The organism is Mucilaginibacter conchicola (genome assembly GCF_003432115.1).
GTDB lineage: Bacteria > Bacteroidota > Bacteroidia > Sphingobacteriales > Sphingobacteriaceae > Mucilaginibacter > Mucilaginibacter conchicola.
Genome location: NZ_QWDC01000001.1, coordinates 1,556,543 through 1,787,228 on the forward strand (window position 1 = coordinate 1,556,543; position 230,686 = coordinate 1,787,228).

The 230,686-nt window shown below is 43.9% G+C and carries 208 protein-coding genes and 7 tRNA genes (1 of these 215 only partly in view); 65 read left to right on the top strand and 150 right to left on the bottom strand.

The genetic code is table 11. From position 1 onward, the window contains the following. The 3 genes from D0C36_RS06935 to fabG form a co-directional block, all read right to left on the bottom strand. On the bottom strand, positions 1–246 hold the start of the coding sequence (locus tag D0C36_RS06935; protein WP_117390818.1) for a hypothetical protein. The gene continues 432 nt to the left of window position 1, outside the view; the window shows 246 of its 678 coding nt (coding positions 1–246); it begins with the start codon at positions 244–246; the stop codon falls past the left edge of the window. Positions 247–369: 123 nt separating this feature from the next. Beyond that, positions 370–888 carry a hypothetical protein gene (locus tag D0C36_RS06940; RefSeq protein WP_117390819.1) on the bottom strand — a complete coding sequence of 173 codons (519 nt, stop codon included), beginning with the start codon at positions 886–888 and terminating at the stop codon, positions 370–372. A gap of 78 nt (positions 889–966) precedes the next feature. After that, on the bottom strand, positions 967–1,710 hold the full coding sequence (gene fabG, locus D0C36_RS06945; RefSeq protein ID WP_117390820.1) for a 3-oxoacyl-[acyl-carrier-protein] reductase: 744 nt from the start codon (positions 1,708–1,710) through the stop codon (positions 967–969). Between the two features lie 114 nt (positions 1,711–1,824). On the opposite strand from fabG, the gene D0C36_RS06950 reads away from it, so the two are divergent. Both D0C36_RS06950 and D0C36_RS06955 read left to right on the top strand, forming a co-directional pair. After that, positions 1,825–2,313 (top strand): hypothetical protein, encoded by a 489-nt coding sequence (locus D0C36_RS06950; RefSeq protein WP_147321949.1) that lies wholly within the window; start codon positions 1,825–1,827, stop codon positions 2,311–2,313. Between the two features lie 104 nt (positions 2,314–2,417). Beyond that, positions 2,418–2,813: a hypothetical protein gene (locus tag D0C36_RS06955; protein WP_147321950.1), complete on the top strand. Its 396-nt coding sequence runs from the start codon at positions 2,418–2,420 to the stop codon at positions 2,811–2,813. A 55-nt stretch (positions 2,814–2,868) separates the two neighbouring features. Here the strand turns inward: D0C36_RS06955 and D0C36_RS06960 are convergent, their stop codons facing one another. The 8 genes from D0C36_RS06960 to sucD form a co-directional block, all read right to left on the bottom strand. Then, on the bottom strand, positions 2,869–3,243 hold the full coding sequence (locus D0C36_RS06960) for a hypothetical protein (RefSeq protein ID WP_117390823.1): 375 nt from the start codon (positions 3,241–3,243) through the stop codon (positions 2,869–2,871). 116 nt (positions 3,244–3,359) lie between these two features. Continuing rightward, positions 3,360–3,566: a cysteine-rich CWC family protein gene (locus tag D0C36_RS06965; protein ID WP_117390824.1), complete on the bottom strand. Its 207-nt coding sequence runs from the start codon at positions 3,564–3,566 to the stop codon at positions 3,360–3,362. Between the two features lie 155 nt (positions 3,567–3,721). Beyond that, the gene (locus D0C36_RS06970; RefSeq protein WP_117390825.1) at positions 3,722–6,097 is read right to left on the bottom strand and encodes a ribonucleoside-diphosphate reductase subunit alpha; all 2,376 of its coding nucleotides are present in this window, start codon (positions 6,095–6,097) and stop codon (positions 3,722–3,724) included. 158 nt (positions 6,098–6,255) lie between these two features. Beyond that, on the bottom strand, positions 6,256–7,227 hold the full coding sequence (locus D0C36_RS06975; RefSeq protein WP_117390826.1) for a ribonucleoside-diphosphate reductase small subunit: 972 nt from the start codon (positions 7,225–7,227) through the stop codon (positions 6,256–6,258). A gap of 664 nt (positions 7,228–7,891) precedes the next feature. Then, entirely contained in the window at positions 7,892–8,266 is a 375-nt protein-coding gene (locus D0C36_RS06985; RefSeq protein ID WP_117390828.1) for a methionine-R-sulfoxide reductase, read from the bottom strand. A gap of 239 nt (positions 8,267–8,505) precedes the next feature. Further along, a complete protein-coding gene (locus D0C36_RS06990; RefSeq protein ID WP_117390829.1) occupies positions 8,506–8,925 on the bottom strand; it encodes a hypothetical protein in 420 nt (139 codons plus the stop codon). Between the two features lie 32 nt (positions 8,926–8,957). Next, complete coding sequence (locus D0C36_RS06995; RefSeq protein ID WP_117390830.1) at positions 8,958–9,380, bottom strand: hypothetical protein; 423 nt, start codon at positions 9,378–9,380, stop codon at positions 8,958–8,960. Between the two features lie 223 nt (positions 9,381–9,603). Continuing rightward, the gene (gene sucD / locus D0C36_RS07000; protein WP_117390831.1) at positions 9,604–10,479 is read right to left on the bottom strand and encodes a succinate--CoA ligase subunit alpha; all 876 of its coding nucleotides are present in this window, start codon (positions 10,477–10,479) and stop codon (positions 9,604–9,606) included. Positions 10,480–10,768: 289 nt separating this feature from the next. On the opposite strand from sucD, the gene D0C36_RS07005 reads away from it, so the two are divergent. Then, on the top strand, positions 10,769–11,533 hold the full coding sequence (locus D0C36_RS07005) for a carboxypeptidase-like regulatory domain-containing protein (RefSeq protein ID WP_117390832.1): 765 nt from the start codon (positions 10,769–10,771) through the stop codon (positions 11,531–11,533). A 6-nt stretch (positions 11,534–11,539) separates the two neighbouring features. Here D0C36_RS07005 and D0C36_RS07010 read toward each other — a convergent pair whose 3' ends face one another. From D0C36_RS07010 to D0C36_RS07020, 3 genes are all read right to left on the bottom strand, one after another. Further along, positions 11,540–12,154 (bottom strand): hypothetical protein, encoded by a 615-nt coding sequence (locus tag D0C36_RS07010; RefSeq protein ID WP_117390833.1) that lies wholly within the window; start codon positions 12,152–12,154, stop codon positions 11,540–11,542. Positions 12,155–12,187: 33 nt separating this feature from the next. After that, positions 12,188–13,417 carry a C4-dicarboxylate transporter DctA gene (gene dctA / locus D0C36_RS07015; RefSeq protein WP_117390834.1) on the bottom strand — a complete coding sequence of 410 codons (1,230 nt, stop codon included), beginning with the start codon at positions 13,415–13,417 and terminating at the stop codon, positions 12,188–12,190. A gap of 109 nt (positions 13,418–13,526) precedes the next feature. Further along, positions 13,527–14,366 (bottom strand): sulfite exporter TauE/SafE family protein, encoded by an 840-nt coding sequence (locus D0C36_RS07020; RefSeq protein WP_117391394.1) that lies wholly within the window; start codon positions 14,364–14,366, stop codon positions 13,527–13,529. Positions 14,367–14,447: 81 nt separating this feature from the next. Here D0C36_RS07020 and D0C36_RS07025 point away from each other — a divergent pair, with 81 nt between their 5' ends. Then, on the top strand, positions 14,448–16,286 hold the full coding sequence (locus tag D0C36_RS07025; RefSeq protein ID WP_117390835.1) for a UbiD family decarboxylase: 1,839 nt from the start codon (positions 14,448–14,450) through the stop codon (positions 16,284–16,286). Between the two features lie 300 nt (positions 16,287–16,586). After that, entirely contained in the window at positions 16,587–17,465 is an 879-nt protein-coding gene (gene dapA / locus D0C36_RS07030) for a 4-hydroxy-tetrahydrodipicolinate synthase (RefSeq protein ID WP_117390836.1), read from the top strand. Between the two features lie 193 nt (positions 17,466–17,658). Here the strand turns inward: dapA and D0C36_RS07035 are convergent, their stop codons facing one another. The 15 genes from D0C36_RS07035 to mraZ form a co-directional block, all read right to left on the bottom strand. Then, positions 17,659–17,835, bottom strand: a complete 177-nt coding sequence (locus tag D0C36_RS07035; RefSeq protein WP_117390837.1) for a histone H1 — start codon at positions 17,833–17,835, stop codon at positions 17,659–17,661. Between the two features lie 354 nt (positions 17,836–18,189). Beyond that, positions 18,190–19,428, bottom strand: a complete 1,239-nt coding sequence (locus D0C36_RS07040) for an aminotransferase class I/II-fold pyridoxal phosphate-dependent enzyme (protein ID WP_117390838.1) — start codon at positions 19,426–19,428, stop codon at positions 18,190–18,192. 197 nt (positions 19,429–19,625) lie between these two features. Beyond that, positions 19,626–21,248 carry a cell division protein FtsZ gene (gene ftsZ / locus D0C36_RS07045; RefSeq protein WP_117390839.1) on the bottom strand — a complete coding sequence of 541 codons (1,623 nt, stop codon included), beginning with the start codon at positions 21,246–21,248 and terminating at the stop codon, positions 19,626–19,628. Positions 21,249–21,505: 257 nt separating this feature from the next. After that, a complete protein-coding gene (ftsA, locus tag D0C36_RS07050) occupies positions 21,506–22,855 on the bottom strand; it encodes a cell division protein FtsA (RefSeq protein ID WP_117390840.1) in 1,350 nt (449 codons plus the stop codon). 35 nt (positions 22,856–22,890) lie between these two features. Then, positions 22,891–23,772 (bottom strand): cell division protein FtsQ/DivIB, encoded by an 882-nt coding sequence (locus D0C36_RS07055; RefSeq protein WP_117390841.1) that lies wholly within the window; start codon positions 23,770–23,772, stop codon positions 22,891–22,893. Further along, on the bottom strand, positions 23,765–25,120 hold the full coding sequence (gene murC, locus D0C36_RS07060) for a UDP-N-acetylmuramate--L-alanine ligase (protein WP_117390842.1): 1,356 nt from the start codon (positions 25,118–25,120) through the stop codon (positions 23,765–23,767). Before murC ends, D0C36_RS07055 begins: the two co-directional genes overlap by 8 nt. An 84-nt stretch (positions 25,121–25,204) precedes the next feature. Continuing rightward, positions 25,205–26,368, bottom strand: a complete 1,164-nt coding sequence (murG, locus tag D0C36_RS07065; protein ID WP_117390843.1) for an undecaprenyldiphospho-muramoylpentapeptide beta-N-acetylglucosaminyltransferase — start codon at positions 26,366–26,368, stop codon at positions 25,205–25,207. Positions 26,369–26,440: 72 nt separating this feature from the next. Further along, positions 26,441–27,592, bottom strand: a complete 1,152-nt coding sequence (locus D0C36_RS07070; RefSeq protein WP_117390844.1) for an FtsW/RodA/SpoVE family cell cycle protein — start codon at positions 27,590–27,592, stop codon at positions 26,441–26,443. Positions 27,593–27,692: 100 nt separating this feature from the next. Further along, positions 27,693–29,078: a UDP-N-acetylmuramoyl-L-alanine--D-glutamate ligase gene (murD, locus tag D0C36_RS07075; protein ID WP_117390845.1), complete on the bottom strand. Its 1,386-nt coding sequence runs from the start codon at positions 29,076–29,078 to the stop codon at positions 27,693–27,695. An 88-nt stretch (positions 29,079–29,166) separates the two neighbouring features. Further along, complete coding sequence (mraY, locus tag D0C36_RS07080; protein ID WP_117390846.1) at positions 29,167–30,408, bottom strand: phospho-N-acetylmuramoyl-pentapeptide-transferase; 1,242 nt, start codon at positions 30,406–30,408, stop codon at positions 29,167–29,169. Then, positions 30,408–31,868: a UDP-N-acetylmuramoyl-L-alanyl-D-glutamate--2,6-diaminopimelate ligase gene (locus tag D0C36_RS07085; protein ID WP_117390847.1), complete on the bottom strand. Its 1,461-nt coding sequence runs from the start codon at positions 31,866–31,868 to the stop codon at positions 30,408–30,410. Before D0C36_RS07085 ends, mraY begins: the two co-directional genes overlap by 1 nt. Continuing rightward, on the bottom strand, positions 31,865–33,949 hold the full coding sequence (locus D0C36_RS07090) for a penicillin-binding protein (protein ID WP_117390848.1): 2,085 nt from the start codon (positions 33,947–33,949) through the stop codon (positions 31,865–31,867). The genes D0C36_RS07085 and D0C36_RS07090 overlap by 4 nt, the downstream gene beginning before the upstream one ends. Then, entirely contained in the window at positions 33,949–34,359 is a 411-nt protein-coding gene (locus tag D0C36_RS07095) for an FtsL-like putative cell division protein (RefSeq protein ID WP_117390849.1), read from the bottom strand. Before D0C36_RS07095 ends, D0C36_RS07090 begins: the two co-directional genes overlap by 1 nt. Then, positions 34,356–35,258 (bottom strand): 16S rRNA (cytosine(1402)-N(4))-methyltransferase RsmH, encoded by a 903-nt coding sequence (gene rsmH, locus D0C36_RS07100; RefSeq protein ID WP_117390850.1) that lies wholly within the window; start codon positions 35,256–35,258, stop codon positions 34,356–34,358. Before rsmH ends, D0C36_RS07095 begins: the two co-directional genes overlap by 4 nt. Next, on the bottom strand, positions 35,251–35,715 hold the full coding sequence (gene mraZ / locus D0C36_RS07105) for a division/cell wall cluster transcriptional repressor MraZ (RefSeq protein WP_117390851.1): 465 nt from the start codon (positions 35,713–35,715) through the stop codon (positions 35,251–35,253). Before mraZ ends, rsmH begins: the two co-directional genes overlap by 8 nt. Before the next feature lie 652 nt (positions 35,716–36,367). On the opposite strand from mraZ, the gene D0C36_RS07110 reads away from it, so the two are divergent. From D0C36_RS07110 to D0C36_RS07125, 4 genes are all read left to right on the top strand, one after another. Then, the gene (locus D0C36_RS07110) at positions 36,368–37,024 is read left to right on the top strand and encodes a DUF1349 domain-containing protein (protein WP_117390852.1); all 657 of its coding nucleotides are present in this window, start codon (positions 36,368–36,370) and stop codon (positions 37,022–37,024) included. A 27-nt stretch (positions 37,025–37,051) separates the two neighbouring features. Further along, positions 37,052–38,140, top strand: a complete 1,089-nt coding sequence (locus D0C36_RS07115) for an acyltransferase family protein (protein ID WP_117390853.1) — start codon at positions 37,052–37,054, stop codon at positions 38,138–38,140. A gap of 18 nt (positions 38,141–38,158) precedes the next feature. Continuing rightward, on the top strand, positions 38,159–38,983 hold the full coding sequence (gene purU / locus D0C36_RS07120; protein ID WP_117390854.1) for a formyltetrahydrofolate deformylase: 825 nt from the start codon (positions 38,159–38,161) through the stop codon (positions 38,981–38,983). A gap of 76 nt (positions 38,984–39,059) precedes the next feature. After that, entirely contained in the window at positions 39,060–40,157 is a 1,098-nt protein-coding gene (locus tag D0C36_RS07125; protein WP_117390855.1) for a toxin-antitoxin system YwqK family antitoxin, read from the top strand. A gap of 8 nt (positions 40,158–40,165) precedes the next feature. Here D0C36_RS07125 and D0C36_RS07130 read toward each other — a convergent pair whose 3' ends face one another. The 14 genes from D0C36_RS07130 to D0C36_RS07195 all read right to left on the bottom strand — a co-directional run bounded on the left by D0C36_RS07130 (position 40,166) and on the right by D0C36_RS07195 (position 52,020). Beyond that, a complete protein-coding gene (locus D0C36_RS07130) occupies positions 40,166–41,662 on the bottom strand; it encodes a glycoside hydrolase family 32 protein (protein WP_233524432.1) in 1,497 nt (498 codons plus the stop codon). A 102-nt stretch (positions 41,663–41,764) separates the two neighbouring features. Then, a complete protein-coding gene (locus D0C36_RS07135) occupies positions 41,765–42,187 on the bottom strand; it encodes a hypothetical protein (RefSeq protein WP_147321951.1) in 423 nt (140 codons plus the stop codon). Positions 42,188–42,265: 78 nt separating this feature from the next. Further along, entirely contained in the window at positions 42,266–42,697 is a 432-nt protein-coding gene (locus D0C36_RS07140; protein ID WP_117390858.1) for a tail fiber domain-containing protein, read from the bottom strand. 73 nt (positions 42,698–42,770) lie between these two features. After that, positions 42,771–43,091: a hypothetical protein gene (locus D0C36_RS07145; RefSeq protein ID WP_117390859.1), complete on the bottom strand. Its 321-nt coding sequence runs from the start codon at positions 43,089–43,091 to the stop codon at positions 42,771–42,773. A gap of 45 nt (positions 43,092–43,136) precedes the next feature. Beyond that, positions 43,137–43,550, bottom strand: coding sequence for a hypothetical protein (locus D0C36_RS07150; protein ID WP_117390860.1), 414 nt, complete (start codon positions 43,548–43,550; stop codon positions 43,137–43,139). Between the two features lie 2 nt (positions 43,551–43,552). Beyond that, positions 43,553–43,969, bottom strand: a complete 417-nt coding sequence (locus D0C36_RS07155; RefSeq protein WP_117390861.1) for a VOC family protein — start codon at positions 43,967–43,969, stop codon at positions 43,553–43,555. Positions 43,970–44,114: 145 nt separating this feature from the next. Continuing rightward, positions 44,115–44,582 (bottom strand): DUF2314 domain-containing protein, encoded by a 468-nt coding sequence (locus tag D0C36_RS07160; protein ID WP_117390862.1) that lies wholly within the window; start codon positions 44,580–44,582, stop codon positions 44,115–44,117. 1 nt (position 44,583) lies between these two features. Beyond that, positions 44,584–46,440 carry a CocE/NonD family hydrolase gene (locus tag D0C36_RS07165; protein ID WP_117390863.1) on the bottom strand — a complete coding sequence of 619 codons (1,857 nt, stop codon included), beginning with the start codon at positions 46,438–46,440 and terminating at the stop codon, positions 44,584–44,586. Between the two features lie 86 nt (positions 46,441–46,526). After that, positions 46,527–47,222 carry an outer membrane lipoprotein-sorting protein gene (locus D0C36_RS07170; RefSeq protein ID WP_147321952.1) on the bottom strand — a complete coding sequence of 232 codons (696 nt, stop codon included), beginning with the start codon at positions 47,220–47,222 and terminating at the stop codon, positions 46,527–46,529. 122 nt (positions 47,223–47,344) lie between these two features. Then, the gene (locus tag D0C36_RS07175) at positions 47,345–48,535 is read right to left on the bottom strand and encodes a phosphoglycerate kinase (protein ID WP_117390865.1); all 1,191 of its coding nucleotides are present in this window, start codon (positions 48,533–48,535) and stop codon (positions 47,345–47,347) included. Between the two features lie 97 nt (positions 48,536–48,632). Next, entirely contained in the window at positions 48,633–49,067 is a 435-nt protein-coding gene (locus D0C36_RS07180) for a GNAT family N-acetyltransferase (protein ID WP_117390866.1), read from the bottom strand. Further along, entirely contained in the window at positions 49,060–50,061 is a 1,002-nt protein-coding gene (gene gap, locus D0C36_RS07185) for a type I glyceraldehyde-3-phosphate dehydrogenase (protein WP_117390867.1), read from the bottom strand. Before gap ends, D0C36_RS07180 begins: the two co-directional genes overlap by 8 nt. Before the next feature lie 52 nt (positions 50,062–50,113). Next, the gene (locus tag D0C36_RS07190; RefSeq protein WP_117390868.1) at positions 50,114–51,217 is read right to left on the bottom strand and encodes an MraY family glycosyltransferase; all 1,104 of its coding nucleotides are present in this window, start codon (positions 51,215–51,217) and stop codon (positions 50,114–50,116) included. 56 nt (positions 51,218–51,273) lie between these two features. Continuing rightward, positions 51,274–52,020, bottom strand: a complete 747-nt coding sequence (locus tag D0C36_RS07195; protein WP_117390869.1) for a glycosyltransferase family 2 protein — start codon at positions 52,018–52,020, stop codon at positions 51,274–51,276. A 72-nt stretch (positions 52,021–52,092) separates the two neighbouring features. Between D0C36_RS07195 and D0C36_RS07200 the strand changes: the two genes are divergently transcribed. From D0C36_RS07200 to D0C36_RS07240, 9 genes are all read left to right on the top strand, one after another. After that, positions 52,093–52,887, top strand: coding sequence for a polysaccharide biosynthesis/export family protein (locus tag D0C36_RS07200; RefSeq protein WP_158557088.1), 795 nt, complete (start codon positions 52,093–52,095; stop codon positions 52,885–52,887). Next, the gene (locus tag D0C36_RS07205; protein WP_117390871.1) at positions 52,887–53,402 is read left to right on the top strand and encodes a UpxY family transcription antiterminator; all 516 of its coding nucleotides are present in this window, start codon (positions 52,887–52,889) and stop codon (positions 53,400–53,402) included. Before D0C36_RS07200 ends, D0C36_RS07205 begins: the two co-directional genes overlap by 1 nt. Positions 53,403–53,482: 80 nt before the next feature. Continuing rightward, positions 53,483–55,255, top strand: a complete 1,773-nt coding sequence (gene asnB / locus D0C36_RS07210) for an asparagine synthase (glutamine-hydrolyzing) (protein WP_117390872.1) — start codon at positions 53,483–53,485, stop codon at positions 55,253–55,255. Further along, positions 55,248–56,369, top strand: coding sequence for a glycosyltransferase family 4 protein (locus tag D0C36_RS07215; protein WP_117390873.1), 1,122 nt, complete (start codon positions 55,248–55,250; stop codon positions 56,367–56,369). The genes asnB and D0C36_RS07215 overlap by 8 nt, the downstream gene beginning before the upstream one ends. Then, positions 56,362–57,225, top strand: a complete 864-nt coding sequence (locus tag D0C36_RS07220) for an ABC transporter permease (protein ID WP_117390874.1) — start codon at positions 56,362–56,364, stop codon at positions 57,223–57,225. Before D0C36_RS07215 ends, D0C36_RS07220 begins: the two co-directional genes overlap by 8 nt. A gap of 11 nt (positions 57,226–57,236) precedes the next feature. Beyond that, entirely contained in the window at positions 57,237–58,379 is a 1,143-nt protein-coding gene (locus D0C36_RS07225; RefSeq protein ID WP_117390875.1) for an XrtY-associated glycosyltransferase XYAG1, read from the top strand. Between the two features lie 58 nt (positions 58,380–58,437). Then, complete coding sequence (locus D0C36_RS07230) at positions 58,438–59,298, top strand: glycosyltransferase family 2 protein (RefSeq protein WP_117390876.1); 861 nt, start codon at positions 58,438–58,440, stop codon at positions 59,296–59,298. 20 nt (positions 59,299–59,318) lie between these two features. Continuing rightward, the gene (locus D0C36_RS07235; RefSeq protein WP_117390877.1) at positions 59,319–59,870 is read left to right on the top strand and encodes a WcaF family extracellular polysaccharide biosynthesis acetyltransferase; all 552 of its coding nucleotides are present in this window, start codon (positions 59,319–59,321) and stop codon (positions 59,868–59,870) included. A 2-nt stretch (positions 59,871–59,872) separates the two neighbouring features. Next, positions 59,873–61,453 (top strand): hypothetical protein, encoded by a 1,581-nt coding sequence (locus D0C36_RS07240; RefSeq protein ID WP_117390878.1) that lies wholly within the window; start codon positions 59,873–59,875, stop codon positions 61,451–61,453. Here the strand turns inward: D0C36_RS07240 and obgE are convergent, their stop codons facing one another. The 4 genes from obgE to D0C36_RS07260 form a co-directional block, all read right to left on the bottom strand. Beyond that, on the bottom strand, positions 61,454–62,452 hold the full coding sequence (obgE, locus tag D0C36_RS07245; protein ID WP_117390879.1) for a GTPase ObgE: 999 nt from the start codon (positions 62,450–62,452) through the stop codon (positions 61,454–61,456). A gap of 92 nt (positions 62,453–62,544) precedes the next feature. After that, on the bottom strand, positions 62,545–63,117 hold the full coding sequence (locus D0C36_RS07250) for an adenylate kinase (RefSeq protein WP_117390880.1): 573 nt from the start codon (positions 63,115–63,117) through the stop codon (positions 62,545–62,547). Between the two features lie 62 nt (positions 63,118–63,179). Further along, positions 63,180–63,253, bottom strand: a tRNA-Arg gene (locus D0C36_RS07255). 101 nt (positions 63,254–63,354) lie between these two features. Beyond that, complete coding sequence (locus D0C36_RS07260) at positions 63,355–63,816, bottom strand: redoxin domain-containing protein (RefSeq protein ID WP_117390881.1); 462 nt, start codon at positions 63,814–63,816, stop codon at positions 63,355–63,357. 204 nt (positions 63,817–64,020) lie between these two features. Here D0C36_RS07260 and D0C36_RS07265 point away from each other — a divergent pair, with 204 nt between their 5' ends. The 5 genes from D0C36_RS07265 (at position 64,021) to atpC (ending at position 70,261) form a co-directional block, all read left to right on the top strand. Further along, positions 64,021–66,441: an ABC transporter permease gene (locus D0C36_RS07265; RefSeq protein WP_117390882.1), complete on the top strand. Its 2,421-nt coding sequence runs from the start codon at positions 64,021–64,023 to the stop codon at positions 66,439–66,441. A 1-nt stretch (position 66,442) separates the two neighbouring features. After that, a complete protein-coding gene (locus D0C36_RS07270) occupies positions 66,443–67,237 on the top strand; it encodes a hypothetical protein (RefSeq protein ID WP_117390884.1) in 795 nt (264 codons plus the stop codon). A gap of 18 nt (positions 67,238–67,255) precedes the next feature. Beyond that, complete coding sequence (locus D0C36_RS07275) at positions 67,256–68,239, top strand: NAD(P)H-quinone oxidoreductase (RefSeq protein ID WP_117390885.1); 984 nt, start codon at positions 67,256–67,258, stop codon at positions 68,237–68,239. A gap of 192 nt (positions 68,240–68,431) precedes the next feature. Then, positions 68,432–69,937, top strand: coding sequence for a F0F1 ATP synthase subunit beta (gene atpD / locus D0C36_RS07280; RefSeq protein WP_117390886.1), 1,506 nt, complete (start codon positions 68,432–68,434; stop codon positions 69,935–69,937). Between the two features lie 78 nt (positions 69,938–70,015). Next, entirely contained in the window at positions 70,016–70,261 is a 246-nt protein-coding gene (gene atpC / locus D0C36_RS07285) for an ATP synthase F1 subunit epsilon (protein ID WP_117390887.1), read from the top strand. Between the two features lie 63 nt (positions 70,262–70,324). On the opposite strand, the gene D0C36_RS07290 is transcribed toward atpC, so the two are convergent. Next, positions 70,325–71,248 carry a DUF6263 family protein gene (locus D0C36_RS07290; protein WP_117390888.1) on the bottom strand — a complete coding sequence of 308 codons (924 nt, stop codon included), beginning with the start codon at positions 71,246–71,248 and terminating at the stop codon, positions 70,325–70,327. A 388-nt stretch (positions 71,249–71,636) separates the two neighbouring features. On the opposite strand from D0C36_RS07290, the gene ilvD reads away from it, so the two are divergent. The 12 genes from ilvD to D0C36_RS07350 all read left to right on the top strand — a co-directional run bounded on the left by ilvD (position 71,637) and on the right by D0C36_RS07350 (position 85,646). Continuing rightward, positions 71,637–73,346, top strand: coding sequence for a dihydroxy-acid dehydratase (gene ilvD / locus D0C36_RS07295; RefSeq protein ID WP_117390889.1), 1,710 nt, complete (start codon positions 71,637–71,639; stop codon positions 73,344–73,346). Positions 73,347–73,444: 98 nt separating this feature from the next. Further along, positions 73,445–75,199: a biosynthetic-type acetolactate synthase large subunit gene (gene ilvB / locus D0C36_RS07300; protein WP_117390891.1), complete on the top strand. Its 1,755-nt coding sequence runs from the start codon at positions 73,445–73,447 to the stop codon at positions 75,197–75,199. A 21-nt stretch (positions 75,200–75,220) separates the two neighbouring features. Then, the gene (ilvN, locus tag D0C36_RS07305; protein WP_117390892.1) at positions 75,221–75,826 is read left to right on the top strand and encodes an acetolactate synthase small subunit; all 606 of its coding nucleotides are present in this window, start codon (positions 75,221–75,223) and stop codon (positions 75,824–75,826) included. A 191-nt stretch (positions 75,827–76,017) separates the two neighbouring features. Next, entirely contained in the window at positions 76,018–77,076 is a 1,059-nt protein-coding gene (ilvC, locus tag D0C36_RS07310; protein WP_117390893.1) for a ketol-acid reductoisomerase, read from the top strand. Between the two features lie 90 nt (positions 77,077–77,166). Continuing rightward, positions 77,167–78,582: a 3-isopropylmalate dehydratase large subunit gene (gene leuC, locus D0C36_RS07315; protein WP_117390894.1), complete on the top strand. Its 1,416-nt coding sequence runs from the start codon at positions 77,167–77,169 to the stop codon at positions 78,580–78,582. 103 nt (positions 78,583–78,685) lie between these two features. Further along, positions 78,686–79,276 (top strand): 3-isopropylmalate dehydratase small subunit, encoded by a 591-nt coding sequence (leuD, locus tag D0C36_RS07320; RefSeq protein WP_117390895.1) that lies wholly within the window; start codon positions 78,686–78,688, stop codon positions 79,274–79,276. A gap of 72 nt (positions 79,277–79,348) precedes the next feature. Then, positions 79,349–80,149, top strand: a complete 801-nt coding sequence (locus tag D0C36_RS07325) for a methyltransferase domain-containing protein (protein ID WP_117390896.1) — start codon at positions 79,349–79,351, stop codon at positions 80,147–80,149. 109 nt (positions 80,150–80,258) lie between these two features. Then, positions 80,259–81,335, top strand: coding sequence for a 3-isopropylmalate dehydrogenase (leuB, locus tag D0C36_RS07330; protein ID WP_117390897.1), 1,077 nt, complete (start codon positions 80,259–80,261; stop codon positions 81,333–81,335). A 66-nt stretch (positions 81,336–81,401) separates the two neighbouring features. Then, complete coding sequence (locus D0C36_RS07335; RefSeq protein WP_117390898.1) at positions 81,402–82,157, top strand: class I SAM-dependent methyltransferase; 756 nt, start codon at positions 81,402–81,404, stop codon at positions 82,155–82,157. A 102-nt stretch (positions 82,158–82,259) separates the two neighbouring features. Continuing rightward, positions 82,260–83,426 carry a 2-isopropylmalate synthase gene (locus D0C36_RS07340; RefSeq protein WP_117390899.1) on the top strand — a complete coding sequence of 389 codons (1,167 nt, stop codon included), beginning with the start codon at positions 82,260–82,262 and terminating at the stop codon, positions 83,424–83,426. Between the two features lie 3 nt (positions 83,427–83,429). After that, positions 83,430–84,680, top strand: coding sequence for a threonine ammonia-lyase IlvA (ilvA, locus tag D0C36_RS07345; protein WP_117390900.1), 1,251 nt, complete (start codon positions 83,430–83,432; stop codon positions 84,678–84,680). A 237-nt stretch (positions 84,681–84,917) separates the two neighbouring features. After that, a complete protein-coding gene (locus D0C36_RS07350) occupies positions 84,918–85,646 on the top strand; it encodes a hypothetical protein (RefSeq protein WP_117390901.1) in 729 nt (242 codons plus the stop codon). A gap of 96 nt (positions 85,647–85,742) precedes the next feature. Here the strand turns inward: D0C36_RS07350 and D0C36_RS07355 are convergent, their stop codons facing one another. Beyond that, on the bottom strand, positions 85,743–86,048 hold the full coding sequence (locus tag D0C36_RS07355) for a hypothetical protein (protein ID WP_117390902.1): 306 nt from the start codon (positions 86,046–86,048) through the stop codon (positions 85,743–85,745). Between the two features lie 187 nt (positions 86,049–86,235). Here D0C36_RS07355 and trxA point away from each other — a divergent pair, with 187 nt between their 5' ends. Beyond that, a complete protein-coding gene (gene trxA / locus D0C36_RS07360) occupies positions 86,236–86,556 on the top strand; it encodes a thioredoxin (protein ID WP_117390903.1) in 321 nt (106 codons plus the stop codon). 75 nt (positions 86,557–86,631) lie between these two features. On the opposite strand, the gene D0C36_RS07365 is transcribed toward trxA, so the two are convergent. The 3 genes from D0C36_RS07365 to D0C36_RS07375 all read right to left on the bottom strand — a co-directional run bounded on the left by D0C36_RS07365 (position 86,632) and on the right by D0C36_RS07375 (position 91,146). Then, positions 86,632–87,327, bottom strand: a complete 696-nt coding sequence (locus tag D0C36_RS07365) for a head GIN domain-containing protein (protein WP_117391395.1) — start codon at positions 87,325–87,327, stop codon at positions 86,632–86,634. Between the two features lie 239 nt (positions 87,328–87,566). Next, positions 87,567–89,228, bottom strand: a complete 1,662-nt coding sequence (locus D0C36_RS07370; RefSeq protein WP_199501973.1) for a M1 family metallopeptidase — start codon at positions 89,226–89,228, stop codon at positions 87,567–87,569. Between the two features lie 52 nt (positions 89,229–89,280). Then, complete coding sequence (locus tag D0C36_RS07375) at positions 89,281–91,146, bottom strand: CocE/NonD family hydrolase (protein WP_117390904.1); 1,866 nt, start codon at positions 91,144–91,146, stop codon at positions 89,281–89,283. Between the two features lie 135 nt (positions 91,147–91,281). On the opposite strand from D0C36_RS07375, the gene D0C36_RS07380 reads away from it, so the two are divergent. The 3 genes from D0C36_RS07380 (at position 91,282) to lpdA (ending at position 94,070) form a co-directional block, all read left to right on the top strand. Continuing rightward, positions 91,282–91,896, top strand: coding sequence for a hypothetical protein (locus D0C36_RS07380; protein WP_117390905.1), 615 nt, complete (start codon positions 91,282–91,284; stop codon positions 91,894–91,896). Positions 91,897–92,184: 288 nt separating this feature from the next. Next, positions 92,185–92,436 carry a hypothetical protein gene (locus tag D0C36_RS24365; RefSeq protein WP_147321953.1) on the top strand — a complete coding sequence of 84 codons (252 nt, stop codon included), beginning with the start codon at positions 92,185–92,187 and terminating at the stop codon, positions 92,434–92,436. A 230-nt stretch (positions 92,437–92,666) separates the two neighbouring features. Further along, positions 92,667–94,070 carry a dihydrolipoyl dehydrogenase gene (gene lpdA, locus D0C36_RS07385; protein WP_117390906.1) on the top strand — a complete coding sequence of 468 codons (1,404 nt, stop codon included), beginning with the start codon at positions 92,667–92,669 and terminating at the stop codon, positions 94,068–94,070. Between the two features lie 400 nt (positions 94,071–94,470). Here lpdA and D0C36_RS07390 read toward each other — a convergent pair whose 3' ends face one another. After that, on the bottom strand, positions 94,471–96,834 hold the full coding sequence (locus tag D0C36_RS07390; protein ID WP_117390907.1) for an ABC transporter permease: 2,364 nt from the start codon (positions 96,832–96,834) through the stop codon (positions 94,471–94,473). Positions 96,835–97,034: 200 nt separating this feature from the next. On the opposite strand from D0C36_RS07390, the gene D0C36_RS07395 reads away from it, so the two are divergent. From D0C36_RS07395 to D0C36_RS07410, 4 genes are all read left to right on the top strand, one after another. After that, positions 97,035–97,673, top strand: a complete 639-nt coding sequence (locus D0C36_RS07395) for a TlpA family protein disulfide reductase (RefSeq protein ID WP_117390908.1) — start codon at positions 97,035–97,037, stop codon at positions 97,671–97,673. Position 97,674: 1 nt separating this feature from the next. After that, on the top strand, positions 97,675–98,112 hold the full coding sequence (locus D0C36_RS07400; RefSeq protein ID WP_117390909.1) for a sterol desaturase family protein: 438 nt from the start codon (positions 97,675–97,677) through the stop codon (positions 98,110–98,112). A gap of 124 nt (positions 98,113–98,236) precedes the next feature. Next, positions 98,237–99,256, top strand: coding sequence for a UDP-N-acetylmuramate dehydrogenase (gene murB / locus D0C36_RS07405; protein ID WP_117390910.1), 1,020 nt, complete (start codon positions 98,237–98,239; stop codon positions 99,254–99,256). Between the two features lie 274 nt (positions 99,257–99,530). After that, positions 99,531–100,070, top strand: coding sequence for an RNA polymerase sigma factor (locus D0C36_RS07410; RefSeq protein ID WP_117390911.1), 540 nt, complete (start codon positions 99,531–99,533; stop codon positions 100,068–100,070). A 184-nt stretch (positions 100,071–100,254) separates the two neighbouring features. Here D0C36_RS07410 and D0C36_RS07415 read toward each other — a convergent pair whose 3' ends face one another. The 4 genes from D0C36_RS07415 to D0C36_RS07430 are packed head-to-tail and all read right to left on the bottom strand — an operon-like array spanning position 100,255 to position 102,583. Next, entirely contained in the window at positions 100,255–100,491 is a 237-nt protein-coding gene (locus D0C36_RS07415) for a cytochrome b5 domain-containing protein (protein ID WP_117390912.1), read from the bottom strand. Beyond that, positions 100,488–101,165: a lycopene cyclase domain-containing protein gene (locus D0C36_RS07420; protein ID WP_233524434.1), complete on the bottom strand. Its 678-nt coding sequence runs from the start codon at positions 101,163–101,165 to the stop codon at positions 100,488–100,490. The genes D0C36_RS07415 and D0C36_RS07420 overlap by 4 nt, the downstream gene beginning before the upstream one ends. Then, positions 101,165–101,740 (bottom strand): hypothetical protein, encoded by a 576-nt coding sequence (locus tag D0C36_RS07425; RefSeq protein ID WP_117390914.1) that lies wholly within the window; start codon positions 101,738–101,740, stop codon positions 101,165–101,167. Before D0C36_RS07425 ends, D0C36_RS07420 begins: the two co-directional genes overlap by 1 nt. Positions 101,741–101,749: 9 nt before the next feature. After that, positions 101,750–102,583 (bottom strand): phytoene/squalene synthase family protein, encoded by an 834-nt coding sequence (locus D0C36_RS07430; RefSeq protein ID WP_117390915.1) that lies wholly within the window; start codon positions 102,581–102,583, stop codon positions 101,750–101,752. 71 nt (positions 102,584–102,654) lie between these two features. Here D0C36_RS07430 and D0C36_RS07435 point away from each other — a divergent pair, with 71 nt between their 5' ends. Beyond that, the gene (locus D0C36_RS07435; RefSeq protein ID WP_117390916.1) at positions 102,655–104,136 is read left to right on the top strand and encodes a phytoene desaturase family protein; all 1,482 of its coding nucleotides are present in this window, start codon (positions 102,655–102,657) and stop codon (positions 104,134–104,136) included. On the opposite strand, the gene D0C36_RS07440 is transcribed toward D0C36_RS07435, so the two are convergent. From D0C36_RS07440 to dnaE, 3 genes are read right to left on the bottom strand one after another with little or no spacing between them, the layout of a single operon-like run. Beyond that, positions 104,133–104,417 carry a type II toxin-antitoxin system RelE/ParE family toxin gene (locus tag D0C36_RS07440; protein ID WP_117390917.1) on the bottom strand — a complete coding sequence of 95 codons (285 nt, stop codon included), beginning with the start codon at positions 104,415–104,417 and terminating at the stop codon, positions 104,133–104,135. The genes D0C36_RS07435 and D0C36_RS07440 overlap by 4 nt on opposite strands. A gap of 2 nt (positions 104,418–104,419) precedes the next feature. Beyond that, on the bottom strand, positions 104,420–104,641 hold the full coding sequence (locus tag D0C36_RS07445; RefSeq protein ID WP_117390918.1) for a hypothetical protein: 222 nt from the start codon (positions 104,639–104,641) through the stop codon (positions 104,420–104,422). A gap of 48 nt (positions 104,642–104,689) precedes the next feature. Further along, the gene (gene dnaE, locus D0C36_RS07450) at positions 104,690–108,280 is read right to left on the bottom strand and encodes a DNA polymerase III subunit alpha (RefSeq protein ID WP_117390919.1); all 3,591 of its coding nucleotides are present in this window, start codon (positions 108,278–108,280) and stop codon (positions 104,690–104,692) included. A 348-nt stretch (positions 108,281–108,628) separates the two neighbouring features. Between dnaE and D0C36_RS07455 the strand changes: the two genes are divergently transcribed. The 3 genes from D0C36_RS07455 (at position 108,629) to D0C36_RS07465 (ending at position 116,567) form a co-directional block, all read left to right on the top strand. Next, positions 108,629–113,749, top strand: a complete 5,121-nt coding sequence (locus tag D0C36_RS07455; RefSeq protein ID WP_117390920.1) for a translocation/assembly module TamB domain-containing protein — start codon at positions 108,629–108,631, stop codon at positions 113,747–113,749. Further along, a complete protein-coding gene (gene tamL / locus D0C36_RS07460; RefSeq protein WP_117390921.1) occupies positions 113,746–116,007 on the top strand; it encodes a translocation and assembly module lipoprotein TamL in 2,262 nt (753 codons plus the stop codon). The genes D0C36_RS07455 and tamL overlap by 4 nt, the downstream gene beginning before the upstream one ends. A gap of 134 nt (positions 116,008–116,141) precedes the next feature. Continuing rightward, complete coding sequence (locus D0C36_RS07465) at positions 116,142–116,567, top strand: retropepsin-like aspartic protease (RefSeq protein ID WP_117390922.1); 426 nt, start codon at positions 116,142–116,144, stop codon at positions 116,565–116,567. A gap of 2 nt (positions 116,568–116,569) precedes the next feature. On the opposite strand, the gene D0C36_RS07470 is transcribed toward D0C36_RS07465, so the two are convergent. The 3 genes from D0C36_RS07470 to gyrB form a co-directional block, all read right to left on the bottom strand. Then, complete coding sequence (locus tag D0C36_RS07470) at positions 116,570–117,238, bottom strand: hypothetical protein (protein ID WP_117390923.1); 669 nt, start codon at positions 117,236–117,238, stop codon at positions 116,570–116,572. After that, a complete protein-coding gene (locus D0C36_RS07475; protein ID WP_117390924.1) occupies positions 117,235–117,573 on the bottom strand; it encodes a PadR family transcriptional regulator in 339 nt (112 codons plus the stop codon). Before D0C36_RS07475 ends, D0C36_RS07470 begins: the two co-directional genes overlap by 4 nt. 241 nt (positions 117,574–117,814) lie before the next feature. After that, the gene (gene gyrB / locus D0C36_RS07480; protein WP_117390925.1) at positions 117,815–119,773 is read right to left on the bottom strand and encodes a DNA topoisomerase (ATP-hydrolyzing) subunit B; all 1,959 of its coding nucleotides are present in this window, start codon (positions 119,771–119,773) and stop codon (positions 117,815–117,817) included. A 172-nt stretch (positions 119,774–119,945) separates the two neighbouring features. Here gyrB and D0C36_RS07485 point away from each other — a divergent pair, with 172 nt between their 5' ends. Then, positions 119,946–120,551, top strand: coding sequence for an OmpH family outer membrane protein (locus D0C36_RS07485; protein WP_117390926.1), 606 nt, complete (start codon positions 119,946–119,948; stop codon positions 120,549–120,551). Positions 120,552–120,585: 34 nt separating this feature from the next. Continuing rightward, positions 120,586–121,128, top strand: coding sequence for a nucleoside deaminase (locus D0C36_RS07490; protein ID WP_394339838.1), 543 nt, complete (start codon positions 120,586–120,588; stop codon positions 121,126–121,128). Here the strand turns inward: D0C36_RS07490 and D0C36_RS07495 are convergent. From D0C36_RS07495 to D0C36_RS07595, 21 genes are all read right to left on the bottom strand, one after another. Beyond that, positions 121,125–121,442, bottom strand: a complete 318-nt coding sequence (locus D0C36_RS07495; protein ID WP_233524436.1) for a DUF6122 family protein — start codon at positions 121,440–121,442, stop codon at positions 121,125–121,127. The two genes, D0C36_RS07490 and D0C36_RS07495, sit on opposite strands and share 4 nt — an antisense overlap. 36 nt (positions 121,443–121,478) lie before the next feature. Continuing rightward, positions 121,479–122,258: a 3-deoxy-8-phosphooctulonate synthase gene (gene kdsA, locus D0C36_RS07500; RefSeq protein WP_117390928.1), complete on the bottom strand. Its 780-nt coding sequence runs from the start codon at positions 122,256–122,258 to the stop codon at positions 121,479–121,481. After that, positions 122,245–122,985 (bottom strand): 3-deoxy-manno-octulosonate cytidylyltransferase, encoded by a 741-nt coding sequence (kdsB, locus tag D0C36_RS07505; RefSeq protein WP_117390929.1) that lies wholly within the window; start codon positions 122,983–122,985, stop codon positions 122,245–122,247. Before kdsB ends, kdsA begins: the two co-directional genes overlap by 14 nt. A 2-nt stretch (positions 122,986–122,987) precedes the next feature. Further along, positions 122,988–123,950, bottom strand: coding sequence for a KpsF/GutQ family sugar-phosphate isomerase (locus D0C36_RS07510; protein ID WP_233524439.1), 963 nt, complete (start codon positions 123,948–123,950; stop codon positions 122,988–122,990). Between the two features lie 72 nt (positions 123,951–124,022). Next, positions 124,023–125,969, bottom strand: a complete 1,947-nt coding sequence (locus D0C36_RS07515; RefSeq protein ID WP_117390931.1) for a polysaccharide biosynthesis protein — start codon at positions 125,967–125,969, stop codon at positions 124,023–124,025. 209 nt (positions 125,970–126,178) lie between these two features. After that, positions 126,179–127,141 (bottom strand): MraY family glycosyltransferase, encoded by a 963-nt coding sequence (locus D0C36_RS07520; RefSeq protein ID WP_233524440.1) that lies wholly within the window; start codon positions 127,139–127,141, stop codon positions 126,179–126,181. Then, positions 127,138–128,046 (bottom strand): NAD-dependent epimerase/dehydratase family protein, encoded by a 909-nt coding sequence (locus D0C36_RS07525; RefSeq protein WP_117390932.1) that lies wholly within the window; start codon positions 128,044–128,046, stop codon positions 127,138–127,140. Before D0C36_RS07525 ends, D0C36_RS07520 begins: the two co-directional genes overlap by 4 nt. Further along, positions 128,039–129,163, bottom strand: a complete 1,125-nt coding sequence (locus D0C36_RS07530; RefSeq protein WP_117390933.1) for a glycosyltransferase — start codon at positions 129,161–129,163, stop codon at positions 128,039–128,041. Before D0C36_RS07530 ends, D0C36_RS07525 begins: the two co-directional genes overlap by 8 nt. A gap of 30 nt (positions 129,164–129,193) precedes the next feature. Continuing rightward, the gene (locus tag D0C36_RS07535) at positions 129,194–130,114 is read right to left on the bottom strand and encodes a hypothetical protein (RefSeq protein WP_117390934.1); all 921 of its coding nucleotides are present in this window, start codon (positions 130,112–130,114) and stop codon (positions 129,194–129,196) included. A gap of 3 nt (positions 130,115–130,117) precedes the next feature. Next, positions 130,118–131,419 (bottom strand): MBOAT family O-acyltransferase, encoded by a 1,302-nt coding sequence (locus tag D0C36_RS07540; protein WP_233524442.1) that lies wholly within the window; start codon positions 131,417–131,419, stop codon positions 130,118–130,120. 130 nt (positions 131,420–131,549) lie between these two features. After that, positions 131,550–132,743 (bottom strand): ArnT family glycosyltransferase, encoded by a 1,194-nt coding sequence (locus tag D0C36_RS07545; RefSeq protein ID WP_147321954.1) that lies wholly within the window; start codon positions 132,741–132,743, stop codon positions 131,550–131,552. A 54-nt stretch (positions 132,744–132,797) separates the two neighbouring features. Next, positions 132,798–134,153 (bottom strand): glycosyl hydrolase family 28-related protein, encoded by a 1,356-nt coding sequence (locus D0C36_RS07550; protein WP_117390937.1) that lies wholly within the window; start codon positions 134,151–134,153, stop codon positions 132,798–132,800. A gap of 79 nt (positions 134,154–134,232) precedes the next feature. Next, positions 134,233–135,270 (bottom strand): glycosyltransferase, encoded by a 1,038-nt coding sequence (locus D0C36_RS07555; protein WP_117390938.1) that lies wholly within the window; start codon positions 135,268–135,270, stop codon positions 134,233–134,235. Between the two features lies 1 nt (position 135,271). After that, a complete protein-coding gene (locus D0C36_RS07560) occupies positions 135,272–136,255 on the bottom strand; it encodes a polysaccharide pyruvyl transferase family protein (RefSeq protein WP_117390939.1) in 984 nt (327 codons plus the stop codon). An 8-nt stretch (positions 136,256–136,263) separates the two neighbouring features. Next, positions 136,264–137,652: a lipopolysaccharide biosynthesis protein gene (locus D0C36_RS07565; protein ID WP_117390940.1), complete on the bottom strand. Its 1,389-nt coding sequence runs from the start codon at positions 137,650–137,652 to the stop codon at positions 136,264–136,266. A 45-nt stretch (positions 137,653–137,697) separates the two neighbouring features. Further along, complete coding sequence (locus D0C36_RS07570; RefSeq protein ID WP_117390941.1) at positions 137,698–138,747, bottom strand: NAD-dependent epimerase; 1,050 nt, start codon at positions 138,745–138,747, stop codon at positions 137,698–137,700. Between the two features lie 29 nt (positions 138,748–138,776). Continuing rightward, positions 138,777–140,087 (bottom strand): nucleotide sugar dehydrogenase, encoded by a 1,311-nt coding sequence (locus D0C36_RS07575; RefSeq protein WP_117390942.1) that lies wholly within the window; start codon positions 140,085–140,087, stop codon positions 138,777–138,779. 41 nt (positions 140,088–140,128) lie between these two features. Beyond that, positions 140,129–142,498: a GumC family protein gene (locus D0C36_RS07580; protein ID WP_117390943.1), complete on the bottom strand. Its 2,370-nt coding sequence runs from the start codon at positions 142,496–142,498 to the stop codon at positions 140,129–140,131. Between the two features lie 29 nt (positions 142,499–142,527). Further along, positions 142,528–143,334 carry a polysaccharide biosynthesis/export family protein gene (locus tag D0C36_RS07585; RefSeq protein ID WP_117390944.1) on the bottom strand — a complete coding sequence of 269 codons (807 nt, stop codon included), beginning with the start codon at positions 143,332–143,334 and terminating at the stop codon, positions 142,528–142,530. Positions 143,335–143,563: 229 nt separating this feature from the next. Continuing rightward, a complete protein-coding gene (locus D0C36_RS07590) occupies positions 143,564–143,956 on the bottom strand; it encodes an RNA-binding S4 domain-containing protein (protein WP_117390945.1) in 393 nt (130 codons plus the stop codon). A 2-nt stretch (positions 143,957–143,958) separates the two neighbouring features. Continuing rightward, entirely contained in the window at positions 143,959–144,903 is a 945-nt protein-coding gene (locus tag D0C36_RS07595) for an ADP-ribosylglycohydrolase family protein (RefSeq protein WP_117390946.1), read from the bottom strand. A gap of 72 nt (positions 144,904–144,975) precedes the next feature. Here D0C36_RS07595 and D0C36_RS07600 point away from each other — a divergent pair, with 72 nt between their 5' ends. From D0C36_RS07600 to miaA, 6 genes are all read left to right on the top strand, one after another. Further along, on the top strand, positions 144,976–145,791 hold the full coding sequence (locus D0C36_RS07600) for a 2,3,4,5-tetrahydropyridine-2,6-dicarboxylate N-succinyltransferase (protein WP_117390947.1): 816 nt from the start codon (positions 144,976–144,978) through the stop codon (positions 145,789–145,791). A gap of 99 nt (positions 145,792–145,890) precedes the next feature. Next, positions 145,891–146,874, top strand: a complete 984-nt coding sequence (locus D0C36_RS07605) for a glycosyltransferase family 9 protein (RefSeq protein WP_117390948.1) — start codon at positions 145,891–145,893, stop codon at positions 146,872–146,874. Continuing rightward, the gene (locus tag D0C36_RS07610) at positions 146,867–147,433 is read left to right on the top strand and encodes an L-threonylcarbamoyladenylate synthase (protein ID WP_117390949.1); all 567 of its coding nucleotides are present in this window, start codon (positions 146,867–146,869) and stop codon (positions 147,431–147,433) included. The genes D0C36_RS07605 and D0C36_RS07610 overlap by 8 nt, the downstream gene beginning before the upstream one ends. Before the next feature lie 57 nt (positions 147,434–147,490). Continuing rightward, positions 147,491–148,897: a CCA tRNA nucleotidyltransferase gene (locus D0C36_RS07615; protein ID WP_117390950.1), complete on the top strand. Its 1,407-nt coding sequence runs from the start codon at positions 147,491–147,493 to the stop codon at positions 148,895–148,897. Positions 148,898–148,945: 48 nt separating this feature from the next. Continuing rightward, complete coding sequence (locus D0C36_RS07620) at positions 148,946–149,626, top strand: IS1096 element passenger TnpR family protein (protein ID WP_117390951.1); 681 nt, start codon at positions 148,946–148,948, stop codon at positions 149,624–149,626. Positions 149,627–149,683: 57 nt separating this feature from the next. Then, positions 149,684–150,628 carry a tRNA (adenosine(37)-N6)-dimethylallyltransferase MiaA gene (gene miaA, locus D0C36_RS07625; protein WP_233524444.1) on the top strand — a complete coding sequence of 315 codons (945 nt, stop codon included), beginning with the start codon at positions 149,684–149,686 and terminating at the stop codon, positions 150,626–150,628. Between the two features lie 287 nt (positions 150,629–150,915). On the opposite strand, the gene rfbA is transcribed toward miaA, so the two are convergent. The 29 genes from rfbA to D0C36_RS07770 form a co-directional block, all read right to left on the bottom strand. Next, on the bottom strand, positions 150,916–151,782 hold the full coding sequence (gene rfbA / locus D0C36_RS07630; RefSeq protein ID WP_117390953.1) for a glucose-1-phosphate thymidylyltransferase RfbA: 867 nt from the start codon (positions 151,780–151,782) through the stop codon (positions 150,916–150,918). A gap of 50 nt (positions 151,783–151,832) precedes the next feature. Continuing rightward, the gene (rfbD, locus tag D0C36_RS07635) at positions 151,833–152,690 is read right to left on the bottom strand and encodes a dTDP-4-dehydrorhamnose reductase (protein ID WP_117390954.1); all 858 of its coding nucleotides are present in this window, start codon (positions 152,688–152,690) and stop codon (positions 151,833–151,835) included. A gap of 20 nt (positions 152,691–152,710) precedes the next feature. Then, a complete protein-coding gene (gene fcl, locus D0C36_RS07640) occupies positions 152,711–153,643 on the bottom strand; it encodes a GDP-L-fucose synthase (protein WP_117390955.1) in 933 nt (310 codons plus the stop codon). A gap of 91 nt (positions 153,644–153,734) precedes the next feature. After that, positions 153,735–154,046 (bottom strand): DUF3467 domain-containing protein, encoded by a 312-nt coding sequence (locus D0C36_RS07645; RefSeq protein ID WP_117390956.1) that lies wholly within the window; start codon positions 154,044–154,046, stop codon positions 153,735–153,737. A gap of 75 nt (positions 154,047–154,121) precedes the next feature. After that, a complete protein-coding gene (gene rpoC, locus D0C36_RS07650) occupies positions 154,122–158,411 on the bottom strand; it encodes a DNA-directed RNA polymerase subunit beta' (RefSeq protein ID WP_117390957.1) in 4,290 nt (1,429 codons plus the stop codon). A gap of 146 nt (positions 158,412–158,557) precedes the next feature. Beyond that, complete coding sequence (rpoB, locus tag D0C36_RS07655) at positions 158,558–162,361, bottom strand: DNA-directed RNA polymerase subunit beta (protein ID WP_117390958.1); 3,804 nt, start codon at positions 162,359–162,361, stop codon at positions 158,558–158,560. 212 nt (positions 162,362–162,573) lie between these two features. After that, a complete protein-coding gene (gene rplL, locus D0C36_RS07660; RefSeq protein ID WP_095703543.1) occupies positions 162,574–162,957 on the bottom strand; it encodes a 50S ribosomal protein L7/L12 in 384 nt (127 codons plus the stop codon). Positions 162,958–163,022: 65 nt separating this feature from the next. Next, positions 163,023–163,541, bottom strand: coding sequence for a 50S ribosomal protein L10 (gene rplJ, locus D0C36_RS07665; protein ID WP_117390959.1), 519 nt, complete (start codon positions 163,539–163,541; stop codon positions 163,023–163,025). Positions 163,542–163,543: 2 nt separating this feature from the next. Continuing rightward, positions 163,544–164,242, bottom strand: a complete 699-nt coding sequence (gene rplA / locus D0C36_RS07670) for a 50S ribosomal protein L1 (protein ID WP_117390960.1) — start codon at positions 164,240–164,242, stop codon at positions 163,544–163,546. Between the two features lie 23 nt (positions 164,243–164,265). Next, the gene (gene rplK / locus D0C36_RS07675) at positions 164,266–164,709 is read right to left on the bottom strand and encodes a 50S ribosomal protein L11 (protein WP_117390961.1); all 444 of its coding nucleotides are present in this window, start codon (positions 164,707–164,709) and stop codon (positions 164,266–164,268) included. 197 nt (positions 164,710–164,906) lie between these two features. After that, positions 164,907–165,449, bottom strand: a complete 543-nt coding sequence (gene nusG, locus D0C36_RS07680) for a transcription termination/antitermination protein NusG (RefSeq protein WP_117390962.1) — start codon at positions 165,447–165,449, stop codon at positions 164,907–164,909. Positions 165,450–165,465: 16 nt separating this feature from the next. Then, positions 165,466–165,660, bottom strand: coding sequence for a preprotein translocase subunit SecE (secE, locus tag D0C36_RS07685; protein WP_117390963.1), 195 nt, complete (start codon positions 165,658–165,660; stop codon positions 165,466–165,468). 19 nt (positions 165,661–165,679) lie between these two features. Continuing rightward, positions 165,680–165,750, bottom strand: a tRNA-Trp gene (locus D0C36_RS07690). Between the two features lie 124 nt (positions 165,751–165,874). After that, complete coding sequence (tuf, locus tag D0C36_RS07695) at positions 165,875–167,062, bottom strand: elongation factor Tu (RefSeq protein WP_117390964.1); 1,188 nt, start codon at positions 167,060–167,062, stop codon at positions 165,875–165,877. A gap of 57 nt (positions 167,063–167,119) precedes the next feature. Continuing rightward, positions 167,120–167,191: transfer RNA gene (locus D0C36_RS07700), tRNA-Thr, on the bottom strand. An 87-nt stretch (positions 167,192–167,278) separates the two neighbouring features. Then, a tRNA-Gly gene (locus tag D0C36_RS07705) sits at positions 167,279–167,351 on the bottom strand. A 103-nt stretch (positions 167,352–167,454) separates the two neighbouring features. Then, positions 167,455–167,535 (bottom strand) — tRNA-Tyr (locus D0C36_RS07710). 66 nt (positions 167,536–167,601) lie between these two features. After that, a tRNA-Thr gene (locus D0C36_RS07715) sits at positions 167,602–167,674 on the bottom strand. Positions 167,675–167,908: 234 nt separating this feature from the next. After that, positions 167,909–168,256 (bottom strand): ribosome hibernation-promoting factor, HPF/YfiA family, encoded by a 348-nt coding sequence (gene hpf, locus D0C36_RS07720; protein ID WP_117390965.1) that lies wholly within the window; start codon positions 168,254–168,256, stop codon positions 167,909–167,911. A gap of 12 nt (positions 168,257–168,268) precedes the next feature. Next, positions 168,269–169,183 carry a tyrosine-type recombinase/integrase gene (locus D0C36_RS07725; RefSeq protein ID WP_117390966.1) on the bottom strand — a complete coding sequence of 305 codons (915 nt, stop codon included), beginning with the start codon at positions 169,181–169,183 and terminating at the stop codon, positions 168,269–168,271. A gap of 93 nt (positions 169,184–169,276) precedes the next feature. Next, a complete protein-coding gene (gene rpsU / locus D0C36_RS07730; protein WP_022833144.1) occupies positions 169,277–169,468 on the bottom strand; it encodes a 30S ribosomal protein S21 in 192 nt (63 codons plus the stop codon). A gap of 192 nt (positions 169,469–169,660) precedes the next feature. After that, positions 169,661–170,356: a carboxypeptidase-like regulatory domain-containing protein gene (locus tag D0C36_RS07735; RefSeq protein WP_117390967.1), complete on the bottom strand. Its 696-nt coding sequence runs from the start codon at positions 170,354–170,356 to the stop codon at positions 169,661–169,663. A 107-nt stretch (positions 170,357–170,463) separates the two neighbouring features. Next, positions 170,464–172,434, bottom strand: coding sequence for a M1 family metallopeptidase (locus tag D0C36_RS07740; protein ID WP_117390968.1), 1,971 nt, complete (start codon positions 172,432–172,434; stop codon positions 170,464–170,466). 128 nt (positions 172,435–172,562) lie between these two features. Continuing rightward, entirely contained in the window at positions 172,563–172,907 is a 345-nt protein-coding gene (locus D0C36_RS07745) for a Spx/MgsR family RNA polymerase-binding regulatory protein (RefSeq protein ID WP_117390969.1), read from the bottom strand. Between the two features lie 12 nt (positions 172,908–172,919). Next, positions 172,920–175,337, bottom strand: coding sequence for a TonB-dependent receptor domain-containing protein (locus D0C36_RS07750; RefSeq protein ID WP_117390970.1), 2,418 nt, complete (start codon positions 175,335–175,337; stop codon positions 172,920–172,922). An 89-nt stretch (positions 175,338–175,426) separates the two neighbouring features. After that, positions 175,427–175,987 carry an aminoacyl-tRNA hydrolase gene (gene pth / locus D0C36_RS07755; RefSeq protein ID WP_117391399.1) on the bottom strand — a complete coding sequence of 187 codons (561 nt, stop codon included), beginning with the start codon at positions 175,985–175,987 and terminating at the stop codon, positions 175,427–175,429. A 379-nt stretch (positions 175,988–176,366) separates the two neighbouring features. Then, positions 176,367–176,945, bottom strand: a complete 579-nt coding sequence (locus D0C36_RS07760) for a 50S ribosomal protein L25/general stress protein Ctc (protein WP_117390971.1) — start codon at positions 176,943–176,945, stop codon at positions 176,367–176,369. Positions 176,946–177,078: 133 nt separating this feature from the next. Next, a complete protein-coding gene (locus D0C36_RS07765; protein WP_117390972.1) occupies positions 177,079–178,023 on the bottom strand; it encodes a ribose-phosphate pyrophosphokinase in 945 nt (314 codons plus the stop codon). 141 nt (positions 178,024–178,164) lie between these two features. Continuing rightward, positions 178,165–178,235 (bottom strand) — tRNA-Gln (locus D0C36_RS07770). A 215-nt stretch (positions 178,236–178,450) separates the two neighbouring features. Between D0C36_RS07770 and D0C36_RS07775 the strand changes: the two genes are divergently transcribed. Together D0C36_RS07775 and D0C36_RS07780 are read left to right on the top strand one after the other, a co-directional pair. Beyond that, positions 178,451–181,627 carry a glycosyltransferase family 117 protein gene (locus D0C36_RS07775; RefSeq protein WP_117390973.1) on the top strand — a complete coding sequence of 1,059 codons (3,177 nt, stop codon included), beginning with the start codon at positions 178,451–178,453 and terminating at the stop codon, positions 181,625–181,627. 120 nt (positions 181,628–181,747) lie between these two features. After that, positions 181,748–183,124, top strand: coding sequence for a serine hydrolase domain-containing protein (locus tag D0C36_RS07780; protein ID WP_117390974.1), 1,377 nt, complete (start codon positions 181,748–181,750; stop codon positions 183,122–183,124). A gap of 138 nt (positions 183,125–183,262) precedes the next feature. Here the strand turns inward: D0C36_RS07780 and D0C36_RS07785 are convergent, their stop codons facing one another. Next, complete coding sequence (locus D0C36_RS07785; protein WP_117390975.1) at positions 183,263–184,216, bottom strand: acetyl-CoA carboxylase carboxyltransferase subunit alpha; 954 nt, start codon at positions 184,214–184,216, stop codon at positions 183,263–183,265. A gap of 109 nt (positions 184,217–184,325) precedes the next feature. After that, entirely contained in the window at positions 184,326–186,077 is a 1,752-nt protein-coding gene (locus D0C36_RS07790; RefSeq protein WP_117390976.1) for a family 43 glycosylhydrolase, read from the bottom strand. Positions 186,078–186,591: 514 nt separating this feature from the next. Between D0C36_RS07790 and D0C36_RS07795 the strand changes: the two genes are divergently transcribed. Further along, complete coding sequence (locus tag D0C36_RS07795) at positions 186,592–186,798, top strand: class IIb bacteriocin, lactobin A/cerein 7B family (protein WP_117390977.1); 207 nt, start codon at positions 186,592–186,594, stop codon at positions 186,796–186,798. A gap of 49 nt (positions 186,799–186,847) precedes the next feature. On the opposite strand, the gene D0C36_RS07800 is transcribed toward D0C36_RS07795, so the two are convergent. From D0C36_RS07800 to D0C36_RS07845, 10 genes are all read right to left on the bottom strand, one after another. Next, positions 186,848–187,063, bottom strand: coding sequence for a hypothetical protein (locus tag D0C36_RS07800; protein ID WP_117390978.1), 216 nt, complete (start codon positions 187,061–187,063; stop codon positions 186,848–186,850). 5 nt (positions 187,064–187,068) lie between these two features. Continuing rightward, entirely contained in the window at positions 187,069–188,529 is a 1,461-nt protein-coding gene (locus D0C36_RS07805; protein WP_117390979.1) for a glycoside hydrolase family 30 protein, read from the bottom strand. Positions 188,530–188,563: 34 nt separating this feature from the next. After that, a complete protein-coding gene (locus tag D0C36_RS07810) occupies positions 188,564–189,412 on the bottom strand; it encodes a ThuA domain-containing protein (RefSeq protein WP_117390980.1) in 849 nt (282 codons plus the stop codon). A 131-nt stretch (positions 189,413–189,543) separates the two neighbouring features. Further along, positions 189,544–189,963, bottom strand: coding sequence for a hypothetical protein (locus D0C36_RS07815; RefSeq protein ID WP_147321955.1), 420 nt, complete (start codon positions 189,961–189,963; stop codon positions 189,544–189,546). Between the two features lie 109 nt (positions 189,964–190,072). Next, on the bottom strand, positions 190,073–190,795 hold the full coding sequence (locus D0C36_RS07820; protein WP_117390982.1) for a phytanoyl-CoA dioxygenase family protein: 723 nt from the start codon (positions 190,793–190,795) through the stop codon (positions 190,073–190,075). Positions 190,796–190,804: 9 nt separating this feature from the next. After that, positions 190,805–191,326: an alpha-ketoglutarate-dependent dioxygenase AlkB family protein gene (locus D0C36_RS07825; protein ID WP_117390983.1), complete on the bottom strand. Its 522-nt coding sequence runs from the start codon at positions 191,324–191,326 to the stop codon at positions 190,805–190,807. A 78-nt stretch (positions 191,327–191,404) separates the two neighbouring features. Further along, on the bottom strand, positions 191,405–193,906 hold the full coding sequence (gene ccsA / locus D0C36_RS07830) for a cytochrome c biogenesis protein CcsA (RefSeq protein ID WP_117390984.1): 2,502 nt from the start codon (positions 193,904–193,906) through the stop codon (positions 191,405–191,407). 10 nt (positions 193,907–193,916) lie between these two features. Further along, positions 193,917–194,327: a cytochrome c maturation protein CcmE domain-containing protein gene (locus tag D0C36_RS07835; protein ID WP_117390985.1), complete on the bottom strand. Its 411-nt coding sequence runs from the start codon at positions 194,325–194,327 to the stop codon at positions 193,917–193,919. 119 nt (positions 194,328–194,446) lie between these two features. Continuing rightward, positions 194,447–194,836, bottom strand: coding sequence for a DUF3037 domain-containing protein (locus D0C36_RS07840; RefSeq protein WP_117390986.1), 390 nt, complete (start codon positions 194,834–194,836; stop codon positions 194,447–194,449). Beyond that, the gene (locus D0C36_RS07845) at positions 194,814–195,608 is read right to left on the bottom strand and encodes a HipA family kinase (RefSeq protein WP_117390987.1); all 795 of its coding nucleotides are present in this window, start codon (positions 195,606–195,608) and stop codon (positions 194,814–194,816) included. The genes D0C36_RS07840 and D0C36_RS07845 overlap by 23 nt, the downstream gene beginning before the upstream one ends. A gap of 215 nt (positions 195,609–195,823) precedes the next feature. Here D0C36_RS07845 and D0C36_RS07850 point away from each other — a divergent pair, with 215 nt between their 5' ends. Continuing rightward, positions 195,824–198,259, top strand: a complete 2,436-nt coding sequence (locus D0C36_RS07850) for an AsmA family protein (protein WP_117390988.1) — start codon at positions 195,824–195,826, stop codon at positions 198,257–198,259. A 3-nt stretch (positions 198,260–198,262) separates the two neighbouring features. Here D0C36_RS07850 and D0C36_RS07855 read toward each other — a convergent pair whose 3' ends face one another. Further along, positions 198,263–198,721: a hypothetical protein gene (locus D0C36_RS07855; protein WP_147321956.1), complete on the bottom strand. Its 459-nt coding sequence runs from the start codon at positions 198,719–198,721 to the stop codon at positions 198,263–198,265. Positions 198,722–198,806: 85 nt separating this feature from the next. Between D0C36_RS07855 and D0C36_RS07860 the strand changes: the two genes are divergently transcribed. After that, positions 198,807–199,793, top strand: a complete 987-nt coding sequence (locus D0C36_RS07860) for a hypothetical protein (protein ID WP_117390990.1) — start codon at positions 198,807–198,809, stop codon at positions 199,791–199,793. On the opposite strand, the gene D0C36_RS07865 is transcribed toward D0C36_RS07860, so the two are convergent. Both D0C36_RS07865 and D0C36_RS07870 read right to left on the bottom strand, forming a co-directional pair. Then, positions 199,794–200,018 carry a DUF4287 domain-containing protein gene (locus tag D0C36_RS07865; RefSeq protein WP_117390991.1) on the bottom strand — a complete coding sequence of 75 codons (225 nt, stop codon included), beginning with the start codon at positions 200,016–200,018 and terminating at the stop codon, positions 199,794–199,796. Positions 200,019–200,029: 11 nt separating this feature from the next. Beyond that, positions 200,030–200,242, bottom strand: a complete 213-nt coding sequence (locus D0C36_RS07870; RefSeq protein WP_117390992.1) for a helix-hairpin-helix domain-containing protein — start codon at positions 200,240–200,242, stop codon at positions 200,030–200,032. Positions 200,243–200,297: 55 nt separating this feature from the next. Here D0C36_RS07870 and D0C36_RS07875 point away from each other — a divergent pair, with 55 nt between their 5' ends. Further along, positions 200,298–201,434, top strand: a complete 1,137-nt coding sequence (locus D0C36_RS07875) for a serine hydrolase domain-containing protein (protein WP_233524446.1) — start codon at positions 200,298–200,300, stop codon at positions 201,432–201,434. A gap of 56 nt (positions 201,435–201,490) precedes the next feature. Here D0C36_RS07875 and D0C36_RS07880 read toward each other — a convergent pair whose 3' ends face one another. Then, the gene (locus D0C36_RS07880; protein ID WP_147321957.1) at positions 201,491–202,177 is read right to left on the bottom strand and encodes a hypothetical protein; all 687 of its coding nucleotides are present in this window, start codon (positions 202,175–202,177) and stop codon (positions 201,491–201,493) included. A gap of 199 nt (positions 202,178–202,376) precedes the next feature. Continuing rightward, on the bottom strand, positions 202,377–203,141 hold the full coding sequence (locus D0C36_RS07885; protein ID WP_117391400.1) for a DUF72 domain-containing protein: 765 nt from the start codon (positions 203,139–203,141) through the stop codon (positions 202,377–202,379). 74 nt (positions 203,142–203,215) lie between these two features. Here D0C36_RS07885 and D0C36_RS07890 point away from each other — a divergent pair, with 74 nt between their 5' ends. Further along, a complete protein-coding gene (locus D0C36_RS07890) occupies positions 203,216–203,686 on the top strand; it encodes a hypothetical protein (RefSeq protein ID WP_117390995.1) in 471 nt (156 codons plus the stop codon). Positions 203,687–203,854: 168 nt separating this feature from the next. Here the strand turns inward: D0C36_RS07890 and D0C36_RS07895 are convergent, their stop codons facing one another. The 4 genes from D0C36_RS07895 to D0C36_RS07905 form a co-directional block, all read right to left on the bottom strand. Beyond that, entirely contained in the window at positions 203,855–204,571 is a 717-nt protein-coding gene (locus D0C36_RS07895) for an SIP domain-containing protein (RefSeq protein ID WP_158557089.1), read from the bottom strand. A gap of 76 nt (positions 204,572–204,647) precedes the next feature. Then, positions 204,648–205,499 carry a helix-turn-helix domain-containing protein gene (locus D0C36_RS07900; protein ID WP_117390997.1) on the bottom strand — a complete coding sequence of 284 codons (852 nt, stop codon included), beginning with the start codon at positions 205,497–205,499 and terminating at the stop codon, positions 204,648–204,650. Between the two features lie 19 nt (positions 205,500–205,518). Next, the gene (locus D0C36_RS24505) at positions 205,519–205,659 is read right to left on the bottom strand and encodes a hypothetical protein (protein ID WP_158557090.1); all 141 of its coding nucleotides are present in this window, start codon (positions 205,657–205,659) and stop codon (positions 205,519–205,521) included. A 6-nt stretch (positions 205,660–205,665) separates the two neighbouring features. Beyond that, entirely contained in the window at positions 205,666–206,583 is a 918-nt protein-coding gene (locus D0C36_RS07905; RefSeq protein WP_117390998.1) for an AraC family transcriptional regulator, read from the bottom strand. Positions 206,584–206,743: 160 nt separating this feature from the next. Here D0C36_RS07905 and D0C36_RS07910 point away from each other — a divergent pair, with 160 nt between their 5' ends. Continuing rightward, complete coding sequence (locus D0C36_RS07910) at positions 206,744–208,246, top strand: aldehyde dehydrogenase family protein (RefSeq protein WP_117390999.1); 1,503 nt, start codon at positions 206,744–206,746, stop codon at positions 208,244–208,246. 102 nt (positions 208,247–208,348) lie between these two features. Next, positions 208,349–208,723 (top strand): DUF779 domain-containing protein, encoded by a 375-nt coding sequence (locus D0C36_RS07915; RefSeq protein WP_117391401.1) that lies wholly within the window; start codon positions 208,349–208,351, stop codon positions 208,721–208,723. 281 nt (positions 208,724–209,004) lie between these two features. Here the strand turns inward: D0C36_RS07915 and nagB are convergent, their stop codons facing one another. The 14 genes from nagB to D0C36_RS07985 all read right to left on the bottom strand — a co-directional run bounded on the left by nagB (position 209,005) and on the right by D0C36_RS07985 (position 227,969). After that, a complete protein-coding gene (nagB, locus tag D0C36_RS07920; protein ID WP_117391000.1) occupies positions 209,005–210,927 on the bottom strand; it encodes a glucosamine-6-phosphate deaminase in 1,923 nt (640 codons plus the stop codon). Positions 210,928–211,178: 251 nt separating this feature from the next. Next, a complete protein-coding gene (locus D0C36_RS07925; RefSeq protein ID WP_117391001.1) occupies positions 211,179–212,528 on the bottom strand; it encodes a Gfo/Idh/MocA family protein in 1,350 nt (449 codons plus the stop codon). A 45-nt stretch (positions 212,529–212,573) separates the two neighbouring features. Beyond that, positions 212,574–213,863 carry a sugar MFS transporter gene (locus tag D0C36_RS07930; RefSeq protein WP_117391002.1) on the bottom strand — a complete coding sequence of 430 codons (1,290 nt, stop codon included), beginning with the start codon at positions 213,861–213,863 and terminating at the stop codon, positions 212,574–212,576. A gap of 11 nt (positions 213,864–213,874) precedes the next feature. Continuing rightward, entirely contained in the window at positions 213,875–214,528 is a 654-nt protein-coding gene (locus tag D0C36_RS07935; protein ID WP_117391003.1) for a carbohydrate-binding family 9-like protein, read from the bottom strand. Beyond that, on the bottom strand, positions 214,528–215,649 hold the full coding sequence (locus D0C36_RS07940) for a phosphotransferase enzyme family protein (protein WP_117391004.1): 1,122 nt from the start codon (positions 215,647–215,649) through the stop codon (positions 214,528–214,530). The genes D0C36_RS07935 and D0C36_RS07940 overlap by 1 nt, the downstream gene beginning before the upstream one ends. A 232-nt stretch (positions 215,650–215,881) precedes the next feature. Continuing rightward, a complete protein-coding gene (locus D0C36_RS07945; protein WP_117391005.1) occupies positions 215,882–217,483 on the bottom strand; it encodes a glycoside hydrolase family 31 protein in 1,602 nt (533 codons plus the stop codon). 10 nt (positions 217,484–217,493) lie between these two features. Further along, positions 217,494–219,041 carry a DUF4832 domain-containing protein gene (locus D0C36_RS07950; RefSeq protein ID WP_117391006.1) on the bottom strand — a complete coding sequence of 516 codons (1,548 nt, stop codon included), beginning with the start codon at positions 219,039–219,041 and terminating at the stop codon, positions 217,494–217,496. Between the two features lie 12 nt (positions 219,042–219,053). Beyond that, positions 219,054–220,178, bottom strand: coding sequence for an acyltransferase family protein (locus tag D0C36_RS07955; RefSeq protein WP_117391007.1), 1,125 nt, complete (start codon positions 220,176–220,178; stop codon positions 219,054–219,056). A 50-nt stretch (positions 220,179–220,228) separates the two neighbouring features. Further along, on the bottom strand, positions 220,229–221,089 hold the full coding sequence (locus tag D0C36_RS07960; protein ID WP_117391008.1) for a PKD domain-containing protein: 861 nt from the start codon (positions 221,087–221,089) through the stop codon (positions 220,229–220,231). A gap of 39 nt (positions 221,090–221,128) precedes the next feature. Continuing rightward, positions 221,129–222,646, bottom strand: coding sequence for a RagB/SusD family nutrient uptake outer membrane protein (locus D0C36_RS07965; protein WP_117391009.1), 1,518 nt, complete (start codon positions 222,644–222,646; stop codon positions 221,129–221,131). Positions 222,647–222,676: 30 nt separating this feature from the next. Next, the gene (locus tag D0C36_RS07970; RefSeq protein ID WP_233524447.1) at positions 222,677–225,688 is read right to left on the bottom strand and encodes a SusC/RagA family TonB-linked outer membrane protein; all 3,012 of its coding nucleotides are present in this window, start codon (positions 225,686–225,688) and stop codon (positions 222,677–222,679) included. Between the two features lie 268 nt (positions 225,689–225,956). Then, positions 225,957–226,991 carry a LacI family DNA-binding transcriptional regulator gene (locus D0C36_RS07975; protein WP_117391011.1) on the bottom strand — a complete coding sequence of 345 codons (1,035 nt, stop codon included), beginning with the start codon at positions 226,989–226,991 and terminating at the stop codon, positions 225,957–225,959. 44 nt (positions 226,992–227,035) lie between these two features. Continuing rightward, positions 227,036–227,308, bottom strand: a complete 273-nt coding sequence (locus D0C36_RS07980) for a hypothetical protein (RefSeq protein WP_158557091.1) — start codon at positions 227,306–227,308, stop codon at positions 227,036–227,038. Positions 227,309–227,693: 385 nt separating this feature from the next. Continuing rightward, complete coding sequence (locus tag D0C36_RS07985) at positions 227,694–227,969, bottom strand: helix-turn-helix domain-containing protein (protein ID WP_117391013.1); 276 nt, start codon at positions 227,967–227,969, stop codon at positions 227,694–227,696. A 258-nt stretch (positions 227,970–228,227) separates the two neighbouring features. Here D0C36_RS07985 and D0C36_RS07990 point away from each other — a divergent pair, with 258 nt between their 5' ends. Further along, positions 228,228–229,196, top strand: a complete 969-nt coding sequence (locus tag D0C36_RS07990; protein WP_117391014.1) for a ligand-gated ion channel — start codon at positions 228,228–228,230, stop codon at positions 229,194–229,196. On the opposite strand, the gene D0C36_RS07995 is transcribed toward D0C36_RS07990, so the two are convergent. Continuing rightward, the gene (locus D0C36_RS07995) at positions 229,193–229,963 is read right to left on the bottom strand and encodes a DoxX family protein (RefSeq protein WP_117391015.1); all 771 of its coding nucleotides are present in this window, start codon (positions 229,961–229,963) and stop codon (positions 229,193–229,195) included. The genes D0C36_RS07990 and D0C36_RS07995 overlap by 4 nt on opposite strands. Before the next feature lie 52 nt (positions 229,964–230,015). Continuing rightward, positions 230,016–230,621, bottom strand: a complete 606-nt coding sequence (locus tag D0C36_RS08000) for a DUF1684 domain-containing protein (protein WP_117391016.1) — start codon at positions 230,619–230,621, stop codon at positions 230,016–230,018. Between the last annotated feature and the right edge of the window lie 65 nt (positions 230,622–230,686).

The window sequence follows — 230,686 nt, forward strand, 5'->3', positions numbered from 1 at the left end:
CGAATTATCGGGTATAATATAGGATATCAATCTTACTTTAAGGCTATCATTAAACGGGAAAAAAGATCTGCGTTCCTGGGCGTCAAACTTTCCATTAAAAAGACACTTGTCGTGCTTTTTGGTAATTGCGTATTCTTTTTCAGTTGTTGCCCTCGGTTTTAAATAGGATGCTTTTCTCTTCCTCTGTGCAAAAGAGCACAACGGAATAAGTAACAGGGTAATGATAAGGATGCGGTTAAGTGTCATAAGATTTTTCAATCCTAATTTAAACAAAAAGTTAAAAGTCGCTATGATTAGATCGCATCAAAAATCATTGAATATAAAATTGCCGAAGGTTATTTTAAGATAATATGCGCGGATACTGGGTTATTAGAAAAGATTATCTTCGTCGGGTACAAGGTCAGCCGGGACAAACTTTTTATTTGACCCAAAATAAATCATACCCTCGTGGTGAAACAACAACGCCCAATTCAAGCTTTCGTCAATAACAGTCAAATCATCGGCGTATTGAAAATCGTCGAAATATTTAATTAATAATTTCCATGGCACTATCAAAGCGATATCAGGCTGATAAGATAAAAACACGTCTTTTTTAAATGGAATCTCTCTCTGATATAGCCACTTTTTGATCTCTATCTTATTTCCTTCAAATATTCTTGTGTAATCAATGACATCAAAGAAGTTTTTCTTAAAAGGCATATCATTATGGAGACGAGTTTCCGAGATAAAGTCCCATAAAAACCGAGAGCCTTCTTTATCAAGAGGCTTCAATTGATCAAGATGAAGTTTAGGAAGCTCATTATACGCAGGACTGTTAAAGCGCCATTTTAATACAAAATCATCTACAGAAATCACATGATCATAGACATTGTCAAATCCGACTTTCATACTAATCAATTTAAACAAAAAAGTCAAAAGTCGCTCTTCACAACTTTTGACTTTTTAATTTTGAATTTTGATTTAAAACTACAACATGCCACCATCAACAGGGATAACCTGCCCGGTGATGTATGCTGCCATATCTGATGCCAGGAACACGCAGGCATTTGCTACATCGTCAACCTCGCCGGCACGTTTTAATGGGATGTTTGCTTCCCAGCCTTCAACCACTTTAGGGTCTAATACGTCGGTCATTTCGGTACGGATAAAGCCAGGTGCTACTACGTTGGTACGGATGTTACGTGATCCCAACTCTTTAGCAACCGATTTTGAGAAACCAATGATACCTGCTTTAGACGCTGCGTAATTGCTTTGACCGGCATTGCCCTGCACACCTACAACCGAGCTCATGTTAATGAACACACCTTTACGTGCCTTCATCATAATTTTTGAGGCTGCTTTGGTAACGTTGAAGATAGATTTCAGGTTAACATCCAACACCTCGTCCCACTGTTCTTCGGTCATGCGCATCAGCAGGCCGTCTTTGGTGATACCGGCGTTGTTCACTACAATATCCAGTGCGCCAAAATCGGCAACAATATCGTTTATCAGTTTTTCGGCTTCGTCAAATTTCGAAGCATCGCTACGGTAACCTTTTACTTTGGTGCCAAAGCTTTGCAGTTCCTGCTCTAAAGCCTGGCCTTTTTCAACTGATGATAAGTATGTGAAAGCTACATTAGCACCATGCTCAGCAAATTTTTCGGCAATTTTGCGGCCTATCCCTTTTGAAGCACCGGTTACCAGTGCGGTTTTTCCTTCTAACAATTTCATAATTTAAGTATGCGTTTATGAGTGCGTGAAGATAGGCAATTGATACGAAACGCAAAAAAACCGAATTTGCAATTCAGAAAATTGCTTATATTAGGTTTAATCAATTATAACGTTATGCATCAGGAAGAAAAGATCAATTTCCACTACAGTTTGATCAGCAGCTTGCTGTACGCTGTATTTTTCTCCATCCCGGTTGTTTGGCTTGGGATAGACCTGTATGATTACTTTAATGTAGGTAGCCTAAGCGGTGTTTTTATAATGAGTGTGTTTTTTGCGCTGTTTACGGTATATGCCGCCGTTATAATTTACAAATACGTTGTGCCGGCATTTAAAAAGAACATTGCGCTGGAAATAAATCAACAAGGCATTATTTACTATCCGCAAAACGTGATCATAGAATGGGCCGATATTACCGACCTGCGCCTTACTAATAATACCCAGGGATTCTCTACCCTGTATTGCTATTACAACCTGTTTAACGGCCGCGAAAGCTGCATCAAAATGTCGCTAACCTGGGTTGACTGTGATGATAAGGACGTTTACGGCATTATAGAGGCCAACCTTGAAGACCGCAAGCCTAACTGGCATGCCAGTGGGATATAAAGCGTTACCGTGCCATGCATGACGATAAAATTATCTACCGGTATAACCTTGGTTACTGCCTTTTTTGCACTTCCTTTTTAGGCTGGGTAATCTTTATCCTGATAATGATGATTTTTATCCCCCCGTTTGAAAAGCATCACACAAGTAGTGCCGTGGCAGCCGCTTTGGTTATACTTGCCCCGGTGATATACCTGGTACGTATTACTATAAAATACACTATCCCTGCCATAAAAGGTAAAACAGCCTTAGAGATAAACCAAACCGGCATAATAGATTACGCCCGGCACTTTATTATTGAATGGGCCGATATAACCGACCTGCGACTATTTTACAATCGGGGTATGGCAACCATCTATTTTCACTTTAAAGATACGGAAGGGGTTGAAGACTATATCCGCACCCGCTTAATATGGGTTAGTGGCGATTCGCGAGAGATCTACAGCATTATTGCTGCCAACCTTGAAGATCGTAACCCTAACTGGAAGATTAAACATGAATAACAAAACAGCCGCAGGCATAATACCTGCGGCTGTTTTGTTTTAAGTTTGGTTTATGTTAAAACACAAAGGTTTGATAACCTCCTAATGAGCCATCGCCGCAATAGGCTCGTATAACCAGCGTACCGCCACCGCATTGATACGGTATGGTTACCTGGTTGCCGTAAGTTACTGTTGTGTTTATAGACGGAACTGAGCATTTGTAATAGCCACCATAATCGTAATGATGTACGGTACCTGTACCGCTCCATCCAATGGTTACATTCCAACCGTCGTTAGAGATAACGTGAGCACCGGTAACACCCGCAGTGCAGGCAAATGCCTGTTTGGGTTTAACAGCAACTTTTTTGGGAGTAGGGCGGACAATGGTAAATGAATAAATACCAACAAGAATTAACCCGGCCAGCAATGTGGCTAAAATGCTTTTTTTCATAATGTTTAGATTTTAAAATTGGCTAATTCAATTTCAGAATAAAATATTTAACCAAAGAAAAATCACCACTGTTAAAATTAAACAATTGTTAATTATTTAATCATTATGAAATATTCTCACAAACTCTCCTGATACTCTTTCTGCAGTTCCAATAAACAGTTAGCACATAAGCAGCCATCATACAGCTCACTTACGTATTGCACTTCGTTTATGCTCAATTGCACGGTACTGCACTGGCATTTGGTGTAGGCGTTTGCCTTGCACTCGAACGGTTTGCTGCAGCGTTCGCAATGGAGTATTTCGTGTTTGGCGGAAGTGAGCATTATTGTTGGTTCATGGGCTATGGTTAATGGTTCATAGCAGGTACACAATAGTAGCTTAATTTACTTTAAACCCCATCACCATAACGTAAAAAGACCATAGCCAATTATGGCTATGGTCTTGTGGACTATGTTGTATCGACTAAAATTAGGCGAAATTATGCAGAGCAGGTAACGCAGCCTTCTTCCATTGAACAGGTTGGGCCGGCCGGCATTTCTTCTTCGCTGGTGTTACCAACAACCTCTGGTATAACGGCTTCCATGTTTTTACCGCCCTGGTTCTCAACTGTAAATTTAACCGCTTGTGATGCAGCCTGAGTACGCAGGTAGTACATACCTGTTTTAAGGCCTTTCTTCCATGCGTAGAAGTGCATTGAAGTAAGTTTAGATGCATTTGGCGAGTTAATGAACAAGTTAAGCGACTGCGACTGGCAGATATAAGCACCCCTATCGGCAGCCATATCAATGATGTTACGCATCTTAATTTCCCATACGGTTTTGTACAGTTCTTTGATATTGGCAGGTATCTCAGCAATATCCTGGATAGAACCGTTTGCAGCAATGATCCTGTCTTTCATGGTGTTGTTCCATAAACCGAGGTCAACCAGGTCGCGCAGTAAGTGTTTGTTCACTATTACAAACTCTCCGCTTAATACACGGCGGGTATAGATGTTTGAAGTGTATGGCTCAAAACACTCGTTGTTACCCAAAATTTGTGAGGTAGATGCAGTTGGCATCGGTGCAACCAATAACGAGTTACGTACACCGTGGTTCATTACATCCAGGCGAAGATTTTCCCAATCCCAACGATCACTTGCAGGTTTAACATCCCAAAGATCAAACTGGAACTTACCTTCAGACAGTGGTGAACCTTTGAACGTTTCGTAAGCACCATCCTGAATAGCCAGGTCTTTAGAAGCTGTCATTGAAGCAAAGTAGATGGTCTCGAAGATCTCTTTGTTCAGTTGTTTTGCTTCGTCGCTCTCGAAAGGTAAACGCAACAGGATGAAAGCATCTGCCAAGCCCTGTACACCTAAACCAACCGGACGGTGGCGCAAATTTGAACGCTCTGCCTCTACCACAGGGTAGAAGTTATGATCAATGATCTTGTTCAAATTCAATGTTGCCTGGTAGGTAACATCGTATAATTTCTGATGATCAAACTGGCCATCGATAACAAAGCGTGGCAATGCTAATGAAGCCAGGTTACAAACCGCTACCTCATCGGCAGATGTGTACTCGATGATCTCGGTACAAAGGTTTGAGCTTTTTATAGTACCCAGGTTTTGCTGGTTTGATTTACCGTTAGCAGCATCTTTGTACAACAAGTATGGTGTACCGGTTTCAACTTGTGAATCAAGCACCGCAAACCAAAGCTCTTGTGCTTTAATGGTTTTGCGTGCGCGGCCTTCTCTTTCGTATTTGGTGTATAAAGCTTCAAACTCGGCACCGAAGCAATCAGCTAAACCAGGTGCTTCGTGCGGGCAGAACAGGCTCCAGTCTTCGTTAGCCTCAACGCGTTTCATGAACAGGTCTGATACCCAAAGGGCGTAGAACAAGTCACGTGCACGCATTTCTTCTTTACCATGGTTTTTACGCAGGTCTAAGAATTCAAAGATATCTGCATGCCATGGCTCAAGGTAGATAGCGAAAGCGCCTTTACGCTTGCCACCACCCTGGTCAACATAGCGGGCAGTATCGTTAAACACACGCAGCATTGGGATAATACCGTTGCTGGTACCGTTAGTACCGCTGATATATGAACCTGTAGCACGCACATTGTGGATGCTTAGGCCAATACCACCTGCGCTTTGCGAGATCTTAGCAGTTTGTTTTAATGTATCGTAGATACCCTCGATGCTGTCATCTTTCATGGTTAACAAGAAACATGACGACATTTGAGGTTTTGGAGTACCGGCGTTAAATAAAGTAGGTGTTGCGTGTGTAAACCAGCGCTCGCTCATCAGGTTGTATGTTTTGATGGCGCTTTCGATATCTTCTTTGTGGATACCTACTGATACACGCATAAACAGGTGCTGAGGGCGCTCGGCAATTTTACCGTCAAGCTTTAACAGGTATGATTTCTCAAGGGTTTTAAAGCCGAAGTAATCAAAACCGAAGTCGCGGTCATAAATGATGCTGCTATCCAAAATGTCAGCATTTGCCTGGATAATATCGAATACATCATCGGCCAATAAAGCAGCGCTTTTGCCTGTTTTAGGGTCAATGTACTCATAAAGGCGTTTCATGGTCTCAGAGAACGACTTGGTAGTGTTTTTGTGCAGGTTTGATACTGCTATACGCGATGCAAGCAAAGCATAATCAGGGTGTTTGGTAGTTAACGATGCCGCTGTCTCAGCCGCAAGGTTATCCAGCTCTGATGTGGTAACACCATCAAACAAACCTTCAATTACTTTTTTCGCTACATCAATAGGATCAACCAGGTTGAACCCGTAGCACAGCTTCTCAATACGAGCTGTAATTTTGTCGAACTTAACCGACTCTCTTCTGCCGTCTCTTTTTACTACAAACATTGTTTTACCGCCTCCTTATTTACCCGGCCGCCCGCCGGATGGTTTAAGTTATATATTAATTATTCTTACTCTCTATTTTTGATTACACTGATTTTGGTTGTGATTGCACCGATTGATCTTCTCCTAATCTCTAATCACAAATCTCCAATCACTAACCCCTAAAAATCCTCGTCTAATGAGAATGATTTACTCTCAGGGCTATTCATTACGCCGCTTTTTTGGTAGTCGCCAACACGTTTTTCAAAGAAGTTGGTTTTGCCCTGCAGGCTTATCATCTCCATAAAATCAAACGGATTGGTTGCATTGTACACTTTATCGTAACCCAGCTCTACTAACCATCTGTCGGCAACAAATTCAATGTATTGCTGCATTAGTTTGGCGTTCATACCAATCAGGTTAACCGGTAGTGCATCAGTAACAAATTCTTTTTCAATTTCAACCGCATCAGTAATGATAGCTGTTGCAGCCTCTTTGCTTAGTTTGTTCTCCAGCATGCTGTATAATAAACAAGCAAACTCACAGTGCGAACCTTCATCACGAGAGATCAGCTCATTGCTAAAGGTTAAGCCCGGCATTAAACCGCGTTTCTTTAACCAGAAGATAGAACAGAAACTACCAGAGAAGAAGATCCCCTCAACAGCAGCAAATGCTACCAAACGTTCTGCAAAAGTTCCGTTGTTTATCCAGCGAAGCGCCCATTCTGCTTTTTTACCTACACAAGGCACGGTTTCAATAGCGTGAAAAAGGCGATCCTTCTCAACCGGATCTTTTACATAAGTATCAATAAGTAATGCATAGGTTTCAGAGTGGATGTTCTCCATCATGATCTGGAAACCGTAGAAACAACGCGCCTCTGGCAGTTGCACTTCGCTCATGAAGTTTATGGCAAGGTTCTCGTTCACTATACCATCACTGGCCGCAAAAAATGCTAATACGTGCGATATAAAATGTTTTTCGCCCGAGTTTAAGCTCTCCCAGTGTTTCAGATCGTCCGAAAGATCTATCTCTTCGGCGGTCCAGAAGCTGGCTTCAGACTTTTTGTACATCTCCCATATTGCAGGGTATTTTATCGGCAGAATAACAAAGCGGTCTTTGTTTTCTCTTAACAGTAATTCGGTTTCCTCTTGCATTGCCTCTTTATATTATATATCTAAATACTCCGTTACGCGTTCTTTCAATTTGCACTAAAACCGGCCCAAAAGCCGATACGATTACCATGTGAGTTTTTTACAAAAGTTAGCAGCCGACACCGACTTGCGCTTATTACTCACTCAATTTCAACCTCTCCAGATCCTACTTCAACTTGTTATTAGTTGCACGTTCTAAACCATATTTGTTATGGTTCTTTTTTCAAATTTGCGGGCAGATAGCCCACATCATAGATAGCCTTGAAAGAACTTGTAATCCAAAGATAGGGCATCCAATAATTGCGAGATAGTCTAAGTTTTTAACATCACCTATAAGTTGTCCACAATCATCAACATGACATTCAGATTATTGTGGGATGATAAAAATTTCAATGGTTTATAAAACAGCGCATTATCACCCGATATGAGATGCTGAAAATAAAAAATCAGAAAAATTTGCAGGATATAAACACATTCTCAACAACCCTAAAACCCAAAGGAATGTCTAAGCTAAAAGGCTTCAGAAAAGCGGTTTCCGCACGCCGAAAAAGCACTAATTCCTTCAGGATTTTTCAACAAAATATTAATGTGGAAAAAGAAAAAATCCCCGTCAGTTTTTTGTGCTGACGGGGATGATATTTACTGTCCCGGTGTTTAGCTTTTAAACTTATTTCTTCAATTCATCAATTGGTACAAATTTCATGGAGATGGAGTTTACACAATGCCTCGTATTTTTAGGCGTCATAAACTCTCCTTCAAAAACGTGCCCCAGGTGCGCGCCGCAATTGTTGCATACGATCTCTACGCGACGGCCATCAGCATCGGGTACACGTTTTACCGCGCCTGGTATCTCGTCATCAAAGCTTGGCCAGCCACAAAAAGATTCAAACTTATCTGCCGACTGGTAAAGCGGCGTATCACAACGCTTGCACACATACACGCCCTGTGCCTTATTGTTCAACAGATCGCCGGTAAAAGGGCGCTCGGTTCCTTTATGTAGTATTACGTATTCTTCTTCGGGTGTTAACTGATTATATGACATGTTATCAATTTAATGAGTGAATGATGGAATGAGCGAATGAGTGAATTTCACCATTGCTCCACACATAAATATACGACAAATACAACCTTTTGATTGTTTGGTAAAAGGATGTTTACAAAGGGTTGACTATGGGTGTTCTGCGCAATGCAGTGTCGTTGTCAGAATATGATTTCGGCGCCATATAAATAAAAAATCCCGGCTATTGCTAACCAGGACTTTTAATAGTATAAGCTACTGGATTATACTTTTTTAAACTGAATTGTTAAAACGATTTTAGCATAAGCCTGATTTTCTCCGGTCTGTTCAACCGTCCATACCATTGTACCGCTGGTAATTTTAACGTTATAAGTTTGATTCTGATATTGAACCTGCGCTTTTCCATTTACCTCACTTATAGCATAAGGAGAACTACCATCCGAACTTGAGGTTCTAACCGTGTTATCAATTAAAAATTCAATGGTGTTACTATCATCTCCGTTTTGGGTTTCTCTTTCCACTTCTTTGCCAGATGCGTCATAACCAACATAAGTAAGTGATTGGATTTGCCATTTACCAACTATTTCTTTTCTTACTGTTGATACAGAATCGGCTTTGTCTTTTTTACAACTAAATAAAGCAGTTGAAATAAATAAAATAAGTAAAAGTGCTTTTGATTTCATTGTGTTTGGGATTTTATTGTTTGGTTTATTGTTTATACTTTTTTAAACTGGTAAGTAATAACGCTTTTAGAGTAGCTATCATTAATAACCTCGGCCTCCAATGCCCAGGTCATGGTACCGTTGGTGATCCTTATGTTATAAGTTTGATTGTCAATGGTGAGTGTTGCCTTGCCTTCGGTTTCGTTAAGCGAGTAGGGATAATCTTTATCAATAGAACCGTCGTTTACAGTGGTTTGGTCAATGAAACGGACCTGTGTGCCGGGGTTAACGCCAAGGTCGCGGGTATCAACTTGTTTGCCCGATGCATCATAACGTACTTCGGTAACGCTTTGCACTTCCCAGGTACCAATAATGTTCTTTTTAACAGATGATAGTGAATCGTCTTTATCCTTTTTGCAGCTGAACAGCGCAACAGAAAAACTCAAAAGGATAAGGCAAAGTAATTTTGATCTCATGTGTAAAGAATAGGATTTCTCTTGCTACAACATGATTATTTCGATAAGGTTTAAAATTTTCACAAAAACTTTACAACAAAAACTTTCAAATAAAATTACACCACTTTTGAAGTGTTAAAATAAACCCGGTATCGCGATGCCTGTAAACAAAAAAGTCCCGGCCAAAAATTTGACCGGGACTTTTTATATTAAATCCTATTCCCCCTTCAGGGAGCCAGGGGTATTATTTCTTAGCTAATTCCTCTGCCATGGCAGCGCCAATCTCGGCAGGAGATTCTACAACGCGGATACCACACTCTGCCATAATTTTCATTTTTGCAGCAGCAGTATCATCAGCACCACCAACAATGGCACCAGCATGGCCCATACGGCGGCCCGGAGGCGCAGTTTGGCCGGCAATAAAGCCAACAACCGGTTTAGTACCGTTTTCTTTTATCCAGCGGGCAGCTTCTGCTTCCATACCACCACCTATCTCGCCGATCATGATGATACCGTGGGTATCAGGGTCGTTCATCAGCAATTCAACCGCATCTTTGGTTGGTGTACCAATAATAGGGTCGCCACCGATACCTATGGCGGTAGTAATACCTAAACCGGCTTTAACAACCTGGTCAACCGCTTCGTAAGTTAAAGTACCTGATTTTGATACCACACCTACGTTACCTTTTTTGAAGATAAAGCCCGGCATAATACCAATTTTAGCTTCATCAGCAGTGATAATACCAGGGCAGTTAGGGCCAATTAAACGGGTATCTTTATCACTGATATATTCTTTAACCTCTATCATATCCCTTGTAGGGATACCTTCGGTGATACATACAATAACTTTAATACCTGCTTCGGCAGCTTCCATAATGGCATCAGCACCAAATGCAGGCGGCACAAAAATGATAGATACATCGGCACCAGTTTGGTCAACTGCATCTTTCACTGTGTTAAACACAGGGCGGTCTAAATGGCTTTGGCCACCTTTACCCGGTGTAACACCACCAACAACCTGTGTACCATAGGCTATCATTTGCTCGGCATGGTATGAACCTTCTTTGCCTGTGAAACCTTGTACGATAACTTTCGAATCTTTATTTACGAGAACGCTCATCGGCTTTTGATTTTTGTATGGCAAAGCTAAAGTTATTGGCCTTAAAGTCAAACTAAATTTTGCCCTGTATGGCATTTTTACGTCAAAAAATTTCCACCGTGGTTAGCGGCAGGGTATTTACAGTGTATTATGATCCAAAACCTTAATAACTTTTTAATTATTGGCCGGCTAAAGGCGATCTTTAAACCCATGCATTGAATGAGCATTCCCATCAACCACACTGTTAAAAACTGTTAAAGGCTTTTTTAAAGGCCTTTTTTGTTTAACTTTATCATTAAAGCATCTAAAAATGAAACACCTGGCCTTTTTGATGTTACTATTTTGCTGTATAAAAGCATCAGCCCAAAATGTTACCGGTTTTGTTATTGAGAAAGACACGCGCAAACCGGTGCCTTTTATAGTGGTATCGGTAACGGGTTCAAATGTTTTTACCAACGAGGCGGGTGGGTTCACCGTACGCATACGACAGATAAGTGATACCCTGAAAATAAAAACCATGGGCTACAAACCCGTGGCCATCCCTGTAACACCATTTAGCGGGCAACTGAAACTAATAGAACTGGTACCACTTACTTATAAACTGAACGGTGTAACCGTATCTGCAAAAAAACGCTACCTGCAGGATTCATTGGATAACCGCCGCATTTTTGCCAAGGAGTATGCTTTTAAGGGCCCTGTACTTACCGATATAATGCACCACAGCAGTACCGATGCACCTTTTGCTTTTGTTAATGTTGATGTATTGGCCCTGTATAAAAGCCTGTTTAAAAAGAAGACCAGCCAGTACCGCCTGCAGCAGGCCATGATACGGCTGGAGCGCGATAACCATATTGCCCTGCGCTTTAACCGCGGACTGGTAACTAAAGTTACCGGCATGAAAGGCGACTCGCTGGATACCTTTATGGCCAACTACCAGCCGCCCCAATACTTAATTGACGGCATGACCGAGTACGACCTATCGCAATACATTAAACGCAATTATGATAGTTATAAGAACCTGAAAGGTAAGGATGCACCTACACAGGTTGACTTTAGGAAAGGGACGGTAAGGTAGTGAAGCTTATTTACAATCGATAAGCTGATAACCGGATTTTAGAGATCTAAATAAGTTTTCTGTGTTTTTACCTAACAACTCTAAATTAAATCTGTACATAACTTTCTGCTCGTTGAAGATCTCAAAATACATTTTACTGCATCCTAAGCAGACATCCATATGCGCATTAGCTATTCCGTTTTTAAAAAATACTATGCCCATATGCGGATCAAAACAGCCTAAGGGATTGCCTTTATATTGATCATGCAGGTACTTTTTTACTGTGGTCAGTATTTTTTCAGTGTCTTTGGATGATAATACATGACCCGCGTCAGCCAGTGTAGGCAGCCAGTGCTGAGTGGAATCAACAATCGGTTCACCAAATCTTATACCTTCGCCATCCTGCCTGGTCTTGTATAAAAAACCTTTTGGTTGCGGGTTTAATAGTTTTTCGCATCCGAAAGAAAACACTTTAACCGAATCGTACCTGAGCTGATCGATATTTTTTTGAAGGTCAGGGTAGGCAACAGGTTCCCAATTCAGTACAATAGTGCGGGGTGCTTTACGTGTTTTTTTCGCCTTCTGCCCAAAAGCAACAAAGCACGAAATAACCAGAACCAGGCAGATTGATATTGTTTTCATTTACAGATAACGTTAAGTATTACCACTCTCCCGTCAGGGAACCTGAGGGCTAAACTCACCTTCACTTTTTGCTACCACAATAGTTGCCACACCGTTGCCGATAACATTGGTAATGGCACGTGCTTCGCTCATAAAGCGGTCTACCCCCAGCAGGATAGCTACCCCCTCAACAGGGATAATTTTGATAGCTGCCAAAGTTGAGGTTAATACAATAAAACCACTTCCCGTAACACCTGCTGCCCCCTTTGAGGTAAGCATCAATATGCCTATGATGGTGAGTTGTTGCTCTAACGACAAGTTGATCTTAAATACCTGCGCCAGAAAAATGGTAGACATGGAGAGATAAATAGTTGTCCCATCCAGGTTAAAAGAATATCCCGCGGGGATAACCAAACCTACTACCGATTTTGAACAGCCAAATTTCTCCAGCTTTTCCATCATCCCCGGCAGGGCCGACTCTGATGAGGATGTACCCAGAACAATGAGTATCTCCTCTTTAATATGCTTTAGATATTGCCACAGGCTGAATTTGAACAGTGCCGCGATGATATTTAGCACCACAAAAATGAACAGGAACATAGTGAGATATACCGAGCCCATGAGCATAGCCAGCGGCTGCAAAGTCTTGATACCGTAAGTACTGATAGTATAAGCCATCCCGCCGAAGGCACCCAGCGGGGCGGCCTTCATCACTATTTTCATGATATTAAAGAACACTTTCGACAGCTTATCAAACGACTGAATGAGCGATTCACCCGTTTTCCCCATCCGGCTTAAGCCGAAACCGAACAAAATGGCAAAGAACAGGATCTGCAGAATATCGCCGTCGGCAAAAGCTTTAAACAGGTTGCCCGGTACGATGTGGGCAAAAAACTCGCCCCATTTCATATTGGCGGCAGCCTTTTCGTATTCGGCCAATTTAGATGAATCTACCTTAACATGATTATTGATAAAGTTGGCACCAGGTTTTACGATGTTAGCAATAGCAACACCAATTACCAAAGCAAGAGTGGTCACCAGTTCAAAGTAAAGCAGGGCCTTGCCACCAACACGCCCTACCTTCTTCATATCACTCATACCGGCAATGCCCAGCACAATGGTGAAAAAAATAATAGGCGCTATCAGCATGGTTATCAAACTGATGAACGTTTTGCTGATAAGCTGCGCAGTCGGCGCAAAATCTTTAAAATACAAGCCCACCAATATCCCCAGTAAAATGGCAACAATAACCTGAAAAGTAAGATTGGAGAACAGGCGTTTCATGGGGGTTAGTGATTGGAGATTGGTTAATTAGAGGTTAGTTAGTTATAATGCGATAAATATAGTGTTTTGAAACAATCCTAATCTCTGATCACTAATTAACTAATCTCTGCTATATTTTCCCCATTACCCCGTTGTAGATCATTTGCCCGGCCAAAAAGGTAACCACTACGGCAAACACCCAGCGCAACCAGCGCGATGATTTGGTGTGGACAAGGATCTTGGAACCCGTCATGGCGCCAAGCAAAACCCCCAGCACTACCGGCATAGAGATGCCCGGGTCTATGTAACCGCGTTGCAGGTAAACCACCGCACTTGCAGCAGCCGTTACCCCTATCATAAAATTACTGGTAGTGGTTGATACTTTGAATGGGATACGCATAATGGTATCCATCGCAATTACTTTCAACGCGCCGGAGCCGATGCCCAACAAACCCGAAATAACACCTGCAAACAGCATCATGAAAAAGCCGCCGCTAACGTGGGTCACGCCGTACTCGACCTGCTCGCCTTTGCCGTTGGGATAGCTCCCGTATAGTTTAAGTTTAGCAGCCAGGTAAGTGGGTTTAGAGAGTGTGTTTTGCGCCTTTTTACGTAACGACATGATGGCCGAAAATGTAAGGATGATACCAAACAGAATGGCTATGAATTGCGTGGGGATATAAACCGCTATCAATGCGCCAACCAAAGCGCCGATGGTGGTTGCTATCTCCAGGAACATTCCCAGCCTTATATTGGTAATCCCTTCTTTTACATACGCCGCCGCCGAACCCGATGAGGTAGCAATAACGGATATGAGCGAAGCACCGATAGCATAATGAATATCAACCCCTAACAAAATAGTAAGCAGGGGGATGATAACAACACCGCCGCCAAGGCCCGTTAAAGAACCCAGCAAGCCGGCAAAATAAGCGCCTACCAGAATAATAGCAGTAAAAACAAGTACCGACATGGGGTTGGTATAATTGACAGCGGTAAAGGTAAGCTTTTGCAACTTCTTATTGACGGCATTATGTAATATCTTTGGCACCAAATGGGATACAAAAGCTTACAGGCCTGCATTACCGATCTGGAGAAACATGGTCACCTCATCCGCATAAAAGAAGAAGTCGACCCTTACCTGCAAATGGCAGCCATACACCTGCGCGTGTTTGAGAACGAGGGGCCGGCCGTTCTGTTCGAGAATGTGAAGGGCAGTAAGTTCCCGGCGATATCTAATTTGTTTGGTACGCTGGATAGGTCGAAATTTATCTTCCGCGATACACTGGAGAAGATCAAGACACTGGTTGATATCAAAAATGACCCTATAAAAGCGGTTAAACATCCGTTTAAATATGCCAATACGGCATTAACGGCACTTTCGGCTCTGCCGATGAAAGTGGGCAAAAGTGCGCCTGTGATGTATGGCCGTACGCAGATAAGCGAGTTGCCGCAGGTGGTAAACTGGCCTATAGATGGCGGTCCCTTTGTAACCATGCCGCAGGTTTATACCGAAGACATTGATGCTCCCGGCATTATGAATGCTAACCTGGGCATGTATCGCATCCAGTTAGGTGGTAACGATTATGTACAGGATAAAGAGATAGGCTTGCACTACCAGCTGCACCGCGGCATTGGCGTACATCAAACCAAAGCGAACGCAAAAGGCCAGCCGCTAAAGGTGAGCATATTTGTAGGTGGCCCGCCATCGCACCCGGTTGCTGCGGTGATGCCGCTGCCCGAGGGTTTAAGCGAGATGACATTCGCGGGGGCTTTAGGAAACCGCCGTTTCCGTTATTTTTATGATGCCGAGGGTTTCTGTATTTCTGCCGATGCGGATTTTGTGATAACCGGCACGGTTATGCCAATGGAAAACAAACCCGAAGGCCCTTTTGGCGACCACCTGGGTTATTATAGCCTCACTCACCCTTTCCCGCTGATGAAAGTGCATAACGTTTACCACCGTAAAGATGCCATCTGGTCGTTTACGGTGGTGGGCCGCCCGCCGCAGGAAGATACCAGCTTTGGTGCACTGATACATGAGATTACCGGCAGCGCCCTGCCGAAAGAAATACCGGGCCTGCACGCCGTTAACGCGGTGGATGCGGCAGGCGTACACCCCTTGCTTTTCGCCATCGGCAGCGAGCGCTATACGCCGTATGTAAAGGAACGCCACCCGGCAGAACTGATCACTATTGCCAACCATATTTTGGGCAAGGGGCAGCTGAGCCTGGCCAAGTACTTATTCATCGCGGCTAAAGAGGATAACCCGGGCCTGGACGTGAACGACATCGGCGCATTCCTGAAACATATACTGCAACGCGTTGATCTTACCCGCGATCTGCATTTCCATACCCGCACAACAATCGATACGCTGGATTACAGCGGCGAAGGCCTCAACAGCGGCAGCAAGGTAGCCGTTACCGTTGCCGGTGATATCAAACGCGAATTGTGGACGGAGCTGCCATCGTCGTTTGACCTACCCCGCCCTATCGTCAATTACAAAATGGCGATGCCGGGCGTACTGGCAGTGGAAATACCAAAGAATATCCGCCAGAGCGATATGCCACTGATACTGGATATCCTGCAGGAACACCTTGCCGAAGCTGATCTGCTAGGTCTGCCGTTAATGGTATTATGTGATGATGCGGCTTTTACTGCCGCCAACATCAATAACCTGGTATGGGTAACCTTTACCCGCAGCAACCCAAGCCACGATATCTATGGCATTAACAGCTTTACCGAGCACAAACATTGGGGCTGCCACGGCCCGCTGATGATAGATGCCCGTATTAAGCCACACCACGCACCTGTGTTAGAACGAGACACGGCAGTGGAGAAGACTGTTGATGCGATGGGGATTAAAGGTGGTGCCTTGCATGGGATCGTCTGAATCAGGATTTACTGAATTTTAGAATTTACAGAATGCATCCGAATGTCATGGTGAGCTTGTCGAACCATTCACCGCGCGGACAAGTCCTCGACAAGCTCAGACTGACAAACCTTTTTTGCCTCGTTGTTGGTGTCCTCACCAACAACTTTATGCGTGGCAACCTGCCTTAGTAACCTTGCATGCGGCTTGTTGGTGACGACACCAACAAGGGCGGGGAAAAAGCTCTTGTGTAAAAAACTAATCACTTATCTCTGCCCTCTAATCTCTAATTATTATCTTAGCAACCTTTAATAATTGAACATGAACAAATTTCACGGAACGGGAGTTGCAATGGTTACTCCTTTTCAGGCAGACGGAGAGGTGGATTACCCGGCTTTAGAAAAGCTGATAGGCCACCTTATCGATAACGGGGTGGAGTACCTCGTATCGTTAGGTACAACCGGCGAAAGCGCCACTTTGAGCAAGGACGAGAAGAAGAAGGTGTGGGAATTTACTGCCAAAACCGTGAATAAACGTGTTGCCCTTGTTGCCGGTATAGGTGGCAATAACACGCGCGAAACTGTTACCGAAATTGCTGAGTTTGATATAGATGGTTACGATGCTATTCTATCGGCAAGTCCGCATTATAATAAACCAACACAAGAAGGTATTTACCAGCATTACAAGGCAATTGCCGGGGCTGCTAAGCTGCCTATAATCCTTTATAACGTACCAAGCCGTACAGGCTCATCAGTAGCTGCTGAGACCACCGTGCGTTTGGCTAAGGAGTTTAAAAACATCATCGGCATAAAAGAGGCATCGGGTAGTTTTGACCTGCTGAACCAGTTATTCCGCGATAAGCCTGAGGATTTCCTGGTGATATCCGGCGATGACCCTATCTCGTTACAAATGGTAGCAATGGGTGGTGTTGGTGTGATATCTGTTGTAGGCAATGCGTTGCCGAAACAGTTCTCAGACATGATAAGAAAGTGCCTTGCCGGCGATTTTAAAGGCGCACACGCTTCTCACTACAGTATGATAGAGTTTACCCGCCTGATGTTTGCCGAAGGCAGCCCTGCGGGTGTTAAAGCCGCCCTGAAGCAATTGGGCGTTTGCGGCGATACAGTACGTTTGCCATTGGTAAATGTGAGTGCTAATGCTGATGAGAAGATCGCCGAGCAGTTGAAGGTGGTGAGATAAGCACTTTACTACGCGTCATTGCGAGGTACGAAGCAATCTCTTTAAGCAAATCCTGGAAGCAAGGTGTTAACTTGTCCTGAAGATATTGCTTCGTACCTCGCAATGACGCACATATTGTAACCAATAAAAAATCCGGTACCTTCTCAGCTACCGGATTTTTTATTTAAAAGTAAATTAACCTTGTGCAGGCAAATTATGCTTGGTTTTTAGTGTCCTGAACCTCAAGACGGATAGCTTGCGCTAAGTTCTTAAGATCTTGCATGCCTTTACGAACGCGGGTACCAGCTGCGCTGTTGCCTTTGTTGTAGAATTTGTCAGCATCTGCCTCTAATGATGCAACCAGTTGTTTTACTTCTTCGAATTTTTTCATTGTGACTACTCCTTTAAAAATTTGAGGTTTATTGTTTTAATTAAAGCTAATCTAATTTCTTTTGTGCAAAAAAAAAATTTTTTTACCTATAAAATAGTGCCTTTAAAGCGGTTTTTTTCCACATTATCAGCTATAAATTATCAAAAACTATGCTGTTGTTTGCTGCTTTTAAAAACAGCTTGATTAGTAGTGCCGACATTTATTAAAGAATTATTGCCCAATGCATTATTTTTTTATCTAACACTTAACTAAACGCCTTAATAGTTATAAAAACAGCATTTAAAGCCATTATTAAGCAAAAACAAAAAATCCTGCGTGTTTTGCGCAGGATTTTTAAATTTTCTGACAAAAAGTTTATGCTACAACGGCCATTTTATAGTCGCCATCTTTCAGCTTAGCGGCAACGGCAGCAAATGCAGTAAGGGTTTTCTGCACATCATCAAGGGTGTGCATAGCCGTAGGAATCAGCCTAAGCATTATTAGTCCTTTAGGAATAACCGGATATACGACTATAGAGCAGAAGATATCGTGGTTCTCGCGCAAGTCGCGGGTAAGGCTGGTGGCCTCCATCAGGTCGCCTTTCAGGAAAACGGGGGTCACCATGCTGTTAGTTACACCAATATCAAAACCATGCTCAACCAAACCTTTTTGCAGGGCGTTGGCTACCGCCCACAGTTTCTCGCGCAGTTCGGGGTTTGCCTTCAATAGCTCAAAGCGTTTTTTAAGGCCCATCACCATAGGCATTGGTAACGCCTTGGCAAATGTTTGCGAACGCATATTATAACGCAGGTAACTGATAATTTGGCTATCTGCAGCCACAAATGCACCTATACCTGCCATAGATTTAGCAAAGGTACCGAAGAAAATATCGATCTCTTCAACACAATCCTGCGCCTCGTGCGTGCCGGCACCGGTTTTACCCATGGTACCAAAACCATGCGCATCATCAACCAGTATGCGGAATTTATATCTATCCTTTAATGCTACTATCTCTTTCAGTTTACCCTGCGCGCCAGACATACCGAAAACACCCTCTGTGATCACCAGGATGCCGCCACCGGTTTGCATGGTGATACGTTCGGCACGTTGCAGTTGTTTCTCAAAGCTATCTACATCATTATGCTTGTACACAAAGCGTTTACCCATGTGCAGGCGAACACCATCAATGATACAGGCATGCGATTCTGCATCGTAAACGATAACGTCGTTACGGTCAACCAGTGCATCGATGATAGACACCATGCCCTGGTAGCCATAGTTTAATAAAAATGCGGCTTCTTTACCTACAAATCTGGCCAGGTCATTCTCCAGCTCCTCGTGGTGAATGGTATTGCCAGACATCATCCTGGCACCCATCGGGTAAGCCATGCCGTAATCTGCAGCGGCCTGAGCATCGGCCCGGCGCACTTCGGGGTGGTTGGCTAAGCCAAGGTAATTGTTTAGGCTCCACACCAAATGGGTTTTGCCGTTGAACTGCATGTGCGGGTGAATTTCGCCCTCTAACTTAGGGAATGAAAAATAACCGTGCGACCATTTCTGGTGCTGGCCTATAGGCCCGCCTACGTTTTTATTGATTTTATCAAATAAGTCCAAAATAGTTTCTCTCTTAAAAATAACACCTCAAATATAGCCCATAACAGGCTGTCATCAAACCCAAAACGCAAAACACACAGCTTTGTTGCCAAAACTTAACAAAGCCTTAACGCAAGATAGTAGCTAACTATCGTAAAGAATCTTTAACAAAAAAAGCCTTCCGAAGGGTCGGAAGGCTTAGTATAGGGTTCAATCAATTAGTCAACGTTATCGTGCAGGAATGAGTTATTGTTCCTTATCTCGGTTTTACCGTCGCTATCAGGCAATAATGAAAACCTTGATACCTGGCTTTCATCTGATGCAGGTGTTTGCTGAAGGGCTATTTCCTTGCGTTTGTAGGCAGGCACATTCTCCAGTTCCTGGATGTTGCCGTTGCGCAGTTTCATGCTCAGGTCTTTTAAGCGCATGATACGCTCGCGAGATTTACGCAGCTGCTCTTCAATAGACTCATCAGTTTTATCTTCGTCGGCATTTAAAGCTTGTGGCTCCGGTTCAGGTTCAGGCTCAGGTTGCTGTACTTGCGTAGCAACAGGCTCAAAGTTCATTACGGTCTCCGTTACTTTAAAAGTAAATCCGGCTTCCTCTGCTTCTTCAGGGGCAGCTGGTGCTTCTTCGGTAAGGCTGTATCTTATTACGTCGTTATTATCTTGTTTGTCCTGCTCTTCAGCGCGGGCAAATAAGTCGAACAAACCTGTTTGTTTAGGCTCGTCCTTAACGGTGCTTTTCATATATGGTTCAGCAACCAGATCGGTATCTGCTTTAACCGGAGTGATAAACTCATTCACGGGTTTTACCAAGGGCTCGTTCTCAGGCACCAGCATCGATACTATTTTCTTGTTGTTGTTCTCTTTCTCGCGCTCGTCTTTAGTTTGGAAACCGGTAGCGATGATGGTTACCGATATCTTATCGCCCAGATTTTCATCTTTACAGTTACCCCAGATAAGGTCGGCAGCTAAACCGGCTTCTTCCTGGATGTAATCGGTAATAACGCTTACCTCATCCATGGTTACTTCGCTGTCGCCTGAGCTGATGTTTAACAGGATGTAACGTGCACCTTCAATTTCGTTATCTTTTAACAGCGGAGATGCCAATGCACCTTCTACTGCTTTTAATGCGCGGTTCTCACCATCGGCACTGCTGCTACCCATTATAGATACGCCGCTGTCCTTCATTACGGTGCGCACATCCTTAAAGTCAACGTTGATATAACCGGGCAGGGTAATGATCTCGGCAATACCTTTAGCGGCCGTTGTTAAGATGTTATCTGCCTGTGCAAATGCCGAACTCATGGTTAGATTACCAAAGATCTGGCGAAGCCTGTCGTTTGAGATAACCAGGTATGAGTCGACATACTTTTTCAGTTCTTCCATACCTTCTTCGGCCTGCATTTTACGGCGTTTGCCTTCAAACGAGAACGGAGTGGTGATGATGCCTACCGTAAGGATATCCAGCTCGCGGGCGGCCTTTGCTATAATAGGGCTTGCACCTGTACCGGTACCACCGCCCATACCTGCGGTGATGAACAGCATTTTTGTGTTGCTGCCCAACATCTGCTTAATGTCGTCAATGTTCTCTATAGCCGAGTTTTTACCAACCTCGGGGATAGAGCCGGCGCCCATACCTTCTGTTAAACTTGCGCCTAACTGAACCTTGTTAGGGATAGGGCTAAGCTCGAGAGCCTGCGCATCGGTGTTACAAATAATGAAATCAACACCGGTGATTCCCTGCCTGTACATATGGTTTACTGCGTTGCCGCCGCCACCGCCAACACCAATTACTTTGATGATCGACGATTTTTCCTTTAACATCTCAAACTGCATAATCCTTATTTTCAGCTATGTATATTCTGACGATTAGATAGATTTTCTTAATGTAATATTAATAGTTTTTCCACAGGGTTTTTCCACAATCGTTTATAATGTGGAAAAGTTATGGTTTGTGGAAAAGTAGCTTACTCAACTCCTCGCGAGTTTTACTCACCCCGACATTGCTTCGCTCGTCGACCCTCTCTTCGCTGCGCGCAAAGAGGGTTTTAGCTCCCCTCTTTGCGAAGCAGAGAGGGGTTGGGGGAGAGGCTTTACTTCAAGAAATCCTCATCCTTTATATCGTCCTTAATAAATTTTTTACCCGATTCTAAAATTTTGCTCAACAAACCAAACTTGCGGTCGTCAGTATATTTTACTTTTTCCTGCTTAACTGCTGCGGTTGCCGGTGCGGCTGTCATGCCTTCGTATTCCATTTTCTGGATACCTTTTATCAACAGACCAATACCTGTAGCATACGTAGGGCTTTGCATATCCTCGTAGGTTGCTTTTGGCAATACCTCGTTCTTAGCAAGGTGTTCGTTAGGGTAACCTACGCGGCAATCTAAACCGGTTACATACTCTATCAGTTGCGTTAAGTGTTTTAACTGTGCACCGCCACCTGTTACTACTATACCGGCAATCAGCTTTTTCTCGTAGCCTGATGATTTTATCTCGTAGTAAACATGCTCAATGATCTCTTCCATACGGGCCTGGATCACAAAAGCCAGGTTTTTAACCGAGATCTCTTTTGGCTCGCGGCCACGCAGGCCCGGAACACATACTATCTCGTTCTCTTTATTCTCTTCGGCCAGGGCAGAACCAAACCTTACTTTCAATTGCTCGGCAATGTTGCGCATTACTGAACAGCCCTCGCGGATATCTTCAGTTACGCTATTACCACCAAACGGGATAACGGCTGTGTGGCGTATAATACCTTCGTGGAAGATAGCCACATCTGTTGTGCCACCACCTATATCTACCAGCACTACGCCTGCCTCTTTCTCCTCATCGCTCAGTACGGACTCTGACGATGCAAGAGGCTCAAGGATAAGTTCCTGGCTTTCAAGCTGTGCTTTGTTAACACATTTTACTATATTTTTAATGGCAGTTACCTGGCCTGATATGATGTGGAAATTGGCCTCAAGGCGTACACCAGCCATACCGATAGGGTCTTTAATACCCGGCTCATTATCTACCGTAAACTCCTGCGGCAACACATGAATGATCTCCTCTCCCGGCGGCATCACCAGGTTGTACATATCCTCAACCAGTTTATCAATATCCTTACGGCCTATCTCTTGTGATAGGTCGCGGCGGGTAATGAGGCCCCTGTGCTGCAGGCTTTTTATGTGCTGACCGGCAATGCCAACATTTACTATCCTTATCTCAACGTTGGACTGCGTACCGGCCACATCTACTGCCTGTACTATGCCCTGCACGGTTTTATCAATATTTGATACCATACCACGCGTGACACCCGCCGACTCTGCTTTTCCTATCCCTAACACCTCTATTTTGCCGTTCTTGCTCCTGCGGCCAACGATCACGCAAATTTTAGTTGTACCTATATCAAGGCCTACTACAATTGGCGAGCTTTTTTCATGTGTCGAACTCTTGTCCATACTTTTAATTTTTAATAGATGTCTTTTCCGTACTGTTATAAAACCGGCGGTTTTTCTGCCTGCGCCGTGTCTTGTTTAATTTTTGCACGCTTTATTGAATCGGCTTCAAACTCCTTGCGGCGCTTAAGCGAATCCAGCAGCGTTTCGTTTTTAACCCCCACTACCTGGTTAAAATATTTTATGTTGATAACCTTATAAGCATCCCAACCCACAGTTGGCAGTGCCTGTTTGTAAAACACTTTAAGGTTATTGAACCTCACATCCAATGAGTCGGCATTACCCAGCAATATGCGCTGGTTGCCTACCCGCGGTATCAGCTCTATCTCATGGTTCTCGTTCACATAGATCTGCGCTATCTGCGCATCCCATAATGAGTCCTTCCTGATGAAATCGGCTGTTTTGTAAATATCCTTTGCCATTACGGTATGCAACGAGTCGACCTTGTTGGCAAACAACTCATCAATAAAACCATTGGCAACCAATACCCTCGCGGTAAAGTTTTGTGAAAGCGGCATTTTCATACCGTGCTCGTCCACGTAAAAATCCTGCTCAAAGCGGTTCATGATCCGCAGCATTGGCTTGCGTTGTACCACTTCTACCTGCAGGGTGCCGTCCATATCCTCATAAACACGGGCATACTCCACAAATGGATTATGCTTCAGTTTGTTTTCCAACGCGTGGATATCGATATTCTCCAATCTGCGACCAACCAGATTCTTACCGCTTGCGCCGAGGATGTTATCTATCTCCTGCCTGTCAATAAAGTACTGGTTGCCGGGGATAAATACTTTTACCTTTTTGCAAACCAGTTCGGCCTTTTTCACTTCAATGAAACTCATCAGCACCACCAGGCCCGAGAGGCTTACCAGCCATCCCAAACCAATCAGCAGCGGTTTCCAGATGCGTTTCTTAAACATTTTCTAAAGCGCTTTTATAGGGTTGCACCATTGCATCAATATCACCTGCACCTACTGTTAGCAGCAGCTCGGGTTTCTCGGTGCGTACTATTTCAATACTCTCTTGTTTGGCAGCCTTGCGCTTGTTAGCCAGTTTCATGCGGCTTAATATCATCTCACTGTTAACCCCCTCAATAGGCAGCTCCCTTGCCGGGTATATATCCAGCAGGATGGTTTCATCAGCCATATCCAGCACCTCGGCAAATCCATCGGCAAAATCGCGGGTGCGGGTAAACAGGTGCGGCTGAAATATCACCGTCAGCTTTTTCTCCGGGTACAATTTTTTTACTGATGCGATAGCCGCACGCAACTCCTCGGGGTGGTGTGCATAATCATCAATAAATATGGTCTCCGGTGTTTTGAGGATATACTCAAAACGGCGCTTTACTCCTTTAAAAGAGCCTAACGCTTCGCGGATGGCATTAGGGTCTACCTCAACATGCAATGCTGCCTCGATAGCTGCAGTAGCATTCTCTACGTTGTGCAAACCGGCAATACCCATGCGGATATTCGGGATGCTTACTTTTCCGTCGTTAAAATCGAAGAAAAAACTACCGTCCTCAATGCGCACGTTAGTGGCCATTGCCTGTGCCTTATCATTCATGGCGTAGGTAAAACCTTCGCCCAATGGCAAACCTTGCCTGTATATTAAAGTACCGCCCTGTTTTATCTGCGATGCAAACAAGTGGAACGATTCTTCCAGTTTTGAATGGTCGCCGTAGATATCCAGGTGGTCGGCATCCATTGAAGTGATGATGGCAATATTAGGGTGCAGCGTAAGGAATGAGCGATCGTACTCATCTGCTTCAACTACTACAATATCATTTTCGCCATACAGCACATTGGTTTGGTAGTTTGATGATATGCCACCCAAAAATGCCGAGCAATCTTTACCCGAATCTTTAAGGATATGCGCTATCATGCACGAGGTAGTGGTTTTACCATGGGTACCTGCCACCGCAATAGTGAACATACCCTTACTGATGATACCCAATACCTGCGAGCGTTTATACAGCTCAAAACCCTGACGCTTCAAAAAGTTCAGTATAGCTGAATCTTTAGGGATAGCCGGCGTGTAAATAATGAGCGTGCCCTCATCAGGCGTTTGGAAGCTCATCGGTATGCCGTCCTCTAAATCCTCGTAAACTATGCAGATACCCTCGTTATGCAACGCCTCGGTTAGTGGCGTATGCGTTTTATCGTAACCGCAAACAACACACCCGAGGTGATGGAAATAGCGCGCAAGGCCGCTCATGCCTATGCCGCCTATCCCTACCAGGTAAACTCGTTTTATGTTGTTTAATTCCATTTTACTTTCTTAAATCTAATCTCCAATTAATCATCAACCAATCTCTTAAAAGACCCCTGCCCTAAAAAGGCAGGGGCTTTTACTTTAATTGTTGTTTGTTATTTGGATAACTTCTTTCGCAATAACTTCATCGGCATCAGGCAGGGCCAGTTTGCCAATGTTATTGCTTAATGTTTTTTGCAAATCGTTGTCGTTCAATAATTCAAGCGCCTTATCCACCAGTCTGGCCTCTGCATCACGGTCGGCAACAAAAATGGCAGCCTGCTCTTCAACCAGCGCCAATGCGTTCTTGGTTTGGTGATCTTCGGCCACGTTTGGCGATGGTACCAGTATCACGGGCTTTTTAATTACACACAGTTCGGCAATGGTACCTGCACCAGCACGCGATATCACCACATCTGCAGCGGCATAAGCCAAATCCATGCGGTTTAAAAACTCAACCACGCAGATATCGGGATGCTTATCGGGCCCTAATTGTTGCAGTACGCTCTGGTAATAAAACTTACCGGTTTGCCATATAACCTGCACATCGGCCGCGATGATCTTATCCAGACCAGCCATAATACTGTTGTTCAAAGTACGGGCACCCAAACTGCCACCTGTTATCAGGATGGTTTTCTTGAACGACGATAGCTTGTACAACTCCAGCGCCTGCATGTGCTTACCGGCAATATTCACCGACTCCTTGCGGATAGGGTTACCGGTTTTGATGATCTTCTCGAACGGGAAAAATTTCTCCATCCCATCAAAAGCCACGCATATTTTCTTAGCCTTTGCCCCCAGCCATTTATTGGTAATACCTGCGTAAGAGTTTTGCTCTTGTATCAAAGTTGGTATCCCTTTCAATGATGCCGCATACAACAGCGGCCCTGAAGCAAAACCACCCACTCCTACTGCGGCATCGGGCTTAAAGTCTTTTATAATTTGCAGGGCCTTGCGCACGCTGCGTAACAGTTTCACCGGGAACATGACGTTCTTCCAGATCGCTTTGCGCTGGATGCCGGAAATATCCAGCCCGATAATTTTATAGCCGGCCGCCGGAACCTTTTCCATTTCCATGCGGCCATTGGCTCCTACAAACAAAATCTCGGTATCCGGATCAAGCTTTTTTAAGGCATTAGCAATAGATACAGCCGGGAAAATATGCCCCCCTGTACCGCCGCCGCTTATGATGATACGCAACGGACGCCCCCCAACCCCCTGAAGGGGGAGTTTTTGTGAAGCAGTATTTTCACTGTTTATGCTCATTGCGTTTATTTCTCTTGTATCCTAACCTTAATATCTTTTATCTCATACTCCCCCTTCAGGGGGTTGGGGGGCTTACGCCGCCACTTCCCTTATCTCTCCTACCACCACTTTCCTTGGCTCGTCAATATCCCTGCTCACTGAGAGGATAATACCGAAAGCCACGCTGGTAAACAGGATGGATGTACCCCCCATACTTACCAACGGTAGCGGCACACCTGTTACCGGACCTAAACCTACTGCAACCGCCATATTGGCAAATGCCTGTATAGTGAGGCTAAAACTCAACCCGCAAGCCAGCAGTGCGCCGAAGGCTTTTGGTGCTGCAGTTACAATTTTTATGCACCGGTACAACAAGAACAGGTAAATGGCAACTAAAACAATGCCGCCAAACATGCCATACTCTTCTATAATGGTTGCATATATAAAATCCGAATACGGGTGTGGCAGATAGTTACGCTCGGTACTGTTGCCCGGGCCCTTCCCAAAGAACCCGCCGGTAGCAATGGCTATCTTGGCATGGTCAGATTGGAACGACTTATCCGGGTTGGCTGTCTCCGGGTGCATAAATGCATGCACACGCGAAATGTATGTTGTACGGCGAGGGCCCAAAAAAACCACGCCTAATAACAATATTGCACCTGCGGCACATACCACGCTGATCTGTTTGATACTGATACGGCCAATGATCAACAATAAAATGCTTACACCGAACAACATCAACGCCGTAGACAAGTTTGCCAGGGCAATTAATATAAACACCACACAAACCGAACCCATGATAGGGATGAACGATTGCTTAACATCCTTAATATTTTCCTGCTTACGCGATAGTGTACGCGCCAGGTAAGTGATCAAAGCCAGTTTTGCCAAATCGGATGTCTGGAAGGTTAAGCCCGTACCCGGGATAGCTATCCAGCGGCTTGCATCATTCACGTGGCTACCAAATATCAGCGTGTATAACAACAACGGAATGGTTATCGCCATTAACAACTTGGAAATACCGGCATAATAACGGTAATCTAACAAGTGCGAAAAGTACATCAGTGCCAAACCACCCACTATCATAAACAAGTGCTTCATCAGGATAAACTCCGTAGCCTTACCCTGTTTGTAGGCCAGCGTACCCGTTGAACTATATACCGCAAGCAACGACAATACCGATAGCAATATCACTATCAGCCATATCCAGCGGTCTCCTTTAACGTTGTTGAGTACTTGGTTCATTTTTTAGTTTATAGTCCATGGACCATAGCCCATAGTATTTTTTTGATTTTTATCTGCAAGTCCTGTCTATGGTCTATTGACTATCGACTATGGACTTCTCTTACAACTCTCTCACCGCGGCTTTAAACTGGTTACCCCTGTCTTCGTAATTTTTGAACAGGTCGAAACTTGCGCAGGCCGGTGATAACAACACCGTATCGCCTTTTGAGGCTAGGTGATAAGCTACCTGTGTTGCTTCCTGTGCCGATGCGGTGTTCACGATGATCTCTACCTCATCTTCAAAAGCATCGTGGATACGTTTATTATCCTTGCCCATGCAAACGATGGCTTTCACTTTCTGCTTAACCAGATCGCGCAGCATGCTGTAATCATTTCCTTTATCAACGCCGCCTAATATCAATACCACATCACTTGTCATGCTCTCTAAAGCATACCAGGTTGAGTTAACATTGGTAGCTTTTGAATCATTGATGAAACTGATGCCCGACACCTTGCCAACCGACTCGAGCCTGTGCTCGATATTGCGGAAGTTGCCCATGCTCTCTCTCATCGTTTCGTTGCGTAACTCAAGCACCTTGGCTACGATACCCGAAGCCATAGAATTGTAGATGTTGTGCTTTCCCTGCAAGGCCAGTTCGTTGATTGACATTTGAAAATGTTGTTTAGTAACGTTTATAATTAGGTTGTCGTTGTCGAGATATGCTCCCGGCTCAATAGTCTTTTCAATAGAGAATGGCAGCTGCTGCGCCGCTATTTCTTTCCCCTCAAGTACCTTTATTGTTTCGGCATCATCCGCACAATAAATAAAATAGTCGGCCGCTGTTTGGTTCTGCGTTATGCGGTATTTTGATGCCGCATAGTTCTCCAGCTTGTAATCATACCTGTCCAGATGATCAGGTGTGATGTTCAACAGCACCGCTATATCCGCCTTAAAGCGGTACATATCATCCAGCATAAAACTGCTTATCTCCAGCACGTAGTGATCAAATTTCTCAGTTGCCACCTGGTAGGCAAAGCTTTTACCTATGTTACCTGCCAGGCCTACATTCAAACCGGCATTTTTAAGGATATGATAAGTAAGGCTACTGGTGGTAGTTTTACCGTTTGAGCCTGTTATGCATATCATTTTAGCCTCGGTGTAACGCCCGGCAAATTCTATCTCAGATATTACCGGTATGCCTGTCTCGCGCAGTTTTTTTATCATCGGGGCCTTCTCAGGTATCCCCGGGCTTTTCACCACTTCAACAGCGCTGAGGATCTCGGCTTCGGTATGGCCGCCTTCTTCAAAGCGGATATTCCATTGCTGTAACTGTTCTTTGTATTTATCAGCTATCGCCCCAAAATCAGAAACAAAAACATCATACCCCTGCTGCTGCGCCAGGTAGGCCGCACCAACACCGCTTTCGCCGGCACCTAAAACAACCAAAAGCCCCCCAGCCCCCTGAAGGGGGAGTTTTTGAGTAGCTTGGTTTGCTGCCGTGCTCATTGTCTTTTGTATTATTACTTTCCTATTTATTATCTCTATTATTATTAACTCCTACTCCCCCTTCAGGGGGTCGGGGGGCTTCTGCGTTTTACCTCAGCTTCAACGTTATCACCGTTATTATCGCCAGGAAAATACAGATGATCCAAAAGCGGGTTACGATCTTGGCCTCATGAAATCCTTTTTTCTGATAATGATGATGCAGCGGCGCCATCAGGAATACCCTGCGGCCTTCGCCAAACCTTTTTTTGGTGTATTTAAACCAGCCTACCTGGATCATTACCGATACGTTCTCTACCAGGAATATCCCGCACAGCACCGGCACCAATAACTCCTTACGGATAATGATGGCAAATACTGCGATGATACCACCTATGGCCAGACTACCTGTATCGCCCATAAACACCTGCGCCGGGTACGAGTTGTACCACAAAAAGCCCACACATGCACCCACAAAGGCACCGGCAAAAATTACCAGCTCGCCCGAGTTGGGGATGTACATAATGTTAAGGTAATCTGCCGTCATGATGTTACCGGATACGTAGGCCAGTATAGCCAGCGTAAGCCCGATAATGGCCGATGTCCCTGTCGCAAGGCCGTCGATCCCGTCCGTAATATTGGCTCCGTTTGATACCGCCGTGATGATGACGATAACGAAAACCATGAATACCAGCAGCGCATACTGCTCGTAACCTTTACCTAAAAACTTAAGCACCTTGCCGTAATCGAACTCGTTGTTCTTGTAGAACGGCAGTGTGGTTTTGGTCGACTTGATATCCTGTGTGTACACCGGTTTATCGCCACGCATGTGGAAATCAACCGGGGCATCGTACTTAACCGGTAGTTTTACTTCCTGGCGGATGGTGATAGACGGATGGGTGTACATCGTCCACCCGATGATCAAAGCCAAACCCACCTGACCGGTTATTTTAAACCTGCCTGCAAGGCCTTCTTTGTTCTTTTTAAATACTTTAATATAATCGTCAAGGAAACCTATCAGACCCAACCAAACAGTAGTAACCAGCATCATAACCACGTAGATATTCTCCAGTTTGGCGAACAATAACGTAGGGATAAGGATACCCAGGATAATAATGATACCACCCATTGTAGGCGTACCCGATTTTTGCATCTGGCCTTCCAGACCTAAATTCCTTACTGTTTCACCCACCTGTTTAAAGCGCAGGTAATCTATCAGCCTGCGGCCAAAAACGGTAGTAACCAACAACGATACAATTACCGCCATTGCCATACGGAACGTGATATACTGAAACACACCAGCCCCGGGGATGGTGTAGTTCTTGTTCAGGTAGTTAAACAGGTAGTATAGCATTAATTCATCTCTTTGAATTGTTCTTCCAATTGTTCCATATCGTCAAAATGGTTCTTTACGCCATTTATCTCCTGGTATTTCTCGTGGCCTTTGCCTGCCAGCAGGATAATATCTCCGGGCTGTGCCAGCATGCAGGCTGTTTTGATGGCTTCACGCCTATCCACAATACTCAGCGTATGACGTTTAAAGGCAGGATCTACACCTTCTTCCATATCTTTGATGATCTGCGCCGGGTCTTCCGTACGCGGATTATCTGAGGTAAGGATCACCTTGTCGCTCCACTCGCAGGCAACTTTGGCCATTACGGGGCGCTTGGTTTTATCACGGTCGCCGCCACAGCCTAATATGGTGATCACCTTCTCGTTACCCTTGCGGATATCGTGGATAGTGCTCAATACATTCTGCACAGCATCAGGCGTGTGGGCATAATCAACAATACCGATAGTCTTGTTAGGTGCGGTTAAGTATTCAAACCTGCCTTCGGCACCGGTTAGCTTGCTCAGGCTTATCAGCACTTTTGATTTATCCTGCTCTAACAACATCGCGGCAGCATAAACGGCCAGCAGGTTGTAAGCATTGAAAGTACCTACCAGTTTAAACCAAACTTCCTCGTTATCGATATTCAGCAGCAAACCGCTAAACTGGTTCTCGATGATACGGGCACGGTAGTCGGCCATACTTTTTAGGCCATAGCTCTTTTTATGTGCCGATGTATTTTGCAGCATTACATTGCCGTTCTTATCATCGGTATTGGTTAATGCAAATGCACTTTTCGGCAGGTTATCAAAGAAGGCCTTTTTGGCTTTCAGATAGCTGTCGAACGTTTTATGATAGTCTAAATGATCATGCGTCAGGTTAGAGAATATCGCTCCCGAGAATTTTAAACCTTCGATACGGTATTGTGATACCGCATGCGAGCTTACTTCCATAAAGCAATAATCGCAACCCTGGTCAACCATGTCTGATAGCAGCCTATTCAGCGCCACCGGGTCAGGTGTGGTATGAGTTGATGGGATCACTTTGCCATCTATCTGGTTCTCTACGGTTGACAGTAACCCGCATTTATAACCCAGATCGCGGAAAAGTTTATATAAAAGCGTTGCAATGGTGGTTTTACCGTTAGTACCGGTTACGCCAACCAGCTTTAAATTACTTGACGGGTTCTCGTAAAAATTGGCTGCCATGGTACCCAAAGCCTTTGCAGAATTTGCCACCATCAGGAAATCAACTTCGCCTGCAGTGTGGGCAGGTAGCTCCTCGCAGACTACCGCAATAGCACCATCTTTAATAGCCTGTTCTATGTAATCATGCCCATCAAAAGCAGTACCCTTTACAGCTACAAACATGCAGCCCGGCACCACCTTGCGCGAATCAAACACAATGGCGGTTATCTCCACATCAGCACTTCCCTGCAGTTCGGTAAAGGCTACTCCATCTACTATGTCGCTCAGGTATCTCATTGCAGTTCAATTAAAATTTTTGATCCTTTAGGTATAATACTTCCACCGGTTGCAGATTGGGTTGTTACCGATCCGCTTCCTTTTACCGATACCTTGTAGCCGGCATTACCCAGGGCATACAATGCATCGCTAAGGCCCATGCCTGTTACATTTGGCACAGTACCGGTTTTATACTTATTGTCCTCAAAACCGATACCATTGCTGGTATCAACACTGTTTAAATTTGCTGAGGCATAAAGCGGTTTAAGGCTCAGTTTTTCGTACACCTTTTTAAGCGCTTTAACATTGCCTTGTTTGTACTTTGGCAGCGTGGTATTACCCACATATCTTATCGGCGACTGGTTCAATTCCATATCACCGGCGTAAACCTTATCGGCAATTTCCCTGAACGCCGGGCCCGCAACCGAAGCAGCATAGTAACCGTTCTTAGGGTCGTTAATTACTACGATCAGTGAATACTTTGGATGATCTGCCGGGAAGTATCCACAAAACGATGCCTGGTATTGCTTTTTAGCTTTGTAACCTTTGTTGGCATCAGCCACCTGTGCTGTACCGGTTTTACCTGCTATTTTATACAGCGGGTTGTACACGTATTGCTTACCGCTACCCTCGGTTACCACACCTTCCAGCATTTCCTGCATTTTTTTGATAGTAACATCAGAGGCTATTTTATCATTCACCACTTTGGTCTCAAAACGCTCAACAGTGTTGCCCAATCTTCTTATCTCTTTCACAAAAAGCGGCGTTACCATTTTACCGTTGTTAGCTACCGCATTATATAGCGTAAGCATTTTAAGCGGCGTTAACTGCATCTCGTAACCGTAGGCCATTTGCGGCAGGGTCATCTTCTTGTTCCAGCTGCGGTTCTTAGGGTTTTTAACCACCGGTTGCGCTTCGCCGGGAATTTGCAGCCCCATCTTTTCGTTCAGGTGCCAGTCGTACAGGTGATCGGTAAACTTCGATTGATCATCCTGGTAATATTTATTAACCAATGATGCAACCGCCGCATTTGATGATTTCTCGAAAGCCACCTTCACACTTACCTCGCCAATACTACCATGCGAATCGGTAATTACGTGACCAGGTATAGGATAATCATCCGTTTTCACCCTCGAGTTGGTATCAACCTTATGATCCTCAAGCAAAGCCATGTATGAAGCTATTTTAAATGTCGATCCAGGATCCTGGTTACCTGCTATAGCGTAGTTGAATTTCTCTTTAAAAGTACCATCGGGCATTTTGCTGTAATTGGCCACTGCTCTTACTTCGCCGGTTGCAACTTCCATCAGGATAGCAGCACCATGATCAGCATTGGTTACTATGAGTTGCTTTTCCAGGGCAGTTTGCACAAGGTCCTGCATATTTACATCAATGGTTGAAATGATATCCGCACCATCTTTTGGTGCAACTTCATCCTCATCATTAACCGGCACCCAAACGCCACCGGCAATACGGCTTTCTAAACGCTTACCGCTTTCGCCGTTAATATAATCGGCGTAAGCACCCTCAAGCCCTACCGGGTTCTTAACATTCTCGTTTGAGTAACCAATGGTACGGGCTGCTAAAAAACGGAACGGCAGAATACGTTTGTTCTGCTGCACTGCTATTAACCCCCCTTTGTTTTTACCCATTTTAAAGATGGGGAAGGTGCGCACTTCCTTTAGTTCGTTATAAGTTACCCGGCGCCTTAACAACTGATAACGCGCGCCATCTTTACGGGCATCGCGTAGCAGTCTTGAGTACTCGCGGGCTGACTTATCACCAAAAAAGGCTGATAGCTTACGCGATAAAGAGTCTATTTTCTCATCAAATATCTTTTCATCAGTAAGAGCCAGCATATCCATGCGCAACTCATATTCGGGTACCGATGTAGCTAACAAACTACCATCGTTAGAAAATATATTACCCCTTGCCGCATCAATATTACGGTAACGGGTTGAGAGATTGCGCGACATGCTCTTCCACTTATCGCCCTGTACAAATTGCACCCTGCCAAGCTGTACCAACACAGCACCGGCAAACAACAGAATTAACCCGAATGCCAGGTAAACTCTTATTAATATGTTAGTTCTGATACCCATTACTGCGCATCCTCCTTTACTGTTATTTTTTGCGGCGGCTCGTTACTCTCTCTCAAACCAAGGGTATCGGCACGTTTTGCTACTTCTGTTAGCGTACTTTTAAATGCCAGATCGGCCTTTGTGCTTTTATACTCCCAACTCAATTCCTTCACCTCTTTACCCAGCTTATCCAGCTCACGTATGTTGTTTTCTGTTAAATGCCTGTTGGCGATGTAGAACATGCCCAGCATAGCTACATATAATATAAAAGGCAGCGCACGGGTAGCATCATCAGTACTGATGACACCTTTGGTAAGAAAACGCGTAAACAGATTGTCGGGAAGTTCTTTTTTTGGTGACTTCTCTTCAACAACCAGTTGTTTGGCTTCTTCCTCCTCTTCCTGAATTTCTGTACGTAAACGGTTACTCATCTTTTTACAGCTATTCTCAATTTCGCACTGCGTGCCCTGTTATTCCCTTTTATCTCATCCTCGGTTGCGGTTATCGCACCGCGACTAACAGCATCCAATGGCCTGTTGTCGTTACCGTATATATCCTTCTCTAACTCGCCGCTAAACTTGCCTTTGGCGATAAAATTCTTAACCAACCTGTCTTCCAACGAGTGGTATGACATTACTACCAATCTTCCACCTTTAGCCAGCACTTCAGCCGATTGCTCTAAGAAGTCCTTCAAGGCTTCCAACTCCTGGTTAACCTCTATCCTCAGCGCCTGGAAAACCTGCGCCAGGTATTTATTTTCCTTCCCGCGGGGAATCAGGTTATTTATCGCATTCTTCAGATCAGCTATCGTATTCAGCGGGCCATTCAGCCTTGCCGTAACAATGGTTTTAGCCAGCGACTTTGCATTTTTTATTTCGCCGTAGATGCCAAAAATGCGGTGCAGATCTGCCTCGCTATAATTGTTCACTACCTCTTTGGCACTCAGGTCTGATGCCTGGTTCATCCGCATATCCAGCTCCGCATCAAAACGGATAGAGAAACCGCGATCAGCCTCATCAAACTGGTGTGATGATACACCCAGATCTGCCAGTATACCGTCAACCGGCATAGCATCGTGCAAACGAACAAAGTTTTTCAGGTAACGGAAGTTCTGGTCAACAAACTCAAAACGCTCATCATCTATCCTGTTGCGCTGCGCATCGGCATCCTGGTCAAAAGCCAGCAAACGGCCACCTTCGCCAAGGTGCTTCATAATCTCGCGCGAGTGGCCGCCACCACCAAAAGTTACATCTACATAGGTACCGTTTGGCTTAATCTCTAAAGCCTCAATACACTCCTGCAACATAACGGGCACGTGATAGTTACTCATTACCACCCTTTCCTCTTTTCACCATCACCTCTTCGGCCAGGTCGGCAAAGTTTTCGGGTTCATTGTTCATCATTTGCTGATGCGCTTTTTTATCCCAGATCTCTACCTTATTTAACATACAGGTTAAAACCACTTCGCCGGTAATACCTGCGTATTCCATCAAACTCTTCGGCAGGTTTATCCTGCCTGCCGTATCCGGCTCTACCACGGTGGCGCCGCCGGTAAAATATCTCACAAACTGGTTAACTTTCCTGTCGTATTCATTAAGTTTGCTCAGCTCATCAAGCTTTTTGTCCCACTCGGTTTTGGTGTAAATAACAAGATACTTTTCAAGGCCGCGGTTGATCACAAGACCTTCAGTCTCAGCTTCTGGAAGCTGTTTCTTAAGGCCCGCAGGGATCATCATCCGCCCCTTGGCATCCAGTTTACATTCAAATTCTCCGGTTAAATAGGACATTATAGATTGTCGGCAATTTTTGTAACGTAAAAGTAAAATACTTCTTCCACTTTTTACCACTTTTTACCACTTAAAAGTTTTCAACAATTTTTAGGTGGTCTTGTTTTATCCTAAATGCCGAAATATCAAAGTTTTATCAATCAAAAATCATTAGCTATAAATAGGCTGTAACGGGCTATTTTTCAAGGGATTTAAAGCCTTGTATTTACCCAAAAACTGCCTTTAAGTATGATACTTTCGCGTGGTGGGAGAAAATGGAATAAAAAATGATTAAGCCGTATTTGTACCGCACCTGACGGAGCGGTACAAATACGACTTTTCTTGCTACCGACCTTTAACCCCGATGGGGTTATATCAATGCGCCGTAAGTGCAAAAGGTCGGTAGAAATACATAGGTGTTAAGCTGTTTCATTTGGGCTGAAGCCCATCATCTTGTCTTACACCCATCCCATAAATGGGACGGCAATGAATAAAGTTTACCGCCATGAATTTTCATTGCCGTTGGCTTCAGCCAACGGTTCGAGGACAGATCTTTGGCTTTAGCCTAACGTGCAGTTACCCCACTTAATTATATTTAGGCTATGCCCGCCCGTTCCTAATCATTATACTTGCGGTAATAAACTGTACACTCTACAATTACTTCCCGAACGAAATGAAAAAGAAAGGACTATTCCTGGCCCTTGTTGCGTTATGCGCTGTCAAATTTGCATCGGCCCAAAGCCTTGATAAAATGCAATGGTTTAATGAACCCGAAAAGTGGGATATTAAAAACAACACCCTTACTATGGCCGTAACGCCGCAAAGCGATTACTGGCGCATATCTCACTATGGTTTTACCGTTGACGACGCTCCTTTTTACTATACCACATACGGCGGCGAGTTTGAGGCCAAAGTAAAACTCACCGGTGCCTACAAAGCCCGTTTCGACCAGATGGGCATCATGGTACGTACCGACCACGAGAATTATATAAAAGCAGGCGTTGAGTTTGTTGACGGCAAGTTTAACGTAAGCAGCGTTGTTACCCACCATGTTAGCGATTGGGCGGTTACTACCCTTGATAAAGTGCCACCTTTTATATGGATAAAAATAGTGCGCCGCCTGGATGCTGTTGAGGTTTTCTACTCGCTGGATGATGTGAATTACATTATGACTCGCAATGCCCCACTGCAGGATAACAAACCGGTAATGGTAGGCTTGATGGCGGCTTCGCCGGATGGTAAGGGTTTTGAAGCTAAATTTGAGAATTTTAGGGTGAAACATCTCCCCGATCAGCGCCGTTTAGAGTGGCTGAAGAAAAACGCTAACTAAGAAAATCATTTACTGAACTAAGCTTTAATGACTAATCAAACTGCTGCTAATTTAACTGCCACCCGCCCCCACTATGCCGTTTTAGATGGGTTGCGTGGAGTTGCCGCCATATCTGTTGTGGTGTTCCACTTTATGGAGCTGGTACAACCCGAATACAAGAACAGCTTTATTGCCCATGCCTACCTGGCGGTCGATTTCTTTTTCTGCCTTTCGGGATTTGTGATCGCCTATGCTTATGATACTCGCCTATCTAAATTAGGTATCGGCAATTTTTTAAAAATGCGTTTGATACGCCTGCATCCGTTGGTCATCATTGGTGCGGTGATAGGCCTGCTGGGTTTTGTGTTCGACCCATGGAGCAACCTGTATCAGAAATACGAAGGTAATTTGGTGCTGATGTTTATTGCATCAATAGTGATGGTGCCATACGCGCTGGTTAAAGAACGATACTTTAATCTGTTCCATCTAAACCCGCCTACATGGTCGTTATTTTTTGAATACATCGCCAACGTAATCTACGCTTTGGTATTGGTAAGGGTCAATAAAACCATGCTTTGGGTGCTTACCGTAATTGCGGCTATCGGATTATTGTGGGCCGCACACGTAGCAGGCAACCTAAGTTTAGGCTGGAGCGGCGATACCATGCCGGGGGGCTTTGCCCGTATGAGTTTCTCTTTCTTAGCAGGGATATTGGTTTACCGTTCGCAATGGATCATCAAATCAAAAGTAAGTTTTGCGCTGATAAGCGTATTGCTGTTTGTGGTGTTTGTGATCCCCTTCAGAGAAAGCTATAACGCCTTATTTGAGCCGCTTACCGTGATATTTTATTTCCCTTTCTTACTGGCTTTGGGTGCCGGCATAGAGCAATCGGGCACATCGAAAAAGGTTTGTGATTTTCTGGGCGAGATCTCGTACCCGCTTTACATGGTTCACTACCCTTTCATCTGGTGGTTTATGAGCTGGGTTGAGGCGAAGAAACCAAGCATGAGCGAAATGACCATTGTAACTGCCGTGGGCACTGCGGTATTAATTGGCTTTGCTTATCTTGTGATGGTTTTGCTTGATATCCCTATCAGGAAAAAATTAAAAACAGCTTTAGTTAAGGAGAATAAATAACAGTATAATACCCCCACAATGATTATCGTAATACAATGCGCAGACCGCGTAGGCCTGGTGGCAGCCATATCACGCCTGATGGCAAAAAAAGGCCTCAACATTATTGGCATGCAGGAGTATGTAGATAATGCCGAGAACCTGTTTTTTATGCGCCTCGAGGTTGACCAAACCGACGGCGCCGCCGAAATTGAGTACGACCTGCGCCAGATATTACCCGATGGTGCCATTGTAAAAGTAAACCCCGTTCCCGAGAAAAAGATAGTGGTACTGGTTACCAAAGAGTACCATTGCCTGGCCGATATACTGGTACGCAACTACTTTAAAACCCTTGGCGCAAGCGTGCAATGTGTTATAGGCAACCACACCACCCTGCAGGATATATGTAAGCGTTTTGATGTACCTTTTTATGAAGTGCAGGCAGGTACTGATAAAGGCGCTTTTGAAGAGAAAGTTGTAGAGATCATCAACCAACACGAGTTTGATTACCTCGTACTGGCCAAGTTTATGCGCATCCTCTCGCCAGATTTTGTTTGGCGTTTCCCGATGCAGATCATCAACATACATCACTCGTTTTTGCCGGCCTTTGCAGGTGCCAGCCCCTATCGCCAGGCACATGAGCGCGGCGTAAAACTAATAGGTGCCACCGCCCACTACGTAACCGACGAACTTGATGAGGGCCCTATCATTGCCCAGCAAATTATCCCGGCCAACCATACCCTTACTGTGCAGGATATGGTAAAAGCCGGCAAAGAGATAGAAACAGCAGTGTTGGCAAAAGCCCTTAAGCTGGTGTTTGATGACCGCGTATTTGTTTACAAAAACAAAACGGTAGTGTTGGAGTAAAACCAATTGCGATTTTTTAATAAGCTTTTAATAATTCACCGTTATTGGCGTATCTTCACGGCACTTAACCTTTTACATGAAATTTTTCCCCATTGCACTGTTAGTGTTTTGCTGCACAGCGGCATCAGCCCAAAACACCAGGATCAAAAGAGAGATAACCATAAAAATTATTGACCGCGATAGCGTTGTATTGCATTACGATAATGAATTTGCCCTTACTGATGATACCTGCAGTAAAATAACTCGATTTGGGCATTTCTCTGAAGATCAGAAACTCGACGGTGCCTTTGAGGACCATAACAGTGCCAACCCAACTATTTTACTTACTAAAGGAGCTTATACCGAAGGCCTAAAACAAGGCCCGTTCATTATAAATTTCCCCGATGGTAAACTACAAGCCAAGGGTGAGTTTAAAAACAACCGTTTCTTTGGAAAGTGGGAAGTATTTTATGCCAATGATAAACCACGGATATTTTTTGAAGCCGATGGTAATGCTATAAAAATAACCGACGCCTGGGACGAAAAAGGAGTTAAAACTATCGCAAACGGCAGCGGCTTTTTAAAAACCAATGATGGTATTACAATATGGCAAGGTAAACTGGTTAACGGGTTACCTGATGGTACCTGGAAATCAAAAAGAGTGCGCGATGACGAAAATGTAAATACGGAGTATTACAAGAATGGAGCTTTCCAAAGCGGGCATTCATTGATAAAAGAATATACCGACTCAACCCGCCTGGCGCTGGTTACTACTAACATGTTCAAATTTGTACAGGCCGAACGCTTTCTGATATCAACAGCTGATTGTGATGGCAACAAAACGGAAGAATATTCTGACGCACATTATTCCTCGAGAATGGACTTCCCTTTTAGCACTTACCTTAGCAACTCTATAAACAACGCGTTAAGCGGGCTTGATATTACAGCCTTTGACGGCCGGGTTATAATTGAAGGTGAATTTGGCAAAGATGGCGCAGTAAAGAACCTGCGTACCCGCGAAACTATTAGCGAGGTGGTAACCGAAGCTGTAAAAAAACAAATACGCCAATTGCCAGCCCTTGTACCAGCAACAATAAATGGCAAACCGGCTAAACAAAAGTTTAGCGTAACCATCCTCATGTCTAACAGGACATATCGTTTTTCATATCAATTTGCTAAACCAGAAAAAGAGTAACCTTTATTTTACTGCCAAATACTTTTTAACGGTTGTATTTGCAGGTGTTCTATTTCCATACCATGGTTTACAATACCCAGCCTGGTATAAGGTTTTTTGGGGAAGAACTGCGAGGTAAGTACAGTTAATCCACCATCGGCAAACAATTCTATTGATGATGCATCAACCACCAGTTGCAGGTTGGTACCCATAGAGGTAGTTAACCTTGGTGCATAGGCTATTTGCGCAAAGCTTTTGTCAAATTTAGTTTGGCCGGCCCTGGTACGGTCAACGTAATATCGCATGGTTTTGGCATCGTAACCAACGGTTAGTTGCTCGCCAAAAGCGTTGGATAACACAACCGAGTAATTGTTTGATGCCTGCGTATTAAACTTTAATACATACTGCGATGGCGTTTGCTTTATCACCGCGAAGATGTTATTATTCTTAGCCAGATTAGCCGGATCTACCTTGATGGTTTTGTTTACAATTTTGTCCAGTTCCTCAACAGGGGTAGATCTTAAGAAAATATCGCCTTCGGTAAGTTCTAAGGATAGCTCGCGCGGGATGGTCATGGCATTGCGCCATGCTTTGGTGGGTGTTTGGTTGGCATAGCGCCAGTTGCTCATCCAACCTAAAAATATTTTGCGTTTGCCGGTATTACCCCAGGTTACGCCCGCATAATCATCGGGGCCAAAATCAATCCATTTGGTTTTGGTGCTGATTGGGGTAAACGTTCTGCCATCAAAATGGCCCACAAAATACTGCGTTGCAGAACCTTCATTTGGCCCGCCCGGGTTAATGCTCACCAGCAGCACCCAATATTCTTTACCGTTTAATTTAAGCGGAAACATATCAGGGCATTCCCAAACACCGCCATGTGCGCCAAGTTTTTCACCAAATTCACTTTCCTTTTTCCACTCTTTTAAATTGGCAGATGAGTAGAACGTAATGCGATCTTTTGTGGCCAGGCTCATTACCCATTTCTTTCCATCCTCGTACCAAAACACTTTAGGATCACGAAAATCGCGGATGCCGGGATTTTTGATCACAGGGTTACCTTTGTACTTTACCCAGGTTTGGCCTTCATCTAAACTATAGGCAAGGCTTTGGTTCTGAAATTTTGAACCGCCTGCTTTCTCGCCTTTTGGGTCGTGGTGGGTAAATATGGCCACCATTGGTGTTTTACCATTGGCGCCCAGGCCTGATGTATTGTCTTTATCCACCACGGCACTGCCAGAGAATATGTAGCCCAGTTTATCGGGATACAAAGCTATTGGTTGCTCTTTCCAGTGCACCAGATCTTTACTGGTTGCATGCCCCCAATGCATAGGCCCCCAAACAGTAGCCTTAGGGTAATGCTGAAAAAACAGGTGGTAAGTACCTTTATAATAAACCATCCCATTAGGGTCATTGGTCCACCATTTTTTGGGAGAGAAATGCGCCTGCGGGCGGTATTGGTCGTGGTATGGGGTTGACTTCTGTGCTTGTGAAATGCTTGCGGCGGCTATAAAAATGCCGCTCATAAGTACGTGCTTCAAACTCATATTTTATACTATTCAGGTTGCGAGGTGCTGAGTTGCCAATTTATTAATAAACTGATAATTAACAACCATAGTATAAAATTGTTAGTCGAACGCTACCGTCAGATCTCCTGATATTTTGTTAACGTGGCAGTTGCACCCACCCGATATTTTGTACATTACAGATTTCACCTGGCCCGTTGCATCGCTTTTAGCGGTAATTTTAATATCGTCGCCCCCGGTAGAAAATTGGTTCTTTGTTCCATCATCAGCTACCAATACCGTACCGGCTACATAATCAATACTGGGTGAATATTTAGGTAGCTCCACAGGTTTATTAGTGCGCATGTTAATCACGGTAACCCCCGAAATAGTTACAGGAGAGCCATCCTTATTGGTAAAACGCATTGTTACAGAAACAAACTCATTGGTACACATTTGGGTGTCACATCCGCCTTTGTTGCTATTCTTTTTGCAGGCGCCTAAGCTTATTGCTGTTAGTAACAAGGCAGTAAGAAATTTTTTCATGTTGTTTGGTTGTTTAGTTACTGTATTTACGCGGGTAAAAAACAAAACGCTACAAAAAAGCGGCTTTCGCCGCTTTAACTATTTAGATGCTTTAAGTTGTTGCACTTCAAGTTTCAGTTGCTCTATCTGTGCCTGTTGTTCCTGTATAGCGCTCACCAATAGCGGCACGAGCTTTTGCAGGTCGACTTCGGGCGTGGTAATGGCGCGCTGGTTTCCTTTGCCTGCCGGGTACCAATTGTTTTTGGCATCAACTACTGATGGCAGCACTTGCTTTACATCGGCGGCAATAAAACCATATTGCGTACCGCCCGGCAGGTGCAGTTGCTTGTATTGTTGCTGATCGTAACTGTAACTGATAGGCTTTAGCTGGGCTATGTAATTCAATGAATTAGTGATAGGTGCTGTACTTGTTTTGATCTGTTTGTCACTGATGGTTTGTGCAGATGCTTTAAAGCTAAACGCGGCAACAACCAACATAAACGACAATATAAATGGAACACGAGATTTCATGGTAATAATAATTTTGGTTAAATAAACTGGTTAAAACTCCGCAAAGCGGATGAATGGGTAGATGCAGTACCGTTTAACCGACGCGATCTGGCGGCGGTGTGGGCACCGGAGAGATCCAGCCTAAATGGGGCACCAAAACTTCTGTTGGATATATATAGCTCTGCGATGGCAGAGAAATTAAGGGCAGGGTACAGAACGGCTCAATGGCCAATAACTCTTTAACACTCACCTCACGTTCGCTGCGCTCAGTAGCATCATCATCGGCAAGGGTATTTTTATCTGCCTGGGCAATGCCTGCTTTGGCGATCAGTTTGATCATAGATATGCCTGTGCTTTCCAGTAATGAAAACAGGCATATAAAAACAAACAGATGTTTAAACCAGGTTAAACGCATAGCAGATTTACTATGCAAACATAACAAATTTATGATTTGATGGATTTATTTCACCACAATTTTTTCGGGGCCTGATAGTTTTTCTACGTGGCAATTGCACCCGCCCGATATTTTGTAGATGGTCTCTATCTTTTTGCCATTATAAGTAGCAGTAACCCTGATGTCATCACCTTCGGTAGAGAGTTCTTTCTTGTTTGCATCAGTAACTATAGTATGATTCATTGGCGAAAAGCCGGGATCGATAACACCTTTTGGCTCTATTTGCTTCTTCTTACTAAGGTTATAGATAGTAACATCTGTTACGTTAACATTGTTACCATTTGCATCAACAAACTGTGTACCTATTGAGGCAAATATCTCGGTACAAATCTGGTTGGTTGGGCAACCACCATTGATACTTTTACTACATGATGCTGCTAACAGCAGTACAGGTAAACAAAATGCAATGAGCTTTTTCATATTTACAAGATCTGGTTAAACTCCAATCGCTCGCCATCGGGGCCAGCAATATTAAAGTACTTACAACCATTTTGCCAGAATTGTAAAAATACCGGCTCGGGCTCAATAATGGTAAATCCGCCTGCTTTTACGTCTTTAAAAGCAACGTCAATATCAGGCACATTAAAAGCCACGTGATCTATATGGCCATTACCCCTGCGTTTTATCTCCGTAAGATCTGGCTCGGGCAATTGGTAAAGCTCTATAACCATGTCTCCGCGTTTCATCATTACACAAGAGCCCGGGTGGCCTTTATGCATAAAGCCGGCCAGCATGGCGCGTTCAAAACCCAAACGCTCATAAAATGTCTGCGAGTCGCCGATATTACTTACCGGGATGCCAATGTGCTGTATAGCAGTTATGTTGACAATATTTATCATATATTCAGTTAAGCGTAAATATGGCGATTTGTTTGCTTATACAAAGCAGACTATATTCTCACAGGTTGTTGATAAAAACTCAACTAATCAGAGCCTTAATTTATCAGGATCTTGCCGGTTATCCCAAAACAACAACAGTTTGATATTATAAGTCCTTCTCCTTACTGCCCAGATACTCCAATGAAAAACCTCCGGCAATCTTAACATCATTAGCATCATAAATAACCCAGTCTTCAATATCGGCCTGCTTTATGGTTAGCCTTTGTCCTGTTTTTATCTTTTTAATTGCGAAAGGTTTATCTACAAACACACCATCAAAACTACCGTTTCGGTAAGCGTACACCTGTGTCCACATGTGCTCATGCTCATCGCCTTCAACAAAATCCGATTTAACCATCAGGTGGTAATTCTTGTAGTCTGTACCGTGCACTTTTACAGCATTCACAAACTCCGCTATTTTTGATTGTGCAAGAGCTTTTAACTTCAGAAAGGTGGCGTCGTCTTTATCCAGATCAACCGATTTGTAAAGCGTATCGTTCTTAATTTCTGATTGAGATTGTGAATAGGCTTTGCCACCTAATATCAACAGGGCAAGCATCAAAAGGTATTTCATTTTACATCACCCTAACTTTCAAATAACTCGGGTTTGCTTTTGAGCTGTACACCCTGTGTGTTGCTTTCTTAAAGTCGGTATCCTTTGCTTTCATGATATCCTGAAACTGCTGGGTATTCCTGTCAATAAGCGGGAACCATGTGCTTTGGATCTGCACCATAATACGATGCCCTTTTTTAAAGGTATGCAGCACATCCTGTAACTCGAAATTAACAGCCGTTACTTTGCCCGGCACAAAAGGCTCTGGTTTGCTAAAGCTGTTACGGTATTTGCCACGCATTGCCTCGCTGCGCACCATTTGCTCGTAGCCGGCCATGGTTACGCCTTTGCCGGTAAATTTATTGGCGCTTGCGGTATCAGGATAAACATCTAAAACTTTCACCACCCAATCAGCATCGGTACTGGTGGTGCTTACTTTTAGGTTTGCCCAAATATTGCCTGCAATGGTAATGTCTTTATCCAGTATTTCGGTTTGGTAGGTTAACACATCCGGGCGTTTTTCGGCAAAGCGCTGGTCGGCGGTCATGTACTCGCGGGTCATGTCGAAATCGGTGCCCTCAATAAAAGGCACCGGGTTCATAGGGTCTGATACAAACTCTTTGTAGTCATTCTTAGTAGTAACAGGCGCTGTGAACGATAGCTTACCGCCCGGCAGTAAATACAGGTTCTTTTCCTGTGCATCAACAGGTGGCCATTGCTTGTAAGTTTTCCATTGGTTGATGCCCGTTTCAAATGTATTTACGTTAGCCACATCCATGGGTGTGCCTTTAAGGTAATGGCTAAAGAAGGCAAACTCTATCTTCTCGCGGTACATTGGCCCTGTTGGTTCGCCGAAGCTTACATCCCCCAGATGGTCTCCGTTGCCGCGTGCCCAGCCGCCATGCACCCATGGGCCCATCGCAAAGTAAACAGGCGTTTTAGGATTATTCTTAACCAATACTTTGTAAGTATTGATAGCGCCGTAAAGGTCTTCGGCATCATACCAGCCGCCGGTTACCAGCGTTGGTGTTTTAATATCATGCAAGTGTGTTAACACGTTGCGGTCTTTCCAGTGCTGGTCATAATCCGGGTGATCCATCATTTCGTTCCACAGGCGGATGGTGTCTTTGTAATACTTTACGTTGGAGTTGCGCATGCTGCCCATCTCCATAAAGAATTTGTAACCATCGTTAGTGCCGGGGTTAAAGCCTTTGGCACGGCGCTGGGTAGGCTTATCATCCTGGCGATTGGTAAAGCCCGGGTAGAAACCAAAGTTGGCTACCAGCATAAATGCGCCATTGTGGAATGCATCATCGCGATATAAATCGGCAATTGGAGCCTGTGGCGATACCGCAGCCAAAGCCGGATGGCGGCTAAGCAAAGCCGTTGTGCTATAGAAGCCGGGATAAGATATGCCCCACACCCCTACTTTGCCATTGTTGTTTGGCAGGTTTTTGATAAGCCAGTCGATGGTATCGTAGGTATCGGTGCCCTCATCAACATCTTTATTTGTCTTATGCTGCTCCAGCTCAGGCGTCATCTCTTCATAGATGCCCTCGCTCATCCACCGGCCACGCACATCCTGGTAAACAAATATGTAACCATCATGCACAAATTGTGATGACGGCCCCAGGCTGCCTTTGTATTTATCAGCCCCATACGGACCAACGCTGTAAGGCGTCCTGTCCATCATTACAGGGTATTTTTTAGACTGATCTTTAGGCACGTAAACCGATGTGAACAGTTTTTTGCCATCGCGCATGGGTATCTGATACTCGTACTTGGTATAGTTGTCTTTAATGTAAGCAGCATCGCTTTGCGCAAAGGTGTTGAAAGCTGAAAGCAAAAGGCTTAAAGCTATAAGGAGAGTTCTTTTCATTACTGTGGGTTGATGCTTTAAAAATAATCAAAAAACAAAAGAAGGCGCTGATAAATCAAAGCCTTCTACAAAATCGTTACTTAATGTTACTTAGAAGCATCAGGGGTAATAAACAAGCTTTCGTCAATTGGTTTGTTGATAACCCAGCTTTTCACTTTAAATACTATCATAGTTCCTTGCACCAGCATTTTCATATCATGAGGCAGTCCGTAACCTTGTACCATTTTGTAATCCTCAAAATAGCTTTTCATATCGCGGGTATCAACCATTCTAAGGTAACCACTTTTTACTTCATAATAGTTTAGTATCTCTGTACCAAGTTTTGATACCAGTTTAATTTCATAACAAGGCATATCATCAACATATTTTATGCCCAGGTTAACCATGGTATAACCTAAATTTTTATAAGCCATATCGGGCAGGGCATAGGCTTGTAAAGCGAGGTCATCAATCGCCTTAGGGTCTGTTATACGGCTTATCTCACTATTTATAGTATTAACAAGCTTGCCTTTATTGTACGTAGATGTTTCACTGGCATTAGCAGCGGTAAGGCTTTGATAATATGCATCAGGTATCTTTTTAACAATATGTATTTTAACGGTCGAATCTCCGCTTAATTCGAGGCGAAATTCTGATGTTTTTATGGCTGCCCATTTTTTACTACCGCCGATAACTTCTACATATCGTGCTATAACTTTTTCTGCAGATGGGAGCTTTTGCGCTACTGCCGAAAAACAAGACAGACAGGTAATAAATAATAATGCTGATAAGGTTTTAAACATGCCCTGAAAATAATAAAAGAAGCACGATTTGTTGCCCGAACCGGCAAAAATTATTGTTGCAGTAAACAAAAAAGGCAACCATTTTCATGGCTGCCTTTTTTATTTATAATTGAATAGTATTCTTATTCGTTGATGGCTTTAACACCCGGAAGTTCTTTACCTTCCATGTACTCTAACAAAGCACCACCACCGGTTGATACGTAGCTAACATCGCCAACCATATCAAACTTGGCAACAGCAGCAGCAGAGTCGCCACCACCAATTAGTGAGAAAGCACCGTTATCGGTTGCTTTGGCCACTGCATCAGCAATTGCTTTGGTACCTGCCATAAAGTTATCCATCTCAAACACACCCATAGGGCCGTTCCAAAGGATAGTTTTTGATTCTTCAACCACTTTGCTAAACAATTTGATGGTTTCGGGGCCAATATCTAAACCCATCCACTCACCAGGGATCTCGCCTGTTTTAGCCACGTCGCGGTTAGCATCATTGGCAAATTTATCGGCAATAACGTTATCAACCGGCAACAGCAGGTTAACGCCTTTTTCTTTTGCTTTTTGTACCAGGGTGCGGGCAAGATCAAGTTTATCAGCCTCTAATAATGAGGTACCGATTTCGCCACCATCTGCTTTGGCAAAGGTATAAGCCATACCGCCACCAATAATAAGGTTATCAACCTTCTCCATCAGGCGCTCAATCAGTTGGATCTTATCAGATACTTTTGAGCCGCCCATAATAGCGGTAAATGGTTTTGCAGCACCGTTTAAAATTTTCTCGGCGTTGTTCAACTCAGCAGCCATCAGGTAACCGAATACTTTGGCTTCAGGGAAGAACTGTGCTATTACAGCTGTTGAAGCGTGTGCACGGTGAGCTGTACCAAATGCATCGTTCACGTAGATATCGCCAAGTTTTGACAATTTCTCAGCAAAAGCTACATCGCCTTTCTCTTCTTCTTTGTAAAAACGAAGGTTCTCTAATAATAGAACTTCACCTTTTTCAATCTCTTTTGATTTCTGAAGAGCATCTTCGCCAATGCAATCATCAGCAAACTCTACTTGTTGGCCCAATAGGTCAGACAGGTGCGGAACAAGGTGTTTTAAGCTATATTTTTCGGTTGGGCCGTCTTTTGGTCTGCCCAGGTGCGACATCAGGATAACTGCGCCGCCATCTTTCAATATCTTTTTGATGGTAGGCAGGGCCGCGGTCATGCGGTTATCGTCGGTAATGTTGTAATTCTCATCCAGTGGCACGTTAAAATCCACACGAATGAGGGCACGTTTACCGTTAAAACTTATCTGATCAATTGTCTTCATATAAATAGTATATAATTGATGTAACGGCGCAAATTGCCGAAATTTATTCTAAACAGCAACGCTAAAGTAAAAAAGGTGTTTGTTTTTCATTGAAATTTCACCTTATCTTAACATACATTACATGGTGCGGACCGATGTCGGGGATGTCAAACTCGGGCGATACAATCTCGAAGCCTACGCCTAAATAAAACGGCACGGCCTTTTTGCGGGCATTACACCACATATAATTCACTTTTTGGCCGCGCAGATAGGTAATGGCAAAGTTTACCAGCATGTTGCCGTAGCCTTTGCCGCGGTATTTTTCTAAAGTAGCCATGCCGCGTAACTGGTAGGCTTTACCTTCAAATTTCTCATATCCCTGCGGATGGAACGAAGCTATACAAGCCAACTCATCGCCTACAAAGTAACCTAAGTGAAAAGTATCTTCAGCATCGTCGTTTACAAAACGGCATTCATCCAAAGTTAGTTTCCCCTCGCGCAATACTGTATTACGGATAGGCAGCACATCATCGGCAGTAATAAACTTAATCATGCTTGGTAAGGCTTATTTTTTCAACCAGGTCAGCCAAACGGCTCGAGTAACCCATCTCGTTATCATACCAGCCTACTACCTTAACCAATCCGCCAACTATTGAGGTTAACTGGGCATCAAAAATGCAACTGTGGGGATTATCTAATATATCGACAGACACTATCGGATCTTCGGTATATTCCAATATATTTTTCATGGGGCCATCAGCAGCGGTTTTAAATGCTGCATTGATTTCCTCTACGGTTGGTAATTTGGCAAGGCTACAGGTAAAATCAGTAAGCGAACCGTTCAATACCGGCACACGGATACCCGCCCCACCCAGTTTACCATCCAGGTGCGGAAATATATTGGTGATAGCCTTTGCAGCACCTGTTGTTGTTGGGATGATGGATGATGACGCAGCACGTGCACGGCGCAGGTCTTTATGCGGGGCATCGTGCAGGTTTTGGTCGCCTGTCATGGAGTGTACGGTGGTGATGTAGCCATCCTGTATATGCCAGTTATCATCCAGTATCTTCACCATGGCAGCCACATTATTGGTTGTACACGATGCGTTTGACAGGATAGGCGCATGGATATCCACCTCATCATCGTTAACGCCCAATACTACTGTAGGAACATCTTTGTCGGTTGATGGTGCCGATATAATTACCTGTTTGGCACCCGCGGTAAGATGTTTTTGTGCACCATCGTGCGAGGCATATTTTCCGGTTGATTCTATTACCAGATCAATATCCATCTCAGCCCATGGCAATAAAGCAGGATCGGCCTGGCGAAGTACTTTTATAGCTTTGCCGTTTACGATAATATTATCGTGATCATTTGTAACGATGCCTTTAAACCCACGATGAACGGAGTCGTATTTAAACAGGTGAGCAAGCGTAGCGGTATCAGTAAGGTCGTTAATGGCAACAACCTCAATACCCGGCTTGTTAAATATAGTACGAAGGAAAATGCGGCCAATGCGGCCAAACCCATTTATAGCGATCCTCATTCAGTAACAAATTAGGATGCAAATTTACTTAAATTAAAAAAGTGTATAGGGCTTATATGAACAAGTTACGCAGGGATAACTTTTCGCGCTGGCGATTGCGCAAAGCAAAGGTTATCATCCAGTTAAAAAACATGCTGATGCCAAATATGATAAGCATAAGTGTAAAGTTGCCCAATTCGGAAAAGAAATAGGCTATAAAAATAAGCCCGATATTTACCGTAGCCAACATCAAAACGGTTTGCAGGTGCGTGTAACCCAGGTTAAGTATACGGTGATGGATGTGGTTACGATCTGCCATAAAAGGCGATTTACCTGTTGCAATACGCAGGATAAAAACGCGTAGGGTGTCAAATATAGGCCCTATCAGTATGGCGAAAGTTAAAGCCGGGGCCGAGATAACTTCGGGCGTTACGCCCGCTTTAAACCTGTTAAGTTCAATAAATCTTACTGCCAATATAGCCGATATAAGCCCAATTAGCAATGAGCCGGCATCGCCCATAAATATTTTTGCAGGCGTTAAATTATAACGTAAAAAACCAAATACCGCACCTACTATAGCCAAAGCAACGGCAGCAAGCTCATAATGCTTAATATACATAAACAACGCTGCAAACGTTCCGTTCACAATTATGCAGGTTGTAGCGGCAAGGCCATCAATACCATCAATAAGGTTAAATGCGTTTATGATGAGTATGATAAATAACACAGATAATACCGCACTTGTGATATAAGGGATATCGTGATAACCCAAAATACCGTACATGCTTGTAAAACGGATGTTTCCTAAGGTAACCAACAATGTGGCCACTACCAGCTGTATCAAAAATTTAGTACTTGGGTTAACACCCGACAGATCATCTTTGATCCCCATTATAAACAGCACAATACTGGCAGCCAGTATGTAACTGATAGGAATAGTTTTATCTAAAATGCTAAATAAAAGAAGGGTAATAGTAAAGCTTACAAATATTGCAACACCGCCAAGGCGAGGTATGCCATGGTCATGCTGTTTACGGAAATGGCCAACATCATCATACAAATGCCGGGTGCGGGCAACGTGTAAAATAGACGGGATTGCCAGCAAGGTGATCAGTACCGAGAAAGTAGCGATCAGCAAATAATAAATAAAATAGTAAGTACCTAAATACTCCTGCATCAGATAAATTAGTTAGGGGCAATCATCTTCTCGCAAAGATACTTAATGATAACATATTAAAAAAATTGTTTTATTTTTCTTAAAGGCTTGAACATCAACGCCATAGGCGGAAAAAACAACTTATTCTTATACATTGCCCTAAGATCATACATCAATGCCTTAACCCGGTTACCTAAACTGCTGTTACTTACGCCCCCTACCATCATTTTAACCATAACAACAGGTATGTAATGCACCGCAACGCCATTGGCATGTATAAACCTTGCCATCAGTTCATAATCGGCAGCCGAACCATAAGCCAGACTATAATTGCCCAATTTGTCAAATAACTCCTTTTTGCAATAAAACGTAGGGTGCGGTGGCATCCAACCAAAGTTGAATGATCCTTTTTTATAAGTCCCGCTGCGCCATTTACGCACTATTTTACCGGCAGCATCGACGTAATCAAGGTCGCCGTACACAATATACGGATGGTGCTCCTGAAAGGTTACGTTTACTACAGTTAAAATATTTTCTTCAGAAAAAAAATCATCCGCATTAAGCACACCTATTATTTCCCCTGAAGATAATTCAAGACCTTTATTCATTGCATCGTAAATGCCCTCGTCTTTCTCAGAAACCAAAACAGATATATGTTCGCGGTAATGCGATATCACTTCAAGGGTACCATCGGCAGAGCCACCATCAATAATAATATATTCTACGTTGGGGTATTGCTGCGATACAACAGATTTAATGCAACGTTCAATAGTAGTAACTGCGTTATAGCAAACAGTAATAACCGATATTTTGGGATATTCCAACTTTTATAGCTGCATTAATTACCCGCAAATTATGTATTTTTGAAAATGCTGCCTAATTTAATTGACAACATTATGCAGTATATAAATATGCGCCTACTACACTTTATTATTTTTACGGCATTGGTTTTTATTGCCACGTCCTGCTCTTACAAACAAAACCAGCTGCTATTTCAAACCAAGCAAACAACAGCAACAGATACAGCGCAACAGGCAAAGCCAACCCCTTATCGTATACAGTCGCAAGATGCTCTTCAGATCCGCAATCTTCAAAACGTAAGATATATTATTGATGATGGTCCATCTTCGTCAGTAAGCAGCGGCTCAGGCTCAGGGGGTAGTGGCAGTGGGCAAACCTACCAGGTTGAAGACGATGGCACAATAACATTGCCTGTATTGGGCCATGTACAAGTTGCAGGCTTAACCCGCCCGCAGGCTGCCAAACTAATTGAAGATCTTTACCGCAAAAACTTACTTAAAGACCCTATAATTGAGCTTAAGGTAACCAATTTGAAGGTTACCCTGCTTGGCGAAGTAAAATCGCCGGGCAACATCCCTTTGTTAAAAGATAACATTACCCTGGTTGAAATGATTGGACAAGCCGGTGGCTTAACGACGGGCGCCAATGAAAAAAATATAAAAATAATAAGGGGCAAGGGTAAAAACCAAGAGGTGCATATAATTGATCTGAGCGACCTCCGTTCAGTATCAGACCCACGCACTATAATGCAAAACGGCGACATCATTTACGTTGCACAAAACAAGCGCGCCATAAGGACTGAAAACCTGCAGAACCTGAACACATGGGTGCAACCGGCATTACTTATCATTAATACTGCATTGGTGATATTTACCCTTACCAGGCAATAATGGAAGGCACAGCGGGTAATAACGATATGAAGTGGTACCCTGTTTACACTAATGCACGTGCAGAAAAGAAAGCGTTTGAAGCATTAACCGCTAAGGGCATTGAGGCTTACCTGCCTTTGCAACGCAAACTAAAGAACTGGAGCGACCGTAAAAAATGGGTTGAAGAACCTTTGATACCATCATACCTTTTTGTGCGTATTGCACCCGCAAAACAAGCAGAGGTTTTAATGACAAAAGGTGTTGCACGTTTTTTATATTTCTCCGGGAAAATAGCCGGCATGCCTGATAAACAAATAGAGGAGCTTAGGTTGTTGATGGCCAGTGCGTTTGAAATGGAAGTTACCGAAGAGAATTTGCAACCGGGCGAAAAAATAACCGTTAAAGCCGGGCCATTGAAAGGCATAAGCGGCGAAATGGTTGCCTATCGCTCGCAAAAGCAATTACTGATACGATTAGAAAACCTGGGGCAATCTATAATAGTAAACGCCCCGGCAGCATTAATAGACAGGTTTTAATAACCTTATTGATATGGCTGTAGCTGATAAGTTGCCTCAAAATGTGACTTACGAAGCGAAGCTGTGTTTAGCCGGAAAATATGTGCAGGATAGCAGGGCTGGTAAATCCCCAAAATACCGGAAACGAGAGCGCTAAAGTTAAAGCAATGTGTGATGCTTTGCAGCATGGCGGCCCCGATGATGAGGGCCTTTATGTAAGCAAAGATAATTCGGTGATATTTGGACACCGGCGCTTGTCGATAATTGATTTGAGTGCTAATGGCCATCAACCTATGGCCGATAGTGTTGCAGAAGTTATTATAAGTTTTAACGGCGAAATATATAACTATCCGGAGTTAAAGCATGAGCTTAAGTTACTGGGAGCGGTATTTACCAATAATACCGATACCGAGGTAATATTACAGGCATATTTGCATTGGAATGTCTCGGCCTTTGGCAGGTTGCGTGGTATGTTTGCCTTTGCACTGCATGATGTTAAAACCAACGAAGTTTACCTTGTGAGAGATAGTGCAGGTATTAAACCCCTGTATTATAACATACAAAACAGCCAATTGGCTTTTGCATCAGAAGTAAAGGCGTTTAAAGCCGCAGGTATAAGTACACAGGGTAACGCCAACTGGCCCGTTTACCTGTTGGCGTATGGCCACATACCCGAGCCACACACCACGTTGCAAAATGTTTATAGCTTGCCTAAAAGCCATTACCTGCGCTGGCAAAAAAACGGCTCGTACACAATAAATGCCTACAGGGTTAATACTGAAACAGCACCTGTAAATAGTAAGGAGCTTGCACAAGAGGGCATTGTACAGGCATTAAACACAGCAATAAAGAGGCAATTAATAGCCGATGCACCTATCGGGGTATTCCTCAGTGGCGGTATCGATTCCAGCCTTATCACTTTACTTGCTAATGAACAGATAGAACAACTACAAACGGTTTCTATCTTTTTCAACGAAAAGCAATATGACGAGCGCACTTATCAGCAGGCTGTATTAGAAAAAATATCAGGTAAAAATTATACGCATCTTGTTCAACAGCAAGAGTTTGAACGGTTTTTCCCTGCCGTGCTACAGGCTATGGATATGCCAACTACTGATGGTATAAACAGCTGGTTTATTAGTAAGTATGCGCGGGAGGCGGGCTTAAAAACAGTTTTATCGGGCCTGGGTGGCGATGAGCTTTTTGGTGGTTATCCATCTTTTCATCGTATAAAATACCTGGAATACCTTAAAAAGCTACCGGCTGCTGCCTTGTCACTTTTTTCGCTTGCCGCTTCAGCAGGCTACAAAAAAATAAGTTACCTCGCAAATAACGGCTTAAACGCCGATTATCTTGCTTTGCGCGGCATTTTCTCTATCAATGAAATTGCTGCTTTTACAGGCACCAGCAGTATCCATATCAAGGATATATTATTTGCTGATAGCATGCCCGATAAAACACCTTATGATAAATTGAAAGCGGCCCGTTTAGAGGGTGGCTTGTATATGAAAAACCAATTGCTTCGCGATACCGATATGATGAGTATGCAGCATGGCCTTGAGGTAAGGGTACCATTCTTAGATGAAGATTTTACAGCCTTTACCGAAAGCATAAACCCAGAAATACGATTTGCCGCTGCACCCAAACAATTGTTAATAGATAGTTTTAAAAACTTGCTACCCGCCGCTGTATGGCAAAGAAAAAAGATGGGCTTCACATTTCCGCTGCAACAGTGGATGGCAGCAAACAAGGATATTAGCGCGGTTGAAAATTACAGGGGTGCTTTAGCTAAACAAAAAATAAAAGAATTTAAAACCGGGAAGCTGCATTGGTCAAGGGCCTTTGCATTATTCCAGGTGCAGGGGCATGTCTAAAAAAATCGTACTCTTCTCGTTGCAAACCTTTAGCAACACAGGCGGCATTCAAAAAATGACGCGTACTTTAGCACACTCCCTTCATAATATTTGCAGTAACCAACACTGGGATTTTAAACTCATCTCATTATATGACAAAGATACCGACCTTATGCCCCGGTATTTGCCGCAAGCAAATTTTAAGGGCTTTGGCCGTAACAAGATAGGTTTTATCCTGCAAAACGTTTTTAAGGCCGATAAACCTGATGTAATCATCCTTAGCCATATTAACCTGGCACTGGTTGGCTTGCTTATTAAATTACTAAGCCCAAAGACCAAAATATGGCTTATAGCCCACGGTATTGAGGTTTGGTGCCCGCTATCATTCAATAAACGTAAACTATTAAACAGCTGCGATAAAGTACTATGTGTTAGCCGCTTTACACTTGAGCAGATGAAAGCTTTTCACCATTTGCCTGCAGAAAAATGCGAAGTGCTAAACAACGTGCTTGACCCTTTTATGCCTTTGCCTGCGGTATTCAGCAAGCCCGCGTATTTATTACAACGCTATGGCCTTAATGAAAAACACAAAGTGATATTAAGCCTTGCCCGCCTCGCCTCTACAGAACAATATAAAGGGCATGACAGGGTACTTAAAGCCGTAGTACAGCTAAAAAAACAATACCATAATATAAAGTATATCTTAGCGGGTAGTTACGATAAAGCAGAAGGCGATCGCATCAAAAAACTTATTACAGATTACGATATTACAGAGCAGGTTATACTAACAGGTTTTATAGCCGAACAAGAGATACCCGATCATTTTTTAATGGCCGATCTGTTTGTGTTGCCCAGCAAAAAAGAAGGTTTTGGGATAGTTTTTATCGAAGCCTTATCTTGCGGCCTTCCTGTTATTTGTGGCAATACAGATGGCAGTGTTGATGCTATACGTAACGGAGAATTGGGCGTAGCAATTAATCCGGATAGCGATGATGAGATAGAAAGCACCATTGCCGGGAGCCTTGCAGAGCCATTAACGCTTACCAAACGCAAAGAGCTGCAACAACAATGCATGGCACATTTTAGCGAACGCAATTACATTGAAATTATACAAAAAATGTTAATAAATGACTGAGGACAAGGATGAACACTGGGACATTGTAATAAAGCCGCAGAGCAACTTATTCGATCTTCGGTTAAATGATGTTTGGCATTACCGCGACCTGCTGGTACTACTGGTTCGCCGCGATTTTGTAGCTTTTTACAAGCAAACCATACTGGGGCCAATATGGTTCTTTATACAACCGGTTATCACCGTTGTGTTTTACACCTTTGTTTTCGGCAATTTGGCAGGCATCCCTACTGATGGGGTACCTAAGCCGCTTTTTTACCTTGCCGGCACTATACTTTGGAACTACTTTGCCGATTGCCTTACTAAAACATCTACCGTGTTTAAAGATAACTCTGCCTTAATGAGCAAAGTATATTTCCCACGCCTTATAATGCCTTTAAGCGTAGTTGCTTCAAACCTTATCCGTTTTGCCGTACAGCTGGTATTATTTATAGGCATGGCTTGCTTCTATTTCGTTAAGGGCGCCCAAATAGGAATAAACGCTTATGCATTGCTTTTCCCTTTTTTGTTGTTGCTGATAGCAGCACAAGGCTTAGGCTTAGGCATGATCATATCTGCCGTAACTACAAAATACCGCGACCTTGCTTTTGTGGTAACCTTTGGCGTTCCGTTATTAATGTATGCAACAACAGTGGTTTATCCATTATCAGAGGCGCAGAGCAAGTTCCCGGGTTATAGCTGGATTGTTAAATATAACCCAATAACCGCGGTGATAGAAACCTTTAGGTACGGTTTTCTGGGCAAGGGCAGCTTTGATTTTGCCTTGTTGGGTTACTGTACGCTTGCTACTACAATTATTATACTATTGGGTATAGTAATATATAATAAGGTTGAGAAAACATTTGTTGATACTGTTTAATACGATCACAATTGAAAATATTGCACATTAGCGCATCCTACAAACCAGCCTATATCTATGGCGGGCCAATTATGTCGGTAGGTGCATTGTGCGAGGCTTTGGTTAAAGCAGGTACACAGGTTGAAGTGTTTACTACCACTGCTAACGGCAGTACCGAATTATCGTTAACATCCAATGTACCTGTAAAGGTAGATGGCGTTACGGTAACGTACTTTAAACGCATCACCAAAGATCATACACATTTATCGCCCTTGCTTTTAAAAACCTTAAGAGCCAGGATAAAAGAATTTGATGCAGTGCATATACATGCCTGGTGGAACCTGGTATCGGTGTTAGCTGCTTTAACTGCAGTAAAAAAAGGCGTCCCGGTTATATTATCGCCAAGAGGAACTTTAAGTGCCTACTCGTTCATCAACCGTAATAACCTCAAAAAAAAACTGATACACCTTGCACTGGGCAAAAAGCTTTTACCCAAATGCCATATACATGCCACTGCACAAACCGAAGCTAATGCTTTTATGGGATTAGTAAAACCGGTAAGCATTAATGTGATCCCAAACTTTGTAAAACTGCCGGCGCAACTACCAGCTGTAAGATACATTGATGAAACATCCCCCCTTAGGCTTCTCTTCTTCTCCCGTATCGAAGAAAAGAAAGGATTGGACATCTTATTAAAAGCACTGCCCTACCTTAATTTTTCGTTCAGCCTTACTATCGCGGGTACCGGCGAACCGGAGTACATTAAATCGCTGCAAGCACTGATAAACGATACCGGCATTGCCCAAAAAATAAATTGGATTGGCTTTGTAAACGAGGATAAATTTAATGTCCTAAGCGATCATCATTTAATGGTACTCCCATCGCATGATGAAAACTTTGGTAATGTGGTTATAGAAAGTTTGAGTGTAGGCACGCCTGTATTAATAAGCGACAAAGTTGGTTTGGCTGATTATGTAGCCGAAAAAAATCTGGGTTGGATCTGTAAAGCCGAAAATGAGGACCTTGCGCGGCAACTTAATCAGAGCTATCGCGGCTTTAGCCAAGCCTTTGAACGCATAAACACCACCGCTCCATCAATTATTCGTGAAGATTTTAATGCCGATAAACTTGTGCAGCAATACATCGCTTTGTATAAAAAAGCAACAAATTTGTGAGCATAACATAGTGGTATTGCCTTAATTTGAAAGTCCATCCCCAAAAAGCCTGATTAAGTTGACCGAAAGTTTAGATATCATCATTTTAACCTTTAACGAGGAAAAAAACATTGAGGCCTGCCTTGAAAGCGTAGTGCCGCTTGATGCAAACATCTATATAGTAGACTCTGGTTCTACAGACGGAACGCTGGCTATTTGCCGCAGATATACCGACAATATTGTTAACCACCCTTTTGAAAATTACGCAGCACAGCGCAATTGGGCGCTTAACAACCTGCCATTAAAAGGCACCTGGATACTTAACCTTGATGCAGACCACCGCGTGAGTAATGAACTGGCTATAGAACTCAATTCTATCCTATCCGCCCAAATTGATACCGAGTTGAACGGCTTCCTGATAAGCCGCCGTACCATGTTTATGAACAAATGGATAAAACATGGAGGGCACTATCCTACCTACCACGCCAATATGTTCAGGCGTGGGTTTGGAGCCTGTGAAGATAAACTCTACGACCAGCATTTTCTGGTACAGGGCAAAACCCAAATTTTAAAAGAAGATATTATAGATATCATCACCGATTCGGTAAACACTTTTGTAACCCGCCATAACCATTGGGCCACGCTTGAGGCAGAATATCTGTTTGCCCAAAAAACAGCAACCAACCATGCTGAACTTATACAACCTAAGTTTTTGGGAAACCCCATGCAGCGCAGGCGTTATCTGAAAAATAAATACGAATCGTTCCCTTTATTTGTAAGGCCTATATTGTACTTTTTCATCAGGTACTTTATAAAACTTGGTTTTTTAGATGGCAAAACCGGGTTTGTCTTCCATTTTTTGCAGGGCTTTTGGTTTAGGATGATGATAGATATAAAAGTTTACGAACTGCAAAAACAAGCAAACAACAAACAGGCCTGATCAAAGCCTAAATACTTTACATGCAGCAAACCGATCTGTCCACATATAATAATCACCCCTACCATCCGGGCGCAAACGCGTTTAAGCGACTGCTATGGTATTATGTGAATGCTATTTTCATAAACAGTGCATGGCTACCGGTAAGCGGTGTAAAAGTGTTTTTGCTAAGGTTGTTTGGTGCGCGCATTGGCAATGGGGTCATGATAAAGCCACGCGTAAATATCAAATATCCCTGGCACCTGCAAATTGGCAACCATACTTGGATAGGCGAAGGTGTATGGATCGATAATCTCACAACTGTCGCTATCGGCAGCAACGTTTGCCTCTCGCAGGGGGCTGTGCTGCAAACAGGTAGCCATAACTATAAAAGCCGCTCGTTCGATTTGATCATCGGCCCTATAACTTTAGAGGATGGCGTTTGGATAGGCAACGGTGCTATCATAAATAAAAGTGTAGTGGCCGGTAGTCATGCTATACTCAGCAGTGGCTCGGTAACCACCAAAAACCTCGATGCATATTCTATTTACCAGGGTAACCCTGCCGTAAAGGTGAGGGACCGCGAAATACTATAAATATGTCTGCCAGTTCTGCTTCATCTCACAAGATCATCCTTTACATTGTATTTGCATTGGTAACCGTAATGGGTATACTGTTGCTTGTTAACCCTGCAGGGGTGTACCCGGATGCTGCCTGGGGTTTCCAGGTTTGGCGTGGAATGCAAAAAGGGCACGGCTTTAATATATTAACGCTACCCGGCCAATGGGACATCGCTCAAAACGGCGAAGAGTTTAAATCCTGGTGGTCTCCGGGGCAATATTTAGTACCGGGGATATTTCAAAAACTTTTCGGGCTTGATCTGGGGCATGCGTCATCACTAACGGTAGTCATCTGTCAATACCTGGGGCTTGCCGGTTTATATCAATTCTTCAAAAAAGCCGGCTTCAGCAAAACTATCAGCGCGCTGGCAATATTGGTTATAGCGCTGCAGCAGTCGTTTTTTACGCCATATATATTTTACAATGGCGGCGAGGTGTTACTTTTTGCGTTTATTGGCTGGTTCCTGTATGGCTGTTTGCATTTCAATAAGCCAAGTATCGCATTAGCCGTTTTTGTTCTCCTGGCGGGATGGATTGGCTTCTTCGCTAAATCATCATTTATGTGGATGTATGCCGCCGGGCTGATCTATATGTGGATCCAGTTATCGCGCCATACCACGCATATTAAACATTGGCTGGTAAACGGCTTTTGGGTAGGCGTGCCTGCCGTTATATCGTTGGCGGTTATTTACGTAACCTATTTGTCTAAAGGCTTAAACCCATCATCGCAGTCGCTTGGGTTAGATTCTACTATAAAAGTATTTGCCTTCCCACTCGCTTCGCCCCTGCTGGCAGGTTTCTCTTTGGATGACCTGGCTAACGGGTTGATAGAGCATAACGGCAACGTAATATTTAATCCTGTACAAGCCATCATTATAATAGCACTGCTTGCGGTCTTGAGTATCGTACTTATCTGCGCCATCTGCAAACGCGTGCCCGATAACCGTTACAGTACCATGCTGGTAATATTTTATATCGTATCTGTTTTTTTTCTCGGTTCATCGTTCTTCAGAAAACTGGATATTTCTTTCGAGGCAAGGCATTTCCGTATCATCGGCCTGCTCATCATACCGGGAACTATTTACGTATTTAGCCGTGCGGCTAAAGCATATCGTTATGCATTCGGTGCGGTAGTTGGAGTTGTCGCGCTATTTTCATTAAAGTTCTACGTGCTGTCATACATCGGCTTAAAAACCGAAACTGTTTACGGCACCAGCGGTATTGCCCAGCAGTTTATTGATAAAGAAAGTTTGGATTACATCCGCATGCTGGATAACCATAACAAGAATGCCGTGTTTGTATTTTTCAGCCCGGATCTGGGCTTGGAGATCAACCATAACCGTTCGATAACCTTAGAGCCGCTGAACAGCGATATCAGCATCAACGTAGACGATTACATCCATAAAGGCCACGCCGGCCCGCTCTACATACTGATGCCACATAAATACATTGGCATACGCGCCAGTGTGATCCTCAAATCTTTCCCGGGGTATAAAGGTTTCTCGCTTAAAGAACTAAGCGACAATTATGTACTTTACTTTGCTACCGAAGCAAGGTAATTAACGGGTAATTTCCTTCCAGAGCATATCTTTCAGCTCGGTAATGCCTTTTTGCGCTACCGATGATATGAATACGTGAGGTACATCTTTCGGCACTTCCTTCTCCATTTCGTCCTGTAACTCTTTATCCAGCATATCGGCTTTGGTAATGGCCAGTACGCGTGGTTTGTGCATCAGTTCGGGGTTATACTCGTTCAACTCGTTAAGTAAAATATCGTATTCCTCTTTAATGGTGCGGTTGGTATCGGCAGGTACCATAAACAGCAGCGTAGAGTTACGCTCAATATGGCGAAGGAAACGGATACCCAATCCCTTACCCTGCGATGCACCTTCTATAATACCCGGAATATCGGCCATTACAAATGAGCGGTTATCGCGGTAGCTCACAATACCCAGGTTGGGCACAAGCGTAGTGAAAGCGTAGTCAGCTATCTCCGGTTTAGCTGCTGATACTACTGATAGCAAGGTTGATTTACCTGCATTTGGAAAACCTACCAAACCAACATCGGCCAGTAGTTTCAGTTCCAGTATATTCCAGTCTTCTTTTCCATCCTCGCCGGGTTGGGCAAAGCGCGGGGTTTGCTGGGTTGGTGTTTTAAAGTGCCAGTTACCCAAACCACCACGGCCGCCGGGGGTGATTATTTTGGTCTCACCATCAGTATTTATCTCAAACAGTATCTCGCCTGTTTCGGCATTACGCGCAATGGTACCCAGTGGCACTTCAAGTATCTCATCGCGGCCGGTTTTGCCCGAGCGCTGTGAGCTACCGCCCGATTCACCGTCGCCGGCTATAACGTGCTTGCGGAATTTAAGGTGAAGCAGCGTCCATAACTGGGCGTTACCTTTTACAATAACGTGCCCGCCACGGCCGCCATCGCCGCCATCAGGGCCGCCTTTGGCTGTAAAAACATCACGGTGCAGGTGCGCAGAGCCCGGCCCGCCATGGCCAGACCGGCAGCATATTTTTACGTAATCGACAAAGTTGGATCCCTGAGACATGGTATTTTATTTTGAAACGGAAAGTCCGAAAGACAGCATACCAAACGGCTTTACTGACTTCCGGACTTTCCAGACTTGCGGACTAATATTTCTTAATACGCAGCAATAACGCCATCAATAGAATCAAAGATGTTCTCTATAGATCCTATACCATTAATGCTGGTAAACTTATTTTGGTTTTGATAAAAACCTGCAACCGGTGCAGTTTTATCATTGTATTCTTTAATGCGTTTGCGGATAACTTCCGGGTTGGCATCATCAGGCCTGCCTGATGTTTCGCCACGTTTTAATAAACGCTGCTCTAACTCGGTATCATTAACCTCTAAAGCGATCATGCCTGATATGGCTGATTCTTTTGAAGCCAACAGTTCATCTAAAGCCTCAGCTTGTGCAACTGTACGCGGGAAACCATCGAAAATAAAACCCTGTGCTTCTTTATTGGCATCAAGCTTATTGCTTATCATGCCTATAACAACTGCATCGGGTACTAACTGGCCATCGTCCATCAGCTTTTTTGCTTCAAGGCCAAGAGTGGTACCTTGTGCAATTTCGCCGCGCAGCAAATCACCGGTTGAAAGGTGAATAAGGCCAAATTTTTCGATAAGTTTTTGTGATTGCGTACCCTTCCCGGCACCGGGCGGACCAAACAGTACTAAGTTAAGCATCCCTTTTGTGATTAAAGTTAAAAGCCTTTCTGTTGTTATACGGAAAGGCTTAAAAAATTCAGTGCACTTGTAGGGATTCGAACCCCAAACCTTCTCATCCGTAGTGAGATGCTCTATCCAATTGAGCTACAAATGCATTTTTACTATGTAAAACCGATATTGTTACCAATATCGTCCCGTTTTTAACGGACTGCAAAAATAGAATATTCTTGCATCCGCTGCAAACTTTTTTAAAAATTACTGTAATTTTTCTTTGATAGCCGCAAAGTTGGGCAGCTCATTGGCATCCTCAAGTACCTCAGCATAAATCACTTGCTGGTTCTCATCAATCACAAAAGCAGCACGTTTTGAAACACCTTTCATCCCAAAAAAGAACTCATTATACAGCGCACCATAGGCTTCTGATACCTCTTTATTAAAATCAGACAGCAGCGGGAACTGGTATTTTTGCTCCTCTTTGAACTTAGCAAGGGTAAAAGGCGAGTCGACAGAGATGCCAAATACTTGTGCGTTGATGCCTTCATAAAAGCCAAAATCATCACGCATGGTACAAAGCTGCTCGGTGCAGGTACCGGTAAACGCCATTGGGAAAAAATGCAGTATTACCTTTTGCCCTTTAAAATCGGCCAGTGAAACTTGTTTAAGATCTGTTGATACGAGTGTGAATTGAGGGGCATCCTGCCATATCTGTATAGCCATGTTTTTGTTTTTTGTGCAAATAACAACATTAAAAGTATGCAGAATATTCACTTAAGTGAAAATAAATCCTGTTTAAAGGTTGATATAACTAAAAACTTAGTTTAACTTTATTTAACAATTGCATGTTGCTATTAACCCTACTTTAGCCCAACCTGTTGATTACTAAATAAATCAAACTCCTGTTATCACTAAAACCAACCTGTCATGTTTAAAAACCTGGTAAAAATTGCTTTTAAGAACCTGCTTAAAAACCGCAACGTAACATTGATCAATATTTTCGGTTTGGCGCTTGGCCTGGCCAGTTGCCTGCTTATTGTATTTTATGTGGTTGATGAATTAAGTTTCGACAGGTTCAATACCAATGCTGAACGCATCTACCGTGTAAATACCGATATCAGCTTTGGTGGCAACGCAGCATCTTACGCTATCGGCGCACCGCCCCTTGCGGCCGAGGCCGTGAACAAACTACCCCAGGTTGAAAAAGCGGTACGCATAACAGCAGCTACCGAGGTGCGTTTTAAAAAAGGGAATGAGAGCATCAGCGAAGCAAAAGTAGCCAATGCCGATTCTACCCTGTTTGATGTATTTAGCCTGCCCGTGTTGCACGGTAACACGCACACCGCTTTAGCAGAACCCCACAGTATTGTACTGACCCAACGAGCCGCTCAAAAATATTTTAATACTACCGATGCTGTTGGCCGCGTGCTCACCATGGCCAATAACAATGAGAATTATAAGGTGACTGCTGTAATAGCCAACATGCCCGAACAATCTCATTTCAATTATGATTTCCTCATCTCCATGAGTACCAACGAGGGTAGCAGATCTAACGCCTGGAATAGTTTTATTTACAGCACATACCTGCTTGCCCGCCCTAATACGGATGCTGCATCGCTCGGCAAAAAATTGGATGCACTTTTCCAGTCGCACTTTGAGAAACAGCCGGGCTTTAATAAAGAGACCTTCGCCAAAAATGGCAGCTATGTGCGCGTAAATCTTACGCCGCTTACAGATATCCACCTGCACTCGAACCGCCAGTACGAGTTGGGCGCCAACAGCAGCGTTACTTATGTATATATCTTTTCGGCCATTGCGCTGTTTATACTGCTGCTGGCCTGTATCAATTTCATGAACATCTCTACCGCCCGCTCGGCCAACCGTGCCCGCGAGGTAGGCGTGCGTAAAGTATTAGGCTCACCGCGCAAAATGCTCATCTTCCAGTTCCTTACCGAATCGATCCTGGTAACCCTTGCCGCCGCCATAGTAGCGGTATTAGCAGCCTGGGCTTTATTGCCCTTATTTAATAATATTGCCGGCAAGCAACTGAGCATTAACGGGCAAACCATCAGCTGGCTATTGCCTGCATTGCTTGTTATTATATTGGTGGTAGGTATGCTGGCGGGGGCTTATCCGGCGTTTTACCTATCGGCTTTTCAGCCGATAACCGTTTTGAAAGGCAAACCCTCTTCGGGTTTTAAAGGCAGCGTTCTACGTAATAGTTTGGTGGTACTGCAGTTTTCTGTATCGATCTTCTTGATCATCGGCACTATTGTTATCTATAATCAACTCAACTATATTCAAAAGAAAGACCTCGGGTTTAACCGTGACCATGTGTTGGTGATCAAAAACACTTTAGGGGTTGATAACCCACGCGCCTTAAAAGAAGAACTAAAACAGATAGCCGGTGTAAGCAACGCATCATTAAGCGGCTTTTTGCCGACGGGCACTTTGAGGCAACCTAACTCGGTATTTAAAACCAGTACCCCTGAGCCAAAAACAGCAGTGTTTACCGAAATATGGCCGGTTGATGAAGATTACCTGCCAACCATGAGCATGAAGCTGTCGCAGGGCCGCAATTTTGAGAAGGGCAACATCTCCGACTCTACCAATGTCATCATCAACGAAACTGCAGCCCGCGCTTTGGGATACGCCGCCAACCCTATCAACAAAAAAGTTTATTACATACCAGAGCGCGACGGCCATGATGAGCCAATTAAAGCCTACAATGTTATAGGTGTGATAAAAGACTTCAACTTTAAATCGCTGCGCGATAATATTACCCCCGTGGTAATGATGCTGGAAAGCAACAATAACGCACTGAGTGTAAAACTGCAAGGCGCAGATGTAAAACACTTTTTGCCGCTTATCGAGGCCAGATGGAACAAGGTATCGCCCAACCAGCGCTTTGAGTATTCATTTATGGGCGAGGATTTTAACGCCGCCTACCGCACCGAGCAACGTACCGGTCAGCTGTTTTTGGTATTTGCTACGTTGGCTCTTGTAATTGCAGGGTTGGGCCTGTTCAGCCTGGCTGCCTACGCCGCCGAGCAGCGTAACAAGGAGATCGGCATCCGTAAAGTATTAGGCGCAAGCGTATCGTCTATTGTAGGTATGCTGTCTAAAGATTTTATCAAACTGGTTCTGCTGTCGTTCCTGATAGCGGCACCGCTTGCCTGGTTGGTGATGCACAAATGGCTGGATGGGTTTGCCTATCGCCAAAGCATACAATGGTGGGTAGTGGCTATAGCAGGTATCGGCTCGTTATTTATTGCCTTTGCTACCATCAGTACACAATCGTTTAAAGCAGCAGTGGCTAACCCGGCGGATAGTTTGAAGAGTGAGTGAGATGAGAAAGATCGAAAGAATTGATATACCAGAGCCCTGCAGTGTGCAATGGGACAACATGCAGCCCATGGGCGAAGGTAGGTTTTGTAGCAATTGTAGTAAAACGGTAATAGATTTTACCATGATGCCCAATAATGAGATCATCGAATATCTATCAAGGCACCAAAGGGTTTGCGGCAAGCTATACGAGTATCAGCTAAGTAGATTAAACCAAAGCCTGCTTACAGACAGACGAAACAGTTCTTCGTGGCGTAAAATTATCGCAGCGGCTTGTATAGCGGGATTGGTTTCGGTTGTAAATATTAAGGCAAGTGCAGTCGTTCCAACGGAACAGTTAACCTTTCATCAAAAAAAAAGTGAGGAACAAGCAACAGATTCTACGACTATTAAATTAAAAGGACGGCTGATTGATAAGATTACTTGCTTACCCATAGAAAAAGCTTATGTCTCCACAGACAAGAAAGGCCATCCTATTAAGACTAATAAACACGGCGAGTTTGCTTTAAAAGCCCCAAGAGATGCACGGTACTTTTTTGTTTACAGAGCTAAAGGAAAAGACCTGACCGGCGCCTATTCCATAAGTGCTGATTCAATGTTTCATGAATTAATAGTACCGCTTGCAGGTATTGAACCACAAAGTAATGATAGGGTAAGAATGGGAGAAATTCGAACCAAACCGGGGCAAAAGTTTGATAAAACTATCAGGATCAGATCTGCAAAAGAAATCGGAAAATTGGGTGGTTTTGATGAGGTGCAAACCAAACCTGACTCAACCACCACAAACAATCTACGTTAGCCGCAGGTTTATGACCCCATGAAAGCCATCATCATCACCCAGCCGGGTTCTCCCGAAGTTTTGCAATTACAGGAACGCCCTGTACCCGTTAGTAAAGATGACGAGGTGCTGGTAAAAGTAAAAGCATCGGGCATTAACCGGCCGGATGTTGCGCAGCGCAAGGGAAATTATCCGCCACCCGCCGGTGCATCGCCCGATATACCGGGGCTGGAGATTGCAGGCAAAGTAATTGAAGTTGGTAAGAATGTTACCCGCTTTAAGGTTGGCGATAAAGTTTGCGCACTGGTAGCTGGTGGCGGCTATGCAGAATTTTGCGCAGTACCCCAAGGGCAATGCCTGCCAATTCCTGATGATCTTTCTTTTGAAGAAGCCGCCTCTTTCCCCGAAACTTTCTTTACCGTTTGGAGCAACGTGTTCGATCGCGGGCAACTACAACCCGGCGAGACCTTGCTGGTACATGGCGGCAGCAGCGGCATTGGCGTAACGGCTATCCAAATGGCAACGGCTTTAGGCAGCACGGTTTACGTTACTGCGGGCAGTGATGAGAAATGCCATTTTTGCGAGCAATTGGGCGCTGTTAAAGCCATCAACTATAAAACAGAGAACTTTGCCGAACGCATTAAAGAACTTACCAATGGCAAAGGTGTGAATGTAATATTAGATATGGTTGGCGGCGATTATACGCCGCTCAATTTACAATCGCTTACTGAAGATGGCCGCCTGGTACTCATCAATACCATGAAGGGAAAGAATACAGATATAGACCTTTCCGTAGTGATGCGCAAGCGACTAACCGTTACCGGCTCCACCCTGCGTAACCGTGATGAGGCTTTTAAATCGGCGATAGCCAAAAAGCTTGAGCAGCATGTTTGGCCGCTGGTATCAACGGGAAAAATCAAACCTGTTATCTATAAAATATTTAAGCCTCAAGAGGCTGCAACTGCACACCAACTGATGGAGAGCAGCGCACATATCGGCAAAATTGTGATCAGTTGGTTGTAGCTGCAACTCATAAACCGCTGTAAAATACCTGTTACAGCTGTATACACAACGTATTGGCTATAAGGCAATAAAAAGTTAACAGAAGTGTTTAATATTTTGCCAATAAAGCTTAACTTTGCGCCTCTGAAATAGCAGTGCTTTGTATAAACACTATCTGTTTCATTTTAAATTCTTTAAAATACCAGGTTATATATGCCAAACATTGGAAAAATATCAAGGATCATTGGTCCGGTAGTGGACGTTAGCTTCGCTGATGAGGCACATCTTCCTAAAATTTATGACGCTCTTGAGATCACGAAAGAGAATGGTCAGAAAGTTGTTTTAGAAGTACAACAACACTTAGGTGAAGATCGTGTACGCGCCATAGCGATGGACTCAACTGATGGTTTATTACGTGGAATGCCGGTTGTAGATACCGCATCTGCTATTAAAATGCCTATCGGCGATAACATCAAAGGCCGCGTGTTTAACGTAGTTGGTGACGCTATCGACGGTATTGAAAACCTTGACAGAACCAATGGCCGCCCTATCCACGCAACTCCCCCACGTTTCGAAGACTTGTCTACCGAAACTGAGGTATTGTTCACCGGTATCAAAGTTATCGACCTTTTAGAGCCTTATGCTAAAGGTGGTAAAATTGGTTTGTTTGGTGGTGCGGGTGTAGGTAAAACCGTATTGATCCAGGAGCTGATCAACAACATCGCGAAAGCTTATGCCGGTTTATCGGTATTTGCAGGTGTAGGTGAGCGTACCCGTGAAGGTAACGACTTACTTCGCGAGATGCTTGAATCGGGCATTATCAAATATGGTGATGCTTTCATGCACTCTATGGAAGAAGGTGGTTGGGATTTATCTAAAATTGATACCGAAGCCCTTAAAGATTCAAAAGCAACCTTCGTTTTCGGCCAGATGAACGAGCCGCCGGGTGCACGTGCACGTGTGGCATTATCAGGTTTAACTATTGCTGAATATTTCCGCGATGGTGATGAAGACGGTAAAGGCCGCGATATATTATTCTTTATCGATAACATTTTCCGCTTTACCCAGGCAGGTTCTGAGGTATCGGCACTATTAGGCCGTATGCCATCGGCGGTAGGTTACCAGCCAACACTGGCAACTGAGATGGGTACCATGCAAGAGCGTATCACTTCTACCAAACGTGGTTCTATCACTTCGGTACAAGCGGTTTACGTACCTGCGGATGACTTGACCGACCCTGCGCCGGCTACAACCTTCGCTCACTTAGATGCTACTACCGTACTTTCACGTAAAATTGCCGAGTTAGGTATCTACCCTGCGGTGGATCCGTTGGATTCAACTTCACGTATCCTTAGCCCTGCAGTATTAGGTGATGAGCACTACAACACTGCACAACGTGTTAAAGAGATCCTTCAACGTTACAAAGAACTTCAGGATATCATCGCCATCTTAGGTATGGATGAGCTTTCTGAAGAGGATAAACTAACTGTAACCCGCGCTCGTCGTGTTCAGCGTTTCCTTTCTCAGCCGTTCCACGTTGCTGAGCAGTTCACCGGTTTAAAAGGTGTATTGGTTGATATCAAAGATACCATCAAAGGTTTCAACATGATCATGGACGGTGAAGTTGACGAATACCCTGAATCAGCATTCAACCTTGTAGGTAGCATTGAAGATGCTATTGAAAAAGGCAAGAAAATATTAGCTGAAGCGAATGCTTAATTAAGAATCAAGAAATAAGAATCAAGAGTCAAGACCAAAATCTTGATTCTTGATTCTTGGCTCTTAACTCTACATAAAATGACATTAGAAATTCTTACACCCGATAAAAAAGTATTTGAAGGCGAAGCCAAATCGGTTACCCTGCCGGGCACTTTAGGTTTTTTTGAAATATTAAATAACCACGCGCCTATCATTTCTACTTTAAATGATGGTAAGCTAACCGTTAGAGGTGCTACAGAAGAAGTATTCTTTATTAAGGGTGGTGTGGTTGAGGCTTTAAACAACAAAGTAACTGTTTTAGCCGAAGGTATTACACACAAGTAATCAAAAACTTTTCTATATGAAAAAGCCCGGACGAATCGTTCGGGCTTTTTTTGTTGTATTGTATTAATCATGATTAGTGTGCAGTATAGCATTTACCGTCATTGGCATAGTCATAGCTATCGGCCCGGCGAGTGTTTGCTTTACTTGCATTGTCCCCTTAATGGCTTTAACAACTTGCGACTCTAATATCCACCCCGTTTGTTTATCAATTTTTACTATTGTTTTAGTTGTTCCGCTAACATTGGACATCCGCATGAAATAGCCGTTACCATTTTTAAACTCCGCCGGCGCACCAGGAACAACAATCGCATCTCCACTTATTTCATAGCCGTCATCAGTAATATTGTTTAAAACATATCTGGTATTAGTTTTTGCAGAAATTGCGCCGGTTTCTAAAAAGGTTCTACTTGTCCAGCTGCCTTTTAAGGCTATCGGAGTTTTAGGGAAGACAATGAATGACTCCTGAAAATTCCCTCTTATTGCTTTGTCACCAAAAGACTGTTGAAGCTGCGCTAACAACTGAGTTTTCTTTTCTTCAGGAATGGGTGGAAGGCCATCGAAGATATTCTTGAATAAGTTTTGAGTATTTTTTATAGTCACGATTTCTCCACGCTTACTTAAAACAAGGTCAAATGGTTTATTAACGATGCTCTTCATAACTCTCGAAAAAATGTTAGAGCTATCTGCTGCTTCACTGTCAAAACTTAAAGTTTTACCCTGAATTTCCATCTCCATACCAATACTTTTATAAGCTACTTCAATATTGTACAACGTGTCTTTTATAGAAGTTACTTTATGAGACATTCTACCTTTAATGGTTGTCTTTATAAGTTGGTGAGCGCCTTGTATAGTTTGGTCTATATCCAACTTTCCATTCGTTGTAAGATAGTACGTACTATCTTTTTGCAGGTTTAATTCGAGTTTTTTCGGTTGAGCGAAGGCAACGGTGGTAGTTGCAAGCAGTAATAAGGTCAGGATCTTTTTCATGAGCGCTAAGATGCGTAAATCCGTGCATCATTTATTGTTCCTTCCGATAATAAAACAAAGGGTTGTTTCATTCCGTGCAAATCAACAATCATCCCCATATTCAGCATTTCACGCCGAATTTTGAAAACTTGCTATGCAAGCATAAAATATGTACCGAATACCGTTTTGAATTTTGGTATAGTAGTTAAAGAATTATATTCTATAAATAACACACAATTCAGAATATTTAAAATAATAATTTAATTATTCGGAATTATATTCTAAATGAAAAAATATTTTTGGCACTATTGTGATTAAAAAGCCCTATTCCTAACTTACAGAAACCAAAATCACCCTGATTAATCAGAACGATATAAACGCTTAAGGCAGCAATGCCACCTATACAAAAATGAGTTCGCAACAGGATACCCAAAACGCTGTAGAATTAAACAAATACAGCAAAACTTTTACGCAAGACCCTACCCAACCCGCAGCACAAGCTATGCTTTACGGCATTGGTTTAACCGATGATGATATGAAAAAGGCGCAGGTAGGCGTTGCCAGCATGGGTTATGATGGCAATACCTGTAACATGCACCTTAATGATCTTGCCCAACTGGTTAAACAAGGCATTTGGGATACCGATATGGTTGGCCTTATCTTCAACACTATTGGTGTTAGCGATGGTATGGGTAACGGTACACCGGGTATGCGCTACTCATTAATTAGTCGTGATGTTATTGCCGATTCTATTGAGGCCATCACCGGCGCACAATATTATGATGGCCTTATAGCTTTGCCGGGCTGTGATAAAAACATGCCGGGCTCCATTATAGCTATGGGCCGTTTAAACCGCCCTTCTATTATGGTATACGGTGGTACCATCCACCCCGGCCACTGGAAAGGCGAAGACTTGAATATTGTATCGGCTTTTGAGGCATTAGGTAAAAAGATAGCAGGTACCATCACACCTGAAGATTTTATGGGCGTGATAAAAAATGCTTGTCCGAGCGCTGGTGCATGTGGTGGTGTTTACACTGCTAATACCATGGCTGCAGCTATAGAGGCTTTGGGCATGAGCTTGCCTTACTCATCAAGCAACCCTGCTTTGAGCGACGAGAAGAAAGCAGAATGTTTAGCGGCGGGTAAAGCCATCCGTGTGCTTTTAGAAAAAGATATTAAACCAAGCGATATCATGACCCGCAAAGCATTTGAAAATGCCATGGTGGTCATAATGGTATTGGGCGGCAGTACCAACGCGGTATTGCACATGATAGCGATGGCAAAAAGCATCGGCGTAAAAGTAACGCAGGATGATTTCCAAACCATTAGCGATCGTATACCGGTATTGGCTGATATGAAACCAAGCGGTAAATACATGATGACCGACCTGCATGCGGTTGGCGGTGTACCTGCCGTAATGAAATACTGTTTAGAGCAGGGCTGGTTACATGGCGACTGCATGACTGTTACCGGCAAAACTTTGGCTGAGAACTTAGCTGAAGTTGAAGGACTGGATTTCAGCAAACAGGATATCATTTGGCCGGTGGAGAAACCGGTTAAAGCTACCGGTCACTTACAGATCTTGTACGGAAACCTTGCCGAAGGCGGCAGCGTAGCCAAGATAAGTGGTAAAGAGGGCGAGCGTTTCTCTGGCCCTGCCCGCACGTTCGATGGCGAGTTTGATCTGATAGATGGCATTACGAACGGTCGTGTTAAAGCAGGTGATGTTGTGGTTATCCGCAACGTAGGCCCTGTTGGTGCACCGGGCATGCCTGAGATGTTGAAACCAACCTCAGCCATTTATGGCGCAGGTTTAGGTGCTTCGGTGGCCTTAATTACCGATGGCCGTTTCAGTGGTGGTACACATGGTTTCGTGGTAGGCCACATCACACCTGAGGCTTACAAAGGCGGTATTATTGGCCTGGTACAGGATAATGATCTGATAGAGATAGATGCTACTACAAACAGCATCAACCTTAAAATATCTGACGAAGAACTGGCGGCCCGTAAAGCAGCATGGGTACAACCGGAATTAAAAGTTAGCAAAGGGCTTTTATACCGCTACGCCAAAACAGTAAGCAACGCTGCCGAAGGTTGCGTAACAGATGAATTTTAGAATGCCCCCTAACCCCCTGAAGGTGGAATAAAAGGGCATTAACGATAAACAATTAAACAAACACTCTCCGCCAACTGGCGGAGGATGGCAGTTAACAAATGGAAACACAAACAATCACACAGGAGATCAGCGATGCGAAGGCCGAAACGGCTAAAGCGCAGGCGGTAGAATTGACAGGCTCAGAAGCTTTATTAGAGGCACTGATAGTCGAAGGTGTGGATACCATTTTTGGTTATCCGGGTGGTGCAATTATGCCTATCTATGATGCACTTTATGACTACAGCGAAAAACTGAACCACATTCTGGTCCGTCATGAGCAGGGCGGCATTCACGCCGGCCAGGGCTATGCGCGTTCTTCCGGCAAAGTGGGCGTTGTGTTTGCTACCAGTGGCCCCGGCGCTACTAACCTGGTTACCGGCCTTGCCGATGCCCAGATTGATAGTACCCCGTTGGTTTGCATCACCGGGCAGGTATTTGCGCATCTTTTAGGTACCGATGCTTTCCAGGAGACCGATGTGATCAATATCACCACCCCTATCACCAAATGGAACTACCAGGTAACTGATGCTACCGAGATCCCTGAGGTGTTAGCAAAAGCATTCTATATCGCACGCAGTGGTCGTCCGGGCCCGGTGTTGATTGATATCACCAAGAACGCACAGATCCAGAAATTTAATTACGAGGGTTATACGCCTTGTAACCATATCCGCAGCTACAGGCCAAAACCAATTGTAAGGCCGCAATATATTCAGCAGGCTGCTGAGCTGATCAATAGTGCCCAAAAACCATTTATCCTTTGGGGACAAGGCGTTATTTTAGGCGAGGCCGAAAAAGAGTTTAAAGCCTTTGTGGAGAAAAGCGGCATCCCGGCTGCGTGGACCATCCTTGGTGCAGGTGCCATCCCTACAGACCATCCGCAAAACGTGGGTATGCTGGGTATGCACGGCAACTACGGTCCTAACGTTTTAACCAACGAGTGCGATGTACTGATCGCTATAGGTATGCGCTTTGACGATCGTGTAACCGGCCGTTTGGATAAATATGCAAAGCAGGCCAAGGTTATCCATTTGGATATTGACCCTGCCGAGATCGACAAAAACGTAAAATCGACCGTACCGGTATGGGGCGACTGTAAAGAGACCATCCCGATGCTTACCCAATTAGTTGAGAAACGCGAGCATACCGAGTGGTTAAACACTTTCCATGAATACACCCGCCAGGAAACTGAGCAGGTTATCCACAACGAGTTGAACCCAACTACTGAGGAAATGACCATGGGCGAGGTGATAAAACACCTTAACGAGTTGACCAACGGCGATGCAGTTATCGTAACCGACGTTGGCCAGCACCAAATGGTAGCTTGCCGTTATGCTAAGTTCAACAATACCCGCAGTAACGTTACCAGCGGCGGTTTAGGTACTATGGGCTTTGCGCTTCCGGCGGCTATAGGTGCCAAATTTGGTGCGCAGCAGCGCGATGTTGTTGCTATCATAGGTGACGGTGGCTTCCAGATGACCTTACAGGAACTGGGTACTATTATGCAAACCGGCGTTAACGTTAAGATCGTTATTCTTAACAACCGCTTCCTGGGTATGGTGCGCCAGTGGCAGGAGTTGTTTAACCAGCGCCGTTACTCGTTCGTGGATATCCAAAGCCCCGATTTTGTAACCGTTGCCAAAGGATATGGCATCGCAGGTAAATCAATATCAGACCGCAGCGAACTGGAAAGTTCATTGAAAGAAATGCTGGCACATGATGGCTCATTCCTTTTAGAAGTTTTTGTTACCAAAGAGAACAACGTGTTCCCAATGGTACCACAAGGTTGCAGCGTAGCAGAGATCAGGTTAAAATAAGTCACTCCATAAACTAAGACAATGGAAATCCAGGAAACTGATAAGCAGGAATTTAACATAACGGTTTACACCGAGAACCAGATAGGTCTTTTAAACCGGATAGCTATTATATTTACCCGTCGAAAAATAAATATCGACAGTTTAAACACATCGCCATCAGAGATAGATAGTATTCACCGTTTTAATATCGTTATCACTGAGTCGGAAGAGGTAGTGCGTAAGCTTACCCGCCAGATAGAGAAACAGGTAGAAGTATTAAAAGTGTACTACCATACCAATGCCGATGTAGTTTGGCAGGAAATGGCGCTGTACAAGGTATCAACAGATGTAATTGCCGAGAAGGTAAGCGTAGAGCGTTTGTTGCGCGAAAACGGCGCACGTGCGGTAACCATCCGCAAGGATTACACCGTGTTTGAGGCAACCGGCCACCGCGAGGAGACCGATAACCTGATCAAGATCCTTCAGCCTTATGGCCTGATAGAATTTGTACGCAGCGCCCGCGTGGCCATCATCAAAGACAGCGAAGGCTTCAACAGCAAACTGCGCGAGTTTGAACGCCTTGAACCGGGCGAGGAAGTGATCGAAAACGAATACCTGAATAAAGGGCAAAAGGTGTTTACGATGTAAATAAAAACGCGCGTCATTGCGAGGTACGAAGCAATCTCCGAACTATACAGAGCGGATTTGCTTAAAGAGATTGCTTCGTACCTCGCAATGACGTGTTGGATAATTAAGTAACTATTTTAAACGAACTATACAGAAGTCATCGGTGCCATCAACAAAAACATCGGTGTAATTAAGTTAAAACAACAAAAACAATGGCAAAACTAAATTTCGGCGGTACTGAAGAGAATGTAGTAACCCGCGAGGAGTTTCCTTTAGCAAAAGCTCAGGAAGTATTAAAAAATGAAACCGTAGCTGTAATTGGTTATGGTGTACAAGGCCCGGGCCAGGCGCTAAACCAAAAAGATAACGGCATTAACGTTATTGTTGGTCAGCGTAAAGATTCAAAATCATGGGATAAAGCTGTAAGTGATGGCTTTGTTCCGGGCGAAACCCTTTTTGAGATCGAAGAGGCTTTAGAGCGCGGTACCATCATTTGCTACCTGCTTAGCGATGCTGCCCAGATTGAACTTTGGCCAACTGTTAAAAAGCATTTAACCCCTGGTAAAGCGCTTTACTTCTCTCACGGTTTCGGTATCACCTTTAAAGAGCAAACCGGCATTATCCCACCTGCTGATGTGGATGTGTTCCTGGTTGCACCAAAAGGTTCAGGTACTTCATTACGCCGTATGTTCCTGCAAGGCCGTGGCTTAAACTCAAGCTTCGCTATCTTCCAGGATGCAACAGGTAAAGCACAAGAGCGCGTTATTGCATTAGGTATTGCAGTAGGTAGCGGTTACCTGTTCGAGACCGATTTCAAAAAAGAGGTATACAGCGACCTTACCGGCGAGCGTGGTACTTTAATGGGTTGTGTGCAAGGTATCTTCGCAGCACAGTACGATGTATTGCGTAGCAAAGGCCACTCACCTTCTGAGGCTTTCAACGAAACTGTTGAGGAGTTAACTCAATCTCTGATGCCATTGGTAGCTGAGAACGGTATGGATTGGATGTACGCAAACTGTTCAACCACTGCACAACGCGGTGCGTTAGACTGGTGGAAAGAATTCCGCGATGCTACTAAACCTGTATTTGAGAAACTTTATGATAGCGTTGCTACAGGTAAAGAATCTCAACGTTCTATCGACTCAAACAGCCAGCCGGATTACCGCGAAAAATTAAACGAAGAATTACGCGAATTACGCGAAAGCGAAATGTGGCAAGCGGGTAAAACCGTACGCAGCTTACGCCCTGAGAACCAGGCTGTAGAAGCGTAATTATACAGTAGCAGTGGCAGTTTTTAGTAGCGGTATTTTTACTGCTACCGCAACTGCCACTGCTACTTTTACTATTATTGTAAGAAAAACATGGGACAAACATTATTTGATAAGATATGGGACGCGCACGTCGTCAGTAGCGCTGAAGGCTTCCCGGATATCTTGTACATCGACACGCACTTTATTCACGAGGTAACCAGTCCGCAGGCATTTGATGGTTTGCGTAAAAGAGGGTTACCGGTTTTCAGGCCGCAACAAACCGTTGCCACGGCCGATCACAACGTCCCAACCTGGGACCAGCACCTCCCCATTAAAGAAGAACTTTCCCGATACCAGGTAGATATGCTTACCAAAAACTGTAAAGAGTTCGGCATCGAGCTTTATGGTCTGGGGCATCCGTACCAGGGTATCGTCCACGTTATAGGCCCTGAACTGGGCATTACCCGCCCCGGCGGTACTTACGTTTGCGGCGACAGCCATACCTCAACGCACGGCGCTTTTGGTGCCATTGCATTTGGTATAGGCACATCGCAGGTTGAACAGGTTTTGGCTACCCAATGCCTGCTGCAATCGCGCCCTAAGCGTATGAAAATTGAAGTGAACGGCAAACTGCAGAACGGCGTTGGCCCAAAGGATATCATCCTTTACATCATTGCGCAGATCTCTGCCGCAGGCGGTACCGGCTATGCCGTTGAGTACGCCGGCGATACCATCCGCTCATTAAGCATGGAAGGCCGCATGACCATCTGTAACATGAGCATCGAAATGGGTGCCCGTTGCGGTTTGATAGCGCCTGACGAAACCACCATCAACTACGTCAAAGGCCGCGAATTTGCCCCTAAAGGCGAAGAGTGGGACAAAGCCGTTGCTTACTGGCAAACACTTTACTCTGACGAGGATGCGGAGTTTGACAGCGTTTTAACCTTCCGCGCAGAAGATATTGAACCGATGATCACCTACGGTACTAACCCGGGTATGGGCATCGGTGTAACACAACACGTTCCGGAGACTGCTTCTTTTGATGTAAAAGAGCAGGTATCATACAAAAAAGCCCTTGATTATATGGGCCTGCATGATGATGAAACATTGTTAGGTAAACCTATCGATTACGTATTCATCGGCAGCTGTACCAACTCACGTATCGAAGACCTGCGCCAGGTTGCCGAGTTTGTAAAAGGCAAACACAAGGCAGATAACGTTACCGTATGGGTAGTACCAGGCTCAAAACAAGTACAGGAACAAGCCATCCGCGAAGGTCTGGACAAGATATTCGATGCAGCAGGTTTCCCGTTACGCGAACCGGGCTGCAGTGCATGTTTAGGTATGAACGAGGATAAGATCCCTGCAGGTAAATACTGTGTATCTACCTCAAACCGCAACTTTGAAGGCAGACAAGGCCCTAACAGCCGCACCTTCCTGGCCAGCCCGCTCACCGCAGCAGCAAGTGCTATTACAGGTAAAGTGACGGACATAAGGGAGTTTTTGAAGGAAGAGGAATTGGTATAACCATGCGTCATTGCGAGGTACGAAGCAATCTCCTAACTATACAGAGCGGACTTGCTTAAAGAGATTGCTTCGTTCCTCGCAATGACGAACACACAATAACACGATGAGTACTAAAATATTCAAACACATACAAACACCGGTGGTGCCGTTGGCTATCGAGAACATCGATACCGACCAGATCATCCCGGCCCGTTTTTTAAAGGCCACTACCCGCGATGGTTTTGGCAATAATCTGTTCCGCGATTGGCGTTTCGATGAGAACGACCACCCGAAACCTGATTTTGTGCTGAACAACCCTACCTACAGCGGTAAGGTATTGGTAGCAGGTAAAAACTTCGGTTGCGGCAGTAGCCGCGAGCACGCTGCCTGGGCCATTGCCGATTACGGCTTTGATGCCGTGGTAAGCAGCTTTTTTGCCGACATTTTTAAAGGTAACGCCCTTAATAACGGCTTGCTGCCCGTACAGGTAAGCGACGATTTCCTGCAAAAGATCTTCGATGCGGTAGCAGCAGATCATACTGCCGAAGTTGAGATAGATCTGGAAAACCAGTTCATTAAGATCTCCGCAACCGGCGAGCAGGAAAGCTTTGAGGTTAATCCCTACAAAAAAGCCTGCATGATAAACGGCTATGATGATATAGACTACATCCTTAGCCAAAAAAATAAAATAGAGGAATTTGAAGAAGTAAGGTAAAAGGCGAAAGGTTAAAGCTAAAAGGCAATGCCCCAATGACAGCGAAGCGAATGACCCAATGACAACGAAGTAATGACCGTAGAACAAAAAGAAATAAAACGCGAAGGCAAAGGCACTGCAAAACTGTTTGATGAGCGCGGTCTGGCTGCCGACTATGCCACTTTACAGCCGCTGTTAAAACAGGGGCTGCGCGTGCTTGATGTGGGCTGCGGTACAGGCGCTATATCGAAAGATATTGCCAAACTTGTTGGGCCAAACGGCAAGGTCACGGGCATCGATAATACCCAATACTTTATTGAAAGCGGCAGGGAAACCTATGCCGATATAAAAAACCTCGAACTTTATCACGCTGATCTTTACACTTACGAACCGGAAGAGAAATTCGACCTGATAGTGAGCGCGCGTACTTTGCAATGGTTAAGCGATCCGCAAAGAGCGGTTAACAAGCTGAAAAGTTTGTTAAAACCAGGCGGCATCCTGTCCATCCTCGATTATAACCACGAAGCACTGGAATGGCAGCCCGAACCACCTGCAAGTATGAGGCAGTTTTATGCCACCTTCCTGCGGTGGCGCTCAGAAGCCGGCATGGATAACATGATGGCTGATAGTTTGCCGGAGCTTTTTAAAGAAGCCGGTTTACAGGATATAGAGGTGCTTGAAGCTAATGAGGTTTACACAAAAGGCAATGCAAACTTTGAACATAAAGTGGGCATCTGGTCGTCTGTTGCGCAAATGAACCAGATAGTTGATGAAGGCTACATCAGCAACGCCGACCGCCTTAAAGCAATTGAAGAATACAACAACTGGATACCAACCCACGCACAGCAAATGGTGATGAAGCTAAAAGAAGTGCGGGGCGTAAATAAAATTTAATAAATAACAAATAACGCGTCATTGCGAGGAACGAAGCAATCTCTTTAAGCAAATCCGCTCTGTATAGTTCGGAGATTGCTTCGTACCTCGCAATGACGGAAAAGATTACATGGGAGTTCAAAAACACATATTAGTAATACCGGGCGATGGTATTGGCCCCGAGGTGACAACCTGGGGTAAAGCAGTTTTAGAAAAAATCGGCGCTGATTTTGGCCACGAGTTTACCTTTGACGAGGCATTGATGGGCCACGCAGGTATCGAGGCTACAGGCAATCCACTGCCTGATGAAACGCTTGAGAAAGCAAAAGCAAGCGATGCTATCCTGTTTGGCGCTATCGGACATATCAAATATGATAATGATCCATCGGCAAAAGTTCGCCCGGAGCAGGGTTTGTTAAAGATCCGTAAGGAACTGGGCCTGTATGCCAACCTGCGCCCTATTATGCTGTTTGATGAACTATTGGATGCTTCGAGCCTGAAACCGGAAATACTTCGCGGTACTGATATCCTGTTCTTCCGTGAACTGACCGGTGATGTGTACTTCGGTGAGAAAAAACGCAGCGAAGACCGCAATACTGCGTCAGACCTGATGATCTATTCACGTTACGAAGTTGAGCGTATCGCCATCAAAGCTTATGACGCAGCGCGCGTACGCGGTAAACGCCTATGTTCTGTTGATAAGGCTAACGTACTTGAAGCTTCACGCTTGTGGCGCGAGGTAGTACAGGAAATTGCCAAACAATACCCTGATGTTGAGACCGAGCACATGTTTATTGATAACGCGGCCATGCAGCTGGTTAAAAATCCTAAGAAATTTGATGTGGTATTAACCGCCAACCTCTTTGGTGATATCCTTACTGATGAAGCTTCGCAGATAGCAGGCTCTATGGGTATGCTGGCTTCGGCTTCGGTTGGTGATGGTACAGGTTTCTTTGAGCCTATCCACGGTTCGGCACATGATATTGCCGGTCAGGACAAGGCTAACCCATTGGCCTCTATCCTATCAGTTGCCCTGATGCTGGAGATCAGCTTTGGCCTAAAAGACGAAGCCAAAAAGATAACCGATGCTATCGACAAAACATTAAAACACGGTTACCGCACCGGCGACATTGCCGACGCAAATACCGATAAAGCAAAAATATTAGGCACCAAAGCCATGGGCCAAAAAGTGCTGGAGTATTTATAAGTCAAAATTAAAAAGTCAAAAGTCAAAAAAATAATGACTTAATGACTAATGACTCAATGACTAAAAATGAAGTGGAACGCTGAATTATATGATAACAAACATGCTTTCGTATTTCAATACGGCGAGAGTGTGTTAGAGATGCTTGATGTTAAACAAGGCGAGCATATCCTCGACCTGGGTTGTGGTACAGGCCATTTAACAAACGAGATCCAGAAACTGGGTGCTGTTGCTACGGGTATTGATTCATCACCTGAGATGGTGAAAAAGGCACGCGAGACCTATGGTAACGTAGATTACTTTGTGGCCGATGGTGCCGATTTTCATTTCGATGAAAAATTTGACGCCGTGTTCTCGAATGCAACACTGCACTGGATCCGCAATGCTGATGCGGTAATAAAAAGTGTTTACAATGCACTTAAACCCGGCGGCCGCTTTGTGGCCGAGATGGGCGGCAAAGGTAACGTAGCTAAATTAATAGCGGCTACCAAACAAGTGCTGGTCAATCATGGCTATGCAAAACAGGCCAAAACCGAGGTCTGGTATTTCCCATCGCTGGCAGAGTATGCTGCACGTTTAGAGGCGCAAGGGTTCAGGGTTACATTTGCGGCGCATTTTGACCGTAAAACACCACTGCAGGATGGCGACCAGGGTGTGGCCAAATGGATCACCATGTTTGCCCCGCTTTATTTGGTTGGCATCCCCGAAGAAGAGAAAAAACAAATGCTAACAGAAGTTACCGAACTGCTTGAGCCGCACTATAACGAGAACGGCCAATGGTACGCAGACTATGTGAGATTAAGATTTACAGCTATTAAAGAGTAGCAAGTATATAGTGTCAAGTAGCAAGACATTGCAGGGCTTGAATAAATACTTGATACTTAATACTAACTACTCGATACTAAAACTAATACAAAACGAAGAAATATGTTACACGATCCAAACCGCGTTTACGTTTTTGACACCACGCTTCGCGATGGCGAGCAGGTACCGGGTTGCCAGTTAACCACCCCAGAGAAGATAGAGATTGCCCGCGAGCTGGAAACGCTTGGCGTGGATATTATTGAGGCAGGTTTCCCGGTATCAAGCCCGGGCGATTTCCAGAGTGTTGTGGAGATATCTAAAGCGGTATCGGCACCAACTGTTTGTGCGCTTACCCGTGCCAACAAAGGCGATATCGACTCGGCCATTGAGGCTTTGAAATACGCTAAACATCCGCGTATCCATACGGGTATCGGCTCATCAGACCAGCACATCAAGCACAAATTCAACAGCACCCGCGAGGAGATCTTGCAGCGTGCGGTTGATGCCGTAAAATACGCCAAAAAGGCAGTTGAAGACATTGAGTTTTATGCCGAAGATGCAGGTCGTGCAGATGTGGTTTTCCTGGCGCAGATGGTTGAAGCTGTTATCGCTGCCGGTGCTACCGTAGTGAACATCCCGGATACAAACGGTTATTGTTTACCAGACCAATACGGTGCTAAAATTAAGTACCTTAAAGAGAACGTTAAGAACATCGATAAAGCCATTATCTCTGTGCATTGCCATAATGATTTAGGTTTGGCTACCGCTAACTCTATTGCCGGTTTACAGAATGGTGCCCGCCAAATTGAAGGTACAATCAACGGTATTGGCGAGCGTGCAGGTAATACCTCTATCGAGGAAGTAGTAATGGTGCTTAAAACTCATGCAGCGCTTGGCCTTTACACCAATGTAAACGCCAAAAACTTCTACGAGATGAGCCGTATGGTAAGTTCGCAGATGCGTATGCCGGTGCAGCCAAACAAAGCCATTGTAGGTGCTAACGCCTTCGCACACAGCTCGGGCATTCACCAGGATGGGTTCCTTAAAAATCGCGAGAATTACGAGATCATTAAACCCGAGGATGTTGGCTTCCCGAGTGCAAGTATCGTGTTAACTGCCCGCAGCGGTCGCCATGCTTTGAAATTCCACCTGGAAAGATTGGGCCACAAACTGGATAAAGACGAACTTTTTGACGCATATCAGCGCTTTTTAATATTAGCTGACAGCAAACTGGATATAAACGACGACGACCTGCAAGGCTTAATGGCTGCCAAGCTGGTAAAGAACTAAGTGATGGATACAGATACAGCATTGCATTTGGATTTCGACGCGGCCTACGCAAGGCTGAAGGATGTGGTAAAACGTACCCCGCTGGAGTATAACCAGCGCCTCTCTGAAAAATACGAGTGCAACATATATTTAAAGCGCGAGGACATGCAGATAGTGCGCTCTTACAAGTTAAGAGGCGCATACAACATGATCAGTCAGCTAACTGCGGATGAGTTGAGCCGTGGCGTGGTTTGCGCCAGTGCCGGCAACCATGCACAGGGTGTGGCTTACTCGTGTAAAAAAATGGGTATTAAAGGCGTAATTTTTATGCCCGAGATTACCCCTAAACAAAAGGTTAACCAAACCGAGATGTTTGGTAACGGCAATGTTGAACTGGTTTTAACCGGCGATACTTTTGACGATTGCCTGCGAGAGGCTCTGGCCTACACCGCAGAGCACGGCATGACCTTTATCCCGCCGTTTGATGATTACCGTACTATTGAAGGCCAGGGAACTGTAGGTATAGAGGTGTTACAAGACCTGCCCAACCCCGAAGTTGCCATTATGCCTATTGGTGGTGGTGGTTTGGCTGCAGGAATGGGTACTTATTTAAAACAAGTCGTTCCGGGTATTAAGCTGATAGGTGTTGAGCCCGAAGGTGCACCATCAATGCTTACCTCGATCCAAAACGGAGAGAACACCGCATTAGGCGATATCGACCGCTTTGTAGATGGTGCTGCGGTAAAACGTGTTGGCGATAAAACTTTTGCCATCTGTAAAGAGATACTGGATGATATGCTTACTGTACCGGAAGGAAAAGTTTGTACCACCATCCTTAGATTGTATAACGAAGACGCCATTGTGGTTGAACCTGCAGGCGCACTTTCTGTAACTGCATTGGACGCGGTTAAAGACCAGATAAAAGGCAAAAACGTTGTCTGCATTATCAGCGGCGGCAATAATGATATCGACCGCATGGCCGAGATCAAAGAGAAATCACTGTTGTATGAGGGGTTGAAACATTACTTCATCGTTCGTTTCCCACAACGCCCCGGTGCGTTAAAATTATTTGTAACCGAGGTATTAGGCCCCGGCGATGATATTACCCGTTTCGAGTTCATCAAAAAAACATCGAAAGAAAACGGCCCCGCCCTGGTAGGCATCGAACTAAAAAATGCCGGCGACTACACTGCCCTGCTTCAACGCATGCAGGAAAACCGTTTCGAGGTGATAGAGATCAACAAGGATGCTACACTGTTTGAGTATCTGGTCTGAACCAGAATCAGAAGAATTTAAGAATTTATAGAAAAAGAGCCGCTCCATTTATTGAGCGGCTTTCTTTTTTGACTCCTGTTATCGCCGATGTCATGTGCTTAATTTCCGCACTGATAGTCACGCTGTTATCTATCTGCCCGTTTCCGGTATTAAACCATGGCACACATCTGTCGTCATACGGGCATAAATCCATTATTGCAATTAACATTATTTCCTCTATCTTCGCACTTTTTAATTATGAAACAACCTTTAGCCTTATTAGTTATCTTTTCACTGCTATTTGCCTCTTGCAAAAAAGACAAGCAAAACACGTCTCCACAAACAGAGCCAACCCGCCCCGACAGAGGTATTGAAGCAGTTACCGACAGCGTATCCTTCACGGTAAATGGAGTTGTTTACAATGCAAATACGGTAAATACTTTTAATACGTTCGGTAACGGTGGCGTTAACCAAAAATTAATTGATCCTAACGCAGCTCCGCCAAAACTGTATGAGCTATCTCAAGACCCGGATTCTGTATTATATTTTAAAAGCAACAAGATCTCTTCCGACAAATTGAACTTTGAGGTATCGTTCCTTAAAAAATACTTAAAAACCGACATGGTGAAAGCCTGGGCCGGTCTTATGTATGATGTGCCCTCAACAAAAGAAATGCTTACGCTTTTTGATATCGGCAAACACCCTTACTCAGAAGATTTTCACCGTGAGCAAAACATGAACGGTATTGCCCTTCAGATATATGTTGATGGCGGCGCTTATGTTTCTTATTGCCCCTTACCCATGCAAACCGCTTCAAAACTTGAGAAAGGTTTCCAAAAAGGCAATTTTGAGATCATCAGCCTTGTTAAAAACAACAAAGGCGGCTATAATTTAGAAGCCACATTTGATGCCCAACTATTTAAGGAGTTTGACGAGAACGACCATATTACGGCAGAGAAAGGTTACCTGCGATTGAACATCCATTAAATATCTGAACCGTAATTTTCTGCCCGTTAAGAAGCCACTTATGCCTGAGTGGCTTTTTAATTTCCCATCATTGCGAGGTAACGAACCTCTATATACTTAATTTAAACTGATCCTCTTTCGCCTCGCGTTATAGATCAGCAAGAATATTATGCCTATAACCGGCGTAGTAAAAGTAGTAAGCAGGCCCATAAAGAATGACCCTATCATAGGCATGCCGCAATGGAAATTACTTTTTGCCAGTTGATCCGAGATCATTCCTGCTGAAACAAACGTCATGGCAGTACCCAATGCAAACGCCAGTAGAGTTATGTAGATCAATCTGATTTTAAGGTTACCACTAATACGCATTGCCGACAGGATAATTTGCAATACAGGCGCTAAAAATAATATCAGCAGGCTCATAATGTTCGGCTTTTATTATTGATACGTTATCCACATAAAAAGTAACCCAACCTGCTTGTAATAAAACAAAGCCAATGTCAGGATTGTAGTTGTTGATAATCTTATTGTCACATTGTCAGGCCCGGTGTTGTGGCAAGCGTTTTGATTAGTATATATTTGTATAACATTTATTTAAAATATAGAAATCATGGCTTTAGAAATAACTGATGCAAACTTCGAAGAACTTGTTCTTAAATCAGACAAACCCGTATTAATTGATTTTTGGGCAGAATGGTGTGGTCCGTGTAGAATGGTAGGCCCTGTTGTTGAAGAGCTTGCTAAAGATTACGATGGCCAGGCCGTAATTGGTAAAGTAAACGTTGACCATAACCCTAATATTTCAATGCAGTACGGTATCCGTAACATCCCTGCGTTGTTATACTTCAAAAATGGCGAAATTGTTGACAAGCAAATTGGTGCAGTACCAAAATCAGTACTTGCAGATAAGTTAAAAAAACAATTAGCATAATTAGCTAACCGTAATATAACAAGAAAGGCCCCGAGTTTATCGGGGCCTTTCCTGTTATATATATTTCTCAGGCGTTTACATTCTGCTTACGCTGCCGCTTCCTGCTTTTGAGGTTGATACATTTTTAACCGAACCGGTGTAATGCACATCACCACTACCAACAACTGCTGCATCCAATTTTTCGCCAACGTTAACACGCGCATCGCCGCTGCCTGCAACTTTTACCTGGGTATTTTGAGTAGCTAAATTCTGGCCGGTGAAGTCGCCCGAACCAACAACGCTAACGGTTGAATTATCCGCACGACCAGAGATAGTGATATCGCCCGAGCCGCCAATGCTGCTCTCCAGGTTTGTTACATCTACTTTGCCGGTAAGGTCGCCGCTACCGGTTAGTTTCAGTTTTAATGACGATGCTTTAAGGCCGTTCTTAAACATCACATCACCGCTACCTGCAAGGCTTACTGCGTTAACATCTTTAATGCCTACGTAAACAATCATCTTTTTATTTCCAGTCCAGTTCCAACTGGTGCCGCTCTTAGTGTATATTTTAAGCACACCGCCGTTAACCTCGGTGATGATCTTGTTGATCACATCAGATGGCGCGTCAACTTTAACAGATTCGCTCGAACCCTGGGTGATAACCACATCATACGAGCCTGCAACATCAACAGCATTAAAGCCGCTAAGGTGCCTGTCTTGTACTTCAGCTTTAACTAAGCCTGCAGTTGCAACCAGTGCCGCTGCCATTAAAAAGGTTTTTAGTGTTCTCATCGTTTGTTTGTGTTTAACTATTAGATGCGGCATGTAACCAAAAAGTTGCACAGATTGGAAAATAAATATTGGGAGAGGGTTGATGAAGCACACGCGGCACGCGTGCGCCATCACAAGGGTTTAAAACAATGTCATTGCGAGCGATAGCGTGGCAACCTCCTCGCGTTTATCTACAAACGAAGAGATTGCCACGTCGCTACGCTCCTCGCAATGACATGGTATAGAGGAACTGCCGCACTTTAATCGTTCAGCACGCCTATGTAATAGTTGAACAAATCAACCTCTATGTTATCCTTATTTGCACCCTGGATATTAACAGGTGTAAAACGTGGTGTTGGGGTGATAAACTGGTATTCACCGCCTTTTACGCGCACTTTAACAGGCATATTAAATTTGCGTACATCTGAGATCCAGCGGCACATCAGTTGGCCTTTCATGGTGGTAAACTCCAGTATTGGCAGTACGGTGTGTTTAAGGTACTGGTCAAACACCGGCGAGAGATCTTTACCGCTTTCTTTGTTGATATAGCCTACCACATCGTCATAAGTTACGGTTTGGTGGTAAAAAGTTTTGTTCAGCCCGCGAAGGATGCTGCGCCATTTCTCGTCATCATTAATAATGGTGCGGATAGTGTTCAGCATTACGCCACCTTTAGGGTACATATCGCCCGAGCCTTCTTTGTTTACATTGTAAGGGCCCAGGATAGGTCTGTCATTTACAATACCCATTCGGTTGCCGTGCGTGTATTCTAATCCGGCTTGTTTACCAAATCTATCCTCAACAAATAATGATTCGCTGTAGTTAGTAAAACTCTCGTGGATCCACATATCGCCAAGGTCTTTTGAGGTAATGTTATTACCAAACCACTCGTGGCCGCTCTCGTGTACCACGATAAAATCCCATTTAAGACCCCAACCGGTGCCTGATAGATCGCGACCGAGGTAGCCGTTTTGATATTTGTTACCATAAGCCACACCGCTTTGGTGCTCCATACCCAGGTGATGGGTCTCAACAAGTTTGTAACCATCTTTATAGAACGGGTACGGACCAAACCAATGCTCAAATGCTTTCAGCATCGGTTTCACATTATCGCCCCAGTGCTTTTTGGCTTTCGCGAGGTTATAACTTAATGGCCAAAAATCAAGGGTTAGTTTACCAGCCTCACCCTGATAGGTCTCGCTGTAGTGAGCGTAATCGCCTATGTTGGCCTCAATATCGTAGTTGTTGATCGGGCTGCCCACAAACCAATCAAATTTAGTGTAGCCATCCTTTAGTTTGGTGACCTCGCGCAGGCGACCGTTGCTCACATCTTTCAAACCGTTTGGTACGCTGATGCTGATCAGCGCGCTGTCCACCTCATCGGCCTGGTGGTCTTTATTTGGCCACCAAACACTGGCACCCATGCCCTGGCAGGCAGTAGATACCCATTTGTGGCCAAGCGAATCTACATTGTACTCCACGCCGCCATCCCATGGCGCGCGTTTGGCAATGGTTGGGTTACCTGAGTAGAACACTGTAAACTCGTCCTTGCTACCATTTTTAATAGTCTGCGGGAAGGTTACAAATACCGCGTTAAACTCGCGGGTAAATGGCAGGTCTTTGCCTTTGTAAACCACTCTCTCTACCTTCAGGTTTGAGAACAGATCAAACTGCAGTTTGGTAAAATCCTGCGTGGCTGTAAATTTAAACAGGTTGCTGCCGCTGATGAATTTGTTATCGATATCAAACTTCACATCAAGGTGATAGTAATTAATATCATAACACGTCCGCAAAGGTGTAAGGTTACCGCGCAGGCTATCGGCACGGGTAAAAGTTTCTTTGGCAGCGCCAAGTTGGGCGTGAGATGCAAATGGCATTAAACCAAAAGCTGCTATGCCTAATATTTTCTTGTAGATCTTCATTTTTTGGATGGTATATAAAACCCTCTCCTTCAGGAGAGGGTTGGGTGAGGTCTTACTTCAACACTTCCACATCAATAAAGCTATCATTGAACACAGTGTGCGTTGCTTTCTGATAGTCGCTTGGTGCAGCTTTGTATGGGTTCTCCACAAATTTTTGCGGGTTGCGCGCATACAGCGGGAACGATGTGCTTTGCACCTGTATCATAATGCGGTGCCCTTTTTTGAAGGTATGCAGCACATCATTCAGATGGAAGTTTACCGCGGTTTTCTGGTTTGGCACCATGGCCTCGGGTTTCTCAAAGCTGTTACGGAAACGTGCCGGCATTATCTGCGAGCGTACCATTTGCTGGTAGTTGCTCAGGATGATGTTCTTATTTGGCATATAAGGGTTGTTCGGCTCATCGGGCGGGTAAACGTCTATCAGTTTCACTATCCAGTCGGCATCGCTGCCGGTGGTAGCTACTTTTAGGTTAGCCATTATCTCGCCGCCAAGGGTTACATCATCAGATAAAACATCGGTCTGGAATACCAGCACATCCGTACGGCGGCCGGCAAAACGCTGATCCTCGCTCATGTAATTGTGCGGGGTGAAGCCCATGGTAGTGGTATTATCCTCGGTGTACGGAACCGGTTTTAACGGGTCACTTACAAAGCTGGTGCCTGCGCTGCCGTTTTGTTCGCTTTCGGTCAGTTTACCATCACTGTTCAGGTAAAATTTAACGTGGCTGGCAGCCGGCGAAGGCCATTTATCAAATTTACGCCACTCGTTTTTACCGGTGTTGAACATATATGCTTTTGGCAAGCCTGAGTTTTTGTCGCCATTTTCTTTCAGGAAATGGTGGAAGAATTTCTGCTCCATCTCTTTCTGATAGAAGGTAGCAATGCTATCACCAAAGTACACGTTGCTGTGCATGGTGTGCCCCGTCTCGCGCGACCAACGGCCATGGCCAAATGGCCCCATCACAATGGTGTTATATGCTGATGGATCCTTCTTCTCGATGGTTTTGAAAATAGCCAGCGGGCCGGTCAAATCCTCGGCATCAAACCAGCCACCTACCAGCATTACGGCAGGCTTTACTTTGTTGTAGTGTTTTAGCAGACCGCGTTTTTGCCAAAACTCATCGTAGTTGGGGTGGTTAACGTTTTCCTGCCAAAAGAAGTTGTCTTTGTAATATTTATCGGCATTGCTCAGCGGACCAAGATCTAACAGGAACTGGTAGCCATCTTTAGTGCCCGGGTTAAACATGGTGTTCTGGTACCATGCTTTTGAAGTGGTATCGGTTTTTTGTACACCAAATACCGGGAAGGTGAAAAAGTAACCTTCTATGAAAGCGCCGTTGTGGTGAAAATCGTCAAAAAAGAAATCGGAAATAGGTGCCTGCGGCGATGAAGCTTTTAATGCAGGGTGGTTGCTCAGGATACCTGCAGCAGTATAAAAGCCCGGATAGCTGATACCCCACTGGCCAACTTTACCGTTGTTATTGGCTACGTTTTTTACAAGCCAGTCAATGGTATCGTAGGTATCAGAACCTTCGTCAACATCTTTTTTGGTTTTCTTATTATCGATAACCGGGGTCATGTTTGTCCAGGTGCCTTCACTTTTGTAGCGGCCGCGCACATCCTGGTAAACGTAGATATAGCCTTCCTGCATCATGTATTTTGAAGGGCCTACCTGGTTAGGGTATTTGGTTTCGCCGTATGGGGCAATGCTGTAGCAGGTACGCTGCATAATTATAGGATACTTTTTATCCTTTGCAGCATCGTTTGGTGTATAAATGGATGTGAACAGCTTAACGCCATCGCGCATGGTGATGTACACATCTTTTTTGGTGTAGTGTTCTTTTACGTAACTGCTTTGGGCAAACAGCGAACTGCAGGCTGCCGCCATTACGAATAATAATGCGGAGAGTTTTTTCATGATGATTGTGGGTCAGTAATAGTAAATACGGGTGTAATTTACTAAGTATAATATTAATAAGCTATAATGGCGATAATAATGTTACAATGTTGCATTTATCAATTACTGCGCTTTATTTACTACATTGCTTTACCAATGAAACCGTCAGCCTTATTACTATTCATCACCATGCTTTTAAACCTGGCAGGCTTTGCCCAGGTACATACTAAAGCGGTTGCCGATAGCACCGAAGCTGAACCTGCACGGTTTTGGCCCATAAGCGGGAGTAATGATCTGGGCACTTTGGGCCGCTATGCTAAGTTTACTGATGTTATAGAAAAGGCTACGGGCCGCCCCTTTCCGCCAAACAAAACCTTTCTTCTTATCTGTTTATCATCGCTTGATTCGGGCAGGTACGATATTACCGACTGCACTACCCCGGAATGCCGGAAAACATGGATTAAAGAGTTCGTTAAACAACTGGGTGGTAAACGAAAGGTTGAACCGATCATCTGGACGCCGGATACCACCAACAAGTCCAATAATTATCAGGGGTATCCCGTTTACCCTATCCCGCTATACCAGATCATTCGTTTGTTTTACAGGCATGGTGTACCGCAGAACTTCGGTTTTGTAATTGTTAGCGACAATAGGAAAAGTTATTTAAAAGCTTATAATGATCCGCATGACAGGGACACCTCTAAAACCCTGATGCAATTTGCTTTAGATTTTTACCGAAATACAGTTTTACGACCTGAAAACAAACCCTGATCTGCTCCTTGTTTTCGATATGTGCAGGTATTCACGTTCATGCACATGAATATTCATTAACGCCTGATAATCAACATTATGCAACTGATAGCATTTTGTCAGTAGTAAACAGATGTTCCCTGTTGCGCATATTTCGAATGTGCTGTGATCAGCGTCAGTCCGCTCAATTGCCGCGGAGGACTGTTACTTTGTTTTGATACAAAGTAACCAAAGATCAAGTCTGCAAAGAGGCTTCTTTCGCTCGAGGCCTTTGCCCTGCAAGCGGGCAGAAGCACAGGCTGCAACATCTTGCCGCTACTTTGTTCGCTCAAGGCCATCGCTTCAGGCAAGTATTGCTATGCCCTTGCCGTCGCACAGGCCAACATTGTTCTGCCCGCTTTCGCCCGAAGCTTTTTTGCTGACAGGGTAGAGAAAAAACGTTACACCTGCGCGTCATTGCGAGGTACGAAGCAATCTCTTCAGGACAAGCGGCTCTGTAAGCCGGGGATTGCCACGTCGCTGTCGCTCCTCGCAATGACGCTGGTGGTGAGCTTGCGTTAGGGATTGAAGTGGATACCGGCCCGGCGAATAAGGCCTGCGCCATAGGCATCCCTTCGGGGCAGGCGTATGAACGGAAAGCCCGACCGCAGGGAACGCCCTTGTATAGTTGGCAGTTTTTAGTTTGCAGTTGGCACTCCGTTCCCATTGTGTCAATTAAGGCACATTTTAATTAAATAGCTATTTATAAGGCTGTAAACATTGCTTAACTTTGCCCACCAAAATACACTACTATGCAATATGATGTTATCGTTGTAGGGTCTGGTCCTGGTGGTTATGTTGCTGCCATTCGCTGTGCCCAATTGGGGTTAAAAACCGCAATAGTCGAAAAATATAATACCCTTGGCGGTACCTGCCTTAATGTGGGCTGTATCCCGTCAAAAGCCCTGCTCGATTCGTCTGAGCATTACCACAATGCTGCGCATGCTTTTGAAGCGCACGGCATTAAGCTGCAAAAACTGGGTATTGATTTTGGCCAGATGATAAAACGCAAACAGGAAGTTGTTGACGCCAATACCAGCGGCATCACTTACCTGATGAAGAAAAACAAGATAGACGTACACCAGGGTGTAGGTTCTTTTAAAGATAAAAACACCATTACGGTTACTAAAGCTGATGGCACAGCTACCGAAATTACCGGTAAAAACGTGATCGTTGCTACAGGTTCAAAACCATCGAGCCTGCCTTTTTTGCCGATAGACAAGAAACGCATCATTACCTCTACCGAGGCTTTAACCCTTACCGAAATACCTAAACACCTGATATTGATTGGTGGTGGTGTTATTGGTTTGGAGCTGGGTTCGGTTTATGCACGTTTGGGTGCCAAAGTATCTGTAATTGAGTTTATGGATGGCATTATCCCTACCATGGATAAAGCCCTTGGCCGAGAGTTGCAGAAAGTGTTAAAGAAACTGGGCATGGATTTTTACCTTAACCACAAGGTAACCGGTGCCTCTGTTAAAGGCAAAGAGGTAACCGTAACTTTCGATAACGCTAAAGGCGAAAAACAAGAGCTTAAAGGCGACTACTGTATGGTAGCTGTTGGTCGTGTGGCTTATACCGATGGTTTAGGTTTAGATAAAATAGGCATCACGGTTGAAGAGCGTGGCCGTAAGATCACCGTTGATGAGCACCTGGAGACCAGCGTTAAAGGCGTTTATGCTATTGGCGATGTGATAAAAGGCGCTATGCTTGCTCACAAAGCTGAAGACGAAGGTACTTTTGTTGCCGAGATCATTGCCGGACAAAAACCACACATCAATTATAATTTGATCCCGGGCGTGGTTTATACCTGGCCAGAGGTTGCTGCAGTAGGTTTCACCGAGGAGCAGCTGAAAGAAAAAGGTACTAAATACAAAGTAGGCTCGTTCCCGTTCAAAGCCAGTGGCCGTGCACGTGCCAGCGGCGATACCGATGGTTTTGTAAAAGTATTGGCTGATGCTGCTACCGACGAGATCCTGGGTGTACACATGATAGGCCCACGTGCTGCGGATATGATAGCTGAGGCAGTTATTGCTATGGAGTTCCGTGCTTCTGCAGAGGACGTGACACGCGCAAGCCACGCTCACCCAACTTATACTGAAGCGATGAGAGAAGCTTGTTTAGCAGCGACAGAAAATCGCGCTATTCATATCTAATTGATTTTAATATTATTCAATAAAAAAGGCGTGCCATTTGGTACGCCTTTTTTATTTATCTCTGAGCTGCCGCAAGCAATCCTCTTGTAAAGGAAATAACCCATAAACTGATAAGGGGTAAGTATCGTTCAAACAATTAACTCACCCCGACATCGCTACGCTTGTCGACCCTCTCTTCGCTGCGCGAAAAGAGGGTGAGAAATTCTTATTTACTTACCCTCTTTGCTGCTTGCAGCAGAGAGGGTGGTCCAGCGTAGCGTAGACCGGGTGAGTCAACTCTGCGATGTTTAATTACGCGCGATTATCCTTGCGGCAGCAAAACAAAAAAACATTACAACTTTCCAACGTTACAACAGACAGAATAAATAAAAAAGGGACACTCATCGTGTCCCTTTTTTATTTATTCTGTCTTTATGCTTTTAATTGGATTAGCTAACGCAGCCTTTGCTGCCTGGAAACTTACGGTTATCACCGCTATAAGCACTGCTACCAGGCCGGAGTATAGGAATATCGTCCAGCTAATCTGGATACGGTAGTTAAAATCCTGCAGCCATTTGCTCATGAACCACCAGCCAATTGGCGCGGCTATCAATACGGATATTAATACCAGTACCACAAAATCGCGGGTGAGTAGTTGCATGAGGTTTACAATGCCTGCGCCTAATACCTTGCGGATGCCGATCTCTTTTGAGCGGCTCTCGGCTACGTAAGCTGCCAGCCCGAACAAGCCCAGGCATGAGATAATAATGGTTAAGGCCGAGAACGTAAAAGCGATCTTGCCAACGCGCTGCTCGTTCTTAAACTTGGCGGCATAAGCCTGGTCTACAAAACTGTACTGGAACGGATAAGCCGGATTATATTTTTTGAAGATAGCCTCGGCTGCTTTTAAACTTTCAGACGGGCGCTTATTTGGATTAAGCCTGAAGGTAAGCGCATTAGACCATCTTTTAGAACCGAATACCATCATGGGGTTGATATCCTGAGACGGGGAACCGATAATAAAGTTTTTGATAACGCCTACAACAGTCATGCGGGAACCGCCATTATTGATAACCGTTTGCCCAACAGGGTCTTTTAAGCCCATCAACTTCACGGCGGCTTCGTTAATGATCACCGCGCTTGAGTCTGACGGGTACTTATTGAAATCGATATCGCGGCCGGCTATCAGTTTAAAGCCGAAGGTTTTTACAAAATCGCCGGTGGTACCAAACCTGCTAAAGCTGGCTTCTTTATGGCTGGCATCCATATCGCCCCAGTTAAAGCCCGAGCCCTGGCTACCATCAATAGTGACCGACATACTGGTTTTACTTACCGCCACGGCTGCCCCACTGCTTAGCAGATCATTCTTTAAAGCATCAAAGCTTTTGTTGATCGCATCATTCACCGGATGCTCCACCAGGTTATTGCGCACATAGCCATTATCGCGGCTTTGCACATGCTCTATTTGCTGGTAAATAATAATGGTAGAGATAATGAGGACGATAGCCACAGTAAATTGTGTGACCACCAACACCTTGCGCGGACTAATAACCTGTGCTTTGGCTTTGAACAAACCCTTAAGCACCTTAACCGGCCTGAATGATGACAGGTAGAAAGCAGGATAACTACCCGCAAGCAAACCTGTAAAAAGTATAAAACCGATACCGGATAACCACAGATAAGGGCTGCTGTAATTAATACTTAGGTTGATGCCTGTTAGCTGGTTAAAGGCGGGCAGCGTTAGCTGCACCAGTACAACCGCCAGCACTCCGGATATAATTGTAATGAGGATTGATTCGGTTAAAAACTGTTTGATGATAGCAAAACGGTTAGCACCTATCACTTTACGCACGCCAACTTCTTTACCGCGTTTTTCGCTTTGGGCGGTGCTAAGGTTCATGAAGTTGATGCAGGCTACCAGCAATATCAGCCCGGCAATACCTAATAAGATCCTCACAGTTTCTATAGCTCCGCCAACAGCCACGCCGTTCTCAAACCTCGAGTTGAGATGCCATTTAGATGATGGATGCAGGAATATGCCGAAATGCAGGCCGGGGTCATGATCCCTCAGTATGTTTTTGATCTTATTATCAAGCGCGGCTACATTGGTACCCGGCTCCAGCTGCACGTAGGTGTTAAAGCTGGCGTTACCCCAGTTGTTAGCCTCTGATGTGCCGATTAATGGTTGTATGGATACAAGGTAATCAAATTTAAACTGCGTGTTAGATGGCGGATCGTTTACAACGCCGGTTACTTTATAGTTCTCTTTATCGTTTATGCGCAGTACTTTATCGGTTGGGTCTTCGCTGCCGAAGATGCTTTTGGCCAGGCTTGCGCTTAGTACAATGCCTTTAGGGTCGTCTAAAGCATGCTCGCTGCCGTTCACCATCGGGAAGCTGAACATGCTTAAAAATTGCGGGTCTACATCCAAACCGGTGGCTACTATGCTTTTCTCTTTGTAATTAAACAGGCGGTCGTTTGGCCAGTAAACACGGGCAGCGGCTTTTATCTCAGGAAATTTCTGTTTTAACTCAGGTGCAATGGGCGCCGAGGTAATATCCCAGGTGTAGATATTGCCAGCAGGGTCTTTATCAGATTTGTTCCAAACCTTGTAAAGGTTATCGGCATTTTTATGGAAGCGGTCAAAACTAAGTTCGTTTTGTACCCAGGTAAATATCAGGATGGCACCGCACATGCCGGTAGCCAGGCCTGCAATGTTGATAAATGAAAAACCTTTGTTTTTCCACAGGTTACGCCAGGCAATTTTGAAATAGTTTTTTATCATAACCGGTTGATATATGCTTATATGATAATAAAGCTTGTGCCATTAATACAAATTACTATAAATCAATGCTTTATAAATAAAACAACACAAACAACCGTTCGGAAACGAACAGTTAACGTGCGGGTGCATTACAGTAACAGGCTGACATTAGCCCATATACAGATGTTTTCATTAACTTTGGATATCAAACACCAAACCTTATGAAACACACCCTATCTGCCATTTTGCTGTTTTTATTATTTGCAACTTTTACGGCAAAGGCCCAAACAGCAAGCTCCAAAAAAACACCTATAACCACTATCCCTGATATTGACCTACTTGATATAAACGGCAAAGCTGTAAAACTAAGAGATTTGGCTAAAAACAAAGTACTGTTTATTGATAACTGGTTTATCCCCTGCCCGCCATGTTTTATTGAGATGAAGATGCTGCATGACCTGCAGGCAAAGTATGCTGGTAATAAAGATTTTTGCTTTATCACCATCAGCCGTACCGACAGGGAGATCGTAAAGAAATTTATCGCCAAAGATCCCTCGCTTAAAAAATATGTGGACCAGTATCAATACTTCAGTACTTTAGATCACTTTAAGCTGCCTGTATATTTCCTGCCGGGATGCGACGCTAAGGTTGAGCTTGGTGGTAAAACGGTACATGGCCTGCAGCCCGATAACCCGGCTAAATGCGCCGACAATGTATTCGGCTTTGAGGGGTTCCCGGCTGCGTTCATTTTTGATAAACAGGGCAAACTTATATATAACGAAATTGGTTATGATGGCAAACACGAAGCCGCTATGGCCAAAATAGAAGAAGTATTAAAACCGGCACTGGCCGCTAAATAATATGATACTAATTGATACAGGTATAGTTTTGCTCACCATTGCCGTAATGGAACTGCTCTCATGGGCTATGCATAAATACCTGTTTCACGGACCGCTTTGGTTTATCCACAAAACCCATCACCAGCAACGCCACGGCTGGTTTGAGCTGAATGATCTTTTCAGCATTGGCTTTGCAGCATTCTCGCTCTGGCTGATGTGGCTGGGGCACTTTACCTTGGATTATCGATTCTGGATTGGCCTCGGTATTACCATCTACGGCATTATCTACTTCATCTTTCACGATTGGTTTATCCATAACCGTTTCAAGGCATTTAAAAGTACTAACCGCTATTTGATGGGTATCCGCCGGGCGCATAAAATGCACCATAAGTCAACGGAAAAAAACCCGTCGGAAGAGTTTGGGTTGCTGGTGGCGAGCAGGAAGTGGTTTAAGAGGTAATCAATCTTCAACGCGTCATTGCGAGGAACGAAGCAATCTCTAAACTGTGCAGAGCCATTTGTCCTAAAGAGATTGCTTCGTTCCTCGCAATGACGTATCAATATTTTTCCCGAAATTCGCCCACATGCTGCAAATACAGGAAAACGTATCCCTTAAAAACTTTAACACCTTTGGTATTGATGTTAATGCCCGCTACTTTGCTGAGATAAACCACGAAGCAGACCTGGCCGAGCTTTTTGCCGACCCGCAATGGCAGCAAATACAGCGCCTTGTACTGGGCGGCGGCAGTAATATGCTATTGGTGAACAATTTTGAAGGACTGGTTATCCGTTTAAACATCCGTGGTATTGAGCACCGCATAAGCCATGATGATGTGTATGTTGAAGCCGGCGCCGGCGAGGTTTGGAACGACCTGGTAAACTACTGCGTAACCCGCGGTTATGCCGGTATGGAAAACCTGAGCCTTATCCCCGGCTCTGTAGGTGCATCGCCTATCCAAAATATCGGCGCTTATGGTGTAGAGCTGAAAGATGTATTTGAAAGCTGCCGTGCGTTTGAGATAGCTACCGGTGAGTTCCGCACCTTTACCCATGCCGACTGCAAATTTGGCTACCGCGAAAGTGTATTTAAAGGCGAACTGGCCGGGCAGTATATTATCACCTCGGTCAAGTTTAAGCTATCGCTTAATGCTAACCTTAATTTAAAATATGGTGCTATTGAGCAGGAGCTTACTAACCGCGGTATCGAAGTGCCCACTATAAAAGATGTATCGCAGGTGGTATCGCACATCCGTGTATCAAAACTGCCCGATCCATCAACCATAGGCAACGCCGGTAGCTTTTTCAAAAACCCTGTAATTACCCTGCGCGAGTTTGAGCCTATCCTTGCCCAACATCCCGATGTGGTGAACTACCCTGCTCCTGATAACATGGTAAAACTTGCTGCCGGCTGGTTAATTGAACAGTGCGGCTGGAAGGGAAAACAGGTAGGCCACACAGGTACCTGGAAGAACCAGGCGCTGGTTTTAGTGAACCATGGCGGCGCAACGGGCGAAGAAGTGTACAACTTTTCGTCGCAAATTATAGACAGTGTGTACGATAAATTTGGCGTTTCACTACAACGTGAAGTAAATATTGTACGCTAAGCGGTGCAATAAACTTAATTTATTTCCCATCCCGTTCATTTACAAAAACTTAATGTAGCAACTAATTGTTGTGGCAATAAGGCTCGCCTTTTACGTGTAATTAAGTTGTCATTGCATTGTAATCTACTTGTTTACAGCAATTTAAAACCACATTTTAAATACGTCTGAGTGTTCACTGTTAGTTAATCAACACCTGATAACCTGCCATAGTTTTCATTCAATTTTCATTACTGGTATCGTGTTTGTATAAATGTCTGTACAAAACATTAACAGAATGACAAAGATTGAGTTTAACACCCTGGTATTACGTCAAGCAAGTTCTTTAAGGTCTTATGCCTTACACTTTACTCACGACGCCGACGATGCAAACGACCTTGTTCAGGACACAATGTTAAAAGCCATTACTTATTACAATAAGTTTAAAGAAGGCACTAACCTGAAAGGCTGGTTGTATACCATCATGAAGAACACCTTCATCAACAACTACCGCCGTTTTGTTAAAATGAGCACTTTTGTTACAAAAAGCGACGAGATATCTTCTCCAAACCTGGTATTTAGTTCTACTAAAAACCAAGGCGAAGCTAAATTTGTAATGGATGATATCAAACGCGCTTTAGACCGCTTACCATCAGATTACTATGTGCCTTTCACCATGTACTTTGAAGGTCACAAATACCACGAAATTGCCGATCACCTGGATATCCCTATCGGTACAGTAAAAACCCGTATCCACGTAGCACGCAAATTGCTTAAAAAGAATTTGAAAGCTTACGATAATGGTGTAGCAAAACCAGTTTACGCCGAAATGGAATAATCAGAACACAAACTCAAAACATATATAAAAAGCCTGCTGCAAAGCGGGCTTTTTTGGTTTTAGGGCAATTCTGATAATACGTCATTGCGAGGAGCGTCAGCGACGTGGCAATCCCCTATCTACAGAGCGGCCCTGTAGGTCGAGGATTGCCACGCTATCGCTCGCAATGACGAGGTGCAAGGAACTACGCCAACTTCCCTACTACCAAAAATTTCTCAAACACAGTCTCGGTATGCGGTGCATCAGCCAATTCCTCGGTTAAGTCCTGCCCTGCCCAGTGTTCGTAGTGTTTGCCGTTGCGCCAAAGGCGGCTGTCGGTCACATCATAGATAATGCCTTTGTAGGCCACCCATATCTGTGGTTTATCCTGCCCGTTGCGCAGGGCCAGTTGAGAGCGGGTGTAGATGGGCAGTTCCGTCATGCGGCAAGTTTACGGCGCTTTTTGAAATGTTCAAAAAAAGCAATGTTCATCATCAGTAAAGCCATGCTGTAAAAATGATCTTCTACGGGGATGGTCGTGATCCTGATGCCCATGTTTTGATCGTTATTATACAGTACAACCGGGATGGAGGTGAGTAATCCGTTCACTATATAAAACGGGATCAGTGATACAAAATAGGCCATATAAAATCGCGACAGCCAGCCCTTTTTCAATGTAAAAAACAACACCAATGGCAGCAGAGCGAAAGTAACTACAGTATACAATCTATCGTAATAGATGGCCGATAACACAAGTGAGAGTATGATCAGCGCTATGGAGAGGTTCCTCGCCATCATCCGTGGCAATTGCCATTTTACGTAGTAGTTTAAACAGGCATAAATAAATAAACAGGCAAAGGGTACAGTTAAAAAGAAAAGGATCTCCTCTAAAGGCAATCCGAAAAATTTAAGTCCGATAATATGATCGGGGCTAAAGGACCATACGCCGTGGATGGTAAACATCACATCCCAAAACAAGAACACCAAACCGGTGATGGCCATGCCCGGCCAAATAAATCGCCAGGTTTTGGCAAAAGCCACCCGCTTATCAAACGACAGCACCACCGGGAAAAAGATGGTGAGCACATTAATGATGAGGTAGGTGTAGTTTTTCACTATAACGCAGCTAAATGTTCTTTAAGGTTGGTATTCTCGGCAGGCGTGCAACGTTTAGAATCGATCAAAAAATTAATGATGGTTTTCACCAGTGTTTTATCAGCCGACGAATAATATTTGCGATCGATCTGTTTGATCATCTCTTCCCTGTCGGCAATCAAATTTTTGTTATAGCCTAAGAACTTAGGCACGTTATGCTCTATAGAAAAACGCATAAAACGGATCTCGATATTATGCGGATCATTTGCAACTGCATTTTTGAAAGTCTTCTCGCTATCGTTCAAATACTTTACCTTAAAGTACGGGTTCCAGGCATGCTTAGCTTTCAACGCCTCAAGGGTACCCATGTAGGCATTCAGCAAGGCTGAGCGGTCTTTTACATCTGCCAGGTGCGAATAGAGCGAATCGGTGGTTTTTTTGCTATCCAAAGCGGTAACCAACAACTTGCGGATCTTGTGCAGGTCGGCTTCGGCAATATGATCATAGGTGAATGCCGATGTGGTGAACAATATGGTTACAGCCAAAGCATACACCCATAGCCATACTTTACGAGGGATGATAAAAGCGGCGGTCATGGTAAATGGTTAAATAAAATTCAGCTTCCGGTGCAGGCGGGCTTTTAAATACAGGCCCAGCTTCTGCGTATCAGAAACCCGAATACGTTTTTCAATTATGGTACAGGCCGAAGTTGCACTTATTTTTTTGAAAAGTTGCAGATAGTAAACATAGGCCACATAAACGCCCAACCGGCTCCCTTTTGGCAATTGTTTGATACCTTCCAGGGCGTCATCAAAATCCTTTTTAATATCTGCCTCTATCAGTCTCTTGTCCTCTTCGGTAAAGTTTGTAAAATCTACCTCAGGGAAATAAGTACGACCGCGGTCTTCATAGTCAGACTTGATATCGCGCAAAAAGTTTATTTTCTGAAATGCTGATCCTAAACTTCGAGCTTTGGGTACCAGCTTTTCATACAGGGCAGGGTCATTCTCGCAGAACACCCGTAGGCACATCAGACCCACCACCTCGGCAGAGCCGTAGATATAGGTCTTATAGCCATCATCGCTGTAAGCGGTTTTATCCAGATCCATCCGCATGGAGCGCAGAAAAGCTTCTATCAAATCTTTTTCTACCCCGTATTGATTAACCACCTGCTGAAAGGACTGCAGCACCGGGTTGGTGCTGATGCCGCGGTCGATGGCTTTAAATGTTTCGGCCTGAAAATCGTCTATCAGTTCGCGCTGGTTGTGGTCGTAAAAGGTATCTACAATTTCATCCGCGTAGCGCACAAAGCCGTAGATGGCATAAACCGGATAACGGAACTTTTTATCGAACGCGCGGATGCCGGTACTAAACGAAGTGCTGTACTTTTGGGTTATAACTTTGCTGCATTCAAAACAGGTTTCATCAAACAGGTTCATTACCCAAATGTACAAAATGAAAGGTGGATTGTTTTTTAGCGACTTAAAGGTAATTGTTAAATTGTGGGCGAATGAGTAAAAAAGAGCGCGTAGTTGTAATAGGGGCCGGTTTTGCGGGACTGGCATCGGCATGTGTATTGGCAAAAGATGGTTATGAAGTTACCGTATTGGAAAAGAACGACCAGCCCGGCGGCCGTGCCCGCGTTTGGGAAAAAGATGGTTTTACTTTTGATATGGGACCAAGCTGGTACTGGATGCCCGATGTGTTCGAGAACTTTTTTGCGCTGTTCGGCAAAAAGGCAAGCGACTTTTATGAATTGAAACGTCTCGACCCAGGCTACCGTATTTACTACGGCAAGGATGATCCGATGGACGTGCCTGCCAATATGCAGCAACTGGAAGACCTTTTTGAGCAGACCGAGCCCGGCAGCAGCAAGGGTTTGCGCAAATTTCTGGAACAGGCCGAATATAAATACCGGGTAAGCATGAACGATTATGTTTTCCGCCCGTCGCATTCCATTACCGAGTTTATAGATTGGCAACTGATCCGCAAAAGTATGAGTATGCAGTTGCTTACCAGCATGAGCAGCCATGTGCGCAAGTACTTTAAAAACCCTAAGCTGATAAAAATGCTGGAATTCCCGGTGTTGTTCCTGGGTGCTACGCCGAAAGATACACCCGCCATGTATAGCATGATGAATTATGCCGACCTTGCCCTTGGTACCTGGTACCCCATGGGCGGGATGAACGAGATAGTGAAAGCGATAGTGAGTATTGCCGCGGATTTAGGCGTGGAGATAAAACCGAATACAGAGGTTACCCGGTTAGATATAACTAACGGAAAGGTAAGCACCATCCAAACTAACAGCGGAACTTACGAGGCAGATATGATCATTTCCGGTGCAGATTATGAGCATACCGACCAGCACCTGTTGCCTAAAGCGGCTCGAAACTATTCAGAGAAATATTGGGATAGCCGCACCATGTCGCCGTCAAGTTTGCTGTTCTACATCGGCACCAATAAAAAAGTGGAAGGTATAGAGCATCATAACCTGTTTTTTGATGAGGATTTTGACCGCCACGCCACCGAGATATACAAACAACCTCAATGGCCAAGCGAGCCTTTATTCTACGTTTGCTGTTCATCTAAAACCGATCCGGCCTGTGCACCAGAAGGCGGCGAGAACCTATTTTTCCTGATGCCGATAGCGCCCGACCTTAAAGACCATGAGCAAACCCGCGAGCGTTATTTTGAACTGCTGACGGACAGGTTTGAACACATCACCGGTCAAAGCATCCGCAACAACATTGTTGTAAAACGCAGCTATGCCTTGGATGATTTTAAAGCCGATTATCACTCCTTTAAAGGTAACGCCTACGGCCTGGCTAATACGCTGGCTCAAACTGCCTTTTTTAAACCGGCCATGAAGGCTAAGCATGTTAAAAATCTGCTGCATACCGGCCAGCTAACTGTACCTGGGCCGGGCGTACCACCGGCATTAATATCAGGGCAAATTGCTGCTAAGGAAGCGATAAAGATGATGGGAGACTAAAAGGCATTAGGATTACGGCTTGTATGAAAAACAGCATTTACGATTATTGACTGATCGACTATTTCAAAAACGATTAGAAACGGGAATATATCAGTTTTTGCAAATCTGAATACCTCTGAAAATCTAACCTGATACAATAAAGGGTTTTGCTGAATAAGATCAAGCTTGCTAAACACTGTTTTCTGGAATCTCTTACCTAAACCTTGCTGACGCTCTTCGTACCAATCATGTGCATCCCGGATATCTGCAATTGCACCATCAAGCAACAGTATGTTATACATTATTATTCTGTATAATTTAGCTTGGCTTTTGCTTCCGTAAGGGAATAAGCCTTCATAATTCCGGCCGAGTAATCTTTTTGCCGCTGAAGAATTATTTCCTTTTGCTCCTCAGACAACGCAAAATCATCATCCGTCAGCGCAACTTTAAGCCGTTCTTTCTCAACCTTGGTTAAGTGCTTAACGGCTTCCAGCAGTTGGTCTATCGAAAAATTTATGGTTACCATCTCTGAAAACTTAGTGATATTATCAAATATACAAATATTACTCCAACCCTACGCCAGCACCGCCCTGGCATTCGTCAGATTAAAGATCTCGTCCATCAGGTCATCGCTTGGGCTTACGCGGAAAAGTTTAGAGAAGAGATCAACCTGCATAGATTCTTCACCGTCAACTATTTTAAACCGCAACTGACAGCTTTTAGCGGGATATTTTTCATTATTCTGATTGATCACTTCTATCAGGTTATCCAGTAACTGGTTGTTGAGGTTACGCACATCCAGGCAAACGGTTAACGATTTGGTGAGCTTATCGCGCATTTCTGATAACAGGCTCATGGTAGTTACCCGCAGGTCCCAGTTATCTTTCTGGCGGAATTTTTCTTCGATATTACCCTTCACATGCAGAAAGTAGCCATCCACCATCATGTTACGGAACTTTACGTAATCATCGCCAAAGAAAGCAAACTCATAAGAGTCGTTATAGTCTTCCAGAACAAAGGCGCCAAACGGCTTACCCATTTTGGTAAACCTGTGTTGTACGCTTGATACCAATCCGCCAATGTTGATCTCGCCTTTCTTGCGCAGATCGGCAAACTTGGTCATGGTTTCTTCGCCGCCCTCGGCAGTGCGCGCCTTTTGAACTATCTTCAGTTCGGTAATCGTGGTATTACAATATTTCTCCAGCTCCAGCTTGTAGTTATCCAGCGGGTGACCAGTAAGGTAGATACCAATCACATCCTTCTCGTACTTCAGCTTTTCTATCAGGCCCCACTCCTCGCACTCGGGCATGGCAGGCTCCGGGATGTATGAAGCCACGGCACCGCCAAATAATGATGCCTGTGAACTGTTCTTAGTATTCTGGTAATCGTTGGCATATTTGATCAAACGCTCTACGCCTGTAAGCTGAACGTTCTCTGATTTGGCAAAGAACTGTGAACGCTTGTGCCCAAAGTTATCGAAAGCTCCACCATACACCAGGTTCTCGTACGATTTACGGTTAACGTTACGCGTGTTTGAACGCTGCGCAAAATCATATACCGATGAGTACGGCCCGTTCTCGATACGCTCTTCAATGATACTTTCTACGGCCTTTTCGCCCACACCCTTCACACCGGCTAAACCGAAACGGATAACCCCCTTGGCATTGGCCGTGAAGGACATGTAACTCTCGTTAATATCAGGCCCCAACACCTCAATACCCATGCGGCGGCACTCTTCCATAAAGAAGGTGATCTTGTCCATGCTGTTCTGGTTGTTCAAAACCGCTGCCATGTACTCAGACGGGTAATGCGCTTTCAGATAAGCTGTTTGGTAAGCCACAAAGGCGTAACACGTAGAGTGCGATTTGTTGAACGCGTACTGTGCAAATGCTTTCCAGTCCGTCCATATCTTGTTCAGTTTATCTTTAGGGTGGCCTTTTGCCATTGCTCCATCCATAAACTGGGCTTCCATCTTGTTCAGTACTTCGATCTGCTTCTTACCCATTGCCTTACGCAGAACGTCGGCATCACCTTTACTAAAGCCTGCCAGTTTCTGCGACAAAAGCATCACCTGCTCCTGATACACGGTAATACCGTAGGTTTCGCCCAGGTACTCTTCCATGTCAGGCAAATCGAATACGATCTCTTCCTGCCCATGCTTACGTTTAATAAAGTTGGGGATGTACTCGATTGGGCCCGGTCGGTAAAGGGCGTTCATGGCAATTAAGTCCTCAAACTTATCGGGCTTAAGGTCGCGCAGGTACATTTGCATACCATCACTCTCAAACTGGAAGGTACCATTAGTATCACCACGTTGGTAAAGCGCATAAGTGGTCTCATCATCCAGCGGGATGTAGTCGATGTCTATATCGCGCCCGTGGTTTTGTTTGATTAGGCGTAGCGCATCTTTGATAATGGTAAGAGTCTTTAAACCCAAAAAGTCCATCTTGATAACGCCTGCATCTTCAATTACACGGCCATCATACTGGGTAACCAACAGGTCGGAGTCTTTGGCAGTGGCCACGGGAACGATCTCTGTTAGATCATACGGCGCGATGATAATACCAGCCGCGTGTACACCCGTGTTACGTACCGAGCCTTCCAGCTTTTCGGCCTCGCGTAACACCATGCCCTTCAAGTCTTGCGATTTGTAGATCTCCTGCAACTCGGGCACCTGCTCGATAGCCGTTTTCAGGTTGATACCCAAAGTCTCGGGTACCAGTTTCTTAATGGCGGTCACATCACTCAGCGGCATATCCAACACGCGGCCCACATCCTGTATACTGGTGCGGGCAGCCATTGAACCGTAAGTAATGATCTGTGCTACCTGGTTCTTGCCATATTTATCAACCACGTAATCGATAACACGCTGGCGGCCCGAGTCGTCAAAGTCCGTATCAATATCGGGCATTGATTTACGGTCGGGATTAAGGAAACGCTCAAATAGCAGATTATACTTTAGCGGATCGATATTGGTAATACCGATACAGTAGGCCACCACCGATCCCGCCGCCGAACCACGACCCGGGCCAATAAATACGCCCATATCGCGGCCAGCCCTTATGAAGTCTGCAACGATGAGGAAGTAGCCCGCAAAACCCATTGTGCGGATAGTGAAAAGCTCAAAATTGATTCGCTCCTCAGCTTCCGGGCTAATATCTATATAACGCTCTTTGGCGCCTGTAAAGGTTAAGTGTTTAAGGTATTCCCACTGGTTAAGGGTATCTGAATCGGGCGTGCTTTCGCTGTGGATCTTAAACTCTTGCGGGATAACATAGTTGGGCAGCAGGATGTCCCTTTTCAGTTTAAGGGTCTCTACCTTGTCTACTATCTCGCCTGTATTATCTAACGACTCCGGCACATCATGAAACAGTTGGCCCATTTCGGCCTGTGTTTTAAAGTAGAACTGGTCGTTAGGGAAACCGAAGCGATAGCCTTTACCGCCTTCTTCGTCGGTAGCTATCGGGGTGCTTTGCATATCACCTGTGTTTACGCAAAGCAAAATATCATGAGCGTTTGAATCCTGCTGGTCCACATAGTGCGAATCGTTTGAACAGATCACTTTAACGCCGTATTTCTTGGCAAATTTTAGCAAGGTATTGTTGATGATCTCCTGCTCGTGTATCTCGTGGCGCTGCAGCTCGATGTAGTAATCCTCACCGAACAAGTCCAGCCACCATTTAAATTCTTTCTCGGCAGCCTCTTCACCATCGCGCAGGATGGCTTGCGGCACCGATGCACCAATACAGCAGGTGGTAGCAATAAGGCCTTTATGATATTTTAGTATTAGCTCTTTATCAATACGCGGCCATTTACTATAAAGGCCTTCCATATAACCTAATGAACATAATTTCACCAGGTTTTTATACCCTTCGGGATTTTTAGCCAGGAAAAGCTGGTGGTAACGTTTATCTTTTTTCTCTTTGGTAAACTGCTTTACATGGCGGTCATCAACCACGTAAAATTCACAGCCTACAATGGGCTTTACGTTGTGTTTACCCGCCTCGGCGACAAATTTGAACACACCAAACATGTTACCGTGGTCGGTAATGGCAAGCGCCTTCATGCCATCTGCTGCAGCCTTTTTGTAAAGCTTGCTGATATCGGCAGCGCCATCGAGCAACGAGAACTGGGTGTGTACGTGTAAGTGCGAAAATTCGGGCATAACAACAAAATCGGGTGGACTACAAAATTAACGAAAACCCAAGTTTGAAAACGATAACCAAGCTATATTATTACCAACAATTAACCTTGAAATTGTGGAGAAGCCTTTCCCCAACCCCTCTCCGAGGAAGACAGGCTTTAAGAATTTTGTTATAAAAGTCTCCTCTTTCGAGGGAGATTTAGAGGGGGCTATTATTGACGCAAAATTTATAGAACTCCTCATCAATATCAACTTCCAAAACTTGTATTAATTAGAAAACAATTAGTTTTTGTATATGTTAAACAGGCATCTGCGGGCATTAGCCCCAATTGGTTAAAACATCAAGTTATTACCCTAACCTTTACGAATTTGGAACGATTTGGACGCATAGCCCTCAAAACTATACTTTGGATAATAGCAAGTGTCATACTCCTGGTGCTGCTAATCGTCATCCTTATACAGGTACCTGCCGTGCAAAATTTTGCCAAAGACAAGGCCGTTACCTTCCTCGAGAAAAAAATTGGCACTAAGGTAGAGATAGGCCATATAAGTCTTGGCCTGCCTAAAATGCTGGTTTTAGAAGATGTTTACTTTGAAGACCAAAAGAAAGACACCCTGATTGCCGGCGATAAATTGAAGGTTGACATTTCAATGCTGAAGCTTTTAAAAAGCCAGGTTGAGGTGAACGAGATAAACCTGCAGGGCATTACCGCAAAGGTTAGTCGTGGTGCCGATAGCGCTTTCAATTTCGACTACATTATTAAGGCATTTGTAAGCGAGAACAAAAAGGAGCCAAAGCCTACGGATACCACCTCTTCCATGAAGATCTCGTTGGATAAGATCATCCTGGATAGAATTAACCTATCCTATAAAGATGTTACCACCGGTAACGATGTCAAATTCCTGCTGGGCCACTTTGATACCCGCATTAAGGAGTTTGATCTGGATAAGATGAAGTTCACTATCCCTAAGATAAACCTGAGCGGGATAAACGCACGCATTATCCAAACACCAACAGGTTCATCTATAAAAGAGGCCGCCACGGTTGATACCGCTACTGCTCCATTAAACATGGACTTAAATCTTGGCGATATCGACATCCAAAAAGTGAAGGTTGATTACCAGAGCGCCGAGATGAAGGCCAAGGTTGACCTGGGCAAATTTCTGGTGAGCCTGGATAAGATTGACATGAAGAACCAGAATGTTCGCATCAAATCAATCACCCTTGATGGTACCAACGCTGGCCTTTTGTTAGAAAAACCCAAAACGGTAGCTAAAGCGGTTGATAAAACGGTTAAAAAGATTGATACTCTCGCATCTCGCACTCAAGCCAAAGGTTGGACAGCTTCGCTTGATAAGATAGTCCTCAGCAATAACAACATCAAGTTTGATAACGATGCGCAGAAAGCCCTGCCACGCGGACTGGACTTTGGCCACATGGGCATCAAAAACCTTAACGCGGACGTAGAGAAACTGGTTTACACGCCTGATAGCATATCTGGCCGCGTAAACTCATTTACATTTACTGATAAGAGTGGGCTGGCTTTAAATAAGTTCCATACCTCGTTCTTCTACGGGCCTAAGAATGCATATCTGAAAGACCTGCTGGTTGAAACACCGCGTTCGGTTATTCAGAAAGATCTGCAGGTGGGTTATCCGTCTATCGAATCGTTAACAAAAGATATTGGTAAACTGAGCATCAACGCCAATTTAGATGGCAGCAAATTAGGCTTGCGCGATGTATTGCTATTGATGCCAACCATGGCATCGATGGAGCCATTTAAATCATCGCCAAACTCTACTATCAAAATAAACGGCCGTGTTAATGGCACGGTGAATAACCTGCGTATCCCGAATATCGAGATCAGCGGATTTGGTACTACTTATGTAAAGGCATCGGCCAGCATGCGCGGTTTGCCTGATGTAAACAAAGCCTACTTTGACCTCAACATAGCCGACTTCCGCACCACACGTGCTGATATAGCGCGATTAGCCCCCAAAGGCACCATCCCGCCAAACGTAAGCATCCCCGAGAACATGAGCCTTAAAGGAACTTTCAAAGGGACCATGAAAACCTTTAACACCAAGATGGCGCTGCGCAGCAGTTATGGCGCGGTTGATCTTACCGCCCAAATGAAGAGTGGTGCACGCAAAGGCAGTGAAACTTACTCGGCCGATGTGAAAGCCAACAACCTTAACGTGGGTGCGCTAACCAAACAGCCCCAAATGGTGGGTTACGTTACCATGCGTGCCAGCATCAGCGGAGCGGGCTTAGATCCTAAAACAGCGAGCCTTAAATTTAAAGGAGATGTGGTAAACGCCAATGTAAAAGGCTACACCTACCGTAATTTAGTAATGAATGGTACTGCCCGCAACGGTGCCTACACTGCCAAAGCCACCATGCGCGACCCCAACATCAACTTTACGCTTGATGCAAAGGCTAACATGAACAAGAAATATCCGTCGGTAAATGCAACCCTGGATGTGGACAGCATTGATCTGCAAAAACTGAATTTTGTTAAAGACCCTATGCGTTTCCACGGTAAAGTAGTAGCTGATGTACCAACTGCCGACCCCGATTACCTGAACGCCAACATACTGGCTACTGACCTTTTGGTAGTAAATAAAGGCGAGCGTATAGCACTGGATACCATCAGTCTGATATCAACCGCCAGTGCCGATAGCAGCACCCTGCACCTTAAAACGCCCATGCTGTATGCCCACATGAACGGTAAGTATAAGCTCACCCAAATTGCGCCGGCCCTGCAAGATGTGATCAATAAGTATTACGACATGAACCTGGCCAGCGGCGCAAAAGCCGGCCCTAAGGTTAAATACACACCGCAGCAATTCACTTTTGATGCGCGCTTTGTAAAAACACCCTTGGTTCAAAAATTTGTACCAGATCTTAAACAGCTCGATCCGGTTTTATTTAACGGTAGCTTCAACAGCACCACGGGCGAGTTAATTGTAAAAGGTTCGGCCCCTACCGTTATTTACGGCACCAATACCGTGAACAATTTAAAGCTGGATGTGAATACCGGAAACAATGCCCTTAACTATGGCTTAACGGTTGACGAAGTAAAAGTCGGTTCATCATTAGACTTATTATACACCAGCATTACCGGTGCAGCACAAAACAACAAACTGGGCATTAACCTGCAGGTACGCGATAAAGACAAAAAAGAGCGTTACCGGGTAGCCGGTGAGTTTAGCGCCATGCCAAACGAGTATCAGTTTAGCTTTGTGCGCGATGGTTTGTTGCTTGACTATACTCCATGGGCAGTAAGCGCAGATAACGCCCTGCAATTTGGTAACAAAGGGATACTGGCCCGCAACTTTGCTATCACCAATAATAACCAGGTACTGAGCGCCAATAGCTCGGGTGGTATGAACTCGCCTATCACGGTTGATTTCCGCAACTTCCATATCGAGACGCTAACCAAAATGGCCAAGCAGGATTCGTTACTTATCGGCGGTACCATCAACGGCAATGCGGTAGTGAGCAACTTCCAGAAATCGCCAACGTTCGAGTCGGCCATTAATATCAGTGATTTTAACTTCAAAGGAGATACCGTTGGTAATATTGCGCTAAAAGTTGATAATAAAACCGCCAATGCCTTTGCGGCAAACGTAAGCATTACGGGTAAGGGTAACCAGGTTGACCTGACGGGTATGTACTATACCGAACCATCGAGCAGGTTTGACCTTAACCTGAACATCGTGAACCTGAGCATGAAGAGCATACAGGGCTTCAGCTTCGGCTCTATTCGTAACTCCAGCGGTAATATTACCGGTGCGCTAAAAATAACGGGGACAACTACAGCGCCGGCAGTGCGGGGCGATATCAACTTCAATAAGGTGGCCTTCAACGTATCTATGCTTAACTCCTACTTCACTATGCCTAAGGAGAGCATTACATTTAATGATGAGGGGATCCGCTTTAATGATTTTACCCTGGTTGATTCTACCAATAATAAAGCTGTTATCTCGGGGGCTATCTATACCAAAACCTACACCGACTTTAAGTTTGGTATGAATATCCGCACGGATAACTTCCGTGTAATCAACTCTACCAAGGAAGACAATAAGCTATTCTACGGCAAGTTGTTCCTGGATAGCGATATCAAGATCCGCGGCGATATGGCCAAACCGGTTGTTGATGCAACATTGACCGTTAATGAGAAAACCGACCTTTCCATTGTACTGCCTACTACTGACCCTGGTGTTGAAGACCGGAAAGGCGTAGTAGAATTTTACGATGCTGATGCCAAAAACACCGATTCGATACTAATAGCCCGCCAATTGGATTCGTTGAAAAAATCTGAGGTTACCGGCATGGATGTAAATGCTACAGTGAACATAGACAAGAATGCAAACTTTAATATAGTAATTGATGAGCGTAACGGTGATGTGGTTCACATTAAAGGCGAAGCACATCTGAGCGGCGGTATCGATCCAAGTGGTAAAACCAGCTTAACCGGTACTTATACGGTTAACGAGGGCTCATACAACCTATCGTACGCTACCGTAAACCGCAAGTTTAACTTTAAACGAGGCAGCACCATCACCTGGACGGGCGACCCTACCAGCGCTAATATTGACCTTACGGCTATTTATGTGGCTAACGTTCCGCCTATAGACCTCGTATCTCAACAGCTTTCGGATCAAAACTCAACCCAATACAAGCAAAAGCTGCCATTTAACGTAGACCTTAATTTAAGGAACGAGCTGATGAAGCCGCAGATAAGCTTTGATATTAATTTACCAGATAGTAATCTGAATGTATCAAGCGAGGTAACCAATACAGTCAATACCCGCTTAGCGCAGGTTCGCTCAGATCCTAACGAGTTGAACAAACAAGTGTTAGGTGTACTGATACTGGGCCACTTTATTGGCGATAACCCACTACAAAGCCAGGGCGGCAGCGCGGGTGTTGAAGGCGCTATCCGCAGCAGTGTGAGTGGTTTGCTTACCGACCAGCTGAACAACCTTGCCGGCGACCTGATAACCGGTGTAGACCTTAACTTTGGTGTAACCTCGGGCGAAGATTATTCGTCCGGTACGGCAACTAACCGAACGGATCTGAACATCGGGCTATCCAAACGTTTCCTTAACGATAGGTTGACGGTGAGCGTGGGCAACAACTTTAACCTTGAAGGTGCGCAAGCAGGGCAAAAAACCTCAAACATTGCAGGCAACGTTTCGGTTAACTACAAATTGAGTAAGGATGGCCGTTACAGCCTGCGTGCATACCGTAAGGATGAGTTTGTTGTGATACAGGGCCAGATCATTGAAACGGGCCTCGGCTTTGCCTTAACGGTAGATTATAACCGCTTCCGCGAGATATTTGGCAGAAAGCGTACCGCCGAAGAGCGCGAACAACAGCGCCGCTATAAGCAAGAGCAGAAGGAAAGAGACGAGAAAGAAAAACAACAACAACAGAAGGATAAAGAGCAGAGAGAGAAAACCCAGACCACAACACTATGATCAAACGTATAATATATTTCTTGTTTCTGGCCGTTTTTTTTACTGCCTGCAGCACTACCAAATACCTACCGCCGGGCCAAAAGCTTTACACGGGTGGCGATGTAAAAGTTGATGATAAAAGTATCCCCAAAAAAGATGCAAAGGCTTTAGAAGATGAGCTAAAAACTTACATCAGGCCAAAACCAAACTCATCTTTACTGGGTATGCGTATTAAGTTGTGGTTATATTATAAAACCAAAAGCCGCAAAGGTTTCATCAATAAATTCCTGAGCAAGTACGGAGAACCTCCTGTGCTGGCCAGCCAGGTTGATCTGCAAAAAAACAGTGATATTATGCAAAACCGCCTGCAAAACATCAGCTATTTTCAGGCTACGGTAAAGGGCGATACCATTGGTAAAGAGAAAACGGCCAAAGCGCTATTCACTGCTTCGCCGGGGCCTTCATATACTATACGTAACCTTACTTTCCCCAACGCTACAGATAATAATCTGGATACGGCCATCAAAGGCACGATGAAACAAACATTGTTAAAAAAGGGCGATAAGTACAACCTGGACGTTATAAAAAATGAGCGGATCCGTATTGATACCCGTTTAAAGGAAGAGGGGTTCTTCTATTTTGCACCAGAGCAATTGTTGGTAAAGGTTGATAGTACCGTGGGCAACCACCAGGTAGATATGATAGTACGTATTAAACCGGAAACACCTGAACAGGCACGCGAGATCTACACCGTCCGTAATATCTACGTGTATCCAAATTACTCGCTGCGCGATACCTCATTAAAGTTAGACCAGGCAAAGCCTTACCGTTGGTACAACATTGTTGACCCTCGCAATACGGCAAGGCCATACCTGTTTGCCAATACGGTGTTGCTGCATCCTAATGATGTATACAGCCGCACCACGCATAACAATTCGCTGAACAGGTTTATTAACCTTGGCCCCTACCGCTATGTAAAAAACAGGTTTGAAGATGTAACCCCCGATTCGCCAAAACTGGATGTTTACTACTTCTTAACGCCTTACAAAAAGAAATCGTTACAGCTGGAATTATTAGGCCGTACTACATCGGCTAACTACACCGGTTCGCAGATAAACCTGAGCTGGAAAAACCGCAACGCTTTTAAGGGCGGGGAATTGTTGACCGTTACTCTCTTTGGAAGTACCGATGTGCAGGTTGGCGGGCAAAACAGTGGTTATAATGTTTACCAGTATGGTATTCAAACCAGTTTATCATGGCCACGTTTGATAACCCCATGGCGTGTATCATCATCAAATGCCTACATACCGCGTACGGTTTTGCAATTAGGTTATTCATCGGTAGTAAGGCAAAAATTATACTCGCTTAACTCGTTCACCGGTTCATTCGGCTACCAGTTTAAAACTGATGAACACAGGATGCATGAATTAAATATCATCGAGGCCACTTTTGTTAAACCAAGGAATGTTGACAGCTTGTACCGCGATAGCATCAACAACCCTAAAAACAATAACCCTGCGCTTAAGCACGTTATCGACCCTCAGTTTACCTTAGGCCCAAGCTATGCTTACACTTATGACAATACTACTGAAGATTACCGCACCAACAGTATTTATTTCCGCGGAAAACTGAGCTTATCAAATAATTTATACGGCCTGATAACAGGCGCTGATACCTTGGCTGGTAAAGACAAAAAATTGTTCGGTACCACCTTCAACCAATATATTAAAGCTGAGACGGAGTTCCGTTTCTTCCATAAAATAAGCTCAAGTACCAAGCTGGCTACACGCATAATTGCAGGCGCAGGTATGCCTTATGGTAACTCTACTATATTACCATATAACCAACAATTTTTCATCGGCGGGCCAAACAGCTTAAGGGGGTTCAGGCCAAGGACTATTGGACCTGGTACAGTTGACCCAAATCCGCAGGGAAACACCTTTATTGCCGATCAATCGGGTGATATAAAATTAGAGGCTAACGTGGAGTTGAGGCAAAAGCTCTTCAGTATAGTTTACGGAGCTTTGTTTGCTGATGCCGGTAACATCTGGAATGCCAAACCGCACCAGGCAGGCGGCACATTCGGGCCAAACTTTTTGAGCCAGATGGCTGTGGATGCCGGTTTCGGGTTAAGGTTTGACGCCACCATACTGGTACTACGCACCGATTTGGGCTTCCCGCTGATGCGCCCTTATACACCGGTAAATGGCGGTTCAAGGTCTATCAGCCCAAGCTTTAAAAATGCCATACTGAATATTGCTATCGGTTATCCGTTCTAATTGCTGAATTATCGATTTATTGAATAACTGAATAAAAGTGCCAATTCAAAATATCCACTTGAATTGGCGCTTTTTATTATATAATTGCCTTCGCCAAGTTTAATGACTCAATGCCTGCGAAGCTTAATGACCCAATGACTAAAGTAACGATCCCGCTTACCATCATCGATCTTCATGGCGATGGTTTTCACCCTGTATTGGACATCATCGTATTTGGCCAGCCATACAAAGCAGTGCTGGATACCGGCGCATCACGCACAGCCTTTGATCGTGAGTTGCTGATAAAAGCCAATGCAGAAGCTGCCATTATCGCCAGCGAGCGATTGTCAACCGGCTTGGGTACCACCTCAATGGAATCTGCAACAGCTGTGATTGAAAACCTGGGAATAGGAGAATTTATAGTGCCCGAGATAGAGGTTGCCGTACTTGACCTCTCCACCATTAACTACGCTTACGAGCAGATGGGCCATCCCGAAGTACTGGGTGTTATAGGCAGTGATGTACTGATGAAATATAAAGGCATTATCGATTTCGGCAAGAAAAGGCTGACGCTTAAATAAGTTTATTTCGCAAACTTAAACTCATCGCTGTAGAGTTTGTAAACGGCAACGTTATACATCATGGCCAGGGTAAGCAGTATAGCCGGTAAAACATAACTGCCGCTTCCCCAAATGGCATGGGCAATAAAATAAACATCCAGCTTTGGCATCCACAAAATCAGCCCGCCTGTTAACCACAGCGGCAACCATGTAGTAAACCCAAAAACTTTATCGCGTGCCGAGGCTGATCTGTCTTCAAACGCATAGCCGCCTTTAAAATATCTGAACAATGCCAAAAAAGAAGGGCAAAACATAATGAGCACAAAAACTACCTGCACGGCTTTTGGTGCCAGTTGCAAGGCATCTAAAATAAAGTATAATGCCGCTCCAATTGGCAAATAATAAAATATAGAAGGCGCTTTTAGCTGGTCGACAAAAAACCCGCGAAACTTTCTTCGGCAATCATCAGCAATAGAAGTAGCTATGCGTTTCTCTATTTCGGGTAACCTGTTATGCCCGCCAAAATCTTCTTTGATGATAGCGTTCACCGTATCCTGAAAATTTGCATCATCAGCCTTATGCTCCAATGCCGATAGGATATGATCGTAGATCTCCTCAAAGCTCTCCCTAAATTTCAGTTCTTTCTTCAGATAATTAGTCAGTTCTGCTGTTTGTTGCGGTGTTGGTTTCATTTGCTTGCAGGTTTAAGGTTCAGTAAAACTTGTAGCTGGTTGATGAATGCTTCGGTCTCCTTAAGCTTGTTACGTACTTCTTCCCCACCTTCGCTGGTGAGGCGGTAGTATTTGCGCACACGATTATCAACCACCTGGGTAAACGTCTCCAGGAAACCATCAGCTTCCAGCTTGTGTAGCGCGGGGTAAAGCGCTCCTTCAGTTAGCAGCACTTCACCGTCAGATAGTTCTTTCACTTTCTGCGTTATTTCATAGCCATACATCTGGCTATTGTTTTCCAGTAAATTGAGAATGATAGTTTGCAGGCTACCTTTAAGCATTGAGTTCATACCCATACTCAAATATATAAATAAATTATATACCTAAATAAATTAGGTATTATTTTTTTAAAACATTTTATCACCCCGCTGCATTTATATAAAAACGGCTTTTAAAGCACCTGAAGGGTAATATTAGCCAATTACCCCGCAAAGCTGCGAACGATACTAAAGATCCTAACTTGCTAATGTGCTTTCAAAACAAAGGGCGCCTAAAATGGGCGCCCTTTGTTGTTTATAAGATAACTCTTAAATTCTCTTAGGTATCAATACGTGCGTAACGCGCGTTCTTTTCAATAAACTCGCGGCGCGGCGCAACTTCATCACCCATCAGCATTGAGAAGGTGTGGTCACACTCTGCAGCGTTCTCGATGCTTACTTGTTTAAGCGTACGGTTAGCAGGGTTCATGGTAGTTTCCCAAAGCTGCTCTGCATTCATCTCACCCAAACCTTTGTAACGCTGTACGTGTACGCTATCTTCTTTACCGGCACCTTTTAAACGCTGTATAGCAATGTCGCGCTGCTCATCGTTCCAGCAATATTCCTGCTCTTTACCTTTCTTAACCAGGTAAAGTGGTGGCGATGCTACGTAAACATATCCATATTCTATCAACTCCTTCATGTAACGGAAGAAGAAGGTTAGGATCAGTGTGGTAATGTGCGAACCGTCGACGTCGGCATCCGTCATGATCACAATTTTGTGGTAACGAAGCTTGGTGATGTTTAATGCTTTTGCATCCTCTGGTGTACCTATGCTTACCCCTAAACCGGTAAACATGTTCTTGATCTCCTCGTTCTCGTAGATCTTGTGCTCCATGGCTTTCTCCACGTTAAGGATCTTACCACGCAACGGCAAAATCGCCTGGAACTCGCGGTCGCGGCCTTGCTTGGCGGTACCACCCGCCGAGTCACCCTCAACCAGATAGATCTCGCAAAGGGTTGGGTCGCTGTTAGCACAATCGGCCAGTTTACCAGGCAAGCCCGAGCCGCTCATTACGCTCTTACGCTGTACCATTTCACGGGCTTTACGCGCCGCAGCACGTGCAGTAGCAGCAAGGATAACCTTCTGTACTATCATACGCGCTTCTTTAGGGTTTTCCTCAAGGTAGTTACCCAATATCTCGCCCACGGCAACGTTAACCGCACCACTCACCTCGCTGTTACCCAGTTTGGTTTTGGTTTGGCCTTCAAACTGAGGCTCGGCAACTTTAACCGAAATAACGGCAGTTAAGCCTTCGCGGAAGTCATCACCGGTAACGTCAACCTTAACGTTCTTTAACAAACCCTCTTTATCGGCATAAGCCTTTAACGTACGGGTTAAGCCCATCCTAAAGCCGGCCACGTGTGTACCGCCCTCGATAGTGTTAATGTTATTTACGTAAGAGTGTACGTTCTCTGAGTAGGTATCATTGTATTGCAGTGCCAGCTCAACCGGTACGCCTTGTTTAATACCCTCAACATAAATTGGCTCCGGGATGATTGGTACGCGGGTACCATCTAAATATTTAACAAACTCTTTTAAGCCACCTTCTGAAAAATACTCTTCAAATACAAAGCTGCCGTCATCGTTGGTCTGGCGCTCGTCGGTAAGGGTTAACCTGATACCTTTGTTAAGGAATGCCAGCTCGCGTAAGCGGGTAGCAAGTGTCTCAAAACGGTATTCAAGAGTTGTAGTGAATATCTCCGGATCGGGTTGGAATGTTTGGATAGTACCGGTAATATCAGATTCGCCGATAACCTTAACATCAAACATTGGCTTGCCGCGCTCGTACTCCTGGGTAAATATCTTTCCCTCGCGGTGTACCACAGTAGCAACATGGGTTGATAGTGCGTTAACACAACTGATACCCACACCGTGCAAACCGCCCGATACTTTGTAAGTGTCTTTATCAAATTTACCGCCGGCATGCAGTACGGTCATTACAATTTCGAGCGCCGATTTTTGCTCTTTTGTGTTGATACCCGTTGGGATACCACGACCGTTATCTTTAACTGTAATTGAATTACCTTTGTGGATGGTAACGTTGATGGTATCACAATAGCCGGCCAAAGCCTCATCTATCGAGTTATCAACAACCTCGTAAACCAGGTGGTGAAGGCCTTTTACGCCTGTATCACCGATGTACATGGAAGGGCGTTTACGAACCGCCTCTAAACCTTCTAAAACCTGTATGTTATCCGCCGAATAATTGGATTTATCCTGATTTTCTTCGCTCATATTTTTCTTAAACAGTAACCTTCAAAAATACGATTTTATACCCGCATTTAGTTCAGTTTTGTGCAAGAATAATACGATTGTTGATAACTAAGAATGGTCATAAACATGTAATTAATGAATAGGAAACTTGAGTTAAAAAATTATATTTGTCAAAATTTTTAGAAAAAATACAATGAAATTTACGGCTTCTGTAATCACAAGATCAGTATTAGCGTTAGGCATCGCAGCAAGCGTTGTTGCCTGCAACCAAAATAAACCAGCTGATAAAGCAGCTGCTTCATCAACTCCTGCTGCTTCAACTGCAGCCGGCAAACCGGAGATCGTTTTCTTTAACCAGGATTCAGTTGTATCTCAATACAACTATATCAAAGACATGGATAAAAGGTTAGAGGCTAAAGCTAAAAATGCTCAAAACGATGTAGGTTCCCGCCAGCAAGCTATCCAACGCGAAATTGCTGAGTATCAAAAAAATGCTGCCACTATGAGTGCAGATCAACGCCAGGCTACTGAGCAGCGTTTACAACGTAAAGGCCAGGAGTTTCAGCAATACCAGCAAAATGCAGGCGCAGCTGTACAAAACGATCAAATGAACGAGCAAACCAAGCTTTATGAAAAGCTTAGTGACTTTGTTAAAAACTATGCTAAAGAGCATGGTTATAAACTGGTATTGACCTACAAAAAAGGTGACCCAACCGTTATGTACGGCGACCCAAGTCTTGATGTTACTGTAGATGTAGTAAAAGGCCTTAATGACGCTTACACTAAAGACAAAAAATAATTTTTTAGATGTGCAAATTTGCGGATACGCAGATGTGCAGATTAAAGAAATAATATTTAAAACCCCGGCCATTGGTTGGGGTTTTTTAATGGAGAAGAATATGGAACAGGATCATAAAAAATTTATGCAGATGGCTATTGAGCTATCGCGATACAACGTAGAGAATGCCCAGGGTGGCCCCTTTGGTGCTGTAGTGGTAAAAGATGGCGAGGTAGTTGCCCGCAGTGCAAACCGCGTGGTACCCACCAATGACCCAACCGCCCACGCCGAGGTTGCTGCCATCCGCTTAGCCTGTCAGGAACTGGGCACGTTTAACCTTGATGGTTGTGTAATATACACCAGCTGCGAACCCTGCCCCATGTGCCTTGGTGCTATCTATTGGGCGCGCATCAACAAAGTGTATTACGCCAACACCAAAAAAGATGCTGCCGATATAGGCTTTGACGACCACTTTATTTACGATGAACTGGAGTTGCCTATGGCTAACCGCAAACTACCATTTGAACAAATGATGCGCGGCGAAGCACTACAGGTTTTTGACCAATGGCGCGAAACCACCAACAAAACAGACTATTAGTGTAGCAGGTGCAGCCACTGGCAATCTTGCCAATCGGTTAGCATGTGGAAGAGCAGCCCTGTGGCAATGATACGCGTACGCGGAAAGAATAACAGGATAAAGTACAGGCCTATGGCGTAATACGAATGCAGCGGGTGATAGCCAATGCTGCACCTGTTTGGGTCAAAGATGGGGTTGGCCAGCAGATGGTCGGCATCAACCAGCATGGTGGCAATCATGATAAGCCATGCCTTTTTCCACTCCTTCCTGAAAAATATAAACGCCAGTAAACCCGGCGCTAAAAAGTGCAGACTGTAGTGAACTACAGTCTGCATTATACTTAAAAATTCGTGGTTGCCCATTGATGGCAATTAGGCAATCAATGATTTTATTAACTCTTCCAGATCGCTCAGATAAAGCATATTCGGGCCGTCGCTCAGGGCGTGATCAGGATCGGGGTGTGTTTCGATGAAATAACCGCTTGCACCAAACGCCTTAGCAGCACGCGCCATTGATGGCACAAATTTACGGTCGCCGCCGGTTTTGCCGCCTGCACCACCGGGGCGTTGCACCGAGTGCGTACAATCCATACAAACGGGGTAACCAAACTCGGCCATATCCGCAATATTCCTAAAATCTACAGCAAGGTTGTTATAACCAAAAGAGTTACCACGCTCAGTTAATATCACCTGATGGTTACCGGCTTCTTTTACTTTTTGTGCCGGGTAAAACATATCCTGGCCCGATAAGAATTGTGCTTTCTTGATGTTTACTATCTTACCAGTTTCTGCAGCAGCAACCAGCAGATCAGTCTGGCGGCAAAGGAAAGCCGGGATTTGCAAAATATCAACCACCTCGGCACACGCTGCAGCCTGGAACGGTTCGTGAATATCGGTAGTTACCGGCAGGTTGAATTTCTCTTTTACATTATTCAGCATCTCCATGCCTTTGGTTAAACCGGGACCACGATAGCTGTGAATACTGGTGCGGTTTGCTTTATCAAATGATGATTTGAATACCACGGTAACAGGATACTTGCTACCAATTTCTGCCACCTTCTCGGCAACGGTGTACAGCAGATCCTGATTCTCCATTACACATGGGCCAACTATAAAAAACGGTTTCGAGGTTATATCATTATAAAGTGCCATTTTTTTCTATTTTTTTGCGTGCAAGCTCCAAGTCTTCGGGGGTATCTATCCCTTTCTCAATACTTTTTACTTCAATCATTTTTATTTTGTAGCCATTCTCAATTGCCCTCAGTTGCTCCAGTTTTTCGGAGTTTTCAAGGAACGATACCGGCATGGTTATAAACTCTCTTAAAAAAGCACTACGGTAAGCATAAATGCCCATGTGCTTTTTATAAACGCTCACATCATCTACCTGCTTATCTCTCGAAAATGGAATAGCGAAACGTGAGAAATAAATGGCGTACCCATTAACGTCTGTTATCACTTTAACCAGGTTGGGGTTGTTCAGTTCATCAATATCCTTAACCGGGGCGCAAACGCTGGCCATTGCGGCTTCGCTTTGCTGCATGGCAGTTATCAGCCTATCGATAATACCGGCATCAAAGAAAGGTTCATCGCCCTGTACATTTATCACCAGGTCACATTCAACGTTGTTTATTACCTCGGCAATCCGGTCGGTGCCGCTTGGGTGATCGGGGCTGGTCATCAGCACATGATCAGTAAACGTTTTGCAAACGCCCATCACTTCAGGGCTGTCTGCAGCTATCCATATCTCATGGTGAAGTGTTGCCTTCGCACAAGCCTCGTAAACGCGTTGTATAACGGGTTTGCCACCCAGATCAAGCAAAACCTTGCGTGGCAGTCTTGTGGATTGCAGGCGGGCCGGTATAACGATGATGGTTTTCATGCTTACACCTGGTTAAATATCTGGTAAACACCGGTTACAGCATCTGCAGAGTTCTTTATCAGCAAAGTAGTTATCTTACGCTCCAACATCAGCTCTTCTGCATCAAACACCATCTCGTCTTCATTTACAAAAATGGGGTTGGCGTTCATAAAATCGGTTATCGGCATGTGGTGAATATCTTCGTACTTCACCAGTCCGCGCCTAAGATCGCCGTCGGTTATAACGCCTTTAACATCGCCCTTATGGCCGATGATCACCATACCCAGTTTGCCTTCAGACATTTTGATAACCAGTTGCGTGAACGAGGCATCGGCACTAATAAACGGCAGGTTTTCGGTGCGCATCAGGTCTTTCACTTTCACCAACAATTTACGGCCAAGACTACCTCCCGGATGGAAACGCGCAAAATCTGCAGGTGTAAAATCACGGGCGGTCATTAAAGCTATGGCCAATGCATCACCCATTACCAGGGTGGCCGTAGTTGATGATGTTGGCGCCAATTCCAGCGGACAAGCCTCTTGCGACACCTTCACGTTTAAGTGATAATGCGTATGCCTGGCCAGTGTTGAATCGGGGTTACCTGTTATAGCTATGAAAATGTTTTTATTATACTGCAGGTACGGGACTATTTTAAGTATCTCCTCTGTTTCGCCGGAGTATGATATCAACAATACAATATCTTTTTCGCTTATCATCCCCAAATCGCCATGGAAAGCCTCAGCAGGGTGTAGAAAGAAACTTGGGGTACCAGTACTGGTAAAGGTGGCCGATATCTTACGGCCTACATGCCCTGATTTACCCATACCGCAAACGATGAGTTTACCTTCGGCTTTTAGGATAGCATTAACAGCTTCTTCAAACGAATTATCCAGCTTCGAAGCTACCTCATTTAGAGATGCTATTTCAATATCGAATACCTTTTGGGCGATGCTTTTCATGTGTACCGTACCGACTTTATTTCGCATTGCAATAATACTTAATAAAAATCAGATATGCCGGGAGGCACGCCCGGAGCTGTTTGAAAATTGTAGCGCAGGTCAGTCTAAAACAACCGTCATTTTAGCGGCGTCGGTACCATTAACGCGGATGCTTCTGTTGTTATCCAGATGCTCAAACTTAGAGTTCTTGCTCAAAAATTCGGGAACGATATCTTTCATCTTACTCACAGTAGCCATCTCGTCGCCTTGCTTATTCAGCAATATCAATTCGTTGATATCATCAGCAACTTGCTTTTGCGGGTAAGAGATAACGCGAGATATTTTGATCTTCTCGTGGTGAGTAGGCATGGTATTTTCGCCGCTGTTTAGCAACTCTTCATAAAGCTTTTCACCTGGGCGTAGGCCCGAGTAAACTATCTTTATATCCCTATCAGGCTGTAAGCCGGCAAGTTTTATCATTTTAAGCGCAAGGTCAACTATCTTAACCGGTTCGCCCATATCAAATATAAATATCTCACCACCGGTACCCATAGTACCCGCCTCAAGCACCAGGTGCACCGCCTCAGGTATGGTCATGAAGTAGCGGGTTATCTCAGGGTGAGTAACGGTAATTGGCCCACCTTTTTGGATCTGCGAACGGAAACGCGGAATAACCGAACCGTTTGAACCCAGCACGTTACCAAAACGTGTTGTAATAAAGCATGTACCTTTATTTGCAGCGCTATCTTTAAGCGATTGGATATAGATCTCGGCAATACGCTTGCTGGCGCCCATAATGTTTGTAGGGTTAACCGCTTTATCGGTTGATACCATTACAAACTTGTTGACGTGGAAAGCCAGGGAAAGATCGGCGATATTTTTGGTTCCTAACACATTAGCACGGATAGCCTCAGATGGGTTCTCTTCCATCATAGGTACGTGTTTGTATGCTGCTGCATGGTAAACTACCTCTGGTTTATGATCAGCAAACAATTTGTGCATGCGGTAATAATTACGGATATCACCAATAAAAATAACTACCGGGATATGCGGAAACTTCTCTTCGATCTCTAAACGGATCTCGTGCAAAGGCGATTCGGCCTGATCGCAAAGGATAACCATTGTCGGCGCGTATTGCAATACCTGCTGAACGATCTCTGAACCAATTGAACCCGCTGCGCCTGTAACCAATACGCGTTTACCCTGCAGATCTTCTGATATACGTGTAGTATCTATCTGGATAGTTTTACGCTGCAATAAATCCTCGATTTTAAGATCCTTAATTTGTTGCAGGTTTAGCTTACCATATATCCATTGGTCTGATGGGGGTACCGTAAGTACTTGTATACCTAAGGCAAGGCAATTCTCTAACGCGGTTTTCTTTTCCTGCTCATCAAGATGATGGTTCATGATGATCATCTTCTCAACAGAACGCTTCTCTTTTAATTTAGAAAGCTTGCTTATATCGTAAACCTTTACAGATTGTATCTCTTTGTTAATCTTGTTAGGATCGTTATCAACAAAGCCGGCAACCACAAAGTTAGTGGCACTTGCTTCTAATGCTTGTTTCACCAATACTGCGCTGGTATCAGAACCATATATCAATACTACAGATTTACTACCTGCAGAATAGTTGCTCAAATAATTAAATGCACTTTTTACCGCGCTTCTTAATAAAATAAGCAATGTGCTTGATACCGAGAAATTAACAAGCAATACCAGGTCTATAGTAGAAGAGTTGATTTGAAAATATGGTTTAACCCATAAAGTGATTATAAAAAGATAAACTACGCTACTCACAAAAACAGAAGCGAAGATCCTTAATACATCTCTGGTGTTTGAATATCTTATAAGACCGGTATGTATGCGCATTGCATACATTACCAACACAGCAACGGTTGAGTAAATAGCCGTATAAATAAAGAAATATCCCCTTAATATATTAGTAAACTCGAAGCGGTTTACAATTAGATAAGATGAGGCAAAAGACCATGCTACGATAACAAAGTCTAATAACATTATTATCCACCTTGGAATTACCTTATTAAAAAGTAAGTATTTTTTCATAGGTACATTTATTAGATGGGGGCAGATTCAAAATTAATAAAATTTAAAATAATAAACTAATTATTGGGTTATTTAACAATAATTTAGTAAATGGAAAACATTCAAAAATAATCTGTGAACTATGCCAAACTACAGGCACAATCCATCCAACAAACAGCGGTACTTGTTATTTGTTGCTAAAAAAAATTAAATATTTTTTTACAATAAGTTTATACGGACTGAACCTTTTTAACAGCCAGCATCAGGCGAGATTTTATAACGATGTAAAGAATTACCAAAGGCAATAAAACCACCGCAAATTTACCTGCAGGGGATAATTGATCACAGGTAATAACAAAGGCAATTATAGCTATCTGAACAATGGCATACAGGCTTGAAACCATAAGATGAGGTATGCGGCGCTCATTTGCAAGCAACTGATAAAAGTGCAGCCTGTGCGCCTTAAATATATTTTGCTTTAAAATAAGCCTGTGAATTATAGTTAATACAGAATCAATACCATATACGGCGAGAAATAAAATATAAGTAAGATCCTGCGTTTTGATAATTAGCCGGGCTAATAAAAATACTATCCAGAACGCTATGGTAATACTACCAACATCGCCGGCAAAGCATTTGGCCTTTTTTCGGAAATTAAAATACAGGAACGCCACACTTGCCAGCATTGGGAACCAGATCAGATCTGGTTCTACAAAACTTACAACGTATAAATTAACGTACTGAAGGCCTGCCAGCACAACCAATGTATATGCGCCGGTAATACCATTAATGCCATCCATAAAGTTGTAAACGTTTATAACACCAATGGCAAAAATGTACAGGGTTACTACCCAGGGCAAAGGCAAGGCAAACGCATTGAGCGCTATAAACATGAGTGTTACCGAAAAAAAATGCACAACCAGGCGTATTTTTGATGATAGCGTTATCCTGTCGTCTATAAAACTGATAGTTCCGATAGCTACTGCGCCAATTGCAGGCAGTAGATATTGCGGGTAAAAACACGCTGCAAGCAAGCAAGAAATAGGAAATATAACACCACCACCCCTGATGGTAACTTCGGTATGTGAGCTACGCTCGTTGGGTTTATCAATAATATTGTACCGGTCGGCTATGCGAAAGTAGACCAGCATTAAGCCGAAAAACACAATAAGTAAAACAGGATATAATATCATAGCGGTATTTGGCTTAGCTTTTTAACCACAGAGGATGGCGCCCATTCTATAGCGGCATGCAGCTTTTTATCGTCAAATGTTAATGTTGATGTTATTTTTTTCAGCTTACTGCTGTTAACCGGGAATTTACTTCCCATGATGTCTCCAACCCATCCTAAAATTTTTGCCATACCCATTGGTAAGCTTAAAGGGGTTTTCTTTTTTAATTGTCCTGAGATAACGGTTTCCAGTTGCGAAAACGTAGGATGCAAACCGTCGGTGATATTATAAATACCGCCCACCGGTGCTAAACGGGGCAATATGGTAGCAATATCTTCGGCCCAAATAATGCTTTTGCTTGCGGTGGCTTTGCCTATACTTAAGTATTTACCACTCCGTATGCCATTGATCATGGCGCCAAGATTGCCCGGAGGGTTCGCACCTGCTACCAACGGAAGCCTCAGTATAGTCAGCGTTACGTTATTACGACCGGCCCATTCGGCTAACCATTCTTCGGCCATTATTTTTGATTTGGCGTAAGGCGTATCACCGTTTAAAGCATGCTCTTCGGTAACCAATTCGCCACTATCAAGGCCATAAACGGCAACCGTGCTTATAAATACAAATTGCTTTGGTAAGGCTCCAGAATTTTCAAGCCCTTTACAAACATTAACAGTACCCTTAAAATTCACATCATAAAACAGTTGCTTTTCGGCTTCAGTTTTTGGTTCAGAGTGCGCTTTGCCGGCAGCATGAAAAACGATGTCATACTGCTCGTTAAATACCGGTACCTGGCGGGCTATATCGTATTGGTATGTTTCGTTACCTGTGCCCAGGGTAATTACGTTATACCCTAATTGCTTTAAAGTTGGGATGGTATTGCTTGCCAGAAAGCCGGAAGCTCCTGTATATAATAAATCAGGCATATAAAATTCTATCTGCTATGGTTTTAAATACCCGGCCCTGTTCAAACTTATCATTAAATAAGTTTAAACTGTTTTGCTGCATATTTTTTACCTGCTCATCAGAAAGAGATAAAAACAACTCTAACTTTTGCTGCAGATCGGTAACGCTACCGGGTTTAACCAAATAACCATTAACCGTATCTATACAGGTTTCTTTACAGCCTTTATGGTCTGTTGTGATAATTGGCTTTGATAAAGCTAATGACTCTGTTAAAGAGCGCGGCACCCCTTCAGGGTAATAACTTGGTAATACCACACAATCTGATAATTGCACTATTTCTTTTACGTTTTTTTGATAACCTATGTACTGTATAGATGGAGAGTTTTTTATTCTTGCGTTAACCTCCTCTTCAATCCCCTTGCTATCAAACCAACCCGCAATAAGCAATACAGCTTCGGGATGCTTGTTCTCTATGTTTTTAAAGGCATCAATTAATTCCAGTATACCTTTCTCTTTTACAATACGGCTGCAAAACAAAAAATATTTCTTACCCGTACTCAGGTTCCATTTGCTCCTGTCTGGCGTTTCTAATTGTATAAACTTATCTTTATTAACCCCGCTCCCATTGGTAAGGATAACTTTATCTGGGTTTATAAATTGTTGCAGTAAAACCAGGTCATCGCTGTTTTGTACAACAATAAAATCGGCCCGTTTTAAAATAGATAAGTACGCCTTAAAAATCTTATTAATAAGAAAAGATGAGTTTTGTTTATCTAAAAAACCAAGGCCCGCAACAGTTGCAACAACCGTTTTTACCTTCAGCTTTTTTGCCACATAAACACCTAACAAATTAGGGAAGAATTTATAGGTAAAAACCAGATCGGGTTTCTCTGTTGATATAATATTTTTAAACCGCTTGTATGTTCTAAAAATATCGGCAACAAATTTCCATGATCTGCTGTACTCGTAAAAAAATACGGGATAAGGGGTTTTTAAAACTTCTTCTGCGTGCTTATCTTTTGGCACAATACCAAAGCACTCTTCAACGCCTAAGCTTTTAAGGTAGTTAAGAAAGTTTATCCTATAGCTAATATAATCTTCCCCGTAATGCGCTATTAAGCCAACTTTTTTAACCATACTTTATATTGGTACACTAATTATATAATGTTATTTCTTAAGGTCTTTAATAATCAATTGCGTATAAAGCGTGCTGCCATCATTATTCATGTGTGTGCGGTCATGAAAAAGTTTACTGTTATCGGCAGATGCAAACGCATCACTAAAATCAACCGTTTTAAGGCCATATTTACTCAGCGTTTTGTTCACAGTAGGCAGCGGGGTGTTTTTAAATTTGTTTAATGTTGGCGATACCACAACTAACAGTTTGATCTTCCTTTGTTCTATGGTCGCTATCATCTCATCAAATTTCCTCGTGAGCGTAGTATCCTCTTTGTAATTACTGTTATTAAAAACAATTGACTTATCGGCCGGTGTAAGTTTAGTAGAAAACAGGGCCTCGTAACCGTGATTGTTTTTTTGACCAACGCCAAGTGCGTGTTGCAAAATTGACCCCGGTAATGAGTTGAAAGCATACAACTTGCTAATTTCTGCCTTATAAACCTCACGCGGATTAACCTGGTAAATAAGGTCTTTAATATAACTATCGCGCCTTACATAAGGTAAAAACATACTGGTAAAAATATCTTTCTGGGTACCCAACGTATCATAAGTAAAATCGTTTTGGTTGATATCCAAAATAATGTACTTGGGGTTGTATCTTTTTAACACCGATGTTATAAGGGCATAATTATAATCGAATTTTATACCGTCGCGCCCAAGGTTATAGGCAGATATATGGAGACTATCGGCTATTAACGATGGGATATAATGGTGTGATGCCCTGGATGTACCAAAAATAAGAAGATCCTCATTAGCTTTGGTTAATGCATAAGTTGTTGTAGAACTATCGCCCTGCTTTTCTTTATAAAAGGCTTTCTCTATAAGGGTACCAAAAACATAGTCTAAAACAAATATTACAAGTAACAGAAGTACAAATTTCTTTATGAATGTGTAAAGTTGACTTTTCATTTTTTAAAACTGAAAATAGATAAACTGGCCTCCGTTAAATACACCAAATAGTATGATAATGATGATCGATAGCGAATAACCTGCATACCTAATTACCACATTCTTGTTATTAAACACTTTAAATTTGTTTGGATGATACTCAAGGATGTACTCATACAATAGCAAGCCCAAAATGGCCATAATGCTGTAGAAAAAGCTTGCAGGCACACCCAGGAACAAGCCTCCGCCTTTTACAGTGAGTAAACTTTTGCATATCAAAAGCGCGTCATGAACGTTCCTTGCCCTAAAGAAGATCCAGGCAAAACATACTATACCGAATATAAAAAGGTTAGACAGCACCCTGGTAACAAGCGTTTTTCGTAGAAACACATCAAACTTTAATTTCTTAAAAATGATACCGAATATGGAGTAAAAGCCATGTAATGCTCCCCATATTATAAATGTCCAGCTGGCGCCGTGCCACAAGCCGCTCACCATAAAAACCACAAATACATTGAAACACCACCTTGGTACAGCTACGCGGCTACCGCCTAATGGTATGTATAAATAATCTCTAAACCAGGTTGAAAGCGAAATATGCCAACGGCCCCAAAAATCTTGTATATTTTTTGCAAAATATGGCCTCCTGAAGTTGGTCATCAGATCAAAGCCTAAAACTTTAGCCGTACCGATAGCGATCTCTGAATAGGCCGAGAAATCACAATAGATCTGGAATGCAAACATCATGGTAGCTACAGCGATAGATACAGCACTATGTTTATCCGGGTTATCATAAACTGCGTTTACGTAAATGGCCAATCTATCGGCCACAACCAGCTTTTTTATAAAACCAACCAAAACCATCTTTAAGCCTTCAACAATACGGTTGATCTCAAAATTGTGTTTCTCGTAAAACTGATGTATCACGTTTTGCGGGCGCTCTATAGGCCCGGCAACTAACTGCGGGAAAAACATTACATACAGAGCATAGATCCCAAAATTGCTTTCGGCCTTTTGGTTTCCGCGGTATACCTCTATAGTGTAACTCATTGCCTGAAACGTGTGGAACGACAAACCTACCGGCAATAATATGGATAGGTTAGGTATATGATTATTGTAACCAATACTGTTTAACAGTACCGACAGGTTATCATTTAAGAAATTATAATATTTAAAAACCGCAAGGATACCTATGTTGGCAACTAAACTCATTATCAGGTAGAGTTTCCTCTTTCTACCCGTATTCTTTTCTATCAGTATCCCCGCGTAATAGTCAATTACTATGGTAAACCCTAAAATGAGGATGTATATTGGCAAAAAAACCATGTAAAAATAGCAGCTGCTTAGCAAAAGCAGCAGCCAACGGTACTTATGGCCAATAGAAAAATATATGCTGCAAACTATTATAAAGAATGCAACAAAATGTAACGAGTTGAATAACATAAGATAGGTTCAGTTAGTGGGCTGTAACGTTATTTAAATCAATATCCTGTTCGGTAGCTTGTTGTGCTTTTAATTGTTCGCGTAGCTGTTTCAGGTAATTCCTTTTGCGGAGTGCTTTAAAGTTAACCGCTAACACCAACATCAAAGGCAATAATTTTGCCCTGTGCCTGATAGCCGTACCAAAGTTTGAAACGCCTAACGAGAACACAAACGCCAAAGTCATGCTTATAATTAAAATAAGGTAAGCAGATTTATTTTCCTTAATGGTTTTACGGTTCTTATAATACGACCAGGCCATTAAAATATACATACCGGCATCTATAATACCAGCCAGGTGACTCGCTTTTTTTATCATGAATGGTACTACCGGCGAAAACAAGAAAGCTACGTATCGTATAGGGAGTTTCCAGATATCGGTTATACCATTACGCATTTTCATCCACTCGGGATATCCGGCTGTGCCTAATACCGAGTGTGCTTCACTACTTTCAAAAGTATCAAACGCGCTTTCAAAAGACCCCCCAAACTTACTTAGGCCAAAGCCTGTATAGTTTACTACCAACAAACCGCCCGCAACCAATGCAAATACAAAAACTTTGGTAGCAGTAGATTTCTTTTTCCCTTCTTGTGATATTAAGAAGATACCCATACCAAACCCAAGTAAAACGGCTATCAAAGCAGAGTGGAACAAGATACAAAGCCCCGTGTATAAAATAAATAATACAACATGAGGCTTTTTCTTATACTTCCAGTATTTAATAAGTGATATTACAGCCAACGAAAGAAAGAAGTGAATAGGCACCTCTCTTAAAATAACTGCGGAAAGCTCTGCAAGTTCTGGAAATAAAGCTGCAAACCAACCTATTCTTATTGCCTGGGTTCTGTCATTCCATAACAAGTAGGTTGCTTTGTACACGTTATAAACAGTAGCTGTACTTAAAACAACTAATATAAAACTCCATAACCAGGGCACGCGGCCAAATAAAGAGTAAAGCGCCGATCCGATCTTAACGAACGTACCGGCACCTGATTCTGAAAACTGGTCTGTAGGGGGATTGTTAACATTGGTCCACTCCCAGGCCAGTCGTTCAAAACGCCTGTCGTCTTTTCCGCTATCGGGTAACTCGAAAAAGTTCATTTCTACAACCAATAGCGTTAGCCTGAATAAAAATGCAACCACTAATACTGTCCCTATAGATTTATTCATGCTTTACTAATTGCGCTAAAAGTTATTTGTGTCACGTATATCATATTTAAAGCCTTAATCGGCTATCAACTTTGTACCTGTGTATGATACCTTAGGTTTTATGCCTAATTTATCGGTAGAAAAAGTATTTTTTTGAGATCGTGCGGCATTATTAATAAGTGGTGTAACCGCACTTGATACAGACGAGGGAATCTGCACTCTATTATTTTCAAAAATAAGATCTTTTGATGTAAGATATGGAAAATACGTTTTAACCGGGTTGGTAGATGTACATATTATATCGTTATTAGATATTGTTACCTTATTAGACATATTTGCCTGGTTGGCAGATACAATACCTCTGAAAGCGCTCCTGATAGTACTATTCTTTATCTCTACGTTACCGCCTGTGCGGCCTGTCCAGCTGGCGTATACACTTCCTTGTTTGTTACCACAGTCAATTGTACATCCATCCACAACTAAACTATCTGCTGATAATATCATTGTATATTTTGACGGGCTGGTTTGAGACTTAATGGTGCATTTAACCAGTTTAATATTAGCCGTTATTTTTGGGGAAATACTCATGAACTGCGCCCCCATGTTGTTTGCAAAAGTACAGTTGGTAAATACTATACCCCCCATTTTGGTACCTGCAGGTATCCGCTCCGGTTCAATATCAACACCTGCAGAAGGTGCATGGCGAAGGTAGGCGCCATCAGTAATGCCCGTGTTTATAAACTGGCAGTTTTCAAAAACGCCATTATATAGATGCGTTATTGACATACCCTGCCTGCCGTTATTAGAGCTTATTGTATTGGTTATGGTAACACCTCTGCAACCTTTAACCCCACCTATATAAATACCATCTGTTTGGCCATGGTGCGTATAAACGTTTGATATGTTTACGTTATTGCAATCCCACAATTGTATAAGGTGGCCGCTGCCTTCAGTAACCTTAGGGTCGCGCGTCATCTTATTGATGCTGCCATTAATTTCTATCCCTTTAATAATCACATTTTGGCAATTGGATAGTGAAATAGGCACAATTGATTCTGTTGAGCTTTTCTTTACCTTATTCACCAAAAGATCGGCGTCTCTGTAAAAATTACCGTTCAGCGTGATAACGGCTTTATCGCCCGTTATGGTAAGGTTGTTGCAACCTGTAAACAAAATATCTGCTACCGGGGTGCTTTTTGAGTGGTACTGTGCTATATAATAATTACCCGCCGGGAAATATACCGTGCCAGAACCATTTGCGTTTACCGCCTTGGCAACTTTTATCAGCGCAGTATAGTTATCGGTAACGCCATCGCCATTTGCCCCATAATCTTTCACATTAAACGTCTTAACAATACCATTACTGTAAACAGCAGAGGTAGTAATGGTAAATAAAAGTATAAGCGTTTTTATCAATTTATTTGCTTTCATAACCTTGATAGTTAATTAATATATTTTTAGATATCTAACGTTATATCCGGTTTTTTATCATACGCTTTTTACACGCGCACTATTTAATTACTTTATAGTACATGGCTTTATAATTCTGATAGCATTTGTTTATATCAAATTTCTCAAAAACCTCATTTTTAAACTTCGCAGCTTTATCAAGCGCTTCGTTGTAATTCTCAATTATATGTTGTAACGATAAGTGAAAATCTGGCAACTCGGTAAGATAAGCTGTTTCGTTGTTTAAAAAAATGGGGATACTGCCAACGGGTGTAGTAAGTATAGGTACACCACAAGCTCCCGCCTCTAATAAGGAGATAGGCATACCTTCCCATAATGATGGTGTGATAAGGCAGCTTACATTTGCCATTATTTGCGGAATATCCTGCCTGAAACCTAAAAATTCAAAATAGTCTTGCAAAGATTCTTTCGCTATAAGCTCTTCAAGAGGCTGGCGCATGTTGCCTTCGCCAACTACAACTATTTTAAATTTGTGCTTATCTTTTAATTTATTAACAAGCTCTACCAGGTACATGGGGTTTTTAGGTTCTTCTAACCTTCCTAAAAACAAGCAGCTAAATACCTCTGGTTTATTATGCGCATGATTATACTGGCTTAAATCAATACCGTTGGCAATTACTACGGCATCGCTTTTTTGATACCATTGCTTTGACTTGGCAGAAAAAATCACATCAGCCGATCTTAAAAACCTGGTGAAGAACAGAATATACCTGCGCGCTCTTTTTTTCACAAAATCGCTATGCAGTGTAAACACAACTTTATGCGGAACAAGCGGCTGCATTAAGCAACTAATCAGCAGGGTATGAAAAAGGTGGGCATGCACCACTGCGCCTTTGTTGTTTTTAAGAATGCGATAGTACTTTTTTAAGCCGCTCACAAAACTGCCTTTTGAAGTGATGCCTAAAGAAACCGGGGCAACGCCCATTTCTTCAAACCTTGGCTTTAATTTATCCTTATCTGTCATGTACACTACAGAGAACTCAACGTCTTTATCCTGCAGGTTCATTTTGGTTAAATTATAAACCAGGTTTTCGGCACCGCCGCCGCCTAAACCGGTAATTAATTGAATTACGCGCATACTATTTAACAAATGCGTAAGCTTTCTCTTTAAGCTTAGCAGCCATTTCTACATGCCTTGTTGGGTTTTCAAATTTACTATCCACACCAATTTTACCGTTAAAATCAAAATTGGCCACAACTTCGCCTTTATCGTTAATGTTGATGGTGTTAAACAGGTCTGAAATACCCGAGAACCTGCTCATGTCTGAACTATTGTTAAAACCGTAGTTGATAAAAATAACCGGTGTACCTAAAGCAAGGCAAGGCAGGGCACAATGTATCCTTGAGGTAACCACAAGCTTGGCGGCTGCAAATTTATGCAGTATTGATTCGGCTTCTTCAAACCTGCGCTCTTCGCTGTGCGAGCCGGATAGCTTGTGTTTTACGTATTCAGATGTTTCTAAAAACTCATCGGTAAGCAGTTGTTTTAAGATCCGCTTTCTTTTACCGAACCTGAAGATATCACCACTTATAATAGCTTTTATAAACTGGTTAGGGCCATACATCATTTTACCCCAGTGCGGAAGTAAAAACAACGGATCTGCTAAATAAACCTTGTCAGATTTTTTGTCGGTTTTATACTTGATATCTAAAGTTGTAGTAAGGCAACCACTAAAGTATGAATCAATGCCTTTTTCCTGTAAAGCATTTAAAGTGTAGGTATCGCGGCAACCAATTGGACCATTAGCTTTTAAATAGGCAATAGTTTCCGGCGTTAACACCTTGTCTTTAGCGTTGGCATTTAAATGGAACGATACCCAAAGCGGGTTGATCTTAGCTGAAGGTGGAAATTCACTTGGGTTATGAATATACCAGCCATTCATGATCATTTTAATATCATCACCTTTATAGCTTTTTAGTTTTTCGCGCTCTACAAATACGTCTACTTTAGGCAGGTATTGTTTTGCGGCAAGGCTTTGTACGTAATCGCCTACGTTGTATGTTGGGTTTGCCGGGTAAACCATTAAACCAAATTTTTGCTCAGAGTTATTCGTATTTTGCATGAGTAGAATTATTTAAATACCATTTTTTTTAATTTGCCAATAACCTCGCTATTAAAAAACAGGAATATACCTGTTGCTAAAAGTAAAAGGATGTAGTTTATATACCTGAAGTGTATAAGCAACGCCAAAGAAAAAGCAATACATAGCACTGTAAGCGATGTAAGCTTAAACATATTAACTGTTATGTTGATCTCTTTCCTGAGATCAATAAACCTGTATATAAATATAACCAGGAAGCTTAAGAAAGTGCCCAGCGCAGAAGAATACAAGCCTATATGATTAATAAGCAGTAACACTACCACGATATTGGTAACGCCACCTGCAATACTTGTTATAAAAATACCTTTTGTATTGCCCGATTTTAGATAATACGCCCCAAAGTACGCCGAAAAAGCCGAGTATGCGGCGCCGATAAACAGCATAGGCATGTACTTATAAGCATCAATAAAGTTGCTGCTTACTATGCCCTCTACAATAATTTTTGAAGCAGATATCAATACCAGCACAAATGTTAGTTCAAAGGTGTAGAACCTGTCAAACGTTTTACTATCAATTGAGCTATCTTTAGATGTCATGGAATGATCTTGCCAAGCCAATATAAATATGGTATTCAAGATGGTTATGATACTCGGCAACCTCGACGAGATGGCATATATACCGTTTGAGTTTACGCCTAAATAGTATAGTATTAAAAATTTATCGGCAGCATTTACCAGCCACCAGCTTATACTGTTGGGGATAAGAGGAAGGCAATACTTAAGCATCTGCTTTTGCAATGCAACAGAGTACAACTTAAGATCGATGAATTTATATATCCCCGAAAAATGAGCCAAAATTACACAGGTGGCAACGTTGGCTATTACCAACGCCAGGAATAACGATTCCAGTTTCATTTTTAGCCCAACAAGGAAAAGAATATTGAAACCCAATACAAACACGGCGTTCAAAAGCCCCGCCACTGCGTACAGCTTATTCTTTAATAACCCTCTTGTAACCTGCTGAAAGTATGGCAGGAATATGGACGATACCAATATTGCTGCGAAGTAATATTTGTAATTAAGCGGCACAAACAGGCCTACCAAAAAATACCCCGCTAAAAACACAGCTGAGGTGGCAACTATAATGAGCAAACCATTTGTAATTATTTTGCCCCTAAGCGCTTCATAATCATCGGCCTCTTTATCTAAAAGCCATTTGTATGCTGCATCTGATATTTGTAAGGATACAAAAGGCACAAACATGCTAATGGTTGTAAGTACCACATCATACTCGCCAAGTTCCTTTTTTGAGAGGTAAAAAGATAATATGGGTAACAGGGAAAAAGTTAACAGCTTTGACCCTAAATTACCTATAGTGTATATAAAAGTATTTTTAAGAAGATTTTTACTTTGGTTCATTTTTACTTTTATATCACGTTATGCAAACATGTATCGCTCACTTGATTATTTATAATATTCTTTATACCAAAGTATAAATTCGTTTACCCCTTCGTCAACTAACGTAGAAGGGCTGTAGCCAACATCGTGTTTCAGGTTATCTACATCGGCCCAGGTTGCAAGCACATCGCCGGGCTGCATCTCCATAAAGTTCTTATTAGCAGTTGTACCCAATGCATTTTCCATAGCACTGATAAAATCCATCAGTTTTACCGGTTTAGAGTTGCCTATGTTATAAATGCGGTAGGGGGCAGTAGAGCTTGCGCTATCGGGTTTATCACCGTTCCATTCAGGATTTGGCGTGGCTGGCTTATCCAGCACAGCAATCACACCGTTTACTATATCTTTAACATAAGTAAAATCGCGCTGCATATTACCATTGTTAAACACCTTTATTGCCCTGCCATTCAGTACAGCATCGGCAAATAACATTGGCGCCATATCCGGCCTGCCCCAGGGGCCGTACACCGTAAAAAAGCGCAAACCAGTAGTACTGATGTTAAACAAATGGCTATAAGTATGTGCAAGCAGTTCGTTTGAGCGTTTAGTAGCCGCATAAACAGATACCGGGTGGTTTACCGGATCCTGAACATGAAAAGGCATTTTTGTATTTGCACCATATACTGAGCTTGAAGATGCATACACAAGGTGCTTAACAGGATAATTCCGGCAAGCTTCCAGGATATTCAGAAAACCCTCAACGTTTGACTTGATATAAGCTTTAGGATTCTCGATAGAGTAACGGACACCGGCTTGTGCAGCAAGGTTTACAACAGCATCAAAAGCGTTATCCTTAAACAGCTGAGAAATAAACTCCTCGCTCTCCAGATCCTGCTTTACGAATTTAAAATTGCTGTTAACAGCACTCTCCACAAGTTTGCCCTCTTCAATTAGTTCTCTTTCGATGCCCAATTGCTGCAGGCGGCTATATTTAAGATTAACATCATAATAATCGTTAATATTATCGAGGCCTATAACTTCGTCGCCTCTTTCTAACAGTTGCTTTGATAGGTGGTAACCTATAAAACCTGCAGCTCCTGTAACTAAAACTTTCATTAGTGTTAAATTATCTTTATTTATAATTACTATAACCTTCCGTCAACAATGCTACGCGGCAAAAATGATTTTGTATCATAAATCACCGAGTTATCGCCTTTAACTAATTTGCTAAAATCAATATCACTAAACTCATGATGTGCAACCGCAAGTATGATAGCGTCATAAGTATCATTAATATCTTTGATCAGGCCAATTTTATAATCTGCCTTCACTTGTGCCGGTGATGCCCAGGGGTCGTAAATATCAACCGCTACGCCTACTTGCTTTAACTCATGGTATATATCAATAACCTTGGTATTCCGTATATCGGGGCAATTCTCTTTAAAGGTTAGCCCTAATATCAAAGCTCTGGCACCTGCTACCTTATTGCCCTTTTTTATTAATAGTTTGATAACCTTGTTTGATACAAACACCCCCATGTTATCATTTATTCGCCTGCCTGATAAAATAACTTCGGGGTGGTAACCCAATGTTTCTGCCTTATGAGCTAAATAATATGGATCAACCCCTATGCAATGCCCGCCTACCAAACCCGGCTTATACTTCAGAAAATTCCACTTAGTGCCTGCGGCTTCTAATACATCTGAAGTATCGATGCCCATTCTGTCAAATATTAATGCCAGCTCGTTAACAAAAGAAATATTGATATCCCTTTGCGCATTTTCAATAGCTTTTGAAGCCTCTGCCACTTTAATATTAGGGGCCTTATGCGTGCCGGCTGTAATAATTGACGCGTATAAATTATCAACTACCGTTGCAATTTGAGGCGTTGAGCCTGATGTAACCTTTTTTATAGTTGTAAGCGTATTTACCTTATCACCGGGGTTTATACGCTCGGGCGAGTAGCCACAAAAAAAGTCGACATTATACGTTAATCCACTATGTTTTTCCAGTACGGGCACACAATCTTCTTCAGTACAACCAGGGTACACGGTAGATTCATATATAACCAGGTCGTTCTTCTTAAGCATCTTGCCAATCATCTTTGATGCTTTAACAAGGTGCTTCAGGTCGGGGGATTTAAATTGATTTAAAGGCGTAGGAACGGTTACAATAAACACATTGCAGTCAGCCAAATCAGCAGGCTGATCTGAAAATAACAACTTGTATTTATCGTCCTTACAACCTGTAACTTCTTTTAGTGTGGCCGTATCAAACTCCAGCGTTCTATCTGTGCCATCTTTTAATTCGGCTATTCTTACCAGGTCTTTATCATAACCAACTACCTGGTATTTACGGGCAAACTCTATAGCTAAGGGCAAGCCTACATAACCTAAGCCAACCACGGCTATCTTAAATTGCCCGGGGTAATCAATATCTTTTGTGTGTACTGACATTAGCTACAAGTAAGCAACAAGTTATTAGCCAAACAGCCGGGTTATTTCTTTTTACGCAAAAGCTTAGCTATTCCGCTTTTAGCTTTCGGCTCTTCTTCCTGGTAGTAACCACCATAGCCGTAACTGTAACCATAGCCGTAACCATAACCGTAGCCATAACCACCTTTGGTATCAATTGAGTTCATCACGATATTAAGGTTCTTAAACTTACGTGTACGGTAGAAATTATCTATCGAGTAAATATTGCTCTTAGCAGTATAATTATGGCGTACGATGAATAAAGTTGCATCGGCAAACTCGCTTAATATTTGCGCATCGGTAACCAAACCAACCGGCGGCGCATCTAATAAGATGTAGTCAAAATCAGTTTTTAACTGCTCGATCAATTCTTTAATTTTTCCGTTCAGAAGTAACTCCGCAGGGTTTGGCGGTATAGGACCGCTGGATACAATGTAGTAGTTCTCCTGCTGTGCAACAGGTTTAACAATGTCTTTGTAAGAAACCTCGCCAATAAGGTAGTTAGACAAACCTTTTGAGTTATCCATCTCTAAACCGGCACTCAGTTTTGGCTTACGAAGATCGAGCTCTAAAATAACCACCTTTTTGCCAGACATGGCCAAGCTTGCGCCCAGGTTAAGCGATATGAAAGATTTACCCTCGCCGCTTATGCTCGAAGTAAATAAAAGTACCTTTTGTGCGTTGCCCGGGATAACAAAGTTGAGGTTGGTTCTTAATGCCCTTAACTGTTCTGCAACCATTGAACGTGGTTTGGTAGCCACAAGCAGTGCTGATGAATCGGTTGAGTGCGAAACCTCGGCAAGTATTGGTGCTTTAGTAACTTTTTCAATATCCTGGCGCCTGATAACTTTGAAGTTAAGCAAGTCTTTCAGGTAAATAATAGATGCAGGAATAACAAGCCCAAGCACCATAAATATACCAAATATTAGCGGCTTAACAGGTTTAACCGGTGCCTTTGTGCTCCTTGCAACATCAATTGTGCGGCTATCTGACGCGGTTGAATTAAGAGATATTTCTGACTCTTCGCGTTTTTGAAGCAGGTAGGTAAATAGATTATTCTTTATTTCCTGCTGGCGCATTACATCAAGCAAGCCTCTTTCTTTTGTAGGCACCTGGCTAATTACCGATTGGAAACTCGAGTTTTTGCGTTGCAGTTGTTGCTTTATTGTTTCTAAACCATCTTTAAGGTTTGATACCGATAAAGATATAGCTTCTTTTAGCGAGGTGATCTGATCGTTGATAGAAGTAACAATAGGGTTTGTCTCGGGCACAGTTTGCAAAAGGCTGTTCTTTTTAAGTTGGGCCTCTGCTATCTGGCTAACCAGGCTTAACAAAGTAGGGTCGTCAATACCCAGCATAGATGGCACCTGCGCTTGGCCAGTACTTGCACCAGACAGGTAATTTTCAACATTCTTTAACACCCCTAACTGGATATTTACCTTGCTCAGTTCGGCATCATTGCTCTGTACACTTTGCAAAAATATTTGTGATTGCGCGCTGATATCCGTGATCTTATTGCCCGATTTGTAATTCTCCACTTTCATCTCAGCAGTACTAAGCTCTTCCTGTAATTTGTGCAGGCGCTCCTCAATAAATGCTAATGTGGTTGAAGTAACTTTGTTTTTATCGTCAATAGATGCTTTGTTATATTCATAAACAAGGCGGTCTAAGATATCCTTACCTCTTTTTGGCAGGGCATCTTCAAGTGTTATGATCAACACCGTTCCCTGCTTACTTACAGGGGTAATGGTTATTTTATTGTTAAGCGTTTCTACAACATTTGTCGGATCGTTAAGCACTACGTCCATGCTGTTGTTTATCTCAGCCGGATTAAATGAATTAGCAACCACAATGGCGGTACCGGCTTCAAAATCAAAAGGTTTATTTACAGGGTGCTTTTTACCATTTATTTCAATCTCGTTTGCATTAAGTAAACGCATAGAGTAAATAAGCGAATAATCTAAACCTTTAACAGGTTTAAGTAACTGTACCTTATATGGCAATTTATCATACACGGCCCTGTTTCTAACGCCGCCGGTACTATAATAAGATGTTTGAAGCTCTAAAGCACTTACCACTTTCTCTAAAATGGTGTATGATTTTAAGATCTGCATCTCATTATCAATGATCTTATCTGATGAGAAGAGGTCAAGATCTTTTAGCAGGTCTGCCTGCCCGTCTAAACTACCTTTGTTGTCTTTGATCAAAAGGTCTGTTTCGATCTGGAACAAAGGTGTGGTTAGTTTGATGAAGGTAAAGGCCAGGGCACCGGCAAATACCAGTGAAAATAAAAACCAGCCCCAGTTACTTATATATTTATGCAGCGCCTCACGAAGACTAAAATCCTTCTCTTCGTCATTATCCAGCATGCTTAAATCAATATTATTTGCCATAGAAGTGAGTGTTCTTTATAGGATAGATGCTATTTAAAGCGATAGATTAAAATACCGATTACCGTTAATGCGCTTAAGAGGATTGGTAAAATCCTGTAAGCCTGATCGGTTTGCGCTGCTTTGGCCTTGCCTTGTTCAACATAGATCAAATCGCCCGAATGTAAATAGTAGTAAGGAGAAGTAAATACATCTCTGTTATTAAGGTTTACCCTTCCAAACTCTTTTTTGCCACCGTTATCTCTAACAATAAGTATGTTATCCCTTTTGGCGTATATAGTAAGGTCACCTGCCATGGTCAAAGCTTCGGGCAAGGTTACTTTTTCGTTAGGTATAACATATACTGATGGGCGCGAAACTTCGCCCATTATAGATATCTTGTAGTTTAAAAGCCTTACGCTAACCGTAGGCTCTTTCAAATAAGTTGATTTAAGTTTGTTTTTTATGGTATCGCGGGCTTCTGAAGTGGTAAGGCCACCTACCTTAATTGAGCCCAATAACGGAAAGTCAATTGCGCCTTCGGCATCTACCAGGTAACCATTTGATGATGATAATGACGGCGCCGGGTTTATAGCCGCTGGATCTGCCGATGCAGTAGCAGGCGCGCTGCTATATGGGTTAAAAAAGCTGCTTGCTGCAGGGTTTAATGATGAAACCGGAATAGCTAAAATATCGCCTGGTTGAATTTTAGGGACGTACGCATCAGCAACACTGATAGTATCTGACTGGTTAACGCCTTTTTGGAAATAAGCGATCTGCTTTTGGCTTGTGCATGAAGATATCACAAATGCAAGGAAACCTATAAACACTAAGATGTTTAGGTTGATATTATTTTTCATAGGTAAGTAAATATATCGGGCGCAAAAATAGATTTTTTTATTAAATAAACTAATGTAAAGTAATGTCTCTCAACAATCTTATGGGCTAAAACATTATGAATAATACAAATGCATTATCTATAAAAATTTAAACTTTCATAAACGTTTGCGCATTACCGATATAAATTTGTTAAGAACCTTCAATCAAGTGAGCGACGTTTAAACAGCTATACAATTTAATTGTTTTTGATTAATTAAAAAAATCGTCTTTTAATTCATCTATCTCTCTTCTGTCTCGTTTTGTAGGGCGGCCGGTACCGCGGTCTCGCTTCAATACCGGCGCATGGAACATTGATTTAAATGCCATGGTATCTTCTTCAGGCGTAATGTCTTCATAAAAGTTTACCGCTGTTTTAGCATCTACCCTATTCTCAAGCAAGCCTGTTATTTTTATCACCCTCTTCTCCGGGCCTTTTGATACGTTGTACACCTCGCCTATTTTCACTTCGTGCGATGGTTTAGTATTATTACCATCCAGTTTTACACGGCCGGCCTTGCAGGCCTCAGCAGCCAGTGTGCGGGTTTTAAACACCCTTATAGCCCATAAATATTTATCTATCCTTAGTTTATCTTTCTCCGGCATTTCTACTGGTCTTTATACTTATCTTTCAATCTATCTGCTAAAGCAGCAATATCCTCACGGCGTGCAATTACCGCTAACCATTGCCCGGGGATACTTCCATATCCGTATTTTAAAGCCGCCAGGCCACCTGTTACCGCAGCCGTGGTATCGGTATCATCGCCTAAATTAACGGCGGATAACGCTGCTGTGGTATAACTATTAGTATTCATCAGGCACCAGATGCTTGCCTCAAGGGTATGTAAAACATAGCCTGTGCTCCTTATCTCTTTGATATCCAGTTCATAGACATCTTTTTTTAGCAAGCGGTCAAATAATATGATTTCATCTCTGTTGATGGACGTTGATTCTAAATAGTTTGTTACATCAGACTGCACTTGTTTATAAATCTTAATCAGATCGCTTTCGGTCAGCAGCGCTCTTGCAAACTCAAGGTAGTAGAAACAAGCTATTGCTGATCTGACATGGCCATGGGTTATGGACGAGACATCTTTGGTTACAGAATAACGCTCCTCAACAGGTTTGTCTTTAATATAGATAAGTAATGGCAGTATCCGCATCAGCGAACCGTTTCCGTTTGATGACACGCCGAAACCACCCGCAAGCACAGGTTTAGTACCAGTTGCAATTCTGTCGATAGCGGCCTGGGTGGCTATTCCGATATCGAATACCTCTCCTCTTGCCGCCCACAGATTATCATATCTCCATTTTACAAAGTTTGAGGCAATGCGGTCAACATCATATCCGTCACAAAGTGCGTCCGCAAGGCAAAGGGTAAGCGAGGCATCGTCAGACCATGTGCCGCGCGGCTGGTTGTGGCTCCCATAGCCCACCATATCGGTGATGGGGTTTGCCTTCATCTGCTCTCTTGACCGAAACTCTGCCGGCACGCCCAGGGCATCTGCTACTGCCACGCCAAACAAAATGTCTTTGATGTAATCTCTTCGCACAGTCTTTTTAGGTATGATTCAAACAAATGTCCCCAAAAATCCTTTAATTTGGCGAAATTTATTTTTGTACGAATGCTTAACCTGAAGAAACTTATTGAGGATGCCTGGGAAGACCGCAACCTTTTAAACTTTGGTGAATATACTAACGCCATTGAGTCTGTTATTGACCGTTTAGACAAAGGCGAGATCCGCGTTGCTGAACTGATCGGCTCACGCTGGCATACCAACGACTGGGTAAAGAAAGCCGTTATACTGTATTTTCCTACCCGTGCAATGGAAGAAATTAAAACCGGCCCGTTTGTTTTTCATGATAAAATGAAACTAAAAACAAACTACAAAGAGCTTGGCGTACGCGTGGTACCTCATGGTATTGCCCGTTACGGTGCTTATTTGGCCAAAGGTGTTATCATGATGCCATCTTATGTAAACATTGGTGCTTATGTAGATGAAGGTACCATGGTTGATACCTGGGCTACTGTAGGTTCATGTGCGCAAATTGGTAAACACGTTCACCTTAGCGGTGGTGTTGGTATTGGCGGTGTGTTAGAGCCGGTACAAGCTTCTCCTGTAATTATTGAGGACAACTGTTTCCTTGGTTCACGTGCTATTGTTGTTGAAGGCGTACACGTAGAGTCTGAAGCTGTATTAGGTGCAAACGTGGTGTTAACCGCATCAACCAAAATTATTGATGTTACAGGTTCTACTCCTGTTGAGTACAAAGGCCGTGTTCCTGCCCGTTCGGTAGTTATCCCGGGTTCATACACCAAGAAATTTGCTGCAGGCGAGTACCAGGTACCATGTGCCTTGATCATCGGTAAACGTAAAGAATCAACCGACAAAAAAACATCTCTTAACGATGCGTTGAGAGATAATAATGTAGCGGTTTAATTAGACATAAGATAGAAGCCCCTCCCAAACCCTCCCCGTAAGGGAGGGCTTCTTAAAAAAAGTCTCCCCTTTCGGGGGAGATTTAGAGGGGGCTCAATTATGAAAATCCTCATTCGGCTTCCCAACTGGCTTGGCGACGTGGTGATGGCCACCGCGTTTGTTAATGCTGTAAAAGCCGAGTATCCTGCCGCTGCAATTGATGTGATCATCAAAAAAGAACTCAGCGGCATTGCCCAACTTATTCCCGGCATTAATAAAGTCCATCCTTTTTCAAAACAAGAATATCCCGGTTCGGGAGGAGTTTACCGTTTCGGTAAAACCCTGAAGGCCGAGGGCTATGATCTATTCTTTAATCTTCCTCATTCGCTCTCCTCATTTGTAATGGCGTGGGCAACCGGCGCTAAGCAGCGTATCGGTTTCCGTAAAGAGGGCGGTTTGTTTTTGCTCACCAAAGCAATTAAGAAACCTGTAGGCCTGCACAGGGTTGATGAGTACATTTATCTGCTTGAATACGTTACCGGGAAAACCGTTGCACAAAGAACAGTCGCACTAAAAGCTGATCCTGCTGATATCCCCGAAACGGTTGTCATCAACTTTAATTCAGAAGCATCATCACGCCGTATGCCGGTTGATAAAGGCCGAAGCATCATCAATGCGTTAACTGCACATTTCCCTGACCTGAACTTTGCTTTTGTGGGTTCTCCAAAGGAAGCGCCTTTTATTGATGAGCTATTATCGGGACTGGATAACGCAGACCGTCTGCACAACCAGGCAGGTAAAACCAACCTGAAAGGTTTGGCAGAACTAATGGCGGGAGCTAAAGCAGTGCTCACTACAGATTCAGGCCCGGCTCATTTGGCTAATGCCGTGGGTGTGCCAACTATAGTTTTATTTGGTGCCGGCGATGAAAATAATACAGCCCCATACAATAAAGAAACCTTGCAGGTGATCCGTTACGGAGCTTTAGAATGCGAGCCTTGTGTGCGTAATACCTGCAAATTATACGGCGTGCCAAAGTGTATGGAAATGCTTGATGAAAAAAGAATTATAAAAGCGTTAAGTTTGTACCTCAATTATGCTTAGAGACGAAGTTAACAAGGCACTTAAAGTGGTGCAGGATGGCGGTATCATCCTTTACCCTACTGATACCATCTGGGGCATTGGCTGCGATGCCACCGATACCGAAGCAGTAAAACGCATTTTTGCCCTTAAACAGCGCGAAGAAAGCAAGAGCATGATCGTTTTGGTTGATGTGGATAACAAACTGCAAAGCTACATACAGGAAGTGCCTGATATCGCCTACACCTTGATAGAATACGCGGAGAACCCGCTTACGCTGGTAATGCCAGGCGCAAAAAATATATCGCCGGCCCTAATTGCTGAGGATGGCAGCGTGGGTATGCGTGTAACCTCTCACCCTTTTTGCCAGCAGTTGATACAGCGCCTGCGCAAACCGTTGGTAAGTACATCGGCCAACATCAGCGGAGAGCCATCGCCGGAGTACTTTGGCAAGATTTCGCAGGAGATAATAGACGGGGTTGATTACGTGGTTGATATTGACCAGCACAGCATGGAAGTAAAGAAACCATCAACCATTATGCGACTTGCCCCTAACGGCACTTTTGAATTTATTCGCCGTTAAAAACTAAAGTCGTAAATTTGCCCCTGCAAATACAAGCCTGTTCGCAGCTTATCCACTATGAAACAACACCTGCAACATCCGGTATTTTCTGTTATTTCTAAACTTGCTGCCGAAAAAAATGTACAGGCTTACGCAATAGGCGGCTACGTGCGCGATATTTTCCTTAACCGCCCCTCAAAAGATATTGATGTAGTGATACTGGGCAACGGTATTGATTTTGCCGAGGCAGTTGCTGCACAACTGAATGTTAAGGTGTCGGTATTTAAAAACTTTGGTACTGCTATGCTGCGCTACCAGGATGTTGAAGTGGAATTTGTTGGCGCCCGCAAAGAGAGCTACCGCTCAGATTCGCGCAAACCCATAGTAGAGAACGGCACCCTTGACGACGACCAGAAACGCCGCGATTTTACCATCAACACATTAGCTATTTCTCTACACCCCGATACTTACGGGGAACTGATAGACCCTTTTGACGGCATTATCGACCTGGAAAATAAATTGATCCGCACACCGCTTAATCCGGTAGAGACTTTCTCTGATGATCCGCTGCGCATGATGCGGGCCATCCGCTTTGCATCGCAGTTGAACTTTGAGATAGATCCTGTCGCAATAGCTGCTATTAAAAGCAACCTGCAACGCATCAAAATTGTATCGCAGGAGCGCATTACTGATGAACTGAACAAGATCATCCTATCGCCGGTGCCATCTGTTGGTTTCAACTATTTGTTTGATACCGGCCTGCTGCACATCATCTTCCCGCAAATGACGGCGCTTTACGGCGTAGACATCATTAACGGGAAAGGCCATAAGGATAACTTTTACCATACCCTGCAGGTATTGGATAACATCTGCGAAACTACCGACGACCTTTGGCTACGCTGGGCCGCTATCCTTCATGATATTGCCAAACCAGCCACCAAGCGCTTTGAGCAAAGCCATGGTTGGACGTTCCACGGTCACGAGGATAAAGGTGCACGCATGGTGCCCAAGATATTTACACAGCTAAAACTTCCGCTTAACGAGAAGATGAAGTTTGTGCAAAAGCTGGTGCAGTTGCACTTGCGCCCTATCGTTCTGTCGCAGTCAATTGTTACCGACTCGGCAGTGCGCCGCCTGCTTTTTGATGCAGGTGAGGATATTGAAGCCCTTATGCTGTTGTGTAAAGCAGACGTAACCACCAAAAATGAGTACAAGGTTAAAAAGTACCGCAACAACTTTGAACTGGTTCAGCAAAAATTGAAAGATGTTGAGGAACGCGATAACATCCGCAACTGGCAACCACCGGTAACCGGCTTAGATATTATGCAATTATTCGGGATAAGCGAGGGGCGCGAAGTGGGAATTATAAAGAATAAGATACGCGAAGCTATACTTGAAGGAGAAATTCCGAACGACAGAGAGGCTGCAATTAGCTTTACAATTGAAAAAGGCAAAGAAATTGGCTTGAAAGTTGTGGCAAGCTGAAATTGAATTTAACTCCATATTTTTGACAAAAAAACTTACTTAAACGCAATGGCACTATACAGGTTTAGGATCACCTTTGAAGATTACGACGATGTTTCACGCGATATCGATATTAAATCGAATCAAACTTTTGAAGATCTTCATAACGCAATCCACCAATCAACAGGATATAAATCAGAGTACCCGTCATCTTTCTACGTTAGTAACGACCAATGGATGAAAGGCGACGAGATCACTTTTATGCCTAACCAAAAAAGGAAAGACAGGAATATCCCGTTAATGGAAAAAGCAAAACTGAGCAGTTATATTGATGATCCGCATCAAAAATTCTACTATACTTTCAATTTCGACAGGCCTTTTGATTTCCATGTGGAACTGATGAAAATCATCCTTGATGAAAACCCTGCCACCACTTACCCTGCCGTTGTACGTACCGTAGGCGAAGCGCCGAAACAGTTTGGCAATGTATTTAACCCAACGGTTATTTCATCTGCAGATGAGGATTTCGATTTCCTTAACGAGATGCAGTTTAACCCCGAGGATGCTGAAGATTTCTCTGAAGTAACCGATACAGATAGCGTTAGCGCACCGGCACGCAGCAGCAGCGTTAGTGATGACGACGATCACGACCATGATGATGAAAGCGAAGATGAAGACGAGTTTGGCTTTGGCGACGACGATAATTATGACGATGATGACCGCCGCGGCAGTCGTAATGACGATTATTAATTAGTCGATATTTAGAGATGGTTCATAGTTAATGGCACGATGTATGAGCCGTAAACTATGAACCATTTTCTGTTTATGAACGCTACTAACCCCACATTAATAGTAATAGCCGGCCCTACTGCATCGGGTAAAACCGCTGCAGCCATACAACTTGCCCAGCATTTTAATACCGTTGTGGTATCTGCCGATTCAAGGCAGTTTTTCCGCGAAATGTCTATCGGTACTGCCAAACCTACTGATGCCGAACTGGCGGCAGCTCCCCACTATTTTATCAATTCGCACAGTGTTTTAGAACCATTCTCGGTTGGTGATTACGAACGCGAATGCCTGCAACTACTTGATGAGCTTTTTAAGGTAAATAAACTGGTGGTATTGGTTGGCGGATCAGGTTTGTACATCAAAGCTATTACCGAGGGGTTTGATGATTTGCCCACAGCTGATGCAGATATCCGTGACCGTCTAAATACTGAACTGGCCGCAAGAGGCATCCATGTGCTGCAGGAACGCCTTAAAGAAGTGGATCCGGAATACTACCAGCTGGTAGATATTAATAACCCACAACGCATTATACGAGCCCTTGAGGTGTATGAGGCTACAGGCAAACCATTCTCTTCATATTTAACTGCCAAAGGCAACTCAAGACCATTCAATATCATCAAACTGGCATTGGACATGCCGCGCGAAACGTTGTACGACCGCATAAACCGCCGCGTTGACCTCATGGTGCAGGATGGCCTGCTACCCGAAGTAGAATCTTTAGTTACCTACAAGCACTATAACGCGCTAAATACCGTAGGCTACACCGAACTGTTCGATTATCTGGATGGCAGGGTAAGCCTGGACGATGCTATAGAGCAGATAAAACAAAACACCCGCCGGTTTGCCAAACGCCAGCTTACCTGGTTCCGTAAAGACAAGGACATTATCTGGGTAGATACCAGCGACGTTAACCTAACGGAAAACATCCTGGCAGCCATTGAGAAGATCTTGCCAAGCGCTTAATTGGGGAATATTACTCTCCTCTCTGAATAGGTATGAAATTCAGCTCAAAGACGAGGATGGATCAGATCTTTCACCCTCAAGGGTAACTCCTAACGGAGTAAAAAATCTTGTAACTAAATTTCTACCAAGCGGTAGCCTCTAACGAGGCATCTAAAATTTAGTGTAAAAAGTATTTAATACAATGGCCATGTCCCGTAGGGACAACCGCTTTGTAGCCAAAGTATATCGTGTATTTTGCTCCGTAGGAGCTACCCATTCAGATAAAAAGGTAATACCCAAAAAATCCCTTACCTGTTATCCAAAACCGATTGCAGATAAGCGCCATAGCCGCTTTTCTTATATTTATCGGCCAATACCTGTAATTGCGTGGCATCTATATATCCCATCAGGAAAGCTACCTCTTCTATACAACCTATCTTTTTTGATTGGCGTTTTTCAATCACACGCACAAACTCTGTGGCATCGCTTAGGGAATCGAAGGTACCGGTATCCAACCAGGCTGTTCCCCTGTCCATAACGCCAACATGCAGGTTGCCTTGTTCAAGGTAAGCTTTGTTTACATCGGTTATTTCGTATTCGCCGCGTGGGGATGGGGCGATATTTTTGGCGATCTCTACAACGCTATTATCATAGAAATATAGTCCCGGTACCGCAAATTTGGATTTTGGGTGCTGCGGTTTTTCTTCTATTGAGATGGCTTTATTATCCGCATCAAATTCAACCACACCATAACGCTCAGGATCGGCAACCGGGTAGGCAAAGATGGCTGCTCCATCCACATCAGCAAAGCTTTGTAGCAGCTTGCTAAAGCCCGATCCGTAAAAGATGTTATCGCCCAATACTAAGGCTACTTTATCATCACCCACAAAATCAGCACCTATTACAAAGGCTTGTGCAAGGCCATTTGGCTTCTCCTGCACCGCGTACTCAAATTTGCAGCCTAACTCCTCTCCGGTGCCTAAAAGGCGCTTAAATCCGGCGTTATCCTCGGGTGTGGTAATGATCAAAACCTCATTGATACCTGCCAGCATTAAAACCGATAGCGGGTAGTAGATCATGGGCTTATCATATATCGGCATCAACTGTTTACTGATGGCTTTGGTAATTGGGTAAAGCCTTGTGCCCGATCCGCCTGCTAATATGATGCCTTTCATGTGTGATTAATGAGTGTGTTATTGAATGAGTGGATAAGTAAATATCTTATTTAGCTTTCCAGTTTGCTGATACAAACCTTTAAACTATCCTGCCATTGCGGGATCTCGAAATTAAATGTCTGCTTTATTTTTGATTTATCCATCACCGAATATACCGGGCGTTTGGCCGGGGTTGGATATTCAGTTGTAGGGATGGGCAGCACTTTTACACCTGTGCCGGCAATTTCATGTATGGCACTTGCAAAGCCAAACCAGGTAGTATCACCCTCATTAGCATAATGGTAAAGCCCGAATTTGGTGATACCTGATGATATGATAACAGTGATAGTTTTAGCCAGATCCATGGCGTAAGTAGGTGTGCCGGTTTGGTCGTTTATTACTTTTATTTCGCCACGCTCTTTGCCTATCCGCAGGATGGTTTTTACAAAGTTGTTGCCATACTCAGAGTACAGCCAACCTGTGCGGATGATGAAGTATTTATTTAATACCGTTGGGATAACCAGTTCACCGTCCAGTTTGCTTTGCCCGTAAACGCTTACAGGGGCGGTAGTGCTTTCTTCGGTAAGTGGTGTGTTGCCATCTCCGCTAAAAACAAAATCAGTTGAAATATGGATCAGTACCGCATCGTATGAGTTACAAAGATCGGCCAGGTTCTCTACGCCTGTTTTGTTGACAGCAAAGGCAGTTTCATAGTCGCTTTCGGCTTTATCTACAGCGGTATAGGCCGCGCAGTTGATAATATGCGTTGGATTATGTTCTACAAAAAGTCTTTCGAGCGAGGCCGTATCCAATATGTTAGCAGTGCCTTCTTCAGGAAAAATATAGCCTTGCAAAGCGTTCTCGTCTACAACTTTCCTGATGCATTGTCCCAATTGCCCCGAAGCTCCGAATACTAAAACCTTACTCATATAAGCTATAACAGCATTAATTAACCTTTGTGTTTATTCAAGAAATCGGCGTATGCTAATTTAATGCCGTCGGCCAGTTCGGTTTTATAGGTCCAACCTTTTTCTGCCAGTTTTGATACATCCATTAACTTACGGGGCGTACCATCTGGCTTGGTGGTATCAAACTCAAGGTTCCCCGTGTAGCCAACAATATCTTTGATAAGGATAGCCAGGTCTTTTATAGTGATCTCTTTACCGCTGCCGATATTGATAAAACCTTCTTCATCATAATTCTGCATCAGGTAAAAACAGGCCTCGGCCAGATCATCAGCAAACAAAAACTCCCTTAACGGTGAGCCGCTGCCCCAAATGATAACGGTTGCCGCCCCCTGCTCCTTGGCTTCGTGAAAACGGCGGATAAGCGCCGGCAACACATGTGAGTTTTGCGGATGATAGTTATCATTATAACCGTAAAGGTTGGTAGGCATTACTGATATATAGTTACACCCATATTGCGCGCGGTAAGCATCGCACATTTTAATACCGGCTATTTTGGCGATGGCATAAGGCTCATTGGTGGGTTCCAACAATCCGGTAAGCAATGCATCTTCATGCAATGGCTGTGGTGCCATTTTAGGATAGATACAGCTCGATCCCAGGAACATCAGTTTCTTTACATCGTTTACATGTGATGAATTGATGATATTATTCTGGATCTGCAGGTTATCGAACAGGAACTCGGCCCGATAGGTATTATTAGCTACAATACCGCCTACTTTGGCAGCTGCCAAAAAAACGTATTCAGGTTTTTCTGACGCAAAAAAATCAGCAACGGCCTGCTGGTTACGCAGGTCTAATTCGGCAGAGGTGCGGGTAAGCAGGTTGGTGTAACCCTCCTGCTGCAGCTTACGCATAATGGCTGAACCCACCATGCCGCGGTGACCCGCTATGTATATTTTTGAATCTTTATTCATTAATTAGACGATAGTCAATGGTCCATAGACCATAGTAAAAATCACATTGCCAAAACTATGGACTATTAACCATAGACTATGGACTTGAAACCTACGCCTGCCCCATTTGTCCACCAAAATTCATGGGAAAAGCGGGTGGGTCGTTTTGTATTTTGATGCGGCCGTGGGCTTCTTCAAAGCGCTCGATATTATCTTGCAGGGCGCTCAATAAGCGCTTGGCATGCTCGGGTGTAAGCACCACGCGCGATTTTACTTTGGCTTTTGGAACGCCCGGCATAACCCGGATAAAATCGACAACAAACTCCGAGCTTGAGTGGGTGATGATAGCCAGGTTAGAGTAAATACCCTCTGCCATTTCTTCGCTCAGCTCAATGTTGATCTGGTTTTCGTTTTGTTCTTCCATGGTAGTAAAAGTAGTAAAAAAAGCAAAGCCTTCCGTTTTCACAGAAGGCTTTGTTAAAGTATTTAAAAAATCTGATTAAGCTTCTACTTCTTCAGTTTTAGAGGCCATCAGGCGGTCAAACTCTTCCTGAGAACCTACGCGGATATTTTCGTAATCGCGCATACCGGTTCCTGACGGAATTAAGTGACCAACAATAACGTTCTCTTTCAGACCCAGCATGTTATCGCGTTTACCGGCGATAGCCGCTTCGTTCAGTACTTTTGTAGTTTCCTGGAACGATGCCGCAGAGATGAACGATTTGGTACCTAATGATGCTCTTGTAATACCTTGAAGCATTGGGCTTGAAGTTGCAGGAATTGCGTCCCTTACCTCAACCAGTTTCATATCACGGCGTTTCAACATCGAGTTTTCGTCTCTCAGTTTACGCAATGAAATGATTTGACCAGCCTTCAGGTTTGTAGAATCACCCGGCTCAACAACAACTTTCTTGTCGTAGATATCGTCGTTCTCGGTCATGAAATCCCAGCTGTCAACAGCTTCGCGCTCAAGGAAACGGGTATCACCTGCATCCTCAATAGCTACTTTCTGCATCATCTGGTGAACGATAACCTCAAAGTGTTTATCGTTAATTTTCACACCCTGTAAGCGGTAAACCTCTTGGATACCGTTAACCAGGTACTCTTGCACAGCAGCAGGGCCTTTAATTGCAAGGATATCTGCCGGAGAGATAGAACCATCTGACAATGGCATACCAGCTTTAACAAAGTCGTTATCCTGTACAAGGATGTGTTTTGAAAGTGGTACCAGGTATTTTTTAACCTGGCCATCTTTACTTTCGATAGTGATCTCGCGGTTACCACGTTTAACACCACCTAAAGTTACCACACCATCAATCTCAGTTACTACCGCAGGGTTAGATGGGTTACGTGCTTCAAATAACTCGGTTACACGTGGAAGACCACCCGTAATATCTCGCGTTTTACCGGTTGAACGAGGAATTTTAGCAATAACCTGGCCTGTTTGTAGTTTGTCGCCTTCATCAACAGAGATGTGGGCACCTACCGGGATGTTGTAGCCTTTAACAACATTACCTTTATTATCTACTATCTGGATAGAAGGGTTTTTAGTTTTATCCCTTGTATCGATAATTACTTTCTCACGGTGACCGGTTTGTTCGTCGCTTTCCTCACGGAAAGTTACCCCTTCTAATACCGACTCGAACTGAGCGATACCTGCAAATTCAGAGATGATTACCGCGTTGTACGGATCCCATGAACAGATACGGTCGCCTTTAGTAACGGTTGCACCATCTTTAATATACAGGTATGAACCGTAAGGGATGTTGTTAGTTACAATTACCTTGTTGGTACCCGCCTCAATGATACGGAACTCGCCTGAACGGCCCAATACCACATCAACAGAACCATCTTCGGCAGTTTCGTAACTTACTGTACGTACGTTCTCAAACTCGATAACACCATCAAACTTAGCGTTTATCTGAGACTCAGCCGCGATGTTTGATGCGGTACCACCCACGTGGAAGGTACGAAGTGTTAACTGTGTACCCGGCTCACCGATTGACTGTGCAGCAATTACACCTACAGCCTCGCCCATTTGCACGCGTTTACCGCTTGCCAAGTTACGGCCATAACACAAAGCACATACACCACGCTTGCTTTCGCAAGTTAATACTGAACGTATCTCGATACCCTCAAGCGGAGAGTTCTCAATTTGTTTAGCGATCTCTTCAGTGATATCGTTACCTGCAGCTACGATCAACTCGTTAGTTAACGGATCGTGAACATCATGCAGTGCAGTACGGCCTAAGATACGGTCGTATAATGGCTCAACAATATCCTCGTTATCTTTCAATGCAGTTGTGTAGATACCACGTAGTGTACCACAATCAACTTCACCTACGATCATGTCTTGCGCAACGTCGTGTAAACGACGGGTTAAGTAACCGGCATCCGCTGTTTTCAACGCCGTATCCGCCAAACCTTTACGCGCACCGTGGGTTGAGATGAAGTACTCTAATACCGACAAACCTTCTTTAAAGTTTGAAAGAATAGGGTTTTCAATGATCTCACCACCTGAACCTGATTTCTGTGGCTTAGCCATCAAACCACGCATACCTGCAAGCTGACGGATCTGCTCTTTAGAACCACGAGCACCTGAGTCAAGCATCATGTAAACAGAGTTGAAGCCCTGGTTATCGTTGCTCAGGATATCCATTACGTTCGCAGTTAAGCGGTTGTTGATACGTGTCCAGATATCGATGATCTGGTTGTAACGCTCGTTGTTGGTAATGAAACCCATGTTGTAGTTATTCATCACTTCCTCAACTTCTTTTGAAGCCTGGTCGATCAGTTTAACTTTTTGCTCTGGGATGTTGATGTCTTTAAGGTTAAATGAAAGACCACCACGGAATGCCATCTGGAAGCCTAATTCTTTGATATCATCCAAGAACTGTGCTGCACGTGCCATACCGGTAGTTTTCACTACCTCACCAATAATATCACGAAGTGATTTTTTGGTCAACAACTCGTTTATGTAACCTACCTCTTCTGGTACGTGTTGGTTAAATAACACGCGGCCTACGGTAGTTTCAATTAATTTAGTAACGATGCTGCCATCGCGCTCTTTCACACGGCCTTTAACTTTAATAAACGCATGCAGGTCTAATTGCTTCTCGTTGTAAGCAATGATCACCTCTTCTGCAGAGTAGAAAGATAAACCTTGTCCTTTAACAACGCGGGTCTCATCAGTTTTACGGCCTTTGGTTATGTAATACAAACCAAGCACCATGTCTTGCGATGGTACAGTAATTGGCGTACCGTTAGCCGGGTTAAGGATGTTGTGTGATGCAAGCATTAACACCTGGGCTTCCAAAATTGCTGCGTTACCAAGTGGTACGTGCACAGCCATCTGGTCACCGTCAAAGTCGGCGTTGAACGCGGTACAGGTTAGTGGGTGCAGCTGGATAGCTTTACCTTCAACCAGTTTAGGCTGGAAAGCCTGGATACCCAACCTGTGCAGCGTAGGCGCACGGTTAAGTAACACTGGGTGACCTTTAAGTACGTTCTCTAATATATCCCAAACCAATGGGTCTTTGCGGTCAACTATTTTCTTTGCAGATTTTACTGTTTTAACCACACCACGCTCAATCATTTTGCGAATGATAAACGGTTTAAACAGCTCGGCAGCCATATCTTTTGGTAAACCACACTCATGCAGTTTTAAGTTAGGGCCTACAACAATTACCGAACGTGCAGAGTAGTCAACACGTTTACCCAAAAGGTTCTGACGGAAACGGCCTTGTTTACCTTTCAGGATGTCTGAAAGTGATTTCAAAGCACGGTTACCTTCAGTTTTAACCGCGTTAACTTTACGTGAGTTATCAAATAACGAATCCACAGCTTCCTGTAGCATACGTTTTTCGTTACGTAAAATTACCTCTGGTGCTTTTATCTCGATCAAACGTTTTAAACGGTTGTTACGGATAATTACACGGCGGTAAAGGTCGTTTAGATCGGAAGTAGCGAAACGGCCACCTTCCAATGGTACTAACGGGCGTAACTCTGGCGGAATAACCGGAACGATCTTAACGATCATCCACTCGGGGTTATTCTCAATACGTGTTTTTGAACCACGGAAAGCCTCAACAACCTGTAAGCGTTTTAACGCCTCGTTTTTACGTTGCTGTGAAGTTTCGTTAGCTGCCTGGTGGCGCAGGTTGTATGAAAGCTCATCAAGATCAATACGTCTTAATAGTTCTTCAAGCGCTTCGGCACCCATTTTAGCCACAAATTTTTGTGGGTCTTTGTCATCCAGGTACTGGTTTTCTTTTGGTAAAGTATCCAGGATATCCAGGTATTCTTCTTCAGTTAAGAAATCCATTTTAGAGATTCCGTCAACTTCTTTAACACCCGGCTGTATAACTACATATCTCTCATAATAAATGATCAGATCAAGTTTTTTGGTTGGTAAGCCCAGCAGGTAACCAATTTTGTTTGGCAACGAGCGGAAGTACCAAATGTGCGCAACAGGAACCACTAAGTTGATGTGGCCCATACGCTCACGACGTACTTTTTTCTCAGTTACCTCAACACCACAACGGTCACACACGATACCCTTGTAACGGATACGTTTGTATTTACCGCAATGACATTCGTAATCTTTAACCGGACCAAAAATACGCTCACAGAACAAACCATCACGCTCAGGTTTGTAAGTACGGTAGTTGATGGTCTCCGGCTTTAAAACTTCACCGCTTGAACGCTCCAGGATAGACTCCGGAGAGGCCAAACTGATGGTAATGGTGGTGAAGTTACTTTTGATTTTATTATCCTTTTTGTAAGACATAGTCTCCTCTTTTTTTTATTGAGTGAATGAGTGAGTTATTGAATGAGCGAATCATTTAACCCCCACTCGCTATCTTCATGAGTAAATGAGCGATTAAGGTGAATGAGTAAGAGAATCAATCCCTCACTCATTCACTCCTTCAATCATTATTCTAAGGTGATATCCAAACCTAAACCTCTTAGCTCGTGAACCAATACGTTGAATGATTCCGGCACTGATGGTGTTGGCAGGTTCTCGCCTTTAACAATAGCTTCGTATGTTTTGGCACGGCCGATAACATCATCCGACTTAACGGTAAGTATCTCCTGTAGTATGTTTGCTGCACCGAATGCTTCCAATGCCCAAACCTCCATCTCACCAAAACGCTGACCACCAAACTGAGCTTTACCACCCAGCGGCTGTTGTGTGATAAGCGAGTACGGACCGATTGAACGGGCGTGCATCTTATCATCAACCATGTGGCCCAGTTTAAGCATGTAGATAATACCTACAGTAGTTTGCTGGTCAAAACGGTCGCCGGTTAAGCCGTTGTACAAGTAAGTACGTCCTGACTCTGGTAACTTAGCTTTAGCTATCCACTCTTCTACCTCGCTGTGGCTTGCACCATCGAAGATAGGAGTAGCGAATTTCATACCCAGCTCTTTACCAGCCCAACCTAATACAGTCTCATAGATCTGGCCCAAGTTCATACGTGAAGGTACACCCAGTGGGTTCAACACGATATCAACAGGGGTACCATCTTCTAAGAAAGGCATATCCTCGTCACGTACAATACGTGCTACGATACCTTTGTTACCGTGGCGGCCCGCCATTTTATCACCTACTTTAAGTTTACGTTTCTTAGCGATGTAAACTTTAGCCATCTGTACTATACCTGATGGTAGCTCATCACCCACGCTGATAGCAAACTTATCACGACGGTAAGCACCCAGTTCCTCATTTACTTTAATACCGTAGTTATGAAGTAATTGCTTTATCTGGTCGTTTTTGTCGTCATCAGTTGTCCATTTAGTTGGGTTGATGCTTTCGTAGTTCAGTTCAGCCAATATTTTCTGAGTGAACTTAACGCCTTTAGCTACAAAAAGCTCTTTGTAAACGTTGTAAACACCTTGTGAGGTTTTACCATTTACTATCTCAAACAACTTATCAACTAAAGTAGCTTTAAGTTCTCTGATGGCTTTTTCGTGTTTAGCATCAAGTTTCTCAATTTGTGCTTTCTCTTCAGATTTGGTGGTCTTTTTAGCACGGCTGAAAAGTTTGGTATCAATAACAACACCCGCAATTGACGGCGGCGTTTTTAATGATGCATCCTTAACATCACCTGCTTTATCACCAAATATGGCACGTAATAATTTCTCTTCCGGTGAAGGATCTGATTCACCTTTCGGAGTGATCTTACCTATCAGGATGTCGCCTTCTTTAACCTCGGCACCGATACGGATGATACCGTTCTCGTCAAGGTCTTTAGTAGCTTCTTCTGATACGTTAGGGATATCCGGTGTCAATTCCTCTTCACCACGTTTGGTATCACGAACCTCTAACTCAAACTCCTCAACGTGAATTGAAGTGAAGATATCCTGTGATACTACGCGCTCAGAAATTACGATCGCATCCTCAAAGTTATAACCTTGCCAAGGCATGAATGCCACTTTAAGGTTACGGCCAAGAGCAAGCTCACCATCCTGAGTTGCGTAACCTTCACAAAGAACCTGGCCTTTTTCAACTCTCTGGCCTTTTTTAACAATTGGCTTAAGGTTGATGGTGGTGCTTTGGTTCGTCTTTTTAAACTTGGTTAACAAGTAAGTTCTGCTATCACCGTCAAATGAAATTAAACGGTCAAGCTCGTTACGGTCATATTTAATGGTTATCTGGTTAGCATCAACATACTCAACCACACCATTGCCTTCGGCATTGATAAGGGTACGAGAGTCTTTTGCTACACGGCCTTCCAAACCAGTACCTACAATTGGCGCCTCAGGGCGTAAAAGTGGCACGGCCTGGCGTTGCATGTTCGATCCCATCAATGCACGGTTAGCGTCATCGTGCTCTAAGAACGGAATTAACGATGCAGCGATAGACGTGATCTGGTTTGGAGCAATGTCCATTAAGTCAAGTCTTTCAGGCTCGATAACCGGGAAGTCACCCTCGTAACGTGCTTTTACACGTGGAGTAGCAAATTCACCTTTGTCATCATATACTGCGTTTGCCTGGCCAATAGTTTTACCGTCTTCATCTTCTGCAGATAGGTAAATAACCGGCTCTTGCACTTGTACTTTACCATCAACAACGCGTTTGTACGGTGTTTCGATAAAGCCTAAGTTGTTGATCTTAGCGTGTACACATAGAGACGAGATCAGACCGATGTTCGGGCCCTCTGGAGTCTCAATGGTACATAACCTACCGTAGTGGGTGTAGTGAACGTCACGAACCTCGAAACCTGCACGCTCACGTGACAGACCACCGGGACCAAGGGCTGACAGACGACGCTTGTGCGTGATCTCTGCCAGTGGATTGGTTTGGTCCATGAACTGTGAAAGCTGGTTGGTACCGAAGAACGAGTTGATAACTGATGACAGTGTACGCGCGTTGATCAGGTCAGTCGGTGTGAACACCTCGTTGTCACGAATGTTCATACGCTCGCGGATGGTACGTGCCATACGCGCTAAACCTACACCAAACTGAGCGTAAAGCTGCTCACCAACGGTACGCACACGACGGTTTGATAAGTGGTCAATATCATCCACCTCAGCTTTTGAGTTGATAAGTTTGATCAGGTATTTAACGATCGCGATAATGTCCTGCTTGGTTAATACTTTGATCTCGTCAGAAGTATCAAGTTTCAGTTTACGGTTGATGCGGTAACGGCCTACATCACCCAGGTCATATCTTTTATCAGAGAAGAACAACCTATCGATGATACCGCGGGCGGTTTCCTCATCAGGTGGTTCTGCGTTACGCAGCTGGCGGTAGATGTGCTCAACCGCTTCTTTCTCTGAGTTTGAAGTATCTTTTTGTAAAGTATTGTATATAATGGTATAATCACCGCTGGTAGCAGCATCCTCTTTGTTAAGGATGATGGTTTTAACACCAGCGTCAATGATCATATCGATATGGTCATCTTCCAATACGGTTTCGCGCTCAAGGATGATCTCGTTACGATCGATAGAAACTACCTCACCGGTATCTTCATCTACGAAGTCTTCAACCCATTTTTTAAGCACCCTTGCAGCAAGCTTACGGCCAATAAATTTCTTAAGGCCAGATTTGCTTACTTTAACTTCGTCTGCCAGCTCAAATAACTCTAAGATATCTTTATCAGAGTCATAGCCAATAGCGCGAAGAAGCGTAGTAACCGGGAATTTTTTCTTACGGTCAATGTAAGCATACATCACGTTGTTAACGTCAGTAGCAAACTCAATCCATGAACCTTTGAAAGGTATAACACGGGCAGAGTATAGTTTTGTACCGTTGGTGTGGCGGCTTTGGCCAAAGAACACACCTGGTGAGCGGTGCAGCTGTGATACAATTACACGCTCGGCACCATTGATCACAAATGTACCTTTAGGCGTCATGTATGGGATGGTACCCAGGTATACGTCTTGTACAATTGTTTCAAAATCTTCGTGCTCGGCATCGTTACAGCTAAGGCGAAGTTTTGCTTTTAATGGCACACTGTAAGTTAATCCACGCTCAATACACTCACGTATATCATAACGAGGCGGATCAATAAAATAATCAAGAAACTCTAAAACGAAGATGTTCCTTGAATCTGAGATAGGAAAGTTTTCTGCGAATACTTTAAACAGGCCCTCTTTGTGGCGGTTGTCTGAAGTAGTTTCTAATTGAAAAAATTCCTGGAAAGATTGTAACTGTACATCCAGGAAATCCGGGTAATCAAGTACCTTTCTGCTGGTTGCAAAGTTTACTCTTTGGTTATTATCGTTTGCCAAGGTGTTATAATTTTAATTTATTAAACCTATTTGTAGATTTTAGAACTGAGATATGAGATTTGAGACGAACTGAAACCGGCTTGAATATTTGATTACCGAAGCGGTCTCAAATCTCAGATCTAATGTCTCAAATCTATATGACGTATATAAACAGCAATAGACCCCGACCAAAAATGGTCGGAGTCTGATGCTATTTTGTGCGGTGGGTTAAATTATTTAACCTCAACTACTGCTCCGGCTTCCTCTAATTGTTTTTTCAGAGACTCAGCTTCTTCTTTAGAAACGCCAGCTTTCAATTCTTTTGGAGCGCCGTCTACTAAATCTTTAGCTTCTTTAAGACCAAGACCAGTTAAGTCTTTTACTAATTTAACAACTGCTAATTTCTGACCACCTGCTTCTTTCAGGATTACGTCAAATGCAGTTTGCTCAGCAGCAGCTGGAGCAGCGTCACCGCCGTCACCTGCAGGAGCAGCAACAGCAACAGCTGCAGCAGCTGGCTCAATGCCATACTCGTCTTTCAAGATTTGAGCTAATTCGTTTACTTCTTTTACTGTTAAGTTAACCAACTGTTCAGCAAAGGCTTTTAAATCTGCCATTTTATTTTAAATTTTTACTTTTAATACTTTGTTTTTTAATGTCCAAACTTTTAAAGGTGTTTGGATTAACCTCTTTCTTGTAATGTTTTTACAACACCTGCAATAATGCTTCCGCCTGATTGTAGAGCAGAAACAACGTTCTTAGCCGGTGATTGCAGTAAGCCAACGATCTCGCCTATCAGTTGCTCCTTAGATTTAAGCTTAGTTAAGGTATCTAACTGATTGTCGCCGATGAAAATAGCTGAATCAATGTAAGCTGCTTTTAAAACTGGTTTATCACCTGTTTTTCTCAATTTCTTGATCAACTTAGCCGGAGCTGTTGCTGATTTAGAGAAAAGGATTGATGAAGAACCTTTAAGCACATCATAAATTCCAGCGAAATCGCCACCTGCAGCTTCCATAGCTTTTTTGATCAAGCTGTTTTTAGCTACTTGCATGGTGATCTCATTTTCAAAGCACTGACGACGGATAGAATTTACTTTTGCAACCGTAAGATCAGCTGTATCGGTAATATAAAAGTTACCATACTCTTTAATCTGCTCAGTAAGGGCAAGAACAAGGTCGTGTTTTTCTTCTTTATTCATGATTAGATCCCCGCTACTGATTTAGTTTCAATTGTAATTCCTGGCGACATTGTTGAAGAGATGTGTATACTCTTAAAGTATGTGCCCTTTGCTGCTGATGGTTTTAATTTAGAGATAACCTGCAATACTTCTAATGCATTCTCATAAATTTTCTCAGCAGAGAAAGATGCTTTTCCTATTGAAGTGTGGATGATACCGGTTTTGTCAACCTTGAAGTCAATTTTACCACCTTTTACCTCAGTTACAGCTTTACCTACTTCTGTAGTAACTGTACCTGATTTAGGGTTAGGCATTAAGTTACGCGGACCTAAAACACGGCCCAAACGTCCTACTTTAGCCATAACACTTGGCATAGTGATGATAATATCAACATCAGTCCAACCGCCTTCAATCTTGGCAATATAATCATCCAAACCTACGAAATCTGCACCTGCGTCTTTAGCCTCTTGTTCCTTATCAGGAGTACAAAGTACTAATACACGTACAGTTTTACCGGTTCCATGAGGAAGGGTTGCAATACCACGTACCATTTGATTGGCTTTACGTGGGTCAACGCCTAAACGTACATCAATATCTACTGATGAATCAAACTTTGTGTTGGTTAATTCCTTAACCAAAGCTGACGCATCTTGCAATGTGTAAGTTTTGTTCGCCTCAATTTTGGAGAGTGCCGCTTTTTGATTTTTTGTTAATCTTGCCACTGTCTTAAACTGATTTGTATAAATTAATTGTTCCAGGGAGCTGTACCGCTAACGGTGATCCCCATACTGCGGGCAGTACCTGCCACCATTTTCATGGCTGATTCTACTGTGAAAGCATTCAAATCAGTCATTTTATCTTTTGCAATGGTTTCAACCTGTTCCCAATTTACATTGGCAACTTTTTTACGGTTAGGTTCTGCTGAACCACTTTTTAAACCAGTAACTTCCAACAGTTGGATTGCAACCGGTGGAGTTTTGATGATAAAATCGAATGACTTGTCTACGTACACAGTAATAACCACAGGTAACACTTTACCAGGACGATCCTGGGTACGTGCATTAAACTGCTTGCAAAACTCCATAATGTTCACACCTTTTGCACCCAATGCTGGGCCAATTGGTGGAGATGGATTTGCCGCGCCGCCTTTTACTTGTAGTTTTACTAACGCACCGACTTCTTTTGCCATTTTTAATTTACTTTATTATAACTCAATGTTAGTAAGTGGAAGCTAAGTAACATTTAAGATCTTAAGATTTGAGATGTTAGATATGAGATTTGAGACTCTCCTAACCATCTATACAAACCTGTATATTTTTATATTATTGTTAGACCGGATCATTTTGACTTTTCGATGTCTCACATCTAAAATCTCATATCTCCCATCTATTCTTTCTCTACCTGCATGTAATTCAATTCAAGCGGCGTACGGCGCCCAAATATCTTTACCATTACTTTCAGTTTCTTTTTCTCTTCGTTAACTTCTTCAATAACACCGCTGAAACCGTTGAAAGGGCCGTCCATTACTTTAACGTTCTCGCCAACGTAATAAGGCACATTCATTGTTTCGGCCTGGGTAGTCATCTCGTCAACCTTACCTAAAATGCGGTTAACCTCAGCCTGGCGCAATGGGATAGCATTACCTGCCTTATCGCCCAAAAAGCCAATAACGCTGTTGATGTTCTTGATAACGTGCTCAAGCTCACCATCCAACGCTGCTTCCATTAATACATATCCCGGAAAGTAGTTACGCTCTTTAGCGATCTTCTTTCCATCACGCATCTGGTAATATTTCTCAGTAGGTATTAAAACCTGCGGCACAAGATGAGTAATACCCAACCTGCTTACTTCCGCATCTATATATTGTTTTACCTTCTTTTCTTTACCACTAATAGCCCTAACTACGTACCATTTTAATTGATCACTCATCTACTTAAACTTATAATTAGGTTAGTGAAGTATAAAACTGGTTAAGCAAATAGCCGATTATCTGATCCATACCAAAGATAACCAGGGCAATAATTAATGCCGCAACCAATACCAATACAGCGCTGCTTTGCAGCTCTCTCCAGGTTGGCCAGGTTACTTTCTCGGTCAACTCGATGTATGATTCTTTAATATATTCAGCTACGCCTGCCATTTTATCTATTCGCTTAAAGCACGGGAACAAGGATTCGAACCCTGATCAAAGGTTTTGGAGACCTCTATTCTACCGTTGAACTATTCCCGTGTATGTAAACTTCTGTTACCAGAAATTTATATGTTTTGCTTATTGTGAATAAAGTACCGAGACAATAGCCCCGGTACTTTACACAAAAATTAACCGTTAGCTACCCGTTTAAGGGTATTTTGGATTATGCTAATATTTCAGTTACCTGACCAGCACCTACGGTTCTACCACCTTCACGGATAGCGAAACGCAGACCTTTTTCCATTGCAATAGCGTTGATCAATTTTACTGTAATTGTAACGTTATCACCTGGCATAACCATTTCTACACCTTCAGCAAGTGAAATCTCACCTGTTACGTCTGTGGTACGGAAATAGAATTGTGGACGGTATTTGTTGAAGAATGGAGTGTGACGGCCACCTTCTGCTTTTGATAATACGTAAACTTCTGCTTTGAAATCTGTGTGAGGAGTTACTGAACCTGGTTTACAGATAACCATACCACGACGGATATCAGTTTTCTCAATACCACGTAACAATAAACCTACGTTGTCACCAGCTTCACCACGGTCAAGGATCTTACGGAACATCTCAACACCAGTTACGGTTGATTTCAAGTTCTCAGCACCCATACCTAAAATATCTACTGGATCACCAGAGTTGATCACACCACGCTCGATACGGCCAGTTGCTACTGTACCACGACCAGTGATTGAGAATACGTCCTCAACTGGCATCAAGAATGGAAGATCTGTCAAACGTGGAGGGATTGGGATGTAGCTATCTACAGCATCCATCAACTCCATAATTTTACCAACCCATTTTGGATCAGCATTTAAGCCACCAAGAGCAGAACCTTGGATAACTGGGATATCATCACCCGGGAACTCGTAGAATGATAATAACTCACGAACTTCCATCTCAACAAGCTCTAACAACTCTGGGTCGTCAACCATGTCAACTTTGTTCATGAATACTACAAGTGCAGGTACACCTACCTGACGAGCCAAAAGGATGTGCTCGCGAGTTTGTGGCATTGGACCATCAGTAGCAGCAACCACGATGATAGCACCATCCATTTGAGCAGCACCAGTAACCATGTTTTTTACATAGTCAGCGTGACCTGGACAGTCAACGTGTGCGTAGTGACGGTTAGCAGTTGAGTACTCAACGTGAGCAGTATTGATAGTAATACCACGCTCTTTTTCTTCAGGAGCAGAGTCAATTGAATCGAATGAACGCGCTTCTGATAAACCTGCGTCAGCTAATACTTTAGTGATAGCTGCGGTAAGGGTTGTTTTACCGTGGTCAACGTGACCGATTGTACCGATGTTTAAGTGCGGTTTACTGCGGTCAAATTTTTCTTTTGCCATGATCTATTTTTGTTTGTAGGTTAATTTATTCTTAATTAATACTATTTAAAGTACCTGAGCCAACAATGGGATTTGAACCCATGACCTCTTCCTTACCAAGGAAGTGCTCTACCCCTGAGCTACGTCGGCTTGTTTTTTAAGCTTGCAGTTACCAGTTTTAAGTTTGCAGTTACCAACTGCTTACTGCGAACCGCTTACTGCCAACTTCTTTTTAAGAGCGGAAGACGAGGTTCGAACTCGCGACCTATAGCTTGGAAGGCTATCGCTCTACCAACTGAGCTACTTCCGCTTTTAATTAGTGAATGAGCGAGTTAGTGAATTATTGAATTTTGCTAATCAACTTAAAGTCAATCACTCATTCAATAATTCAAAAATTCACTCATTCAAAAATGTGGGGAGAGAAGGATTCGAACCTTCGTAGCCGAAGCAACGGATTTACAGTCCGTCCCATTTGACCGCTCTGGTACCTCCCCATCGTTTAATTTCGGAAATTATGATACTCAATTGGAAGCTAAGTAACACACTTCCGAAATAAACTGAGCCCCCTATCGGAATCGAACCAATGACCTACTGATTACAAGTCAGTTGCTCTACCAGCTGAGCTAAGGAGGCTTATTTATTTCTCCTATCCTGTTTTACCGGAATAGTTGAAGCGCAAATTTAATTTGCTTTTATTTTATTCTCTTTTAAAAGAACCACCCTTTGGCTTTATGCGGTGTGTTTAAGACCTCTCCGAAAGGGATTGCAAATCTACAAAAAAATATACCCCTGCAAAATATTTTTGCAAAAAAAATCGGCAGGCTTTTGGCCCGCCGATCTTAACGAAATTTTCGTTCTCATATCTACTTAAAAATCATCCTCTTCCGAAACAAGCGCTGCATTTTTAGCAGCTTCGGCAGCAATAGATTTTTTTGTTTTGTATTTATCAATTTGCTTCCTCAGGCTCTCAACCGCCAGGTCGGTGGCCTCTTCAAAGGTCTTGCATTTCTCTTTTGCAAACATCTGCAAGCCCGGCAGCGTTAGCTTTATCTCCGATATTTTGTTAGCCTCATCCTCTACGTTCTCCAGTTTTAAATAAACTTCGCCGCTTACTATTTTGTCAAAAAACGTCTCCAGCTTGTCTGCTTTCTTCTGTATAAAATCCAGTAATTTCTGATCTGCGGTGAAATGAATTGATTGCACTGTAATTTTCATTTTTCCTCCTTTTTACGCCTTTGGATGGGCTTGTTTATAAATCGATTTAAGTCTCTCAACAGAATTATGCGTGTACACCTGCGTGGCACTTAAGTTAGCATGCCCCAGCAGTTCCTTAATAGCATTAAGATCCGCGCCCTTATTTAACAGGCTTGTTGCAAAAGTGTGCCTTAGCACGTGCGGGCTTTTTTTATCCTGTGTTGATATATAAGCCAGATACCTTTGCACGGTTAAATAAATAAGCTTCGGATACGCATCCGCTCCTTTATTTGTAACGATAAAGGTTAAGGAATTGTTATCAAAATTTTCACTTTTCTTAGCCTCCCGGTATTGGTCAATAAGTGCCAATAGCTCGTTATTAAGCGGTATTATCCTCTGTTTGTTGCGTTTACCTAATACCTTTATGGTTTTATCGCGGGTATCAATATCCTCATCTTTTAAGCCCAACAACTCTGCCAAACGCATGCCGGTACCAAAAAGCATTTCAATGATCAGTTTATCGCGCAGGCCGGCAAAGTCGTCAGTGAATACCGGCTTATCATCTTTCTTTATTTTACCATCAAGCAAAGCTGTCATTTTATCAGCCTCAACAACCACGGGTAAACCCTTAGTTATTTTAGGTGCGATGATCTTTGCAGTGGGGTTAGCAGTAACCTCGCCACGTTGCAGCAGATATTTAAAGTATTTACGCAGAGTAGCCAGTTTGCGGTTGATAGAACGCGGGCCAATACCTGCATCCATTTGCTGCACCATCCAGTTACGGATGTCATGATAGCTTATCTCAGCCGGATGTTTGGTGGTGGGTTCTTCCTGCGGCGGATTCAAATAATGCAGGAATTGCTGCAGGTCGGTCTCGTACGCTGTAACGGTGTGGGGCGAGTATCTTTTCTCGTTACGGATATATTGTATGAAATCGCCTAAAAACATAAAAACTATTTGAACACCCAAGTAAATTGAATGTACAAATAGTTTTTTTATGCTGACAAGAAATTTGTGAAATTCTTTATCGGGTGATAAGAATTAAACAGTTTCCTGGTTTAAACCTTGTTTGTAGATAGCGTGTTTAACCACGTGTCTGCGAGTAACAGATTTCTTTTCGAAAGCTTGACGACTGCGTAGCTCTCTTAATACACCAGTTTTCTCGAATTTCTTTTTAAAGCGTTTTAATGCCTTATCTAATGATTCTCCGTCTTTTACGTTGATAATGATCATAATCCCAAATACCTCCTTTCAGGGACGTCAAAGGTAGAAAAAATGTTTTAATATTGAAATACAATAAATTATATTTTTTTGAAGCAGTAAATTCGTTATGCTGAATTTCTTTCAGCATCTCACTTGCTAAGTTCAATACCTTGCTGATAGGATCCCGAAACAAGTTTGGGATGACGAGAGCATAGTATGATACTACTCTGCCGCCGTAGCTTTCAAAGCTTGCGGTACGCGTTTATCTGCAGGCAGGGCCATATATTTTTTGTAGCTATCATTTATATAAGCTGCCATTGATTCGCGGTTGTTGCTACGCAAAAATTTGTAGTTAGGCCTGTACAAGGTCATAAAATTCTCCAGCTCTATTCCTTTTAATGGCACAATGCTACCCACATAAGCCGGGCTAAATGCAGCATCTATTGCACGTTGCTCTGCCTCGGTCTGGAAATAGTGTTTCAACCGGCGGGCACGCTTGCCCTCGCTGCTAAACCATGTTGATGGCGATAGCACATATACCTTGCTCTTCTCATAAACCTCAGGATACTCTTTACGCGGGTCAAAAGACGGGCGGGTAGCGGTTACGTTCACCTCGCTTAGTTTTATCATCTGGGTGGCCATCTCAATGCGCTTTGGTCGCATGTCTATCACATATAAAGTATCAGCCGTATAACCCGGCGAGTTGAATACAAGGGTATGCCCTGTAGCCGTGCTGATCTCAAAATTTCCGTTCTTATCCGTTATTGTCACCTGCTTGGTGTTAATGTCTCGTATAAATACATTATCGAGGCGGTTGTTGTGGCCACTTTCATACACCGTTCCTTTTAATTGGTTTTGTGCTGATGCAAGTTGCGCTAATACGGTAAAGGTGGCAATCAGGGAGAATATCTTCTTCATAACGGTAATGTTAGCAATATATTAACCTTTGCAAGTTTATAAAGGTTTGCAAATAAACACTTCTGCGCATAAAAAAACCCGGTATTAACCGGGTTTTTAAAATGATATTACTTTTTCCAGACGTTATTATCTGAGTTGTAATCTGGCGATGTCTTATCAGGGTCAACCGTTACTGATACGATCTCTTCGGTTGAAGGGAATTTGGCAACAAAGCTGGTGTTACGTTCCCATATCTCAACAGGCAGTTTTAAGCGCTGTACTTTACCGCTTGCAGTTTTCACTTCAAGCGTGGTAGGGAACGCCATTTTATCCAGGTTATCCAATGTGATGAGAGCACCTTTTGATGGGTCGTTGTTCACATATTTTACATCACGAACGCCAACATCCAGTCTCCAGTTGTTTACAAACCAACCTCTCCAGAACCATTGCAGGCTCTCACCGCCAACGTTCTCCATGGTACGGAAAAAGTCATCAGGAGTAGGATGTTTAAATGCCCAGCGTGCAACATAAGTGCGGAAAGCAAGGTCAAAACGCTCGGGGCCTAATATCTCCTCGCGCAACATGGTTAAGCCCATGCCCGGTTTAAAGTATAATAATAAGCCTGTGTTTTGCTCCTTGAGATCTGCAGGGGCGCTCATTACCGTTTCAAGATCCGGGCGGGTTAAGAACGCGCCTATCTTTTGCATATCTTGTTTTTTGCCTGCATACTCGCCTTTGTTGAAATCGGCGGTAGTTAAGGTATTGATGAAGGTATTAAAACCTTCGTCCATCCAACCATAAAGGCGCTCGTTTGAGCCTACAATCATCGGGAACCAGGTATGGCCAAACTCGTGGTCGTTAACCCCCCAAAGGTCTTTTGATTTTGCTCTCCAGCTACAGAAAACAATACCAGGGTACTCCATACCACCAACAACACCGGCTACTGCGGTTGCTGCAGGGTAAGGATACTCAAACCATTTTTGTGAGTTATACTCGATAGATTTTTTCACGTACTCGGTAGAGCGGCCCCAGGCATTATTACCATCACTCTCAACCGGATAGGCTGATATTGCTGTTGATTTTTTACCGCTTGGCAGGTCCATTTTTGCTGCATCAACAATAAATGAAGCCGATGATGCCCATGAAGCATCACGCGCATTTTTTATCTTAAAATGCCAGGTGAGTTCTTTTTTACCCGCCGGGCGTGATGCCGCGCTGGTAACTTCTGATGCTGAGCGGATAACTACAGTTTGTTCGCTTTTTTCAGCAGCATCCCAACGTTTAATTTGCTCAGGTGTGTAAACTTCCTGCGGGTTTTGCAACTCGCCCGATGCTACCACGATGTGGTTTGCAGGCGCAGTAATGCTTAGGTCAAAGTCGCCGTACTCCAGGTAAAACTCGCCCGGGCCGGTGTACGGCAGCATGTTCCAGCCTTGTACATCATCATACACGTACATGCGCGGATACCACTGGGCAACGGTATAGATCTTCCCGTTTTTAGTATCCTGGATACCGGTACGGTCTGAACCGTAGTTAGGCACCACAAATGAATATTCGATAGTCAGTTTAACCTGACCACCGTTTGCCGCAACACCCTGCGGCAAGAAAACCTGCATGCGGGTATCGTTAATAATGTATTTAAGATCGGCACCTGCTGCACCTTTAGCACCGGAAAGTTTTACCGATTTAATAGTATAACCACCTTGCGACAGATCGCCACGGCCACCGTTACGGCTACCCGCCGGCGGGATGATGGCTTCGCCACGAGAGCCTTGTTTAAACAAGTTCTGATCTAACTGCATCCACAGGAAATCCAGTTTTTGCGGGCTGTTATTAGTATAATTTAATACCTCAGAACCTACAACCTCGTTGGTTTGGTCGTTAAGTTTTGCTGATAGTTGATAATCGGCACGGTTTTGCCAGTATTTTGGGCCGGGCTGGCCATCGGCTGCGCGAAATTCAGATCCGTTTTTGGTATAAAAGAAAGGCGCAAATGCATCGTGGTAGTTATAGTTGCTTGCGGGAGCTTGTTGAGCATTAGCAACACCACTTATTGCCAAAACAGCCAGCATGCTGCCGGCAATTAGTTTCAGTTTCATAGTATTTTAATGATTTAGTAAAAACAAAAGCAAGTATACACAATATACTATTGCATATACTTACCAAATAATAGTGTAATAAGTAATTTACCTTAAGGCTGATGAACAGCCTTTTATAGACGGGTTATTTATTTCAACTCATTGTTGTAAACACCTTCATCAAAGCCAAAGAACAGGAAATCATCCTTTTCAATAACCGGGCGTTTGATCATGCTGGTTTTCTCTTGCAGTAGTTTAAGCGCGTCATCCTTGGTTTTAACGCCTTCTTTAACGGCGGGGTCAAGCTGTTTCCAGGTAAGGCCCTGTTTGTTCAGGAATTTTTCGTACCCTGCTTTGGCATCCCACTCCTCCAACTTTTCGCGGCTGATGCCTAGCTTTTTAAAATCATGAAACTCATAAGCCACGTTGTTGGCCTTAAACCAGTCTAAGGCTTTTTTTACCGTATTGCAATTGGTTATACCGTATACTTTCATGCGGCTAAATTATTAATTTTTAGCACCGCCTGTTGCATCATCATTATTAATTCCGCGTTGATTTTTCTTGATGGAGGCGCTCAGCGAGCCAAACTTATAGTTTAAGCCCAAACTAAATGCTCTAAAGTTTTGGTAGTTGTAAGTGATGTTATCAAACGAATTTGTACGGGTGCGGAAATCGAGCTTAATGTATTTACTGAAAGGCCCGTTCACATACAATGAAATGTTTAACTTTTTATTCAGCATCTCTTTTGAAGCATTAAAGCCGTAACCCAGGTAATAATTATCTATCCCCTGCAGCATTACGTAACGGCTATCGAAACCAACGTTTGCACCTACGCGAAAACCATTATCAAACTTGTAATTACCGTTGGTGAACACGTGGCCCTGATAACCTTTGTTGGTTAAAAACTCGTTATTGAAAGTACCATTAAGCCATACGCGCATTATCTCGGCGTTAACATTTACATTAAACTTTGGCGTAATAGGATATTGCCAGTTCACATCCAACCCAAGGTTTTTGTTCTTACCTACGTTAGCGTAAGTAGTGGTGGTAACGGTACCCTCAACACTGGTTAAATTTTGCACGGTATTATTAGCAAAAGAGTAGCTTAGGCTGATGTTAAGCGACCCCTTGGCAAAATTACTGTAGCCCAGTTCAAAGTTATTATTAACCGCCGGGCGCAACTCCGGGTTACCTCTACTGATGAATTTCACGTTGGTACTATCCACAAAAGGGTTCAGCTGCCATATACCGGGGCGCTGGATGCGCTGCGTAAAACCAAACGTAAGGCTGCTGTTTTTCAACGAGCGCTGCATTGAGAACGACGGCACCACATTAGTGAACGATTGATCTAAGGGCGTATTGGTTTGCGCACCATTAGTTACGGTCTTAAAGTTGGCATCGATCTCGGTGCGCTCGTATCTGGCGCCTGCCTTAAACGTCCATTTCTCAAACTTTAAAGTATAGGAGTTGTAGGCGCTGTAGATATTCTGATGATAGTCGAAATCATTTATCTGGCCGCTGTTATCAATATAATCGCCGTCTGTATTCCTCAGGTCGGTATGGAACTTACTGTAATTGATTCGGTTGATCATTTTACCGCCTGCCTCAATGTTCAGCTTTTTAAAGGGCTGTACATAATCTAACTGGGTAGTATGTTCTTTACCACCCGGCAGGTTTATCTGGCGAAATGGGGTAGAATTACCCGGTACTACCATGGTTAACGTATTGCTGCTGTTATCGCTGTATTTATAAGATGCAGTAAGCAACTGGTCTTTATTGTTTTTGAAACCCAACTGGTAGTTCAAACCAAAATCAAAGCCTTTATAAACCGAGTTACCATCGTTTGTAGCAGTGTACCTTGTGGTATCGCTACCATTTACTTCGGTAGTATTTTGGGTAGAGCCGTTCTCCATACCATTACGGTAATAGTTGAACGTACCGGTGAACAGGTTAAGCGTATCGGCCTCAAAACTTAGTTCGGTACTAAAGTAATGGTTGTTACCCGTGCTAAATCTGTCGCCGTCCTGTTCTACTGATGCATTCTGGGGCTGTTCTAAAAAATCATTCCTGTTGTAAAACTTAGTAGGGCGTTTTGGGCGATGGCCTACGCCGGTATAACCCGTAACGCCGAACTTGCCTTTCTTAACCGTAAAGTTAAGGTTAGCACGCGGCCCCCATACGGTGTGGTAGTTTGTATTAAAAGAACCATTGTACCCCTCATCTCCTTTTTTTTGGGTAATGATGTTGATGATGCCTGCCAAACCTTCGGCATCGTACTTAGCCGGCGGCGTAGTGATCACCTCTATTTTGATGATATTGGTACCCGGCATGGCTTTTAATATATCTGATGGGTTTCGGGCCATCAAAGCAGATTCTTTACCGTTTAACAGGATCTTATAATTACCGCTTCCGCGCAGTTTAATGTTATCATTACCGTCTACAGAAAGCAATGGCACCTTGCGGATCATATCCAGTGCGGTAACAACTTTGGCCTCAGGGTCGGCTTGTACATCGTAGCTCAGGCGGTCAACCTCTTGCTTCATCAGCGGTTTGGTTGCCACTACCGATACTTCTTTTAATTGATTATGTGTAGGCGCCAATAATACGCGGCCAATATCAACCACTTTTTTATCGGTGGGTATCTCTATCACTTTAGTAGCATAGCCCATATAAACCAAAGCCAGCTTGTATGGCTTTTGGGCAAGGCCGGTTATTTCAAAAGTACCATCGTCCTTACTGAGCATACTTTTTACAGGAGCATTGCTGGCAGCATCTGTTAAAGCCACGGTAACAAAGCCAAGGGGCTTATTAACTGCAGAATCGATAACCAGGCCTTTTACTGAAATATTTTGTACAGGAGATTGAGCAAGTGATAAGGTAACACACAGGCAGTTTAGCAGAACCGCCAGAAGGAGTTTTTTCATTTAGTGATTTAGGTTACAAGACGCGCGAAGATACACGTATGTTGCACCCAAAAACTCCCCTTTTTAAGATTTATTGTGTAACAAAAATGTTATTTATTAAATTTTGTCATGGTAAGCTCGGTACCTATTGTGGCAAAGCTTTTTACCATCTCTATCGACCTATCTATCAGCGCCGGCAATTCCGGTTTCTCATCGTCATCAAAGCCACCCAGCACGTAGTCAACCTGGCGGCCTTTGGGATAGTTGTCGCTGATGCCGAAACGAAGACGTGCATATTCATTATTACCCAAAACAGCCTCAATGTTTCTTAAGCCATTATGGCCGGCAGCACTTCCTTTGGGTTTAAGGCGCAGGGTACCTAATGGCAAAGCAAGGTCATCTACAATTACCAATACATTTTGTACGGGGATCTTCAGTTCCTTCATCCAATGGTTAAGGGCCTTACCACTCAAGTTCATGTAGGTGGTAGGTTTTATCAGGTGAAGGGTACGCCCTTTGTGGCTCACCTCGGTATAATAGGCCAGGCGCATGTTATGGAATTTGACATTCTCCTGTTTAGCATACTCATCCAGCACCATAAAACCAATGTTATGGCGTGTGTCTGCATACTCCGGACCAATATTACCCAAACCGACGATCAAATATTTCATGCCCCCTCCGCCCCCTGAAGGGGGTACTTTTTTAAGATATTTACTGAAATAGGGTTTTATACCCATAATTATTTTAGTGCGCAAATTAATAAAAAAACGGAGTCTCTCTCAAACTCTTCTACAGGGTCCGCTAAAAACAAAATGTCATTTCGAGCGAGCAGAAGCGGTGGGCTTTGCGTGTGGGCGACGAGAAATCTTGTTAGATAAGACAAGCGGTGAGCTTAACATTAATAACAGGATTTCTCCTCGCTCCCGCTCGTTCGAAATGACATGATGTTTTAGCTTCGGTCACATAACAAGAAATAAGGGCTACACAAAAAAAAGCGATGACAAATGTCACCGCTTTTCTTTTCATTCCCTTTTGGGGAACAAAGGGCAATTACTTGCCTCTGTTTTCTTGTTCTGCCTGACGTAGCGCACGTGAAGTAGTTACCGAAACGATAGTATCTTCTTGTGCGTTGGTGATAGTAAGGTTATCAACTTTAATGTCGCTAACACGTACTGATTTACCAACCTCTAACGACTCGATGCTCACTTCGATGTTATCTAAGTGATCTTTCGGAAGAGCTTTAACGCGCAGTTTGCGTAATTTCTGAACTAATTTACCACCCACTTTAACACCAGGAGATGTACCGGTTAATTTAACAGGGATCTCGATAGTTACTGGTTTGTTCTCATCTAACTGTAAAAAGTCGATGTGTAAAAGCTGCTCAGTTAAAGGATGGAATTGTGCATCTTTAATGATAGCCTGTGTTTTTTTACCTGCAACTTCAATGTCGATGAAATGAACAACCGGAGTGTAAATTACGGCTCTCAAATCAGCTGCGGACACTGCAAAGTGGGTCTGGGTAGCACCACCGTAAAGTACTGCAGGCACTAAGCCCTGGTAACGCAGTTCTTTAGCGTCTCTTTTCCCTACGTTCTCTCTTGGAGAACCGCTAATAGCAATTGATTTCATTTATTTATATAATTTATTTGTTAAGTCCGTGGTTTATAGATCATAGTTCATGGCCTAATCTTCACGAATATCTTTATCAGCTTATCTCGGGTATCCGGCTATGAACCATCAACCATTAACTATAAGCTCTTTATTATTCTACTTTAAACAGCTGGCTTATTGAACCATGCTCGTTTACATTCATTATTGCTTTGGCAAACAGTTCGGCAGTTGATAATACTCTTATTTTGCTGCTTGCCTGTTTAAGCGGGATGGTATCGGTAACAATCAACTCAGTTAAAGCCGAGTTCTCGATAGTTTCATACGCTTTGCCTGATAATACAGGGTGCGTACAAACCGCCCTTACCGAACGTGCACCACGCTCCATAATTAACGCTGCTGCTTTTGCCAATGTACCCGCAGTATCAACAATATCATCTATCAACACAATGTCCTGATCAGTTACATCACCAATAACGGTCATGCTCTCTATCTCGTTGGCACGCTTGCGGCGTTTATCGCAAATTACTACCTCAGCATTAAAATACTTGGCAAAGTTACGCGCCCTGTACGAGCCACCCATATCCGGCGATGCAATGGTGAGGTTTTCTAAACCAAGGCTTTTGATATAAGGTACAAATATGATAGAAGCATCAAGGTGATCTACCGGTACATCAAAAAACGCCTGTATCTGCGCTGCGTGCAAATCCATCGTCATGATACGGTGGATACCTGCTGCAACCAGCAGGTTAGCTACCAATTTTGAACCGATGGCCACACGTGGCTTGTCTTTCCTGTCCTGCCTGGCCAAACCAAAATAAGGGATTACTGCAGTGATGTAGTGTGCTGATGCACGGCGTGCGGCATCAACCATCATTAACAGTTCCATTAAATTATCGGTAGGCGGGTTGGTAGACTGGATGATAAAAACGTCGCAACCACGAACAGATTCATCAAAATGCGGTTGGTACTCACCATCGCTGAAACGCGAAATGGCTACCTGGCCAAGATCTTTACCGTATGATGCGGCAATGTTTTTAGCAATCTCGGTTGATCCCGATCCTGCAAATAGCTTAACTGTATTAAACTGTAAAGGCATTTTGATTTATAGATTAAGATAGTTTTCTAAATAGTTCTGTCTTTAATCGCGTAGTGTATCAACCCCTATAAAAAACTTCGGATTTCTTACTTTCAAATCGTGTTACCGAAAATGAAAATTAGAAATCCGATTATTCTTAAGTTGCCCGACCTGGATTCGAACCAAGACAAACGGTACCAAAAACCGTCGTACTACCATTATACTATCAGGCAATCTCCCTTCAGTTTGTTTGACCTCTCCGAAATGGAATGCAAATATAGGGCGTTTTTTGAAAAGTCAAAAGCAAAATTTAAAAAAATATTAAGCTAATTTGTAAGTGCCTCATAATCCGTTAAAAATTGTTAAGGTTTTAGGTTTTAAGGGAGATTACATAATGTTTTTACTAATTTCGGCTGCTTAACCCTGTTGTATCCTGAAATAATCAGTAATGAACTACAATAAAATTAACAATATCGTTGGCTGGGCAGCCGGTATTATTGCTTCAATTACCTACATCTTAACCCTTGAGCCCTCTACCAGTTTCTGGGATTGCGGCGAGTTTATAGCCTGTATTTACCGTTTGCAAGTGGCACACCAGCCTGGTGCACCTTTATTTACCATGATAGGTAAAGTATTTTCGCTCCTCTCAATGGGCGATAATACCAAGGTAGCATACTTTACCAACCTTGCATCGGCCTTAGCCAGCGGTGCCACTATATTGTTCCTGTTCTGGACTATTACCGCATTGGCCAAAAAGCTGGTTGCCAAAGCAAACGAAGAAATAGACCTTACCAAAACCATCCTTATTATGGGTGCCGGTTTGGTTGGTGCGTTGGCTTATACTTATTCTGATACCTTCTGGTTCTCGGCTGTAGAGAGCGAAGTTTATGCACAATCATCACTGTGTACGGCCATCGTTTTCTGGGCCATATTGAAATGGGATGCCCATGCAGATGAGGCCCGTTCTGATAAATGGATAGTTTTTATTGCCTATGTTATGGGCTTATCAATAGGTATCCACTTGTTAAACTTACTGGTTATACCTGCTATCGCGTTGGTTATTTACTTCCGCAGGGCTAAAAATATTGATACTAAAGGCACCATTGGCTATTTCCTTTTAGGTTGTGTTACCGTTGCGGTTATCCTTTGGGGCGTTATCCAATTCACGGTTAAAGGTGCAGCTTTCTCCGATCTGTTTTTTGTGAACACCTTGGGCATGAGCTTTAATACCGGTGCTATTATCTTTTACCTGCTTTTGGTAGGTGCATTGGCCTTTGGTATTATCTATACTTTAAATGCAAACAATACTTACCTGTGGGTAGCCATTGCATGTTTCCTTTTAGTATTAGGTTTCAGCACCGGCATTATTGGCTTGGTTGCCGGTATAGCTATTTTGGCTTTGTTAGAGTATGTGTTAAAAGTACGTACCCGCCGCAGTATATTAAACCAGGTGCTTACCTGTGCAGTGTTCATCCTGTTTGGTTACAGCTCTTTTGTGATGATCGTTATTCGTGCAAAAGCAGGCACCAACCTAAACAACAGCGACCCTGAGGATGCCTTTGCTTTGAATAGCTACCTTAACCGCGACCAGTATGGCGAAACGCCTTTATTATATGGCAATTTCTTTGATGCACAGCCTATCGACCAAAAAGAGGGTGCTAACCTGTACCGCCGTGGTGATACCAAATACGAAGTAGCCGGCAAAAAGCTAACTACTATTTACGACCGTAATACGCTGTTTCCGCGTATGTTTAGCCAAAAAGACCAACACCCTGAGTTTTACAGGATGTGGAGCAACCTTGGCCCCGAAGAAAAACCAACAATGGCTACCAATATTGGCTTTTTTGCCACCTGGCAGGTAACACAAATGTATACACGCTATTTCTTGTGGAACTTTGTTGGCCGTGCAAACGACCAGGACGGCCAAACCGCACAAGGCCCTGATGGCAGCTGGATAAGCGGCTTTAACTTTGGCAAGCAATTACCTAAGAGCGTTACCGATAGCAAATCATACAACAGGTTATTCTTCCTGCCATTGATTATCGGTATATGTGGTTTATTCTATCACTTTAAACGCAACCAGCGCGATGCAGGGGTGGTAACAGTATTGTTCTTCTTTACCGGTTTAGCCATTGTACTTTATCTTAACCAGGACCCTTTGCAACCACGCGAACGTGATTATGCTTACGCAGGCTCGTTCTATGCCTTTGCCATCTGGATAGGTTTAGGTGTGTTGATGATTGCCGACCTGCTGAGCAAAAAGATCAATGCAAAAACAGGTGCTATCATAGCTACCACTGTTTGCTTGTTGGCGGCTCCTGTATTAATGGCAAGCCAGGAATGGGATGATCATGACCGTTCTACCAAAATGACACCGCACGATATGGCTTATAATTACCTTACCTCATGTGCGCCAAATGCCATTTTGTTCACTTATGCCGATAACGATACTTACCCGCTTTGGTATGTACAGGAAGTAGAAGGCGTGCGCCCTGATGTGCGTATCGTAAACCTTAGCCTTTTAGGTACCGATTGGTATATCCGCCAGATGAAAGGCAAAATGAACGAGTCCGCACCGTTGCCTATCACCATGGATAACAAAAAGTTTGAAGCCGGTGTGCGCGATGTGCTTTACTATAACGATGCTAAAATTGCAGGCCCTGTTGAGTTAAAAGAGGTATTTGATTTCCTTACATCTGATAGCCCTAACTCGATGGTGCAATACAACAACGGCGAAAGTGCAAACTACCTGCCAACCAAAAACTTCCGTTTAACAGTTAATGCTGAGGACGTGATAAAATCGGGCGCTGTACCTGCTGATAAAAAAGATCAGATAGTTCCTGAGATGGATTGGACCTACCCGGGTAAATATGTTACCAAGGATAACCTGGCCATGATGGATATTATTGCCCACAACAACTGGAAACGCCCTATTTACTTTGCTACTACCGTACCAAGCAGCAATATGCTGGGTTTAGACCGCTACCTGTACAGTGAAGGTTTCTCATACCGTTTAATGCCGTTTAAACCGGATAGCACCCATGCGGCACAAGAGAACAGCAACACGCTGATCATGTATAACAACATGGTTAACAAATACAAGTACGGTAACTTTAAAACAGCCAAGTACCTGGATCATGAATCTGTGAACCTGTTTTACCCGCTGGTGGCTCGCCTGTACTCTACCCTGGCAGATAACCTTATTAAAGAAGGCCATCAGGACCTGGCAAAAAAAGCCCTGCAAAAGTATGATGCCGTTATGCCATCGCAGATCAGTTCTTCAGAGATAGCTATTCGAAAATATTATATGATAGAGGCTTTGTACCGTGTTGGCGATGTTGCAACAGCAACTAAATGGGTAAATGACATTGACGATTATGTAATAGATAATCTTAAGTTTAACTATACCCAATACCAAAACAACGAGGGCACCATTAACGGCCGCGATATACAGTTGAGCCTTTCGTTACTGAACAGCCTATCGCAGTCTACAAAAGACCACAACCAAACTGCGCTTGCTACCAAGCTCGAGGCGCAATTAAAAGATTACAGCACCAAGTTTGGGGGTATGCTGCAGCAACAACAGCAGCAAGAACCACAAGGACAACCGGAACAAGCTGAATAAGATTAAAAGCGGCCAAATGGCCGCTTTTTTATTTAGCCCTGTTTTATCGTTTTGATCTGGCGGCTGGCGGAGAAGGATAAACATTTGTAACATTCTCCCTCATCCCTCTCTCTAACCGTCATGAAAAACACCTGCCTTACCCTCTTTCTTACGGGGGCTTCGCTTGTTGCTACAGCACAAAACAAAGCCTCAACTATCGACTCATTGATACACCAAAGTAACCGCATTGGTGTATTTAAAGGGAATGTATTGGTAATAGACAAAGGCAAGGTGATTTATGAAGCTGGCATTGGCTATACCGATGCTACCGAAAAGCAAGCACTTACTGTAGATTATCGCTTTCATATTGGTTCTATAGCCAAGGAGTTTAACGCCGTGGGCATCATGATGCTGAAAGAACAGGGCAAGCTTATGCTTGATGATAAAGTGTCAAAATACTTAAGTGGTTTCCCTACATGGGCGGATAAGATCAGCATCAAAAACCTGCTTCAATATGCCAGTGGTTTACCCAACCTTAAATGGGGCGAATTGCATTCAGATGCGGAAGCCATGGCCGCCCTCAAAGCTTTCGACAAGCTGGATTTTGAACCGGGTACTCAATACGCCTATAACAACAGCAATACTTTACTGCAAAGGCAGATCATCGAAAAAATAACGGGCCAAAGTTTCGCGGATTTTGTGACGGAGAAAATGCTTAAACCCTGCGGGATGAACAACTCTGTTGTAGATCCGGGCGAACAAACGCCTATGATGACGAAATCATATAACAATTATAAGCTACAATCTGCTATGCAATACCCTATTACCGGGTGGACGGCGGTTACCCTGGATGATTTCTATAAATGGGAAAAGGCATTGGAAAATTTCAAACTCATCAGCCCGCAATCAACCCGTGAGATACTTACACCGTTTGCACCGGGCAAACAATGCGGCTTGGGTGGCGGTACTATGGATGGCGATAAATTAACCTATCACCAGCATGATGGCACCGCACTTAACTACCAGGCATTACTAACCGCTTACCCTACCCGGGGCCGCACCATTATACTGCTTACTAACAACAAGCAAAACACCCTCTATGATGTTGACCATGCCATTGAAGCCATACTGGACGGCAAACCATATCAGCAGCCAAAAAAATCGATATTAAATGATTTTGCCAGGCAACTGGACAGCCTTAAAGGTTACGAGATAATCCCATGGTATAACAAACTAAAAGACAAATACGCAGCCGAATATGGGTTTGATAATGAGTCGTCACTGAACATGATAGGTTACTATTACAAGGGCAAAAATCGTATTGATGATGCTATTGCTGTGTTTGAATACAACACGCAGCTATTCCCGCAATCGGGCAATGTGTTTGATAGTTTGGCCGATGCCTACAATGCTAAAGGCAATAAAGAGAAAACCCTGCTGAATTATAAACGCTCGGTTGCTTTAGACCCGAACAACGAAATGGCAAAGAAAATAATTGAGGAGTTGGAGAAGAAGTAGGTCAAAATATATTAAACCTGTCAGTATGAAGTTGTCGAAGACCTATCCGCGTGATAGCGGTTCGACAGGCTCACCATGACAAATGGCCAATAAAAAAAGCGGCATCACTGCCGCTTTCCTGTATTCTTGTCAAAAAGATTATTCCTCAACTACACCCATGTTACAGAACTTGTCGATACGTTCGGCAACCAGTTCATCGATGTTTTTCTCACCGAGGGTTTTAAGATCTTTTATTAATTGTTTTTTAAGGGTGGCAGCCATAGCAACCGGATCCTGATGCGCGCCACCAAGTGGTTCTTTTATCACGCCATCGATCAGCTTGTTCTTCAACATCTCGGTTGAGGTAAGCTTAAGCATCTCTGCAGCACGCTCTTTCTGCTCCCATGTTTTAAACAGGATGGTTGAACAGTTCTCGGGCGAAATAACCGAATACCATGAGTTATCCAGCATCATTACCTTATCGCCAATGCCAATACCCAATGCACCACCAGATGCGCCTTCGCCGATGATAACGCAGATGATAGGTACTTTCAATACCGCCATCTCTAACAAGTTACGGGCAATAGCCTCGCCTTGGCCGCGCTCTTCAGCTTCCAGACCAGGGTACGCGCCCGGCGTATCTATCAGGGTTATGATAGGTTTGTTGAACTTTTCGGCCATTTTCATCAGCCTTAAAGCTTTGCGGTAACCCTCGGGGTTAGCCATACCGAAGTTGCGATACTGGCGCTCTTTGGTGTTACGGCCCTTTTGGTGACCAATGAACATAGCAGTTTGCCCGTTGATGGTACCAAAACCACCAATAATGGCTTTATCATCGCCAACGGTACGATCGCCGTGCAGTTCTATAAAATCGTCGCAAATAAGCTCCAGATACTGTAGAGTATAAGGGCGCTCAGGATGGCGCGATATCTGTACTTTTTGCCAGCCTGTAAGGTTGTTATATATTTCTTTCTGTGCCTCTTGCAGTTTAGCTTCTAATTCAGCTACAGTGGCAGACATGTCAAGCTTGTTTTTTTCTTCAACTTGCTTAACCTTTTCAATCTGTCCCTCTATCTCAGCAAGAGGTTTCTCAAAGTCAAATGTGATCTTCATACAATTTTCCCGCCGCTAAATTAAAAAATTCAATCGGCATATTATTTAATTATGAATTTTTCAAACACTTAGTGTGTATAAAACCCGTTGCGGGCTATATAGTTTCAGCTTATTCCACCTTCATCACCTTTGTGCGCTTGCTTATCCCGTTCTCATTAAAGGCCTCTATCTGGAAATAGTATGGTGTATCTTTCTCCATCCCATTAAAATAGTACTCGTTTACGTTGTACACCATAATATTATTGTACAACTTATCCGGCGCTATGCCCATATAGATAGTATAGCCTACCGCGCCATCGGTTTGCTGCCAGCGTAACCATGAGTTGCGGCTTTCTGCCTTACCACGCAACACGATGAAATTTTTAACCGTATCGGGCACCGCTCCTGCACCTTTGCCAAATACCCTAAAGCCCGATAGCGCAAATTTGCCCGTAGGCATGTGCAGGTTGGTAATTTTCAGGAAGCGGGCTTTAACCGGCGTTTTCAGCTCTACATAATCATGTGGTACATCGGTTTTGTTCTGGCTTTTATCTACCACAGTTCTCCATGTTTTGCCATCATTTGAGGCCGTTATTTTGTACTGATGATAAACGCCAAGCGATTTCCCCATAAAGCCGGCATCCTGATCGGCGTAGTTGATTTGAATGGCCTTCACGGTGCTTACATCGCCCAGGTCGGTTTGCAGCCACTCGCCTTTATTGGCGGTTTTGGCGCTCCAGTAGGTTTTGATGTCCTCATCAACAGCCAGGTTGGGTACATAAGCCCCAAGGGTTGACGATACCTGTACAGGCTTGTTATAGTTCAGCAGCATCCAGCCGGTAAAATTGCTGGTCTTTACGTGGTCTTCTTTCCCGTTGGATAGGTAATGCGGGTAATCACCATAAGAGGTATTCGTGAACATCGTCCCATCGGCATCAAAACCTGCAGGCCAAAAACCAATGCGGCGCTCAAAGTTATTTTTCACATCTATCACCATGGTTGATATATGCCAGTAATTGCCAAACTTATCGGCCCAGGTAGCACCATGGCCTGCACCTTTTGCAAAACCGCCAGGTTTATAGCTAAACGGATTATGCTTTTGATATGTGAACGGACCAAGTGGTTTATCGCCCACATAAACGCCATCGCCATAGCCACGGCCTTCGGTGCCGGGCGCCGCGTATTGCAGGTAGTATTTGCCGTTGTGTTTGTTCATCCAACCGCCTTCCATAAAGCCGGTGAGGAAAACATTATCATTATTCTCGCCGAAACGCTCCCAGCCGTGTTGCTCCCAGTTTAGTTTTATCATTTCCTTTTTGGGGCCGATGGGTTCAAACGTTTTGCGGTCTATCTCCTGCCCGTACATAGGCAGGGTATTGCTGCTGCCATGGTAAATGTAAACGCGGCCGTCATCATCGGCAAATAATCCCGGATCCCAGGCACCTACTTTGAAGTAATCTTTGGCGGCCTTCCAGGTATCGGTACGGGGGTCGGTACTCATCCAGAGGGTAAAATCTTTATTATAGGTTGATCCTATCACTAATAGGGTATCGCCTAAAACCAATGTACCCGGCGCGCAAAGCTCATCGCCCTGCACCTCGTTGTAAGGGCGCACAAACTTGCGCGATACAAACTTCCAGTTCAGCATATCCGGGCTCCACCAGTAACCAAATTGATTGGTACTGAACAGGTAGTAGTTGCCTTTAAAAAAAGTCATGGTTGGGTCGGCAGTAGCACGATGCTTGCCCCAGGCTGCAAAGTTGGCGAAGGGAGTGTATCCATAATCGAGGTTAAGCGGATTGCAATAAGTTAGCCGTTTGGTTTGGGCTGATGCTTGTAAAGCGAATAAAGTGAATACGAGTGCCAGGATGCGGAGTTTCATAAAGGCCTACAATTGGTGGTGGGGCAAATATCAGGTTTTTATACGCAATAAATAACAAAATACGTGAGGCCGAACTTGTTTCGGCATCCCATCAGAAAGGCTGACTACTAATCACGTGGGATCCCGAAATAAATTCGGGATGACGCGTTTTTATGTTTAGTTCATCAAACAAAAAACGCCGGTGCTTCAACAGCCCGGCGTTTTTCCTCGCACTCACATTTCAGGGAATTACATACCGAAAGCTTTCTTTAGTTTTGCTACTGCATATCCTTTGGTGTTTTCTACTAACTGTTACTATTTAACCTAACACTACTATTCACCAAAAGTTGTTAATTTTTTCTTTACAATTTAACAAAACAACAATTTGGTTTACAAAACCATACTAAAAGTAAAAATTGAACAGTATTCCTAAAAACTCTAACAGTTGCGCTTTGGGCTAAAGGCATCTTGTTTGCGTTGATAATTATAGCTGCACAAAGGCAGCATATTTATTAACTTCTAAAATTAATGTATCATGAAAATGACGGAATTAACAGAGAAAGAGTTAGTTGAAATTAACGGTGGTGCCGGCACCACTTCAGCTTTAGGTATAAGTTTAACCATTGGCGGCAATAGCTTGCTTAGGCTTGCATTATCAACCCGCAATGGCGATGATGTAAACAGGTCTACATTGGTACTTTTAAACGGCCTGAACCTTTTAGGCCTTGGCCAATTAAAATAATCCCCCTTTTGACAAAAAGCCCCTCGGCTATGCCGGGGGGGCTTTTTGTTTATTGCAGCTGTTGTTTTTTTAAGCGGCGCTGTGCAAGCCGGTACATAGTGTAGCCATACAGCAAACCACCCAGCGTGTAAGCAATAATATTACCCGTTATTGAACGGACTGTAATTGCATCGCCCAGGTACCAGGGCCACAACAGCCCCATACATACAAACATAAATACAGCCCATATCAGGCTAAATACCAACCATTTTTTATAAGCTCCCATCAGCACTAATTTACAACTAATGTAGCAATAGAATGTGGTTCGGTAGTGGTTTTTGCAGCCTTTCCTTTTATCCAAAGGCTGTAATCTATCTTTTCATCAGTACGGTTCATTACCACTACGGCTATTTTACCATCGGGGTTCATGTAAGCTGTGCTTAACAGTTTATCCCTGCTGGCAGAACTGGCAATGCGCCTTGCACCCGGGCGAATGTATTTTGAGAAATGGCCTATATAATAATAAGAGTTGGTATATAACAATTGCCCGCTACGGGTATCGGCATGTACCGGCGCAAAGCAGAAGTTACCTACGTGGTTCGGCCCGCCTTTTTCATCAAGCAGGACGTTCCAATCTGTCCAGGCTACGGTACCTGCGTTAAAATCATTTATCATTGAAAGGCCATAGCGCTCGCCCAAGGCCCAATCGGTTAATCTTTCAAAGTCGAATTTCTCTACACAACCTTCGGTAAATACCAGGTTCTTATCAGGGAAAGCTTCATGCGTAAGGCGTACACTCTCAAAATTTTGGCCGGCACCCGTCCAGGTCTCGTACCAGTGAAAACCTATACCCCATACATATTTGGCTGCGGCAGGGTCTTCCATCATGGTGCTGGCGCGTTGGTACAACAAATCGCGGTTATGATCCCATACAATCAATTTTTTGCCACCCAAGCCATTTTTAGCAAGCGTTGGGCCCAAATAATTCTTTACAAAGTCGCGCTCTTCCTCGGCAGTGTAGTTACATGATTCCCATGTTTGGGTGGCCATCGGTTCGTTTTGTACCGATAAGCCCCAAACCGGCATACCCAGCTTCTCATACGCTTTAATGAACTTCACATAAAAGTTGGCCCAGCTTTGCGCATACTCTGGTTTAAGATGGCCGCCATGTAGTACATCGTTATTGGTTTTCATAAAAGCCGGCGGGCTCCACGGCGATACAAACATGGGTAGTTTACCCCCCGCTGCCTGTGTAGCCGCTTTTATAAATGGTATGCGGTACTGCTTATCATGGCTAACATCAAAAGTTGACAGATTTTTATCGCTGTTGCTCACGTAACTGTAACTACCGCTGCTAAAATCGCAGCTTTGGATACTGGTACGGGCAAAGGTGTAGCCTATCCCGCTTTGCGGATTGTAATAAGCTTCTATCAGGTCTTTCTGCTTATCCTTTGGTAATTTGTAGAATGTTTCTGCCGACGCATCCGTTAAAGCACCTCCAATACCCAGCATGGTTTGGAACTTCCTTTCAGGATCAACAAACACCACGGTTTCTGTTTCCGGTGGTTGGGCTTCGGTAACAAATTTAAGGTCGCCTGCAGGTGCAAGGCGTTTGTTTGATTCCTTCTCGGTTACAAATACCTTAACAGTACGGTTAGCTGCCGAGTATGGCATTGCCTTTTTAGGCACCCGCTGACTGAATGCGCCTGCTGATATACAAACCAGCCCGGCTATTAAAAATTTTCTCTTCATGGTTGTGTAGTGTGAGATAATGAAGTATGTTTAGTTAGTTATGTTTTGACGTACCAAGCCACATCAGGGCATCCAGTATAAACTTATCCTCTGCAGGATTGCCAAATGTATGCGAGAGGTCTTTATTTGTATGGTTTTCATAATCAATATCATTATGGCCCATGTTAAAATAGATCATCTTGTAATTCCTGTTTGTCCATACTACGGGATAATAACCGCTATGCCAGATCTCATGTGGTTTTGGGCCGGTACCTAACGGAAAACTTACCGGATCAATAGAAGCTAATATCTCGATACTTGGGTTTTTGGTGAGGTCATTCTCCCAGCGATACCATTCGTTTGGTTGCGATTTAAATGTGGCAGGCAGGTTTTTAGTTGCAGGATGTGCTCTGTTTTCTACCTTTAACGTGGCCGATGTTGGCCGCCAGGTATTGCTACCATATTGCCCCGAGCCCAGGAACACATTATGATACCAATCCCAATTAGCAGGTATAGCCGATTTTTCTAACACGAAAGCCGAGAAATGGAAACCCATCCAGCCGCCGCCAGCCTTCATGTAGCGTTCAAAAGCTGCGCGTTGCAGCGAATCCTCGGGGCGGGTGTCAAGGAAAATAACTACCTGGTACTTTTTCAGAAATTCATCGTTAAGGTTACCCCAGTTGGCGGTAGAATCAAAAGTAAAATTATACTTTTTAGCCATTGCAGGGAACCATTTGGTAGCCTCGTGTAAGAAACTGATGTGCGCCTGGTCTTCTTTACCCGTGTAAAAGCCTATCACTTTAAACAAAGGTTTAGCAGCTTTTTTTTGCGCTGATACCTGCTGTATAAAGCACAGGCAAATAAAGCCAAACAAGATGGCTTTCAGTTTGATAGCAAAGGTCATGAGGTTAGATCTAATTGGTTTGTAAAGCTAATTTAAGATATATAGTGTATACTTTACATACCCTTCAATTTATTCTGCGAAAACGTTTGAGTGCTGTGTTAGAGTTAAATTGATAAATAAATATAAGGTCCTCAGCCTCGCTCCAGCTCTGCTTTTTCCTCGTAAGTAAGCTGCAGCGCATCAGCAATACCATCTAAAGTTGGGCGGATGCTGAGGAAATAGGCCAGCAATACGGCTAAGATACCCATGAATATGTAGTTACCTGTTAGGAAGAAACATACGATATTGAACAACGCCGGCCCTTCTGCCGATGCACAACGAATGATCATGCCTGATTGATAGGTTGCTATCTTTTCGGTAAACGTTTCTTTCGTTAGCGCCTTTGCCACCATCTGTTTGTAGAGCAGGTTGCCCACGAAAAACCCAATCGCTGCCAACGCAACGGCGACGATTAAGAAAACACTCTGGTCTGTAATACTTTGCTGGTCTTTTTTTTGTCGTAAGAACAACACCGCTCCGGCAAAAATGCACTGCCCTGCTAATAAAGCCATGTGTATAATTTTTATGGTTTTAATACTGGGTTTAAAGTTTACTTGCGAACGTTGGCGATACTGCATAAGGTTGGTTTTTTCAATGCAGTTTATGGATAAAATTTGAGTTTTACAATACGTTCATACGTTCTGACCACCTGATCTCCTCAGGCAACTCAGTCCTGCTAAATTCAATATGTATAACCTTGCGCGGTTTACTGTTTGTGGTACGGCCTGAAGCATGCATAAGCAATGGCCGCATGATCATAACGCCACCGGCTGCAACCGCACAAGTATGCGGCTGCTCAACTTGCCAGTTAATAGTTTCGGGGCGATATATATTCCTGAGATGCGAGCCGGGGATCACTTTCAGTGCGCCATTTCCTTCATCGGCATCATCTAAATGGATGCGAATAGTAAAGTTATCTTGCAGAATATTTAACGGCGGCTGTACAGCAAACTGATTTTGCTTCACCGTCCACGGGCCATAACCACCAAGTTCAACCTTTTTATTTACAGAAATAGTTAGATCCTGATGCCAGGCCACAAACCAGTTGGAGGCAGGCGGCTTATCAAAGTAGATAGATTTTACAACAAAGTATCCATCACCAAACAGATAATTGATTACCGACTTCAACTTATTATTAAAAACCAGATTACTCAACGCCGGCACTTCCTTTAGCACTTGCCTGATGGCAAACAAGTCGTCTGTTTTGCGGAAGGTATCATTGTCAGATTCGGCCTGGCGCAATAAATTTACCAATGCATTTGTTTCCGCCTCATCATAAACGGCATTGATGGTGCAATGTCCGTCGCGGTATAACACGCCTTTCAATATATCATCAGTCGTCATAATAAAAACTTAGGCAGACAGGATCTTACGAAAGGTTAAACTTATCCTCGGCTGCACATCGTCAGATTTTGGTATGGCATGCAGCCATTTCGCCTGCACATCCTGATCCATATACAATAGCGAACCGGAAGCCAGCTTATAATCTACCAGATTATCATTATCAGTGATATTCTTAAATCTTAATACTCTCGCTGCACCTAAAGAAACAATAACCACACCTGTACCTTTATCCAAAATATCGGTTTGGTCTGCATGGAAACCCATTTTAGAACTCCCATCACCATAGTAATTGATAAGGCAATTGTTGGGTTTAAAGCCGATAGTTTTATTTATGGTTTGGCATATCTCTTCCAGCGCATCAGGCATCTGGCGGTACGGATAACTCATCTGCGAATAATTATAAGCAACACCGTAACTCGCCGTTTTACGCGCCGACATGCTCACATCCCAATCTACCTGCTCATTTAAATAACTGAACAGGGCATCCGCCGCAGGCAAAAAGGAATCTATATAGGTTACGCCTCCAATCATAACTGGTTATAAAACACAAAGAGCACAAAGTTAATCCCTTTGTGCTCTCCGCAAAATATTGTTGTATTGAAGTAAGTGTTACTTTTTAACTTTCGGCTTCTGACTTCTGGCTTCTGCCAAAGCTGGTTTTAGTTCTTTATTTCTTCTCAATATCGACATAAAGAAACCGATAACCATGATAATAGTACCAGCCCACAGGAAGTTGATGTAAGGGAACTCAACAGCTTTCATTACAATGAATTTCTTTTTGCTCTCCGGCTGTTGGTAAACCATTATCTCTACTTTGCCTTTATCAGGTACTATTTTAGAGAAACGCAATTTCAAGCCTATCTCTTCCAGTTTCTTGCCAAAATCAAACACGTTGCGGCCTTTTATAAGGTACACCGGTTCGGTTTTGTAAGTTTTGCCTTGTGTGGTCACTTCCAGTTGGGCACCTACAGCAATGTCTTTATCGCTAAGCGGGATGTCTTTCATTTTAACACCCTTATTTAAGCTTTTCAAAACAATGATACCGTCGCGGTAAGGTATGGTATCACCTACTGCAACTTCATGCGCCACAGGGGCATCGTAATTCTTGTCATCGGCATCACCTTCGGCATGGTCATGATCAGCCTCTTCTTCTTTAGCGTCGGCTTTTATCACGTTGGTCATGGTGATGTGAGTATACATATCGCGGAACAAGTAATGTTTTGTATCCGGAGATGATGACATCCCGCCCTGCGATTGGATCACATTCGGCCTCAGCCTGAACTCCTCCGTTACCTTGCCATCTTTTATACGCTGGTAATCTATATTGAACAAGTGCTGCGCACCTTCAATGGTATCGCCTTTAAAAGTCACCATGTATTCGCCCATTTTAATAGGCTGATTAAGGTAAAGCAACAGGTTCTCTTTAGGATTTTCTTCTTTGTATGATTCGGCAATGTGCTCTTCGCCCTGCTCGTTTATCGATACTACTTTCTTGGTACCTGCTGCAATCAGCGCACCTACCAACAGCATGCCAAAACCAATATGCGATACCGCAGAACCAGCCAGTTTAAATTTGCCTTTAATAGCATCAGACAAGATTTTGCCATTTGCAAACACGCTGTACAACGAGGCAAACATTACCAGCCAGAACACAAAGCTTAGTTTGTACAAGCCTGTTGCGTAGATCGCCAATGCTGAAACCAGGGCGGCAAATATCAGGTAAACGCCCGTAGTGATAAAGAAGCGGCCAATGTCGGTCTTTTTATATTTGAGAAACTGGGTTACGCCGGTAAGCAATGCAATAACTACCGCGAATGATCCCTGGAAAACGTTGTATTGTTTAACCGAATCAGTCGGCGGCGCCCACTTGGTACCAAATATCAAATTCCAAACCGGCAGGGAAGTTACCACCACCAGTTGCAGGCATGACAGGCACAGGAATACCGCGCCAACAAACATCCAGAACTCGCGCGAGTAAGTATCCTCGTCTTTTTTAGTGATCGGCATTTCTTTCCAGCGGCTTACCAGCAGGTAAACCATTATAGCAAAGAAGATGGCCATTGCGATCACCAACTGCCAAAAAAGGCCCAGATCAGTAAAGGCGTGCACCGAAGTTTCGCCCAGTACCCCGCTACGCGCCAGGAATGACGAATACCACTCCAGCACAAAAGTAAGCAGCGTTAAAAATGCTGCAGTAAAATATGAGTGACCGCTGTTTTTGAAAACAATTAATACGTGTACTGATGCCACCATTACCAGCCAGGGGAAAATAGAGGCATTCTCTACCGGGTCCCAGGCCCAAAAGCCATCAAAGTTTAATGACTCATACGCCCAGAAAGAGCCCATGATAATACCGGTACCCAATATCATACAGGCAAATAAACCGTAAGGAATGGCAGGTGCCACCCATTCTTTAAAACGCCTTTGCCATAAACCGGCAACCGCATAAGCAAACGGAACAACCAATGATGCCACACCCAGGAACAATACCGGCGGGTGGATGATCATCCAATAATTTTGCAGCGAAGCATTCATGCCCCTGCCGTCTTTTATAAACTCCAGATAGTTAGCGCTTTTAAATATCGGTGCTTCGCCCATTGCATCGCGCAGCAATAAAAACGGCGAACTGCCAATATGTGCGCTGCCTATTTGCAGGCCCAATATCATGGTACCCAATATAGCCTGTGATAATGCCATAACAGCCATAACAGGTTTTTCCCATGTTTTGGCTTTCCATATCAGTACGTTACCAAGTATAGCACCCCAAAACATCCACAGCAAAAAGCCACCTTCCTGTCCGTTCCAAAAGCCCGATATAAGGTAATAAACCGGCAGTGATTTAGAGGTGTACGACCATGCGTAGTGGTACTCAAAATAATGATGATAAAGGATGTAAAACAGGCAAACACCCATACCAATTATAGATACAGTGTTTAACCAGTAGCCTATACGGCCAAGGCGCAGCCACGAGTTATCGGCATCTGCAGCGGTTTCTGTAGTAGCAAAATAGTAACTGATGAGCGAAAAAAGTGCCGAACCGAATGCAAGAACAATAAAAAACTGGCCTAAACTACCCGGAAACAGGTGTTCGCCCTGATAAGCTATCTCCATTAAAAATTAATTATATGCTGGCGCTTTGCGTTTTAGACTCAGCAACGTTCAATTTATCGTCGGTGTATTTTGAAGGGCATTTCATCAAAATTTTTGATGCATGAAACTCGTTGCCTTTCATTGATCCGGTTAGTACAATTTGCTCCGAGCGCTCAAAATCCTGGGGTTTGGTGCCGTTAAAAACCACCTTACACTCTTCGCCTTTGTTATCTTTCATATAGAAAGAGAAATAGTTAGCATCTTTAGTGGCATCATAATACAATTGTTTTGCCTTGTTAAGATGGCCAACCACATGCAATTCAGCATCAGCAGTACGGGCATCATTAAAAGAACCGTAAGTACTTGTGCTTGAGTAGGTGCTTATTATAACAGCTATTGCAATGGCAATAGTTACTATACCGAAGATTGCGCTTTTTTTCATTGACTAATAAAACTGCACAGAACAGTTTTGCAAAAATACAAAACGCACAGCTAATAATGTTTATTACAAGCGATAATGCTTATTTAGAATTGTTATAGATTAGATTGCTTTGTTGCTACCTACTCCTGTAACACTAACTGGCTATACAACTTCCCTATAGCATCCTCTCCATCCACACAAAAGCCCGGATGTACTTTTGAGGTTTGCACTACAGTGCTGCGGGTGGCAGTAAGCCAACGGAAGCGCGATGGTGCATCCAGTTCACCGATGGGGCCGGCATCTTTACCGCCTGTGGCTATGCGTTGAAATGAGGCCAGGTTTTGTTCTACAGTATCAATATCGAGATCTTTTGACAGCGCAAGCAGGCGCTCGCTATCAACATGGTACATCATTTTAAGATACTTCTGTTTGGCACAGTAAAGGATAACGCCTACATTGATAAACTCCTCGCGCTCTACCCTTGGCACAACGCGGATAACGGCATACTCAAATAAGTGTCTGTCTTGCATTTTGTGCTTCCTTTACAAATATTTCAGAGTGTGCTATACGGTTATTCAGGAATTTAGCGTACACCTGTCGCTGGTCATCTTCGGTCTCAAAAGAGCGGTCGGTAAGCCAGGCATCAGGGATGATGGATACAATGGCATCGATCAGATCAGGCGTTAATATCGCTTTAAAAGCTTTATCAACTTCGTCCAGCTGACCGGCGCGTTTAATCAATACATGGTCTTTTATCTGCACAAAAGGACGGATGGATTGCTTTTCCCAGTTATCCATACTGTGGTGGAAATACAGGGCAGCGCCATGGTCTATCAACCACAGTTCTTTATGCCACATCAGCATATTGGTATTGCGGGCGGTACGGTCAACATTGGTGAGCAGCGCATCCAGCCACACGATCTGCGAGGCCAACAATTCATCAACAGTGGTAACTGTCGGGTCAAAAGTAATGGCTCCCGAAAGATAATGAAGCGCCAGATTTAGCCCTACGCTGAATTTAAGCAGGTCTTGTATTTCTTCATCAGCCTCGGTACGGCCAAAAGCTTCATCAAGGTTCACAAAAACCAATTCGGGGATGCGGAAACCCAGTTTACGGGCAATCTCACCGCCAATAAGTTCGGCAATAAGTGCCTTTGGCCCCTGGCCTGCGCCGCGGAACTTAAGCACATATAAAAAGCCGTCGTCGGCCTCGGCAATAGCCGGCAATGAGCCGCCCTCGCGCAACGGCGTTACGTAGCGGGTAACATTTACGGTTCGTAATTCTGGTGGTAGCGTAGCCATGTTTTGTGGTGGCTAAGATATGAAATTTCGACCTCTCCCAATAAGAAGCCCCCTCTAAATCTCCCCCGTTAGGGGACACTTTTAGAAAGTCTTTAAAGCCCCTCTCCCTCGGAAAGGGGTTGGGGATAGGCTCATTTACTCCCTTCTGCTCTTAACCATTCCGTTACAAAGCAAACAAAATCACACCTTTAAGCTTTAACTGTAAAAATTGCTGCATGCCAAAATGGTTAAAAATATCGCTTAAAGTTGTTGGGGTAGTTATACTCCTGTTTGTACTGCTTATCGTAGGTGCTACGATGTATATATCATTCAACAAAGCCAAAGTGCTTAAAATGGTGAACGAGCAGTTGGACAAGAGCGTGGACGGCACGCTGGTTATCGGCGATATGAAACCAAACTTTTTTAAGGGATTGCCGCATGTATCGTTAACCTTACAGAACGTTTTGGTACGCGATAAACAGTTTGAGCGCCATAAACATACCCTGCTTAATGCTAAAAGCTTTAACATCTCTTTAAATACCCTTGCCCTGTTCAAAGGCACTATAGATATTAACCACATTGCTATCAACAATGCCGATATTGACCTGTACACCGATAGTACCGGCTACAGCAATACAGCAGTTTTTAAGAAGGATAACAAGAAGGTTAAGGATAACCCCTCAGAAAGCAGTTCGCCTACGCAGCTGCAGAATTTCAGCTTTAACGATGTTACATTTACGGTTGATAACCAGAAAGATTATAAGCTTTTCAAATTCGCCATTAACGACCTGAAGGGTAACATGGTTTATCCCGATAGCGGCTGGCATGCCAATTTCCATTTAGATGTGATGGCTAAAAGCATGGCTTTTAATACGCTTAAAGGCAGTTTTATAAAGAACAAAAGGCTTACAGGTAATTTTTCTACAGGTTATAACGAGGATAAAGGAGATATCACCGTAAAAGTTACGCCGTTAAACATCGGCGATAATCCTTTTGATATCAACGCAGCCTTCCATACCAAAACACCGAACACAGATTTCAGCATTAACCTGGTAGCCGACAAGATACTTTGGAAAAGCGCATCTAACCTGGTGGCGGCAAACATCCAGAAATCACTGAACATGTTCAGTCTGGACAAGCCTATTGACGTTACAGCAGCCATTAACGGCAGCTTTGGCGGTGGTGGCGACCCTCTGCTGTATATTACTGCAAAGGTTAAGGATAACAAACTCAGCACGCCCGGTGCAGTGATCGAGAACTGTTCATTCAATGGGGTATTCACCAACCGGTACGCTAAAAACAAGGAACTGAGCGATGCTAACTCGGTGATCAAACTCACCAATTTTAAGGGCACATATAACCACCTTCCTTTTACCATTGATACCGGCAGCGTGGTAAATTTGGATAAGCCTATTGCTACGGGTAACTTCCGCTCCAGTTTCCCGGCGGCAGATCTGAACTGGTTTCTGGAAGATGACGTGGCTAAATTTAGTGGCGGCACCGCCGATATCAACCTGCGCTACCGCGCCGATGTGGTAGATTATGAGATCAATAAGCCATTTATAAATGGCTCTATCAACCTCAAAAATACCGACCTGTATTACCTGCCACGCGGGCTAAAACTGAAGAACACATCGTTTAGCTTAAACTTCGTGAAGGATGATCTTATACTGAAAAACATCCGCCTGCAAAGTGGCCGCAGCGTGGTAACCATGGAAGGCCGTGTAAACAATTTCATGAATGTTTATTACGATGCGCCGGAGAAGATCTTGCTTACCTGGCAAATCCATAGTCCGGCTTTGTACCTGAACGAATTTATGGGATTCCTGGCCGAACGTAAAGGCGCGCCCGCAGCAAAAAAACGCGGTAACAGTGGCAGCTTTGTTAACCAGTTTGGTACCGTATTAGAACGTGGCCGTGCGGAAATGCACATGCAGGTAAACAAGGTTTATTACAAAAACTTCCTGGCTACTGATGCTCATGCCGACCTGCTGACTACCGAGAATGGTGTTATCATTCAAAATGTTGGAGTTAAACACGCCGGCGGTTCGTTAAAAATGAATGGTAAGGTAATGCAGGGCGATAAGCTTAACCGCTTTGCCCTTAATACGATAGTAAGCCACGTAAACATGCCCGAGTTTTTCCGGGCCTTTAACAACTTTGGTTTAAAGGATTTTACCGCTGAGAATCTGAAAGGTTTTCTATCAGCCAAAACCAACATTACCGGTAGCATAACTGATGCGGGTAATATGGTGCCTAACTCCATAAAAGGCAACCTCGACCTTAGTATGCGGGATGCGGCCTTGCTCAACTTCCAGCCGTTGCAGGGTGTAGGTAAGTTTGTCTTCCCCTTCCGCGATCTCAAGAATATTCAGATACCTGTATTGGATGCCCACTTTATTGTTAACGGCGACATGATCACCATTAAACCGATGGAAATAAGCTCGAGCGTGCTGAACGTGGATGTGGAAGGCGTTTATGGCTTAAACCGCGGCACCAACATTGCACTTGACGTTCCCCTGCGCAACCCTAAAGATGATTTTAAGATCACCGACCCCGAAGAGCGCAAAAAGAAACGCTTTAAAGGTATTGTGGTACACGTACGCGCCCACGAAGAAGACGGTAAAATGAAAATAGGCTGGAATAAAAATCACAAAGACACCAGCAAATAGAACTTACAATATCTTTTTGCAGATAGCTACCAGCGTTTCGCCATCATAAATAAGCAGGTTACCTGTTTTGTCTACTTTGTAGATCTCGGTTGGCGAATTTACACCTACATATTTATCACCATCCTTGCGTATCTCTGATGCCGATGCGGTGATGGGTGGCGCATCATTAAGGGTGAGTTCTTTACCTGTGAAAGTGATGGCCTGTATGTATACCTTATGGCCTTTGCTTACAACCTCGTAAGCTATATCCTTGCCATCGTCAGATTTAATGGCTTCATCGTGCCAGGCACCTACCAGGTGGCCGGTATCAGCTTCCATTTCAGCAGGGGCTGTAGCCGGAACGGTATTTGAGTTAGCCATGGCTACGCTATCTGCAGCGGGCTTTTTCTTTTCCTCGCTACTGCATGCAATTGCCAGGGTTATTACTGAAACGGCTAAAACGGACTTGAAGATTTTTTGCATAGGTATCATTACCGCCAAAGATATAAATTACACTTCGGTTTGATAGCGGCTGCAAATACACATTACGTTTTATTACATTAGTACCATGAAAAGTACCCTAAACCTGTTTAAGCTATTAAGCCTTATTGCCCTGTTTATATTTCAAAGTTGCAGCCCCGAAATAGGTATCTGGAAAAACGAGAAGATAGAGGCCGGCCACCGCAGCGAAATGGGCCAGCTTAACAAAGCAGTTTTTGAAGCCATTAACGCAAACGATGATAAATCTTTCAGTAACTATCTAAGCAGCGAAATGCTGGAAGGCAATTTAGGCAACAAGTTATTCTCAACCCTTTATGTTGCCGCGCGTAAAGACAATTTTGTACTGGCAGATGAGTTTTATGCCATGAACAAAGAAGCCCTTCATGACACCATACCTGTTGCCGATGGAAAAAACTCATACAAGATCATCTACGGGGGCGAGCCACAGGAAGTATATATAGCCACGTTTCTGCCTAAAGTAAAGAAAGCCAATCAATACATGATAACCCTTTTTTACGGCCATTATAACTACGGCTGGAAAATAAAAGACATAGACGTTGCTCTTTACAAAGTAAATGGTAAAACCTCGCCCGAGCTTTTTGAAACCGCAAAATCAGCGTATGCCGCGCACAACGTGTTTGCTGCCGCCAATAATCTGCAGCTTGCACAAACCTGCGCAAGCCCTAATAAGTGGTGGAAATACAATACCGAAACCGACCTTTATGCAACTTATACACAGGTCATCAGTGAAGTTAATAAAGCTTACCGTTTCCCGATAACGCTAAATGATGTTAGCAGCAAGCCCGAAATTGTAAGAGTATACAACACCTCTTTTGATGGCGGCACATTCCCCAATATATGCTACGTTACCAGAATAAAATTGAGCGACGTGGCCGCGCTGGAACGCGAGAATGCCGAAATACGAAAAAGCATAAACAAAGTATTGCCCGGGGTTGAAAAACACGTTGATCAGGTTGTTTATTCGGCCTATAATGATTTCCCCGATCAAAACGTAGCACTTAAGCACTACGACATGAAAGTAAAGGGGCTTTAATTATTCGCTATCCTCATTCTTAATACCTTTAAGCAAGGCATAAATAGCCATGGCATGGCCGTGTCCTAACCCAAAGTCGGCTTTAAGCCAATTGGTAACATCGCCGGCTTTCACAACCAGTTCACCGTTTTTAGTGAAGCCTTTGTCTTCGGCCATCGTCCTGAAATCGGCAGGGCCTTTTCCTGTTTTTTGTTTGATGGTGTTTAAATACGCTTGGTATGACATGATGGTATATGTTATTGGTTTGATGAATCTTTAAATTGCAGCCCGGCCAAATCCATTGCCTCTTTAACAATGCGCAGGCCATGTTTGCCCATGCCGTGCAGCTGCATAAACTGTTTCTGCGTGAGGCCTGCAATATCATTAAGTGTATGCAAACCCGCAGCTACCAAAGCCCGGCTTGCAGGTGCCGATATTTTTGGGATGGGATAAATTTCCTTACTGCTCATTTTTTATTTCGTTTAACATAACAAAGATACATCACCATTAAAAACCTTTTAGGGTGTGAAAGCGACCAACCATATCATCATTCGCGACCTGTTTTGTATCTTTCAGCATAAAACAACAACAATGTATAAAAAAGCAGGGCTTTTATTAGCGATGGTATTAATGGCGGGCAAGCTGTTTGCTCAAAATAATTTCAGTAAGGTTGATGAATGGTTAAAAACTAACACCCCACAGATGGGCGGGCGTGCCGTACTGGTGGTATACAGCAAGGGCAAAGTGGTATACACGGGTGCAGAGAATGACATGTCGCGCAGGCAAAAAATGGTGAACCGCTTTGTGGCCCGCCGCACCGGCAAAGAAGCAGACAATGCAGACCTGGATGCCGATAGCCGCCAACCCATAGCCAGTTGCAGCAAGTGGCTGAGCGCCGCCCTGGTAATGACCTTTGTTGATGAAGGCAAACTGAAACTAACCGATACCGTTGGCAAATTCCTGCCGGCCCTTAGCAAAGCCGGAAAGGGAAATATTACGCTGGCCCAATGCCTGTCGCACACCACAGCGATAAAAGCGCCGCCACTTAAAGAGAGCCTCGCCGATGTAAAAGACAACAACACTATGGATGATGCCATTACCGATATAGCTGCCCTGCCAATGGAAGGTACGCCCGGCAAAGTTTTCCATTACAGCAATGTGGGTTTGCAAATAGCAGGCGCCATCCTCGAAAAAATAAGTGGTAAAAGCTTTGAAGAGCTTTTTGCGGAGCGCATAGCCCAACCGCTAAATATGAGCAGCACCGATTTTGGACACAAAAAAGTTGCCTTGCCGGCGGGCGGAGCGTTAAGTACCGCCAATGATTATTTGAAATTTATGGTGATGATACTGAACAAAGGTGTAACACCCAACGGCAAACGCATCCTTAGCGAAGAAAGCATTAAACAGATGCACATAAACCGCTTAACGCCCGATGTTAAAATTACTTACACACCCAAAGAGGCCGGTGGCATAGGCTATGGCTTTGGCGAATGGGTGATGGATGGCGGCAATATCAGCAGCCCGGGCCTGTTTGGCAGTTACCCGGTTATCAATAATGATAAACAATATGCCGCAGTGTTGATAGCCTACTATTTTAAAAGCGATGGCCGCGGCGAGCGCTATAAAGAGTTGAACACCTTGCTGGCCGATGCTTTAAAATAAAAAAGGGCAGGTAGCCAAGCGCTACCTACCCCCTCACTTATTCATCAATCAAAATTTTAGCCTGCATTTGGAGTGGCTTGTTTTGCACCTCTCTTGGCTTTCATCTTTTCTATCATTTTTGCTTTCAGGTCGGCATAAGTTTTTTGCTGATCTGCTGTAAATACTGCTTTAAGCTGTGTATCTGCATTGGCCAAAATAGCCTTGCGCGATTCTTTTTTAGCAGCACGGTCAGCCGGGTTGTTTGCTTTAAGGCTATCCATTTGAGTAGCGCTTTGCAATAAAATAGCATTCACTTTGGCAGACTGATCTGCATTTAACGATAACTTTTTAGTTAATACGCCGGTTAAGCGCTGTGCTTTCTGATCCGGAGTTTTGTTACCATGATGACGGCCATGGCCTTTACCTTTCATTTCGGTTTTAAGGTTGGCATAAGCCGTTTGTTGATCTGGTTTTAACACCGCTTTTATCTGTGCATCAGTATTTGCAAAAACAGCTTTATGCGCCTCGAAATTTGCTTTACGATCTGCCGGTTTATTTGCTTTCAGGCTGTCCATTTGCGAAGCTTGTTTCAACAGGATAGCATTCACCTTGGCAGACTGGTCGGCACTAAGGTTAAGCTTTTTAGTTAAAGCGGCGGTTCTGTGTTGTGCACGCTGATCAGGGGATTTGGGAGCTTTGGTTTGAGCGTTGGCCACAACTGCTGTTCCGGCAACAAACGCTAACATTAAAAATATCTTTTTCATCTGTTTTTCTATTTTTTTGTTGGTATGACGGGGTGAGCGGCCAGATGGTTTAAATTGGACATTGTAACAAATGATGTTACGTAGATACTCTTGTCATTTCGAACGACAGAGAGAAATCCTGTTATTTATGCAAGGCTCGTAAATTTACAGAGTAACAAGATTTCTCCTCGCTCCCGCTCGTTCGAAATGACATGGTGAATTATAGGCCCGCTTCCCTCACCATCCCGTTCAACGTTATCAGATTATGCACAGCATCGCCTGCGGTGTTATTAAAGTAGGCGTAAACCCGTTTACCATCGCCAAGCCACTCAATGATCATTTGCGCATATTCTTGCAGAACGGCACCTGAATAACTACCACGATAACCACCATTCGGCCCGTGGAAACGCAGGTAAACAAAATCCGTAGGGAAATCTATCATCGGGGTGATGGCTTTGGGCATGTCCTGTATCACCATGGCGGCATTGTGCTCATCCAGCAGGCGATAAACATCCTCGTGGTACCAATTCTTATTCCTAAACTCAACGGCAACATCCCATCCGGTATTGCCGATGTTTACCAGCAGCTTTTCTAATTGTTTAATTGTGCTGATGCCCGTACTCCCCGGGAATTGGATCAGCAAACAACCCTTCTTATTGCCTGTGGCGTCTACTAACTGTATAAAGCGATCAATATCCTCAGGGTTAAAAAGCATCTCTTTATTATGAGTGATATCGCGCAGCAACTTATAAGTGAACTTGAAATCATCGGGCACCTCATTAGCCCATTTCTTTACGGTTGATAACATGGGCAGCTTATAGAATGAGCTATTGATCTCGAGACTGTTGAACAGCGAACCATAATAAGTTAACCGCGACGTATTCTGATACTGCGGCGGATAAGCCTGTTTGTTGGGCACTGGCAGCACCAGTCCGCTGGTGCCAGAGTAAAAGTTTGACGGTAATTGACGGGAATCATCTTGCATACAACAGCTTAACATTCTTGCATTTGCTATTGTTGCACTTATATTAGCAGTTAAATCAACAAAACCTCAATCTCATGAAAGTAAAGCACTTACTGCCGCTTGCGGCCATTGCACTGGCATCGTGTACACAAAAGCCGGCAACTACCTCTGCTGTTGAAGAAAAACCTGTTTCGCCGATGGTGGGCACCTGGAAACTGGTATCGGCCATTACCGTTACCAAAGGCGATACTGTTAAAGATTACCCTGTACCTAACCAGGAAATGCTGAAGGTATTGAACGATACTCACTTCGCGTTTATGCGCCACGACCTGAGCCATGGCAAAGGCAAAGATGCTACCTACACAGCAGGCGGTGGTACTTATGATTATAAAGACGGTAAATACACTGAGCACCTGGCTTACCTCAACGCCCGCGAGTGGGAAGGGAAAGATTTTGATTTCACCGTACAATTTAAAGGCGATACGCTGATACAAAAAGGCATTGAGAAGATAGATAGCCTTAACATCAATCACGAGATAACAGAAACCTACGTTAAGCAAAAATAAACTGCTTACTCACCCCGACATCTCCGCCGCGGCGGATCGTCACCCCCTCTTTACGCAAGCGTAAAGAGGGGATAAAGAACTTTTCTTCCTTACCCTCTTTTCGCGCAGCGAAGAGAGGGTGATCGAGCGTAGCGTAGATCGGGTGAGTCAGCTATAACACTGATAACATTAAGACCAAAAGCCCTGCACTTTAATTTGTGACGATGGATAGCCCTGTTGCTTAAGCAATTTACGCAGCTGTCCTACCATTGTGTTGTTTCCTGTTAGATAGAATATCGTATTCTCCAGGCTGTAGCTTTGTTTAAGCACCCACTCCATCAGGCTGTGGTGCCCGTAAATATCGCGGCGTTCAACAGGTTCAATGGGAGTCCAGAAAAACTCGTTGAACTGCTTGCGGTGCTCATCGTTACCTATCACAATACCGCCCGAGAAACGAGTATGCGGCAATACCATTTTTTGCAGGGCTAATAAGTGGCCCACGCTGCTTTCATCGCCCAGGGCAATTACTGCTGATGTTTGATCGGGCTGGTGCTGGGTAAAACCTATCTTTTTAAAATAACCTACGGTATCACCGGCTTTTAAACCACGTGCCCATTTAGCGCCCGGGCCGTTGTGCAAAGCATCAACAAAAATGGTACAGGTACGGGTTTCGGCATCCCAGCCGGATGGGGTATAGTCGCGGTAGGTAAGCGGGTCTACTTTGAATTTTATATAGGGTACCTGCTCCCAGTGTTCCATATCCGTAAGGGGTAAATGCAGGTCAATTTCTATTAAAGTTGATGGTGTCCACGGGCGCACTTCCAGTACTTTGCCGGTTTGCAGCAACCGTGGCTCGAGCAGGTTTCCTGCTTTTTGCTTGAATTTGAAAAAAGTTGATGTCTCCATGTGGGGTATGTTTAGTGACACAAAGAAACACGCAAAACTTACCCTCATCAAGGGCAAACCCACGGTAATGATTGGACTATTTACGGTAAGTAGCGCGAAATGACAATGGTGTGATGCCTTCTGCCTTTTTAAATATGCGCGAGAAATAGGTGTGATCATCATAACCCAGTTTATGGGCTATCTCTTTTACATTTAATTGGCTATAGTACAATAAGCGCTTGGCCTCTAATACGGCTTCGTTTAGTATCCAATAGCTTACAGACAGGCCGGTTATCTTCTTCAGCGACTCGTTCAAATAACTTTCAGATACTTTAAGCATCCCCGCATAGGCCGAGGGGCTTTTTACCGAGCAGATATTATCAACCAGCAGCCGTTTAAACTGTTGCACAATTTCCATTGGTCTGGACATCTGAACATTCGGGTTCTCCGGACAGGTATAACATCCAGCCATTATACCTATAAAGGATTGCAGCAGCGAATGCACTACCGAAAGATTAAAGGGCAACTGGTCATCGTCCAGGTATCGCTGGTATAAAAGGTTAAGCAGTCCGCTACACTGCTTTATCTGCTCATCATTAAGCAAATGTGGTTGCTGCAGTACCAGGCTACCCTCAAATACCTTACGGCAATCGGGCGGTATCAGCATGGTATCAACCGCTAAGAACCAGCCGCCTGCTTTTTGATAGCCTACCCCATGATGTACCTGCCCCGGCAAAACATAGTAGAGCATGCCTTTGCTAAAAACCACTTCGGTAAAATCTATCATTAAAGAAGCCGAGCCATCCTCTACTAGGAAAAAAATATAATGGTCATCCCGATGAGCATCCATCGGCTTATCATCGCCGCCTATGTCGCCTATTTGATAGTGCCACATCTCCAGGCCGGTGCTGGCCCTTTCTTTAAGCTGATGAACAGGGATATCTTTCATGGGATACAGGCAAATGTAGTTACTTTGCAAGCATATCCTTCACGCTTGTAAATAAAGTTAACTTACCCTCGTCTGCCTGTGCTAAGGATTCATTAATACCCTCAATCAAATGATCGGGGTAGATAATTTTGTGTTCTTTTATGTCTTCTTCATCTTCCATCTTATCTTACACCTTCCCCAACCCTGCTTTATAAAAACTTGGGGTAATGCCTTCAATTTTCTTAAACGCGCGGCTAAAGTAATTGAGGTTATTAAAACCCGCTTTAAAGCAAGCTTCGGAGATGCTGTTGTACGGATTGGTCATCAGTTGCTTGGCCAGTTGGATACGTTCTTTGATGATGTAATCAACCGGCGAAATACCCAGTTCATGTTTAAACGCGCGGAAGAAACTCGGTTTGCTCATAAACGCCATCTGGCTCAGCGCATCAATATTCAGTTTCTCGGTAAGGTGCAGTTTGATATACTCCAGCACGTATGCAAAACGGCTGCCGGTTGATAGCTCGTGCATGTTATCGCGTACCTCGTGCAGGTTCTGCATCTGCATAATACGGATAAGCAGTTCTTTCAGTGTAAAGCTTGCCAGTACATCTTTGGTAAGGTCGTCGCCGGTACTGATGCGGATGAGCTTATTGATGAGTTGTGCCAGTTCGTAATTATTAAAAAAATGGAACTGGTTATAGTTCAATTGCCAATTGTACCTATCGGCTCGAGGGAAATGTTCGTTCAGGTAATCAAGTGTGCTGTTTATCTCCTGTTGATTAATGGCCAGTGCCGTACACTGCGATGGCTGGTGCGCGGTAGCCTCGGGGAAATCAATGGTCATGGTGATATTGGGCGGTACTATCACCGTTTCGCCGGGCAGGTAATCAAAGCCGGGCTTATCAAACAGGTGCATCACCTTTTTGCCGCGCAGCATGCTTGTAATTACCAGATCGCTAAAAGTAAGGGGTACCAGTTCGCTGCGCTCGTAAGTTTCAAAAACATTCAGCTCGCAATGGTTCATGGTATATGCCCGGCGGTTCTCAACAAGTGTCCGCAGCTCTTTATGGTTAGAAAGTCCTAAAGGGTTTACCAGGCTATTCATTGGCGCTGAATATTTAATACAAATTAGGCATTGTTGCCATCAATAACAACAACCCAAACCGATTGATATTATTGTGCTACCAATTGATACCATTGTGCAAATGAGCTTGCGCACCCGCCGTTACCTTAGCATTACCAATTCCAATTAAACCGATCAAAAAATGAGTATCAACAAAAAACCTTCCTTTAAGGATAAGTACGACAATTTTATTGGCGGCAAGTTTGTTCCGCCGGTTAAGGGCGAGTATTTTGACAACATTTCGCCTGTTGATGGCCAGGTGTTCACCAAAGCTGCACGCTCTACCAAAGAGGACGTAGAACTTGCTCTTGATGCTGCCCACGTCGCTTTTGAAAGCTGGGGCAAAACATCTGCCGCTTACCGTGCCGGCCTGCTAAACAAAATAGCCGATACCATCGAAGCTAATTTAGATTACCTGGCCACGGTTGAGGTTATTGATAACGGTAAAGCCATCCGCGAAACCAAAAACGCCGACCTGCCGCTGGTGATAGATCACTTCCGTTACTTTGCCGGTGTTATCCGTGCCGAAGAAGGCGGCATATCTGAGCATGATGAATACACCGTAAGCATTGTATTGAACGAACCATTGGGCGTTGTAGGCCAGATCATCCCATGGAATTTCCCGCTGCTGATGGCTACCTGGAAAATTGCCCCTGCCCTTGCCGCCGGTAACTGTTGTGTGGTAAAGCCTGCCGAGCAAACGCCAACATCTATTATGGTGCTGATGGAGCTGATAGGCGATATCCTGCCTGCAGGTGTGTTGAACATCATCACCGGTTTTGGCCCCGAGGCCGGTAAGCCGCTGGCGTCATCGCCGCGCATTGCCAAAGTATCTTTCACCGGTGAAACCACTACTGGTCGACTGATCATGCAATACGCATCAGAGAACCTTATACCGGTTACCATGGAGCTGGGTGGTAAATCGCCAAATATCTTCTTTGAATCTGTTGCCGATGCAGACGATGAGTTTTTTGATAAAGCTATCGAAGGTGCAGTGTTATTCGCTTTAAACCAGGGCGAGGTTTGTACCTGCCCATCGCGCATTTTGATACAGGAGAGTATTTACGATAAATTTATTGCCCGCGTGATAGAACGCGTTAAAGCCATTAAAATGGGCGACCCGCTTGATGATAGCACCATGATGGGCGCACAGGCATCAAACGACCAGTACGAAAAGATTCAATCGTACCTGAAGATAGGCCGTGATGAAGGTGCCGAGGTGTTAGTTGGCGGCGAGGCTAAAAAACTCGATGGCGACCAAAGCGGCGGCTACTACATACAACCTACCCTGTTTAAAGGCCATAATAAAATGCGCATTTTTCAGGAAGAGATATTTGGCCCGGTTGCCTGCGTAACCACCTTTAAAACGGTTGAAGAAGCCATTGAGATTGCTAACGATACCCTTTACGGTTTAGGTGCCGGTGTGTGGACGCGCGACGCGCACGAAGTTTACCAGGTACCGCGTGCAATACAGGCCGGTCGTGTTTGGGTGAACAATTATCACGCCTACCCTGCGCATGCTCCATTTGGCGGGTATAAAAAATCGGGCTTTGGCCGCGAAAACCATAAGATGATGCTGGGCCATTACCGTCAAACAAAAAACATGTTGATCTCTTACAATAAAAACAAACTGGGTTTCTTTTAACAGAAGCTTAGTGAGCCACAAAGAGCGCAAAGGTTGAGCCCTTTGTTTAATGTCGAAATAAACAAAGGCCTTTGTGTTCTTTGTGGTTAAAAAATGATCAGCATGACAAAAAGAGTATTGGTATCTCCCGAAGCATCAGCTTTAATTGCAGAATTAAAGTTGAGGTTTGGTGAGCTGATGTTTCACCAGAGCGGCGGCTGCTGCGATGGCTCCTCGCCCATGTGTTTTGAAAAGGGTGAGTTTAAGCTCGGCGGTAGCGATGTGAAGCTTGGCGAGATAGACGGCTGCGAATTTTGGATGAGCAAAGACCAGTTTGAGTACTGGCAGCATACCCAGCTAACGGTTACGATAACCAAAGGCCGCGGTTCCAGTTTCTCCATAGAGATACCCACGGGCTATCGGTTCATGATAGACTCGCGGCTGTTTACTGATGATGAATTAAAAGACCTGAAGCCTGTGAGCTTCCTGGAAGAATAAAGTTTTGTGGTTTACAATTTGAGTAAAAGCCTCGGCGCGAAAGTGCCGGGCTTTTTTTGTTTGCAAATTATGTCATTGCGAGAAGCGACAGCGACGTGGCAATCTCGTCGCGTTTAAATGACCGCGATAAGATTGCCACGCTATCACTCGCAATTACACCTTCTTATAAAAAACGGTCATTTCGAACGAGCTACAGCAAGGAGAAATCTTCTATACCATAAGTGCTGCGCGCAGAAGATTTCTCTCTGTCGTTCGAAATGACATGGTGGTTTTGACGTTTCTTACTCAAACTTCCACCTCACAAAAGCCTCAATAGCTTCGTACTCTGCTAAACCGAGCTGGTTATACAAACGCGCCGTTTCCTGCGTGCGTTCTTCTGCACGTACCCAGAACTCGCGGGCATCATCGCCGGGGAATACGGGAACATCTTTTTGAGATTGATGCTTAAATATCGCCATGCGTTTGCGGTAAACTTCTTGCGGCGACAGCGGTACGGCCATTTCTATCTCGTGGATCTCGAACTCGTGCCATGCACCGCGGTACAACCATATCCAGCAGTCTTTTGTCCAGCTTTCGCCGAGGTTGCGCAGGCGGGTAAAAGCTTCAAGGATGATCTCGAAACAAACCTTGTGCGTACCATGCGGGTCGGCAAAGTCACCGGCGGTGAAGATCTGGTGGGGTTTTATATCGCGCAGCAATTGCATGGTTTGCTGTATATCGTCTTCGTATGACACCTCTTTTTGAAACTTGCCGCGGTCGTAGAACGGCAGGTCCATAAAGTGGATGCGCTGGTCGGCAAGACCGGCCAAACGCGCACTCGCAATGGCCTCTCCTTTGCGTATCAAACCTTTAACCGTGCGGATAGGCTCGGTATCGCTTTGGTTGGGTTGCTTGGTCTTCAGAAACTCTACCATGCTCTTGTACAGGTTATCCAGATAGGCGGCATCCTGCGACTGCGAGCGGGCAAAGTCCATAGCAAACTCAACGTAGCGCAGCATCTCATCATCCCAAACGGCGGTATTACCCGATGTTTGGTAGGCCACATGCACTTCATGCCCCTGATCGGCCAGGCGAATGAATGTACCACCCATCGAGATCACATCATCATCAGGATGCGGCGAGAATACAATAGAACGTTTCACTTTTGGCTCCGCACGCTCGGGGCGCTGACTGTCATCGGCACCAAACTTACCGCCCGGCCAGCCGGTAATGGTATGCTGTATGTTGTTGAATATGCTGATGTTGATATTATAAACCGGCCCAAACTCGGTAGCCAATTGTGCCATACCGTTGTTGTTATAGTCAGATTCGGTGAGTTTAAGGATCGGCTTGTTCAGCGTTTTGGCTAACCATACCACCGCTTTTTTGATCAGCACATCATCCCAAACACAATCCTTAACCAGCCATGGCAAGTCAAAACGGGTCAGATCGACAGATGCAGCCTGATCGATAACAAACTCTACGTTATCTGAAGTTTGCAGGTACGTAGCCGGTACATCAGGCGAGATGTTGCCCTCAACAGCCTTTTTGATGATGGATGCTTTTTTACCGCTCCATCCCAACAGGATAATTTCGCGTGCTTTAAATATGGTACCAATACCCATGGTGATAGCCTTTGTAGGCACGTTCTCTTTACCACCAAAATCTTTTGAAGCATCGCGGCGGGTTAGGTCATTCAGAGTAACCAACCGCGTGCCCGAGTTTGGCGCCGAGCCCGGTTCATTAAAACCGATGTGACCGGTACGGCCTATACCCAAAACCTGCACGTCAATACCGCCATAGCTGTTTATCTTTTGCTCATAAGCCAGGCAAAAGGCTGCAATATCCTGCTCGGCCAATGTACCATCCGGGATGTTCACGTTAGCCATATCAATGTCTACATGGTTAAACAGTTGCTCCTTCATAAAACGCACGTAGCTCTGCTCGGCATCGGGCTGCATGGGGTAATACTCATCCAGGTTAAAGGTGACCACATTCTTAAAGCTCAGCCCTTCCTCTTTGTGCAACCTTATCAGCTCTTTATAAACCTTTATGGGCGATACACCTGTAGCCAGGCCTAAAACCGCCTGTTTGCCTTCGGCTTGCTTTTGTTTGATGATGGCGGCAATGCGTTTGGCCACATCAAAACTGGCTTCGCTGTCGTTATCGTAGATCTTGACCGGTACTTTCTCGTAACGGGTTTCTTCTAATAAATTGAGTAGCATTTTCGTATAAATTATGGGGTTGGTTGGGGCATAGTTATCCCATACCACATCAAACCCTGCCTCTTGGGGCAGGGTTAGTGTAGTTGGTTATTTTGTTTCGTTGCCGTTGACTTTAGTCAACGGAATATTAAATGAAAGACATCCGGCTTTAGCCGAAATACTGCTTTGATTGGGCTGAAGCCTCGAAAGGTATTCTTTTAAACCGTCGGCTAAAGCCGACGGCAATGATTTCTCTTCCTCATCAAATAGTTTTAGAATCCGCTATCGTCTAAAGCGAAGGTATTTTTGCGCTCTTTCCACTTGCCTTTTGTAAAGTCTGGGAATTCCTGAGGGGCATTGCCTTCTTTAAGCGATTTTTCTGAAAGCGGGGTGATAACGCTCATGGTTAATGAGTCGTAAACATCAATTGGGGTTTGTTTGCGCTGTTTAATAGCTATTACAAAGGCGTTAAACACAAACCAGTCCATACCACCGTGGCCGGCACCTTCTGCCAGATGTTCGTTCTTTTTCCAAAGCGGGTGGTCATATTTTTCCAGCCATGCATCAGCTTTGTCCCAAACGTCCTCTTTGGCAGATTTTCCTTCGATGTAGATAGAGTTGGCAACATCCATCCAGATACCATCAGTACCCTGCACGCGGAAACCTAACGAGTATGGGCGTGGCAAGTGCACATCATGACTCAGCATTACGGTCTCGCCGTTTGCACAATTGATCATGGTAGTGGTAACGTCGCCGTTTTTGAATTTGATCTTAGCGTTCTTGTTGCCCGGTGATACCTGATCGATATAATGATTTAAACCAACCGATTTGCTTGAGAATGATACCAGGTTAGTGAAACGGTTACCGGCGTTAATATCCAGGTAATGCATTACCGGGCCGGCACCATGCGTTGGGTAAATATCGCCGTCGCGGTCGATATTCCACTGGGTACGCCACTGCGATTCGCCCATGGTGTTGGGGCCAAACTCGCCGCCTTTACCGTAAAAGCTTTTACCATCGTTTAACAAAATACCGCGCAGGTCATGCTGGTAGCCGCCTTCGCAGTGTACCAGTTCGCCAAACAGGTTCTGGCGTACCATATTTAAAACGGCCATTACATCGCGGCGGTAACAAACGTTCTCCAGTGTCATGTAAGGCACTTTGGTTTCTTCGTGTACTTTAAGAATATCCCAGTGATCCTCAACCGAGATACCTGCAATAACCTCGCAGCCTACATATTTGCCGGCGCGCATGGCATCAATCGCCTGCTCTTTGTGAAACTGCCACGGGGTGGCTATAATAACACCATCAATATCTTTACGGGCCAGTAGTTTTTTGTAAGCATCAAGGCCGCCGGTGTACTCGGTTGGCAGTTTCTTTTTTGCTTTTACAAACTGCTCGCGGCAAAATTTAAGCGAGCTTTCCTGTATGTCGCAAATGGCTACGATCTCTACATCATCGCGAAGCAAACCTTCGCTGATGTGGTTACGGCCACGCAGGCCTACGCCAATGTAACCCAGCTTTACCTTATCTGCATTTTTTGCAAATAACAACCCCGAGGGCAAAATGGTTAATCCTGCAATTCCTACAGCGGTGTTCTTAACAAATTCTCTGCGATCCATAATTTTCACGTTTATTGATTGTTGATTTTATAATTGTTCTTATTGTTAAACTGCTTTTGGCCTGCCTACTTTGTGGCCACCGAAAGCATAATATAAAATGATAAGGTATGAAGGGATAAGTATTACGTAAGCATGTGTAGGGTTCAAAGCATCAGCAAGGGCACCATAGCCCAGCGGCACAATAGCACCACCGGCAATCCCCATGATCATGAGCGACGAACCTATTTTGGTAAAGCGTCCCAAACCAGCCAGCGCCATAGGCCATATTGCCGGCCAAACCAATGAGTTAGCCAAACCAAGCAGCGCAACACCCAATACTGAAACATAGCCGTGTGTAAAGATGATGAGTGCGGATAGTATCAAACCTAATCCAGCAGATGACTTCATGGCCGTTTCCTGTGAGAGATATTTAGGGATACATACAATGCCAACTCCGTAACCGATAAGCATACAAGCCAGGGTACATGAGGTAAAGAATTTTGCGGTATCCAGTGGGATGCCTTGCGTATTGGCGTAATTGATAATGGTATCGCCGGCTATTACTTCAACGCCAACATACAGGAACAGCGTGAGTACGCCCAGCAGCAAATGCGGAAACTGGAACACGCTGGTTTTACCGGTATTGGTTGCTGCAGTAGTCTCATCTTCCTGGTCGGTATCAATCTCTGGTAGGCTGGAGTTGTAGATGATTACTGCCAGTATCAACAGAACAACCATTATAACTATATACGGTATGATAACCCTTGATGCCAAAGCATCTAATTCAAGTTTTTTTGCCTCGACTGCCATGGTGGCAATGCGGGCTTTCAGTCCGTCGGCATCTTTGAGGGCGATGGCACCAAGGATGATGGGCGCTAATGCACCGGCTACCTTGTTACAGATACCCATGATACTGATACGCTTAGCAGCACTCTCGGGCGGACCAAGAATAGTGATATACGGGTTTGATGCGGTTTGTAATAAAGCTAAGCCGGATCCCTGGATGAATAATCCCAACAGGAACAATCCATAAAAACGGGTTAACGCTGCAGGGATAAATATCAAGGCTCCAACAGCCATAACCGCCAAACCAACCGACATGCCCTTTTTAAAACCCGTTGCATTTAAGATGCGGGCCGATGGAATAGCCAGTACGAAGTATGATATGTAGAACGCAGTGGTTACCAGGTAAGCTTCCACATTATTAAGCTCACAAGCCAGTTTTAAATATGGGATCAATACCGAGTTTAACCAGGTAATGAACCCGAAAATGAAAAACAACATCCCGATGATGAAGATGGGGCTTAATTTGCTTTTGCGCTCTGTTAACGGAAATTGTACTGCTTGTTCTGCCATGCTTTTAGTTTTTAAATTACCTGTGGACTAAATGTTACTTCTTTGAAAAAGTCTGTAAGATGGAACTCCGGCTCGCCGTTGATGATGTTGTTCCAGCATAAGAAGTGTGGCTGAGGCAAGCCGTCGCCGCACTTGTAAAAGTTAACCTTTGCCCGGCTCTTTTCAAAAGATAATTGCGGATGGAACGTAAATATCTTTTTAGGGATGCTAAGGGTTAGCTCCCATTGGATATTTCCGCTGTCCGTACTTTTCAGCGTGGTTTGGTGTTTGATGGTTTTTAGCAGGCTGGCGGGTACGAATATGCGGTTGTGTTTGCCGCCGCCGTACTGCACCCTGCTGGTACCCATACAATTAAACTCGAGGTTGTAATATTGGGGGTCACCATCAAAAGCAATAAAAAACTCCACACAGCTATCCTCAAAAACCGGATCGTTAAATTTACTGTATTCGGCCTTTATTGCATCCTCGGTAACGTAATATTTAAGATAGATATCATTATTGCCATACGCAATGCTGAATGCCGCCACAGGCCGGTTGCCGCCATTGTGCCATGGTGCAAAGGCCAGTTCGCGGCGTTGGTAGCCGTCCAGCACACGCGAGATATCCTCTGTGGTGTGCAGGTCGTCGAACCCGTTCAGGTATGGTATGGTATTATCGGTTAGCATTAGTATTGTGCAGTTTTGTAGCTGGCCATCTCGTTAAGGATGGTGGCGTTCATCGCTTCGGCATTCTCGTCCAGCATTTTTAGCAGTTGGAACTGTGCGCGGGCACGCTGCAGGTTATGGCCCTCAAACTTGGTTTTAAAGTAAACATCGCCGTTGATATGATCAGTAAGGAAACGTACCGCCTGCATGTACGGCAACAACAGCGCTCCTTTCATTAACGAGTTTACTTCCGCATCCGTTAGGAATTTTGATGCTTCCTGCAGGTAGCCGTTTACGTAGGCATCAAACAGGGGCATGTTCAGCTGGATCTTGTTTAGGTCAGCCTCATCCTCGGTTGAGGTATTGATAATGGTACGGATAGCATCGCCAAAATCATAAGCCACATAGCCGTCCATCACGGTCTCCAGGTCTATCACACACTGCGCTTCGTCGTTCTTATCCAGCAGTACATTGTTAAACTTGGTATCGTTATGGATAACACGCTTAGGCAGGTTCTTCACTTGGTCGCATTGCTGAAAATACTGCATCGATTCGGCATATTTTCTCACTATTTCCAGTTCGTTTTGTACCGATGAAACACGACCGGCTGCATCCTTAGCGATCGCCTCGTTCAGTTGCCTTAAGCGGTGCTGGATGTTGTGAAAGTCAGGGATCACCTCAAACATCTCCCCTGCCGGGATATCAGATAACATAGCCTGAAACCTTCCGAATGCTTTACCGCCTTCGTAAGCCTGCTTCGGTAATTTAACCAGGTCATAACTTTTGGTGTTACCCAGAAAGTAGAACATGCGCCAGTAATTACCGTTACTGTCATTGTAAAAGTACGTGCCCTTATCTGTAGGGATAAGCGTCATCACTTCGGTTAACGGGTCGCCACCGTGGCTGAGTACCTTGCCTTTTAAATGCTCGGTTACACGCTGCATGTTCTCGGTAAGCTTCTCTACGTTGGTGAAAATATTGTGATTAATGCGCTGTAGCAGATAATCGGGACCACCGGCTGCTACATTCCTCAACAGGAAAGTATCATTGATATGCCCCGAACCATAGGCTTTATACGAACCCGCATCCGCAGCACATTTAAAGTGCGATACAACCTCAGCTATGTTTTTAGAACTTTGCATTTATACTTGTTAATATTATTACTCTTATACCTTGATCACACATTAAATAGCCGGGTTTAAACACCGCGGTAGCTTTCAGTTGAACTCCTTATTGTAAATGTGATATTAAATTATTGTTAGCTAAAATGCGCCGGCTTTGTGCCGGCAGCGCCACGGCTTACACAACCGTTTGCATTAGCTACGCAAACGGTTGTGCTATTTTCACGCAAACGGTTGCTTAAATTTCTTTTCATTAATTCCTGATAAGCTCAAACACCGGCAGCCTGTCGGTTGCTACTTCTGTTTTAAGCACTTTAGGGCCTTTTATTTTCTTACCATCGTCGCTTAGCCAGGTGCCTTTTGGCAGGTAGATGGTCTTGCAGTTTTCTTTGGTAATAACCGGCGCCACCAGGTATTTGCTGCCCAGCATAAACTGGCCTTTTACGTCTGCCAGTCCCTGGTTGGGGAACTGGTATTCCATGCTGCGCACAATAGGCTCACCACTTTGTGCCGATGCCTTTGCAAGTTGCAATATGTATGGTGTGTATTTAGCCCTTAAAGCCACCGCCTTTTTAACTGCTGCAAGATGTTGTTTGGATAATACGCGCCATGGCGCTACCGAGAACTGCATCATCGGCATCAAAGCCGCACTTTGCGCCGAGCGCACTATCAGTTGTTCATCCAGTTTATCTTCGCCGATGAAGGAACCAAACTCGCCGCCGCCTATCATATCCGGGCAGGTAAACTGGTAGCCTAATAAACCGGCAGTGGTAATGTGCGGGATGAGTTTCTGCAGATCAACCCAGGTATGTTGCTTATCGCGCAGGCGCTCCACTAACGGTTCGCCGCCCATTTTCCACATGGCGCGGTACTCGTTCAGCGGGAAGCTGAGGCCTATCTCTCCCCACAAACGGCTGTGCTCGTTAGGTGTTGCTTTTTTGTATGATAAGCCGCTTGCCGGATAAAAATCAGCATCGCCGGCATCAAGTTTAAAACCATCCAGGTGATAGGTTTTCACCATATAATTCAGCCTGCCGGTAAACCATTCTTTGGCCTGCGGGTTGGTAAAATCCAGCACTGAGCTGTAACCATTCCACCATGAGATAATGGCAGGTTTATCAGCTTTGTCCCAGGCCAGGTTTGCATTGCCGCCGTTATCAAATAACAACAGGCGTTTGGCCAGCAATTCGCGGTAAACCTCGGTATCAGGCGATACAAACGGACTCACCCAAAGCATCACCTTAAAGCCCATGGTATGCAGGCTGTCGATCATTGCCGTAGCATTGGTGAACCTATCGGCACGGAAATCGAACCTGCCGTAGTAATCGGCCCAGTTATCATCTATCATCAGCACACCTGGGGGGAAACCGTTATCGATTATTGCTTTTGCGTAACTGATGATATCTTTTTGGTTTTGGTTATAAACCAGCTCTATCCAGGTATTGTACTGCGGTTTGGCAAACAGCAAAGTATCGGGCAGCTTTCCTTTTGAGGGAAAGTACCGTTTAGCCGCCAGTTTAAATGCGCTTTGCAGATCTTTAGCCGATGAATCGATCACCAGCGCTGCATGTGTTTCGCTGACGGTAAGTTTACCTGCACTAACCGAGAACTTGAACGGCTCTTCGCTCCAGATAAAACGGCCTTTGGTTGATACCAGTAAAGGCGCTGCCTGGTTCCCGCGGGTATCGCCATAAAGGTTAAGGCTGTAGCCATCGGCAAAGGGCATCAGGTGAGCATCATTCACTGCGCCGCCAAACCATTTTTCGCCGGGTTTAATGGCAATGGTTTGCGCGCTGAGGTTTGATGTTACAAAGCTTAAAACGAACAGTAATGCTATTTTGAAGGCCTTATTCATTTATGGCAGATCAGTTTACTTTTATGGTATGATTTAAATTATTGTAGCCGGTTGTAGCTTCCCAAACATCGTTGTTAGCTAAACGGATGCTGAACTCGGGCTTGGTAGCAATGCTTGCATAAGCATCGGGCAGGTTCAGCAGCATTTCGTAATCTCCTGCAGGCAGGTCGGCCGGTATGTTCACCGATTCGGTGATCTGGTTAAGGCCGCTGTACCATTTACGGATATCTGTAGTTAGGTCAATAGATCTTACTTCTTTGGTTGCCTTGTTGCGCAGCACCAGTTTCACTGTACGTTTGTTATATGGTGAGGCATAGCCCTTATTATTGATGTTAAGGGTAATGGTCATGGCCGAGTTGCGTACCACATTATCAGGCAGAGATGCGCTTTGCAGCACAAAACGGTAACCCAGGTTGCGTTTAATGTTATCCATACAACCGCCATCCTGCCAATCGTTATTTACATCAGTATTGTAATGGGCGTTAATAAAGCTGTAGTGCAGTGATGAAAACTCAGCCTGTGCCTGGCCCCCCGGTTCGCAATCATTGGTTGGGCTGTAGCCGTCAGAACAGGTTTCGCCGCCAACAACCACAAATTTGCTATCGGCCTTAAAGTAATCTTTCAGGGTATTCAGCACCGAGCCATCAGAGGCGCGCGGAGTTGAGCTGTTACCGTAATCCTCATAGGTGCCAAAATCATTAGAGCTTGCCAGGAAACAATCGTTATGGTAACCCAGGCGGGCAATGTCGCTCTCGTTAAATGCCTGTCCTTCTGTTAAAGCAGCGGATGTGATCAGCGCGTTTACACCGTAGATGTAGCGTTGCTTCAATTGCGGGTAACGTAACTGTACCATACGGTCGGCAGGTACGGCATCAAGCATGGCTTTAATCACCTCTATCCTGTCGCGCCAGTTGGCATCAAGCAGTTTACCCTGTGAAGCATTTTGTGATGCATCGCCAAAGAAATCGCTGTAATACTGTTCGCCCCAAACACCTATGAAACCTAATTGTACACAGGCAATTACATCGGCATTATCATGCAATACAGGTTTAAGCTGCGCAATGTGGTCAAGGATGATGTTCTTTGGCGCATCGCCATAAAGCGGACAAATAAATCCTTCGGGACAATTACCCGGTTTAGCTGTCGCTGTATAAACAAAGCGAGGGATAAGTTTAACACCAGCTTCGCGGGCAGCGGCAAAATCTTTTTTCAGGTTATCCAGGAAAGTGCTTTTTATAGGCTGGTTAACTACATCATCCAAAATATAATAACGGAACACCAGAGTGCTTAACACGCTGTAATTAGCACTTTGGATAGCCTGTAATGAGCGGTAGCCTTTCAGTTCACTGGCAGAAAGTACTTCGTAGTTACTTGAGTGTACCTCTGAGTAACGGTAAAAACCGCGTTCGGGGTTAGGGAAATCTTCGGCACTTTCGGTATAGGTAACGTTTACCTTTTCTACCTTTACCAGGTTAGCTTCTTTATCTTTACACGATGAAGACAGCAGCGTAAAGGCCAGCATAAGGCCCAGGCAGTATCCCGTTAATATTTTTATCATTGTTTTAAGGGTTTAAAGTTTAAAAAAGATGCCCCGTTTGTACAGCCAGTAACACAATCCCCACTCCAGTACCAACGTTGCCAGGGCCGATACCACTGCGGCTATCTGCGCAGGCACGCCTAAGAACATATTGAGCATTTGCCCGCTAAAAATGCTTACCGCATGGTTAACCCATTGCACACCAACCGTTTCAAAAAACAGGTAAATAAATATGGCATTCATACCCACGACTGTAGCTATCCAGGCGTAGCGGGTGTTTTGCTTTACATCTATCAGCCAGTAAACTGCGGCCAGTATCAGCAACACCCACCCTACCGATGCAAAGGCGAACGAGCTTGTGCTGATGCGTTTGATGATTGGTGTTACACCGCTCAGATCCAAGCCAAAGCCAATTACCAAAGCGATTACCCCGACAATTACCAGCGTGCTTATTTTTTGTGCCGATGTTTTGTTTGAGATAAGCAGTTTACCTGCCAGTACACCCCAAATGGTGTGCGCAGCCGTTGGGATGCAGTTGATGGTTACCCATCCGTCGCTGTTTATTTTGCCCATTAGCAGGGTATCGGTGTATGAGCCAAAGTTGTGGCCTTCAACAAAAGGCTGATCGAAACCCGGTACCAGTATGGTGCGGTAAAGGATCTCGGTAAGGACCAGCAAACCCACACCAAATGCGATCTGGAAAGTGTAAGAACGATTGATGATGAGATAAGCCACTATGGTAGTGAACGATAATTGTGTAAGCACGTTCCACAACTCCCAAACCGGCTTGCCGGCATACACACAGTGCAGTGCCACACCGCAGATAAACAGTTTTAAACTGCGGATAAGGATATGTTTGAAGTTATCGCCCCAGCCGCTGCCTTTTGCCAGTTTGCGGCTAAATGAAATATACATCGCGGCGCCGGCCATGAACATAAACGCAGGCTGCACTAAATCCCAGAAACGCAGCCCGTGCCATGGATGGTGAAAAAACTGCATGATCAACCCGCCTTCCGGCTCGGGGTTGTACAAGTGCCTGATGGACTCATAAACTGCGCAGCTTTCGCCGCAAAGCAGTATCATGATGATGCCGCGCATCACATCAAGCGATACAAGGCGGCCCGTGGCCAGTTGATCTGCAGTGCTGTTCTTTACCATAAAGCGCCGGATGTATATTATTAATCAGGGGGTGTAATTCAAATCAAATATTATTCGCTCATGTCTAAGAAATAGCTTGGGCCACCATCATCAGGTGCGCTGCCCAGGCCAACAGACCAGTCGCTTTTTGTAACCTGGATACCAAAGCGCGCGCCGCTGCCGGTAAGGCCTTTTAGCTTGCCGCGTGCTATACGCATCTCAAATTTCAGTATGCCACCTTCTTCTTTTACTGTACCTACAGTGTAGGCATCAGCAATTGATTGCTGCGCGAAAGAGAATGCCTGCTGGGTTGCGCCATTGTGGTAGAAAATATCTACACCGGCAACAAATAATTGACCTTCAAGCAATATATCATAACCACCATCGGTGAATGTGCCTGTTGCCAAACCGGTGCCGGGGTTGTTATCAGAATCGATGTAGAAATCGAAGATGGTACCGTCAGATTTTTTGGCAGCTATCTCTCCGTACACATAAATATAGTTACCATCGTAATCCATTTTTACGGCTCTGAAGATGCCTTTTTTAGATCCTAAAGGCAGTACATCTTTAGTAACTGCATCCCAATCGGCCAGTGAATTATCGTTGATCTTAACCGGTGATGTTTTGGCTATACGTAAAACCGTAGATGATTCGGTGGTTTTGCCGTTAACGGATGCTACCAGTGTTGGCACGTATTTGCCTTTACCAGGGTAGGTATGCGTAGGCGCTGCATCGGTTGATGTGGTACCATCGCCAAAATCCCATTTATAGCCGGTTACACCTTTGGTTGTTACTTTAAAACTTGCCGTAGCGCCATCTACCACCACGTCATAAGCCAGGTCGGTTTGGGGTACGTAGTCCTTCTTACAAGAACTTATGCTGATGCCCAGCAGCGTAGTGCAGAACAGGGCGGTTGCTTTAATTTTTTTCATATCAGTACAGTTTATATTACTTGATGATATACTTATTGATTATGGGTTTTGGGTTGCCTTTTTGTTGCTCAATATCTCATCAATAGGGATGTAATAAATTGTGCGTGGGTTGGTGTAAGGCACCGTTAAATTAGCGTAACCTGTAGGCTTCTTAGGCAGATCGATATCTGTTTCTTTTAAACCCGTGATATGGTAACCCCAGTAAGTTTTATCTAAAGTGCGTTTGTTGCGGAACACATCGTAAGTGCGGTGACCTTCAAAGGCCATCTCAATGCGTTTCTCATCCAATACCACATCTAAAGCTGTTTTACCCGCAGGCACTACTTTGTTGTACAATGAACCTTCCAAACCACGGTTTTTGCGGATCATATCCACATCATCAAGCGCAGCAGCAGTTGCATTGGTTTTAGCTTCGGCCTCGGCACGGATCAAGTACATCTCTGCCAGGCGGAACATAATAGGTGAGCTTAAGTTAGGCAAACCATCCTGGAACGAAAATTTGCTAATGTAGTACATCTCGATACCGTTCTTTTTCTGCACCGTACCCGATCCGTCTTTTGATGGTACGATGTATGACCAGCGTACATCCTCAGGGTGGGCACCCATCAGGTCGCGCAATGATGATGAGGCATACTCCTCGCCCCAGCCCGAGTTACCGTCTGAGTAGATCATTGATGCGATTGAACCAAATTTACCGTAATCATCTGCCTGGGTAAATGCCACACAGAAAATAGTTTCAGAAGCAGTTTTTGCATTAGCAAACAAGCTTGGGTAATTAGCTTTCGTAGCCAGTGTGAACTTGCCTGAGCCGATCACTTTATTAGCCCACTCAATTGCTTTTGCGTTATCTTCTTTGTAAATATTTACACGAGCCAGTAATGACCATGCTGCCTCTTGCGACGCATATTGTACACCGCGGCTTTGGGTCATCAGGGTGGCAGCTTTTTCACTGTCGGCAATAACCGCATCATAAACCTCTTTTACGGTTGAGCGGGCTTTTTGCGCTTCGTCGGTTAGGTTGGTACGCAGGATGATGCCCGGAGAATTAGGATCAACGCTGTATGGTTTACCAAATAACCTTACCAGGTTAAAGTGGCAAAATGCGCGCAGAAAATAACACTCGCCCAATAACTGGTTGGTGGTAGCATCTGTTTTTCCCGATTTTTCGATAGCATCTATCACCGTATTTACACCGGTAATAATCTTGTATGATACATACCAGTAATACCTGGTATTGCTTTGCGATGGCGAGTGGCCAAGGCTAAAGCTGTAATACAATGGGTCGGTAGTTACCTGACCGCATACAATATCATCGCTGGCAAAATCGCTGAGGTGATAAAACTGGCGCAGGTACATGTTATTGTTATCAACGGTACCGTTAAATTCAATATGGTCTTTTAACAATGCGTAGGCACCGTTAAGGGCATTGGTTAAACCATCAGTAGTGGTAGTGATGGTACCTGTGCTAATGGCGTCGCTGGGGTTAACGTTTAAGTTTTTACAGCTGCTTGCAGCAACCATAGCGAGTGTTAGCAGGGCGAAAAATTTATTTTTCATAATATTATATCTTATCAGGATGCAACCTGCTTAAAAATTAAAGTTAACTGTTAACAAATACTGGCGATTGTTTGGATACTTAAAATCTGACACGCCTGGAGTGGCAAAGCTACCCGGTTGGATAGTTGTCTGCGGATCCTGACCCAGGAAGTTGGAGAACGTTGCCACGTTATCAGCAGTTACACCCACGCTTATGCCATCCATACTGATGCTTCTTGCCCATTGTTTTGGCAGGTTGTACGAGAAAGCGATGTTACGGATGGTGAAGTAGCTGCCATCTTTTAAGTAACGGGTTGATGTTTCGGTTGAATTAGCAGAGTTTTGCGGGCTTGGCTCTGTTGCTTGCGTATCGCCCGGGCCACTCCATACTTTAGCACCATCAGGAAGTTTGATCTGATTGTAATATGGTTCGTGCCCATCGTTCATCATAAACCTTAGGTTATTGCTAAACACTTTATTACCGTAGTTAAAGTAAGTGCTCACCCTTAAGTTGAAGTTTTTATAACGGAAGCTGTTGTTAAAACCACCCTGGAACTTAGGCAGCGCCGAACCTACCTCTTGCGTTGTAGCTTGTGCGTAGTCTGATGTTTTTTCGCGGGCTACAGCTTTACCATTGTTATCGTAAATAATCTTTTCCCAAACCGGCGCGCCTGTTTGTGCATCAACACCTAACCATTTTGGCATGTAGAACTCGTACAGGTTACCACCGTTGCGGTAGATCTGCGAGATGCTCCATGAACCGGTTTTAACAATATCTGCCGGCAGGCCGTAAATTTTATTGTTGTTAAAGTTGATGTTGAAATCTGTGTTCCACTCAAAATCCTTGTTACGAATGTTGGCCGAGCTGATACCAAACTCGATACCTTTATTGATCACGTTACCCGCATTTTCCCACTTGGTCTCGAAACCCACTGACAGCGGCTGTGATACCTGCAGCAACAGGTTTTTGGTATCGTTGCGATACACATCGATAGCAAGAGTTAAACGGTTATTGAATAAACCTATATCGGCACCAACGTTAACCTGGTGTTTGCTCTCCCAGGTAAGGGTTGGGCTGGCCAATTGGTAAGGTACTGCACCTACCAGGCCATTGTATTGAGTAGTTAGCGAGAACAAACCTAAGTAGCGTGATGCGCCTATATCCTGCGTACCGGTAACACCATAGCTGGCCCTTAATTTAAGGTTGTTAAGCACACTGTTGCCCGCAAGGAAATCCTCGTTGCTTACTAACCATGCTCCTGATACCGATGGGAAGGTACCGTATTGCTTGGTTGGCGCAAATGCCGATGAACCATCATAGCGTACGGATGCCGACAAGAAATATTTTTCTTTGTAATTGTAGTTAACCTGCGATAGTAATGATTGCAGATAAGCTTTATTGAAAGCACCATTTACCAGTTGGTTATTTGATACTACGTTAAGCACGCGCAACCCTTCCGGCAAACCTTTACCCGATGCACCTGAGTATTCGTTGTTGCTGCCTTCAAACGCGGCACCTGCAAAACCGCTGATGTCATGGTCGCCAAGTTTAAAGTTGAATTTTAATAACTGGTTGGATACGATACCGTAGTTAAGGGTATTCAATTCATCCAGGTAACCTGTACCGTGATAGGTACCTGCTGCAGTTGGCGATACGTAGTTGGTGCCTTTGTTAAAGCCTGCGGCTACCCTGTTGGTACTGGCAAAAGTTAACCAATCGGTAATGCGATAATTGATACCGAGGTCATAGTTAAGGTCGAACCCTTTGTAGCTATGGTCAGAGTTTTGGATAGTGTTAATTGGGTTGATCTTATCTCTTGACCACCATTTAAAAGTTGAATTACCATCAACATAAATAGCGTTTCCATTGGCGTCATAAGGGTTATCCCACGGCATATTCAGGAAAGAGTAATACACATCCATATAATCATAACTCTTACCCATGTTACCGCTTAAGTTGATATTGTTGGTGATATCCAACTTTTTAGAAAAATGGTAAGTTGAGTTTGCGCGTAAGTTAATGCGCTGATAGTTGGTATTTAAGAAAGTACCTTTCTCGTTGTAGTAAGATGCACCCACATAGTAATCGTTCTTCTCAGTTTTACCACTTGCTGATAGGTAGAAGTTGAACATCGGTGCAGCTTTGAACGATTGCTTTGGCCAGTTGTAATCCTGGTTACGTAATGATAGCGGGCGCTCTGAGTAGAACTTAGCTAAGTCAATTTTGTAGGTATTATCGGTTGCGCCTACAATATAGTCACGGTAAAATTCTTTTTGGTAATCATACAGCTCATTGCTGTTCATTACGTTTAGTTTACCAAAATCTGCCGTGCGGAAACCACTTGCAACTTTCGCCTCAAATTTGGTTTGGCCTTGTTTAGCTTTTTTGGTAGTAACGATGATAACACCCGCGTTAGCCTGCGAACCGTATAATGCAGTTGATGCCGCATCTTTCAAAACAGTTACGCTTTCCACATCGTTAGGGTCGTAATTACCACCGATGATACCATCTACCACAAAAAGCGGGCTTTGGTTAGCGTTTACTGATGATACACCACGCAGCCTTATCTCGGGGTTAGCGCCCGGCACACCACTGCTGTTCACTACCTGTAAACCGGCTACCTTACCTTGCAGCATGGTACCCACATTGTTTGCGGTAACGTCTTTAAGTTTGTTGGCGTTTACTACGGTAACGGCACTGGTTAGCTCGCTTTGTTTTTTGCTGCTGTAACCTACAACAACAACATCGTTAAGTTGCTGTATATCTTCGGCAAGTGATACCTGCACGCCGGTTTGGCCGGCAGTTACCTCAACCTGTTTTGCAACAAAGCCCACAAAGCTTACAACTAATGTTGATTTGCCTGCGGGCACATTTACTGTAAAGTCGCCGTTTACGTTGGTCATGGCGCCGTTTGAAGATCCTTTTACCGAGACACTTACACCTGGTAATGGAAGATTATCCTTGGCGGATAATACGCGCCCCGTAACCTTTGCAGTTTGAGCAAAACCTTGCAAAGAGACCAACAGAACGCAACAACAGATGAGTAGAAGTTTTCTGATCATATTGTGACGATTAGTTAAATAGTTTAGTAGAGTTTTAGTACGATTGATTGCTTATTTGTAAAAGTGAAGTAAAATTACTGTTAACAAAAGGCCATGACTTTGGCCTGACAGTTACGCAACCGTTTGCATAGATTACGCAACCGTTTGCGCAATCGCAACGCAACCGTTTGCGTAATTTGCGTAAACTGCATTTATAAACAGATTATTATTAGCCCGTTACGCATTTGCGGCGTTTAAAAATTTGCGTAAAAAGCTCTTGAGGGATAATTTATTTGGAACGGGAGTACTCTACCATCTCAGAATCGATGATATGTTGCAGCAGGGGCATCTCTATTGGGTTAGCAGATGTTGCGTTATTGATGAGCCTGAACAGGAACTCAGCTGCCATTGATGATTGCTTGTAGGCAAACTGCTCAATAGACGCCAGCGGCACGCTGTCCATATATTCCCAGATGGGCAGGTTGGCAAAACTGATGAAGCTGATATCTTTGTTAACTTCTAAACCGGCAGCTTTTACAGCCGCTATACAATCCAGCAGAACGTAATCGTTAAATACGATAACCGCGGTAGGTGGTTCAGGAAGTGAAATGAGTTTGTTTATGGCCTTCAGGTTATCGGCCTTGGTGAGCGTAGTAGAAACAATGATATCCTGATCCATCGGCAGGTTATTCTCTTTCAAACATCTAAAGTAGATCTCCAGCCTCTGTAGCGTGGCAGCCAGTTTAGCCGGTCCATTGATGAGCCCTATACGGGTATGCCCCATCCCTACAAGTTTGGTAACCGCCTGCAGCATGCCTGCCACCAGGTTACAGGCTACGTAGTTAATATCCTTACGGCTGGGTACACGGTCAAAGAAAACTACGGGAATATTGTATTTCTTAAGGCTATCAAAATGTTCGTATGTAGAGGTGTCTTTGGTAAGCGATACCAGCACGCCGTCAACGCGGTGGTCTTTCATGTTCTCTACAATCTTTTTCTCGCGCTCAAAGTTGTCTAATGATTGCCCGATGATCACGTTATAGTTGCTGGCTTCGGCAGCATCCTCAACCCCGGTAAGCGCGGCAGAGAAAAATGGTTCGGCCAGGTCGGGAATGATAACGCCTATGGTATAGGTTTTACGCTCTTTAAAGTAGATGGCCATTTTGTTGGCCTCGTAACCCAGTTCTTCGGCTACCTTGCGCACCCGCATGGTAGTTACCAAACCAATACTTGGATGATCATGCAACGCCCGCGATACGGTAGATGCAGATACGTTTAACCGCTTGGCTATCTCCTTAATGGTAGGTAATTTGTTTTTCGACATTAATCAGGGTCAGTAACTGAAATAGCTAAATTAGTATTTAAACATTACTTATTGTAAAGCCTGTTGTATTTCGGATTTGATTCAGCATATTCTACTAATACCGAATCGCCAACTTTAAGTTCGGGATCTTTTGTGTCACCTTTAAACACTTCACTGTTTAGTGTAAATTTATAAGAATATGAAAAAGTATGTGATACCGGGCTATTACCCAAAAAGTTTTTCTCATCAATCACAACTGCTTTTATTGTAGTCGATTTCGTGTCAATCGCTTTATCTGAAAGACTACCGACTACCGTCTTATATCCGATATAACCCAAAAATATGATAAGTATGAAATAAATGTTGTATCTCTTTAATCTCATTATTTGCGACAATTAATTCAAGCTCTCTAAAGATAACCTTAGTTAAATACAGCAATGCACTTAGCTAAATTAGTATTTAAATTTGTTAAGGCGGTAATTGGCGGGCACATTTAACAGATACACGGGCTTAAAAACCTGTTTACTTTTGATGGGTAGCTCCTAAAATGTTTTGGCTAAAGCCAATTAACCTTTCCTTTTCTTCCGTCCCATGAATGGGACAGCAATTAATAGACTTTGACAGTTCATTGCCGTCGGCTTTAGCCAACGGCCAACCACACAAAACACAAACGGCCCCACAAAAAGCGGGGCCGTTTTATATAATAGAATAGATAATGTACAATTAAATGGCTTGCAAAGCAGGATTGTAAACTAACCTATAGCTTATTTGCTTTTGGCAAGGCTCAACCATTTCAGCAATTGGGATCTCCAGTATATTGCAGATCTCCATTAACCTGGCCAGGGTAAGCTTTGAGTAACCCAGCTCAATTTTTGAGTAGGCGTTTTGCGAAACGTTCATCCGCATAGCCAGGTAATCCTGGGTGTAGTTGCGGCGTTCGCGGGCAAGCCTTATGTTTGTTACAATCTCATTTACCCTGTTTTTTATGCTGTTTTTCATTTGTTTGGCATTGGTATTTAAATAACTAACGAGAATAAAATCATGACGGATTTATTCTTTTTTAAATCATTTAAGAATGATAAAAATCAGGGGGGAGGATATTCGGTATCGGGCTGAGAATGTTAAATTGTTTATGCCTACGATAAACTAACAACTATCGCCAAACTAAAAAGTTTTAACTCATTAAAAAACAGAGCGTTTTGGAATAAATATTAATAGTTGATGCCAACAATTTGTCGTTTTTGCGTTTATAGCATTATGTCACAGGTTATCACACGTTTCAGCATCCTAAGCTTCCTTTGCTTATGCCTTGGTTTGGCGGCAAACGCACAAACAAAAAAGCCCGATACCGTTTCAACAGGGGTTTATATTACCAGTATCCACGATATCAATTTTAAAGATAAAGAGTACAACGTAAACATGTGGCTTTGGCTAAAGTACAAGAACAAGGATTTCGACTTTTTGCATAACCTTGAAGTACCGCAGGCCAAAACGGTTTCTACCTCTTTCTCTACTGTCGACTCGAGCGATAACCGTGTTTATCTACTCATGAAACTACAGGCCACCATGAAAGATTCATGGGCTACCAATAATTTCCCGTTTGATAAGCAAAAGCTGCGTTTTTCTATCGAAAATTCGCAGTTTGAAACCAAATCACTGGTATTTAAGGCCGATACAATAGGCCAGCACTTCGACCCAAGGTTTACCCTGCGGGGATGGAACATCGATAGCATTGATATATCAACCGGCGTAAAAAAGTATGAAACCGCCTTTGGCGATGCAAGCGCTGCCAAACCACATACCGAATACAGCAACTTTAAAGTGATTTTAACTATCAGCCGCGATGCGATGGGCCTGTTCTGGAAAATGTTCCTTGGGATGTACGTAGCCTTCCTTATCGCCTTTATGTGTTTCTTTATCCACTCAGATAGTATCGACTCGCGCTTTGGTCTGGGTGTAGGTGCCCTGTTTGCTGTGGTGGGTAATAAGTATATTGTAGATGCTTCGCTGCCAGAATCGAGCACCTTTACGCTGGTGGATATGCTTCACGGCATTACGCTGATGTTTATCCTTTTAACCATTGTTTGTACATCGTACTCGCTTATACTGGTAAAGCGCGATGATTTCCAGAAAGCCAAAAAGTTTGATCTTACCTGCGCTAAAGTTATACCTGTTTTATACATATTGTTAAATGCCTGGTTTATATTTCAGGCTACACGCGGTTAGGCAACTGCTTTCTTAACCTTGCTTACAACGGCAAGTGTAAACGCACCTGCACTAAAGGCAAAGGCTTCAAAAACGCTTACTATTTCGTTACCATAACCGCTACGCGGATCGGCGAAGGCACGTGGCAAGTGCAGAAATACGGCCCATATCAATACCATAATACCTAATAAGCGCGCAGCCAGCCGGCGCTTAACATTGATGGCTATCGCCAGCCCCGCTGCAAACAAAGCCACGCCTGTAAGATAAACCCATAAAACCGTTTTGCCGAATACCAAGGGGATAAGGTTTTTTACAAAATCTGCATACATAAAATGCATCACCCCGAAAACCATCATGGTAAGTGCCAGAAGATACGGCCCTGCAGAGATCAGCTTAGCCATCCAATGCGGCTCACCGCGAGGCACCACAGCCGATGCCACAATAAGCGAGCAGCCGCTTAAGGCGATCAGTTTAAATACATTGGTCATGTTGCCAAAAAAGAATGGTGTTAACTTTAGCTGGAAAGGCAAGTGTGAAAGCACACAAAGCGCCAGGAACACTGCTCCAAGGTCTATAGCCGCATTGTGTGATAATTTGTCTGTCAACATTAGTCCTGCAAGCACCAGCAGGAATATACTACCGGTCCACACCGCCGGTACAGACATTACCAGCGAATCGGGCCAGGGTAATATCACGGGCATATAAACAGACAGGATCAATTGTTGTAAAGCTATCCCGATAATGGATAAAGCAAATAACAGCCGCCATGGCTTTGCAGCATCTTTCATGATAAGTTAAATTGGTTAAGCAATATACAAATAACCAATTCATAGCCAATACTTAGCGATGCTTCTTTTCGCCGGTATAAAGGGTCTCGCCTGCATTCACTTTTATCGGCAAATAGTTTTCTCTTGGGGGCATTGGGCATTGGTAACCATCGCTGTAAGCGCAATATGGGTTGTAGGCCTTGTTAAAATCTATCTCCACTTTACCGTTTCTGATGTCTGTTGTCTGCAGGTCAATGTACCGGCCGCCGGTATAAGTGGTTTCAGAATTGGTATCATCTGTAAAAGGTAAGAACAAATAATTAGCCAAAGCCGGCGACTGCATCAAGGCAATACTGCGGTAAATATTCAGCTGATAAGGCTTTCCTTGCAGCGTAAACTTCACTTTTGCAAAACGCATATAGGTTTGGGTAGTACCGCTGAAGGTAGGCATCTGGAAATTAGCCTCGCCCGGTGTTATCTCCACATCAGCCACTACCCTGTAGGTACTGTCGGCATTAAAAAAGTGCAGGTTGGGAAGATCTTCTTTTTTTAAGGGAGAATGTGCATCGCTCAAAAAATCGGCTTTATAACGGTCGCGGTGCGCGGCTATCCGTTCGGTATATGTTTGTGCCGAAGTGTTTAAACCGGCAAGGCAAAGAAGCAAAAGAAGGTATCTCATAGGCCAAAAGTACTGATTGTCGTTTTAATAAGTTTCTAATAATTTTCTAAGAACTTTTTAATTTT

What these genes read in the sequence shown, in the direction of transcription:
- D0C36_RS06940 (WP_117390819.1), bottom strand. Translation starts at nt 888, where the DNA reads ATGAAAGTCGGATTTGACAATGTCTATGATCATGTGATTTCTGTAGAT.
- fabG (WP_117390820.1), bottom strand. Translation starts at nt 1,710, where the DNA reads ATGAAATTGTTAGAAGGAAAAACCGCACTGGTAACCGGTGCTTCAAAA.
- D0C36_RS06950 (WP_147321949.1), top strand. Translation starts at nt 1,825, where the DNA reads ATGCATCAGGAAGAAAAGATCAATTTCCACTACAGTTTGATCAGCAGC.
- D0C36_RS06955 (WP_147321950.1), top strand. Translation starts at nt 2,418, where the DNA reads ATGATGATTTTTATCCCCCCGTTTGAAAAGCATCACACAAGTAGTGCC.
- D0C36_RS06960 (WP_117390823.1), bottom strand. Translation starts at nt 3,243, where the DNA reads ATGAAAAAAAGCATTTTAGCCACATTGCTGGCCGGGTTAATTCTTGTT.
- D0C36_RS06965 (WP_117390824.1), bottom strand. Translation starts at nt 3,566, where the DNA reads ATGCTCACTTCCGCCAAACACGAAATACTCCATTGCGAACGCTGCAGC.
- D0C36_RS06970 (WP_117390825.1), bottom strand. Translation starts at nt 6,097, where the DNA reads ATGTTTGTAGTAAAAAGAGACGGCAGAAGAGAGTCGGTTAAGTTCGAC.
- D0C36_RS06975 (WP_117390826.1), bottom strand. Translation starts at nt 7,227, where the DNA reads ATGCAAGAGGAAACCGAATTACTGTTAAGAGAAAACAAAGACCGCTTT.
- D0C36_RS06985 (WP_117390828.1), bottom strand. Translation starts at nt 8,266, where the DNA reads ATGTCATATAATCAGTTAACACCCGAAGAAGAATACGTAATACTACAT.
- D0C36_RS06990 (WP_117390829.1), bottom strand. Translation starts at nt 8,925, where the DNA reads ATGAAATCAAAAGCACTTTTACTTATTTTATTTATTTCAACTGCTTTA.
- D0C36_RS06995 (WP_117390830.1), bottom strand. Translation starts at nt 9,380, where the DNA reads ATGAGATCAAAATTACTTTGCCTTATCCTTTTGAGTTTTTCTGTTGCG.
- sucD (WP_117390831.1), bottom strand. Translation starts at nt 10,479, where the DNA reads ATGAGCGTTCTCGTAAATAAAGATTCGAAAGTTATCGTACAAGGTTTC.
- D0C36_RS07005 (WP_117390832.1), top strand. Translation starts at nt 10,769, where the DNA reads ATGAAACACCTGGCCTTTTTGATGTTACTATTTTGCTGTATAAAAGCA.
- D0C36_RS07010 (WP_117390833.1), bottom strand. Translation starts at nt 12,154, where the DNA reads ATGAAAACAATATCAATCTGCCTGGTTCTGGTTATTTCGTGCTTTGTT.
- dctA (WP_117390834.1), bottom strand. Translation starts at nt 13,417, where the DNA reads ATGAAACGCCTGTTCTCCAATCTTACTTTTCAGGTTATTGTTGCCATT.
- D0C36_RS07020 (WP_117391394.1), bottom strand. Translation starts at nt 14,366, where the DNA reads ATGTCGGTACTTGTTTTTACTGCTATTATTCTGGTAGGCGCTTATTTT.
- D0C36_RS07025 (WP_117390835.1), top strand. Translation starts at nt 14,448, where the DNA reads ATGGGATACAAAAGCTTACAGGCCTGCATTACCGATCTGGAGAAACAT.
- dapA (WP_117390836.1), top strand. Translation starts at nt 16,587, where the DNA reads ATGAACAAATTTCACGGAACGGGAGTTGCAATGGTTACTCCTTTTCAG.
- D0C36_RS07035 (WP_117390837.1), bottom strand. Translation starts at nt 17,835, where the DNA reads ATGAAAAAATTCGAAGAAGTAAAACAACTGGTTGCATCATTAGAGGCA.
- ftsZ (WP_117390839.1), bottom strand. Translation starts at nt 21,248, where the DNA reads ATGCAGTTTGAGATGTTAAAGGAAAAATCGTCGATCATCAAAGTAATT.
- ftsA (WP_117390840.1), bottom strand. Translation starts at nt 22,855, where the DNA reads ATGGACAAGAGTTCGACACATGAAAAAAGCTCGCCAATTGTAGTAGGC.
- D0C36_RS07055 (WP_117390841.1), bottom strand. Translation starts at nt 23,772, where the DNA reads ATGTTTAAGAAACGCATCTGGAAACCGCTGCTGATTGGTTTGGGATGG.
- murC (WP_117390842.1), bottom strand. Translation starts at nt 25,120, where the DNA reads ATGGAATTAAACAACATAAAACGAGTTTACCTGGTAGGGATAGGCGGC.
- murG (WP_117390843.1), bottom strand. Translation starts at nt 26,368, where the DNA reads ATGAGCATAAACAGTGAAAATACTGCTTCACAAAAACTCCCCCTTCAG.
- D0C36_RS07070 (WP_117390844.1), bottom strand. Translation starts at nt 27,592, where the DNA reads ATGAACCAAGTACTCAACAACGTTAAAGGAGACCGCTGGATATGGCTG.
- murD (WP_117390845.1), bottom strand. Translation starts at nt 29,078, where the DNA reads ATGAGCACGGCAGCAAACCAAGCTACTCAAAAACTCCCCCTTCAGGGG.
- mraY (WP_117390846.1), bottom strand. Translation starts at nt 30,408, where the DNA reads ATGCTATACTACCTGTTTAACTACCTGAACAAGAACTACACCATCCCC.
- D0C36_RS07085 (WP_117390847.1), bottom strand. Translation starts at nt 31,868, where the DNA reads ATGAGATACCTGAGCGACATAGTAGATGGAGTAGCCTTTACCGAACTG.
- D0C36_RS07090 (WP_117390848.1), bottom strand. Translation starts at nt 33,949, where the DNA reads ATGGGTATCAGAACTAACATATTAATAAGAGTTTACCTGGCATTCGGG.
- D0C36_RS07095 (WP_117390849.1), bottom strand. Translation starts at nt 34,359, where the DNA reads ATGAGTAACCGTTTACGTACAGAAATTCAGGAAGAGGAGGAAGAAGCC.
- rsmH (WP_117390850.1), bottom strand. Translation starts at nt 35,258, where the DNA reads ATGAGTAACTATCACGTGCCCGTTATGTTGCAGGAGTGTATTGAGGCT.
- mraZ (WP_117390851.1), bottom strand. Translation starts at nt 35,715, where the DNA reads ATGTCCTATTTAACCGGAGAATTTGAATGTAAACTGGATGCCAAGGGG.
- D0C36_RS07110 (WP_117390852.1), top strand. Translation starts at nt 36,368, where the DNA reads ATGAAAAAGAAAGGACTATTCCTGGCCCTTGTTGCGTTATGCGCTGTC.
- D0C36_RS07115 (WP_117390853.1), top strand. Translation starts at nt 37,052, where the DNA reads ATGACTAATCAAACTGCTGCTAATTTAACTGCCACCCGCCCCCACTAT.
- purU (WP_117390854.1), top strand. Translation starts at nt 38,159, where the DNA reads ATGATTATCGTAATACAATGCGCAGACCGCGTAGGCCTGGTGGCAGCC.
- D0C36_RS07125 (WP_117390855.1), top strand. Translation starts at nt 39,060, where the DNA reads ATGAAATTTTTCCCCATTGCACTGTTAGTGTTTTGCTGCACAGCGGCA.
- D0C36_RS07130 (WP_233524432.1), bottom strand. Translation starts at nt 41,662, where the DNA reads ATGAGCGGCATTTTTATAGCCGCCGCAAGCATTTCACAAGCACAGAAG.
- D0C36_RS07135 (WP_147321951.1), bottom strand. Translation starts at nt 42,187, where the DNA reads ATGAAAAAATTTCTTACTGCCTTGTTACTAACAGCAATAAGCTTAGGC.
- D0C36_RS07140 (WP_117390858.1), bottom strand. Translation starts at nt 42,697, where the DNA reads ATGAAATCTCGTGTTCCATTTATATTGTCGTTTATGTTGGTTGTTGCC.
- D0C36_RS07145 (WP_117390859.1), bottom strand. Translation starts at nt 43,091, where the DNA reads ATGCGTTTAACCTGGTTTAAACATCTGTTTGTTTTTATATGCCTGTTT.
- D0C36_RS07150 (WP_117390860.1), bottom strand. Translation starts at nt 43,550, where the DNA reads ATGAAAAAGCTCATTGCATTTTGTTTACCTGTACTGCTGTTAGCAGCA.
- D0C36_RS07155 (WP_117390861.1), bottom strand. Translation starts at nt 43,969, where the DNA reads ATGATAAATATTGTCAACATAACTGCTATACAGCACATTGGCATCCCG.
- D0C36_RS07160 (WP_117390862.1), bottom strand. Translation starts at nt 44,582, where the DNA reads ATGAAATACCTTTTGATGCTTGCCCTGTTGATATTAGGTGGCAAAGCC.
- D0C36_RS07165 (WP_117390863.1), bottom strand. Translation starts at nt 46,440, where the DNA reads ATGAAAAGAACTCTCCTTATAGCTTTAAGCCTTTTGCTTTCAGCTTTC.
- D0C36_RS07170 (WP_147321952.1), bottom strand. Translation starts at nt 47,222, where the DNA reads ATGTTTAAAACCTTATCAGCATTATTATTTATTACCTGTCTGTCTTGT.
- D0C36_RS07175 (WP_117390865.1), bottom strand. Translation starts at nt 48,535, where the DNA reads ATGAAGACAATTGATCAGATAAGTTTTAACGGTAAACGTGCCCTCATT.
- D0C36_RS07180 (WP_117390866.1), bottom strand. Translation starts at nt 49,067, where the DNA reads ATGATTAAGTTTATTACTGCCGATGATGTGCTGCCTATCCGTAATACA.
- gap (WP_117390867.1), bottom strand. Translation starts at nt 50,061, where the DNA reads ATGAGGATCGCTATAAATGGGTTTGGCCGCATTGGCCGCATTTTCCTT.
- D0C36_RS07190 (WP_117390868.1), bottom strand. Translation starts at nt 51,217, where the DNA reads ATGCAGGAGTATTTAGGTACTTACTATTTTATTTATTATTTGCTGATC.
- D0C36_RS07200 (WP_158557088.1), top strand. Translation starts at nt 52,093, where the DNA reads ATGCAGTATATAAATATGCGCCTACTACACTTTATTATTTTTACGGCA.
- D0C36_RS07205 (WP_117390871.1), top strand. Translation starts at nt 52,887, where the DNA reads ATGGAAGGCACAGCGGGTAATAACGATATGAAGTGGTACCCTGTTTAC.
- asnB (WP_117390872.1), top strand. Translation starts at nt 53,483, where the DNA reads ATGTGCAGGATAGCAGGGCTGGTAAATCCCCAAAATACCGGAAACGAG.
- D0C36_RS07215 (WP_117390873.1), top strand. Translation starts at nt 55,248, where the DNA reads ATGTCTAAAAAAATCGTACTCTTCTCGTTGCAAACCTTTAGCAACACA.
- D0C36_RS07220 (WP_117390874.1), top strand. Translation starts at nt 56,362, where the DNA reads ATGACTGAGGACAAGGATGAACACTGGGACATTGTAATAAAGCCGCAG.
- D0C36_RS07235 (WP_117390877.1), top strand. Translation starts at nt 59,319, where the DNA reads ATGCAGCAAACCGATCTGTCCACATATAATAATCACCCCTACCATCCG.
- D0C36_RS07240 (WP_117390878.1), top strand. Translation starts at nt 59,873, where the DNA reads ATGTCTGCCAGTTCTGCTTCATCTCACAAGATCATCCTTTACATTGTA.
- obgE (WP_117390879.1), bottom strand. Translation starts at nt 62,452, where the DNA reads ATGTCTCAGGGATCCAACTTTGTCGATTACGTAAAAATATGCTGCCGG.
- D0C36_RS07250 (WP_117390880.1), bottom strand. Translation starts at nt 63,117, where the DNA reads ATGCTTAACTTAGTACTGTTTGGTCCGCCCGGTGCCGGGAAGGGTACG.
- D0C36_RS07260 (WP_117390881.1), bottom strand. Translation starts at nt 63,816, where the DNA reads ATGGCTATACAGATATGGCAGGATGCCCCTCAATTCACACTCGTATCA.
- D0C36_RS07265 (WP_117390882.1), top strand. Translation starts at nt 64,021, where the DNA reads ATGTTTAAAAACCTGGTAAAAATTGCTTTTAAGAACCTGCTTAAAAAC.
- D0C36_RS07270 (WP_117390884.1), top strand. Translation starts at nt 66,443, where the DNA reads ATGAGAAAGATCGAAAGAATTGATATACCAGAGCCCTGCAGTGTGCAA.
- D0C36_RS07275 (WP_117390885.1), top strand. Translation starts at nt 67,256, where the DNA reads ATGAAAGCCATCATCATCACCCAGCCGGGTTCTCCCGAAGTTTTGCAA.
- atpD (WP_117390886.1), top strand. Translation starts at nt 68,432, where the DNA reads ATGCCAAACATTGGAAAAATATCAAGGATCATTGGTCCGGTAGTGGAC.
- atpC (WP_117390887.1), top strand. Translation starts at nt 70,016, where the DNA reads ATGACATTAGAAATTCTTACACCCGATAAAAAAGTATTTGAAGGCGAA.
- D0C36_RS07290 (WP_117390888.1), bottom strand. Translation starts at nt 71,248, where the DNA reads ATGAAAAAGATCCTGACCTTATTACTGCTTGCAACTACCACCGTTGCC.
- ilvD (WP_117390889.1), top strand. Translation starts at nt 71,637, where the DNA reads ATGAGTTCGCAACAGGATACCCAAAACGCTGTAGAATTAAACAAATAC.
- ilvB (WP_117390891.1), top strand. Translation starts at nt 73,445, where the DNA reads ATGGAAACACAAACAATCACACAGGAGATCAGCGATGCGAAGGCCGAA.
- ilvN (WP_117390892.1), top strand. Translation starts at nt 75,221, where the DNA reads ATGGAAATCCAGGAAACTGATAAGCAGGAATTTAACATAACGGTTTAC.
- ilvC (WP_117390893.1), top strand. Translation starts at nt 76,018, where the DNA reads ATGGCAAAACTAAATTTCGGCGGTACTGAAGAGAATGTAGTAACCCGC.
- leuC (WP_117390894.1), top strand. Translation starts at nt 77,167, where the DNA reads ATGGGACAAACATTATTTGATAAGATATGGGACGCGCACGTCGTCAGT.
- leuD (WP_117390895.1), top strand. Translation starts at nt 78,686, where the DNA reads ATGAGTACTAAAATATTCAAACACATACAAACACCGGTGGTGCCGTTG.
- D0C36_RS07325 (WP_117390896.1), top strand. Translation starts at nt 79,349, where the DNA reads ATGACCGTAGAACAAAAAGAAATAAAACGCGAAGGCAAAGGCACTGCA.
- leuB (WP_117390897.1), top strand. Translation starts at nt 80,259, where the DNA reads ATGGGAGTTCAAAAACACATATTAGTAATACCGGGCGATGGTATTGGC.
- D0C36_RS07335 (WP_117390898.1), top strand. Translation starts at nt 81,402, where the DNA reads ATGAAGTGGAACGCTGAATTATATGATAACAAACATGCTTTCGTATTT.
- D0C36_RS07340 (WP_117390899.1), top strand. Translation starts at nt 82,260, where the DNA reads ATGTTACACGATCCAAACCGCGTTTACGTTTTTGACACCACGCTTCGC.
- ilvA (WP_117390900.1), top strand. Translation starts at nt 83,430, where the DNA reads ATGGATACAGATACAGCATTGCATTTGGATTTCGACGCGGCCTACGCA.
- D0C36_RS07350 (WP_117390901.1), top strand. Translation starts at nt 84,918, where the DNA reads ATGAAACAACCTTTAGCCTTATTAGTTATCTTTTCACTGCTATTTGCC.
- D0C36_RS07355 (WP_117390902.1), bottom strand. Translation starts at nt 86,048, where the DNA reads ATGAGCCTGCTGATATTATTTTTAGCGCCTGTATTGCAAATTATCCTG.
- trxA (WP_117390903.1), top strand. Translation starts at nt 86,236, where the DNA reads ATGGCTTTAGAAATAACTGATGCAAACTTCGAAGAACTTGTTCTTAAA.
- D0C36_RS07365 (WP_117391395.1), bottom strand. Translation starts at nt 87,327, where the DNA reads ATGAGAACACTAAAAACCTTTTTAATGGCAGCGGCACTGGTTGCAACT.
- D0C36_RS07370 (WP_199501973.1), bottom strand. Translation starts at nt 89,228, where the DNA reads ATGAAGATCTACAAGAAAATATTAGGCATAGCAGCTTTTGGTTTAATG.
- D0C36_RS07375 (WP_117390904.1), bottom strand. Translation starts at nt 91,146, where the DNA reads ATGAAAAAACTCTCCGCATTATTATTCGTAATGGCGGCAGCCTGCAGT.
- D0C36_RS07380 (WP_117390905.1), top strand. Translation starts at nt 91,282, where the DNA reads ATGAAACCGTCAGCCTTATTACTATTCATCACCATGCTTTTAAACCTG.
- lpdA (WP_117390906.1), top strand. Translation starts at nt 92,667, where the DNA reads ATGCAATATGATGTTATCGTTGTAGGGTCTGGTCCTGGTGGTTATGTT.
- D0C36_RS07390 (WP_117390907.1), bottom strand. Translation starts at nt 96,834, where the DNA reads ATGATAAAAAACTATTTCAAAATTGCCTGGCGTAACCTGTGGAAAAAC.
- D0C36_RS07395 (WP_117390908.1), top strand. Translation starts at nt 97,035, where the DNA reads ATGAAACACACCCTATCTGCCATTTTGCTGTTTTTATTATTTGCAACT.
- D0C36_RS07400 (WP_117390909.1), top strand. Translation starts at nt 97,675, where the DNA reads ATGATACTAATTGATACAGGTATAGTTTTGCTCACCATTGCCGTAATG.
- murB (WP_117390910.1), top strand. Translation starts at nt 98,237, where the DNA reads ATGCTGCAAATACAGGAAAACGTATCCCTTAAAAACTTTAACACCTTT.
- D0C36_RS07410 (WP_117390911.1), top strand. Translation starts at nt 99,531, where the DNA reads ATGACAAAGATTGAGTTTAACACCCTGGTATTACGTCAAGCAAGTTCT.
- D0C36_RS07415 (WP_117390912.1), bottom strand. Translation starts at nt 100,491, where the DNA reads ATGACGGAACTGCCCATCTACACCCGCTCTCAACTGGCCCTGCGCAAC.
- D0C36_RS07425 (WP_117390914.1), bottom strand. Translation starts at nt 101,740, where the DNA reads ATGACCGCCGCTTTTATCATCCCTCGTAAAGTATGGCTATGGGTGTAT.
- D0C36_RS07430 (WP_117390915.1), bottom strand. Translation starts at nt 102,583, where the DNA reads ATGAACCTGTTTGATGAAACCTGTTTTGAATGCAGCAAAGTTATAACC.
- D0C36_RS07435 (WP_117390916.1), top strand. Translation starts at nt 102,655, where the DNA reads ATGAGTAAAAAAGAGCGCGTAGTTGTAATAGGGGCCGGTTTTGCGGGA.
- D0C36_RS07440 (WP_117390917.1), bottom strand. Translation starts at nt 104,417, where the DNA reads ATGTATAACATACTGTTGCTTGATGGTGCAATTGCAGATATCCGGGAT.
- D0C36_RS07445 (WP_117390918.1), bottom strand. Translation starts at nt 104,641, where the DNA reads ATGGTAACCATAAATTTTTCGATAGACCAACTGCTGGAAGCCGTTAAG.
- dnaE (WP_117390919.1), bottom strand. Translation starts at nt 108,280, where the DNA reads ATGCCCGAATTTTCGCACTTACACGTACACACCCAGTTCTCGTTGCTC.
- tamL (WP_117390921.1), top strand. Translation starts at nt 113,746, where the DNA reads ATGATCAAACGTATAATATATTTCTTGTTTCTGGCCGTTTTTTTTACT.
- D0C36_RS07465 (WP_117390922.1), top strand. Translation starts at nt 116,142, where the DNA reads ATGACTAAAGTAACGATCCCGCTTACCATCATCGATCTTCATGGCGAT.
- D0C36_RS07470 (WP_117390923.1), bottom strand. Translation starts at nt 117,238, where the DNA reads ATGAAACCAACACCGCAACAAACAGCAGAACTGACTAATTATCTGAAG.
- D0C36_RS07475 (WP_117390924.1), bottom strand. Translation starts at nt 117,573, where the DNA reads ATGGGTATGAACTCAATGCTTAAAGGTAGCCTGCAAACTATCATTCTC.
- gyrB (WP_117390925.1), bottom strand. Translation starts at nt 119,773, where the DNA reads ATGAGCGAAGAAAATCAGGATAAATCCAATTATTCGGCGGATAACATA.
- D0C36_RS07485 (WP_117390926.1), top strand. Translation starts at nt 119,946, where the DNA reads ATGAAATTTACGGCTTCTGTAATCACAAGATCAGTATTAGCGTTAGGC.
- D0C36_RS07495 (WP_233524436.1), bottom strand. Translation starts at nt 121,442, where the DNA reads ATGCAGACTGTAGTTCACTACAGTCTGCACTTTTTAGCGCCGGGTTTA.
- kdsA (WP_117390928.1), bottom strand. Translation starts at nt 122,258, where the DNA reads ATGGCACTTTATAATGATATAACCTCGAAACCGTTTTTTATAGTTGGC.
- kdsB (WP_117390929.1), bottom strand. Translation starts at nt 122,985, where the DNA reads ATGAAAACCATCATCGTTATACCGGCCCGCCTGCAATCCACAAGACTG.
- D0C36_RS07510 (WP_233524439.1), bottom strand. Translation starts at nt 123,950, where the DNA reads ATGCGAAATAAAGTCGGTACGGTACACATGAAAAGCATCGCCCAAAAG.
- D0C36_RS07515 (WP_117390931.1), bottom strand. Translation starts at nt 125,969, where the DNA reads ATGAAAAAATACTTACTTTTTAATAAGGTAATTCCAAGGTGGATAATA.
- D0C36_RS07520 (WP_233524440.1), bottom strand. Translation starts at nt 127,141, where the DNA reads ATGATATTATATCCTGTTTTACTTATTGTGTTTTTCGGCTTAATGCTG.
- D0C36_RS07525 (WP_117390932.1), bottom strand. Translation starts at nt 128,046, where the DNA reads ATGCCTGATTTATTATATACAGGAGCTTCCGGCTTTCTGGCAAGCAAT.
- D0C36_RS07530 (WP_117390933.1), bottom strand. Translation starts at nt 129,163, where the DNA reads ATGGTTAAAAAAGTTGGCTTAATAGCGCATTACGGGGAAGATTATATT.
- D0C36_RS07535 (WP_117390934.1), bottom strand. Translation starts at nt 130,114, where the DNA reads ATGAAAAGTCAACTTTACACATTCATAAAGAAATTTGTACTTCTGTTA.
- D0C36_RS07540 (WP_233524442.1), bottom strand. Translation starts at nt 131,419, where the DNA reads ATGGTTTTTTTGCCAATATACATCCTCATTTTAGGGTTTACCATAGTA.
- D0C36_RS07545 (WP_147321954.1), bottom strand. Translation starts at nt 132,743, where the DNA reads ATGAATAAATCTATAGGGACAGTATTAGTGGTTGCATTTTTATTCAGG.
- D0C36_RS07550 (WP_117390937.1), bottom strand. Translation starts at nt 134,153, where the DNA reads ATGAAAGCAAATAAATTGATAAAAACGCTTATACTTTTATTTACCATT.
- D0C36_RS07555 (WP_117390938.1), bottom strand. Translation starts at nt 135,270, where the DNA reads ATGCGCGTAATTCAATTAATTACCGGTTTAGGCGGCGGCGGTGCCGAA.
- D0C36_RS07560 (WP_117390939.1), bottom strand. Translation starts at nt 136,255, where the DNA reads ATGCAAAATACGAATAACTCTGAGCAAAAATTTGGTTTAATGGTTTAC.
- D0C36_RS07565 (WP_117390940.1), bottom strand. Translation starts at nt 137,652, where the DNA reads ATGAACCAAAGTAAAAATCTTCTTAAAAATACTTTTATATACACTATA.
- D0C36_RS07570 (WP_117390941.1), bottom strand. Translation starts at nt 138,747, where the DNA reads ATGAAAGTTTTAGTTACAGGAGCTGCAGGTTTTATAGGTTACCACCTA.
- D0C36_RS07575 (WP_117390942.1), bottom strand. Translation starts at nt 140,087, where the DNA reads ATGTCAGTACACACAAAAGATATTGATTACCCCGGGCAATTTAAGATA.
- D0C36_RS07580 (WP_117390943.1), bottom strand. Translation starts at nt 142,498, where the DNA reads ATGGCAAATAATATTGATTTAAGCATGCTGGATAATGACGAAGAGAAG.
- D0C36_RS07585 (WP_117390944.1), bottom strand. Translation starts at nt 143,334, where the DNA reads ATGAAAAATAATATCAACCTAAACATCTTAGTGTTTATAGGTTTCCTT.
- D0C36_RS07590 (WP_117390945.1), bottom strand. Translation starts at nt 143,956, where the DNA reads ATGCCGGAGAAAGATAAACTAAGGATAGATAAATATTTATGGGCTATA.
- D0C36_RS07600 (WP_117390947.1), top strand. Translation starts at nt 144,976, where the DNA reads ATGCTTAACCTGAAGAAACTTATTGAGGATGCCTGGGAAGACCGCAAC.
- D0C36_RS07605 (WP_117390948.1), top strand. Translation starts at nt 145,891, where the DNA reads ATGAAAATCCTCATTCGGCTTCCCAACTGGCTTGGCGACGTGGTGATG.
- D0C36_RS07610 (WP_117390949.1), top strand. Translation starts at nt 146,867, where the DNA reads ATGCTTAGAGACGAAGTTAACAAGGCACTTAAAGTGGTGCAGGATGGC.
- D0C36_RS07615 (WP_117390950.1), top strand. Translation starts at nt 147,491, where the DNA reads ATGAAACAACACCTGCAACATCCGGTATTTTCTGTTATTTCTAAACTT.
- D0C36_RS07620 (WP_117390951.1), top strand. Translation starts at nt 148,946, where the DNA reads ATGGCACTATACAGGTTTAGGATCACCTTTGAAGATTACGACGATGTT.
- miaA (WP_233524444.1), top strand. Translation starts at nt 149,684, where the DNA reads ATGAACCATTTTCTGTTTATGAACGCTACTAACCCCACATTAATAGTA.
- rfbA (WP_117390953.1), bottom strand. Translation starts at nt 151,782, where the DNA reads ATGAAAGGCATCATATTAGCAGGCGGATCGGGCACAAGGCTTTACCCA.
- rfbD (WP_117390954.1), bottom strand. Translation starts at nt 152,690, where the DNA reads ATGAGTAAGGTTTTAGTATTCGGAGCTTCGGGGCAATTGGGACAATGC.
- fcl (WP_117390955.1), bottom strand. Translation starts at nt 153,643, where the DNA reads ATGAATAAAGATTCAAAAATATACATAGCGGGTCACCGCGGCATGGTG.
- D0C36_RS07645 (WP_117390956.1), bottom strand. Translation starts at nt 154,046, where the DNA reads ATGGAAGAACAAAACGAAAACCAGATCAACATTGAGCTGAGCGAAGAA.
- rpoC (WP_117390957.1), bottom strand. Translation starts at nt 158,411, where the DNA reads ATGTCTTACAAAAAGGATAATAAAATCAAAAGTAACTTCACCACCATT.
- rplL (WP_095703543.1), bottom strand. Translation starts at nt 162,957, where the DNA reads ATGGCAGATTTAAAAGCCTTTGCTGAACAGTTGGTTAACTTAACAGTA.
- rplJ (WP_117390959.1), bottom strand. Translation starts at nt 163,541, where the DNA reads ATGAATAAAGAAGAAAAACACGACCTTGTTCTTGCCCTTACTGAGCAG.
- rplK (WP_117390961.1), bottom strand. Translation starts at nt 164,709, where the DNA reads ATGGCAAAAGAAGTCGGTGCGTTAGTAAAACTACAAGTAAAAGGCGGC.
- nusG (WP_117390962.1), bottom strand. Translation starts at nt 165,449, where the DNA reads ATGAGTGATCAATTAAAATGGTACGTAGTTAGGGCTATTAGTGGTAAA.
- secE (WP_117390963.1), bottom strand. Translation starts at nt 165,660, where the DNA reads ATGGCAGGCGTAGCTGAATATATTAAAGAATCATACATCGAGTTGACC.
- tuf (WP_117390964.1), bottom strand. Translation starts at nt 167,062, where the DNA reads ATGGCAAAAGAAAAATTTGACCGCAGTAAACCGCACTTAAACATCGGT.
- hpf (WP_117390965.1), bottom strand. Translation starts at nt 168,256, where the DNA reads ATGAAAATTACAGTGCAATCAATTCATTTCACCGCAGATCAGAAATTA.
- D0C36_RS07725 (WP_117390966.1), bottom strand. Translation starts at nt 169,183, where the DNA reads ATGTTTTTAGGCGATTTCATACAATATATCCGTAACGAGAAAAGATAC.
- rpsU (WP_022833144.1), bottom strand. Translation starts at nt 169,468, where the DNA reads ATGATCATTATCAACGTAAAAGACGGAGAATCATTAGATAAGGCATTA.
- D0C36_RS07735 (WP_117390967.1), bottom strand. Translation starts at nt 170,356, where the DNA reads ATGAAGAAGATATTCTCCCTGATTGCCACCTTTACCGTATTAGCGCAA.
- D0C36_RS07740 (WP_117390968.1), bottom strand. Translation starts at nt 172,434, where the DNA reads ATGAAACTGAAACTAATTGCCGGCAGCATGCTGGCTGTTTTGGCAATA.
- D0C36_RS07745 (WP_117390969.1), bottom strand. Translation starts at nt 172,907, where the DNA reads ATGAAAGTATACGGTATAACCAATTGCAATACGGTAAAAAAAGCCTTA.
- D0C36_RS07750 (WP_117390970.1), bottom strand. Translation starts at nt 175,337, where the DNA reads ATGAAAAAACTCCTTCTGGCGGTTCTGCTAAACTGCCTGTGTGTTACC.
- pth (WP_117391399.1), bottom strand. Translation starts at nt 175,987, where the DNA reads ATGAAATATTTGATCGTCGGTTTGGGTAATATTGGTCCGGAGTATGCA.
- D0C36_RS07760 (WP_117390971.1), bottom strand. Translation starts at nt 176,945, where the DNA reads ATGAAATCAATTGCTATTAGCGGTTCTCCAAGAGAGAACGTAGGGAAA.
- D0C36_RS07765 (WP_117390972.1), bottom strand. Translation starts at nt 178,023, where the DNA reads ATGCCTTTACAGTTTAATACAGTTAAGCTATTTGCAGGATCGGGATCA.
- D0C36_RS07775 (WP_117390973.1), top strand. Translation starts at nt 178,451, where the DNA reads ATGAACTACAATAAAATTAACAATATCGTTGGCTGGGCAGCCGGTATT.
- D0C36_RS07780 (WP_117390974.1), top strand. Translation starts at nt 181,748, where the DNA reads ATGAAAAACACCTGCCTTACCCTCTTTCTTACGGGGGCTTCGCTTGTT.
- D0C36_RS07785 (WP_117390975.1), bottom strand. Translation starts at nt 184,216, where the DNA reads ATGAAGATCACATTTGACTTTGAGAAACCTCTTGCTGAGATAGAGGGA.
- D0C36_RS07790 (WP_117390976.1), bottom strand. Translation starts at nt 186,077, where the DNA reads ATGAAACTCCGCATCCTGGCACTCGTATTCACTTTATTCGCTTTACAA.
- D0C36_RS07795 (WP_117390977.1), top strand. Translation starts at nt 186,592, where the DNA reads ATGAAAATGACGGAATTAACAGAGAAAGAGTTAGTTGAAATTAACGGT.
- D0C36_RS07800 (WP_117390978.1), bottom strand. Translation starts at nt 187,063, where the DNA reads ATGGGAGCTTATAAAAAATGGTTGGTATTTAGCCTGATATGGGCTGTA.
- D0C36_RS07805 (WP_117390979.1), bottom strand. Translation starts at nt 188,529, where the DNA reads ATGAAGAGAAAATTTTTAATAGCCGGGCTGGTTTGTATATCAGCAGGC.
- D0C36_RS07810 (WP_117390980.1), bottom strand. Translation starts at nt 189,412, where the DNA reads ATGACCTTTGCTATCAAACTGAAAGCCATCTTGTTTGGCTTTATTTGC.
- D0C36_RS07815 (WP_147321955.1), bottom strand. Translation starts at nt 189,963, where the DNA reads ATGGCTTTATTAGCAGGGCAGTGCATTTTTGCCGGAGCGGTGTTGTTC.
- D0C36_RS07820 (WP_117390982.1), bottom strand. Translation starts at nt 190,795, where the DNA reads ATGACGACTGATGATATATTGAAAGGCGTGTTATACCGCGACGGACAT.
- D0C36_RS07825 (WP_117390983.1), bottom strand. Translation starts at nt 191,326, where the DNA reads ATGATTGGAGGCGTAACCTATATAGATTCCTTTTTGCCTGCGGCGGAT.
- ccsA (WP_117390984.1), bottom strand. Translation starts at nt 193,906, where the DNA reads ATGGAGATAGCTTATCAGGGCGAACACCTGTTTCCGGGTAGTTTAGGC.
- D0C36_RS07835 (WP_117390985.1), bottom strand. Translation starts at nt 194,327, where the DNA reads ATGAAAAAAAGCGCAATCTTCGGTATAGTAACTATTGCCATTGCAATA.
- D0C36_RS07840 (WP_117390986.1), bottom strand. Translation starts at nt 194,836, where the DNA reads ATGCAAGACAGACACTTATTTGAGTATGCCGTTATCCGCGTTGTGCCA.
- D0C36_RS07845 (WP_117390987.1), bottom strand. Translation starts at nt 195,608, where the DNA reads ATGGCTACGCTACCACCAGAATTACGAACCGTAAATGTTACCCGCTAC.
- D0C36_RS07850 (WP_117390988.1), top strand. Translation starts at nt 195,824, where the DNA reads ATGCCAAAATGGTTAAAAATATCGCTTAAAGTTGTTGGGGTAGTTATA.
- D0C36_RS07855 (WP_147321956.1), bottom strand. Translation starts at nt 198,721, where the DNA reads ATGCAAAAAATCTTCAAGTCCGTTTTAGCCGTTTCAGTAATAACCCTG.
- D0C36_RS07860 (WP_117390990.1), top strand. Translation starts at nt 198,807, where the DNA reads ATGAAAAGTACCCTAAACCTGTTTAAGCTATTAAGCCTTATTGCCCTG.
- D0C36_RS07865 (WP_117390991.1), bottom strand. Translation starts at nt 200,018, where the DNA reads ATGTCATACCAAGCGTATTTAAACACCATCAAACAAAAAACAGGAAAA.
- D0C36_RS07870 (WP_117390992.1), bottom strand. Translation starts at nt 200,242, where the DNA reads ATGAGCAGTAAGGAAATTTATCCCATCCCAAAAATATCGGCACCTGCA.
- D0C36_RS07880 (WP_147321957.1), bottom strand. Translation starts at nt 202,177, where the DNA reads ATGAAAAAGATATTTTTAATGTTAGCGTTTGTTGCCGGAACAGCAGTT.
- D0C36_RS07885 (WP_117391400.1), bottom strand. Translation starts at nt 203,141, where the DNA reads ATGCAAGATGATTCCCGTCAATTACCGTCAAACTTTTACTCTGGCACC.
- D0C36_RS07890 (WP_117390995.1), top strand. Translation starts at nt 203,216, where the DNA reads ATGAAAGTAAAGCACTTACTGCCGCTTGCGGCCATTGCACTGGCATCG.
- D0C36_RS07895 (WP_158557089.1), bottom strand. Translation starts at nt 204,571, where the DNA reads ATGGAGACATCAACTTTTTTCAAATTCAAGCAAAAAGCAGGAAACCTG.
- D0C36_RS07900 (WP_117390997.1), bottom strand. Translation starts at nt 205,499, where the DNA reads ATGAAAGATATCCCTGTTCATCAGCTTAAAGAAAGGGCCAGCACCGGC.
- D0C36_RS24505 (WP_158557090.1), bottom strand. Translation starts at nt 205,659, where the DNA reads ATGGAAGATGAAGAAGACATAAAAGAACACAAAATTATCTACCCCGAT.
- D0C36_RS07905 (WP_117390998.1), bottom strand. Translation starts at nt 206,583, where the DNA reads ATGAATAGCCTGGTAAACCCTTTAGGACTTTCTAACCATAAAGAGCTG.
- D0C36_RS07910 (WP_117390999.1), top strand. Translation starts at nt 206,744, where the DNA reads ATGAGTATCAACAAAAAACCTTCCTTTAAGGATAAGTACGACAATTTT.
- D0C36_RS07915 (WP_117391401.1), top strand. Translation starts at nt 208,349, where the DNA reads ATGACAAAAAGAGTATTGGTATCTCCCGAAGCATCAGCTTTAATTGCA.
- nagB (WP_117391000.1), bottom strand. Translation starts at nt 210,927, where the DNA reads ATGCTACTCAATTTATTAGAAGAAACCCGTTACGAGAAAGTACCGGTC.
- D0C36_RS07925 (WP_117391001.1), bottom strand. Translation starts at nt 212,528, where the DNA reads ATGGATCGCAGAGAATTTGTTAAGAACACCGCTGTAGGAATTGCAGGA.
- D0C36_RS07930 (WP_117391002.1), bottom strand. Translation starts at nt 213,863, where the DNA reads ATGGCAGAACAAGCAGTACAATTTCCGTTAACAGAGCGCAAAAGCAAA.
- D0C36_RS07935 (WP_117391003.1), bottom strand. Translation starts at nt 214,528, where the DNA reads ATGCTAACCGATAATACCATACCATACCTGAACGGGTTCGACGACCTG.
- D0C36_RS07940 (WP_117391004.1), bottom strand. Translation starts at nt 215,649, where the DNA reads ATGCAAAGTTCTAAAAACATAGCTGAGGTTGTATCGCACTTTAAATGT.
- D0C36_RS07945 (WP_117391005.1), bottom strand. Translation starts at nt 217,483, where the DNA reads ATGAATAAGGCCTTCAAAATAGCATTACTGTTCGTTTTAAGCTTTGTA.
- D0C36_RS07950 (WP_117391006.1), bottom strand. Translation starts at nt 219,041, where the DNA reads ATGATAAAAATATTAACGGGATACTGCCTGGGCCTTATGCTGGCCTTT.
- D0C36_RS07955 (WP_117391007.1), bottom strand. Translation starts at nt 220,178, where the DNA reads ATGGTAAAGAACAGCACTGCAGATCAACTGGCCACGGGCCGCCTTGTA.
- D0C36_RS07960 (WP_117391008.1), bottom strand. Translation starts at nt 221,089, where the DNA reads ATGAAAAAAATTAAAGCAACCGCCCTGTTCTGCACTACGCTGCTGGGC.
- D0C36_RS07965 (WP_117391009.1), bottom strand. Translation starts at nt 222,646, where the DNA reads ATGAAAAATAAATTTTTCGCCCTGCTAACACTCGCTATGGTTGCTGCA.
- D0C36_RS07970 (WP_233524447.1), bottom strand. Translation starts at nt 225,688, where the DNA reads ATGATCAGAAAACTTCTACTCATCTGTTGTTGCGTTCTGTTGGTCTCT.
- D0C36_RS07975 (WP_117391011.1), bottom strand. Translation starts at nt 226,991, where the DNA reads ATGTCGAAAAACAAATTACCTACCATTAAGGAGATAGCCAAGCGGTTA.
- D0C36_RS07985 (WP_117391013.1), bottom strand. Translation starts at nt 227,969, where the DNA reads ATGAAAAACAGCATAAAAAACAGGGTAAATGAGATTGTAACAAACATA.
- D0C36_RS07990 (WP_117391014.1), top strand. Translation starts at nt 228,228, where the DNA reads ATGTCACAGGTTATCACACGTTTCAGCATCCTAAGCTTCCTTTGCTTA.
- D0C36_RS07995 (WP_117391015.1), bottom strand. Translation starts at nt 229,963, where the DNA reads ATGAAAGATGCTGCAAAGCCATGGCGGCTGTTATTTGCTTTATCCATT.
- D0C36_RS08000 (WP_117391016.1), bottom strand. Translation starts at nt 230,621, where the DNA reads ATGAGATACCTTCTTTTGCTTCTTTGCCTTGCCGGTTTAAACACTTCG.